This window comes from Pseudoneobacillus rhizosphaerae, from assembly GCF_917563885.1.
GTDB classification, from domain to species: Bacteria; Bacillota; Bacilli; order Bacillales; family Cytobacillaceae; genus Pseudoneobacillus; species Pseudoneobacillus rhizosphaerae.
In genome coordinates this window covers 1-210,707 of the sequence record NZ_CAKJTG010000008.1, presented here as the reverse complement: position 1 = coordinate 210,707, position 210,707 = coordinate 1, and the positions used below count along the sequence as shown (strand labels likewise).

Genomic DNA, 210,707 nt, shown 5'->3' with positions numbered 1-210,707 from the left:
GGAGGCGCGTTCGCGAGAACTTCTCGCGTGCACCTTTACAACCATTTGGGCGGGAGGCGCGTTCGCGAGAACTTCTCGCGTGCACCTTTACAACCATTTGGGCGGGAGGCGCGTTCGCGAGAACTTCTCGCGTGCACCTTTACAACCATTTGGGCGGGAGGCGCGTTCGCGAGAACTTCTCGCGTGCACCTTTACAACCATTTGGGCGGGAGGCGCGTTCGCGAGAACTTCTCGCGTGCACCTTTACAACCATTTGGGCGGGAGGCGCGTTCGCGAGGGACATTTTCATTAGTACCTGCCCTTGTTTTGTCCGATAGAAACCGACTTTTAAACATTTAGATTGATTTCTAACCTGGCTTTGTCCCATAGAGACTTTCTATAGTACATTTCCTGAATCCAATTTATTTTTAATTTCCTAAGCCGAGGTATTAATGAACATAAAAAAAAGGAACATGATAACCATCACGTCCCTCATTGAAGCTATTCATCAAGTATTCAAATCGTACCGCTTACCTTTTACTAAATAAAAAATATTTTCGGCAATATTTGTTGTATGATCTGCCGCTCTTTCCAAATATCTGCTTACAAATGATAATTGGGTAATTTGTGGTATTTTATCTGGATTTTGTTGATTTAATAGTAGCAAGTCTTTGATAATAATTCCGTACAACTCATCTACTTCATCATCCATTTCCGCAACGTTCTTTGCTTTAGCAATATCTTCTTCGTTATAAGCTTCTAAAGATAACTTAAGCATTACTTTATTGATCTCATGCATTCTTTTAATATGTTCGATTGGCTTAATTAAAGGATCTTGCCCAATTCGAATGGTAGATTTTGCAATATTTACTGCAAAATCTGCAATACGTTCAATATCGTTTGCAATTTTGATTGCCACAATCACTCTACGTAAATCTATAGCTACAGGCTGTTGTTTGGCAATTAAAAGAATAACCGTATCGTTTATTTCTTCTTCTAAAAGATTCACTTTCGTATCATCTTCTATAATCTCTAATGCTAATTCTACATTTTGTGTTTCTAAAGCTACTAAGGATTTATCTAAAGCTTCTACTGACAAATTTCCAATCTCTAATAATTTCTTTTGGAGATCTTTTAAATCCTCATCAAATCTTTCTCTAATTGCCATATATAGGACATCCTTTCCATCATGATATATAACCTAAAAAAATAATGTTTATTATTCTTATCCAAATCTTCCAGTTATATAATCTTCTGTTCTTTTATCGGATGGAGTTGAAAAGATTTTATTCGTTTGATCAAATTCCACAACTTCTCCATTCAAGAAGAAAGCGGTTTTATCTGAAATACGTGCAGCCTGTTGCATATTATGAGTAACAATGATGATACTAAAATTTTTCTTTAATTCTTGAACCAGTTCTTCCACCTTTAAAGTCGATATTGGGTCTAACGCTGAGGTTGGTTCATCCATTAAAATGACATCTGGTTCAATCGCTAAACAACGAGCAATACAAAGTCTTTGTTGTTGCCCACCTGATAATCCATAGGCATTTTGGTGTAAACGGTCTTTTACCTCATCCCAAATAGCTGCGCCCTTTAAACTTTTTTCTACCACTTCATCTAGAACTTTTTTATCACGAATTCCATGAATTTTTGGCCCATAGGCTACATTTTCATAGATCGACTTCGGGAATGGATTTGGTTTTTGAAAGACCATACCTACTTTTGTACGCAATTCTTCAACTGTGTACGATTTTTCAAAGATGTTGCGGCCACGATATGAAATTTCTCCTGACGTTTTTACAATCGGAATAAGCTCGATCATTCGGTTTAAGGTTTTAATATAAGTCGATTTACCGCAACCTGAAGGACCAATAATCGCTGTGACTTCATTTTCATAGATATCTAGATTAATATTTTTCAGAGCATGATTTTCCCCATACCATAAATTAAGTTCATTTGTTTTATAAACAATTTCCTTTGCTGGATTTTCTAAGGTTTTGTTATTTTTATCAATAACGATATTCATGAATTTTCCCCCTTCACTCAATAAAGAGTTTAATAACGTTTTTGAAATTTATTTCTTATTAATACAGCAATTGAATTCATAATAATTAGCATGACCAATAAGATAATGATGCCTGCCGCAGCAAGTGCATGAAATTCTTCTTGTGGACGACTTGTCCAGTTATAAATTTGCATTGGTAAAACGGTGAACGTATCAAAAACAGTTTTAGGTAAAAAAGCAATAAACAATGGCAATCCTAGAACAACAAGTGGTGCGGTTTCTCCAATCGCACGAGATAGTGCTAAGATACCACCTGTTAAGATTCCGGGAATCGCTGCTGGTAAGACAACTCTTATGATTGTCTGCCATTTAGTTGCCCCCATCCCGAAAGATGCTTCACGTAGTTCATTTGGAACAGCCCTAATTGCTTCTTGTGAGGCTACAATAATGACAGGTAAAACTAGTAAACTCATAGTTAATCCTGCTGCTAGTACACTTGTACCTAAGGCAAACGCCCTAACAAATAAAGTTAAGCCAAGTAATCCAAATACAATCGATGGAACACCAGCAAGATTAGAAATATTTACTTGAATAAAGTCTGTAAAACGACTTTTCTTCGCATACTCCTCTAGATACAGAGCTGTCCCTACTCCAATTAATAAAGAAACAGGTGCTACTACACCTACTAACCACACAGTACCGATTAAGGCGGTTTTTATCCCTGCACGTTCTGGTTTTCTTGAAGGTAAGTTTTGAAGGAAATCCAAGCTTAAATAGCCAGATCCTTGAGTGAATATCCGATATAGTAGTATTCCAAGAACAAATAAACCGAATAGGGTGGCAATAAAGAATATTACCTTAAAAACTTGATTCCATAACAACCTTGGAGCCATGTTCTTGACAACCTTTGAATGGTCAATAAGTTTCATTAATAAACCTCCCTGAAACGCTTAGCGATATATTGTGCAAGGAGATTCATGACTAGGGTGAATACAAACAACGTCATTCCAACAGCGTAGATACTGTAATAAATAGTTGTTCCATACCCTGCATCACCTGTACTAACTTGAACAATATAAGCGGTCATTGTTTGGATAGAACCTGTTACATCCCATCCCCATGTCGGAGTTGACCCACCTGCTACAGCCACAATCATGGTCTCTCCTATTGCTCTAGAAACAGCTAAAACAATCGAGGCTACAATTCCTGAAATAGCGGCCGGTAAAACAACCTTCATGGAAACTTCAAACTTCGTAGAACCTAATGCAAGGGCCCCTTCACGCATTGAATTAGGAACGGAAGACATCGCATCCTCAGATAAAGAGGCTATCATAGGTGTAATCATTATTCCAATCACAATACCAGGACTTAAGGCATTAAAAATTTCAAGCTGTGGGATGAATTCTCTTAAAATAGGTGTAACGAATGTTAAAGCGAAAAAGCCGTAAACAATCGTTGGGATACCTGCAAGCACTTCTAATATCGGTTTGATGATTCTTCTTGTATTCTCGTGCGCATACTCACTCAAAAATATGGCAGATGCTAATCCTATTGGTACGGCCACAATAATGGCGATTAATGTCACTCTTAATGTACCCGACACTAATGGTAATATCCCATACGACCCTTGGGTTTCGGAAAATGGGTACCATTTTTTAGAAGTGATAAATTCAATAAATGAAACCTTAGTAAAAAAAGTAAACGTTTCAAAAATTAGTGTAAAGACAATTCCAAACGTAGTTAATACAGAAATAACAGCTGTAAGTAATAGAATCGTAGGAATTAGCTTTTCAATAATGGAATGAACACTCTTATTCTTCTTTTTTTCTTCTATCAGTTTCTGAATCGAAGAAGACCCCTTTTTTAAAGCCATATTTGAAAACCCCCTTATCAAAAGACAAGATGAGAAGCACACCACTTTCGTGCTTCCCATCTTATTACTATTATTTTAATCCTTCTAAAACTGCTAGATCCTTGTCATACTCTTCTTGAGGCAAACGTACATATCCTACCTCTTCAGATAAATCTGCCGCATTCTCAATTAGGAATTTCACGTAATCATATACTTCTTCATTTTTAACGGATTCGTTTTTCACATAGGTGAAAAGTGGACGAGACAACGGAGCATACTCACCCGATTCAATTGTATCGTTTGTTGGTTCAACAGGTCCATTACCACCATCAATTGGAACAATTTTAAGTTTATTTTTATTTTCTAAATAATAAGCATAACCCATATAGCCAATACCGTTTTTCTCACCGGAGATACCTTGAACTAAAATGTTGTCATCCTCAGATAAAGTTGCACTTTGAACAATTGGTTGATCATCAAGGATTACTTCGTTAAAATAATCAAATGTGCCAGAGTCAGTTCCAGGAGAGTAGAATTTAATTTCTTCTTCTGGCCAACCTTCACGAATATCAGACCATTTTCTGGCTTTACCGTCTTCAATCCATAATTTCTTAAGCTCATCAATTGTTAAATGATCAACCCAAGTATTTTCCTTGTTTACAAGTACTGACAGACCATCAAAAGCTAATTTAATTTCTGTGAACTCAATTCCTTTTTCTCCTAATTGAGCTTTTTCCTCATCTTTAATTGGACGTGAAGCATTACTCATATCCGTTTCACCAGCGATAAATGCTTTAAAACCACCACCAGTACCAGAAAGACCTACTGATACTTTAACGTCGGGTTGAACCATTTGATATTCTTCAGCAACAGCCTCCATAATTGGATAAACGGTTGATGACCCATCAATTTTCACTTCACCAGAAAGTTGCTTATTAACTTCGGCAGCATCGCTAGTTTTTCCTGCTTCTTCACTCCCACAAGCCGCTGCGAATAATAGCACCCCACCCATCATTGCAGATAGTGCTAATTTATTTAAGCTTTTCATTCGTTAATTCCCCCTAAGGATTGGTTGTGTTTTGTCCTACACATAGAATATTAAAGCTAAACTATTAATTCCGTTTTAATACTTTGTAAAGGTTTTGTAAATTTGAAAAGTTTATGAATAAATATATTAAAGAATAATTGTGTTTTGTAGTAATTATCCCGACAACATGAAAAAACCCATTTTTCCAATGGGTTTATTTAATTTAATAGTATGAACTAATTTTATTGTGTACCTCTTTCTATCAGCTGAGTGGAACGGTCCATTTTAGATGCATCTTTCATTCTCTGTTTCTTCAATTCAAAGTAAGCATCTAACACTCTTCTACCAATAACAGTGTTTGCATGGTGTCCTTTATCACCTTCATAAGCCCAAGGGACAAGAACAGCCATCGCAACCTCTGGATTATCGTCTGGCGCATAACCAACAAGACTTAAATTCATCACTTCAGGAGGGATTTGGTTTCTCTCTTTATATACCTTCATTTCAGGTCCATCGTAAACAGCCTGTGCCGTCCCTGTTTTTCCTGCAGGATTATACTTGGCACCTTTAAAATCATCATAGGCTGTTCCACCTGGCTCCTGCATAACTCGTCTGAACCCTTCCTGAACCCGCTTTAGCCATTCTTCCTTGGCACCTATATGATTTAAAATTGTCGGCTTTATTTCTTGTACAATTGGTCCTAATTCGTTGTTGTCGAGTAATGGTTCACGAATTTCTTTTACTATATGAGGTTGAACACGATATCCGCCGTTTGCTATCGTAGAAACATATTGCGCTAATTGCATTGGGGTATAAATATCATACTGTCCAATCACTAAGTCCAATAAGAAGCCCGGTAGCTTTAAAGGTCCTTTAAACCCCACTTGTTCATTAGGTAAATCAATCCCTGTTCGTACCCCAAGACCAAACTGATTAAACGATTCACGTATAGTATCAAACGCTTGTAAATTTATATCCAGTGGCTCATTAAATTCATAATGTCCTTTTCCAATCTCTATTGCTGTTTTGAACATATAAACATTGGATGAAACCTTTAAAGAATTGATATCATTAATATTTCCAAAGTTCTTCCAAGAAGATTTCTCGGGAGTTCCTTTAATTTTTATTGGAGAGTCATAGTGAAAATCCCCTGGATGAAGTGCTCCAGTTTTATATCCTGTTAATATGGTTGCTCCCTTTACTGAGGATCCTGCATTATACGATGTCGTGAAGGTCCCATATGCAAAGTCTAACATTTCTCGTTTTCCAGTTTTCGGATCCTTTGTTATTTGTTTTCCTGCTAACGTTAATATTTCACCAGTATGGGGATCTAATAGTACAACAAAAGCACGATCTAAAAGAGTAGTCTTAGCTGTTTTTTTTGCAGCTAATAATTCTTCTTCAATAATTTTCTCCACAGCTAACTGTAAATCCATATCAATGGTTAAAACTAAATCCTTTCCACGTTTTCCTTCTGAGACGACAATCGTTTCAAGAACATTACCTGATTTATCTGTAATGTTTTTCACTTTAGCTTTTTGACCATGCAACACATCTTCATATTGCTCTTCAATATAACTCAATCCTACACGGTCATTTCGATTATAGTCTCTAGCCAAATAGTGCTCTAATCGCTCACTTGGTAACCCCCTATCGGAAGATGATACCTTCCCTATAATGGTTTTTAATGTATCTCCAAACAAATAGTTTCTTTCCCAATCTGTAGTAGTATCTACTCCCGGTAAAAATTGTAGATTTTCACTTACAATCGCAAATTCTTTCTTTGTAACATCTTTATTTTTCACAAATTGGGGTGTTAAAGCAAAACCACTATTAAATTCTCGAAAAATAGCTAAAATTTCTAAATCATTTTTGTTGAGCTCTTTTAATTCCTCAGTAGTTATCCTATCTAATTGTAGCTTGTATAAATCTTTATCATTTAATTGTTTATCAGTAAATAAATCCCACTCTGATTTTTTAATTTTGTCTTTGGCTCGCTCAGGATTCTTCATTATCCAATAATCTTTTTTGTCACGCTCTCGAACCTTTTTAACATCTTTTTCAATTAATTTTGCTAAATGTCCAGCAACCACAAGCATTTCCTCTTGGTTCGCTCCCTGATTTTTTGTATAAGTAATGGCATCTTGAGGAGTATTATCTACAATGATTTTTCCATTGCGATCAAACATTTTCCCTCTCGGAACAGGATTATTTACAGTTATATCCTCTGTTCTTTCGATTTCCCGTTTAAAATCATCACCATAAACGATTTGTACAAAACCTAGCCGTAAAATAAGGATGGAAAATAGCATAAAGACTATAAAGAAGATCATATTTAATCGAAAAGGGACATGTGCCTTCTTCTTTTTTTTCTTTACAACTACCATCAAAACACTCCTTTACTAATTTCCATAATTACAATTGAAAAAATGGAGCAGGGGAATCCCCCCTACTCCTAAAGCTGAATTTTTCTTACGAAAAAATATATACATGTATGTCCGGCACCAAGAAACATCAATAATATAGGAATACTTTTTGTTTCATCAAAAAAGGTTACCCCAATAATAAAAGCAATGACTGATACCCCTCTGCCCAAATTTAAGAATAGCTCACGAACGACAATATATTCTATTCTCATTTCAGCAGCCTTCCAACCCGTTCCAATAATATCATAAGTCATTGACATATAAGGAACTAGCAGAATAGGGTAAGCAACAGCAATTATACAGGCATAAATAAGTAATTTTTGAAAGGTAACATCAAATACAAGTAAAAAAATCGCTAAATATAAAAGACAGCCACCTATCAAAATTGATTTCTTTCGAAAGTCTTTTTTAATTAATCTAGAAGCAGCATAGTAAGCGATAAAAGAAATAGCTGAATTAAGCAATCCAAATTTTCCTAGCGCTAATTCACTTCCTGTTGAAATAAAAACAAATACAGAAATAATAAATAGAAAGGTACCTTCTCGTAACCCTTGAAAGAAATTTGCATTCGTTATCAAACGCCAATTGGGGTTATGTGCTCTTTCCTTAATGATTCTGGTAAACATGTATTTTCCAGAAGCAGGTCGTCTTTTCAAGGAGAAACTGAAAAATACAGCTAATGAAAATAGTCCTAAAGAAATTCCAAAAACAATTGTATAACCAGTAAAGCTAGTGAGATTGGATATGATTAATCCTGCTGCAATAGGTCCAATCATTCCACCAACTGAGCCTAAAATACCTAAAAAACCATTAAAAAAATCTCTTGTTTCTGGTTCTGTGATTTCAAATGTTAAAACATTAAAGGCTAACCAATAAAAACCGTATCCTATTCCTAACAGACTACCGAGTAAGACAAGGAAATGGGAGGCATTTTCCCCAATAAATAGCACAGTCATATAAAATAGTGCTAAGACTATAACGCCAATCCGTAAAACCAATACACGGTCAATCTTTTTTGCCCATCTACCTGCCAAAATAAATGTTAATGGTTGTAAGACAATGACCGAGAGATTGTAAATTCCTAAATCTACGTACTCTCCAGATTGTTTCCATAAATAAATATTTACAAATGTATTAGATAGGGCCACGCTTAAGGAATATAATCCCCCGATAAGGAGCAACAGAGTTAAATCCCTCGTTAATTCGACTTCACCGATAATCTTTTTCCATTTCGACATTCATAAACTCTCCTTTTGTCGTTAGGAGTATTGTTTACCAATGAAGAATGATTATTCCTATAAAAAATTCCACAAAAAAAGAAGCAAACGGATATCCGTTCGCTTCTTCTATTTTTATTTCGCGTTTTGATAACGATTAGAAACCTCTTCCCAATTAACCACATTCCAGAAAGTAGAAATGTAATCAGGACGACGGTTTTGGAATTTTAAGTAGTAAGCATGCTCCCAAACATCTAGACCAAGAATAGGTGTTTTACCTTCCATTACAGGAGAATCTTGATTCGGTGTGCTAGTAACTTCTAATTCTCCATTATTAACAGCTAACCAAGCCCAACCAGAACCGAAACGTGTAGTAGCAGCTTTTGCGAATTCTTCTTTAAAGCTTTCGAAGCTACCAAATTTATTGTTGATTGCATCTGCTAATTCACCAGTAGGTGCACCACCACCATTTGGAGAAAGAATTTGCCAAAATAAAGTATGGTTTGCATGTCCGCCACCATTGTTTCTTACAGCTGTACGAGCAGCTTCAGGAACAGCATCTAGGTTTGCAATAACTTCTTCTACAGATTTAGAAAGAAGCTCTTCGTTTCCTGCTAAAGCGTTGTTTAAGTTTGTTACATAAGCATTATGATGCTTAGAATGATGAATATTCATCGTTTCCTTATCGATGTGTGGTTCTAATGCTTCATAAGCATACGGTAATTGTGGTAATTCAAATGCCATTATTATTCCTCCTAAGTATGTAAAATTAATATCATGCTTCAGAAAAGTGATAACTTTCTGAAGCCTTTAGATAAGATTACCAAATTTGTTTTACCTGTTCAAATAATACGCTTTAACACATAGTTACAATCCCCTATTTTTTCATTAATATTCTCATTATCGAGCAGTTCAAGATAATATTCGAAAAATTGTCATACTTCGTGAATCCACTTCTGTCAACGATTTAAGTCGCACAATTAGATTTTTACTTCCAAATCATGTAAAAGGCATGTTGACATAGTGTTAATAATTCTTTTAAATCAAGATAAAGGGAATAAATGAGGAGTGAATATAAGATGAATCGACACAAGCTATCTCTTTATAGTTTACTATTCCAACATTTTTTTGAACATGAAACCATCCAAAAAATAAAAGCCAATACAGTCCTTTTTCAAGAGAAAGATCCCGTTAATCATATTTTCCTTTTACTGAAAGGAAGCATCGCTTTAGGTAGAATTCATATGAGAGGAAAAGAGTTTATTTTAAAAATCATAAATGGCCATGAACCATTGCTCGAATATCGTGTATTTAATCAAAATCCACACTACCATTATTCTGGAAAAGCCATCACTGATTGTGAATTATTGATGATTAACCGAGAGCAATTCGAAAACTTTGTTCAACAAAATCCTTCAGTCATGGTGGAATTAACGGAGTATTTAAGTACTTCTTATATTAAAGCACAAATGAAATGTCAGGATTTAATTATGAATGGAAAAAAAGGTGGCCTCTATTCGATTTTAATACGCTTATGTAGTAGTTACGGTGTCGCTACTGACGAAGGCATTTTGATTGATCTCCCGCTTACACACCAAGAACTTGCAAATTTAACTTACGGAACCCGAGAAGTAATCCAGCGTGCATTAAAAGAATTGCGAGAAAAAGGCGTCATTTCATATGACCAACAAAAATTCACCGTAAAGGATATTAATTACCTTAAAGAAGACGTAGACTGTCAGAATTGTGCATATGAAATATGTGGTCTAAATTAAAGAATAGAGGACTTACTGGTTTGTTATTCCAGTGTCCTCCTTTTTAATCTTTTATTAACAAACTCTATATAACAACTATCAAAAAATAACCAATCATGACAGCCTGAACAATCGATTTTGTTATAACGCTACTTATAAAACCAATCACTGATCCTACCCCTATTTTTAGAGCTTCAGTAAATCCTTTTCGATGTATTAATAATTCCGCTATGACAGCACCTAAGAACGGGCCAATAAGAATACCAAAGACGGGTATGACAAATGGACCAACTAGTAACCCAATTGTACTGCCCCAAATACCTGCTTTTGAGCCCCCATATTTCTTTACCCCAAGCATATTTGCTAGATAGTCTGCGCTAAAAAGTAATACGACAAAGAATATTTGTACCGTCCAAAACACCCAACTAAACTCTACAAAAGAAAAGAATAATCCATAAAGAATAAAACCGCCTAATATAAATACTACACTGGGAATAATCGGATAAATGAGTCCAATAAACGAAATGATGAACATAGCTACAATTAAAACCCAATAAAGCAAATCCATTTACGTACCTCCCGTATGAAAAACTGCAAAATCAATTTTATAAAATAAATAGTATCAAATTTACATACGTATGTCTTTCTTCCAACTTAAAATACCGTTAGAATAAGAAATGAATCTTAAACGAGGATGTGTTAAATGAAAATGAATATCTTTAAACAATTTCTAAAAAGCTTATACTCACCAAAAGATATAGCCATATTCCGCTTTCAAGGAATTGGAAAAACGATTCTTTTTGTTTTTTTGTTAACTTTACTATCCATTCTTCCAACAACTTTTCAATTTGTATCAGCCATTAATAATGGACTAGAGCTAAGCAAGGATGTACTTAAGGAGGAAGTACCTCCTTTTATCATTGAAAATGGACAGTTGTCTGTTGAAAGCCAAGCCCCCTATATATTTGAAGAAAAAGGAATCAAAATTATTATCGATGGTACAGGCTCTGTTAACCAAAGTGATTTAAACAAATCAGAAACTGCGATAGCTCTTCTAAAAAATGAGTTTGTATTTATGGCTGGTGGACAAGCGCAATCTTCTAGTTATTCCATGTTTCCCGAAATGGAACTAACGAACCAGGATATAGTAGATTTTATTCAATCAATGGAAGGACTAAAATACATCTTTCTTCCGATCATGTTTTTAATTATTTTTATCTTTTCAAGCGGGATTAAATTTATTGAAGTTTCCATCCTTGCGTTAATCGGGCTACTAGTCAAAAATCTTCTAAAAAGAAACGTACCCTATCGACAGGCATGGAGAATGGCAGCCTATAGTGTCACTTTACCTACTGTTTTCTTTACGATAATGGCTTTATTGCAAACCCCAGTACCTAATGGATTTATTATTAATTGGTTTGTTTCCATTCTGGTACTCACTTTAACAATCAAAGAAATTCCAATGAAAAAACAAAAAATAGAAGCACCATAAAACAACTTGCTTTATCGCTTGTTGTTTTTTGTTCTAAATTTACTAATGGGTGCATACACATTGGACAAACGTACCGAAAGGAGATTTGTCCGATGAAGAAATTTTTTGGGGCACTCGTCTTACTACTCATTTGTTATATCGTACTTTTTGATTTAAAACATGGGACACTTCCTCATTCTTCCGAAAAAACATCTGAAACAGTAATCACAGCTAAATCAGTTGAACTTTCATTTTTTGAAGAAAAAGTTAAGGCTGGGGATACTGTACTAACCATTGTAGAAAATAGATTAGAGGCACCTATTCCCGTTTCTATTACTGAAATTGTGACTGATTTCAAGGCATTGAATGAAGGAGTTTCTCCTGAAAATATTCAAATTGGGAAAAGCTATTTATTTCCTGATTACTTAAAATAAAAGCTCTTCCTTGTCAAATTCACGGTTTGACTGATAAACTATTATTATTGCCTTAACAGGTAGTATTTTTTGAATTCGAACTTTTAAAGGAGCGAAGACTCTTGAATGAAATAATCCATCGCACGAAAACCCGTCCCATAAAGGTGGGGAACTTAACTATTGGTGGAAGTAATGAATTGTTTATTCAAAGTATGACCACAACGAAAACACATGATGTCGAAGCAACTGTTGCTGAAATTAAGCGTTTGGAGGAGGCCGGCTGTCAAATTGTTCGCGTTGCTTGTCCAGACGAAAGAGCGGCCAACGCCATTAGTGAAATTAAAAAGCGAATTAATATCCCGTTAGTTGTGGATATCCATTTTGATTATAAATTAGCTTTAAAAGCTATCGAGGGTGGAGCCGATAAAATCCGGATAAATCCCGGTAATATTGGAAAACGTGAAAAGGTAGAAGCTGTTGTAAAAGCAGCTAAAGAAAAAGGTATACCTATTCGAATAGGTGTAAATGCTGGTTCACTTGAAAAAAGAATCCTAGAAAAATATGGATATCCTACTGCCGATGGAATGGTTGAAAGTGCTCTACACCATATAAAAATTTTAGAGGATTTAGATTTCCATGATATTATCGTATCGATGAAGGCTTCTGATGTACTGTTAGCAATTGAAGCTTATGAAAAAGCTTCCAAAGCATTTGATTATCCTTTACATTTAGGAATTACTGAATCAGGTACACTTTTTTCTGGCACAGTTAAAAGTGCGGCTGGTTTAGGAGCAATCTTAAATAAAGGGATTGGCAATACACTAAGAATTTCTTTAAGCGCTGATCCAGTAGAGGAAGTAAAAGTTGCAAGAGAATTACTCAAGGTGTTTGGATTATCTTCTAATGCTGCTACGCTTATCTCTTGCCCGACATGTGGAAGGATTGAAATAGACTTAATCAGCATTGCTAATGAAGTTGAAGAATACATTCAAAAAATTAAAGCTCCCATCAAAATCGCTGTCCTAGGCTGTGCAGTTAATGGACCAGGTGAAGCCAGAGAAGCAGATATTGGGATTGCCGGTGCAAGAGGAGAAGGTTTACTCTTCCGTAAAGGGGAAATTGTTCGTAAAGTCCCTGAAGAAACAATGGTAGAGGAATTAAAGAAAGAAATTGATGCTATTGCAGAGGAATATTTTCTAAAAAAACAAGAAGAACAAAAAATATAGTTCAACAAAAACGGCTGCTCCTTCAAGGAAACAGCCGTTTTTTTACTATTTATTAGCTTATAATACTAGCTAAAAAAAGGGTACTATAAACATACCGACGATAATCGATATCGCTCCAAGTCCTATTGCCCAATTACCAAGTCCTTCAGAACCTCGTCTTCTTGCAATAAACCCTAAAACAATTCCAGCTGCACCAAATAGAATCGGCATTACAAACAGTGATAGAATGGAAAGAGCTAAAGCTGCAAAGCCCATTCCTTTCCCACCTTCTTCAGCCCGATCGTAATCACGAGCTCTTCCACGATCTAATCTGATTGGTGCTGCTATTTCAGCAGAGGTTTCTTCCATATATTCCGCAGGTCCGTTAGCAATTTCTTCATCATAAGGACGTTTTTCCTCGAAGCTTCGCTCTTGGTCTGCCATACTGATCCCTCGCTTTCGTTTTTTGGAGCATTTATATTGTTAGCATAAGACCGTTATTTCACTATGTTAATGTTTGATAATAATTCATAGGTTTACCATTTTACTTTTTATTCCGTAAAAGTTTTGTTAAGATAATTGAATACTTTAATTATGCGTTAGGAGAATTAGCTAATGAAAATTCGTTTTGGTATTGATATTGATGGCACAGTCACTAGTCCAGCAGCACTTATTCCTTTTCTAAATAAAGCCTTTCAATTAAATTTGACTTTGGCTGATATTAAGCAATATGAATTAACTCCATTAGTGAGTATTTCTGAAGATGAATTTTCCAATTGGTTTCACAAAAACGAACCTGAGATGTATGAGAAATCGCCATTGGCAGAAGGGGTAAAAGAGGTACTGATTCAGTGGGCATTCGAGCATGAGCTATATTTCATAAGTGCACGAGGCAAACATTTATTTGATATAACTAAACAGTGGTTCACTTTAAATGAAATACCTTTTAATCATATTGAACTAATCGGTACTCACCATAAAATTGAAGCTGTTCAAAAATATCAAGTGGATATTTTTCTTGAAGATAAGCACGATAATGCTGTAATGATTGCGGAACAATGTAATATCCCGGTATTGTTATTTGATACACCATACAATCAAGACCCCATTCCACCGCAGGTAGTACGTGTTAAGGACTGGAAAGAAGCGGCTGCTTGGGTAGAGGATTGGATAAAATAGCAAAGGGCTCGTTTAATTAAACGAGCCTAGCTTGTTACACACATTCCGGGCATCGGCCATAAATTTCAAATTTATGGCCTGACACATCGAATCCTTTTAAATCTTCATTTAATTCATCCATTGGACATAAACCAATTTGCTTTGTCATACCACATTGCAAGCAAATGAAATGATGGTGATGATGATTATGAGAGCATGTAAATCGAAAATGCTTCTCACCAGATAGCTCTGTCAATTCAATAATTCCTAATTCAACAAATAAGGATAAATTCCGATAAATTGTATCAAAACTTAAGCCCGGGTAATCGTCCTTCATTTGTTCTAGAACATCCTTAGCTGTTAAATATTTATTACTCGTAGCAAACAAATCGAGCATTTCTTCACGTTTACCTGTATGCTTGTAGCCCTTATTTTTTAATAATTCTAAGGCTGTTTCAATGTTCATTATACTTCACCTCAGTTGCTTTTAGCCCTTACAATATTCCACTTTTTGAACATAATCGTGACTATTAATATCGCTACAGCTATCATGACAATTGTTCCTCCAGGAGCTAGGTCCAGATAATAGGAAATCATTAACCCTCCTAAAACTGATAACTCACCGAAAAGGATTGAATAAAAAATGGTTTGTTTAAACCCTTTAGCAATTCTTATACTTGCAGCTACCGGTAAGGTCATTAAGGAAGATACTAATAATATCCCTACAATACGCATTGAAGCTGCTATAACTAGTGCAACCATTAAGATAAAAATAAAATGAACAGATTTTGCCGCTATACCTGACGCTTTTGCGTGCTCTTCATCGAAGGATAATAGAAACAATTCTTTATATAAAAGAAAAATGAGCAGGATAACTAAAAAACTAATGATGAAAATAATAATTAAATCAATACGGCTAACTGCGCTCACACTTCCAAATAAATAGCTAAACAAATCTGTATTAAACCCATCCGCAAGCGAAATAAAGATAACACCAAGACCAATTCCACCTGATAAAATGATAGGGATAGCTAATTCCTGATAATGTTTATAAACACTACGTAATTTTTCGATAAACAAGGAACCCATAACTGAAAATGCCATCCCTAAATAAAGTGGATTAAGTCCAGCGAATAAGGACCATTTTTTAGCTAGGAATAAGCTAGCGGCTATTCCAGCTAAAGTAACATGGCTTAATGCATCCGCAATAAGCGAAAGTCTTCTTACCACGATAAACACTCCGATTAAAGGTGCCACAAGTCCAATCAATAATCCAGTCAAAAATGCATTTTGCAAAAATTCATATTCCAAAAGACCTGCAATCATTGATTTGTTCCTCCGTGGTGGTGATCATGATCATGTGTGAGGAGATGGATATCGTGACCGTAAACAAAAGACATCTCATCATTTTTAAAGAGTTCATATTCTTTCGATTCGCCATGGAAATGTAAATGTTTATTTAAACAAGCAACGTGAGTTACCTTGTCAGAAATAGCGCTAATATCATGCGTTACGAGCAATAAAGTAATGCCCCACTTTTTATTAAGATTTTCAAGCATGTCATAAAAATTCTTTACATTTTTAGCATCAACCCCTACTGTTGGCTCATCTAAAATGAGAAGTTCGGGATTACTAACTAATGCTCTAGCGATAAAGATTCGCTGCTGTTGACCACCTGATAGTTCCCCAATATTCCGGTTCAGGAAAGGTAACATGTCTACTGAAGCAACTGCTTCCATAATTTTTTGTTTATCCTCTTTTTTCAAAAAACGAAAAAGTCCTAATTTTTTCGTTAACCCACTTGCTACCACTTCATAAACAGTGGCGGGAAAACCTGAATTAAACGAATTTGCCTTTTGCGAAACATAGCCTACTTTCTGCCAATCTTTAAATTTTTCAATTTCTTCTCCGAACAATAAAATTCTCCCCTGTTGAGGCTTTAATAAGCTAAGTAGCAGTTTTATTAGCGTTGACTTACCAGATCCATTCGGTCCAACAATCGCTAAATAGGCACCTTTAGGAATCGATAAATGAATATCCTCAAGAACCTGCTCCCTTTCGTATCGGTAGGATATATGGTCAATTTCCACAATTGTTTCTTTCAAAAAAATCACCTTACTTAATTAAGAATCATTACGATTTAACATTCCTCAGTATACTTATAAATAAATTATTTGTAAAGCGTGCAGGCTTTTGTCACAATGAGCACTTTTGGAACATACCTTAATAACGGAGGAGTGTGATACTGTGAAAATTTTTGAGAATATTATTAATCATAAAATTAACACGATGACTACTGACGAACTTTTAAAATACGCTAAGCAATTCCAAGTACAAATTAGCCGTGAACATGCGAAGAAAATTGCTGAATACTTAAGAAGTGAAAAGGTAAATATTTTTAATGATGGAGCACGAGCTTCACTTATTCGAGAAATTGCCAAAATCGCTGGACCAGATACTGCGAAGGAAGTAAACCGATTATTTATTCAGTTCACAAAACAATAAAAGTCTTAAACTAAGGTAAAAGGGAAAAGCTAATAGGCTTTTCCCTTTCATTTAATTATGCTTGTTGCATAATAAGATCTCTTAAATTCTCTTCGAATTGCTGCTTTCTTAGCATGTCAATTTCATGCTTATATGGCGGTTTTTGATTAGCCTTATCTTCGCCCACATATGGAGTTTCTAGAATTTTCGGGACAGAAGTAAGCTGTGGATGATTAACAATGTAATTCAATGCTTTGAAACCGATATGACCAAAGCCAATGTTTTCATGTCGATCTTTTTTCATCCCACGTTCATTTTTACTATCATTAATGTGAAGCACTTTTAGGCGATTAATGCCAATTATCTTATCAAATTCATTTAAAACACTATCAAAATCATCGACGATATCATAGCCTGCATCATGAGTATGACAGGTATCAAAACATATTGATAGTTTATCATTATAGACAACACCATCGATAATCATTGCAAGCTCTTCAAAGGTTTTCCCACACTCTGACCCTTTTCCAGCCATTGTTTCTAACGCAATTTGCACTTTATCATGATTGGTAAGCACTTCATTTAAGCCTTCAACAATTTTCTTAATTCCCTCTTCAGTTCCTGCCCCAACATGGGCTCCAGGATGAAGAACGATTTGAGTGGCTCCGATGGCTTCCGTACGGTCAATCTCTGTACGAAGGAAGTTAACGCCAAGCTCAAACGTACTTGGATTAGTAGAATTTCCAATATTTATAATATACGGCGCATGAACGATAATTTCATCTATACCATTTACCTCCATGTGTTTACGGCCAGCTTCAATATTTAAATCTTCAATTTTTTTTCTTCTAGTGTTTTGTGGAGCGCCAGTATATATCATAAAAGTATTTGCACCATAGGAAACAGCTTCTTCAGACGCCGCTAACAGCATCTTGCTACCACTCATTGAAACGTGTGAACCAATCTTCAGCATGAATATCTCTCCCTATTTTGGATTACGATTTCTTTCTCTGTATTCGTCTTTCTCTTTTCTTTATGCTTTCTACTTCCGATTGCATTTTCTTTTTATAGCCAGGTTTTACTTTATTTGGTTTTTGTACCATACTGCGTGCCTTTGCACCTATATGATCCACTTGTTTTTCTCTTTTTTTGCGTTTATTACGGTCCTCTAGTTCGACCCAATTTTCCTTTTGAATATCCACATGTTTAAATTCAATACCCATTTTTTCAAGACGATTTAACGCATCCTCATCAGACGTTTCATATATTGTTAGCGCAGTTCCTGAAAATCCTGCCCGTGCTGTTCGCCCAACACGATGAATGTAAAAATCTAAATCACTAGGAAGTTCAAAATTAATAATATGACTAACGCCCTCAATATCGATTCCCCTTGCTGCAAGGTCAGTCGCAACAATATATTGGAATTCCAAATTTTGAATTTGCTTCATCATTTTTTTACGGTCACGTGGACTTAAATCTCCATGTATCCTACCAACTTTTAAACCCTTGACAAGAAGAGCATCCGCTACTTCATCTGCCTTTTTCTTCGTATTCGTGAATACAATAGCTAAATAAGGATTAAAGTGTTTTAACACCTCAAATGTTAAAACTACTTTATTACGATGCCTAGCAGGTAAAAGGACATGTGTTAAATTAGTTGCTGACACCTGTTTAGGTTCAATATGAATGTACTTTGGATTTTCCATATACTTTTTCAAGAAAGGCTTAAGCTTCTCCGGAATCGTCGCCGAAAACACATACATTTCTAGCTTCTCTGGCATTTTTGCCGCAACTTTATCTACATCGACGATAAAGCCCATGTCAAGCATTAAATCTGCTTCATCGATGACTAATATTTTGGAAGTATGAACGAACAATGCTTGCTCTTGGACTAAATCATTTATACGTGAAGGTGTCCCAACTACAATATGCGGCTGCACTTTTAATTTTTCAATTGATTTTGCCTTGTCCGTTCCACCGATAAAGCAACGAGTGGTAATCTCTTCGCCTTCGGCCGAATGCTCTGTTACTTTTAAAATTTGTTGATAAATTTGAGTAGCTAATTCACGTGTTGGAGCTGTAATGACAGCCTGTACTTCTTGTTTGCTTGGATCAATTTTTTGTAGGATTGGTAAGACATACGCTAAAGTTTTCCCGGTACCTGTTTGTGATTGTCCAATCGCGCTTTCACCTTTTAATACTACGGGGATCATCTTTTCCTGTATCTCTGTAGGTTTGCTAAAACCTAAATCATCTATAGCATTTAGCAAAAACTGTTTGAATTGGTATGTTTGAAATTTTGAATCTTTCATTTTAAAAAACCCCTAAATCGTCCATATTTTTTGTTTCATCATATCATTATAATAAAAATTTCTTAAAATCTCCACTTATCTCCTCGTTATACTAGTATTCACCATATATTTTTGTTTTATTTTTCATTATAGGACTCTAAACCAAAAGTGTGATAATTGCATAGTCTATTCCGTAAGGCCTTTTCATTTTGACTTATGTAAACAAGCTTTACCTTGGAAGGAGGATATACTATGCCAATGCAACTCAGACCACAAGCCCCAATGCAACGAGGAAACGGACCTAGAATGATGCCACCACGATATCATGGTGGATTTCAGAGGGGATTTCAGGGGAGGTCACAAGGGGGGGCTCCTTTTGCCCAGTTTCCTTACTCACAACAAATGGCTGGACCGATGATGTCAAGAAATGGTGGAAGTAAAGGAGGCGGCCTACTAGCTAAAATATTAGGTAGAGGAAAGCAGCAAGGCGGAGCCCCAGGAGGAATTGGCCCAATGACTCGAGCTACTTCTAGCGGAGGTGGAGGAATTTTAAAAACTCTAACTAATCCAGATGCCCTAAATGGATTATTAAATAATACACAAACTGTTATTAAAACAGCACAGCAGCTTGGACCTGTTATTCAACAATACGGTCCACTCGTTCGTAACCTACCAAGCTTATGGAGGCTTTATAAAGGATTAAATGATGTAACAAATGAAAACGAGCACAGTGAATCCAACGAAAACGAAAGTAGTGCCAGTGAATCGACTCAGATGGAATCAAGTGAAGATCAAGAATTTACTAAAATCAATCCAATCATCAATAAAAATTCCATTAGAACTTCGAAGAAAAGAAAAAAGGCTGAACCTATAGAAGATGAATTGAACTCCTCATTATTAAAAAACAAGCGGTCAGTTCCTAAAATGTATATTTAATGAAGAGTGATTTTCGCACTCTTCTTTTTTCATTTTTTTTTAAAGTCGTCAATGGGTGATATTCCTTTGTAATCTATCAATAGGTTTTATATAATAAGGAAGTAGATTTAGAATGAAGTTCAAAAATGGGGAGGATATACAATGCATGTTATAAAAATTTCTCCACGCGGGTATTGTTATGGGGTTGTCGATGCAATGGTTATTGCTAGGAATGCCTCTTTAGATAAATCATTACCAAGACCTATTTATATATTAGGAATGATTGTCCATAACAAGCATGTGACTGATGCCTTCGAGCAAGAAGGAATTATTACATTAGATGGACAAAATCGTAAAGATATATTAGAACAGGTTGATCAAGGAACTGTTATTTTTACAGCACACGGAATTTCTCCAGAGGTACGTGAGCTAGCTAAAAAGAAAGGTCTTGTTACGATTGATGCTACCTGTCCCGATGTGACTAAGACACATCAATTGATTGAAGAGAAAGTAAAAGAAGACTTTCAAATTATTTATATTGGTAAAAAAGGACATCCTGAGCCTGAAGGTGCAGTTGGAGTAGCTCCTGGTAAAGTTCATCTAGTGGAATCAGAAAAGGATGTTGAGGAATTAACGATTCAACATCCAAAGCTGATTGTTACTAACCAAACAACTATGAGCCAGTGGGATGTTCTTCATGTCATTCAGAAGGTTCAAGAAAAATATCCTCATGTTGAGGTGCATAAAGAAATTTGCATGGCCACTCAAGTCCGTCAAGAAGCGGTCGCAGAACAAGCAACTGATGCGGATGTCACCATCGTTGTTGGAGACCCTATGAGTAATAATTCTAATCGGCTTGCACAGGTTTCTAAAGAGATTGCTGGAACTACGGCTTATCGAATTGCTGATATATCTGAATTAAATATCGATTGGATTAAGGATGCCAAAACAGTAGCTGTAACATCTGGGGCATCCACGCCAACTCCAATTACAAAAGAAGTTATTACTTTTATCGAGCAATATAATCCAAATGATCCAAGTACTTGGATTACAGAGAAAAAGGTTCCATTAAATAAAATTCTTCCAAAAGTGAAAAATGTGGAATAAAAAAAGAAACCATTTCTGGTTTCTTTTTTTATACAAATTGAAATGGATCCGTATGTATCTCCGATGGAAACACGTTTACGTCATATCCCTTTTCATTAAATAATTGGGTTAAAACCTTCGCTACCCCTTTTTTCATGACCTTTTCCACATTATGACCAGGGTCAATCACATTGAGGCCTTGAGCTGCTGCATCATGGGCAGTATGATAATAAAAATCTCCGGTTATATAGACATCAGCACCCGCAAATTTGGCATGCGGAAAATACTTATTTCCGTCTCCGCCTAAAACAGCCACTTTCTTCACTTTCGCATTAAGATTTCCTACAACACGAACTGTCGGAACCTCTAAAGACACTTTCACTACCTCTATAAAGCTCTGGAGTGTTGTTTCAGAGACATTACCCACTCTTCCTAATCCTAGGGTCTCCCCCTTATTATCGAGCGGAATAAGGTCATAAGCGACTTCCTCATATGGATGTGCTTTTATCATTGCACTAACAAGTCTTTTCTCGAGATGTGCTGGATAAATCGTTTCGATTTTAACCTCTTCTACTACTTCTTGCTTTCCATTCGAACCAATAAAAGGATTGGCGGAATCTCCCGGTAAAAATCTTCCAGTTCCGTTGGTGCTAAATGAACAAAATTGATAATCCCCTATTGAACCTGCACCAGCCCTACCAATTGCCTCTCTAACTACTTCTTCATGGCCCTTCGGAACAAACACCACGAGCTTTTTTAGCTTTGTTTCAGTGGTTGGAAATAGCACTTTAGTATCCTTAAGACCTAATGCTTCAGCTAAAAGATCATTCACTCCACCTTTGGCTATATCTAGGTTTGTATGGGCAGCGTATACAGCTATTTCATTTTTAATAAGCTTCTCAATCAATCTCCCGGAAGGATCATCCGATGTAATCCTTTGAAGTGGACGGAAAATTAGTGGGTGATGAGCAATAATTAACTGAACGTTTTTAGCAATAGCTTCGTCAACTACTTCCTCTAATACATCTAAGGCAATCATTACATTTTGAATTTTTTTACTTAAATTTCCAATTTGCAATCCAACTTTGTCTCCTTCCATTGCTAAGCTTTTGGGAGAGAAACCTTCGAATACCTGGATAATTTCATAACCATTAACTATCTTCAATTCCCTAAAACCTCCTCTACCATCGTAATTTTCTCTTTTAATTCCATTATTTTTGATTGAACCTCTTCTGATCCATTCGCTTCTGCAAGCTGAGATAAAATTCTTTCCCAGTTCCTTTTTTCATCTTGCCATTTCTTAATAAAAACATTATTTTTTTCTTTCATCAAGAATGGGCCAAGTAATAAGCCTTTATGTAATTCGTTTGTATAGGATTGATGCGGATTTCCCTGTTCAGCAACTAATACCTCGTATATTTTCCCGTCTTCCTCTAATATTTTCTCATTTACCAATTCCCAATCGTTTTGAAGTAGCCATTCTCTAATTGATATAGCGCTAATATTAGGCTGCAGAATTAGTCTCTTTACATTTGATAGCTTTTCTTTCCCTGCCTCTAAAATATTGGAGATTAATGCTCCACCCATCCCCGCAATTGTAATACAATCAACTTCATTTACTTCGATGACTTCTAATCCGTTCCCTTTTCTTACTGAAATCTGCTCCGATAATTCTTCTTCTGTAACTTGGTTCAGCGCAGATTGAAATGGACCTTCAACAACTTCACCTGCTATAGCAAAAGGAACCTTCCCTTTTTTCACAACATAGCAAGGTAAATAAGCATGATCCGAACCAATGTCAGCTAATTTAAACCCTTTCGGTATAAAATCTGCCACGGCTTGAAGTCGTGCTGATAACTTTTCTGTATTCATTTTTACCACACCATTCTCTTATTTGTTTTTTTAAGTATAAAAAAAGTTCCTTGCAGATGCAAAGAACTTTTCAAAATAATTATTATTTTAGAGTTGTAATCCACTCAGCCATAACATCAGCTTGTTCACCTTGAACTAGACCAGCTGGCATTCCACCAGGAAGGCCATTTAAAAGAATTTCTTTAATTTCATCCTTTGATTTACCAATCCCTACTAATGAAGGGCCAGAAACACCTTGATATGCATCACCATGACAACCAATACAACCAGCAGACTTATAAAGATCCTCTGGGTTTGACGCAACTTCTTCAGTCTTTGGTTTTTCTCCACCTTCAGCCTCATTTGCCAAATCTTTAGAATCACCAAGTCCCTTGAAAGAAAGGAAAAACATTAGTCCGATACCAAAAACCATGATTAAAATAAATGGTACAATCGGATTTCGATTCATAATCATTACCCCCTATGTAGAACATTTACAATTAGTGTGTACAAACAATACTTATTTTACTTTAAAATTACAAGTAGGGGAAGTATTTATAACAATTTTATATTAGAAAAGCTGTTTTTTTATTTTTAGCAACCGATTTCTCTTGAAATAACCATTCTCTGAACTTCAGATGTACCTTCACCTATTTCTAATAATTTTGCATCTCTCATAAATCGCTCCACATGGTAATCCTTCATATAACCATAACCACCATGAATTTGAACAGCTTGACTTGTAACTTCCATACAAATTTCCGAAGCATAAAGCTTACACATGGAAGCTTCCTTAGAAAACTTTCTTCCTTGGTCCTTCAACCACGCTGCTTTATAGACCATTGTTCGGGCTAATTCAATTTTTAAAGCCATATCAGCTAGCTTAAATTGGATAGCTTGGAATTGTGACAGGGAGCGCCCAAATTGTTTTCTTTCCTGAGCATATTGTAAAGCCTTTTCATAAGCAGCTTGTGCAATCCCAACAGCCATGGCTCCGATTCCAATTCTTCCACCATCTAGTGTGATCAAAAACTGCTTAAAGCCCTCACCTTTTTTACCAAGTAGATTTTCTGTCGGTACATAAACATCTTCTAATACAAGCTCTGTTGTATTAGACGCATTTAACCCCATTTTTTCGTAATTATCGATTATCTTAAAACCTTTAGCATCAGTTGGAACAATAATGGCACTTATTTCTTTTTTACCATCTTTTTGATCAGTGATAGCTGTAAGTGCTAAATGTTTTGCGTAGCTAGCATTTGTGATGAAGCATTTGCTACCGTTAATGACAAATTGTCCGTCTTTTTCAACAGCTGTAGTTTGGGTTCCACCTGCGTCAGATCCCGCATTAGGTTCTGTTAATCCGAATGCTCCAAACGACTCTCCTGTACAAATCGGGGTAAGGAACTCTCGTTTTTGTTCTTCGGTACCAAATAAATTTATAGGTGCACCACCCAATGAAATATGAGCTGAATAAGTGATTCCTGTTGATCCACAAGCCCTACTTAATTCTTCTACCACAATGGCAAAGCTTACTGTATCTGCTCCACCACCACCGTATTCTTCGGGAAACGGTAAACCCATTATCCCCATCTCAGCTAGCTTTCTAAACGGCTCTATTGGAAACTCCTTCGTCTTATCACGCTCATAGGCACCTGGAGCAACTTCTGCATCAGCAAATTCTCGAATCATTTTACGAATCATCTCTTGTTCGCTTGTTAAATCAAAATTCATTTTCATCCCCCTCAAATGTATGCGCTTACTATAACATTATAAGAGGGAATATATAATATTCTCAACATTTAAAAACTTTAAAATATATTTTATTATTCAAAAATAGGATATTCAACCTTAAAGTTCCACTATTCACCATACTACAACAATAAAACCCCAATAAAAACCTTTATTAGAAAAGTATTTTATTTATAAATAAGTTTCAGCACCTTAAAGCTGATTTGCAATATAAAAGATAATTCAGTAAAATAATGACATATAAAAAAAATAGCTTACCCCATAGAAAGAGGTAAACTATCTTCATTATTTTATTCTAAAAAGTCTTTTAGTCTTTTGCTTCTACTTGGATGTCTTAGCTTTCTTAGAGCTTTAGCTTCAATTTGACGAATACGTTCTCTTGTAACACCAAATACTTTACCAACCTCTTCAAGAGTACGTGTACGCCCGTCATCTAAGCCAAATCGAAGACGAAGTACATTCTCCTCACGATCTGTAAGTGTGTCTAGAACATCTTCTAGTTGTTCCTTTAACAACTCGTAGGCGGCGTGTTCAGAAGGGGAAGTGGCATCTTGGTCTTCAATAAAATCTCCAAGGTGGGAATCGTCTTCTTCACCGATTGGTGTTTCTAGGGAAACTGGTTCTTGAGCTATTTTTAGAATTTCTCTAACTTTATCTGGAGTCAAATCCATATCTTCAGCAATTTCCTCTGGAGAAGGTTCACGCCCTAAATCCTGAAGTAATTGTCTTTGAACTCTAATTAATTTATTAATGGTCTCAACCATATGGACAGGGATTCGAATCGTTCTAGCCTGGTCTGCAATTGCACGAGTAATAGCTTGACGAATCCACCAAGTAGCATAGGTACTAAATTTAAAACCTTTACGGTAATCAAATTTTTCGACCGCCTTAATAAGGCCCATATTACCTTCTTGAATAAGGTCTAAGAAAAGCATGCCACGTCCTACATAGCGTTTAGCAATACTTACAACTAGACGTAAATTTGCTTCCGCTAATCGGCGCTTTGCTTCTTCGTCACCTTCTTCAATTCGTTCAGCAAGAGAAATTTCTTCTTCTCCAGAAAGTAGGTCAACACGACCAATTTCTTTCAGGTACATTCTAACTGGGTCGTTGATTTTAACACCAGGTGGAACACTTAGGTCGTTTAAATCAAATTCATCATCATTTTTAGCTAAATCTTGCACTTTCGGGTCGGCATCATCATCACTGTCTCCCACTAATTCAATGCCTTGATCACCCAAAAACTCATAAAATTCATCCATTTGATGAGAATCCAACACAAAAGAGGACATCTTTTCTGCAATATCATCGTATGCAAGTACACCGGTTTTTTTACCAATCGCAGTTAATTGGTCCTTTACCTGATCAAGGGACAATTCTGTTTCAACCTCTTTAGCTCTGGCTGATTTTTCAGTCATATGACCCCCTCCTTCCAAAATCACTCAATCTCAAATTTATTTTTTATTTTAATGACTTTTGCAATTGTATAATTTCCATCGCAATGGTTGCTGCTTTTTTAAAATCTTTCTGTTTTTCAGCCTCTACCTTTTCTGCATTCTTTTCTTTTATCTTTAACCTTTTAGGATAATTAAACACCTGTTTTAAATAATCATTTAATTCTTGAGGTGCTAACTCTGCATTGATGGACATCATCTCAATTTCTGCCACAATTCTTTTTAATTGATCATCCTTGATGTAATTGAGAAATGAACTTGGGTCAGGTAGATTCCCCTCTTCATAATAGCCAATTAAATAGGTAAAAATTGCTTGATATTCATCAACATTAAAGGAATAACCATTAAGCAAATCTTGTACTTTATAAGCAACATCACTATTTCTAATCATATGTGCAATTAATCTACGTTCTGCCGTCTGATCAGCAGGATATAGGCTCTTTGCTGTATTGATGGATGGATGTTTTTGAAAAGTTTGACTTGGATGATTTTTATTATTTTTAGATATAGGTTGAAGCTGCTGTTTCAAGGCATCTAAAGAAAGTGAGAATTCACCAGCTAACTGTCTCAGGTAATGATCTATTTCAACAGCTTTACTAAGCTTACCTATTTCCTTTAATACTTCTTCGATATAAAGTAAGCGATCTCCTTCATTCTGTAGGTTTTTTCCTCTTCTAAAATAGAGAAATTTAAAGGACATCCAGGTAACTGTCGATCCTATTACTTCATGACGAAATTTCTCAGTACCGTATTTCTTTATATAATCATCCGGATCTAAACCATCAGAAAGCATCGCTACTTTTACCAAAATCCCAGCACTGGAAAGCATTTTTCCGGCACGATATGCCGCTTCAATCCCCGCATAATCGGAATCGTAACATATCGTAACCGTTTGAACTATTTTTTTCAGAATCCCTACATGTTCTTCAGTTAATGAAGTCCCCATTGTAGCAATACCGTTATCGACATCTGCCCGATCTGCGGCAATAACATCTGCAAATCCTTCAAATATTACAGAATGACTTGTTTTTCGTATACTTGGTTTTGCTAAATGAAAATTGTATAAAATTTTACTTTTATTAAAGATTGCAGTCTCAGGACTATTTAAGTATTTTGGCTCATCTTGCCCTAATGATCTACCTGAAAAAGCAATCGTTTTCCCGTTTCGATCAAAAATTGGAAACATAATTCGGTCTCGAAAGCGGTCAAAGAAACTATCATCGCTTTCTCGTTTAATAATAAGTCCAGCCTTTTCCAATATTTGAGGTGTGAAATTTCTCTTAAGAAGGAACTTTGATACAAAATCCCAAGAATTTAACGAATAACCAATTTGAAACTTTTTTATGGATTCCAGTGTAAAGCCCCGATTTAATAAATACTCTAAAGCATGCTGACCCTCTTTTGTATTTACAAGTAAATGATGATAAAATTTACGTAACAGATCATGAGCATCGAGCATTTGTTGAATATCGTCGGAAACCTTGTTCTCATTAGTTAAAGAGGCTGGGTCTAATGAAAGCTCAATGTTGGCTTTCTCCGCTAATTTAATAGCTGACTCAACAAAGGATAACCCTTCCAAATCCATTAAAAATGAAAATACATTTCCACCAGCTCCACAGCCAAAGCAATGAAAAATTTGCTTATCAGGTGAAACGGAAAATGAAGGGGAGTTCTCGCCATGGAAAGGGCATAATCCAAAATAGTTTCGACCTTGTTTTTTCAGTTGAACATGTTCGCTAATAACATCAACAATATCCACTGACATGCGAATTTGATCAATTTTTTCCTCGGCAATACGTTCTGCCATGAGAACAACTCCATTAGTATTTCGTGATTCATTTTGAAATTCCTTCAAATTTCGACAAATTTTTTGTTAATTTTTGAACAAAACGTTTTCTGTCATCATTTGTAAATGCTACGATGCCTAAATAGGGTCTGTAAATATTGAGCATAGGAAGCAACAATCATACACTGAACAGAAAACGAATTTGCAATTTGACTATTTCCTCTTTACAGGAAAAGCGCCAGAAGTAACAAAAATTGTCGGAACTTGGTTTGTAATAATAGTTATTCTACATCACTCCACCATTTCCTTCTTTTGAGAAGAACTTTTCAATTAATAAAATAGTGTGTCGAATTTTTTTAGCTTCTGAGTCTTGACTTCTAACAATAAATAGTTTATTCGTAACTTTGGAAGTCTAAACCTACTTCGATACTTTTTTTATCACAATTTTTAATTATAGTATAGAAAAGACAGGATTTCTATATCTTTTTTACTTTTTTATTTCAATTTCAAGATAATTTAAGTATTTATTTGTTTTTCGAGTAAATCTATCATGATTAAATAACTACAGAATTTTTTAATAAAAATAAAAAAACACATGACTTTAGCCATGTGTTCTATATATGCTTATCTTCTTCTTTTATGATGATATAAAATAACATTTGCTGTTTCTTCTACCGCTTTATTGGTCACATCGATGACCGCGCAACCAATCCGGTCTACAATCTTTGTAAAGTAGTTTATTTCTTCTTTAATTCTCTCGATATTCGCATAACTAGCTTGGTCATTTAAGCCTAGTGACTTTAAACGTTCCTTTCGAATATCATTAAGCTTTTCAGGACTAATCTTTAGTCCAAAGCATTTCTCGGGAGGAACTAAAAATAATTCTTCAGGTGGATCCACTTCTGGAACAAGCGGTACATTAGCCACCTTTAATCGTTTATGGGCCAAATATTGGGAAAGTGGTGTTTTTGAAGTTCTTGATACTCCAACTAATACGATATCCGCTTTTAAAATCCCCCTTGGATCACGTCCATCGTCATATTGAACTGCAAATTCTATGGCTTCTATCTTCTTAAAGTAATCCTCATCAAGCTTTCTGACTAATCCTGGTTCAAATAACGGTGTTTCTCCGCTTAGCTCCTGGATTTTATCCATTAATGGGCCAATTAAATCGCATGCATAAATTCCAGTCTTTGCTGCTTGCTCTATCATATATTCTCTTATTTCTGGTTTAACAAGAGTAAAGGCAATCATCCCTTTATCTAATTTAACTAATGAAATAACTTCATCAATATTTCCTAAATCCTCTACAAAAGGAAATCTTTTTAGGGTAATTTTTGAATCATTAAATTGGCTAATTGCCGCCTTTGTCACTAATTCAGCTGTTTCTCCAACTGAATCCGAAACAACATAGATTACTGTGCTCAACTTTTAATCTCCCCTCTGGAGTTACTGGTCTTTTGCAAGAGATAAAAACGCCTTTGTGATATTCGTTTTCGTAATTCTACCGACTACCTCAAATCCATTTTCCGTTTCTTTCACGATTGGTAGGGCATCAATTTGCTTTTCGATTAATTTCTGTGCAATATCAATCAACAAGTCTTCCTTTTTACACATTGTAATATTCGGCATTCGAGTCATGATGATATTGACTGGAATGTTGGTCAGTTCTTGTTTACCTATACTTGCCCTTAACAAATCCTTACGTGATAAAACACCAACTAATTTAGAATTGTGATCGACGACAAACATTGTACCAACATCTTCCAAAAACATAGTGCAAATAGCATCATATACTGAGACATTTTCACTAACAACTACTGGAATTGATTGAAAATCCTTTACATATAGCTTCTGTAAATTTTCTGTTAACAATTGTGTGCCTGATTTTCCTGTATAAAAATAACCAACTCTTGGCCTAGCATCCAAAAACCCAGCCATTGTCAGTATCGCCAAATCGGGTCTTAATGTTGCTCTAGTAAGGTTTAATTGGTCTGCAATTTGCTCACCTGTAATGGGTCCGCCTTCTTTCACAATTTGCAGGATAAGCTCTTGCCTTTTATTCAATTCGATTGTACTCACCACCTAACAAACATTAATGGCAGAAAAATATGTATCCCTAACAATATAAGTATTATATACCTTTATTAGAAAAAGAAAAATAGCCAGCCGCGAACAAGGCGACCAGCTATTTACTCATTTAACAATTATTTCATTTACTTTAGCAAAGTTTACAATATATTTTGCAAGACTAGCTAATAGACTTAAACGGTTCGTTTTTATTTCCTCGTTTTCAACCATTACCATTGTATGATCAAAATAGGCGTTAATGGCAGGTTTTAAAGAAATTAATAACTCATAATAATTCTCTTCAGTAAGCATTGCATTTAGGGATGTGTCAAGCAATTGCAGTTGTTCAAATAGAGTTTTTTCGTATTCATTCTCAAATAATTCAGTGTTTATTTCTTTTACTTGACCAGCTTTACTAGATATATTTAATACTCGACTTAATGCTTCCATATTTTCTTTGAAATCAGGATTGTCTTTACTTTGTTCAAGAAGCACTGCCTTTTTAACCAGGGTTGAAACAACTCCGATTCCTCCCCCTAAAACGGCTTCAATAATATCATATCGAATACCTTTTTCCTGTAAAAGGTGTTTAATACGTAGTTTAAAGAACGTTTTTAACTCCTCTTGAATTTCTTCTATATCTTTCTTTTGTATACCTGCTTGCTCTACTAACTTCAATGAAAGAGTCAAAATTTCTTCGAAACTTACTGTCCACTTTTTAGCTAAAAGAATTTGAATAATTCCAGAAGCTTGTCGTCTTAATGCATAGGGATCCTGAGATCCACTAGGAATCTTCCCAATAGCAAAAAAGGATGATATCGTATCAAGCTTATCAGCGATAGCTAGTAAAGCTCCCACATTACTTGGAGGGGTTTGATCTTCTGAGTTACGAGGCATATAATGTTCATTTATTGCACTTGCAACAAGTTCACCCTCGCCTTTTTGTAAAGCATATCTCTCACCCATTTGACCTTGCAATTCTGGAAATTCATATACCATATTGGTAACTAAATCAAACTTACAAATTTCAGCTGCACGATTAACTGCTATTTTTTCTTCTTCTGTTACGTTTATCAAGCCAGCAATTTGATTAGCGAATTCTTGTACCCTAGCATTCTTTTTGGAAAGAGTACCAATTTCTTCATGATAAACGACAGTATTTAACTTTTTTAAACAATCCTCTATCTTTAACTTTTGATCCTCATTATAGAAGAATGAAGCATCGGAAAGACGTGCTCTTAATACCTTCTCATTTCCTTTAGCCACTGTTTCCAGATGCATATGATCACCATTTCTTACGGTAACAAAGAATGGTAATAGCTTTCCATCCTTAGACTTTACAGGGAAATATCGTTGGTGCTCTTTCATTGAAGTGATTAACACTTGCTCGGGCAAGTCTAAGTAAGTCTCCTCAAATTTACCGAACAATACGGTTGGGTATTCAACTAAATTGTTAACCTCCTCCAATAGATTTTCATCCATTGGAATATTCCAATCGTTTTCTTCCATTAAATTTTCAATTTGTGAAATAATTGCATTCTTTCTCTCTGAAGCATTAACAATTACAAATTGACTTAATAAAGTTTGAACATAATCACTAGCTTCATCAAAAGAAATTCTTTCTCCTAAGAAGCGATGACCGAAGGAGTATCGATCTGTTTTAACGTCTGTAATACTAAAAGGAATAATTTCACTTCCAAATAAAGCAACTAACCATTTGATAGGTCGAACATATTTAAGTTCGTTATCCGCCCAGCGCATGTTTTTAGGAAAATATAAATCGGTTATCACTTGTTTTAATTCAGGTAATAACACTTTTGTTTCTTTTCCTTTAATAAACTTTTTAACGTGTACGTATTCAATTCCATTAATCTCTTTAAAATATATATCGTCAACACTTGCTCCTTGACTTTTTGTAAAACCAATAGCTGCCTTGCTCCATTCACCTTTATCATCTAATACTATTTTTTTCGCAGGACCTTTTGCCTCTTCGTGAATATCTTCTTGCGCTTCACTAATTCCTTCTATCAAAAGTGCTAATCTTCTTGGAGTGGAGTAGTTAGAAATCACTTCAAAGGCAATTTTATGGCCTTTTAACCAATCTGTTGTTTTTTGTTCTAATTGATTAATGGTATCGGTAATAAATCGAGCTGGCATTTCTTCTAAACCAATTTCTAAAAGCAAATCGCGTTTACTCATGGTCTTTTGTCTCCTCTCGTTTTAAGATTGGAAATCCAAGTTTTTCTCTTTCATCATAAAATGTTTTAGCTACTTTACGGGCCAAATTACGACAACGACCTATATAGCCGGTTCTTTCCGTTACTGAGATTGCACCTCTGGCATCTAACAGATTAAATACATGCGAGCATTTTAAAACATAATCATATGCTGGATGTACTAGACCATTCTCCATTTGTTGATGGGCTTCTTGCTCATAAATTGTGAATAAATTAAAAAGCATGTCAATATTAGAAGTTTCAAACGTATATTTTGAATGCTCATATTCAGGCTGTAAAAAAATATCTCGTACTGTAAATCCTTCTGTCCACTCCAAATCAAAGACATTTTCTTTATCTTGAATATACGAGGCAAGTCTTTCAATACCATACGTTATTTCAACAGATACGGGCTTACATTCCAGTCCACCAACTTGCTGAAAATAAGTAAACTGAGTAATTTCCATACCATCTAACCATACTTCCCAACCTAGTCCCGCACAACCTAGGGATGGATTTTCCCAGTTATCCTCAACAAAACGAATATCATGCTCAAGAGGATTAATTCCTAAAGCCTTTAGTGAATCTAAGTAAAGCTCCTGGATATTATCAGGAGATGGCTTCATTATTACTTGGAATTGATGATGCTGATATAGACGATTTGGATTCTCACCATATCTACCATCTGCTGGACGGCGAGATGGCTCAACATAAGCTACATTCCAAGGCTCTGGTCCGATAGCTCTAAGAAAGGTATAAGGACTCATTGTTCCAGCACCTTTTTCAACATCATAGGCTTGCATTAAAATGCAGCCTTGGTCTGACCAGTGCTTTTGTAAAGTTAAAATCATATTTTGAATATTCATTGGTACAAACACCTCCATTTTATTTAAAAAAACAAAAAAACTCTCGTCCCTATGCCTTAAGCATAGGGACGAGAGTTACCCGCGGTTCCACCCTAATTGCCGCATTTTAAATGCGACCACTTTCATAAATGCTGCTCCAGAACGCCTTCCTTAATGCTCTATAGCCTAGCTCTCACCACCCTAGGTTCGCTTTTATAGAGGAGATTAAGTACTATTTTCCTTCTTTGCAACTATTTATGGCTCTTTTCGTAAACTTTGATAGCTATATATGGACAATTTCAATAAGAGATTTTGAACATTCAGCTATATTAGTCGATTAGCTTACGAAAAGATGCCCCGAAGTAACATTTAAAACGTACATCTGCATTTTTTCGTAAAGCAATATTTCTTACGAAAATAACCTAATTGATAATAGAAATATTATATTAAATATAAGTTCATTGTCAACATGTCTCAAATTTTATCTCGAAAATTTTCCATTTGATTAAGAAATCTTTTCGATTTTAAATGTAGACCCGAATATTCTTCATAATAAGCGTCGATTACTCTTTTTAATTCTTTTTTTGTGTCATCTTTAACAGAAATATCTCCTAGCCTAGAAAGATCCAAATAATAAAAAATCCTTAACAGCTTCACAGTCGCACTTGATATGTCGAAATGATAGGGATCAACTTCTATACAGCGATGACAGAGAAATCCATTCTCCCTTATAGAAAAAGAAAAATGACCGTCTGTATGCTCACAAACGGCACATTTATTTAAAATCGGATATAGACCTAATGAATTCAACATTTTCATTTCAAAAATATGAATGAGAATATCTAAATCATACTCCTCATTCATAAACGTTAATGTTTGAGATAAAAGTTCAAATAAATAAGGATTAGGTTTTTTTTCATCGGTACACTTGTCTGTAAGTTCTAATACATAGCTGGCATAGGCGGTCAAAAGAATATCTTCTCGAATAGTCCTCATTGAAGAAATCAATTCACCCTGCTGCATATTGCCTAAACCGCTTCCCTTTTGAATAAGAAAAAAACCATAAGAAAATAGTTGAGTGATAGCGCTCAGGCGACTGTTTGGCTTTTTAGCACCACGTGCCATCACTCCTACCTTTCCCCATTCGCGGGTATATATAGTTACAATTTTATTTGTTTCACCATAAGCTGTTGACCTAATAACGATGCCTTCACACTTTTGCAGCATCAAAGCTTCACCATCCAATTTTATGAGATGGGAAAATCGACCTCTGCTAGCTCTTCATTCTGATTTCTGGGTATTTCTTGCTTTTCCTTCTCTAACTCTTTAAAGATTAGATAAGTGTCAATATTACCTGTCTGGGAAAATACTTTCCAGGTAAAATCTAACATCGAAAACCCCACCTTTCAATTTTTGACTAGCGATGTAAATCCCAAATCCTTAAGATTATCATTACCTACAAAACCAAAAAAATGAGACGAAAAATTTACTAATCCAAATGATGCATAAACTAATTTTTTTACTAATATTTTATATAGGTGTACTTTTTAATACTCATCGTCTCGGAAGCCATAATCACGTAACTGATTCATTTTATTTCGCCAATCCTTTTGAACCTTTACCCAAAGCTCAAGGAACACTTTGGAACCGAGTAAATTTTCAATATCGACTCTGGCAAGCTTCCCAATTTCCTTTAACATACTTCCTTGTTTTCCAATAACAATCCCTTTTTGTGAATCTCTCTCCACAATAACTGTTGCCATAACGTGAATGACATCTTTATCTTGTCTGCGCTCCATTTTGTCGATTACTACTGCCAAGGAGTGAGGTATTTCCTCTCTTGTTAGATGAAGTGCTTTTTCTCGTATCAGTTCAGAAACAATAAATCTTTCAGGATGATCCGTTACTTGATCTGCCGGATAATACTGTGGTCCTTCAGGTAAGTACTTTTTAATGACAGTTAGTAGGTGTTCTACATTATTGCCTTCTAATGCCGAGATTGGGACAATTTCTTGAAATGAATGTTTTTCCTTATAGGATTCTATAAAGGCAAACAGCTCATCAGGATGTATTTTGTCAATTTTATTGATGATTAAAAAGATTGGAGTTTTTACAGATTGAAATTTCTCAATGATAAATTCTTCTCCACGACCGAAGCCTTCTTCGGCGTTAACCATAAATAGAATTAAGTCTACACCTTTTAATGTATTTTGAGCTACTTTCATCATAAAATCGCCAAGTTTATGCTTTGGTTTATGAATTCCAGGAGTATCAATGAAAATTAACTGTGAATCCTCGGTCGTTAAAACTCCTTGCACCTTATTTCGGGTCGTTTGTGGTTTATCGCTCATAATTGCTATTTTCTGTCCAATCACACGGTTGAGGAACGTTGATTTTCCGACATTAGGGCGTCCAATTATTGAAATAAATCCTGATTTGTATTCATTGCTTCGTGTTTGACTATTCATTTATTTCCTCCGTAGGGTAAATCTCCTAGTATATTTAATGTAAATTTATTTACTGTCATTAATAACGGTAATGTTTCAAGATAAATTTATTGTTTCTTTATTTTACCTCATTTCTAATTCTTTTTCATTATTTGTTGCAAAAACGTAATATAAGAGTTTGAATTTTCAAAACATTTAACGGTATTAATGTTGTTTATGTCATTTTATCGAAAGTATATTCCTTTTTCAAATGACATCAAAGAGATGAGTCTCATGACTCATCTCTTTATAGAAACATAAGGATTTTTGGAATAAAAATAATCATTCCAATTATTACAGAAAATATTGCATAAATCAAAACTGCACCTGCTGCAATATCCTTCGCCTGACCAGCTAATGGATGATATTGATCTGTTACTAGATCAACTACTCTCTCAATGGCTGTATTAATCATTTCCACAACAATCATTCCAGCAATCGCAATTAGAATAAACAACCACTCGGTTTGAGTTAGATTAAAAATAATCGCCAACACAATGACAATAACAGAAAATAATAAATGAAATCTAATGTTCTTCTCTTTTAGAATAGAAACTCGAATACCTTCAAGCGCAAACTTAAAGGTTTCAGAGTATGTATATATACGTTTGTTATCTTTTAAGTCCATAATCATCTAATATCTCTCTTTGCAGAGAAAACATTTCCTTCTCATCTTCTTCTGTTTCGTGATCGTAACCAAGTAAATGCAAAAATCCATGAACAGCTAAAAAACTTAACTCTCTCATAAAGGAATGACCATACTCTTCAGCTTGTTCCTTGGCTTTTGGGATAGATATAATAATATCTCCTAATATCCTTGGCATATCAACACCTACGACCTCAACTTCACCTTCGCCAAGTTCCTCCATTGCAAAAGAAATCACATCAGTTGGGTAATCTTTTTGTCGATATTCACGGTTAATCTCCTGAATACTTTCATTTGTAACAAAGGTGATAGATATTTCACTCCCTTGCTCCACGTTTTGTTTCTTAGAAGCAAAGGCTAAAATATTTTCTATCTGTATTAACTCATTATCATTTAAGGAATTCGTTTCATCGTTACTATCTATCACTAATGTCATTTATTTTTCACCTTCTACTTTGTCATTTTTTGGGTATTCAATACGAGAATGAAATATACCTTTTAATGTTTCAATAAATGAATGTGCCACAATATCAAGCTCCTTCAGAGTTAAATCACATTCATTTAACTGACCATCCTGCAAACGATCAGAGATAATATTTCGGATAAGTGACTCTATTTGTTCAGCAGTTGGTTGAGACATCGAGCGAACAGCTGCTTCAACACTGTCGGCTATTCCAACAATTGCGGCTTCTTTTGTTTGTGCTCTTGGACCTGGGTAACGATAATCTTCTTCTTTTGCTTCTTTTCCATTTTTGTTTGCCTTATGATAAAAGAATTTTAACAGAGTTGTACCATGATGCTGTTCAGCAATATCAATAATTTCTTTTGGCATACGATGCTTTTTAAGCATTTCCGCTCCATCTGTAGCATGCGCAACAATAATATTTGCACTTGTTTGTGGAGGTAATCGATCATGTGGATTTTCAATATTCATTTGATTCTCAATGAAAAATTGCGGTCTTTTTGTCTTACCAATATCATGGTAATAACAGCCCACACGTGCAAGTAGACCATTTGCTCCTATTGCCTCACAAGCTGCATCAGCAAGGTTTGCAACCATAACACTATGATGATAGGTACCAGGTGTCTCTGTTAATATTTTTCTTAGTAAAGGATGATTAGGATTCGATAATTCGATTAACCTCATTGTTGAAAGAATGCCAAAGCTTGCTTCAAAGAAAGGCAATAAACCAATAGTTAGCACGGACGAACTTATTCCTGAAACCAATGCGACAAGAATGTAAAGTCCATAATCAAGTCCGCTATACTGTCCATTTTGTAAGAACATAAGCGCTAAAATAACAACAATGTTTACTAATGAAACCAAAAGACCCGCTTTTAATATTTTTGAACGATGATTTTGTCTACTGAGTATTAGTATCCCTGCAATTCCACTACACAATATATAAATTCCAACCGCCATATTGAAAGTACCAGCAGTACCTTGATTAAATATAGTACTTCCACAAATGGCAATTATTATTGTATAGAGTATCGAAAGTTTTTCATCCATAAGTATTTTAATTAGCAGTGCTCCCATGGCTGCTGGAAAGACGTAGCCAATTTCTGCATAATCAAATTGTTGAAATAAACTCACTATTTTCATTATCACGATAGCTAAAATAAAGATAATACTAAACAATAGTAAGTTGGACTGCTTTGCTTCTGTTGGAATTCTTTGTTCGTAAAAAAAATAATAAATGGCTGAAAGTACTATTAAGATGACCAATGTTAACCCTATAAATGGCTGAATGGCATTCTTACTATCTAACACACCAACTAGTTCTAATTGTCTGTATATATGTTGATCAACAAATTTACCCTCTTCTACGATAATTTGCCCTTGCAAGATACGGACAGGTTCAATTCCTTCGATCGTCTGTTGTCTTAAAGTTTCCGTTGCTTCTTGATCATAAAATACATTTTGAACAACAGCATATCTTCCTAATTCAATTGCTGAGGATTTTAAACTGCTGTTAAGACTAGAGGATTTTATTTGTTCTTCTAACTGATTCTTTGCCAGCACAACATCACTCGCTGAGATTTTTTTACTCATAACTTCATTAATTGCTGTAATGGTAATATCTTTCGCAATTGTTAACTCACCTTTTTTGGCTTGTACTAAAGCTATAAATGTTTGGTTAGTGAGTTCTTTCGTTTCATTGTCAGTAAGTTTCCTTTTTAAGATTTCTACCCGTTCCTGGATGGATAAAATTGGCGATTCCGTAACGTCAGCTTTTTCGTATGTTTCTTTCGTTTCATCAATGACCTCGATGGCTGACTGGAAAATAGAGGTAGTAAGATCGATTCTGTTTTGTGCAATTTCTCTATTAAGCGAATAAACATCATTCACTTCCTCTAAGGCTTCTTTCCTTTTTCTTTCCGTACTATCTTTATCTTCAACAGTAATTGGAGAGCGTACAGTCTGTTCTGCAACTTCCAACTTCCTTAAATCTAATTTCTCTGGCTTCACATTACTGTACATGGCGGTAAATAGGACAAATCCTAAGATCAAATACAATAAAACACGAAAAAAGGTAATTTCCAATAAATTTCTTAACTTTCCTAAATGCTTTTGTAATTTATCCATGTCATTTCCCTCCTATCTTAGTCCCATGACCAGATAAGCGAATGTCATATTTGGCTAATCAATTTATCCTAGATGTAGTTTCTCCTTTAATAAACAGCCATAATTCCATTCATTTATAATGATACGTAAATACTAACAGTTTTCGCGTAATTTTTCACTAAATATCATAATATTCTGTCGAGAAAAAGAAAAAAGACCAGTCTTTAAAAACATTTCTTAGACTAGTCTTACTATTTTATCCATTACTGTTTTGTCTCATAAGCAGCAATGATTTTACCAACCAATGGATGACGAACAACATCGCTTTGTTCTAAATAGATAAATGAAATCCCTTTTACCTCATTTAGTATTTCAGCAGCAACGATTAAGCCTGATTTTGCTCCTTTTGGTAAATCCACTTGAGTCTTATCTCCAGTAATAACCATTTTAGACCCAAAGCCAAGCCTTGTTAAAAACATCTTCATCTGAGCATGTGTTGTATTTTGTGCCTCGTCAAGGATAACAAAAGCATCATCTAAAGTACGTCCTCTCATATAAGCTAGAGGTGCTATTTCTATCGTTCCACGTTCCATTAGTCTTGCTGTATGCTCAGTACCTAAAATGTCATGTAGAGCGTCATATAACGGTCTTAAATAGGGATCGACCTTTTCCTTTAGGTCACCTGGTAAAAAACCAAGACTTTCTCCAGCCTCTACAGCTGGTCTTGTTAAAATAATTCGTTTCACATGACCATTTTTTAAGGCAGTTACGGCCATAACAACCGCTAAATATGTTTTTCCAGTCCCCGCAGGTCCGATACCGAATACTAAATCATGTTGTTTAATCGCTGAAATATAGTGACGTTGTCCTAGAGTTTTAACTCTTATAGACTTCCCTTTAGCGTTCTTCGTAATTTCTTCCTCATATATTTCAGTAAAGTAATCCAATGTGCCTTTATTCGCTAGTTGAATTGCATAAATAACATCTCTTGCACTTATTGTGATACCTTTCCTTATGACGAGGAGTAGCTTTCCTAAAATTCTTCCGACTAGGTCTACTTTATCGGAAGCTCCAGAAACTGTAACCGTTTCTCCCCTAGTGATGACAGATACTGATAGTTCTTGTTCTAACATTTTTAAATGCGAGTCTGAATTTCCAAATAAATTTAGTGCTTCATTAGGATTCTCAATTTGTAAATCGATTGTTTTAATTTCTTCTGTCATTCTTAGTCTCCTTGGATTATAGGCTGAGGTATGGTAATGTCTTCAATAACTTGGAAATGAATTGATAGGTTAACATTACCATTTTGAAACGTTTGGTGTAAAATATTTTCACCTTTAATAATAGCTTCCTCAGAAATATGCCTTTTTATATCCTCTCTTGCCAAATTCTTTGCCATTTGTATTGCTTCTTCTTTAGAATATTTTCTTAGAACCTTTTCTCGTTCACGGTATGTTTCATGGACATAAGATATTGGGATTTCCCATTTTAAAAATCGCATTTTCTTTACATTTTGTTCCTTTTCAAATTCTTGAAATGAAATCTTCTTAAAGCCCCATATTGGGATGGAGAGTTTTCCAAACTTTATCGAATGTTTTCTTTGTTCATTTCCATTAAATACATAAAAGGTCGAATTTAATGGTAATTTAACATCTGATTTATACCATGTTTCACCTAAAATTTCCCCTTTTGCAGAAACCATTTTAGGTTTTCCTTCGTTACCTATAGATCCAGATACAAGAAGTTGGCCAGGAACAACGTGATCATACCTTTTCACACGAGGTTGTCCTTTTTCAACGAACAATTCAACAATAATGGCCTTTTTCTTCGCAACCAAATTTCTAGGACCTATTTTTTCGATTTTTTCGGGTTGATTCTTTTCAACTACCTCAAAATGGTAGGTTGTCCCTTTTAGCTCTACACCAACCCAAGTAAGTTCTTCAATTTTATTTGTAAGATTTCGCTGAATTGTTTCAACATCTTCCATATAAAATTGGAGCTTACCGACCTTAATTCCCATCTCGGTAAGTGCTTTCCTAATTTGATGTTCTGTAGCAGGTTTCGCTCCCTTTACTTCTATCCCCCACACAATGTTAGATAAAATCATCATCACAAAAATAAAGCCAAAGGCTCCTAATAAAAATCCACTGTTACGGAAAAGCCTTTTCATTAGAAAAGGCGCTCCCTTTCTTTGTAGAAACCTTACCTTGCAGTTAGTACCTCTTCTATATTTTCGTAGTTTATCGATATCCGATAATTTCATTTTGAAGATTATTGAATCTGTACCGCTTCTTCTAACAGCCCAAATGACTATTCCGTTTCGGGTAAGGGAATTAATTAATCTTTCAATCCCTTTGCCCGTTATTTTCACCGTTACAATGCCAGAATAAAATTCAATCCACTGATTCTTCATTTCTTCCTCCCTAAAGAATTAACATTAATTAATCATTAATAAACATTACTTGATCAATTTTTCCCTCTAATAGAATCTCTTCTGGTAAAATTGTTTTGATTACAAAGCCTTTTCCTTTAACAAGTAGTTGACCTTGCTTCAATAGTAATCGTAGTTCTCGATCTGAAAAGGCCAATAAACCACGGTGATTTTCTATATATATATGAATCTGCCCTATCATGGTAATACGGGGTAAATCCATCATGACATCTTGAGGAAGATCCATTTTCTCTGTCATCCATCTTCGGACCTTCAGTCCCCACCTTATTGCCATAAAAAAAGAACCCCCTTTCATCTCAAATGTATGAGTTGAAAAGGGATTCTAGAACATTAATTAGCGAATTGAAGTAACTATCTTCTATAGCTGGCTCTTCTTTGTGAATGAGATTTGTATGCCCTAGGAGGACCAAGAATTTCTGACCATACAATGCCATCGATAAGTGTGTCTTTAGTTGGTGTAAGATCAACACTAGCATCCACTTCAGAAATAACCACTTTTTTATTTGTTTCTTTTCTTTGAAAGGCTTGCACTTTAGGTTGATCTATTTCGGTTTTATTTTTAGCCTTATTATATTCTTGCTGTAACTGATTTCTATTTTGCTGATGTTCACGAGGCTCTCTAGGCTCTCTAGGAGTCCTTGTTTCCACTCGTTTACTTTCGTTTAGAGTTTGCGGAATGTCCAATACCTTTTTCCACTCGGGTTTTTTTTCCTGGTTAGAATTTGGATTACTATTCTCTTTCATTTTCTTAAAAAATGAAATAATGGCTCCAATGATAAAGATTATAGCAATTGGATTTTCAAAAATAAATTCCAAAAGGGAAACCTCCCTTCCAAGCTAGAATAGATTTATTTCTCTCTTGTATCATCTTTTTTCTCACCAGTAACTTTGCCTATGGAGCCTCTCATATCCGTATCTGCAGAAATATTTTGGATATTCATATAGTCCATAACGCCAATATTACCTGATTTAAGTGCTTCAGCCATAGCTAATGGTACCGCGCTTTCAGCTTCTACAACTTTTGCACGCATTTCTTGAACGCGCGCTTTCATTTCTTGCTCTTGAGCAACTGCCATTGCACGACGTTCTTCAGCTTTTGCTTGGGCAATTTTCTTATCTGCTTCGGCTTGTTCAGTTTGTAATTCTGCACCGATATTTTTACCGATATCAACATCCGCAATATCAATCGAGAGAATTTCAAACGCCGTACCAGCATCTAACCCTTTAGATAAAACAGTTTGTGAGATCATGTCTGGGTTTTCTAGCACTTTTTTATGATTTTCTGATCCACCAATGGTTGAAACAATACCTTCCCCTACACGAGCAACGATTGTTTCTTCCCCTGCGCCACCAACTAATCTTTCAATATTAGCACGAACAGTAATTCTTGCTTTTGCTTTAACTTCAATTCCATCTCTTGCAACACCAGCAATAAATGGTGTTTCAATTACTTTTGGATTAACACTCATTTGAACTGCTTCAAGTACATCACGACCTGCAAGGTCTATAGCTGCACATCTTTCGAATGTTAGCTCGATATTGGCTCTATGGGCAGCGATTAGGGCATTTACTACCCTATCCACATTACCTCCTGCTAGATAGTGGCTTTCTAATTGGTTTATAGTGACACTGATTCCCGCTTTATGTGCTTTAATTAATGGATTAATAACTCGGCTCGGAGTTACACGGCGAAGTCTCATACCAACTAGTGTAAAAATACTTACCTTTACTCCAGCAGCTAATGCAGAAATCCAGAGCATTACTGGTACAAAAGTTAATAATACTGAAAGTAAAATTAACCCTAGAACGATAAGAATAATGAGTATTGCAAATCCTTCAGTTAACATTTTTTTCCTCCTTAATGATACTAAATTCCTCTTACAACGATGCGAGAACCTTCAACCTTTATTACCTTTACTTCTTGATCCTTTTGAATAAAGGCTCCTTCACTTACTGCATCAATTATTTCGTCCTCAATCTTTATTTTTCCAGCTGGACGAAGCTGAGTTAGAGTAACGCCTTGCTTATCTAATAAATCAACCCGATTTACGTTTGAAACGTAACCTTGCTCGGTATTGGTTGAATCATTTAAGATAATCTTTTTAAAAATGCTCATTTTTCTCCCCAACACCTTTATCATGAAAATTGATGCTACTATGGAAATAATAATGGCGATAAGAATAGATATTCCCATATGAATGACGTTTTCACTAGCTAAAAAGAAACTACCTATTATAACTGCAAATCCAAGTATACCAATTAATCCTCCTGGAAGAAATAGCTCCGCTACAAGTAGGAGGATGCCAATCACAAACAAGATAATCGTCTCATAACCAGCTAGACCTGCAACCATATGGCCGTAAAAGAATAGCAATAATGCTGATAATCCCATAAATCCGGGCACACCAAAGCCTGGCGAGTATAATTCAAGTACAAGCCCAAGACTACCAATTGATAATAAAATAGGAATAACGATTGGATTAGTAATGAATCTTGCTAATTTTTCAGCAAAGCTTTCATCTACTTTTATAAGTTGGGCATCTTCTAAATTTAAACTTTTTAATAGTTCATCTTGATTTTTAACAATTCCTTCAGCATAGCCTACTTCCAAAGCTTGATCCGCAGTTAATGTAAGCAAACTACCTTTTTTAGCTCCAAGTTCAGGTAAATGAACGTTTTCATCTGCCATCGCTAATGCATAAATAGGATCACGTCCACTATTTTTCGCAGCACTTTGCATCGCAGCAAACCAATAGGATTCGGCTTTTTTCCCAGCTGTGTTACCTGCCTGATCAATAATCGCAGCTGAACCCATCGTTGCCCCTGGAACCATATAAATTTCGTCTGTATTTAAGGAAATATAGGCTCCAGCAGATAAGGCCTGATTATTTATAAATGCGACTGTCTTTATATTTGTAGTGGTTAATAGTTTACCAATTTCAGCAGCTGCATCGACAGCTCCACCAGGAGTATTGACTTCAAAAATAATGGCTCTTGCATTATCCTCTTCCGCCTCGCTCACTGCACGTTTAAGAAAAGCATTCAAGCCTTTTTCTACTGTATCCTCAATCGGAACGATATAGACGGTCTTTTCTGAATCGGCGTATGAGAATGGTAGACTCCATGAAAAGCAAGTAAGAATTAGCATAAAAAAGAGAAATAGTCCCTTTAGTTTCATTGTTCCCCTCCTTTTTATATGTCTTAACTTGTATCTACGTTTCTAATAAGAAAAAGTTTCATTATTTTTTTTATTTTTATTGGAGAATCCTAATTCTATGTTTTGAGGGATTAGTAACATGACGCGCAAAGTCTATAAGATTTAAAAAGACCGTAAGCGAATCGCTTACGGTCCTTGATGTTTTTGGTTATGAAAGGTGTTGTTGTACAAGTTTATTAACAAGTGAACCATCTGCTTTACCTTTTACTTTAGGCATAATAGCAGACATAACTTTACCCATATCCGCTTTTGAAGTGGCATCAACTTCCACTATTGCTTGTTTAACAATATCAGCGATTTCCTCTTCAGAAAGTTGTTTTGGCATGTATATCTCAACTACAGAAATTTCTTGCTGCAGTTTTTCTACAAGGTCAATACGACCAGCTTTATCAAATTCATGGAGGGAGTCTTTGCGTTGTTTCATTTCGCGAGATAGGACTGTTAGCTCTTCTTCTTCAGTTAGCTCTTGCTTTCCAAGCTTAATCGCTTCGTTTTGCAAAGTAGCTTTAATCATCCGAATAACAGAGAGCTTGTCTTTTTCTTTGTTTTTCATCGCTTGCTTCATATCATTATTTAAACGCTCGAGAAGACTCATTTCATTCACCCTCTCTTAGAACTTACGCTTTCTAGCAGCCTCAGACTTCTTCTTGCGTTTTACGCTAGGCTTTTCATAGAATTCGCGCTTTCTAGCTTCTTGTATAGTACCAGATTTAGATACCGTACGTTTGAAGCGACGAAGAGCATCTTCAAGCGATTCGTTTTTGCGAACAACAGTTTTAGACATTCTATTTCCCTCCCTCCGAACACAACACACTAACATCAATCACATGGTTTTCCATGTACCATACGATTATAATATAACATTGAAACAAGGTCAACTGTATTTCTAACTTAGTATTTTACTTCCTTTTGGCCATTTCATACTTAGGTTAAATAACGATTTCTTCTTGCAAAGCAATATCTTCATTAACAACACGAACAAATTGCCCCTCGTTATAAGGGTAACCAGCCTTTGTTATTTTTACTTTGACAATTTTCCCTATCATTTCTTCAGTTCCAGGAAATATAACCTTCATATAATTATCAGAATAACCTTCCAATAGCCCTTGTTCGGATCCATTTTTGAAACGATCTTCTGGGATCACTTCTAAAATAGCATCTTCGTATTGTGAAGCGTATTCCTTCGCTAACTGATCAGAAAGAGTAATTAAGCGGTGTACACGCTCATTTTTAATTTCTTCATCTACTTGTTCTTCCATTCGTGCTGCAGGTGTACCTGTTCTTTTCGAATATGGGAAAACATGTAATTCCGAAAATTTATGATACTTGATGAAGTTATAAGTCTCCATAAACTCTTCTTCTGTTTCACCTGGGAAACCTACAATAACATCAGAGGTAACCGCTAGACCTGGAAGAGCTTCTTTTAATCGATCTAAACGTTCACCAAAGAATTCCATCGTATACTTACGACGCATTCTTTTCAGAACAGAATTGGATCCTGATTGTAATGGGATATGCAAATGGCGGACGATAACTTCTGAGTTATTCATTACCTCAATGACTTCATCTGTAATTTGGCTAGCTTCAATAGAAGAGATTCTTAGGCGCTTTAGCCCTCTTACTTCAGCTTCCAAGTCTTTTAAAAGCATGGCAAGGTTATAATCCTTCAAATCTTCTCCGTAACCACCTGTGTGGATTCCTGTTAAAACGATTTCTTTATAACCAGAATCAACTAATTGCTGAGCTTGTTTAATAACCTCTTTAGGATCACGAGATCTCATTAAGCCGCGCGCCCAAGGAATAATACAAAATGTGCAGAAGTTATTACAACCTTCTTGGATTTTTAAGGATGCACGAGTTCGATCCGTAAATGCAGGAACATCAAGCTCCTCATAAACACGGTTCTTCATAATATTGCGCACACCATTAATTGGCTGGCGCTCATGTTTATATTGTTCAATGTACTCAAGCATCTTAATCCGATCTTGCGTTCCTACTACAACATCTACACCAGGAATTGCCATAATTTCTGCAGGTGATGTTTGAGCATAACAACCTGTTACACAAATAACTGCATCAGGGTTTTTTCTAACTGCTCTACGAATGACTTGACGGCTTTTTTTGTCGCCTGTATTTGTAACAGTACAAGTGTTAATTATATAGACATCCGAAGTAGATTCAAAATCAACTCGGTCATAACCTTCTTGTTTAAACAATTGCCAAATGGCTTCTGTTTCATAATGATTTACCTTACATCCTAATGTATGAAAAGCTACTGTTGCCATCCTTGTTCACCTCGATAGTTCAAAATGATAAGAAACAGCAGATAACAAAGCAAGTGGTGCTGTTTCCGTTCTTAATATTCTTGGACCTAATCCGCATGTTTGAAACCCATGCTCTTGTAGTTTTTCTACTTCCTTTTGGTCTAGCCCACCTTCAGGACCAAAAACGACAAATAATGTATTGTTTTCCTCAAGGTTCTTTAAAGATTTAGCCAATACAGAGGCTTCTCCTATTCTAGAGTCCTCTTCATAAGCAATAAGCTTACAATCATAATTCTTGCTAGCTTCAATCAATGCATTTAAATTTATTGGAAAATGTACAGTAGGCACTTTGTTACGATGCGATTGTTCCGCGGCTTCCTTCGCAATCTTTTGCCAACGCTCAACTTTTTTGTCTGCTTTTTTTTCATCCCATTTTACAATTGAACGAGCTGCAGTAAAAGGGACAAATTGATCAGCACCAAGCTCGGTCCCTTTTTGTATAATCCATTCCAATTTATCCCCTTTAGGCAGACCACTCGCGATGGATACACGAATCGGTAACTCGGAAGACCCATCCTTACATTCTACTACATTACAATTAATTTTTTTATCGGTAATTTCTGCAATTGTACAAATACAAGATTTTCCGGAGCCATCAACACAAATCAGTTTATCTCCTACATCCATTCTCATAACTCTGACAACATGATGATAATCATCTCCAGAAATTACAAGTTGTCCATTTGCATTCACTTCGTCTGCGAAATATCGTTGCAAAAGTAACACACCCAATCTTTTCTAGAAAAAAGTTAAAAAGGGGAATTACCCCCTTTTTCCATACCTAAAGTTTTTTAGCTATAAGAGCAACCCAATCTTCCATTAAAAGGGTTTCAGTAATTTCAAAACCAGCTTTTGTTAATGCATCTTTCACATCTTGCTTTTTCTGTTGAATAATCCCTGAAGCGATAAAGTAACCATCTTTTTTCACAATTTTAGATGCATCGTCAGTAAATCTGACAATCACTTCAGCTAAGATATTGGCCACAATTCCATCTACAGGTTCAACTATACCTTCAAGTAAGTTATTCTGCGAAACTTCCACAATTTCTTGTACATGATTTAACTCAATATTCATTTTAGCTGTCGTTACCGCAACTTGGTCAAGGTCTAGAGCAGTAATTTTTTCTGCTCCAAGCATAGCTCCAGCAATACTTAACACGCCTGAACCTGTGCCTACATCGATGATACGATCCCCTTTTTTAACAGTTCTTTCAAGGGCTTGAATACACATAACCGTGGTCGGATGTGTTCCTGTTCCAAATGCCATGCCAGGATCAAGTTCAATTATTAACTCGTCACTGTTAACAGGAGTATATTCCTCCCAAGTTGGAACGATCGTGAATCTTTCAGAAATTTTCACAGGATGGTAATATTTCTTCCAGGCAGTAGCCCAATCCTCTTCATTAACCTCAATTATACTTACTTTATTCTTACCAATATCAATATTATGAAGAGTAAGGCCATTAATAGCTTCTTTAATCCCATCTACTGTTTCAGCTAAAAAGCTATTCACAGACAAATAGGCTTTAACAATAACACCTTCATCAGGATAATCTTGTGGATCAAGTTGGTAGATTTCCCCGAACTGGTCTTCCCTTTCTTTCGCTAATTCAAAAGGATCCTCAATAACAACACCACTTGCCCCTGCTTCATGCAGGATATTTGAAATCGGTTCAATTGCTTCATTTGTCGTATGAATGCTAATTTCTGACCATTTCACATCCGCCAACTCCAATCCTTAGTCACCTTTAAAGGCACGTTTTACTTTTGAAAAGAACCCTTCTTCTTGTTCACCTTGAGGAAGGTTTCCACTAATTTCACCAAACTCAGCTAATAATTGCTTTTGTTTTTCTGTTAATTTAGTCGGAGTAACGATACGAACAATGATATGCTGGTCCCCTACACCGTAACCTCTTACATTAGGAACTCCTTTACCTTTTAATCTAAACTTCGTTCCTGTTTGAGTGCCTGCTGGGACTTTGAGTTTTATTTTTCCATTAATAGTAGGAACTTCAATTTCATCTCCCAAGCTTGCTTGAACGAAGGTAATCGGCATTTCGCAATAGATATCATCGCCGTCTCTTTCAAAGAACTCATGGGCACGTACATGAAAGACTACATATAAATCCCCAGCTGGTCCACCATTAACTCCTGGCTCACCTTGTCCAGCCACTCTTAATTGTTGACCATCATCTACACCTGCTGGGACTTTAACATTGATTTTTCTGCGTTTCTTTATTTTTCCAGTTCCACTACATGTATTACATTTATTCTTAATTTCTTTCCCAGTTCCATTACAATAATGGCAAACACGACGATTTACAATTCTACCAAATGGTGTGTTTTGCTCCACATTAAGCTGCCCAGATCCTTGACAATGCTTACAAGTTTCAGGCTTTGTACCAGGTTTAGCACCTGATCCGCTACATGTATCGCAGGTTTCCTCACGAGGGATTTCAATATCGACTTCCTTACCAAAAACTGCTTCTTCAAAGGACAAAGTCATCGTGTATTGTAAATCAGCACCTTGTCTTGGAGCATTTGGGTCACGACGTCTAGCGCCTCCACCACCAAAGAAACTACTGAAGATATCCTCGAAACCACCAAAACCACCTCCAAAATCAGAGCCTCCAAAGCCTTGATTTGGTCCAGCATGCCCAAACTGATCATATTGAGCTTTCTTCTGGTCATCGCTAAGTACTTCATAAGCTTCGGCAATTTCTTTGAATTTTTCATCTGCATTTGGTTCTTTATTAATATCTGGGTGATATTGTTTCGATAGCTTACGATAAGCTTTCTTTAATTCGTCTTTTGAAGCATTTTTACTTACCCCAAGCACTTCATAGTAATCCCTTTTACTCATAAATTCCACTCCCGATTCGTTCACATAAAGACTATTTTAACATAAATTCCGTTACTTAGAAAAGCGGAATAGCTTTTAACGTTGAAAAAGTCAAAGTCATGAAATTCTGACTTTGACTTAGGCTGTTTTCTCAATTTAATACTTATAGCTACTATTAGAGAACTACATTGTATTTTTAAGTAAACTTAGTACTAGTTAAGAAAACAGCTTGAGCTGATTTCTTAACTTTGTTACTAGCTAAACTCTTTAATACGGTATTCGATACTTTTAAAAAGAAATGCCGTACAATCGCTAAGAAAACAGCTTTTCGTCCAATACTTATTTATCGTCTTTTACTTCTTCGAACTCTGCATCTACTACATTATCATCCTTTGGAGCACCTTGAGAACCTTGGTCACCTTGGGCTTGCTGTGCAGCTTGTTCATAAAGTTTAACAGTTAAGTTTTGAACGATTTCTTGTAAAGCATCCTTTTTGCTACGAATTTCCTCAAGATCGTTTTTATCGATAGCTGCTTTTAACGCATCTTTCGCTTCATTTGCTTGAGCGATTTCTGCTGCATCTACTTTACCTTCAAGATCTTTCATTGTTTTTTCCGTTTGGAAAACTAATTGATCCGCTTCGTTACGTAGCTCAACTTCTTCCTTACGTTTCTTATCTGCCTCTGCATTTTCTTCTGCTTCGCGTACCATTCTTTGTACCTCGTCATCAGAAAGGCCAGTAGAAGATTTGATTGTAATTGTTTGCTCTTTGTTTGTTCCAAGATCCTTAGCACGAACGTTTACGATACCATTTTTATCAATATCAAATGTTACTTCGATTTGTGGTACTCCACGAGGAGCCGGAGGAATATCTGTTAATTGAAAACGACCAAGTGTCTTGTTATCTGCTGCCATTGGACGTTCACCTTGTAATACGTGAATATCAACAGCTGTTTGGCTATCAGCAGCAGTTGAGAATACTTGTGATTTAGATGTTGGAATTGTAGTATTACGCTCAATTAACTTTGTAAATACCGCTCCCATTGTTTCAATACCTAATGAAAGTGGAGTTACATCTAGTAAAACGACATCTGTTACGTCACCGGAGAGAACACCACCCTGGATTGCTGCACCCATTGCAACAACTTCATCTGGGTTAACTCCTTTAGATGGCTCTTTACCAGTTTCCTTTTTAATCGCTTCTACAACAGCCGGGATACGCGTAGATCCACCAACAAGAATTACTTTATCAATTTGTGATGCTGTTAATCCTGAATCACGGATTGCTTGTCTTGTAGGTCCCATTGTACGTTCTACTAGATGTGAAGAAATTTCATCAAACTTAGCTCTCGTCATTGTAACATCTAAATGTAATGGACCCGCAGCTCCAGCTGTGATGAAAGGTAATGAGATTTGTGTTGAAGTAACACCTGATAAATCCTTTTTAGCCTTTTCAGCTGCATCCTTTAAGCGCTGTACTGCCATTTTATCTTTAGATAAGTCAATACCATTTTCCTTCTTAAATTGTTCAACTAAATAATCAATAATTACTTGGTCAAAGTCGTCTCCACCTAAACGATTATCACCTGCTGTAGCCTTAACTTCAAATACTCCATCACCTAGTTCAAGAATAGATACGTCAAATGTACCACCACCAAGGTCATAAACAAGAATCGTTTGATCTTGGTCCATTTTATCTAAACCATAGGCAAGTGCTGCTGCAGTTGGCTCGTTAATAATACGTTCTACCTCAAGCCCTGCAATTCTTCCTGCATCTTTAGTAGCTTGACGTTCAGCATCATTAAAATAAGCAGGTACAGTAATAACTGCTTTTGTAACTGGTTCTCCTAAATAGTCTTCTGCATAAGATTTTAAATATTGAAGAATGATAGCAGAAACTTCTTGTGGAGTATATTTTTTACCTTCTACTTCTTCTGTATGAGTAGTACCCATATGACGTTTTACTGAAGTAATGGTATTTGGGTTCGTAATAGCTTGACGTTTTGCTACTTCCCCAACTTGTCTTTCACCATTTTTAAATGCCACAACAGATGGCGTAGTTCTGTTTCCTTCCGGATTTGGAATTACTTTAGGTTCTCCACCCTCTAAGACAGACACACATGAGTTTGTAGTTCCTAAGTCAATACCGATAATTTTGCTCATGGATTAATCCTCCTCATTTTTCATATGTAGTTTCTCTATTGACTAACTTTTACCATTGAAGGACGAATCACTCTGTCCTTTAATTTGTATCCCTTTTGGAACTCTTCGATAACAATACCAGAATCAGTATCTTCCACTTCAACTACCATAACCGCTTGGTGTAAATGCGGGTCAAATTCTTTACCAACTGCATCAATCATTTCTACGCCTTCTTTTTTTATTGCTTCGATTAAAAGGCGATAAACCATTTCCATTCCTTGAAGTAAGGATTTGGCTTGCTCCTGATCTACCTGAGTTTGTAATGCTCGATCAAAGTTATCTAAGACCGGTAATAGGTCAGTAATAATTGTTTGAGCTCTATATTTTTGATTAGCTTCTATTTCTAATTTTGTTCTACGGCGGAAATTATCATAATCTGCTTGTAAGCGAAGTATTCGAGTATTTGCCTCTTCAAGCTTAGCTTCATACTCAGCCACAATGTCTGATTGCCCATTATCCGTCTGAACTTCTTCTTCAAAAACCGGTTCAATCGTTTCTTCAACGTCTGATTTCACTTCATTATCTGCATTAGTTTTCATTTCTTCTGCCAACTTACTCACCTCCCTTAAAGGGTGTCATTCTAAACCTCGCATGGAAACGGTGAGAGCACAGCACTCACCCTTTAATCAATATTTCCATGCCTACTTATTTTGATACAATTTTGTTAATACAGTTGTTAAATCCTGGCTAAATAATTGGAGCAAACTTATTACTCTTGAATACTCCATCCTAGTAGGGCCAAGAATGGCAATCGTGCCAAGCTTTTCATCTCCCATTGAATACGTGGCCGTGATTAAGCTACAATTTTCCATTGCTATATTATTATTTTCTCTACCAATTTTTACATGAATACCCGATTGATTTTGACGGATAAATTCATAAATCCATTGGTCCTGCTCCATCATATTAAGAAGTGTTTTTACTTTCTCAATATCATGAAATTCAGGTTGGCTAAGCATGTTGATTTTACCACCATAAAATAATTTTTCATTTGGTGATACCTTCAATGCGTCTCCAAAGGTATTCATTATTAAATCATAGTTTTGAATATGCTGCCTTAAAAGGACCGCCACTTCCTTATAGATTTTATCTGTTAAATTTATTAACGGTACCCCAACTAGTCGATCATTTAAAATATTAACGATTTTTTCAAGTTCATTAATATTAATCGATGGTGGCAAGTGAAACATTCGATTCTCCACATGACCTGTATCAGTAATAATAATCGCAACGGCTGTTTCTTGATTCAAGGGAACAATTTGAATTTTTTTAAGCTTATTAACATTAATCTCAGGGCCTAACACTATTGATGTATAATTTGTTATTTCTGACAGTATTTTTGCTGACCTTTGGACAATTTTTTCAAGCTCGTAAATTTTTTCTTCAAAAATCGATTTAATTTTACCAACATCGTCTTGGTTTAAAGCATGTGGTGAAACTAAATGATCAACATAATAACGGTATCCCTTTTCTGATGGGATTCTCCCTGACGAGGTGTGTGTTTTTTCAATGTACCCCATCTCTTCAAGATCAGCCATTTCATTTCTAATCGTTGCCGAACTTAAGGAAATTTCATTTTTCTTGGACAAACTCCTTGAACCGACTGGTTGAGCAGAATGAATAAAATCATCTACAATCACTTGTAAAATCAATAATTGACGATCTGTAAGCACATATATCACCTCTGTTAGCACTCGCATCTCCTGAGTGCTAATTCTAATAATAAATTAACAAAAACATAGGGAGGATGTCAACGATTAGATACCAATAAATGATTGAAAAACTTCATTTCCTAAAAATCTCCCTTTTCTTGTTAAGAAAATATGATTGTCAGCTATATCAATCAAGTTTCTTTCCTTTACTTCTTGTATCGCCTTAGAAAAATATTCCAATGGCGAAGTTCCGTATCTTTTTTCAAAGTTACCAATACTAACTCCTTTTGTTTTTCGTAAACCTAAAAACATTTCCTCTTCCATTTTTTCTTCCCTTGTAACGAGATGCTCTTCCATAATTGGAAGCTCCTCTCGTTCTAACGGTTCCATATATTTCTTCAATGGACCGTAATTGGCTTTTCGATATCCATTTACGTAGCTATGAGCACCTGCACCAAATCCATAGTATAAATCATTATTCCAATACGTAAGGTTATGCTTACTTTCAAAACCAGCTTTTGAAAAATTACTTATTTCATATTGTTCAAAACCATGTGTGGCCATTTGATTCATTAACATACCATACATTTTTGCTTCCAAATCTTCCCCTACTATCGGAAGCTTCCCTTTTCTCATTTGATTATAGAACACCGTTTTAGGCTCTATAATTAAAGAATAACCCGAATAATGAGGAATATTTAATGAAAAGGCGATTTCTAATGTTTCTTCAAAATCCTTTAATGTTTGTTCAGGTAAACCATAAATTAAATCAATACTGATATTTTCAAAACCTACCTTTTTCGCCCATTCAATCGATTGGTAAACATCTCTTGGTCGGTGTGTTCTACCAATTTTTTTTAGAAGAGTTTCATTAAAGGTTTGGACACCAAAGCTAATTCGATTCACACCAGCGGCTTTTAAAATTTCAAACTTTTCCAAACTAAGGTCCCCTGGATTTGCTTCAAACGTGAATTCCGTCTTGTCGTTAAATGGTAATTGTCGATTTACACTTTCACATAGGTCAGCTAGCTGTGTTGCTGATAATGCGGTAGGCGTACCGCCACCAACAAATATTGTTTCTAGGTGATTGGTTGGTAACGTTTTTAATGTAAGTTCCATTTCCTTTTCTAACAAAGCCAAATAACCATCAACAGGCTGGTCCTTAAGAAACATTTTATTAAAATCACAATAGTGACAAATATGCTGACAAAAAGGAATATGTATATATGCTGCATGTATCAAATTTCTTCACAATCCTTCACAAAAATTAATAAAAAGAGGCTAGCATGCTTGGATTTTCAAGCTTGCTTAACCTCCTTTTTATCAATGAATTATTTTTTAGTATTATTATCGTCCATTTTAAGGACAGCCATAAACGCTTCTTGCGGAACCTCTACGGAACCAACTTGTTTCATACGTTTCTTACCTTCCTTTTGCTTTTCAAGAAGTTTACGTTTACGAGAAATGTCTCCTCCGTAACACTTAGCAAGAACGTTTTTCCCCATGGATTTAATGGTGGAACGCGCTACAATTTTCTGACCAATGGCAGCTTGAACTGGAACTTCGAATTGTTGCCTTGGAATTAATTCCTTAAGCTTCTCCACAATGATCTTCCCGCGTTCATAAGCAAAATCATTATGCACAATAAAGCTTAACGCATCGACTTTTTCAGCATTTAGTAGAATATCCATTTTTACAAGTTTCGATGGTTTATATCCAATTAACTCATAATCGAAAGAGGCATAGCCTTTTGTGCTTGATTTTAATTGATCGAAGAAATCATAGACAATTTCCGCCAATGGAATTTCATATACGATGCTCACACGATTTTGATCTAAGTATTGCATGTCGATAAAAATCCCACGTTTGCCTTGGCAAAGCTCCATAATGGCACCTACATAATCGTTTGGTGACATCATAGTTGCCTTTACATAAGGTTCTTCAACACGGTCAATTTTCTGAGGTTCAGGCATATTAGATGGATTATCTACATTTATCTCCAAACCATCTGTCATGATTACGTGATAAATAACACTTGGCGCCGTTGTAATTAAATCGATTTTAAATTCTCGTTCGATACGCTCTTGAATGATTTCCATATGGAGTAAGCCTAAGAATCCACAACGAAACCCAAATCCTAGTGCTTGCGAAGTCTCTGGCTCAAATTGAAGCGATGAGTCATTCAATTGAAGCTTTTCAAGTGCATCGCGCAAGTCGTTGAATTTAGCTGTATCAATTGGATAAAGACCACAATATACCATTGGATTTAATGTACGGTATCCGGGAAGTGCCTCTGTAGCACCATTTTTTGCATTGGTAATCGTATCCCCAACTCGAGTATCCCCAACATTTTTAATCGCAGCTGTTAAGTAACCAACATCTCCAACAGTTAATTCTTTTCGCACAGTAGCTTTAGGGGTAAAAACCCCTACCTCAATTACTTCGAATTCTTTTCCAGTTGCCATCATTCTTATTTTGTCACCAGGTTTAACACTTCCATCAGTAACACGAATATAAGCAACTACTCCACGATAAGCATCGTATAAGGAATCAAAAATAAGTGCTTTTAAAGGTGCATCTGGATCTCCAGTTGGAGCAGGCACTTGTTTAACTACTTGCTCTAAAATTTCTTCTATCCCGATACCTGCTTTAGCTGAAGCTAAAACTGCCTCAGAAGCATCTAGACCTATTACTTCTTCAATTTCTTTACGAACCCTTTCTGGATCTGCACTTGGTAAATCAATTTTATTAATAACAGGGAGGATTTCAAGGTTATTATCTAACGCTAGATATACATTTGCTAGTGTTTGTGCTTCAATACCTTGTGCAGCATCTACTACTAATACTGCTCCTTCACAAGCTGCTAGACTTCGTGAAACTTCATAGGTAAAGTCGACATGTCCAGGTGTATCAATCAGGTGGAATGTATATTCCTCCCCATCTTGTGCTTTATATGTTAATTGAACGGCATTTAATTTTATCGTAATTCCACGCTCTCGTTCTAAGTCCATGGAATCTAGTAACTGTTCTTTCATTTCACGCGATGTTAATGCATTGGTTTTTTCTAAAATACGGTCAGCTAACGTTGATTTCCCATGATCGATATGTGCAATAATGGAAAAGTTACGTACTTTTGATTGTCTCTTAAGTTTTTCTTCTCTATTCATAAAAAAATGTTCACTCCTACTTTATCGGGCAATTTACACTAGATTTGATTATATCAGTAGGATTAGCAAGATTCAACAAAAAGCGGAAGGGGATAATTAACCCCATAAGCCAAAAAACTGGTCCCATTTCGGAACCAGTTTTTATTAATTTGGTATCATTTCTATAATTTGATTAATTCCTGAGCTTATTCCATTTGAGATACCCTTACCTAAATCTGAAAAAAGATTATACGCTTTTATTTCTTCAAGCTTCTGTTTCTTCTTTTCAAGATCATGGCTTGTTACATCCACTCCTAATACCGAAGCTTGAAAATCACCGTCCCCCGTTTCTTTAAGGGTAAGTGCGCTTTTGAATTTTGGATCCTCATAGCCCTTCATCTTTTGAATTCCGATATTTGCTTGTTGCATCCCGAACAATACCGAAAGAAACATAAGAGAAGCTAAAATGACACCTTTCAATAAGAACATTTTCATTTCTATCACCCTTCTTCGGTTTAAAAATATTAAGAGGCCTCTGTTTTCTGTTCAATTGGGTTATCTACTTTTTCGGCTTTCCAATAATATTCACTAAATACGTCAGCAAGTGCTTCAGCAGAATTAAATAATTCTTCAAATGTATTATCGACTCCACCAAATTCTATTAGGATGGCTCTTCCTGATAAGTCTTGGTTAAATTTCCCATTGGTGCCTGCACCTTGTTTTTCAATAACCGCACGACTAATTCCTGGGTACTTTTTGTTTAGTCGTTCGTGCAAAACTTTTGCTAATTGAAGGTTTTGTTCGTAATTACTATGTTCTGCACCAATGACAAAAGCAAGTTTTGCATATGATTTTCCCTTTATCTTGCCTGTTGTATCTTCTTTACGTTTGCTATCACGATGAATATCTATAAAATATTGTAGCTCCTTTTGTTGGGCCATTGCTGTTTGAACGATAGGTCTTGATTCTTGATAGGCTTGTGCAAAACCAAGCCCTTTTTTGTTCAAATTCCCCATAACATCTGTCCTATTTACCTCGGTACCGATACCATTAGATTCAAGAGCAATCTTCAATCTGTCACCGATATTTGTAACATTTACTTTTGAATGATAAGCACGGTTAGGATCTGTTTCTCCCCTTAAATATGGTAAATATGACTCACGGTTGTGTGTAAAGTAGAGATACACTACTTTTCGATCTCCAGTTGTTAAGGAAGGTGGAGGATTAGTTTCACTATTTTCAGTGTCTACATCATCAAGGTTCTGTAATGAAGCCTCACTTTCAGCCTTCATAACTTCTAAAGGCGGAGCAGATTCGACAGGCATATTAGTATAGTTAACTCCTGCATCCGCTACAATAATTTTACTATCAAACTGTGAAAACCCTGGTAGTTCTCGTCCCAACAAACTTCTCGGATCATTTAAATTAATATTTGTTGATAACTTAAATAAAAGATTTGTTAGCTTCGGGCTTTCACTTTCATTAGGTAAAGCATTTAGAAAGTAATGGTTTTCCGAACCTAGCACTTTAAATAACAAATCCCCCGTAATATTATTTGCAGCATGATTAACAGAACTAGATGTCAACCGGTACTGGGGATTAAGAGAAGTCAATACTCCACTTAGAGAAAAGACAAAAAAAAGAAAGAGTATTGATAATAATATTAATTTCCCTATACTGCTCCCTTGAATGGAAACAATCATTCCATTGGTTTTACCTTTTCTCACAAGTTCCACCTCTTTTATCAAGTCTAGTAAATCATATGACTTTGATAGAGATGATAGAACATTTTTTTATTAAACTCTCGAGGAAACAATGTTGTAAGGGAATATAAATTTTTAACGTGTATAGAACCCCGAATTATCTTGATTTACATTTTGATGTAAAGCAGCATTTAAACCATTCGCTACTAAATTAGCCATATCCTCAATAAAAACATCTACCTCTTTAGGTGTAACCATTAGATTATGACCAAGTGGAGAAAGTACTTCATAAATAAGCTTCCGCTTTTCATCCTCGGGAAGCGTACCAACTATTCCTAAAAAAGTTTTTCGATGGTGTTCTTCAGGTAAATCCTCCTCGGTTAATTTCTTTCTTCCTCCGAAAGTCATTCCTGCAGGTGCTAACGAACGTGATGGTCTATTGCCTTCCCTTAACTCTTTACCAAAATGCTTTAAAATAAAATCAATCGTATCACTTGTTATCGTTGCTGCATCCACTACTGTTGGAACACCGATTGCGATCACCGGAACTCCTAACGTTTCTTTACTAATTTCTTTCCGTTTATTTCCTACACCAGATCCAGGATGTATCCCAGAATCTGAAATTTGAATAGTAGAGTTAACTCTTTCGATGGATCTTGAAGCTAACGCATCTATTGCAATAACAAAATCAGGTTTTGTTTTTTCTACTACTCCAAATATAATGTCACTCGTTTCAATACCAGTTAACCCCATTACTCCTGGTGACAATGCACTTACAGGACGGTAGCCTTCTTCAACGCTTTCAGGCTGGAGCTGATATAGATGTCTAGTAACTAACAAATTTTCACAAACTAGTGGTCCTAAAGAATCAGGTGTAACGTTCCAGTTACCTAATCCAACTACTAAACAAGATGCATTTTCATTAATTCCCAGTTCTTTAATAAATCTTGAAAATTCCGCAGCAAATACCTTTTCTACTTTGTGTTGAAGCTCTGTATCCTGTTGGCGAATACCAACTACTTCCATTGTTAAGTAGCGTCCTGTTTTTTTCCCTAAAGCTTTCTCACCTTCAGCAGTAATTTCTACCAAAGAAACCTTAATCCCATCTTCTTCTTTTTCTTTAATAATGACACCTTCGATTTGTGAAATATTATCCTGTTGGTGAACACTTCGATCGGCAATTACCATTTCATGTGCTTCCACAGCTAAGTCTGTTCTTATTGAATACATACTTAGATCTAGATTGTCAGTCATTTCATCATCCTCCTGTACGCGAATAAACAAACCTTTCCCTATTTTTACCGTTATTCATTAATATCATTCATTTATCTAGAATGATCACCTTTATTTTGTGAGATGGTATTGCAATATATCGGTGGTTTTGATAAAATATCATTTGTTCTCTATTATTATTAATGAATGTGAAAGTCGAGTTCATATAGTCTCGATTCTTATCAGGAGGTGAACGAAACATGCCGAATATTAAATCTGCTATTAAGCGCGTAAAAACAAATGAAGCTAAAAAAGCTCATAACATTACTGTTAAATCTGCTATGCGTACTGCTGTTAAGAAGGCTGAAGCTGCTATCGTTACTAACGAAGACACTGCTAAAGAACTTTTCAATACTGCTGCTAGTAAATTAGACAAAGCTGCTCAAAAAGGACTTGTCCACAAAAAAGCTGCAGCTCGTAAAAAATCTCGTCTAATGAAGAGAATGAACGCTGCTCAATAATTTTGCTAAAGAAAAAATGATCCCACTTAGGGATCATTTTTTTTGACTCAAGGAATGTAATTGAAAAAGGATCATTTCGATAATCATCGTTTTATTTAAGCCACCTGTTTTCATCTGATAATCCGCATCTGCAAATAAATGAACAAGCCTCTTTAACTCATCTTCTGAAAACAATTGAGCTTGTCCTGCTGCTAATTTAACACGAAAAGGATGGGCCCTTAGGCTAGTTGCCATTTGCTGTTGTCCGTACCCCTTTCTAGATAATTCTTTAACTTGATAAATCAAACGAAATTGACTAGATAATAAGGCAAGAATTTTTATTGGTTCTTCATTCTGCTTTAAAAGATCATAATAGATACGAAGAGCCTCCTCAACTTTTCGATGAACGACTTTTTCGACTAGCTCAAAAATGTTCTGTTCTAGTGTTTTTGAAACAAGCTGTTCAACAGTATGTAAGTCAATTCTTTTCCCACTTCCAACATATAAGGACATTTTATCAATTTCATTAGTTAAGACAAATAAATTTGAACCAGCAACGCTTACCATCTTTTCAATTGCTTTATCATCTATATTTACCCCATTCGATATAGCTCGGTCCTTAATCCAAATTTTTAAGTCTTGGTCACCCAATTTTTTAGCTTCTTCTACTACTGCTTTTCGCTTTAATTCCTTTGTAATCTTTTTGCGCACGTCCAATTTTTCATACGGTGCTGCAATAACGATAATGGAATAAGGAGCAGGATTATTTAAATAATCCTCCAATTTTGTAATATTATGGTCAACCTTTCCTTTTGTCTTTTCACTCGTTAAAAATACTGGATTTTGCATAACAATTAAACGCTTCTCACCCATAAACGGAAATGTTTCTGCATCTTCAACGGCAACTTCAAGAGGTGTCTCCTCTAAATCGTATGTAGAAAAATTAAAATCCTTTTCCTCCTCATTCAATAAATGAGTGAGTAATAATTGAATAGTTTCATGGATAAGAAAGGTTTCTGTTCCATATAATAAATAAACTCCAGCAAATTGATTTTTTTTAATTTGTTTCCAAACGTCTGTAATCATTTTTTTCGCTCCTCAGATTTATCCCTTATGTATAATGTAATGAAGAGAAGAGCTTTTGACAAGGATCCAAAACTTTAATAAAAATTAAGGGGAATTAACATGTTAAAAATGTTAATTCCCAATCTATAATAAACGCCGACCAATAAGACCTAGGAACTTACGTGTCGACGGTATGTCTAGAAAGTAAAATTAGTTTTTGAGAAAAGTATTTGTGACAACTTTTGTCAATTATAGAAATGGTTTTAAGGAAGAAATAAGCTAGATTTTTTTTTCTGTTTAGCTTATACTAATAAAAGAAATAGGAGGGGTAGACCGTGAATGAATTTGAAAAGAATGTTCAATACAAACGAAACGATGCTATCGATTCTGGAATAGGGTTTATTGTATCTTTTGGTTTTTTTGCTACCATGTTTATCATCGCAACAGTCATTAAAGTTGTAGGATCCTAATTGGTTCTTTCTACATAAGTATCTTTGCAAAGACTGCATATACCAATGCAGTCTTTTTTCTTTTTCGTTCTTTTGATAATACTTTATATTATGGAATTACTTTAAAAAAGGTTCCTCCCTTGCTACTAAATTTATAGGAAATCCCCCCATTTAGGTCAGTTCTCAATATAATACTTTTGCTTGATTCTAATATCCTTAATACCTCCGGATGAGGATGTCCGAAACCATTTTTTTCGCCAACTGATATAATGGAATATTCTGGATTGTAATGACGGATGAAATTCTCAGAGGTAGAATTTTTACTCCCATGATGACCAACCTTTAAAACATTAATTGTCAAATTAGGGTAATTCTTTATGAGTAATTCCTCTCCTTCTTTACCTAAATCTCCAGTAAATAACCAACTAACACCAGCTATATGTGCTGATAGTACAATAGAGCCATCGTTTTTATCTCCCATATAATTTTTTGATGGTGCTAAAATAATAAACTTAGATTCGTGAGCTTTCCAAGATACACCCTCATATACGTATGATATTTCTATATTTTGTTTCCGGGCGATTTTTTCTATTTTACTCTCCACTGCAGATTTTCCACTTGTAACATAGGGCATCAATATTTTTTTAACTTTTATTTCCTTCAATAATGACAAACTTCCACCAATATGGTCCATATCGCCATGTGTAAGGATTAAAAGATCAAGCGTTGCTATCCCTTTACCCTTTAAATAAGGAATAAGTACATCTTGGCCAACCTCAAATTTTTGTTTTTTTTCTTTCCATTCCTCAGATGAAAAAGTAATCGTTCCCCCCGTATCGATTAAATAATTTCCGCGATTGTAAGGTAGTTTAATAAGAATACTATCCCCTTGCCCCACATCAATAAATGCTACCTCACCCTTTGAAGATATATTTGGAAGAAAAAGCTGAGAACATACTATTACCCATGGAAGTACAATAAGCAATAAATATTTTCGTTTTTCCCACCGATAAAAGGCTAATAAAATACATCCAAAATATATAATGAGAAAAAGAGCAGAAGGTCTACCTGGAATTAACCTTGACCTAGGCATAGAAGAAACCCAAATTGCGATACGATTACTAAAATCTATAATGTATGATAGGACAATTGACAGCATTTGAAAAACATCTATTGAAACAAATTGAATCAAAAAAAGGATGATGAGGCCAGGTAAAAACAGAAAGGAATATAGAGGAATAAAAAAAATATTAGCGATTATGGAGAGAAGTGGGATTTCAAAAAAATAATACAATAAAAAAGGGAGTGCCGAAGCTTGCGAAATATAAGACGTAATTGTCATTTTACCAACATATGACGAATATCGTGAAACAATTCGCAGTGATAATAATAGCGATAAAGTAACAATATACGTTAATTGAAAGCCAATATCAAAAATAACTATCGGATTCCAAATCGTTAACAATAAAAATGATAGGCACAAACCGTCTATCGAACGAAATTTAAACGAAAATTTCAGTTGATTTGCAGATAAAATCATCATAGTCATCAAAACTGACCGATTCACAGATGGTGTCGCACCAGACAAGACTGCATATAAAGGTAATATCATGATTAAAGCCCATGATAATTTTTCCCTTACTATTCCCATTCGAATTCCTAAATAAAAAATCATCCCTACTAATAATGCTACATGTAACCCAGAAATGGATATTAAATGAATAACACCTAATTTTTGATAAGCTGAAACTTGTTCCTCCGAAAGTAAATCTCTCGTTCCAAAAATCAAAGCTGCTGCTAAAGGGGCTGTATCTTTCGTGAAATGTTTTTCAATCAAAGTAATTCCTTGAAATCTCCAATTTTTGATTTTATCGATAAAAGTCAATTGAGCTTGCCGACAGTTTCCTATTTGCCATTCAGATACTTGAAGCTCCCAGAAGATATGTTTCTGTTTTAAAAATTCACGATAATTAAAAGCATTTTCGTTTCTTGCCGTGTCGGGTACAACTAATTTTCCTTGAATTGGACAAGTATACTTTAATAATGAATTTTGTTGTAAAAGTTTTTTTTCCACATCGGAGGGGATTTTGTAGGTTAACAGAAGTTTTTCTTTCGTCTTTGTGTCTTTAACAACCGCTCTTAGACGATCTCCATTTATTTTTACTTCATCAGAAAATTGAACAATTAATTCGCTCGTTTGCGGAAGGAGATTGGTTTTGTTATTCATAACCGTGTAATCTCCAATTAAAAAATAACTGAAATAAATGATACTATTTAATATCAACCATTTACTTGGAGTTTTTTTAAAAATTCCTAATATAAAGAGATAAAGAAGGAATAAGCTTATAACCCAAATTCCTTCAACGGCACTAATAATCCCAAATAATCCAGAAATACAAAAGAAGATAAATGGACCTTTCATTGTTATACCTGAAGGAAAGGTAGAGTATTTTCATCAAAAAGTACTTGTTCGGTTTTTACACCTGCTTGTTGAAAAAGTTCAATAGCATACGGATGATTTTTGTAATCCTTCGCATAGAAAACTGTTTTTATTCCCGCCTGAATTATTGCTTTACAGCATTGTAAGCATGGAAAATGAGTTACATAGATATCGGAACTATCGGTAGGCACGCCAAACTTAGCACATTGAAGTAAGGCATTCATCTCTGCGTGGATCGTCCTTACACAATGGTTATCAATTACATAGCAGCCTTCATCTATACAATGCACACCACCAGCTATCGAACCATTGTAACCACCTGCAATAATCCTCTTATCCCTTACAATAGTTGCCCCAACGGTTAATCTCGTACATGTACTCCTTAAAGCTAATAAATGGCTTTGTGCCATAAAATATTGATTCCAAGATATTCTCTCCATGGTTGTCCCTCATTTCTATATTCTGAGCTAATTTTATAATTTATGCGTAGCGCTGGGAAGAGCTGTTTTTACTATTAATGGCCACCTATATAGTAAGATTACAAAGTTTATTTCTATTTAATTGAGATATGTGGCTCTAACTTCTCAAATGTTTTCTCACCGATTCCACTAATTTTTTTTATCTCGTCAACTGTTCGAAAGCCTCCATTCGTATCACGGTATTCGATAATAGCTAAGGCTTTTGATGGACCAATACCAGGCAAGGTTTGCAGTTCACTATCAGAAGCTTTATTTATGTTAACTAAATTGTTCTGTGGTAGATTAGAGCCAATTTGAATGTTTTCACTATCCCCTAAATTAGGTACATAAATGACCATTTCATCCTCAACATGCTGAGAAAGGTTAACCTGATTTTGATCAGCTTTGTCCGTGAATCCTCCCGCTTTTTTAATAAGGTCTATAACTCGTTCGTCTTGCTCGGCAACATAAACATCTGGGATCCTCACAGCTCCTTTAACATCTACCATCATAATAATTGGCTCCTCAATAGTTACACTTGTCTTTTGCGAAGTTTCATTTATTAGAGGCGCAGAAGCCTCTTCAAAGGTAATATCATCCTGTACATCGGAACGAATAAAGAAGTAAATCATTATTATAATCAACAATACCAAAACAGCTAATAATTTTAACTTATGAATTTCTAGCAAGTCTTTCATTTGGTTACTCCCTTCTATTTGGTATAAAGTTTGATGTTCGTTCATATGGTTATAAAAGAAGTCTGCTTATGAAGGAGGGATAGGACAATGGAGGTAGGGATTATTGGTACAGGTAATATGGGGACTATATTGGCCGAGGCCATGCTTAATGCAAATGCCGTTTCCCCTTCTTCAATGACAGTCACTAACCGGACAAAAGCAAAAGCAACATTGCTTAAAAATACATTCTCTGAGTTAAAGATTGAGACGAATGCTATTGAAGTGGCTAAACAGTCTGAACTTATTTTTATCTGTGTAAAACCCCACGATGTTTATGATATTCTTAATCAGATAAAATCAGTGATGACGAAAAATCATTGTGTGGTTTCGATAACAAGTCCAATTAGTGTCATGAATCTTGAATCACAATTAGCTTGTTCGGTTGCTCGTATCATTCCTAGCATTACAAATCGGGCCTTTTCAGGTGTTTCACTCTTTTCATTTGGAAATCAATGCACGGAAGAATGGAAAAAGAAGCTTTGGAGTTTATTTGAGAAAATATCTGTTCCAGTTGAAATCGATGAGAATATTACAAGGGTGTCGTCTGATATTGTTAGTTGTGGTCCTGCCTTTTTTAGCTATTTGATTCAAAGGTTTATTACTGCTGCTATTCAAGAAACAAATATAAATCAAGAAACAGCTACAAAGCTAGCAAGTGAAATGATAATAGGTTTTGGAGAGCTATTAAAAAAGGGGTATTACACATTGCCAACCTTGCAAGAAAAGGTATGTGTGAAGGGTGGTATCACTGGTGAAGGAATTAAAGTTTTGGAAACAGAGCTTGGCGATGTGTTTGAGCATGTATTTCAAGCTACACATAGAAAATTCAAAGAGGACTTAGCACATATAGCCCAACAATATTCTAACTAATATTTTCGACAAAAAAACAGATATTCCTCCAAGAAAAAAAAAGCTGAAGAAATTTTCTCAGCTTTTTTTTCGTGCAATAAATAGTATTCTTTCTGTTTCTTCAGTTGGTGGGTGATTTTCTAAATCTCCTAAAATGTGCAGCGTTTCAAAACCAGCTTGCTCAAGCCAGATTTTATATTGCTGAATAGGAAACGTTCGCTGAAAATGAAATTCCTCAACTCGGTCATATTTTCTTTTAGATAAATCACTTACAAAAAAAGTAAGTTCATGGTCGACACTTAAAGGAAATTCGCCTTCAAAACAATTCCAAATGTAACAAATATCCTCGTCAATATGTGTGAAGGTTTGGTCTTTAAATATATTTTCCATTTTATATTCAGAATGAACATCGAATAAAAACAAACCATTCTCATTTAAATGGTTAGCCACACCCTCAAAGGTTTGGATAACTTCTTGTTCAGATGATAAATAATTTATCGAATCACAAAAAATGGTAATAAAGTCAAACTGGCTCATAACTTCTAATTCAGCCATATTTTGCTGATAAAATGGAATTTTAAAGCCTTCAGCTTCTGCCTTCGCCGTAGCCACAGCAAGCATATCCTCAGATAAGTCGACACCTGTTACTTGGAATCCTTGCATGGCAAACCGACAAGATAATTCCCCTGTACCACAAGCAACATCTAATAGCCTTTTTCCTTCTAGCTTATACTTTGTACTGTATTCTTCTAACACCTGCAGCCATTTATCGTATGGGATATCTTCCATCAGCCGGTCGTAAAGATAAGCAAACCTACCATAGGTCATCGGTTCAATTCACTACTCACGTCCTCTATTGGAGCATCTCCCCATAATCGTTCTAGGTTATAGTAACTACGCTCATCTTTGTGGAAAACATGGACAACGACATCACCAAGATCCACCAGCACCCATCTTGCTTCGTCGAAGCCCTCCATTCTTCTAATCACGTTTCCATTCTCTTCAACTTTTTCCTTTATTTCTCTAGCAATCGCTTGAACCTGTTTATCTGAATTACCATGGCAAATTAAGAAATAGTCTGTTATTACAGAAATTCCTTTCATGTTTAATACAATAATATCCTCAGCGATTTTGTCATCTGCTGCCTTATAGGCAATCTTTAATAACGAATGATTACTCATTTTTCAACCTCCAAATTTTTTACTAGGTCGTTGTAAGTTAGGAATGTGTCTGGATAGATGGGTTGTTTTTTCTTCATTAAAAAAACAACCGTATTTTGAATCGCCTTGATTAATGCTTCATTTAAGCTTTTTTGGGCTAACTCTCTAACTTCTTCAACACCTGGAAAATGACGACCTGGTTCTATATAATCTGCTACATAAATGATCTTTTCTAACAATGTCATATCAGGTCTCCCTGATGTATGGAACCGAATCGCATTCAGGATTTCGGAGTCGACAATCCCAACTTCCTTTTCTACTAAGTATGCCCCAACTGGCGCATGCCATAATTCTTCATTATGTAAAAGTAATTCCGAACCTAAATTTTGTTCAATGATGATTTGCTTCATTTCGCTTTTCGGCCGAAATTTTGCAAAATCATGAAACACAGCTGCTAGTTCAGCTTTTTTTACATCAGCTCCATATCGCATTGCGAGATCAATAGCCGTTTCCATTACGCCAATTGTATGAACAAATCGATGCTCTGTTAGCTCCGGTTTTACTCTTTCAAGGGCCTGATTACGGTCCATATAATTGTTTCTCCTTTATATATTCTCTCACTGCTTCCGGAAGCAAATAGCGAATAGTTTCCTTATTTTGAATACGTTCTCTAATCATTTTTGATGAAATTTCAATTAAAGGTGCTTCTACATAAATAATTGGATAATCGGTTACCTCATTATACCCCGGTCTTTTCACACCAACGAATTGTACTAATTGGATAAGTTCATCAATTCGATGCCACTTAGGTAAATATTCAATCATATCTGCACCAATAATAAAATAAAATTCATTCTCAGGAAATTGATCCTTAAGTACCTTAATTGTATCAATGGTGTATGAAGGACCACTTCTGCTAAATTCAATGGTCTCAGCTTTAAATTTAGGTTGATCTTGTATAGCACTAAGGATCATTTGTAACCGATTCTCATTAGTCGTCTTGCTTGTTTTCAATTTGTGAGGAGGCTGTTGGTTTGGCATAAACCATATTTCATCTAGGTTTAATCTGAATCTTACCTCATTTGCCATTAATAAATGACCAAAATGGGGAGGATCAAAGGTTCCACCAAAAATCCCAATTTTCATCATTTTCCCCCTCCTCCATGAACACATTTTTTAAGGCAATTGTAATTGCTTATTTTCAACTGACTCTTTATAAAGAACGATTGTATTACCAATAATTTGGACAAGCTCTGCTTTTGCTCCAACTACAAGTTCACTTGCAACAGTATCTTTATCTTCATCACAATTTTGAAGGACACTTACTTTAATAAGTTCACGAGCCTCTAGTACATCCGCAATTTGCTTCACCATATTTTCATTAACCCCACCTTTTCCTACCTGAAATATAGGATTTAAATGGTGAGCCTTTGATCTTAAAAATCTTTTTTGTTTTCCAGTTAACATACTTTTCCTCCTAATTGATCCAATACATTCTGTTTCATCCGTTTAACATCTGGCATGATCCCTGTCCAATATTGAAAGGCTATTGCTCCTTGATTTACAAACATATCAATTCCATTTTGGATCACAGCATCCTTTTCTTTTGCCGCTTTTAAAAGTTGTGTTTCCAACGGGTTGTAAATAATATCACTTACGATACTTCCTGACCTAAGTCTTTCTAATGAAATTGGGATTTGCTCTAAAAAAGGAGACATTCCAATATTGGTTGTTTGAATAATAATATCGTATTGTTGTAATTGATTTTCTGCGTCTTTGATTGATAATGCATTTGAATTCAGTTTATAAGGACAATCAAGGATGAGTTCTGTCGCTTTTTGTACTGTACGATTACAAATATCTAATGTTTGAATCCCGTTTTTTGCTAGCGTATAAAAAATGGCTCTTGCTGCCCCACCAGCACCGATTAATAATACATTTTGAGCCTGTATTTCCGGGACTAGCGACGTTAAACCAGCAATAAACCCCAATCCGTCAGTATTAAATCCAACAAACCTTCCATTTTGATTTACAACAGTATTAACAGCTCCAATTTGCTCTGCTAATGGATCTACCTCATCTAAAAATGGAATGATTTCTGTCTTATGAGGAATAGTTACATTAAAACCAGATACACCAATTGCCTTTAATCCCACTATCGCTTCTTTTAAATTCTCTTTTTTCACAAATAGAGGCTGATAATGGGCATCAAGGTTATAGTACTGAAACAAATCATTATGCATTAGCGGTGACATTGAATGTGCAATTGGATCACCAATTACAGCATAGAGCTTTTTCATCCTATTTCTCCCCAAGTCATCTATATGATTGATTTTCGAAGTATAACCTGCACACCTCTTGGTACATGTGCTGCTACTTTAACCCCTGCTTCGTTGACCGTTACCCAACCTAATCCTGAAAAAACGATATCTGTTTTATCTTCTTTTATCATAAATTCATGACGAACTAAATCAGGAAAAGTTTCTAGCTGATTTGGTCTAGGTGGAGTGAGCATTTCTCCAACATGTTTTTTATACAGCTCATCAGCATTTTCTAGCTTCGTCCGATGAATCATTAATTCATTAGAGATGAATGTTACAAAGGATTTTCTTCCTCCAGAGATATAATCAAATCTCGCTAATCCTCCGAAAAAAAGAGTTTGTCCTTCATTTAATTGATAAACTTTAGGTTTAATTTCTTTTTTCGGTGTAATTACCTTTAAGTCTTGTTTGTCAACAAAATGGGCCATTTGATGGTGATTAATAATCCCAGGTGTATCAATTAATGACTTTTCATCATCTAAAGGTATTTTGATAATATCCAATGTAGTTCCAGGAAAATGGGAGGTTGTAATGACATCACCATCACCTGTTACTTCTTTAATAATTCGATTGATAAATGTGGATTTACCAACATTCGTACACCCTACAACATACACATCTTGATTTCCACGAAGTTCATCAATAGCTGCTGCTGTTTCCTTAATAAAATTACCTTTTGCTGCACTAACAAGAAATACATCTTCTGGTTTTAATCCGAGCTGCTTCGCTTCGTGCTTCATCCAATTAATCACTTTATTTGGTTTGATTGACTTAGGTAATAAATCTACTTTATTTCCGACAAGGACCACCTTGTTGTTCCCAACAAACCGGTGAAGACCAGGAAGCCAACTGCCATTAAAATCAAAAATATCGACGATTTTAACGATTAACCCCTTATTTTTTCCAATTCCATTCAATATCTTCAAAAAGTCATCATCAGTCAATTGAACATCCTGAATTTCATTATAATGCTTTAATCTAAAGCAGCGCTGGCAAATAATCTGTTCCTTTTCAAGAGCAGATGTTGGCGCATAGCCGATTTCCTCTGTATTCTCGGTTTGTATTTTCACACCACAACCAATACACATAAATTGCTCGTTACTCAAATTTTATTCCTCCCAATGGATCATACCCTTTTTACGGAACCAATTTAAGATTCTGCGTTCCACAAAACGGTTAAATTTTGTAATAACCCCATCTGTTTTTGCTACTGGTACAACAAGTATTGTATGAAAACCGCCTCTATTACCGCCAAGTACATCTGTAAGCAGCTGATCGCCGATGACAACCGTTTCCTGTTTTTGCAAACCCATTTGATTCAATGCCCGATAAAAAGCACGTGTCAATGGTTTTCTAGCTTCAAAGATAAAAGGGATGTTCAAGGGATCTGAAAAAGCCTTTACTCGATTTTCATTATTATTCGATACAATCGTAACATCAATATTATTTTTCTTCATATCTTCAAACCAACTCATTAATTTTGGAGTTGCCAAAGGACGATCCCATTCCACTAAAGTATTATCTAGATCGGTAATAATTCCTTTGATTCCATTAGCCTTTAAGTTTTCAGGCGTTATCTCAAAAATACTCTTTACATGCTGATTAGGTAAAAAATTTTTCAACACTTCCTATACACCTCATTACAATTCAAGCTCGTTAACTTATCCATTTTAACCAATATTTGCTCTTTATACAAAATAAACATCAGTTTATTTATATTCTTTACAAATTTTTTTTATTTTCATCATATTCTTGGCCGAAATTCACTAACTAGAAAATGAACACATTTTTATCTAAATTGTAGAATTTTATATAAAAAGAGAATAAAAAATAAAAAGTTTTCGACAATTTTTCCGACCTTTCTACACTGTGGATAACTTTATACACATTATACATACGTATGTATCTAACTTTATTCCAATTATAAACAAATTAACCACAGGTTATCCACCGATTCTTGTGGATAAGAGAACGATTGTTCTTATTGGATAAATTTGATAAATTAAGGATACAACAAAGGATAACCTATCAATTTATGACAATATAGAAAAGATTAGAACATTTTTTTAAAAAATAGGAGGTGGATGCTGACATGCGTAAATTGTCAGATGAACTATTAATTGAATCTTATTTTAAGGCAAGAGAATTAAATCTGAGTCAAGATTTTATCTCCCTCATCGAATTAGAAATTCACCGACGTGCCCTATCAAATAGAATAAAAGTATCTTCTTAAAAAATTGAAAGCCCTTTTTATAGGGCTTTTTTTCTTACAAATGCAATTCACCGATTTTTTCTCCCACTTTAATATGAAATGGCGTTTGAATAGTCGGTAGGAGAGTAAAGTGGTCCTTTGGCAATAATAGAATCACCGTTGAACCAAATGTAAAATAAGCCATTTCATTTCCTTTTGTCAACCTTTCATTTTCATGAGTTAATTCAATGGAATTCACAAACATAGCTCCGACCTTCACCATTGCAATAGGATGTCCCGAGACATTAATTTCTGTGATTGAACGATAATTTTTGGATAGAGTATCTCTTCCGTATTTTAACCCTAATTTATTTACAGGGTAGGATTTTGCTCCAAGTACCCATTGATCGGTAACTTTCCCTGTGACTGGGGAATGGATACGATGATAATGACTTGGACTTAAATAAAAAATCATATATGTACCATCTGAGTATTGCTTTGCCTTTTCAAGACTACCAAGCATTTCAGAAATTGAATATTGTTTTCCTTTAACTTCGATTATGGAGTTTGGTTGGATTTTGCCAACATCCTCAATTACAGCGTCGACAGGACTTAATATCGCTTCGTCTTCTTGATGAATCGGCCGTGCTTCATTTTTTAATTTACGAATAAAAAAATCATGTAAGGTTGAATAATGATCAATGGACTCTTCCATTTCATTGATGTTAATTTTATATGCTTTAGCAAAAGCTGGAACCATAAACCTGCTTAACTTGGAACGTGCAAATTTACTTAAAATAATGGATGACCATTTTCCATTTGTTAACTCAATTACAAGTCTATAAAAGGGTTTTAACAATATGCTTACCTCCAAAAATACTCTTTACGAATTTTTAATAGTGCTGAAGAATAAAATAGATTATTGAAAATAATCGTTAGGTACAAATTTTCAAAAGATTGATAAAAGGAGTGAGGTGGAATTAAAATTGTTCTTATCCAATGTAATTGATCAAACGATAAAAAAATTAAAATCCCAAACGGCAAATATGTTGACGTTAATCAATCTATCGCTTGGTGGGTACGCGATCATTTCCAGTATACATGGAGATTTAAATTTAAGTTTACTTCTAATCTTTGTCGCAGCCTTTGCAGATCGTTTTGATGGAATGGTAGCAAGAAAATTTAATATCGAATCAGAGCTAGGTAAACAACTAGATTCCATGTGTGATATTATATCATTTGGAGTGGCTCCTGCACTATTATTATACCAAGGAATTTTACATGAGTTTGGTGGGCCAAGTTCTTTTTTCACTGTATTTTATATAGCTTGCGGTGCATTGAGATTAGCACGGTTTAATATTACTGAAAACAATGGCTATTTTACAGGTCTTCCTATTACAGTAGCAGGATGTTTAGCAACCCTAAGCTATTTGACTATTCCCATTCTTCCACCTCAAACATTCATATTCATTATCATTATTCTCTCCCTTTTAATGATTAGTCCTTTTAGGCTTAGGAAGGTTTGATTATATATAAAAAAGAACACATCACCTATATGGGTTATGTGTTCTTTCTGTATTATTCGTTTAGAAGGGTAAGTAATTCTTCTACATCTCTTACGCAAAGCTTTACTGCGTCTTCCCAGAATTCGCGCTCTGTTAAATCAACATTCAAATGCTTTTTCGCTAGCTCTTCAACAGTCATACAGGCTGTATCTTTAAGTAAAGCAATATACTTTTCTTCATAGCCTTTTCCTTCTTCTAACGCCTTACTATAAATTCCTAACGAGAATAAATAGCCAAAAGTATACGGGAAGTTATAGAAAGGTACCCCAGTTATAAAGAAATGTAGCTTAGAAGCCCAGAATAATGGATGATATTCATCAAGACCATTTCCGTATGCTTCTTTTTGAGCTTGTAACATTAATTCATTTAACTTTTCAGCACTTACCATACCTGATTTTCTTGCTTCGTAAAACCTTGTTTCGAAAATAAAACGGGCATGAATATTCATAAGTAATGCTACCGAACGTTGAACCTTATCTTCTAACAAAGCCACTTTCTCTTCTTTTGATGTTGCATTTTTAACTGAAGCATCTGCTAAAATCAGCTCTGCAAATGTAGAGGCTGTCTCTGCAACGTTCATGGCATAATTACGATTTAACGGGTGTAAGTCTCTCATTGCATACGTATGGAAACCATGTCCTAGCTCATGTGCAAGAGTCGAAATATTAGAAGGTGTTCCAGAATAGGTCATAAAAATACGTGACTCAGCAGACTCAGGGAAGTAGGTATGAAAACCACCAGGTCTTTTTCCTGCACGATCCTCCGCTTCAATCCAGCGATCTTCAAAAGCCATTTTGGCAAACTTCGTTTTTTCTTCTCCAAATTGTGCAAAATGCTCAAGGATAAATTCAGCACCCTCTTGATAAGATAATTTAGTTTCACTTTCACCAATTGGCGCATCAAGATCATACCAGCTTAATTTTTCTAAACCTAAAAGATCTGCTTTCTTCTTTAAGTATTTTACAAATGGTTGCTTATGGTCGGAAATGACATCCCACATCGTATCCAATGTCTGTTTACTCATACGATTGATATCAAGAGGTTCTTTTAATACATCCTCCCAACCGCGTTTTTTATAAACATTTAGGCGGAAGCCTGCTAAATGATTTAATGTTTTGGATAGAATGTCTGCCTTATCCCCCCACGCCTTTTCCCAGTTTTCAAAGACAGACTCTCTAATATTACGGTCTGAGCTTGAAAATTTATTAGAAGCTTGACCCACAGATAATGGTTTTACTTCGCCATTTTCTTCAACTGGGATTTGAATCGTACCAACTATAAGATCGTACATTTGACCCCAGCTATGATATCCATCTACACCTAATGCATTGATAAGTGTTTCTTCCTCTTTTGAAAGCTTTTCCATAGCCCGTTGTCGACGTTCCGTAAGAACAAATGAAAGCTGTGAAATACGATCGTCGGCTAGAATTGTAGACCACATGTCCTCTGGAAAAGAAATCAATTTTTCATCAAATAAAGTAAGCGAGGATTGAAATGAAGCGCTTAACCCTGTAACACGTGACTGAAGCTCAGAAGCTTTTTTGTCAGCAGTGTTTTGTGCTTGTAAACAGCTTACAAATGCCCCTTCTTGACGTAGAGCCTTAGTAATTAACTGGAATTGTTCTAATAGCTCATGTAGTGTGTTTGCGTTCTCTTGTATTGTTGTATCATTCCACGTCTTAACCTTTTCTTCAAAAGCTTTTAGTTTCTTTTCCGTTTCTACAAGATGTGCTTGAAAATCAGGAGAGCTACTCCCTCCCTCAAAAAATACTTCTAAGTCCCAAACAGCTGAATATGTTGTGGCAGTCATGAAAATCCCCCTTTATTTATGTACATGTTTATTATAATAATATTTTCGGAAAATTTCTATAAATTTATTACGATACCCGAAAGAAAAGAAAAAAAGAAAAAGCTTATACTATATATGAGCATAAGCTTTTTCTTATTAGCGTTTTTTTCGTTTCTCTTTTTCTGCCCGATAAAATTCGTGAAACATCTTCATCAAAGCTCTTTTTTCAATTCTAGAAACATAGCTTCTAGAAATCCCAAGTTCTTTCGCAATTTCTCTTTGTGTTTTTTCCTTTTGCAAATCTAATCCAAAACGCCCTACGATGACTTCTCTCTCTCTTTCATCCAACACGTCAATATATACTTTAATTTTCTCAAGTTCCATATTTAATTGAATCGTATCAATTACATCTTCAGATTCTGATTTAAGTACATCAATGAGAGAAATTTCATTTCCCTCCTTATCCTGCCCAATTGGGTCGTGTAAGGAAACATCCTTTTTTGTCTTCTTTAAAGCACGCAAATGCATTAAAATTTCATTCTCTATGTCATTAGTGTAGCAATAATTAAAACAAATAAATCTCGACCTCTTTTTCTTTAGTTACCGCTATTTGTTTCACCAAAGAACGTATGACTTCCTTTTTGCCATCAAAAGAAAGCTCCTCTTTCAAAGTTAATTTTAACTCGATGGCTCTTCTCATTAATGATTCACTATTATCAATTCCTAAGCCTTTTAATTGTTCTTCTAATTGGTTATACTGTGTTTGTAGTGTTTTCTCACGACTTTGAAGTTCTTCAAGCTGATCTTTGATTTCCGTCAAATCAAGATCATCACTCATGGCGACTAGCGTTAATAAACGTTGTCGTCCTTTTTTGTTTTTCTCTATTTCTTTTGAAATCTGTTCCAATTCATTTTGGTAATAATCTCGTTCCTTAGTACTTGCCTTATACTGAAGGATTTTTTCGGGTTCATTCAATATTTTTAATATATGTTTCCAAACTTCTTCCTCGATTTCATCAATTTGAATATAGTTACCGCAGCCTTTCACCTTAGCTCCAGCTGTATTTTTTATATCTGAATATATAAATTTGTAATTCCCCCACCATTTTACTCTTCTTCCGCTCATCGTATTACCGCAATCTTTACATATTAAAAGACCTGATAACAAATATTGATTTAAAGATTCTTTGGCAAATCGCCTCCTGGATTGAGCCAAAAATTCTTGAGCAACGTTGAATTGTTCATCTGGAATAATTCGCGGAATACTTACATAAATCCACTCTTCTTGTGGTCGTAATGATTGGATCGTTGCTTGCCCTGATTGTTTGCGAACATAATTCCCATCGGTGTTGTGTTTGTTATGAGCATGACGGCCAGTATAAGATTCATTGAGTAGAATCTGTCGTACTACTTGACGATGCCACACTTGCTTTTTTTTGGCTGTAGGGATACCGATTTCTGTTAAGTGCTTTGCTATTCCATTAATGCCTTTAAAGGGGCTCGTAGCATCTGTGAAGTAATCAAATATCATTCGAACCACTTTCGCTTCTTCTTCATCTATAGTGTAGGTATTTTTATCTTTATCAAACCCGTATCCATAAAGGCCGTAATTACCTAATACTTTCCCTTCACGGGCTTTTCGTAATTTTCCACCTTTGGTTCTTTGTTTAATCTTTTCTTTTTCGAATTCAGATATAGAACCACGGATATTTTTAAATAATTGTCCTTCGGCTGTTTGAGCATATTCACCATTAACAAACTCAACAAATACCCCTTTTTTTCGAAATTCTTCATCGAGCATGAGCTGGTGCATTAATTTTCTGGATAGACGGTCTGGATCATAACAAATAATTTCGGTGACGATTCCAGATTGAACAGCTTCACGCAATTGTGTTAACCCTGGGCGATCTAAAACTTCTCCTGAAATCCCTTCATCTAAAAAAATTAAATGTTCTTCATTTCCGATTTTCTTTTTACATTCATCAATCTGATTCTTTAGCCCGTAGCCCTTCGTCGATTGGTCCTCTATAGATACTCTTCCATAAAGTGCTTTCATGAAGAATCTCCTTTCTGATATGCTGCGCTATTATATGATAGCATTTAACAATGTTCTCGTCAGTATGAGGACCCTTTACAATTATTACCTTCATGTTGTCTCACCTCTATACACTGTATGAGAATGAGGCCTGTCTATATTAATGAAGAAAAAAAGACATCCTATTGGATGCCGAAAAAGGATTTCACTTGATAAACCATCGTCTTGATTCGCTTTTTCAAACTACGTTTTTTAGGTTCTCGGATAATCACTTGCACCTTTTTCGGACAACTGACCACAATAGGCTTACCTTTTACCATTTCAATCACTACTGGACGCATTAAGCATTCCTCCTTTTTACCAAGAAAGGCTCGTAGGGTAAACCCCTATGAGCCAGATACAACTTTATTCATTTCTTCTATTGGAGCAGGTAGTTTAGTTATGAATCGACCATAACCATCTTTACTCTTAATTAAATTCATCGAATGGTATCGAGGTAATTTAAGCAGGTCCTCTTCCACAAATGGATACAGCTCACTCTTTAACTCCTTGAAATTCTCCTTATCACATCCGCTTATCAACATGTAACTAGCATTAGCTGACCGTAATTCGTCGCGAATATGTTTTATTTGATTTAAGTAGTGGCAGCTGATGATTGGTTTCATTCCGAACTTAGCCATACGAGATAAGCGCTGTTTTAATAATTGCTCAGTGTTTTGCACTTGGTATAATTCATCGATGATTAAATTTACTTTTCGTTGTTTGTCTCGCTCAGGTATGTTTTCACTTCTCACCTGGAGCGCTAGATAGATTTTAGTCATCCAGTAAGTTGTATACACATCACGTTCATTATCTGTGGAAAACATCGTTTCTGGCATTTTAATACAGATAATCTGATTCTTTTGTACCTCTTCTACAAGATTGATGTTATTTTCAGTCCCTTTCTTAAGCATCAGCTCCATATATGGATTATCTTTTAACTTGTTAAGTCGGCTAATAATACCCTCTACAAGATGTAATTTTGTACCTTTAACAGCTCCTTCTTTATCCCGATCATCAAGTTCCCTTAAATACCCAATGTATTCTTCCATATTTTCAAACTGGCTTGAAGGCACTTTTTCTATATACTCTGCTCGCTTAACGTGATTTTGCAGTACAGAAAAAACATCTTTTACATTCCCAGCACTTAGGAATACTGTTAAAGCTGCACTTGTCATGAATCGATTCATACGAGCTGAAAATGTTGTATCATCTGCATTAATGGAATTAACTAATGTTGTAAGTTGGGTAGTCATTTTCTTTGCATTAGCATAGCGAATGAATGGATCCGCACTTGTTGGTATCTCGTTATATCCCATCCCCTGCAAAGTCTTAAAATCATGACATTCGATATTTAATACTTTATCTTCTGGAAATAATGCAGATACCTCATCACTAAGCTCACAATTTTTGATGTAATCGAATAATACTACACATTCATCATTCCTGATTGCATCATAGGATAGATTTCCAATTAGAGTAGATTTACCTGCGCGAGTAGGACCGATTAATACTAAAGTTAATTGTTTATATTCTTTATCTGTGGATAGATAGGCTTCTTTTTTATTTCCTCTAAAGGTACTTTCGCCAATTCTGAAAACACCTTTTTGTAAGTCCTCTGGTACTTGTGTTTCTTGTGTATCAACCTTTTCAATAAAGTTGTGTTTCTCTAGAATATCTCTTCCTGCCATACTCACAAAATTTTGTACCTCTTCATCCCCTACTTTATTTGTCTCAGCTCCCTTGATCAGATAGTCAGTGAATTTGAAATCTGACTTTAATTTCTTTGGTACTAATCGATTATCCTCAGTAATGGTTTCAAATGCTTGAGTTAAACTTTTTGCATTATTATGCTGCCGTAATTTATCCTGGCTTTCACTCATAACCACAATTTGAGTATTTAGGATAGTTGCATTAGCTTTCTTTCTGGTAGAATCATTTATTTGTTTGCCTCCATTTAATCTTTCAAGTGTTTTCTCCAGTAGATCTATACTGTTTTCACCTTTCTTACTTTTATTTTCACCTCCGATAGCTTCACCAATATCATCCACAACTGAAGCAAGTATGCCGAAAACAAATTTTAAAGCATAGGCTATCCCCATTTTATTCCTATCTGTAGGTAGATTCTTTTTCACTTTACGAATAGTAGCTTCATAAGAACTCCTCCAGGTAAATTGTGTAGCAGGAATGAAGTTATAAAATACTCCAACCTTATCCCCTTCCTCCATGACATCCACAATATTTAATTTAGATTGGAGTAAGTCTGAATTTCTACGATCAACGGCTAAACTCAATCCATCTTCCTTTGTATAAACCATTTGATACTTGGTTGCCGTTTCTGAGAAAGCAGGGAGCAATTCAACCTCTTTAATGGTAATATTACTCCATACATCACTGATTTTTTCCTTTAAGAATGAATGGTGCTGTTTAGGTATGATGAAGTAAAACTCAACCTTTTTCTTCTCTATATACACGTAATAACTAACCTTAGGGCTTACTTCATAAGAGTACTTGGTACCAAACAAGAATTCTTTGCCTAGTAATTTAATAGCCTTAGCCTCTTCCTTCTTAATGTTTTGGAGTAAGTTTTTGTATAATGATGAAATAGCTTTTGCGATTTTGTTGGTGGATTGATTGCGGATAGAATTGTTAGGAGTAAGTTTTAGGTAGATATATTCCGGCTTAATCAGATTAAAATAAGTACTAAATTTCATTATTAAACCCCTCCGAATAAATACTTTAATAGTACGTTAGCCACAATTAACACTCCTGCCCATCGGCCACCATCTTTCCACCCGGCCACTTTTAAGATAATTAATACTGCAGCTCCTACCAATGTTGTACCAAGTAGTAAATCTTTAAGTGCATCTCCGATTCCCAGTGCAATTTCTGTGGCCATATCAGCCGTTTTTTCTCTTAAAGTTTCTCCACCCCATCCCATTAGCTTAGAAATCATACCTTGATGTACATCGTTACCACTAATGTTCGCTAATTGTTCTGCAAGTGGTGTTGGATCCGTAAACTGACCTTCTGGAGACTTAAGACCAAAATGCAAATGTGCTCCTGTGGAATTACCTGTATTGCCGCTTAATCCAATCACCTCACCAAAATTTACTTGTTCTCCAACTTTAGCTTTTACTTCATTCATGTGACCGTATATTGCTCGGCTTCCATCTGGAAACTGAATCGATAATCCTTTTCCTATTGGACCTTCGCCGGTAAATACTTTATCAATGACACCTTCACCTATTGATCTAAGAGTGCTATTTTCAGGAATAGCTAAATCAATACCTGAGTGAGGCTCCCAATTCCTAACTGGTGATAATTCACCGTACTCTCCACTTAATCGAAATTTCATAATTAAACCTCCTAAGCAGTTAATTCTTTAAATATTATATCGATTTCATCCATTGCCCACGGTAATCCAAACAATAGTAAGTAGACTAATAGATAACCAACAAAACCTTTTTTAGCTGAATCAAAGTCACCGTTTGCCATGTTCTTGATGGTATCGAAGCCACCTTTAAAAATGATGATCCATTTCCCTACACTTAGTAATTTGGCATATAATTTCTCTGCTCCTGCCTCAATGCCACTAGAAGCGAAAGCATAATCAAACCCACTTCCAGCAACCAGAATGATAACTGTAGTACCCACAACTTTGTAAACAATTCCGTACTTATCAAGATGACGTTTTACCTTAGTAGCAAAAGTCTCAGGCTCCCTACCGTTTAGAAACTCTTTAATCGACATTCTTTGCTCTTTCATTCGACATTCCTCCAAAAAATATTTTGGTTAATAACCACATAGACAGGCATTTTTTAAAAATGAATGGCATAAGCTGACGTAAAGGCGCGTCGGCTACCTAGCCACCGTCTAACCTAATTTTCTACAATCAATTTTAATACCGCCATTAGGAGTTTTAACTACATGCGCCATGTTCCCTTGGTTATTAACCATTGGAATTGGCGCTTTTTTTATGCCATTTTCCATATCGCGCTGAATTAATTGCTTAATATATGCTGAGAAATTTGTGTATTGCTCAGTATGCTTCCTTAACTGCTCCTGGAATGGATCTACCACATTAAAGCTGACTGACTTGTTGATGATTTTCTTAGCCAAGTTTTACACCCCCATTAATATTTAGTTAGTAACTGGTTAGTGTTAGAAGGATTTTTCTTAACTGGTAAAGAAGTAATTACTAACTGGTTAATACATCATATACACGAATGCCTATAATAATGTATGTCCAACTAAAATATTTTTCTTTTAGTTAATTTTTTAACGGAGAGTGAAAATAATGGTTCTACATTGCAAGTTGTCTTACATATTGTTAGAGCAAGACAGGTCACAGAAATGGTTAGCTGATGAAATTGAGGTAAGCATGGCAACAATTAGCCAAATAAAAAAAGGAAAACGACTTCCTACTTTACCTGTTGCTTTGCGAATTGCAAAAGCTTTGAATAAAAACGTTGAAGAAATATGGGTGGAGGAAAACAATGAGAGCATCGATTGATGTATACATGATTGTAAATGGAACCAAATCACTAAAACGTGGTGAATGGCAAGTTAGGGATGCAACTGAAATTCCGAAGGTAGCTTATGAGTGGATCATGCGAATCAGAAGGGAAACAGGATATTACGGTAAAGATTCAATTATTGAGAAGGTTATTGTGGATGGAGATAAGAATATAACTTTTGAAGTTAAGGAAATAGATGAAGCCCCTCTTAAATGGTGATGTCTATTTATTAAGGAGGAAATGAAGTGAAAAAATTAATATTACTTTTATTTACATCTTTAGTTTTAATGACGGGTTGTTCGGAAGAAAAAAAATTAACCGAAGAATACACTAATAAGAAAAATATTGAGGAAAGCATATCAGAACCTTCGCAAGAGGAATTGAATGAAAAATTAAAAACTGAATCTGTTCAAGCTGACTTTGTGGAATTAAATAGTGATCAGGCTGAGATTGGTAAAAAAGTATTTACAACCGGTGAAGTTAGTATTATTAAAGAAGATGGTATCTTTAAAACATTCACGCTTACAACAAAAGAAAATAATGGTTACGGAATGTTTACAATAACAGATATTCTAAAATCAGAAAATTACCAAGATGGAGATACAGTAAAGATTTTCGGTACTTATGCAGGAAAAGATGATCTAGGTTTCCTTAAAATTGATTCAACGGTAATTGAAAAGCAATAAGCCCCTCCAACCGGAAGGGCTTTTTCTTATTCTTCTACAATGTGGATGGTAATCTTATGATTCTTACGGATATCCGCAGCAACTTTTTCTGCCTGCTCTTTAGTTGGGAATGGACCAGACTTTAACCGGTATTGTTTACCTACCTGTTTCTTTTTCAAACCGTATATCGCTACCAGTGCATCCACAATGGCTTTCGCTACGGTATTTCTGTATTCATCTGATTTCAGCAAAGCAGCTTCTTTTTTATTTGTCATAAAGCCAGCTTCAACTAAAATCTTAGCCTTTGCTTTTGTTTCACGAATCATATGAAAATTACCTTCTTTAACTCCACGACTTTTTAAGCCAGTGTATTTAATAAGGTTTTCTTGTACAACGTTTGCTAACTTACTAGATTCTAATTCAGTGTGTTTATAGACAAATGTCTCAATACCATTTGCCTCATTCCACCCACTACCATAAGCATTAGCATGTATATCGATATGAACATGAGCTCCCCATGAAACAGAACGGTCTGAGCGTTCAGCGAGAGAAATGTCTTTTTGACCTGTTGGATCATCCAGTCTTAACACTGCTACGTCTTGATACTCAGCTAGTAAAGTCATCATATATTTTACTACTACACTATTAAACACCCATTCAGGCATACCGTCTGGAGTACGTTTACCTGGTGTGTGGAAATCATGGCCAGCTGATAAGGATATCTTTAAAAGGTCACTCATTTCCGTTCATCCTTCCCTTTCAAAACCACTATTGCATTCTTGATTTGCTCAGGTACCGGTAAACCAATTCTTCCAGCATTTTCAGTAATACTTAGGATTTCGTTCACGGCATAGAAAACAATCACCATCGTCATGATTAGTGCTTTGGATTCTAATCCACTTTCAATTAATAGCAAGTCAATTAAATGAGCAACAGCAACCATCATAAAGATAAACACTTTCCGTGCGATCCCAATCATACCTACTTTACTTTTGAGCTCTCCCTGGATGTACCCAGCAGATAAACCGCTAATAAAATCGATAATGGTTAATGCCAGGAGAATAGTTAACAACATAGTCCAATCGCCATACAAGAATTGAACACCCCCTGCTAATATTGCTACTAAAAACTGAAAAGATTTATCCATATATTTCACCAAACTTCCTAATAAAATTAGCCCCGATTGGTTCGGGGCCAAACTAAAATTATTCTGCTGCTATAACAGGTACAATCAACTTTATAACGTTCTTGTTTATGACAGCATTTCCAACTCGAATTGCTAATAGCTTTGGATCATTCATCTTACTTTCCATTTCTTCTGCATTATAGGATTCTACTTCAGTTGTAATAATTGTACCGTCATGTAAAGATACTTGAATTTTTGTCATTGTTATACCTCCGTATCATGTAATTTGATTTAAAGCATTACTTAATGCCATTATCTTTCCGTTAACCCCTTTCTCACCTGTAGAAACTGATGCAGGAGCATTAGTCATTGAACTTATAGCAAGTCGAGCTTCTTCATAGTGATTACTAGTGAGACTAGTCTTTGAGACTGCGTTTGTAAAAGGGTAATCTTTTCCTTCTCCAAGCTTGTATTTTCTAAATTCATTTATTCTCTTAGTGAAATTATTCCAATCTGTCGCTGAGACAACATCAGCACGAAGAACACCACCTAAATCATAGGTAGTGCTGCTTGAAATCAATGTAGACCAAGACCAATTTGTAGGTCTAGTTACCGCTGTCCCTGTAGTCGTAAAGACTTTAGTTCCTGCATGTACTCGTCCACCTGTAGAAGTGGATTTAACAAACCCTTTTAATGTGTATGTGCTACCCGAATTTAAACCACTGAAATCAAATGAAGTATAGTGTTGATTAGAAGAATCTATCCAACTTTGTGTAATTAGATATTCTTCCTCATTCCCTCTCCATAACTCCATTTCAAATAAATGATAGTAATTAGCTTCGAACATCAAGTTTTCGATAGTGGCACGAACTGATGTATTTGTAATATTCTTGGCAGTTACACCTAATGATGGAGTAGGGTCTGTGCCACCTCCACCACTATCTTTTAGTGGAACGTCACCTGAATAATAAGCAGAGCCGCTTGTGGAAGTTGAATCAGTCTGACCTATATAAGACCCATTGTAACTAGGTGAACTCGGACTACCACTGACACTATCTAAGTACAGTGTTCCTGCATATGTCCCATCATCAAAACTTATACTAGAACTAGCATTGTGAGTAGGATCACCGCTTCTACCCCAACCGTTAATCGGATCACCACCAGATGTTGTAGTAACATCAGCATAACCTTCACCATTCGTAGTAATAGTAGCACCATCAGCAGATGCACCTCCAGGATATGGTGGAGCAACAGTTTCAACGAAATTACTACCTTCGTATGATAGCGATCCGTCTTTCGCCCAAGTATCGAACGCTTTATAATATTTCCATCTTTGCGTAGTGGTAACACTTTTCCTTGTAGTAGTTGTGGTTACAGGAGTATAGCCTGTCACTACCCATTCCCAATTCTGAAAAACAGTACAAGTTCGACTATCGTATCTCATAGCCATAAGTAATCACCTACCCGAATGAGGCTACAACTGTTATTCCAGTCACAGGATTATTTTGAAAGTCGATTGTACCTCCAGATTCAAATGTATATCTACCTGCTGAAAACACTAAATTCCCTGTAGCGTATGATGCATTTTCTGCATAAATATTAGCCGTATTTCCAGAAGTCTCATCAGCAATTAACTTTAACACTCCACCTCTAATTCGATCGGCACTCATTGTCCCTGTTAGGATATTCCCGCCGTCTATAATTGTTTGACCAGGTGTTTGTAGGTTGGTGATAGTAACATACCCATTTAGATTCACTTTAGACGCATCAATTGATATTTCTTCAGCGGTTTGGTTAATGGCAGATATTACTCCATTTTTTTCTACCTTCGAAGTAATTTGATCAGCTTGAATAACTATTTGCGCTTCAGCTTCACCAATGCGTTCAACTGCCAAAGTGATACTCTTGTTTGTTTGTTCGAACTTTGAACGATTCTCTTTTTTGTTCTCTTTCACTTCGATTTTGGTCTGAGTTAATGAATCTATAAATGTTTGTTTTCGATTAGATAACTCTACAACCGGACTTTTTTTTATAAACGGCCATGACTTAACAGACATTATGCGAGTTTGAAATTCGAGATTAAGAGGCTCGTAGATTAGCCAAATTTTATCGCCTAATTGTGCCTCGAAACCTAACTGAGATAACTCCACCTCAATCGAAACTTCTGGTTCATCTTGTATCTCTTTTTTGCATTTCTCAAGCAAGTTTTCAGGAATTGTAAAGCGTTCATCCCTTATTGGTTCGCCATGTCTTTCACCGTAAATAGCAATATTGGGCGATCGGTACTCGACAACTAACCCATCGGCCCCATAACCTTTTATTACTGTTGCAAAATTAGTTGTATCAACAGTTCGCTTCAAAGTTTTGATGTTATGTTTATAGCGAAACTGCTGATCGTTGTCTTCGCCGACTTCCTTTTCAAACCTTAAATGTCTACCTGGTTGAATTTTTCTTTCACAAAGAAATTCAGAACAAATTTGATTTACCAAAGAAACAGTATTTCCTTCGCCGAAGTTAGGAATTAACTTTGATTCTATGACATCTCCATTTTCAAATGTCCATCCAGATCCATTCAAAGCAAATGTTGCAGCTGCATCCAGTGATAAGGTTCCTCCACTTATTTCGTAGATCTGATTATCAATCGTTTCGAAAAAGAGATGCTGCGCAATAATCTGCTTTCGATTGTTTACCTCAACCATTTTCTTGATTCTAAACTCATGGCCATCTAATTCGACAATCGATTCTTCTTGAACCAATGGATATGAATGGGCGTTTTTCTCAGTTAATAAACAAGTGAACGATAACGAAAAGTCACCGTTCACTTCTTCATATATTTCAACATTTTGGACATCCGTTAATGCTTCTGTATTTCCAAACAAATCAGTTACGATGAGCATAGCTGATTTATTTAAAACGACTTGATTCTGTACGATATTATTTTGTACGACTTCATTTTGCACAATAGAAGAATGTATGGTTGGATTAACACCTACTTTTGTGGATGAAGAAATATTTATTTGCATTAATCAACACTCACATTCAAGTTTTTTGGTGCTATTGTTAATTGATCTCCAGCACGAATATAAATAGGTTTTTCTAATTTGTCATACCAAAATAATAAGGAACCGAATTTATCCCGTAAACCTACATATGTGATTGTATCCCAATCCCCATCTGCAACCGAAAACTTAATCTCGTTAGTATTTTTTACTGCAGTACCTTCTACTGCGAAATTTACCAATTGCATTGAATACCCTTTACCACTCAACTCTCTTCCCTTTACATCGTTTTCGGTTGGATTTTCTTTAAAAAGAGTTAAATACATGGGTCTAGACAAAAGTGAATGTGCTAACATTCTTGGTTTTTCTAATAATCCTAGTGGCATAAAGTTATCTCCCTTCTGAGATAAAAAGAGCCCTAATACTAGGACTCTCTACTGAACTAAATATTTCTTATGCTGCTCTCGTTTTCGTTCTTCCGTTATCCGTGCATATCTGAGAGTGGTGTCTGGAGAGCTATGACCTAGAAGTTCCTGAACGGCAACTAACTCAGCTCCATTATTAAGTGTCAGCATTCCAAAAGTTCTTCTCAAGTCGTGTGGACTGACTGATTTCTCAAATCCTGCATTCTTTGCTATTACAGCTATTTCACGCTGTATGCCTCTGTTAGACAATCTTTTATGAGGTTTTCTTACCGAAACAATCAAAGCATCATTATTGTCTGTTCGGCTATTTAAATACTTTTTCAGATGGTACATGGCCTAATATGAGAAGTAAACTTCTCGTTCTTTTGAACCTTTACCATATACTTTGACACTCATATTTTGATAATTGATATCAGACTTATTTAATCGTTGAACCTCTGATAAACGGGCTCCTGTTGCATACAGTACTTCCACAAATGCTCGCTGTCTTGGAGATTTACATGATTCCCTCATCATCTCTAACTCTTCGATAGTTAACGCTTTCGGCATTAATTTCTCAAGTTTAGGAGACTTTATCTTTAGTGTGGGATCTCTTTGGATAAATTCTTCCGATGTTAGCCAAACAAAAAAACTTCTTATGGAATTTAGTTTTCTACCAAGCGAACTTAACTTTAAATGATTAAATTCCGCTAAATGAGCTCGTATATCGGCTGCTGTAATATCCTCTACTTTTCTTTTCACGCGATTGGCAAAGCAGTTTAAATCTAATCTATAGTTTCGTAGAGTATCAGGCTTTAAACCTTCTATTTTCTTAGCTGACAGATATAACTCAATCTTATCTTTGATGTCAGGATGTGGCTCATCCTCAGTTACTAGTACAGTGTGGTATTTTGACATAACAGTAGATAATTTACCTTTTGTACTTTCTACATCGATGGAAGGATCCCTGTCATACAAAACTGAAATGATATCAGACAACAATTGTTCTCCTGCATTAATCATAAATACCCTCCTTATTCGATACGTTTAACGTATTATATTTATATAATACACCAATACTATTTACGTATCAATAAGAAAATGATATTTTAAACGTATCAATAAAATTTAGGAGGAATGTCCTATAAAAGTTTTGATTAAGCTTGACCAACTGCTTGCAGAAAGAAATATGTCTCAGCACGAATTATCTCGTTTAACTGGAATACGACAACCATCTGTTAACGAAATGTGCAGGAATCAAACTGTGAGATTGCCACTTGATAACCTGGCAAAAATATGTGAAGTATTAAAGTGTGACATACCAGATGTTATTGAATTGGTTTACCCGACAATGTTAATAGACGAACAGGCTGAATATAAAGTAAACAAAGTGAATCCCGACTGTTAATCAGCCGGGATTTTTTTGTTTATATTTATAAATTCTCACTAATAAAAATTCCATCTAAACTAGCTTGGTACTACTGTCTGCATATCATCCGACCGCTGATTATATCCACAAATGCTGATAAATCAACATTTCTAGCGACTTTCATAGACTAGTAGATAAAATTGCGACATAAATTATTGAGGTTAATCTTTATCGTAAAACCCTGAATCTGATAATATATAAGCTAATCTTTCGACTAATGGTGTTACATTTTGACCGTCTAAAGCACCGCTTATTTCTTCTAATGTGTTTTCAACCGTCCTTAATTTATCAATGACTTGCCGCTTTTCATCCATCTCTAAATCACTTCCCATTACACAACCAATCGCAATGTTTATCGCTTTACTGATTTCCAAATTGTTCAGCCTCCTTCTTATGAAAAAGACACCCGAATTAACGAGTGCCTTCCAGTCTTTTCTTTTTGATTTCCTCAAGCATCTTCTCATCTTCAATGAATTCCTTCATCTTGATGTTTACCCAAGTAGAAACTTTTATACCTTTCAATCCAGCATAATGACAAAATTCCTCATATACTTTTGGATCAAGTGAAATATTGTGTCGTGTCATTGCAGCCAATATTACCGCCTCCTTTGGTAATATTGTCCAATAATCACTTTTATTTATCAATACACATTAATACACACTGTTACACATTCTCGTCCGATTACGACACATTAATAAACACTTTTCAAAGTATCAGCTACCTTATGCCCTATTAACTCCATACCCTTTTCATTTGGGTGTGTGCCATCATCAGCATTGAAATAAACTAGCTTATTGTATTTATTCATACCTAAGCCGTAATAGGTATCAGCAACAGGGATTTTAAACTCTTTCCCAACATCACCAATTCCTTTTACATAATCAGTTAAAACGATTTGATTAACTCCACGTTTGTTATTGTCACTGTCTGTGCCGTCTGCATACCATCTATAAATAACTGGCATCAATATCACTTTAAGGTGCGGATGTGCGGTTAATAACTTATCTAATGAGTATCTAGTTGCCCCATTGAACGTATTAACATCCAATAAATTATTGGCATTATCAACTAATTTTCCACCGTCATTTGTACCATAAGCAATGGTGATGTAGTCAACTTTTGTCCAATCAATGGTTTTTAAGGTTGCTATTCTTGTTGCGAAATAATTAGGTACACCAGACGATAATTGGCTATCCTGCAAAGTAAAATTGTTCGTTGCGATACTGTTAGCCAGTTGATACATCGAATAAGGGTCATATCTTACATCATCATGCACTCCCATTTGACAACCACCAAAACCCATGTTAATGACATTTAAACCTAATATGTCATTTGCAATAATATAGGTATAATCTCTTGGAGCTGGATAACCTGCCGTGATACTGTCACCGAAGCAAACAAGTGTTTTTCCCTTAAATCGTACATTGGGATTTGATGTTTTCATGATAAGCGCATAGAGTTGTTTAGGTGTTAATAGAGAAACCGTTCCATTAAACCAATTATTTGTAAACCTAGATAGCAATTCTTCAAACTGAGAGATGTTTGGTTCGTTTCCTTCACCGAAAGTAGCAGTTAAATCTACAACCATAATGTTTTGATATTGGAATGAATCACCAGCTACATAACTTACTGCTGTACTATGGATAAACTGAAAATCCGTTGTGTCTATCGGTGTCAAAATTGCGGAAAGTTTATTCCATTGGTTAGCAGTAACCGTTAAGCCTGCTACTGCCCCTCCGAGTTGAAACGAGGTTGCGGTTGCATATTTAGGAAAGAGATCGCCACGCACATAATATTTACGCCCTACAGTCGGAACAAAACTTAGTTGTTCAATTCTTGCAGTTGAGTTTTTTGATGTAACAGTATAAGTTAAAACATTGTTCGCTACTGAGTTAGAGCCTGATGGGATATACCATTCCGTATTGCCGTTACTGAAATCACCATTAATCACTTTGTTTGCAGCTAAAAAATATGCGTTCGCTCCTATTTCTTGTAAAGCTGATTCTACATTAGAACCGACATAGTAATTACCTGAATCAGTAATAGGAAGTTGAGAAGCATTTGTTATAGCAACTGAAGCATCTAGTTTTTGTGTGAGTCGCTTAAACATTTGAGAAGGATTGATAAACTGTACAGTTGCATCAAACCAACTATTTGTAAAATTCGCTAGGAATGTTTCAAACTCCGATAATGATGGTTCATTTCCTGCTCCAAACATAGCAGTTAAATTGACTACCAACACTCTTCTGAATTTAACCGATTCCCCTGCTGTATAACCAACATTACTATGAACGAATTGGAAGGTTCCAGTTACAGTAGGAGTGGTAATTCCTGATACTGTGTTCCATTGGTTGACTACTACTGTTTTATTAACCTTAGTCGTATTATCAAGAGTAATATAGGTAGTAGTTGCATACTTGGGGAAAATATCGCCACGAACATAGTATTTATTACCAGCTATTGAAGCAAATCCTTGTTGTTCAATTCTTGCTGTTGTACTACTGGACGATTTGACAACTGTTAGTTCATTGTTAGTCACTGAATTAGTAGAATATGGAATGTACCAATTGGAATTGTCGTTAAAATTACCGTTAATAATTTGATTTTTAGCTAGTAGATAAGTGTCTGTTTCAATTTCATCTAGCCTAGTTTTCAAAACAGAGTACGTTTTATTTTTAATTGCGGATGTGTGGGCATCCGTTACTTCTGCATTGGCATTACCACTTACTACAATCAAATTATCAATTCTTTGATTGGTTGCTGTATTCTTAGAATCAAGATCACTTTTTTCTGCTTTAGATGATAAGGCAAGCGTGTTTGCTGATACAGTTGCATTGGTAGTGACTAAATCACTTTGCTTCGCCTTCTCCGCCAATGATGTATTAATTTTGGTATTTTCATCATCCAATCTAGCCTTCAATGTTGCATAAACTGTGCCACTTTTATTCACTCTAGCTTGAGCAGATTCAGGTGAAGAATCACCATCTATTACTAATACATCAAGTTGTTTTTGAAGATTACTTTGCTCCGAAGTAAATTTATCTATATCCGGTTTTTTAGCGGCTACATAATCACCCTGGGTCTTTGCATAATCTCCTTGTGTTTGAGCGTGCTGAGAAGCTGAATCCGTATCAGAAATCAATTCCTCTACTTCCACAAACAATTTTTGCAATAATGGTAAATCACCATTATTTTCGTGAATTTCATCTGTACCAATGGATGCAAATAATAGAATTTTGAATCGGTGGGTGGAGATTCTTTCCTTGTTGTCGATGCTGAAAAATTGTAGTTCTATTTCACTTTCGCCAGCTACCTGATTTTCCTCCAATCCGAATTGGTATAATACTTTATTGTTACTATGATTAGTCAATAGACGAGAAATGACTTTTCTGTCTTTTCTTTTAAAGTTAGTTACGATTCTACCAATATTACTAAAATCAGCAACCTGCCCATTATCATTAATCACAATTTCCAATTGATTAGTATCACCTTGAATGAATCGCAGTAAAGGTATCACCGTAGATCGCTTTAAATCAATCGTGATAGTTTGTTTATTGATGGTTTGCACAGGCTCACCCCCTAAATATATAAAAACTTAAAATCAAAGGATATTTCGAAGGTATCGGATACTCCGGATATTTGAAATTGATTCCACCCAGGAACCAATGTGATTAATTTTTTATTGGTTTGACCGAATATTGAGGTTCCGTTTTTAAGGGAACGAATGCCGGTTAACTCGATTTGATCATTTGCGATTGTAGGACCTGAATATATCCATTCATCCCCTGTGGTTAAGTTTTTGATGGTCAAATTGTTCGATAACCCTTTAAAAGCTATTTTCAAAAAATGCTCTCTCGGATCTACAATCGAATCTCCATCATTCCAAATTTTAAAAGTAGAATCATTAAATGTATAAATAACTTCTTCTGGAGCTGACACTTGAAAGTGCCAGCCAGGGTTTAATGTACTACCTCCCGATTCCGCATAAGGCGAAGATGAAATACAAGCAATCTCGAAGGTAGCCTTCCTGCGATTAACTTTGTCTAAATTGAATACAGTTGCTGATCTAACTTTCCATCGTTTAAAAGGGACACGGTTGTCTAGTAGATAAAAATACGTTTTCCCATTAAACAACCGAAACACATTATCCCTTTTCGTTGAATAGTCCGCAATATCTTCTGAGGACATTAAAAAAGATGCTCGCATTGTGCGACCATCATAGGTGGTTTCTAAATCAATATGACCATCTCGTCCATCGGTGGATTCTGATTCTGTTTTTGGTGAGAGCGAATCTATTTCTAGCTTTAATGGGATGAGCCCATATTCGGATAGATCATAACGAATTCCTTCTAGTGTTTCGATAAATAAACTCATTATTTTCTCACCCCATTTACTCTCATTTTTGATGTAAAGCGTGAATTTAATCCGTCTTCGACTAAATCAAAATCTACTGTCCCTACGTTTACCCCATCAATAATTATTGGAGCAGGTTGGATATTAAACGAAAAGGAGTTGCTTGGATTTCCTGACGAATTATTTCCAACACCAGCAAAATTAACATTTGAAAAATCAGGAATATTTATGTTTGGGATTGCTGGAATAGCTGCACGTGCAAGTAATCTAGCATTTTTAGTCACGTTTGAAACAGTCTCTTTCATTCCGATTGCTAAACCTTCTCCAACAAATCCACCAATTTTCATCATAATTCTAGAAGGGGATTTGATTTTCAGTGCATCTCTCATGGATGCGGCAACAGAATCAGCTATTTGTTTTGCTTTTTTCTTCAAGTCACCTTCCATAGAAGATAGCCCATCAATCATGCCAGCAATCGTATTTTCCCCTATCCCATGCATTGTGGACACCATAGGATTAAACTGATTCGTGGTCCCTGTTCTGATTTCTTTGATTTTTGCTTCCCACTCTTTACGTAGCTGTTCCAGTTGGGATATAGATTCTTTATGGAGCTCTTTAATTTTTATTGCAGTATCTTTTTTCATTCCATCAAGTTCAGCGGTCGCTTGTTTTCTGGCAAGTTCGTTTTTGGTCTTCCACAGTTCTGCATACTCTTTAAGTTGAGCGTCCGTCATTCCATTTAACGCAGCAATCTCATCAGCCGCTCTTGGACCCATGTCACGAAGTTCTTCTAGTAGCCCTTGGTCGATTCCCCGTTTTGACAAAGATCTAATATTATTAGACCACTCGGTAAATGTGGATACCTGCCCTTTTAAATTGTCGAGAAGTTGTTGGCCAGATACATCAGACTTTCTATTTATCTCATCAAAAATCCCAGCGAAAGAATACAAGGATTTGGTGCGATCCTCTACAGCCTTTTTATACTCATCATTTAATTGTTTCTCGTCTTCGATAAGCTTTTTATTGATATCGGTCATTTTACCGACATATTCATCGTTTAGAGAAATCAATTTATCGTTTATTTCTTTCTTAACTCTCATGATGTTCTTTTCGGCTTCTTCTCGTTCCTTTGTTCCATCTTTATATCTTCCCTGAACTCGTTCCCAAGCTTTTAACTCGTTAAGTAAAGAGATTTGATTAAGTGAACTCTTCTTTTCAATTAAATTCTTTGATACTTCAAAACTTCTGGCAACTGCTTCTTGTTCTTTTTTGGCAGCTTCTAATTTCATTTTTTCAATTTCTTTAACAGACATATCTTGAATTTTTTTAATCTCAAGATTTACTTTTCGGATTTGTTCAGGTGTTTTTGCATAGGTGGATTTAACTTTCTCGAGAGATTTAATATATTCCGATGAATCGATTGCACCCATTTTAAAATTATAGTTTGCTTTGTCGAATGCTTCTTTGAAGTTTTTTGCTGCTGTAACTGCTGCTTTCCTTGCTGCTGCAGCAATAGCTTTTTGTTTATTATTAATTCCCTTAATTACACCGTCACCGGCTTGTCCCCCTATTTTTTCGGTAACCTTCGAAGGGGAGTGGATATCTAGGGATTTTTTCATTTCATCCGGAATAATCTTAGCAATTTTTCGGATTGCAGCTCCTAGAGGATTTGACATGATAGCAATCCCATCTATCAAACCTTGAACAGAATCTTTACCAATTTGTTTTAAGCTTTTACTTTTAAAATCTACAATAAAGGCATCCCATTTAGAAAGGATTTCACCGGTCTCCCAATCAACTTCATTCACATGATCCTTTGCTTGCTCCTTGGCTGCTTTAACGACATCTTTATGCATGTCCTTCGCTCGTTTAACCACTTCATCTCGTTGTTTAGATGCCTCCTTTATCATTCTTTCTGCTTGCTCAGCGGATATGACACCAGTCTCATCCCGCATACGGATGATTTGAGCCATGGATTCATTGTATTGCTTTTCTGCTTCTTTAACCGCTCCATCTCTTTGTTTACTGGAATTTTTAACAACCTCAGCTGCTTGTCTTGCTGACAAGTCTCCTGCAGATTGTTTTATGCGTTCCAGAATAGCCTTTGATTCTACTTCATTTTTTGAAAGATAATTAACCGCATTTTCGTTCATGCTGTTCTGTATGGTGTTAATTACTCTTCTTTCGTTTTCGGTTAAAGCCCGTTTTTCTTTTGTTGCTTTTTCCAAAATCTCTTTTATCCTGGCTTCTTTTTGTTCTTGGTCGTAAACTTCCTGCTTATTTCGCTGTTCCTGGTCAGCAAGAATCTTTTCCTCCTCTTCGGCCGTTAAAGCATTAGATTTAAGGAAAAATTGTCTTAACTTGTCTAATTGTTGCTCGTGTCTTTCGTCCATTTTAGCCAGGATTTTTGCGTTCATTTCAGCGTATATGCCAACTAGAGATTCTTTCATTTCAGATGTAATTGTTTGTTGATTGATAGAAAGCTCTGCTAATTTTTGAGAAGCACTGTCCGAAAGTTCAAAGTAGCTACCCAATGCCTCTTTTGTGGCTTTGGATGTTTCTTTTCCAAAGCGTTCTACTTCTGGTATGGCATCTTTACTCAAATGTTTATACAAAGCAATACCAGCGACGGTTAATGCGGCTACAGCTGCAATCGTCAAACCAATTGGACCTGTTAGAATTGTGAATGCCCCAGCTAAGGCTCCTACTGCTGGTGTGGCTGCTACTGCACCTGTAGTAACTACTGCAATAGCACCTGATACAGTACCAACTGCTGTAACAATTGCACCCAAAGAACTTACTAATGTCCCTCCTATTACTAAAACAGGTCCAATAGCTGCGGCTATTCCCGCTATTCCTAAAATAACTTTTTGGGTACCGGTATCCATATCGGCAAACTTCTGAATTATTGGTGTAATTTTATCAACCAAATCCATTACAATCGGAATTAAAATATTTCCAATGGTTATCCCTAAATCTTTTACCTGATTCCACATTATTTTTAATTGGGATGCTGTTGTCTTATAACGTTGCTCAGCCTCTTTGGTTAAAGCGTTATTGTCTTCCCAAGCTTTTGTAGATGTGGCTACAGCTTTTGAAAGTATGTCCGATGCTCCCGACATCCTTAATAGTACATCTTGTTCACGGATGCCAGAAATCGCTAAATCAGCTAAAGTTTTAGAAAGGTTTCCTCCAGCTTTTGAAGATGCAGATAATCCTTTTACAAAAATATCTAAAGCTTTTATCGGATCGTCCTTCCATGCTTTTGTAAAAGTCTTTGCGTCTACTCCGGCGGCTTTAGAAAACGCATTTAATGATTTTCCACCGTTCATTACTGCGGCTTGCATTTTTTTCAGGACCGTACTCATGGCTGTTCCGCCTGCTTCGGCCTCAATTCCCAAACTACTCATAGTCCCTGCCAGTGCCGTAATCTGTGCCTCTGTCAACCCGATTTGTTTTCCTTGTCCGGCAAGACGTAGTGACATTTCGACAATCTCAGCTTCAGTTGTGGCCATGCTATTTCCAAGTGCTACAATACTGGATCCAAGGCGGTCGAATTCCGTTTGAGGCATTTGTGTGATGTTGGCTAATCGTGCTAATGCGGTTGCCGCTTGATCGCTAGTTAAGTTTGTTGATACGCCTAAATCCACCATCGTTCTGGTAAACCCAAGAATAGCCTCTTTCTTTATTCCTAGTTGTCCTGCAGCTTCAGCTACACCTGCAATCTCAGTCGCAGCAGCAGGAATCTCTTTAGCCATATTACGGATACCAGATGATAGAGCCTTAAATTCAGCTTCAGTCCCATCTACTGTTTTTCTCACTCCTGCGAATGCTGATTCAAAATCTACCGCCGTTTTAAAAGCAGCAGTACCCATAGCAACAATTGGAGCGGTAACTTTCATAGACAAGTCTTTGCCAACTGTTACCATGCCATCCCCAACAGTTTTTAGCTTTGCACCAATAGGTTCAAGCTTTTGGGAAAGCTGTGTCCAAGTGGATGATTGAATTTTTAGGGCCTTTTCCACATCATTTAGTTCGGTTTTTAAATGGTTAAATTGAGCTTGTGCATCGTTAACTTTTTTCGCTTGGCGTTCAAGTTGGGCTTCGTTAGCAGTTCCAGAAGCTTTCAATTCATCATACTTTTTACGAGTTTCGGTAAGTTTAATATTTGCAGTTTCCAAGGTGCGCGATAATATATCCTTCTTGGATTTAAGCCCATCTAGCGACTTACCATATTCTGAACCAAGTGCTTTTATCGCCTTCAGCTCTGACCCCATTACTCTAAGATTCCGGTCAACTTGTGCCATGCTACCGTTAAATTTGGAAGCGTCGAGAGATAGAGAGACTGCTAAACTACCAATATTAGTTGTCATATATTTCACCCGTTTTCAGTCAGTGACATTATTTTGAACACAAAAAAATCACAACCAATCCAAATCGTCGGCTGTGATGTATTCCGTATGAACTGTATTTAATTCAAACCAAAATTTAATATCCATTTCATCTATTTCGTGGAGTTTATAACCCTCACGCATACGCTCTCGATACCACTCTTTTATATAATCGTAAGCGTCAAAATCACTTACTTCCCCAGATCGTTTCCCTCATCACTTGGGACTGATAATCCTCCAAAGCTTAGGACATCGTTGTAAATTCGCATTACTTCACTATCGAGATGTCTAGCATCAATACCGTCCCAAAACTCGTCTAAAGTAAATCGTTTTCCAAAAGTAACTACACAAAACTCTACAAGTTCGTCGAAAAGTTCAGCGGTTAAATCAGAACCTTCCTCTTTCATTTTTTTATTTAAAAGTAAAGCATTTCGGAATATTCGTCCTGGGATAAAATCATTTGTGAATGTCTTGTCCTTACCATCAATTTTTAATGTTATTTGCATTATTATTCTCCTTTTCGGTAATAAAAAAGAGGAGGATAATTAAATCCTCCCCTCTAATTACGGTGCTGGTGTAACGGTTGGTTTTTTAACTGTCGCAAAAAATGTAGTGGCGTTCACAGTTACGCCAACATCATCTGTGCGAACTGTATACTTCAAAGTACCGTCTTCAAGTGGAATCGCTTCACCAGTGAATCCGGATTGCTTAAATGCAGTCTCACCTTTTTTCTTTGTCGCGTTCGATTCTTCTGTTGGCTTAAATTTAGCTTTGTATAACCAAACGAGTTTCGAGCCACTTTCAAATCCAATTGCAAGATAATTCGGCGTGTCATTAGCGTTCATGATCAAACCCTTTTCATCAGACAACTTATGACCGTACCAGTCCGCTTGCACCTCAGTAGGAAGGTCGGCCACCTGTCCGGCAATGGTGATTGTGTCGAGTTGTACTTCGTTTGCTACTACACGATCCCCGGCATCGAATGTCGCTTCTGAGAAGTTCGGCGTGAGTGTTAACTCGATAGGCATAGTAAGTGTTTTTACTTCACCATGTTCTTCAGTTGTTTCATCCGTCATAATTGCATAATGTAGCTTTTTGAGACTTACCTTTTGTACTTTTTCTTGTACTGGTGTCATGCGTTGTTACCTCCTAAATTTTAATATTCATCTATAAACTTAAATCGCATTACTTTATTAAAATGGGAATCCCCATCCATGTAAGGAGCATCAAATTCAAATGTTCTTTCAAACCCTGCTTTTTCTAGTGTTTTTCGCACAGAATTAACTAGAGAAGTATAGTTGCTTTTTGACCATACATTTAGATTGATTAACCTTTCAGTTGTAATTTCTACATCAGCTGCCTCGAGTTCTGGACCTGTATGATATTCATGAAAAGTAATATATTGAGCAGGAGGAGTGGATCCAGCTGGATATGCTTGAAAAACAACTGGCGCGCCTATATCAGAGAGTGTGGAAGTGACGAATTCTACTAAATCAATCATAATCCAAGTCCTTTCTGAATTTCGGCAATCATTGCTTCTTTAGCTTCATTTTTGCTAGATTCAAAACCTCTAGCAAAGACTGGGTTTGGAGCTGTTGGACCCCAAGTGATTTTCTTGCCTTTTTTGGTAATTATTGATCCACCACTTCGGCCAAATTCGATTATATGTCCGTGGTAGGCTTTACTACTGTGGATGATTACCTCACCATCTTTAGGTCGCCTTAGTTTAATATTATTTTTGTAAATACCTCTGGAACGATTGCCGAACTTCGATTCAGATTCGATAGCTGTTTTGATCACTTTTCCTGCTTCGGTAAGTGCTTTGTTTTCAACAGTTTCATTCAGGTTCAATCGCATTAAGTTTTGTAGAATATCGTCAAGTCCTGTAATTTTCACTTCCAAAATCAAAGCACCTCCCTAACAAGGATTGTGTACCACTGATTGTTTTCATCGTCATTCGTCATAGAAAAAATATCGTAATCTTGTCCTTTATGACGGATACGCATAGTATCTTCCACATCATTTCTATAACGGATGCTAAACTTTTTTAAGTCTTGCATTTGAACAGCTGCCGATTCAAATAGACGTAAACCCTTTTGTGTTTCAATCCCTGCCCACACAGTGACATGTTCCGTCCAATCTTGTGTGGGCCACCCATTTACAATTTCACCAGGAGGCTTTAAAAAAGTAATTTTATGTTTTAACAATCCTGAATTTTTCTTGGGCTTGTATTTAAACGGTTGCATCCGAATCACCTTCTAATGCTTTAGATATTCCCAAACTATTAATCTCGCTTAAGAAGTTCTTATTAAAAAATTCTAAAGCATCGTTATAGACGTATCGTGAACGTTCAAAAACAAGCTCTTTAAAGTCTTCATCAGAGTTAATGTCATAATCTCCACAGGCTTTTTTTAAAGCGACAACAGACGCAGAAAGGATGCGTCTTAGGTTCTCATCTTCATGATCCTCTAAGTGCATCCTCTCTTTAAACTCACCTAAAACAGTATCAGTGATGCTCATCTAACATCACCCCTTATCAGAAGGTTTCTTTTCCTCTTTTACTTTTTCGATAAATTTGCAGTTATAGGAAGGATGCTCCTTTAAAAGTAATTCAATCCGCTTTTTAGAAGGTTTATAGTTTCCTTTAGGATAAACCTCACCCGCTTCATAAAGCGTATCATTATCCTCTTTGTCTATAAATCTATTGATTACTTTATACATTGACTAAGCCCCCCTTTAAACTTCTGGAGTTGTTAAGTCTAATGTATAAACTTGTGCAGCAAAATTGTCTTTTGGCTTACCAGTCGCAAATTGTTTAGCGATATAAAGAGTTGCATCTTCCATTGCCAGAGTTTGATCAAACTTTTTAATAGGTTCCGTCCCACCCATCGCAGCAATGTATTCGCCTTTAACAAAGAATAAAATCTTTCCTTGTGGAACAAACACAGATTCTGTTGGAGTAGGATTAAACGGAAGATTCGTAACGTAAACACCAGCTGCATTTTGAATTGTTGCATTAGCCTGGATATCAAATGTGTCAAATGGATTTGTTACCATAACGACCTTTCCGGCGACATTGCGTACTTTTTCCACATTGTCTTTTCCAACTGGTCGAATAGCAAGCTTTTTGACAACGCCTTTTAATTCATTAATAGTCGTGCGTCCTGGTTCAAACGTTAAAGTACCAGCAGATTCTTTATCCGGATAAACGCCATCAATCACATTACCTTTAATATCTTTTAATAATCCAATAGGTTGATCTTTACCTGTACCAGCAACAAAACCTTTTTCTAAGCCTACAGCCATTGCCTCTGTAATCATAGTGCGAACATAACGTTCAACCCATACCGGACCTAATTTAAGCATGTCATTTGCTAAAGGAATAAATGCTGTTAATTTAAGTTGGCTGATAGATTCTTTACGGAATGTAGCGTTTAATTGTCCTTGGATGTCTCCAAATAATGGACCCCATACTGCAGCACCCTCTGGATCACCATAAATAAATTCTGTGACTGCTCCAAGATTTTGTAACCCGATATGTTGAAGGAGTGGATGTTCTTCCACAAGGTCATCAAAAATACGCTCTTGTGTCGTCTTAGGTAGCGTTTCAGTATCTTTAAAACCACCATCTTGGACAACAGCGTTAAAGAATTTCATTTCTTCGCTAGTAAGGACATTTTGTCCGCGTGCTTGCATGATGGAACGATCAAGAATCGATTCATTGACTTGATTCAAAATATCCGATTGTACATCACTTGCAAGTGCCTCAATCATGGCATTTAATGCAACTGATTGCTGCTCAGGAGTACCTTCTTGTGTAGCTTTAGCAAATGCTAATTTCTTTTCTTCAAAGTTATTAAATTTAATTGTCATATTTACTTACCTCCCAAATTTAAAAAGAGCGTACCAAGATTCTGCTGCTTAGGAGCAGGTTCAGGGATAGGCTCTTTAGGTTTTAATTCATTTGTTAATTCATTTTTAAACTCAGCAAACATTTGTTTTAATGTATTTTCGTCAATGTTCGAGGATGGTTCTGGTTGTTTCGGTGCCAACTTATTATTAAATTCTTTAGCTTTGTTCTCATAAAGTTCTGATTCAACTTCTTCGGGATCTCCATCGATTATTTCATCAATCAAGCCAAGTGCTAATGCTTCCTCTGCGGTTAAGTATGTTTCTTCATCAAGCAGATTTTTCATTTTTTCTTCATCGACACGATTTGTATAAGACTTCAAAACAGCCTGGCTAACCTTTTCGACGTTATCTGCAGATTTGCGAAGTTTTTTTGCGTCACCATAAGCAAAAGTTTGGGCATTGTGGACCATCATCATGGTATTTGCGTAAGCTCTGATTTTATCAGCTCCCATACACATAACACTTGCAGCAGATGCCGCAATTCCAGTGATCGTGACAGTGACATAGCCTTTATGATCTCTTAACGTATTGCAAATATCAATTCCGATAAAAGCGTCACCACCATAGGAATTAATTGACAAATCAATGTCCTCATCCTCTTTAATAGATTTCATCATATAATTGAAATCCCAAATACTAGAGTTCCAGCTAATGATATCTCCTTTAATTTTATGCTTCACTTATTTCTCACCTCCTTCAACCGATTCAGAATAATTTTTCGTCATAACATATTTCTCTAGCATCGGGTCATCCTCCCTTTCTAACCCTAACTCTTCGCGTAATTCATTACCGTTCATGACACCACTTGAACGTAATTTATCCACAGATGTGGCTACGTCGAAGATATTATTATAGGAAATTTTTCTAATATCCATCCGTTTACCTTTGAGAAAATCTGCTTTTTCAATAAACTTTGCATCGCCTTCATCTTTTATTTTCTTTATAAAAGGACCAATGCAGAAATTCATATAATTCCTTGTTTGTTTTTCCACATCTGCCATTTCACCTTTTAGTAACGCAATAGGAATTCCTAAAGCATTGGCGACTTGATATAAAAATCCATCCGTTACTTTGTTAACCTCTTCAACAGGATGATTTTGTTGAGACTGTTTCGATTCTTCTAACTTAAATCCTTTTTGTTGTGGGACGATAGCGACTGATTTTTCGCTAAAGGCTTTGTAGATTTTGTTAATGTAATTCTGTAATTTTTCTTGCCCTTTTTCATTCTTTTCAAGAATTGCTTCTACATCAACAAGTCCACGGATTTGTCCTTTTCGTTTCTGGAATTCTATGATTTTACCAAAGAGCTCGCCGTAATCAGTGTAAAGACTATCTAGCAAAGTTGTTAATTTTTCGTTCGTATATTCCAAATACAGGACTTCACTCATTTTGAATGTGCGTTTGAATTCAAAATTTTTAACAACTACATCTTTAAAGTTATCTTCATATAAAGCGTATTCCGCACGAGTAAAGGCATCAGCAATCAACAGATCATCGTCATCCGTTTTTATGACAAGTACTTCATTTTCTTTTATCAGCTTGTGAACTAACTGTTGCCAAAAAGTTGAAGCAGTTTGGTTTTTATTTGGTCGAACATTCAAACGGTAATACAATTCGTCCTTAATGATTTCCTTGCCATTTTTGATGCGAAAATCTGACTGGCTTATGGTCCGGGCAATCATATCCACACATATCTGTATAGCTAGTTTTTTCATGTGGATTTTTTCAGACGTGCCATCTATTAAATCAAAGTCAAACATATACTCTAATTCTTTATTTCTGTTTTTTACAAAATCTAATAATCCCAATGTCTCACCTCCCTCATTTTAAAAGTCAATGTCATCTAAGAAGAAATCCACATTATCAACAGGTATTTCATCAGCTCTATACATTGCATGGACAAAACACTGGAAACCGTCTGTTTTTCTTCTCACCGGCTCTTTCTTCCTATATACCTTATTACCATCCTTTTTAATAACGACTAGAACATTTTGCGTGTACCACCTCATGAGTGGATTATCACCGAAAATAATATGTTGGTTAGCGAAAGCTGCTTCTATTCTAGGAGCAAGTAAACTATGAATAGCTTCAGGATTTCTTATTACCTCAACTTCAAAGCCTGCTTCTTCAAGTGGTTTTCTTAATGCTTCCATACGGAAATTATCTCCAATGATTTTTTTGATGTTGTAATACTCTCGCATTTTTACAAACCATTCTACTATGTGTTTTGGATCTATAGTAGGCTCGTCTACAACTGTTAATAGTTCTTTCTCTTCCCATTCTTTGATTGGTGCAAATTTTTGTTTGGTTATTTCGGTTGCTTTTCTTGAATATCCGTAATAAATATCAATAAACTCTTTTCTTACAAATGAATGGGTCTTAAAAATATAATCTTCGCTATCTCTAAACAAAAGACCGCATGCAGCAAAGTCTCTTACACTAGCAAAGTCAATAGCGCCTATACACTCTTTTCCTATTAAATCAGGGAGTAGTTTGTTTGTAGCAGCGATTTCTTCCCATTTGGCAACAGAGCGTTCCAAATCTGTTACTGGCAAATTCATACGTTTTGTCATGAATTCTTCACGGTTGGAAGGATCGTCTTCTAAATCTTGGTATTCCTCTTTGATTGTTTCGAATAACCCCTCAGCATATTCGCTAAATGGCTTAGAAAGCATTGGGTTAGCAAGTTCCCAGTTATCAGGGTCATCAACTTGTTTTTCATCGTCAAGTTTACAAATGAAAGGGAATAAGGAGTTAACACGAGCTTCTCCCTTTAAAACTTTTAATGCTTTTTCTTTCATCTTGTCTAGGAATCCATCACGTACATACCCATCTGTACCAATATAGAACTCACGAGGATTTGGTTTTTTACCTAAACCAGAAATATGAACACGAACATCTTTATTACTTTCGTATTGATGGATTTCATCAAAGACAACAGCACCGTCTCGCAAACCATCTTTTGTTTCACCGTTTGAGGTTCTGAATTTGAGGATACTTCCAGTTATTTTAGATACAGTTTGGGTTAGGGTTGTTTTAAATGCTTTAAGCAGCGTTTTATGTCTTTTAACAGTTTTGTGCACTTCATCAGGTGAAGTTTTTGCTTGTTCTTCACTGTTAGCAATAATAGATATATTGTAGTCTGGTATCCCATGCAACTCACTTATAAGAAAATTGGTGACAACTGATATTAAACCGTTCTTACCGCCACCCCGTCCAAACATCCACAAATGTTTTCGGTAAAACACACGATCGTTTTTCTTGAAAAATAAAAAGACGAAAGCAATCAAGAATCTTTGGAATGGGCCCAATGGGAAATACCACTTTTCACCAAACCTAATACAATTCTCAATCATTTCGTCATCGAAATATAAATCATCCCTGCTAAGAACATCTCTTTTTAAATACTCAACTAATATCACACGCTCTTCATTAAACTTAACTTTTCCGGACTCGAAGAGATGGATATATTCTTCAACATATTTATTAGAAATCATATAAGATCACTACCGCTATGATCTGTGTCTTCCTCTTTAAAATCAAATGACTTTTCAATGCTTAATAAGGAGGCGTTAATTTTATTCCGTTCTCCAATAGTTTTTATTGCAACAGTCTCTCCATCCTTCTTGATGACTTTGCTCATCGCTCTAAATGATTTGACTAATTCAATGTATCGTTCTACTTTTTCAAGTTGGATTAAATCCTCTGTATTTATCTTTTCCAATAATTGGTTTTTAAGTTGTGTGATGTTCACACTCTTAGCCACTTTTTCACCTCCCGACATATAAAACTTAAAAAAACCTGACAATTAAGACCTCAACCGGTGTAGAGGTTTTTTGGAAAAAGTGAAAATATTTGGTGGGGGGGTGTAATTGTTTGAATTGTTCACACAATTAGAACAATTAGTACAACCTACCACCTCTCATCATGCACCCATTTGTTTTCCTTTTTTGGTTGATACCCTTTATCGTGAATAACATTATGATGAAAGAGACAGAGAGTTTCTAAGTTGCTTAATACTAAGGCAAGCTTAGGATGATGTTCTATCTCTTGTTTGTGATGGACGTTTAACTCAATAGGTTTCTTCTTGCCATCTTCCTTGACTGAATCAACATGGACTAAACCTTGTCGCTTACATTCCTGGCATTCATAGTTGTCCCTCTTCACCGCTTCTTGTCTTAACTTGCGCCATGCAGTAGAGTTATAGAAAGCTTTCTTTTCTGCTTCAGTATTGTACTTAATCATCCTTCGGCAATCCTTCTAGCATCGTCCATGCTCTGCTTGACCTTCGCTTTAAGCAAAGCTTCCTCTTTAAGTAGATTATTTATATCACCAGTTCGCATCTTTGCATGCAGTTGTCTCATTTCCTTCTGGAGCTTTAAGGTTTCAGCACTTGAGTAATAAGCAACGTACTCATACTTACAATGTGTGCAGCGAAAGAAAGTCTTTTCTATTCCACTCTTTACTTTTTTAGTTTTAAACTTAGTTATTGTGAATACTTTTTTGCATCCAGCATCGCAGGTTGTTTTCATTTTTTGCACCACCTTTGCCGCTATTTTACCTAATTACTATTAGTAATTGAACATTTTTTAATCTAATGAATTAGCTATAACCTATATTGTGTACAATTCAACAGCACCGCAAAGTACTTGATATCACTATTCTGAATCCATTTCTTGTAAATGAATTAGACAACATTTTTTTATAGCTAATTGAAAAGCTGCATAAAAAAGAAACCTTCATATTTGAAGTTTTCGTTGGTAATCATTTAATGTATCTTGAGTGATTCCAATGTACCTTAATGTTTCTTTTGGATCAGTGTGATTTAACATTTGTTGTAATGTAGCAACGTCTTTAAATTGATTATAGAAATGATACCCATATGTTTTTCTTAATGAATGAGTACCAATTCTCTCAAGACCGAATTCATCAGCTATTTGATTTAATATTACATAAGCCATTCCTCTGGTAATAGGTTTGTTTTTGCCAATCCTACTTTTAATAAGGTATTCATTCTTGTGTTTGTCTTTGATATATTCTCTTAATGCCTTCTTTAATTCTTTGGGCATTTTGACTTCACGGATCTTTTTTGTTTTCTTTTCTCTAAGGTAGATGTCCCACCCTTCAACGTCTCGAACTCTGAGATTCAAAATATCAGAAATTCTTAACCCAGTATTGATACCCAATAAAAAGAGTATGTAATTCCTAGGGTTGGTTTCTTGAAGATAGTTCTTTATTTCTTTAATCAATTCTTTATCTCTAATCGGCTGGACGAGGTTCATCGATACTCACCTCATTCCTCTTTAATGAACTTAGGAACTAATCCGATTCTCTTTTGTTGCTCCTCTAATTCTTGTAATGCTGTTGTTGCTTTTTTCGCTTCTCTGGTTACTGCTTTTAATCCTTTTAATGCCTCAGAACAATCAATGTCGACAGAAATTGTTCCAGAACTACCTTTGTTTGACGCGCGCTTTTCTGCCATGTCACAACAACTCCTTTTATTTTTTGTATTCAACACCACATACAGGGAAGTGATGGCGGACACTTGCAACATAAGCTGCTATATGATGTTGAATACAAAAAACAAAAGACTATAATATGTTCTTTGTCTTTTGTTTAATATGGTTCATTCTTTTTCATCTTCTCTTTAATGCGCCTCCCTTGCCACGATACAAGCCTCTATTATTGCTACCCATTAATTCATTCCAATCGATTTTTTCTTCTTTTTTTTGCTTTGGCTTATGATGTGTTTTTTTCTTAGGTGGCTTTATCTTATCCAACTGCTTTTTTTGATTTTTAGATAAACGATCAGCAATTTTCATTGAATCACCTTCCTAAAATAATAAACCTGATAAAAAAGGCGGTACCCCATGAAGATACCGCCTTCCAGGTGATGTAATGTGAGAAAGTATTTGTCGACTGGCTATGCAGCCCTTATTTTCACATTAACTTTTTTTGACGTTGCTTGCTCAAGGCATCGCCTGTTGTACAAACCAAGTTCACGACATAGTCGTAAAATTTGAAGGATTTCGGGATTATTTCCGCACCCCTTATATATAGGTGGCAATTGTCAATAAAAAATACCTTATCTGCAAGAACAGATAAGGCATTCGGAAATATGATTTAATATTTTTTTTTCTGAATGATGGATTGTGGAGCTAATGTTGCTTTCTGAAACCCCTAGCAAACTGGCAATCTCAGTATTTTGCAAACAATGTCCCTTATTCATTAAAAATATTTCTTTCTCTCTATCTGTTAAAACGGAAAGTGCACAATCTAATTGATCTCTTTCCCAAGAATGAATGATATCTTCTTTTTGATGTTGGTCCCAAGAAAATACAGGTTCTTCACTTCTAAAATAACGTTGGATAATTAACGGGTCAAATAAACGATTATTTTGATATGCTGCCCTTCGCTCAATGCCTCTTTTGTTACCTGGTCGACGACCTGTAGACATCCATTCAATTGTGTACTCTAAATCTGAAATAATTCCTTTAATAATTTCCTCATCTTCATCAGCTGCACAATCTAGGAGTTTTTTTGCTTCTTTAAGTGTAAGTCTATAATCTTCAACAGTAGCTATTCTTGAGGGATTATACTCTAACTCCAGTTGCACGGCATCTAACCTCCTAGCCTTAAGCTTCTAGCTTCATAAAGGGCCCATTTTACTGTTTCGTGGATGGCTTTAGAGATAGCTGCATCTTTTATCTCTTTTTCTGTTTTAATCTCAATCTGAGATTTCCTTTTACTTCTAAATAGGTGTTCCACGACTACAGAACCGTTACCAGTTATACTAATAGTCCATTTTGTAAACTTACCAGTACTAATTTGCTTGTAAGGGTATATATACATGTTCTCACCTCGAATATTTGGTGAATAAAATTCTCGAATTAAATAGTGATATTATGTTTTTTAATGAATTGAGTTGTAGTAACATACACAGGAATAGCTTTTCCGTTTTCCCAATTAACTCTTGCTGAGCGGAAAGTATAAGGTCTGTTTGCATATTGGAGAACACCTGATTGATAATCTCTTTCTCTTCTAATCTCCCGTAATTGTTTGTATCGATTCTTTCTTTTTCGATTCATATGCCACCCCTTAGAAAGTCATTGTATTGCTCAATTAAAATATTTCCTATAAATTATGCTGTTTTTAGTTATTGTAAGAATCCTGGGTATCTTTTTTGATGACTTATATTTTCCACTCAAAATCTCTTTAGCTTTTAACTTCCATTTTGGTACTCTCATAGATTTATTCACTAACTCCAACTTGCTTCTGGTTCTTTTTCTGGTACAACTTTGTCGCTTTCATAATCAGAATCAAGTATTAATTTGACACCGTTCTGATCTAACTTCATTAGCAGTATTTCAAAGTCATTCAAATATCTTAGTGAAGAAATGTCATGTTTAGAATCATATCGAACATCCCAATTGTCTCTTTTGTCCCATTTGGATAATCTGATAGCGAAATTCATCTTTTCATCATGTTCACATTCGAAAGTTAGCGTTGCATAATCGAAAGAGCTCCATGATCTTTCGTCATCATAATTAATGTTCATATGCACATCCGCATATTCATAACTAGGTCCATCATCATAATTGATTTCCAATCCGTCTGTCTCAATATTCTTTCCTACATACTTTTTCCATTCTTCAAACAGGTCTGTCACTTTTAAATCTTTTCGATCATCATAAATCATTAGGTTTTTAAAATTCTCCAGCAGTTTTTTGTTTTCCAATGCTGAATTTTTCAAAACATCCACCAAAACAGAATCTAACTTCACGATATATTCACTGTAATCACGGTTTTCTAGAAAAGGAATCATAACAGACTTTATTTGATTTTCGATTACCTTTGTTACATCACCGTAAGAACCTAGTAAATCTTTAAGGGCGTTCTTAACTCCGACCTCTAGTTGTTCAGCTATCATTTTTTCAACAAAACCTTCTTCTAATTTTTTCGTAATAACGTCTTTAATGCTATTTTCTAAATTCATCATTTTTCTCTCCTTTTTTTAGTTTATTTACTGAACGATATTCATTCCAATACGTCAAAATAAAATAATAATGTAATGGAGATGATATAAAACACCCAAAAATAAGGACTTTTCATCATTTCCTTGTATTCTTTTAGTTGCATTTTTATTGCTTCTTTAAAGGGCATTTAACCACTTCCTTTTAGTTCATCAACCTAATATAATCGAAGGACAGTGTCTAAATTGGCAAGAATAAATTCTCTTTCATCTTCAGGAATGTTTTCATTCATAAAAATGTAGTTATGAAGCTGTTTGATAACATCACTTTGTTTTCTAGCGATACGCTCTAATTCTTCTTTAGAAATTTCATTCATGTGATTTCCCGCCTTTATTTCTGTGGCAATATTCACGTAAACATTCTGCAGTTGCGTTTCGGGTTTATCTCCGATAGGATCACACTGATAGACCTCATAAACGGTTCCATCAATCCAGCCAATGGTGGTACCTTCTTCAATGGGACCATCAACTGTAATAAAAGGCTCAGGTAATCCATGTAACATGGCCTTCACTTTCTCATCCTCCTTTTAGGTCGTTAACTTCTCGAATTATTCACTATGCTTTTCGTTTTCAATTACTTCCATTGCTTGTTTTAACCCTAAAACAAATAATGGACTTGTGTTGGTATTCATAGCGTATTCAATCTCTTTTTCTAAAAGATGTAAGACAAACTCTTTAGTCATTACTAACATTTTCATCACCTCGTTATGTCGTAATATGGGTCTACGATTCATCATATTTCAGGCAACTTTCTGTACGCATTTTATAAACTTTTTTTAATGTACAAGTGCCTCTTGCAGTCAAAATATCCTTTTTGATGAATGACTCATACCATTTACAACTACCGCACTTATTTAATAACGTGATATTTGGCTTCCAATTTGGTGTTTGTCTACAATTCATCTTTTTCATACTCCACAAAACAGCCACATCCACCAATGTCCCAAATATCCACTTGGACTGGTTCTTTTTCTAATTCTTCTAGAGACTTTGTTTTCATAAAAGTGTAAGGCTTTTTAATCGGTTGACCTTTGGAATCTTGACCGAATCTTCGCCAGTTGGATTTTAAGTATTCACTGTTTGCTAATATGTTTTTTATCTTGTCGGATTTCTTTCCAGTGCTGACAAACTCCCATACATCGTCATAAAGGTAATCCTTACTTTTGCCACTCTTAATGGCTGGTTGTTTGCAATATCGGATGTATTCCGAAATGATTACTTCTTGTTCCATCAATTCGATAAAAGTTTTCTCATCTTTCATAAGCAAGTTTTTAAAATGTCCCTGACCTGCCTTTACACATCGACCTTTACAATTGTTGTGAACAAACTGCATTTCATACAAGCGCGGCTGCCGGATATTGTATTTCTTTAAAACCTCGTCATTGTTTATCACATGATCTATGAGTGGCATTTCTACTTTAAAAGGTTTCCAATTGGCTCTTATTGGTCCTTCACGGTGCATTTCCTCAAAGCCTATACCGAAATAAAGGGTTGCATCGGTAATGAAGTCCTCAGCCTTAAGGTATTGTTTGTTATGCCATTTCTCGACTTCAGGAACAATGCCCTTTTTCAAGTATTGAGCAGATACTTTCATTTTGAGTTCTTTCGAACAAGTTCCTACTCGGTTATTGGCCATAAACCTTTGTTGAACCATTAATTGAGCTGGGGTAATACCTCTGCTATGAACCAACATTGGTAACTCCAATTTGTCACTGGCTTCGAGAATGAATCGGTATAGATCCTCATCTTCCCAAAGAGTGTCCGTGAAATAGAGGAGGATATTGTCATTCGGGTAATTCTCTTTTACAAAATCAGCAACCGAGAAACTGCTTTTCCCTCCGCTAAAGAAAATTATATGATTTTGCATACCTGCATTCTCCTTAGTCAGTTATTCGTAATGCAATAAGAAAATTTGCAGTTATGGTGTTGAATTCCCTCTAGGCTCTAAAAATTGAACGGATTCAGCCAGAACTTCCGTGACATACACTTTTTTTCCGTCGATTGTTCATACTTCAAACAGCTTTCTGTACGCATTTTATAAACTGTTTTTAATGTACAAGTACCTCTAGCAGTAAGTACTTTGTTTTTAATAAACGGTTTATAATAGTTGCAACTTCCGCATTTGTTGTTTAAATCAAGACTTTTCCAATTTGGTGTTTTATTCATTATCGTGACTATGTTTCTAATAAGTCCTCACTGGGAGAATTAAGGTTCTAACATTCGCATCGTCATCTAACACAATAGGTCTCATATTTCCATGGAAGTAGAATGTTAATTGCTCGGAATTTAATTTAAAGTGAGCTTCCAGTGCATCTCGAATGTATTCAACATTGAACGATACTACTTCGAACCCGGGGTAGGTTGCGATACACGGCATACTCATTTTGATGCCATGATTGCCTAGTTCAACGTTAACCGATTCCTCCTTACCTTCTGCGAAACATAATTTCACTGTTTTGTTACGATCCTTTAAAACCGTCATTGTTTGATTAATCGATTTAAATAGCTGCAACCATAATTTGATTTGTTCCTTCGTCAATACGATGGTCGCTTGGTGGTTTTCTATTCCTGATAATTTTTCAGTCTCAGGGAAGTTCCCTTTTGCAAACATAAACGACTTTGGATTAACTAAATAATCCTCTTTAAATCCATGGATCCCTCTAATCCGTATCAATCTGTGGCTATCAGTGGCTATCATATCTCCATTTGCTGCATGCGATACATAAGTTAAAATTGGGCGAGTATCACTTTTACTCACAAACTTTTTAACTGCCTCCAAAGCGATTCCGTATAAATCATCATGAACAAACTCAATGTTACTGATTGGTTTAACTGTCATTTTTTTACCCCTCCAATTTAATTTTGCATTCCTTTTCTTCTTCAGCTTTTTCAACTGATCCATTTCCAACCAACTTAAATTTATGTCTAGAGTTGGTTCGATTACTACTTAACTATCTCGCCCTTTATGGTATGGCTATACTCCCAAATCTTTGCTTCACAGACAGGACAGCATTCTGGATCGTCTGCCTTTTCAACTGCAAATGCTCTACCGCAATCCTCGCAGTTATAAATATCCATTTCCATGTTCGGTTCTTCTGTTGGGATGGCTGCGTTTTCCGTTCGATTGATGCTTTTTTCAAATGAAAATCCATCTGGATAACGTTTGTACAACTTTTCGATATTAGCCGTTGCTACTTCTTCAAGTGATAACCCTGCTACTCTAGCAACCTGAGAAACGTACCAAAGTACATCACCTAATTCTTTTTTGATATCTTCTTTATTGATATCGTGGCCATGAAAAACAAATTTTTTAATTAAATCTGCAACTTCACCAGCTTCACCAGCAATGCCTAATCCATAATTAGCTAGTTCTCCATCATGTTTAGTAGCTGTACGTGAAGACATTTGTTGATAATCATTTAAATTCATCGCCTCATACCTCCTTTTATCACTCTTTTGCCGAACAATTGATATTTTTGAAGCTGTTTTTTGACTTCCCATACTTCCACTCCGAAACGTTCAGCAATTTCAACTTCGCTTAAACCCATTCCCCAATATTTCACTAACTTTTGTAGGAATAAGGAACTCCAAGTTTTTAATTGGAGCTCCCTTGCTGCCGCGTATTTATAGTCCAAAGGGCAATTTTCATTTAGTACTATTTGTAATAATTGCTTTTTAGTGGCATCTTCAAAGTTCATTCAATCACCTACGACTTTGAAATATACAAAATGACTAACTCTTTTAGTGCTCGGTTCTCTTTTTCTAACTTGATTAGTGAGGAATAAACATCAGCATGTTTAGTCAAAAGGTTCTGTAGCTCATAATCTTTTATTTCTAGATCGCATTGCACCCGGTCATATTCCAGTTGTGCGTTTTCCTTCGCTTTTCGCTCATGATCTATTTCAATTCGTAAACTATTACATTCGTTTTCTATGTCACTACATGCTGCATTCAGATTTTCTAATTCTTTGACTTTTTCTTGGAGCTCTAATATTGATTTATCCTTCGCATTGTTCGTGTCACTTAAATCATTAATTAATTGGCGCATTTCAGTGGTTTTATCTTCTTTAGGTTTTTCTGCTTTTAAAGTAAGGTTTTCACTTAAAACGGGTTTATTGGGAGCTCCAAACCACTTCTTTTTGAGAATGGATACATGAGATGGTGCCATAGACCTTTTACGTGCGATTTCTGCATCGCTAAGTCCCTGTGTTTTTAAGTCTTGATATTCCTCCAATGTGATTTTCGCCATACCTTTTTTCCTCCCTAAATTTTCTCCAATAAGCCTTATCTCATTGTAGGTGCTACACCCCTTACACTTTACTTCTGGTGATACAGCAATACTTCGATTATCGCTTTTTCGGGGGCAACTCTTGCAATTTTCCAGTAAGTCATCCAGTTTGAAGAGAAGTTGTTGACGGTTCATTTGTTGCGCATCTCGATCACTGTCATGATGGCATAATTAGCCATATCTAAAAGTGTATCTTCAATGCTTTCGTCTTTCACCTGTGCTTCGTTCTTAATCAATTGTTTAAATCGTTTCATCTTGTCCTCTAACCGAATTGCAGAAGAAATGATTCCGTATTCTTGATACTGCTGTCCAAATGAATCTCCGTAATCAGCGTTCTTTTGCTTGTAGATATTGTTTAACTGGCGACAAATTTCTAAATGCTTATCAGTTTTGGTCATCTTGAATTCTAGAGGTTCAATTGTTTCCATCTCATTTGCTTTATAAAGATTGCCCATATTAACCTCCTACTCGTTCAAATATTTTTTGTTTAGCCTCTTCAAGTCTTTTTCGAAAAACTTGTTGTTTAGCTGTTCTTACTTCCTCTGGAACAGGTCCACAATTGGGACAGCTGTCAATCTTGGTGTAAAAACTACCAGTGGTGTGGACCACGTGTGTACCGTTACATAATTGGCACATAGTATCCTCCTAAAATTGTTTTCTGCGAAAATCTTTTCCGTTCATTTTGATAATTTCAGTGTTATCAAGAATCCTAGAAAAGTTACGCTCGTTGACTTTTGCTTCCAAGTCAGCGCTTTTTAAGTTGGTTGTATAAATGGTGCTCTTCCCAGCACGACTATCCACAACTTCGAAAATCTTAGTTTGTGCCCAATTGTCATTTTCATTTCGTTTGTTTGTGTACTCAGCTCCTAAATCATCCAAAACAAGAAGGTCAACTTGTTGTATGTACTCGAATAAATCCTCTTCAGAAAGCTTAGATTTAGCGTTGTAGGTTTCTTTAATTTTGGTTAGTAGCTTAGGTACCGATAAAAACAAACAAGAATGACCAGAATCTAAAAGCGATTTTGTTGCCGCATAAGACAAGTGACTTTTTCCGGTCCCATAGGTACCAACTAATAAAAGATTTTTAGATTCTTTAGGATTGAAAAGTCGAACAAAATCCATAACTTTCTGCTTTGCCTCCACTAATTCCTTACTTGGTGGGATATAAGTATCAAAGGATGCTCTTTTAAGGTTTTCATTCACCAGGGAATTTTGATCAAACACATCTTTGACTTTTCTCTTTGTCATCCTGGCATGAGCTTCTAATGTCTGTTCGGCAAGTATTTTATCTTCAGCTGCTATATACCTGCAGTAAAAACAAAAAGGTTGTTCCGATACTGGATCTAGTTGCAAAGGACGTCTGCAACTGTCATTGGTGCAACGTTCATTTGTAATTTTAGGGAGTTTTAACGATTCGATGGTTATCGATTCTTTTAACGATTTCACTTATTCACCCCGTTTTAAAAATCGTAATCGTATTCACTTTCGGATTTTGTTTTATTGGAACTATTACTATTAGCTTGTCCTTCTCTTTTCCTGCGAAATTCCTCATCCAGTGCTTGTACATCTTTAATGGTTCTAACGCCCTTTTTTGCCCATTCTTTTAAAATGCTATTCGCATATTTCCAAGGTTTCCCTTGAACTAATGCTCTTTTCATGGCTTCTAACACTAATTCACAATTCAAGTCATTAACCCATGTGATTAATGTCTCGCTCATAAAGGGGTTTATCATTCCGAAATTTTGTTGGTAAAAATCACTTACATCTGCAATCGACATATTTTCTTGTTGTTCTTTTTCTTGTTCTTCTTCTTGTTCTCTTTCTTCTTCTTGTTCTTCTTCTTCCCCCTGGTCTATGGATAGGGTACTTATAGGGTATCCATACCGTATACATAGGGTAATTAATTCTCTAATAAATCCTTTGTTCTTAATGGATTTAAGCTCCTTTTTCATGCACGATATAACTGTTGAGCTTTTAATTGCGTTGTACCGAATCCAATTTACTAACATAATTTCTTTTGTCTTATCGTCATAACGGATTTTTCCATACTCTATAAATCTGCTAAGCAATTTATCTATTGTTTCCCTGTTGTATCCTGTTTCCGTTTCAATAATTCTCTTTGGCAACTCGTATATACCGCATTGGGAAGTTTTACTGTTGGTCATCAAATAGATATAAAAATATTTTTCCTCTGGAGTGAGATCAAGTACAAATCCGTCTTGCCAAAAATCCACATGGACCTGTCTGTATTTAGCCAATTTTTATTACTCCTTTCTGATGCAAATAGCAAAACCTTTTTGAATCGATTTCACCTGATAATGTGGATACCGAGCCATATATTGAAGAACTTGCATCTTGAGTTGTTCTTTTCCTACTGCTTCCTGAAAAATTCGTTCCGGGATTAAAACCCGATATAAATCATTATTTACAGGCATCTCGTCACCAACTTTTGGTTATTTTGCCTTTCTTTTTTGCTGGGCGATGACGTCTGGAAATTTCTTTCTCAAGTAACTAGCTTTTGCTGAAACAGATTTAGGAAGTCGATTTAATCTTGCAGATAAATGGCCCACTTTATAGAAGTTAATATGGTTAATAAGATAAAACTCTTCGTCAGAGCTCCAAGGTCCAATGTTTATAGGGGTTGTAGTGCCGCCAACCTTTTGGGATGTTTTAGTTTCGTCAACTATCAACTGAGCTGATAGTGACTGCATGGTGATTCCTATTGGGCACACGGTCGAACAATAAACAGGGGTTTCTCCTTGAGAAATGCGATACTCACATCCTGTGCATTGATCTAAAAGCGTACAGATTTCTTTTCGAATCGTTTGCTTTTCTTTTCGGTTCATCTTCAATCCTCCTTTTTGGCGATGAATCCTAATTTAAGAAACCTTTTTTGAAATAAGTAATCTAAAAGTTTCTTTTCCTTTTGGAGTAATCAAAGTTTGTGTATCTGCTTTGCCGTTTCGTTCCCATTCCTTAAGTTGGAAAAACTGAGGCACATATTGAGAATAAGGTTTTAACTTTCCTTTTTGGTCACGATAAATGAATTTGTTCTCCAATAACCAGTTAATAAAATCTTTCTCTTTAATTTGGATTCCCTTTGCAGTATCTCGAAAGTTCGTTAATAGGTTGCGATCTACTAAAGCATCGAAATAATCTGCCTTTGGTTGCATTATTGTGAGTTGTTCATTTTGTTTTCTAACTGTTTCTAATGTTGCTCGAAACATCAGCTTGGTATGGTCATCTGCAAACGGAAGGTAAGTGTTTACAAACATTTCATCGTTAGATACGTAGCCACCTGTTTGGCGTATCATAGGAAGTACTTCGTGTGTAATCCATCTTTTAAATTGTTTTGCCTCAGGTTTGCGACTTCCAAGTATTAATGTATAGAGACCCGGTTCGTTGACAATATTTGATTCACCTTGACGACCTATGTTGAACATAGACCGTTCATCTTCATCTAAACGACTTATTGCTTGAGTTACGTTATTAATCTCTAATACTTCACAAACGTCTTTTGCGACAAACCAAGGTTCGTTATTTTTTAATATTGTTCTTACAGTTTTTCCGCCAAATTGGAATACTTTTGAAATTTGGTCCACTTAGTTTCTTCTCCTTTTTATCTGCCTCATTTTTATGGTAAGATTTACTTAGATTGTTTTACCTAGATCACCAGTTGGCGCTGGTGGTTTTTTATTTGTCTTTCAGCGATAAACATCACTCCCTTCGAAGCTGCTAAACAATTAATCTGCTAAGCCAAGTAACTTAGCTGCACCCATACCAATAGTCATAATGCCTATCAAGATGATTCCAGTTATGATGTACCCCATCTGATTGCCCTCCTATTCAACTACTAAACTTTTATTCCAAAAATCGTTCATCAAGTTTCGCATAAGAGGTAAAAAGAGAAGAGGTATTAACCTCTGAATTTATCTCGAATTGTTCATTTGTATTTCCAAAATAAAAATAAAACACATAGTCCAAAAATGCAGACAGTAATGGCAAATAGTTGATATTCAATAAGCATTACAATTTACTCCTTTACGTCACAATAAATGTCAACCATTCGGTAATTCCGAAAGGTTGAATAGTTTCGGATTGTTCACTACTTAGTTTTATAAAACCCTTTAATATAACTACGGTCAAAAGCACCCACAATACAATTTTCTTTATCTGTCAAAACTACAAAAGATTCATTAGAAAACTCTATATTAGCCACATTAGGGATGATTAGTGTTACATCATCGCTTAAAAAACTTCTTAACACTACTTCGTATGTCTTATGTTCCAATTTTCTCAACTCCTTTTATGTCATCATTTCGGTCGATTGAATAATTTTATTGGATTCCGTTCCATTCTTTGAAATTATCAATTATTTCCTGTTTAACTTCTTCCCAAGAACGATCTGTCTCAACGTCATCCGTTTCAAATGTAATGAAATCGAAATAAGCGTGTTGTGAGTTTCCTTCAATATTGTGAGATAAGATTAGAAAACTTCTTTCACCTCGAGAGGTTTTCCATAAATCATAGCGAATAACGCCTGGAGAAAATTCAAAACCATTATGACGTTCTTGAATATGTTTGCTAACAAATGCTTTTGTATGACCGGTTAGATAAACATAAAAATCAATAGCCTTTTTTCTGGTTAGTTCTTTCTTTAATTGAGCATTTTCTTTTTTAACCGCCGTTTGGATGTCATCACCGGTTAAAATCGTAATTTCGTCTTTTTTGATGAATACAATATTTTTCCTGAACGTACTATACCTTCGAGAATCTTCGTTATAGTTAAAAGATGAAAAAGGTTTTAATCCCTGGTAAGCAAAAATTCCATCGCCGCTTGTTGAATAAATGGTCCATACACGACCTTTGTAAAAGACAACTTTGTCAATAAGTTCTACAGTTACTTCCACACTAACCACTCCTTTCGAGATTGTTACCTTCTATGCTGTTTTAGGGCTTTTCTTAACTTCTTCTTGAATGATTTTGTACAGCAATTCATATGCTTGTTCTTTTCGTTGTTCAAATAATGGACCTTTAATAATTGTTACTTTCATTTTTTGCCTCCTGTGGTTTATTTATCGTGTACTTATAAACCACAAACGATTAAAAAAAATCTTTCATGGTTACACCTAGCTGAGCTGCGATTCTTTCAAGTAAGCGAGTGCTGGGTCTTACCTTACCTGTCTCCACTTTACTGAGATGCGTGCGATCAATGCTTAACCTTTCAGCTAGTTCTGTTTGCGATATACCCTTTTTACGTCTGATTTCTGCGATTTTATTTTCCATATTTTACTCCTTTCCCACTTATTTGTGGTTATTTGTACCACCCGTGGTTTTAATATACCACAAATGTGTAAATATATGCAACGCAAAATAATAAAAATAGTTTAATATAATTAATTTATTTTCTTATTTGTGGTATTTTATATCTGTAGGACTTTTTGTGGGGGCTATAACAATGACCAATTATGAAAACGAAGTAGGAGCCAAAATCAGAGCACTAAGAGAGAAGGGAAACCTGACATTACGAGAAGCTGGAGAAGGTTTAGAAATGGATTATAGTTATCTGGGGAGAATAGAGAGAGGATTTCTACCTTCCACTAAAGTTATTAAAAAGATAGCTGAATTTTACAACGTAGACATTTCATATATACTAGGTGAAGAATTAGAAATTCCTCAAGAGATGGAACACAAAATTAAAAAGTGGTATAGTGTAATCCGAGAAACCGAGCAAAGAGGATATTCCCCAGAGGATATTGCCAAGATTTTAGATACATTAGATGCCATTACAGGTAAAAATCGACAACGAAGTGACAATTAATGACACATTTGTATATTTTGTGGTTATAACCGACAAAATCAGACAAAAGATGACCATTCCCCTCTAATTATATAATTGATATAATAAACTTAGGTCATATAAGAACGAACGTTCGCTTAGGGGGAAACTGGATGGGTTATGCCGATGTTCATTATTCAGATGTATTGTATGAAGGGGATATGATTGAGGTTGATGAGAACACGGTGTTAATTGGCACCAGAAAAAAAGAAGAGGATTAATTCCTCTTCTTTTTTTATAAGCTACACTAATGACATTGAAATTTCATTCTCTATACATCTTGCCGCATAGGTAGCTAGTTTAGTTCCTTTACCTTCAGAATAGCTTTCAATCGCTTTTATTAATCCGATTGTTCCGATGGAGATTAAGTCTTCTGAATCCTCACCAGTGTTTTCGAATTTTTTAACAATATGAGCGACAAGTCGCAAATTATGTTCTATTAACTTATTTCGTGCATGTGGGTCGCCTTGTGCCATCTTACGTAGGGCTTCCCGCTCTTCTGCTGCTGATAATGGTTGAGGAAAAGCATTATTTTTCACATAAGAAACAAGAAAGACGAATTCTTTCACTAAAAAACCTAGTGCTGTTAAGATACCGGACATATGAACACCCCCGTCAAAGGACTTTTGCCTATAACTAATTCCTATGTAAAGCTTTGAAGGAATGTGTCTGTCCGCATTAATAATTTTGAGTGGAAAGTATTTCCACAAAACTTTTCAATAAAAAAAGTATTAACCTGTGGCTAATACTTTTCCTGTGTTTATCCGATTAATCAACACTAACTTCAGCAGCGATAACGCAACCAATTACACCAGTAATGATGAGTCCAAGTACCATCATAAACATGTTAGGCCACCCCTTTTTTAAAGATATCATAACATATTTTCTTGATTTTTTCTTTTATTCTTTGTAATTCACAGTATGATTATTTTATTATCCTGGTATTTAGTTAGAAGTTTTATGTCTTTTTTTACTGAAAATGATTGTCAAAATTATAATTCGAAGCATAATACCCTCCTTTAACTCAACTAGGTGGTATCTTTCATCACCCATAAACAATTTTTAGATTTTTGTTTCATCATCATTATTAATAACCACCTTTCAATTTGATTTTGGCAGAATAAAATTAAAATAGATGTGGGAATTTAGCTTGTCGTTCTCTGTTTTCTTCTTCAATTTTTCGAATCATTTCGTGCTGCATTAATTCTTTAGCACTCTTGATTCTCTTTTTAATCGTAACTGATAAAAATAAAATATTTAATGTCATGGTTTTCACCACCTTTTTAGTTTTTATTACGTTATTAAAACATTCTGATTAATGAAGCTTGACGATTTCGGTTTTCTTCTTCAATCTGTTTAATCATTTCATATTGATTAATTTCTGTAGTACTCATTTTTCTTTTTTTAATCTTGATTGTTAAAAACAAAATATTTAGTGTCATATATATCACCTCCATTTTTTATATAAAGCGAAAGCGCCTTGACCAGCCCGACTAGCATAAGACGAGCCCTGAAAGAAGGCGCTTTTTGCATTCATTCAGGGATTGGCTTATGACCTCGAGGGGCTAGGCGCTGCAGCTGGATTTTTGCACACAAAAAGCCGCAGGAAAGTATCTCCCTGCGGTTTTTGGACATAAAAATACCACAGGGCACAATTCTCCCTGCGGCATGAATAGGCATAATTAAGTAAAGAATACTTTAAGCAATTCTATTCCTAGCGGTCGAATGTGTTTTATTCATATGAAGTTCATTAAGAGTTACAGTACAAGTTTTCATCATTCAACCTCCTTAATAAGAATTTTTTGCTTACTCTGGTAATTATAACCACAAATTTATATGTTGTAAACCCCTATTTTGGACTTTTTTTCCATCCGTTATAAAAAAGAAAAAAACGCCATAAACTGACGTTATTTTTTCATTAAATATTGTTGCCCTTCTTCAGATTCCTCTAATTTTTTCTTTAGTTTTTTAGAGAGGTAGAAGAAGAGAATTGATATAGCTAAAGATATTATTGATCCACCTGCACTTGCTAGCTTAGTTACAGTTGTTGCTGCTTCTTGAGGTATAATCATTCCAAAATAAAAAAACACGCCAAATGCTAATAAAACGCTAGCGAATCGGTGAAAATCAATCATTTTTTCGTATATATTTTTTGCCTCTATTTTCATATATGTCATCACCTATCAAATTAATAGTCTACTTGTCTACTTTAACATAAATGACATGAAAATAGAGTTTGTAATATATAGCATAATTACCATTCTACTGTCCTTCATCAGCCTTATGAAGGACAGTTTGGTGCTTTCCTAGCCTCGTTTGTCCTTCATAAGCCTTATGAAGGACAGTTTGATGGTTTTCTAGCCTCGTTTTGTCCTTCATCGACCTTATGAAGGACAGTTTGGTGCTTTCCTAGCCTTGTTTTGTCCTTCATCGGCCTTATGAAGGACAGTTTGATGGTTTCCTAGCCTCGTTTTGTCCTTCATCAATCTTATGAAGGACAGTTTGGTGCTTTCCTAGCCTCGTTTGTCCTTCATCGACCTAAATTGCTCCATTTAACATACATCAATTGTTTTAGAATAAAAAATACACACGAAAACTCGTGTGCATTTTAACAATTATTCATATTCCCTTAATTTTCTAAAGCTTGCTGTAAATCTTCTAATAAATCTTCCACATCTTCAATGCCCACTGAAATTCGAACTAAGCCATCAGTAATTCCCAACTCAGCACGACGTTCTTGTGGAATAGAAGCATGTGTCATTCTTGCTGGTACAGATATTAGACTTTCAACTGCTCCAAGACTTTCAGCCAATGTAAAATAATGAATCTTCGCTAACAGCTTGTCGGCAGCTTCAGCACTACCTACATCAAAGGAAACCATACCGCCAAATCCTTTTGCTTGTTTTTTCGCTATTTCATAATTTGGATGAGTTTCAAGCCCAGGGTAGAATACTTTTTTAACAGCAGGATGACCTTCTAAGAAATGGACAATAGCCTTTGTATTTGTTTCCGTCTCTTCCATACGGACGCCCAATGTTTTAATACCTCTTATTAGCAACCAAGAATCCTGTGGACCTAATACACCACCAGTAGAATTCTGAACAAAATGCAAATCTTCACCAAGTTTTTCGTCATTGACGACTACAAGACCTGCGACAACATCACTATGTCCACCAATGTATTTTGTCGCACTGTGAAGCACGATATCTGCTCCTTGTGCAATTGGTGTTTGCCAATAAGGAGTAGAGAAAGTATTATCAACAATCGTTAATAGATTATGTTCTTTTGCAATTTTGGCTGCAGCTTCAATGTCTGTAATTTTCAAAAGTGGATTTGTCGGTGTTTCTAAATAGATAGCTTTTGTGTTTGGCTTGATTGTATTTGTGATATTTTCTAAATTGCTAGTATCAACAAAAGTGGATTCAATTCCAAAACGATTTAATACCTTTGTCATAACACGGAATGTCCCACCGTATACATCATCTGTTAAGATGATATGGTCACCACTGTTAAATAACATAACAACAGCAGTAATGGCAGCCATTCCTGAACCAAAGGCAAAACCTCTAGTCCCACCCTCAAGATCTTTAATTAACTCCTCTAAAGCATGTCGAGTTGGATTACCCGTTCTAGAGTATTCGAAGCCTTTATGTCCACCAACACCCTCTTGTTTATAAGTACTTACCTGATAAATTGGAATCGAAACAGCTCCAGTATGTGGATCAGTACTAATACCACCGTGAATTAATTTTGTCTTTTGACGCATTCTATATCCCGCCTTCATATATCTTTTTACTTAAGTATCTTTCACTGCTATCTGGAAAAACAACAACAATGTTTGTTCCAGGTTGTGCTTTTTTTGCTTCAAGTAAGGCTGCATGTAAAGCTGCACCAGAGGAGCTACCAACCAGCAAACCTTCTTTTAGTGCTACTTCCTTCACTCGGTTAAATGCATCAACATCGGTTATGGTATGAATGGCATCAAATAGGTTAGTATCCATATATCCTGGCAAAAATTCCATTCCTATTCCCTCTGTTTTATGGGGACCGGATTCCCCACCATTTAGGATTGAACCTTCTGGCTCAACAATCACCGTTTTTACCTGTGGATTTTTTTCCTTTAAAAATCGAGCAGTTCCCATAAAGGTACCACCTGTACCGGCACCTGCAACAAAAACATTAATTTGACCATCTAACTGCTCCCAAAGCTCAGGACCTAAGGTTTTGTAGTAGGTTTCTGGATTTGCTGGGTTTCCAAATTGCTGTGGACTATAGGAATTTGGTATTTCTTGCAAAAGCTCCTTAGTTTTAGCAATTGCACCCTTCATCCCCTCTGATGTTGGGGTATGTACAATCACCGCTCCAAGTGCTTTCATAAGATCCTGTTTTTCCATACTGAATTTCTCAGGTACACATAAAATGACTTTATATCCTGTATTTAGAGCAGCGAGAGCCAGGCCTATTCCCGTGTTTCCAGCAGTTGGTTCGATTAGTGTACCTCCAGGCTGTAGCTTTCCACTATCTATCGCTTCTTTTAATAGCTCCTGACCTAACCGATCCTTGACGCTTCCTCCAGGATTCATCAATTCCAGCTTTGCAAATAAGCGAACCCCTTCTGGAAGAGAAAAATGATTTATTTCTACAATTGGTGTGTTTCCAATTAATTGATGGATATTTTGAAAAACCTTTTTCACTTTATTTCATTCCTTTATCGGTTCTTCTTGTTACTGTTCATGAACCGCTTTAACAATTTTCATTACTAAGTTTGCAGAGTTTACAGCCGCTTTCTCTAAATATTGCTCGAAAGAAACATTGGATTCTTTCCCTGCGATATCAGATAAGGATCTTATAATGACAAAAGGCGTTTGAAATTGGTAGGCTACTTGTGCAATCGCTGCAGCTTCCATTTCAACTGCTTGTAGATCGTTAAATTTCCCTCGAACAAAATCTACACGAGCGGGATCGTTCATAAAGGAATCACCTGTTGCGATTAAACCTTTTACAACTTGAATATCATTGATTTCCTTCGCTGCTTTTTCAGCTATTTGGACTAGCTTTTCATCTGCAACAAATGCTGCTGGAAGCTGAGGGACTTGGCCGTACTCATATCCAAATACGGTCACATCCACGTCGTGATGTCGCACTTCAGAAGATATCACAACATCACCAACATTTAAATCTGGATGAAACCCACCTGCTGAACCTGTATTGATGACAACATCTGGCTTAAATTTTTCTAATAAAATTGTCGTCGACATGGCGGCATTTACCTTTCCAATTCCTGAACGTAATAAAACCACATCAGCGTCATCCATCTTGCCTGAAGTATATTCATAACCAGCAACGATTGTTTGCTCTTTATTATCAATATGGTCCCGTAATAAAGTTACTTCTTCTTCCATTGCTCCAATGATGGCTATTTTCATTGCTAAAAAACCTCTTTCTTTACATTTTTTCAGCCTCTAAAATCCACACGAAATCGTTACATCTATCAAAATGAACTTGGAAACCGTGTTTTTCCAAAATGGCTCTTAATATAGGAATAGTAGTGTAATATTCCGTTTTAAGATCTGTTGCAAGATTTAGAAAGCCTTTTGACAACGCGTCTGAGATGGCTCTTTCATAAGCTTCCTCAGACTCGTACATCGTATCCGCAAAGACTATTTTACCACCAGATGCAAGGCTTTTTCCATAATTCTCTATCGCTTGTTCTTTTTCTGTGTCTGTTAAGTGATGAAAAGCATACGTACTTACAAACGTATCAATCGATTTCACCTCAGGAAAGCTCAAGAAATCACCATCTAGAACTTGAACACGTTCACTAAGCTTTTCATTTGCAATCTTTCTCATAGCAGATGACGGTTCAATTCCAGTAACTTCAAGACCTTTGTCTAACAGTTTAGAAGTTAAATTACCAGTTCCAACTCCGAATTCCACTACATGACCTTTAGATCTTTTTACTACTTCTTCTAAAATGCGATTATAATGTAAAAAAACTTCCTTGTATTCTTCGTCATGTCCATAAACGGTATCATCATAATAATCTGCCCACTGCTCAAACAACTCCAAAAATTCACGACCCATTATCTCCACTCCCACGTGTATACATTTTTATATACATAAATTCCTATGAGTATACTATGAATTAAAAAATAACCTGTTCCCAATTTATCACAAAGCTCTTAAACAATCAACATATCTTCCTTAAAATAGAATGCCAATCCCTTACACACCAACGCATTAAAGCACTGGGGGACTGTCCCCCAGTCCTTCACCGCATAAACGCAAAAGGGGACTGTCCCCCACCACTTTAGAGTGGTGAAGTTCAGTCCTCTTGTTTTTTATCGTTCGTATAGTTCTTCGATTTTAATAGGTTTCCAGCCTTGATTGTCTACCCATTCTATAAATACGCGGTAGGTTTGTGAGTTGTCTTTTGTTGTGACGGTAGCTACAGATTGATTTTGGGGCCCTTGTTTATTTCTTCCTAGAAACCAGACTGTCATATTACTTTGTTCAATACCAGTACCATATGAGATAGCCTTAAGCATTTCTTGCCAATCAGTGGAACTCTCATTGTAGACAGGGACATGTTCACCTGATTGTACAGTCCCGACAGCTTGCCAATCTGGATTTGTAATGGTTGTCTTGACATTTGGATCACTACTGCCTTCTGTTACAATATCTTCTGATTCTGGTTCAGTGACTGTTTCATTTTCTGTAACAGTATCATCTGATTCTGTTTCCGAATCAACGGGAGTAGTTGTTTCAACAGCTTCTTCTTCTAGATCTGTATTATTAGTTTCTTCTTCCTCCACAGAGGCATTTGCTTCATCTTCTTTATCTTTGGCATTAGTTTCGATATTTTGATCAGAAACTTTCTCGGTTGCTTTATCCCCGTTACTAAAGAAAATGGAAAAAGAAACAATTATAATTAATAGTAATACAATCACAATTAAACTATTTAAGATTAAATTTGTTTTTCTCCTTTTCGCCCTTTGATTCGAACGAGAAGGTCCATTAAACTGAAAATCTTTATGTTTCATTCTCTTCTCTCCCTTACTTTGGTTCAATACGATGTCTCCTATTTTAACATGTATAAGAAAGAACTTGAAGAAATAAGTAATGGGTCTTTATTATTGATTTTGCTGTTCTTTCTCATATATAAGCTTAACCATGTCTGCAAATAACGGATTAACTCCACCTTCATCAGCAGGAACTCCTAGATTTACGGTTACTAAGGCATAACGAGGATTTTTATAAGGAAAATAGCCAGCAAACCATTTATTATGTAATTCTTGATTATTTTCTCCTATTACACCTGTTTGGGCGGTACCAGATTTTCCAGCAACTTCAAAAGGAAGTTCCTGAAACCATCTGCCTGTACCATTTTCATTGATAATAACTTCTCTTAACAGTTTTTGAAGCTTCATAGCTGTGTAAGGAGCAATTGTTTCGCCTGGGAGAATTTTTTTATCGAATTCGGTCATTGTGGTTTGATTTTTATATTCTATTTTGGAAGCAACCCGAACCATTTCCTTTTTACCACCACGAGCAATAGTGGCCATCATATTAACGATTGCCAAAGGAGTTGCTCTTACCTCATGCTGACCAATACCTGAATAATAAACAAAATTCTGATCTTTTTTCGCATCCTCAGACGTAAACACTCGACCTTTTTTCTCATCTTTTAATTGACGGAAGTTTTCAAAATGATAAACATCTCCAGCCCAGCCAACGATTTCGCTTAAGCCTAAACGCCCAGCGTAATCTTCAAGGATATTTGGGTCAATTTCTTTTAATTCCCTAGCTATCGTTCCAAAAGTATTATTACAGCTTCTTGCAAAACTATCAGAAAAATTAAGCAGCCCATATTGGTGTTGTAAATCCGGCTTTCCATTAATAACATTGCAGTCAAACATTCTGCTAGGTTCATCCAAATTGTAATCAATGGCTGCAGCAGCTACAACTGTTTTGAAGATAGATCCGACTATTTGCTGTTCAATCATCATATTGTGCATTCCTAAACCATTATATGGGTCTTTAAGATTAATATTCGGTCTTGATACTGAGGCTAACACGGAATTATTTTGAATGTCTAATAAAACTAATCCCCCTTTTGTTATTCCGTACTCGTCTACAAGCCTTTCAGCTTCATTTTGGAAGTAAGTATCAATCGTTGTTTTAATGTTTACAGGATAAAAAGGGTTTGCTGGGTCAACATATTTAACATTTATCCCGAAAAGTGGAGACCCATCACCATCTACATGATAAACAAGCTTCGATTTCCCTTCAGGTAATAAAAACTCATCAAAGCTCTCTTCCATACCTGAAACACCTATTAATGTTTGAGTTGATAACTCTTTATCTGGGTACCTTCTTTTTAGTTCATTAGGATTTTCTCGAATAATTCCAATGAGCTGCTCTGCAGGGTAATCTGTGAGGTTATATTTTTTATTGACTGCAAAAACACCTGGTATATGAAGTGAATTAATTTTTTCCATTTGTTCTTTCGTTAAAAGAATGGGGTCAGGTTCACCTAAAGCAAATGGTTTATCATTTTTTTCAATCTCATTTTTTAATGATGAACTAGAAATACCCAGTATAGTAGCTATTGATGTCATATCCCAATCCATCTTGCTTAAAAATGGAAATAAAATTAAAACAGGTAACTTTTCTTGTGTTAAAGGTTCACCATTTCGATCTATAAAGTTCCCTCTGCCATTGTCCACGACCATTTCTTGTGAGCGTTGATTCACGCTCGCCTCAATAAGATTAACATGATGTTTAGTTAAATCTTCTGTTGATACTAGCTGTAATTGGATAAGTCTCCCCATTAAAGCAAAAATACCTAGCAGCCAAAAGCCAAGCGAATAAAGAGCTCGTTTTTTCCAAATCATTTTAACACACCTCGTCAAAAGTGTTGACGAAATATCGAATTTTCAAACAAATAATTACGATAATTTGACTTAAGTAGCAATAGAAAAGGACCTCTCATTGTTAGAAAGGTCCTTAGGATATACATTATTTAATTTCGGTAATTCTAACAGCCATATCTCCACCAGGAGTTTGTACGTTCACTTCATCTCCAACCTTTTTACCCATTAAACTTTTAGCAATTGGAGAATCATTTGAAATTTTTCCTTCAAACGGATCGGCTTCAGCACTACCAACTATGATATATGTTTCTTCCTCACCATCTGGTAGTTCGACAAATGTAACAGATCGTCCAAGTGTCACACCATCTGTACCCATATCTGCCTCTTCAATAATTTTCGCATTACGAATCATGTTTTCTAAAGTTGTAATACGGCCTTCAACGAAAGCTTGCTCTTCTTTTGCCGAATCGTACTCAGAGTTTTCCGATAAATCTCCAAAGCTACGAGCAATTTTGATACGCTCGACAACTTCCTTACGTTTAACTGATTTTAACATTTCTAGTTCTTGTTCCAATTTTTCTTTTCCTGCAAGAGTCATTGGAAATACTTTTTCTACTGCCAAAGATATTCACTCCTTCTAGTCTTCACAATCCCCCAAATAGATTGCGCTTTCAAGTGTATGTAATAGTGCGCGTCCGTTATCAAGGGACGCGCTCGGCTTCAGTTCTCAATGAACTGTATATTCTCTGTTACACATTATTCTGATTATAACTGAATTTTTCCAAAAAATTAACAGAGTTTAAAGATTATCTATGCTATTGTTTCATAAAAAAGACTTTTGTTCAAGAATTGTTTGAATTTTTGTTACCATTAAATCGATTGCAACATGATTGTGTCCACCTTCTGGGATAATCACGTCCGCATATCTTTTTGTTGGTTCAATAAACTGGTTATGCATTGGTCGTACAACCCCAATATATTGGTCAATAACAGAATCAATTGAACGGCCTCTTTCCTTAATATCTCGCAACATTCGTCTAATGATTCGAAGGTCTGCATCTGTATCTACAAAAAGTTTAATATCCATTAAATCGCGTAAACGCTCATCCTCTAAAACTAAAATTCCTTCTAAAATAATAACATCCTGAGGTTCAACATATATTACTTGGTCAGAGCGTGTATGAACAGCGTAATCATAAACGGGCTTTTCAATCGCTTCATGATTTAAAAGTTTATTGATATGTTCAATTAATAGGTCATTATCAAAGGCCAAGGGATGATCATAATTCGTTTTTAATCGTTCTTCAAATGGAAGGTGACTTTGATCCTTATAATAAAAATCTTGCTCTAGCATTAAAATGGAATGCCCTTTAAACGAATCATAAATTGATTTTGTAACACTAGTTTTTCCTGAGCCGGATCCCCCGGCAACACCGATAACAACTGGCTTGCGTTCCATTCTAGTTAGAGCTCCTTTCGCATCATGTTGTTAGGGTAAACCGGTTGATCAACTTTAAATTGAACAATTTGTAATGGATGACGTGCCGCATCTAGTTCGTTTCCTTTTTCATCCCAAATCTTATCAATAACCTGAGTGAAATTCTCGATTTCCGGTCCAAAGAACTCAACTTCATTACCTGGTTTAAAGTGATTACGCTGTTGAAGGGTAACAATTTTCGTTTCATGGTTATAATCAAGCACTAGTCCAACGAAATCAAAGGTTGTCTTTTTGCTATGATTTCCAAACATTTGCTCTTTATACCCAGGAACGCCTTCAAAAAATGCAGTAGCTGTTTCACGGTTTGCACATTTATCTAATTCCTCTAGCCATTCCTTTTGAATTTTGAAATGATCGGGATCCGCACAATAGGCATCAATTACTTTTCGATACACACTTACAACCGTTGCAATATAGTGAATTGACTTCATACGACCTTCGATTTTCAAGCTATCAATACCGATTTCAATCATTCTAGGGATGGATTCAATCAGCTTTAAATCCTTAGGACTCATCGCAAATGGTGCATCTTCATCCTTAAATAACGCTTTTTCTTCGTCAGATGTTTGCTCGTATAAGTCATAATCCCATCGACATGATTGGCAACAGCCACCACGATTTGAATCGCGCGCTGTCATATGGTTACTCAATGTACAACGACCAGAATAAGCAATACACATAGCCCCATGAATGAACGTTTCAATTTCGATATCCACTTTTTCTTTCATTAATTGGATTTCTTCTGCACTTGTTTCACGTGCTAAGACGACCCGCTCTAAGCCTTCTTCTTTCCAATATTGAACAGCCTTCCAGTTGGATAGTGATTGTTGGGTACTTAAATGAATTTCAAGTTTAGGAGCAACCTTTTTACATGTTTCAATAATTAACGGGTCAGCAACAATTATTCCTGCTACTCCCGCTTCTTGAATACCTTCTAAATACTCTTCTAACCCGTCAATATTTTCATTATGGGCGAAAATATTTGTAGTTACATATATTCTTGCTCCATATTTATTTGCAAATTCTACGCCTTCTTTCATTTCTTCGAACGTAAAATTGTCGGCGTTTGAGCGTAGACCATATTCTTGGCCACCTATAAAAACAGCATCTGCTCCATAATGGACAGCAATTTTAAGCTTTTCAAGATTTCCTGCTGGTGCAAGTAACTCTGGCTTTTTTACAATTACGCGTTTTCCATCAATAAATTGAAAAATCGGTTGTTTTGTAGTGACCATTGTTGTGTACCTCCTATATATTTGTCCTGCTGTTTATGAGCTTAATAAACGGTTTCTTTAAAGAAAAATCCAGTATCCAAAGGTCGATTTTCCGGTTGGATAGCCTCAATTTTCTCAAGGAATTCACTTTTTTTATCGTCGTAAAGATCTGGATCTTCGTGAAATAAATCGACAGCTTCTCGATATAACTTAGTGACTTCGATAATGTATTCAGAAGAATGGAGAATTCCATCAATCTTAAGTGAGTTAATACCCGCCTCTAATAGCTCTTGAAGTTCATCAATGATACAAATGTCATTAGGGCTCATGATGTGCGTTCCATTTTCATCCTCAAAAATCGGATATTTATTAGCACGTTCTTTATCATGTAGAATCATATTCTTTTGTTGCTTATCTAGTTCATTTACATTACCTTGATACTCAAAATAATGGCCTAATAATGATCGCTTGGATTGAAACATAGCTGTCATACCGTGTACTTGTACCTCAATTTCTACTTCAGCGTTTTCTTTTATTTCAATGATGGCATCCATATTAATTTCACGTGCTAAAACAGCTCGTTTAGCCCCACGTTTACCCCAATAGTTACAAGTAAACCAGTTTGTTGCTGTTGTTTCTGTATTCCAGTGTAATGGCAATTCCGGAGCTACTTCTCTTGCAGTCATAAGAACAGCAGGATCCCCAAATATAACGGCATCTACATTTTGTTCCTTTAAAAATTGTAGATAATCGCTAAGCTCGTCCATTTTATTGTTATGAAAAATCGCATTCATGGCGACATACACTTTTTTACCGTATTCGTGGGCAATTCCAATTGCCTTTTGGACATCACTACGGTTAAATTCACCAGCTAGACGTAATCCATACCGCTGTTCACCAATAACAAATGCATCTGCTCCAGCAGCAATTAATGAATGAATATCTTCAACCTTTGTAGGTGTTACTAATAATTCTGGCTTTTTCATACCTTTCACCTCTTTTTACTAATTGCAATTCCGTCTCCAACTGGAAGAATGGCTGTGTCGTAGTCAGGATGGTTCATTAACCAATCATTAAATCCATCGATTTTTTTTACTAGACTACGTATTCGCTTGTTTTCGATTTTCTCCTCACAAACTAATCCTTTAAAAAGAATATTATCGGTGATAATGATGCCATTTGCATTTAAGTATTTTGTATATATTTCAAAAAAGCGCTGGTATTGACCCTTCGCTGCATCGATAAAAATCGCATCAAATGGACCATGTGCTTTAATTATTTCTTCTGCTTCAAGTGCATCACCTTTAATTAATATTACATTAGAATTTTTTCTCGCTCGATTGATGTAGGTATCTGCTTTTTTTGCCCGTTCTTCATCACGTTCAATTGTAATTATCTTAGCTTCTGGCAGTGCAAAAGACATTCGTAAGGCCGAATATCCAATTGCCGCTCCAACCTCAAGTATGACACTTGGGTGATGAATTCGAAGTATTTGCAGTAATGCTTCAATACCGATTAATTCCATTATCGGAACATTTTCAACTAATGCATACTCTTCCATTTCATGAAGCAGTTCGTTTCTAGGCTGAATTTTCTTTTCGATATATGTTTGCAACTCTTCTTTAATCAAGCTGCACCACCTCTATCCTAATCTTTACTTTGATTTAGACATGAAAAAAAGCGTTCACCGTGTGATTTTACAAAAAAATGATCTTACATCATTTTTCCCAAGCACCATAGGGCTTGTTTCCTCACTACTGTGGATAACGCTACTCGACTCTACTATAAAGTCCCTATACCAAAACACTTGAATTATTTTAACATAAAAAAAGAGGGAATGCTAATTTTTCTCTGATTCCCACTTAGAAAAGCGAAAGCGCCTTGGTCAGCCCCGACAAGCATAAGACGCTCCCATTAAGAAGGTGGTTTTGCCTTATTAATGGGAGTGGCTTATGACCTAGGAAGAAAGGGGTTTATTTCTTCCATCGAGGGGCTAGGCGCTGTAGCTGGACAATTCTAAATTAGTTTTAATTATTCGTTATATGTTCAGCCTTTTTCTGATTATGTTCATTCAATGTTTTAGAGAATAGGACTTCTCCTTCTGGTGTAGCTAAGAAAAATAGGTAGTCGGTTTCCTCTGGAAATAAGGAGGCTTCAATCGACATGGAACCTGCATTCGCTATTGGACTTGGCGGTAATCCTTTGACTTTATAAGTATTATAAGGAGAATCTACTTCCAAATCTTCATATAAGACCCTACTTTTATGCTTACCCTTTGCATAAAGCACGGTTGGATCTGTTTGTAAAGGCATACCTACTTCGATTCGATTAAAAAAGACGCTTGATATTTTGTGTCGATCAACCTGTTCTGTCGCCTCCTCCTCGATTAAAGAAGCCATTGTTAATAGCTTATGAGGAGTATACTTCTGCTTTTCCATCTCATCCCAATAACCGCCCAGTACATCATTTGTTTTCTCGATCATGACGGATACTACTTCTTCAAGAGTTGGATTATCCTTATAAAAAGAATACGTTGCTGGATATAAATAGCCTTCTAATGGGTATTTAATATCTTCAGCAAAAATTTCCTTTGTTAATACAGTAGGATACTTTTTCATTAAAGCTTCAATGAATTTCTTATCATTCAGGGTTTTTAAGACATCTGTTGATTCTTGATTGGTCTTATTTGCTATGATTTCAGCTATTTGCTGTAGCTGTATTCCTTCTGGAAGGGTAATTTTTAGTGCTACTTCTTTATTGACTAATCCAGTTTTTAAGTTATCAATAATAGTAGGAATTGTCATTGATGGACTAAGTGTATAATCTCCTGCCATAAAGCCAGATTCATTTTTAAATTTCACATAGTATTTAAAAACCTTAGCATTTTTTATAATTCCATTCTCTTCTAATATTTGTGAAATACCTGTTACTGAAGAGCCTATCGGAATCTCAATTTTTTTCTCAAGCTTGCTTTCTGGATTAACTGGCTTTAATGCTGATGAAATATAATAATAACCTCCACCTATGATACTGATTGCTAGTACCAAAATAACTGTAGTGATGATAAAAACAATTTTTCTAGCGATCCTTGCTTCTTTTTGCTGCTCTAGGAGTTTTTGTCGTACCGTTTCTTTCTTCGATTTATGGTCGTCCATCACTTTTATTCCCCCTAACTGTCAGGGATTTTTGATTGCTTTCCCTATTGTCTAAATCTTATCTCGAATCATTATACTATATTTTTTAGCTAAGTTTGTAGAAATATTAGGTTTCTTAATGGGATATGTCGTATTTCTAAAAAAAAACCGACCTATTAAGGTCGGTTTTTCATTTTATTCGTTGTCTTCTTCCTCTTGCTCATCAAAGAAGGTATTTACCATTTCCTCGATCATATCCCATTCTTCTTCAGTTTCGATTGGCATTAATTCTCCGCCATCTTCACCTTCACCTGGATTATATGAATAAGCATGAATTTCTAATTCTTCATCTTCGTTTTCATCATCTGAACCTACTGGTGTGTATAACACATATGATTTACCGAATTGCTCTGAATCAAATGTAAGAAGGATTTCACATAAAGTTTCATTACCATTTTCATCAATTACTGTAATATTTTTTTCACCGTTTTCCATGTTTTCACCTCATTAATTTTTACTGTCAAGATATCCTTGAAGGATCATAACAGCTGCCATTTTATCAATGACCTTTTTTCGCTTTTTTCGACTTACGTCGGCCTCTATTAAAACTCGTTCTGCTGCCATCGTGGTCAGACGCTCATCCCATAGAATGGGCGTAATGCCGAATCTTGTTTCAAGCTCTTGCGCAAACTTTTGGCTTGCTTCGCCGCGAGGACCAATCGTTCCGTTCATATTCTTCGGAAGACCTACGACTACTTTTTCTACTTTATACTCGTGAATGAGTTTTCCAAGCTGCTCAAAGCCAAACAAATTTTGTTCTTCGTTTATCTTTAATGTTTCTAGGCCTTGAGCTGTCCATCCTAATTCATCACTAATAGCAACGCCGACTGTTTTAGAGCCGACGTCTAGACCCATTACACGCATGTTTATCCCTCACGATGTCTCTTTAAGTAAAACTTTACTAGCTCTTCAATAATTTCATCTCTTTCAAGCTTACGGATAATACTTCTAGCGTCTTGATGTCTGGGGATATAGGCTGGGTCACCTGATAGTAAATAACCGACAATTTGATTGATAGGATTGTACCCTTTTTCTTGTAAAGCCTCATACACTTTCAATAATACCTCATTTACATCATGTTCATACGGCTCTTCAGGAAAATTAAATCTCATCGTTTTATCAAATGAACTCACATTAAGCACCTCGCTTTTTTGTTGGCAGGATACAAATGTTAATTGTTACCTATATTCTACACTAGTTTGTCCTAATGTTAAACCTAAACCGTTTGAAGAAATTCTTCAACGTAATTTAAAGCACTGTCTAATTTATTAGGATCCTTTCCTCCAGCTTGTGCCATGTCAGGGCGTCCACCACCACTTCCATCACAACGAAGTGCTACTTCTTTCACAATTTTCCCTGCATGGTAACCCTTTTCGATCAAATCACTAGTTACTGCAGCAATTAATTGTACCTTACCATCGGTATTACTACCTAATACAAGCACAGCGGATTGTAATTTTTGTTTGAGCTCATCCGCCATATTTCGTAAATTGTTCATATCACTTGCTTGTACTTTCGCAACTAAAACTTGAACTCCGTTGATTTCCTTTACTTTCGAAACGAGATTCCCTGCTTCGATATTACCTAATTTAGCTGCAAGTGATTCATTTTCTTTTTGTAACTGCTTCATTTCTGCTAATAGTCCATCTAAGCGAGTTGGAACATCTTTTGGATTACTCTTAAGTTTATCAGCAACTTCTTTTAATAATCCAATTTGTGAATTTAGCAACTTGTAGGCTTCCTCACCGGTAACAGCTTCAATTCTTCTTGTACCTGCTCCAATACCACCCTCAGAAGCAATTTTGAATAAACCAATAGTTGAAGTATTTGGTACGTGACAGCCACCACAAAGCTCGATACTGTAATCAGCTACTTGAACAACACGAACAATATTACCATATTTTTCACCAAATAGCGCCATTGCCCCCATTTTTTTAGCTTCATCAATAGCCATATTATCAATTTTCACGGAAATACTTTTCCAAATTTGTTCATTAACAATTTTTTCAATTTGTTCTAATTCTTCAGGTGAAATTTGGCCAAAGTGTGAGAAATCGAATCGTAAACGATCAGGTCCAACTTGTGACCCTGCTTGGTTAACATGTTCGCCTAATACATCTTTTAGTGCTCTGTGTAATAGATGAGTCGCTGTATGATTTTTAATCACTTTACTACGATTTTCTGAATCAACTTTAGCAACAACTTCAATATTTGCCTTTAAAATTCCATCTTTCACAACTGCTGAATGTAGATTTTGGCCATTTGGAGCCTTTTGTATATCCTTAACAGTTACTCTCAATCCAGTAGCTTCAATTGTACCTTTATCGGCAATTTGTCCCCCACTTTCAGCATAAAAAGGAGTAACATCAAGCATGAATTGTACTTCATCACCAGGATGAGCCTCATCTATTGGTTGACCATCCTTTAATAATACGGTTACGGTTGAAGTAGATTCTAATTGGTCATATCCAGTGAATGTACTTTCTACTGTAATTTCTCCCAACACTCCACCTTGAACCTGCATAGAATCAACGTCTTGTCTTGCAGCACGAGCACGCTCACGTTGAAGCTCCATTTCTTTTTCAAAGCCTTCATGATCGACCTTCATGCCTTCTTCTTCAGCATATTCCTCTGTTAACTCAACAGGGAAGCCATACGTATCATACAAACGGAATATTGCATCACCTGGAATCGTATCGTTGCCATTTGCTTTTTCTTTTTTAATTACGCTTGATAAAATCGCTAATCCATCGTGAAGAGTTTCATGGAAACGCTCTTCCTCGTTTTTAATAACTTTTTGAATAAACTCTGTTTTATCATTTACTTGTGGGTAAAAATCTTGCATGATTTCTCCTACAACTGGAACTAATTCGAACATAAATGGACGGTTGATGTTGATTTGCTTTGCATAGCGAACAGCGCGGCGCAATAAACGACGTAACACATAACCACGACCTTCATTAGATGGCAGTGCACCATCTCCTACAGCGAAAGCAACCGTTCTAATATGATCAGCAATTACCTTAAAAGCAACATCTTTATCTTTATTAACTCGATATTTCTCACCTGAAATTTCTTCAGTCGCATTGATAATAGGCATAAATAAATCGGTATCAAAGTTTGTAGGCACATTTTGGACAACAGATGCCATACGCTCTAGGCCCATTCCAGTATCAATATTTTTCTTTGGAAGTGGAGTATAGGTGCCATCTGGGTTATGGTTAAATTGTGAGAACACAAGATTCCACACTTCTAAATAACGATCATTTTCTCCGCCTGGATATAATTCTGGATCGTTTAAGTCGTTCCCATATTCTTCACCGCGGTCGTAAAAAATTTCTGTATTCGGTCCACTTGGCCCTTCACCAATATCCCAGAAATTACCTTCAAGACGAATAATTCGTTCTTCAGGAATACCAATTTTATCTTTCCAAATATCAAATGCTTCATGATCTTCAGGATGGATCGTAACGGATAATTTTTCTTTATCAAAGCCAATCCATTTTTCGTCTGTTAAAAATTCCCAAGCCCATTCAATTGCCTCTACTTTGAAATATTCACCAATTGAAAAGTTACCAAGCATTTCAAAGAATGTATGATGGCGAGCTGTTTTTCCAACGTTTTCAATATCATTTGTGCGAATTGATTTTTGAGCATTAGTGATGCGTGGGTTATCAGGAATAACTCGACCATCAAAATATTTCTTCAACGTAGCAACACCACTATTAATCCATAGCAGTGACGGGTCGTCATGAGGTACTAGCGGTGCACTTGGCTCAACTGAATGTCCTTTTTCTTTAAAAAAATCTAGAAACAAGCTGCGAATTTCGGAACCTGATAAATTTTTCATTCTTTTTCCTCCTAGTTTCATTTACAAATAGTAGCAATAAAAAAGTACACAAAAAAGCCCTCATCCCAAAAACAGGGACGAGGGCTAAAGCTTCGCGGTACCACCCTGATTATGAATGAAAAGCTCACTCATCTCTCAAGCCCCTTAACGCGGGAGTAACGGCAGGGATTAGCTGCATTCCGGAATAGCTTTCTGTTATCCTTCATTTAGAATCTCTCACAGCCATGGAGATTCCTCTCTTGAAATGGACTATAACATACTGGACCCATCAACATTTTTACAATATAACAACTATATAGCCGAATTATAGCGACAGAAAAATGCTTTGTCAATGTTCTGAATCTAAAGTTCCCTCATTCTTTTTCATAAAATGGTTTCGCGCATGCAAAATGGCTACTTTTACGACAGCTAAGATTGGTACAGCTAGTATCAAGCCCAGAATACCACTTACTTCACCACCGGCTAAGAGTGCCATCATAATCATAAGTGGATGCATATGTAGACTTTTCCCCACAATTAAAGGTGACAATATATTACCCTCTAAAAATTGAAGCCCAAATATTATAATGGCAATAAATATGACCATTTTCATCGAAACGGTAGCAGCAATAATCACTGCAGGTATTGCGCCTATCACCGGCCCAAAGTAAGGTATCACATTTGTCACTCCGATAATAAATCCTAGTAATAACGGATATTTCATATCGATAAACCAGAACAAAGCTGAAGAAACAGAACCGATAATCACACAAACTAGTAATTGCCCACGAATATAGCTACCAAGTGATTCATTAACATCTCTTAAAAAATGAACTCCTTGGTGTCGCCATTTTTTCGGAGTTAAATACCAAGCTGCCTTCTTTAATACTTTGAAATCCTTTAACATATAAAAGGCGATAAATGGAATGAGAGCAATCACAAAAATTGAGTTAAAAATGTTTACCATACTAGTTAAAACTGTGCTTAATAGCCGCTCAAGCCTTCCTTCAAAGGCAACTATTCCATCCTCTATTCGCTCATGGATTCCCATTGGCCATTCTGAAGTTTGATTTTGAATCTCCCTAAGCCAAAATCGATATTGATCGGCAAATTGTGGTAAACTTTCACTAAGATCTCTTATTTGTTTAATAAAAACAGGAATTCCCTTGTACAAGGCGAATCCTATCCCTCCAAAAAAAAGGGTGTAAATAATAATCACTGCTAACCCGCGATGAAGTCCCATTTGATGGATTTTTTCTACTAACGGATGTAGTAGATACGTTATTAGTCCAGCCACAAAAAAAGGGAATAAAACCGTTAGAATGATTTTTAAAATCGGCTGCCAAACCATTCCAATTTTAAAAAAAACATATGTCACTACAAATAGTAAGAGGAGAAACCCTAATCGATAATACCATTTCATCCGAATATCCATTTGCCTGCTTCTCCCTCCTTTGCATAGATAGTTTTTATCAGTGGTTTGGAAATATTCATCTAAATTTAATTATAAAAAAAGCTGGCTATAGTAAAGGGATTGTTCCCTTTTATAGCCAGCTTTTTAATTAAAACATTTTTGTAATTCTTTTAGTCATCTTACGCATTTGACGATTGGACACTAGATTATTTTTTTGAGCATAGTTATAAGCAACCATCCCAGCACCAAAAACGATTGCAGAGGTCAACATTTTATTCATACCGTCTCACCTCTTTTTATAGTTAGTTTTAAACGCTGTAACGACGATCCTCTTCTTCAAATAGATCATCTAACGAACTTAAACTACCATCTTCTTCTACTTGGTGGGTATGAATGAGCCCTTTAGCAAGCGATAGCTCTATAAAGCAGCTCCAGCAATAGTACTGATTGATCCCGATTTTACCTATATCCTTGCTTTGACAATTTGGACACTTCATCATGAAAAAGACACCTCACGTTATTTTACCTTCACGATGATGGCATCTTCTCCGATCGCGGGCGATTCAGACGTTTTTACGACTTGCTTACCTTCGGTTATATCCGAAAAGAAGCCATCCGATATCTCATACCCTACAATTGTGCCCAATTCTTCCATAAAATATACATCATCTAGAATTCCTAGCTCTTCACCCTCAGTAGTCATGACTATTTTCCCTTGAAGCTGCTGTTGGTGGTGAAGTGTATATTCTGGTGTCAAAGCCTTAATAGCTTTCTCGTTATCAATCATTACCCCATCCCAACCAAAAGAAGATACATCCTTAATATCAATCGTCTGACTTTTCTTGAAAATACCGTCTTTTTTAATAATAAGCCCTTTAACAAAACCATCGGTTGAAATATTTAAATCACAAACTTCACCGATTTTTTTCCCCTTTTGCATTTCATAAACTGGGAGCCCCTTTAGTAATGAAAATGTCCGCAAATACCATCCCACCTTTGCTGAACACTTTTAGTTTTTCTCATCTCCTAAGAAATCATAAGGGGTAACCTTTTCCATTCCAATCATCGGGTCTACTTTAAGCAGATATTGTTCTATTGTTATTTCTGAATCCATCTCTTCAATAATTTTCAAATCAGAAATAGGGTTGAATTCTGCTTTTATTTTTTCACAGAGCGAAGTATTTCGGTTCTGCTCGTCCGTCCGTTCCACACCCAGTTTAAGGGCGTCAACTTCACCGCAAAGAATTAAAAATTGCTTACTTCTCGTGATGGCCGTGTAAATTAGATTCCGACGAAGCATCCTATAGTAGCTTCGTGTAATGGGCAATATGACAATTGGAAATTCACTACCCTGAGATTTATGTACAGAACAACAAAATGCGTGTGTAATTTGATTTAAATCTTGTTTCGTATACGTAACTTCATTTCCGTCAAATGAAACAAGTACCATATCCTGCTTCTCGGTATTTTCCTTTGCAGTAAAAATGGAAATAATTTCACCAATATCCCCATTAAAGACATTACTTTCTGGCTGATTAACAAGCTGCAAAACCTTATCGCCAATTCGATATTTTACATCTCCAAAAGGGAGCTCTTTTCTCGTATTCCCTATATTGGGATTAAAAATTTCCTGAAGTAAAACATTTAAACGATCAATACCAGCCGGACCTTTATACATCGGTGCAAGCACTTGGACATCTTTAGCTGTATACCCCTTGTTCTTGGCATTTTTCACAACCTTTTCGATTACATCTGCCATTTGGTGAGTATTACAAGCAATAAAGGATCGGTCCCTTTGCTGTTGAGTAATATTGTTTGGCAATCGGCCTTTTTTCATTTCATGGGCAAGTTCAATAATGGAGGAACCTTCTGCTTGTCGGTATATATCGGTTAAACATACAGTTGGAATACATTTTGAATGTAATAAATCCTTTAAAACCTGACCTGGTCCAACAGACGGTAATTGGTCTTCATCTCCAACCATAATGACCTGGATATGATCTGGGAGTGCTTTAAACAACTGATGGGCAATCCAAACATCCAACATCGAGGTTTCATCAACAATCAGAATTTTACCGTCTAATGGATTATCTTCATTTTTATCAAAGCCCTCGGTTCCATTCCAACCAAGTAATCGATGGATCGTAACTGCAGGTAGCCCCGTCGATTCCATCATCCGTTTGGCTGCTCTTCCGGTTGGGGCTGCTAATAAAAATGGAAATGGCTCCTCTTTTTTATAATCTTTCGGATTCAAAGAACAACCATGTAAATCTGCATATAACTCAACAATCCCTTTAATAACCGTCGTCTTTCCAGTCCCTGGACCACCAGTCAGGATAAGCATTGGGGACATCAGTGCAGTCTGAATTGCATCCTTTTGACTTGGAGCGTACTCTACCCCAATTCTTTCTTCTAATTTACCTAAAGCTAATAAAAACTCAGATTCAGGAAATTGCTCTTCATATTCTTTTTGATCAAGTATTCGTTTTATGTTCCTCACTAAGCCTTTTTCAGAAAAATAAAGAGATGGTAAATAAACTTTTTGCTCCTCACCGATAATCTTACCTTCTTCTGTCAACTTAATAATTTCGGTTGATATGTCAAGATAATCAATATGATCACGTAAATTATCCTCTAAAAGCCCTTTAACTTTCTTCAACAAATCCTCTGCTTCAATATATACATGACCAGTTTGATTACAATCGAGCTCTAATGTATATAAACAAGCCGCCTTAATACGGTCTGGATGGTTACCTGTAATACCTAGATGAGAGCCAAGTTCATCCGCTCGACCAAAGCCAATTCCTTCAATATCTTCTACAAGCTTATAGGGATTGTTTTGAATGATTTGTAATGTTTGGTCTTTATACGTTTGATAAATTTTCATCGAAAGCTGAGGTCCAAAACCGTACTGATTTAAGCCAATCATAACCTGCTCTAGGCCTTGATGCTCCATCAATGTATCGTATAATTGCTTTGCTTTTTCTGGTGGAAGTTTCGGGATATTATCAAGTAAAGAAGGGCTATTAAGAATTTTTGAAATCGCATTATCGCCTAGCGTTTGAACAATGCTTTCTGCTGTCTTTTTTCCAATCCCTTTAAATAATTCGCTTGAGAGATAGTTAATTACCCCCTGCTTCGTTTGCGGTATATCTCTTCTGAAGTGTTCAGCCTGAAACTGCAAACCAAATTTAGGATGATCCTTTAACTCACCGTAAAAAATATACGTATCCTGTTCAAGAATCTTAGGAAAATATCCAGTAATCACAGCTTCCTTATCGTCATATGATTCATTTGTCTCTTCTAACCGAATACGTAGGACGGTATAGAGATTTTGTTCATTATGAAAAATCGTGACTAAATGTTTGCCCTTCATAAATTTCCGACTTTCAGAAAATAAATCTAAGGATTCTTGCTGGCTCAATCAATTCCCCCCTTTCCACCTAAAAGCATTAGCCTATATTTTTATTTTTTCTCAATTAATTTTTTTCCATATCCAGCTAAAATGTGATCTGGTTGAATTTCTAATGCTTTGTTAAAGAATTGTAATGCCTTTTCCCCATTTTCTTTAAAGCCATAAGCTACGCCAAGATTATAAAAAGCATCTGCATGCTGAGTGTCGATTTGTATACATGACTCAAATTGCTCGATTGACTCATCAATAAAGTTTTCCTGTGCTAAACATAAGCCATATTGAAATCTAGCCTCGGGATCGTTTCCGTCTAATTCAACACTTCTTTGTAAATAGGGTAAAGCTAACCTTGGTTGTTCTAGATTAATCAGCGACAATCCAAGCATGAAATAATTATCACCTGTTTGAAGTCCTTTTTTTAGTGCTAGTTCATACATGTCCTTTGCTTTCATAAAGTTATCTTCATTAAAAAATAAATTTCCTATACTATAATATGCAGCACCAGCATCCTCATCTAATTCAATCGCTTTTTTGAAAAATTGATGGGCTCGCTCATTTTCATTTAAAGCCGATAATAAATTCCCAAAATTAATAAAAGCAATTGGGTCATTAGGATTTTCTTCAATTGCTTCATTGAACGCTTTTGCTGCTTCTTCCCATTTTCCGTCTTGCATATATTGAATTCCTAATTGATTTTTATCCATTCTACTCACTCCATTTCACTCAAAAAAATTATAGCATAATGACAAACAAAAACCTCGATAAAAATCACCGAGGTTAGCCTACGTACGTTAACATTTCATTGTTCTTAAATACTTTATCTATCGTGCCTCCACCAAGGCACTCATCACCAAGATAGAAAACAGCAGCTTGTCCTGGTGTCACTGCTCGAATCGGTTCTTTGAAGACCACTTTCACTTCATCACCTTCAAGCAAGTGAACAGTCACTTTATGATCTTCCTGTCGATAACGGAATTTAGCGGTACATTCAAATTGCTTTTCCATAGGTTTATTTGAAACCCAACTGATATTCGTCGCAGTGATTGCATCCGAATACAGTTTTTCATTATGAAAGCCTTGTCCGACATATAAAATGTTTCGCTTTAAATCCTTACCAATCGAGAACCATGGTTCACCTGAGCCCCCGATTCCTAATCCGTGGCGCTGTCCAATCGTATAATACATTAATCCATCGTGTTTACCTTTAACTTCACCATCAAAGGTTTCCATATTTCCAGGCTGTGCAGGTAAATATTGACCTAAGAATTCTTTGAAATTACGTTCCCCGATAAAACATATTCCAGTACTATCTTTTTTCGTCGCTGTCGCTAAATTTGCTTCCTTTGCTAATTCCCTAACTCGAGGCTTTTCTAAGCTACCAATTGGAAACATTACTCTCTCAAGCTGCTCTTGACTTAGCTGATTCAAGAAGTAGGTCTGGTCCTTATTCTCATCAAGACCTCGAAGCATTTTATATTCTCCATCACGGTAAGCAACCTGTGCATAATGACCTGTCGCTAAATAGTCTGCACCTAAATTAACGGCATGCTCAAGAAATGCTTTAAACTTTATTTCCTTATTACACATTACATCAGGGTTAGGTGTTCTACCTGCACGATATTCATCTAAGAAGTAGGTAAAGACCTTGTCCCAATATTGCTTTTCAAAATTAACCGCGTAATACGGGATGCCAATTTGATTGCAAACTCTTATGACGTCTTCGTAGTCCTCAGTTGCTGTACACACGCCAAATTCATCGGTATCATCCCAATTTTTCATAAAGATACCAATAACATCGTAGCCTTGTTCCTTTAATAATAAGGCAGCTACAGATGAATCGACTCCTCCTGACATTCCAACTACTACTCTTGTATCTTTTGGTTCCTTTTTCATCTTTTCACCTCTTTAACACCTATACTTTTGTTAACCTTTTCACAATTTTTGCAACTTCGTTAGCAATATGAATAATTTGACTTTCTGTATTATAAAGTCCAAAACTGAACCTGATAGAATTACGAATACGTTCGGAATCCTTACCATGCATCGCGACTAAAACATGAGATGGATCTATCGAACCTGCAGTACAAGCGGACCCACTAGATGCTGCGATACCTACTAAATCTAAATTAACAAGCATAGCTTCCACATCTGTTCCAGGGAAGCTTAAGTTTAATACATGTGGTAATGAATTTTCAAGTGAACCGTTTTGATGAAATAAAACTGAAGATTCCTCCAGATGTTTAATAAACATATTTTTAAAATTTATATATTGTTTTTGCTTTTCCAAAGTATTCTCTTGAGCAATTAACACCGCTTGTTTAAACCCAGCAATTGCCGCTACATTTTCAGTTCCAGGACGCCGTTTCCGTTCCTGTTCTCCACCAAAAAACCTTGGAGCAAGCAAAACGCCTTCTCTAGCATATAAATACCCAATTCCTTTTGGGCCATTTAGTTTGTGTGCGGACACTGACATAAGGTCAATTCCCAGATCGTTTACATCGATCGGGATAATCCCATAAGCTTGTACAGCATCTGTATGGAAGAATGCCTTTGATTCTTTCAAAACCTCAGCAATCTCTTTTATTGGCTGTATCGTTCCAACCTCATTATTACCATACATGATGGAAACTAGAATGGTATCGTCTCTTAAAGCCGCTTTTAGCTCAGATAAAGACACTTGTCCATTTTCATCAACAGCTAAATAAGTAACCTCATAGCCACGTTTTTCGAGTTGCTGACAAGTATGAAGAACGGCGTGGTGTTCAATTTGGCTAGTAATTACATGCTTGCCCTGATGTTGATAGCTTTCAGCAATACCTACAATAGCAAAATTATCTGCTTCCGTGCCACCACTCGTCATAATCACTTCAGTCGGTTTCGCACCGATGCTATTAGCAAAAATCACTCTAGATTCATCGATGACTCTACGCGCTTGACGTCCATAAGAATGAATACTAGAAGGATTTCCAAATGTATTTTTCATAACCTCGAGCATGACTTCCGCAACACTCGGATGAATTGGAGAAGTTGCTGCGTGGTCAACATAAATTTTTTCCATGATTGATTCCCTTCTTTCAATTTTAGAATGCACGATTGAAGGAGTAATTAATAATTGGTTCCAATAATAGCTTATTAAAAATGAGCCTAAATATAAAACATATAGGCGTCTGTATTTCCATCCTCTGTATGACTAGCTAAATCTTCTAATGTTGTATTATCTAATACATCTTTAACCGCATCACGAATTCGAATCCATAGCTCTCTTTTGGCAGGCTCCTCATCTTCAATACCTTCAACTGGACTAATCGGACCCTCAAGTACACGGATAATATCACCAGAGGTAATTTTAGAAGGCTCATCCCCTAATACGTATCCGCCATAGGCACCACGAATACTTTTTACAAGTCCTGCATTACGTAAAGGTGCAATTAGCTGCTCTAAGTAATGTTCGGATAAATCATTTGCTTGGGCAATAGTTTTTAGTGACATCGGACCTTCACCATGATTTTTAGCAAGCTCAATCATGATGGTTAAGCCGTAACGACCTTTAGTTGAAATTTTCACGAACTAACACCTCGATTAATATTTTTATTTAACGTATCTTGAGCTTTCCGTTTTCCTAATAAAAAATTTGTGACAAAATTGCATTGTGGCATTGCAAAACCAAATAATGGTCCAATAAGTAAACTCAGTAAAAAGGTTCCAAATGAAACAGGACCACCTAGTAACCAACCAATTAATAGGACAATGATTTCCATCGTACCTCGAATATATCCAACCTTCCAACCTGTGCGACTCGTTAAGGCAAGCATCAGGCTATCTCTTGGACCAGCTCCAAGCTTTGCAGAAATATAGAAACCCATTCCATAACAGGTAATCACTAACCCGATTAAAAACATAATTATTTTACCAATTAAACTACTCGGTGATTGGATAAAAGGAAGAAATAGATACATATCCATAAATATGCCGACCGATAGCATATTTAAAAAGGCACCTATTTGCGGAATTTTTTTTGTAAGAAGGGCTGACACTCCTAAAATTAATAAGCCAACGATAATAGACCAGCTACCAATTGTTAACCCGAATTGATAGTACAGGCCTACATGGAGGACATCCCAAGGGGTCGCACCTAGATTTGCTTTAAGTACAAGGACAAATCCTAACGTCATAATTAACAAGCCAAAAAAATAAATAAGAAATCTGGGAATAAGTTGCCGCTGTCTTATTGATTGCACTCTAGAATTCCCCCAATTTTGAAATGAATAATCCTATTAGACTTTAGACATTATAGCACAAACTCTTCCTAAAATATGCATTTAGGGTCTCATCGTGTTATGTTTAAGACAACTAAAATAATTAGGTGATGAAAAATGGAAAAACCTCTTGCTTTTCGCATGAGACCTAGAAAAATAGAAGAAGTGATGGGTCAACAACATCTCGTTGGCCCTGGAAAAATTATTCATCGCATGGTCGAGGCGAAACAACTGACTTCGATGATTTTATATGGACCACCAGGAATTGGGAAAACTTCGATTGCAAGTGCGATTGCTGGAAGCACTAGATATGCCTTTCGAACATTGAACGCTGTGTCTAACAATAAGAAAGATATGGAAATTGTCGTGGCAGAAGCAAAAATGTCAGGCAAGGTAGTACTTCTTTTAGATGAGGTTCATCGTCTTGATAAAGGGAAACAGGATTTTCTATTACCTTTTCTAGAGAATGGTTTAATTGTCTTAATTGGTGCTACCACTAGTAATCCCTACCACGCGATTAATCCTGCCATCAGAAGTCGCTGCCAAATTTTTGAACTAAAGCCTTTAGAGCCTGCTGATATTAAACAAACCATTATACATGCTTTACAAGATTCAGACAGAGGCTTAGGTCAATATGGGGTTACCGTTACAGATGATGCACTAAATCATTTATCAAGTGCCTCTGGTGGAGATGTTAGAAGCTCATTGAATGCCTTGGAATTAGCCGTTTTATCTGCTAAAAAGAATAATAATGGTGAAATTATCATAACTTTAGAAGACGCTGAAGAATGTCTCCAGAAAAAGAGTTTTACACATGACAAGGATGGTGACGGGCATTACGATGTCTTGTCTGCTTTTCAAAAATCGATCAGAGGTTCAGACGTAAATGCAGCACTTCATTATTTAGCCAGATTAATTGAAGCAGGAGATCTTGTTAGTATAAGCAGACGGTTATTGGTAATTGCTTATGAAGATATTGGATTAGCAAACCCACAGGCAGGAGCTCGGACACTTGCTGCAATCGAAACGGCTGAGCGGATCGGATTTCCTGAAGCACGCATACCTATTGCCAATGCAGTCATTGAATTATGCTTATCACCGAAATCGAATTCAGCTATTGCGGCGATTGATTTGGCACTTAATGATTTAAGGAAAGGAATTTCTGGAGATGTACCTAATCATTTAAAAGATGCACATTATCAAGGCGCTGCTAAATTAGGTCGTGGCATTGAATATCTATATCCACACGATTATGAAAATGCTTGGGTGAAGCAACAGTATTTGCCTAATGCGATTAAAAATAAAACGTACTATCAGCCTAAGAAAACAGGTAAATTTGAATTAGCATTATCAACTGTTTATGAAAAATTGTTGAAGTTGCGTAAATAAAAAAAAAGTCCCAGTAGCAGCAGCTAGTGGGACTTTTATTTAATCTATTAAGTTTTTAGTTCTCATCCTTCACACGGCGAATCTTAATTTCCGGTAACAATTCCCTAACAACATAGCTAGTCATTATTAACCCAGCAACCGAAGGTACGAATGCATTTGAGGATGGTGGCATTTTAGCTTTACGGATTTTGGCTTGATCATTCCCAACCTCTTTACGTACATCCTCAAGAATAACAATTGGACTTTCGTCTGAGAAGACAACTGGAATTCCTTTGCGGATCCCTTCTTTTCTTAGCTTTGTACGGATAACCTTTGCAATAGGATCCGTATGGGTCTTTGAAATATCGGCAATTTGAAACTTTGTTGGATCCATTTTGTTTGCCGCACCCATACTTGAAATAATAGGAATTTTCCGTTTCAAACATTCTTTCATCAAATGAATTTTATACATAATCGTATCTGAGGCGTCGACGACAAAATCTAAACCGTAGTTAAAAAATTCCTCATAGGTTTCTTCTGTATAAAACATTTTAAGAGCAATTACTTCACAATCAGGATTTATATCTTTAATCCGATCACGCATTAACTCGACTTTTTGTTGGCCAATTGTGGAAAGAAAGGCAATCGACTGTCGATTAATATTTGTAATATCAACATCGTCCTTATCAACTAGTACTAAACGACCCACTCCAGAACGAGCAAGTGCTTCAGCTGAAAAGGAGCCAACACCGCCAATACCAAGGACTGCAACCGTACTATTTTTAAGTATATCTATACCTTCCTTACCAATCGCTAGTTCATTTCTCGAAAATTGATGTAACATTAATCTCAACTCCATAAAAAATCTGAAACCTCTTTTTATCATTACCAGTAATGAATATACCATACTCATGCATAAAAACAAGTATATCTATGGGAATAATTTGATAATAAAAATAGTAGAAAACAAAAAAAACCTATGAGAAATTCCATAGGTTTTTGAATAGACATTATTAGAAGAGTCCCAATGGTGCCGTCGGTTGATTTCCTTGTTTTGAACCCGCACACAAGCAGGTGGGTGTTCTATTTCAGCTTCTGTAAGTCCCTACGAATGAGGGCATTTACGCTGCATGAAAACTCCGAACTCCCGTAGGAAAAATGTTGGTCAAAACATTAGGTAAAACAACGTACACTTCAGGACTCTTAACTTCTTAAATGTATAATACCATTTTTAAAAGAGCATTTCAAGAAAGCCTAAATGGAAATAACTAGTTTTTCTGAATATTTAATGACAAATGTAAGTCCTTTAATTGGTCAAGGCTTACTTCATTAGGTGCTTCCATTAATAAATCGCTTGCACTTGCCGTTTTTGGGAAAGCAATGGTATCTCTTAAATTTGTTCTTCCAGCTAATAGCATGACAAGACGATCCAGGCCAATCGCAATTCCACCATGTGGAGGTGTACCATATTCAAACGCCTCAAGTAAGAATCCGAATTGGGCAGTCGCTTCTTCTTTTGTAAATCCTAGCACTTCAAACATTTTTTCTTGAACATGACGTTCAAAAATCCGTAGTGAGCCTCCGCCTAATTCATACCCGTTGAGAACTAAATCATAAGCTTGTGCTCTAACCTTCGAAGGATCTGTATTTAAAAGTTCTAAATCGCTACGAACCGGCATTGTAAATGGATGATGTGCAGCGAAATATCTACCTGCTTCTGCATCATACTCAAGTAATGGCCAATCCGTAATCCATAGGAAATTGAAAATGCTTTGGTCAATCAAATTTAATTCTTTTCCTAATTTTAATCGTAATGCACCTAGAGAATCCGCCACAACATTCGCCTTATCTGCTACAAATAAGAGAAGGTCACCCACATTGGCCTCTAACAATTTCTTAAGGGTAGTTTGGTCCTCTTCAGTAAAAAATTTAGCAATTGGTCCTTTTAAGCCATCAGCCTCTACTTTTAACCAAGCCAATCCTTTTGCACCATATACACCAACAAATTCTGTTAAGGCATCAATATCTTTACGTGAGTACTTATCAGCAGAACCCGTAACATTAATTGCCTTTACTTGCCCACCATTTTCAACTGCCGCTGCAAATACTTTAAAGCTGGAATCTTTTGCAAATTCGCAAACATCTACAAGTTCTAAACCGAAACGAGTATCTGGTTTATCCGAACCAAATCGGTTCATGGCTTCTGTATAGGACATTCTCGGGAAAGGAGCTGATATGTCTAAACCTTTAACATTCTTCATCAATTTCGTCATCATCGTTTCCATCATTGCGATAATATCATCTTGGCTCATAAAGCTAGTTTCAATATCGATCTGAGTAAATTCTGGCTGACGATCTGCACGTAAATCCTCATCACGGAAACAACGAGCAATTTGATAATAACGCTCAAATCCACCTACCATTAAAAGCTGTTTAAATATTTGTGGTGATTGAGGTAATGCATAAAATTCACCTGGGTGAACGCGGCTTGGCACTAAATAGTCGCGTGCCCCTTCTGGAGTACTTTTTGTTAAAATCGGAGTCTCCACATCTAGGAAACCTTCACTATCTAAAAAGTCACGAATGGTTTTCGTTACTTGATGTCTCATTTTAAATGTTTCATACATCACTGGACGTCTTAAATCTAAGTAACGATAGTTTAAACGAACATCCTCTGATACTTCAGTTTTGTCAGCAATAACAAATGGCGTTGTTTTCGCTTCATTTATAATCGTTACTTTTTCAGCCTGGACTTCAATTCGTCCTGTACTTAAGTTTTCATTTACCGTTCCTTCTTGACGAGCAATGACTGTTCCTTCAATATCTAAAACGTATTCGCTACGAATTTTTTCAGCTATTTGAAGTGCTTCTGAAGAAACATCTGGATGAAACACCACCTGGACAATCCCCGTTCTATCACGTAAATCGATGAAAATAAGTCCACCAAGATCGCGACGCTTTTGTACCCATCCTTTTAAAGTGACTTTTTCACCGATCGCTGCTTCTGTCACTTCACCACAAAAATATGATCTTCCAAACATATTGTTTTCCCCCTTATTTTAAACTCTTTAACGTTTCAATAAATTGATTAAGCTGCACTTCCCTTTGCTCTCCAGTTGCCTGATCCTTTAGGTTAATGACTCCGTTATTTAATTCATTATCGCCTAGAACAGCTACAAATTTAGCTTGAAGTCGTTCTGCAGCTTTAAATTGAGCTTTTAGTTTCCGATCTAAATAATCTCGTTCTGCTTTTAAGCCATGTGAGCGTAGCCCGTGTAATAGTTTTACCGTGTAATCCTTAGCCGCATCGCCAAGGGAAATTAGATAACAATCTACGCTTTCATTTAGCGCCATATCTACTTTTTCAGCTTCAAGAGCAGCTATGAATCGCTCAATACTTAAGGCGAAGCCAATACCAGGGGTTTCTGGCCCTCCCATTTCTTCCACAAGACCATTGTATCTACCGCCACCACATAATGTAGTAATTGCACCAAACCCTTCAGATACACTCATGATCTCAAATGCTGTGTGGTTATAATAATCTAAGCCACGGACTAGATTGGGATCTACAACATATGAGACATCCATATCTGTTAAATATTTTTGTAGCTTTTCAAAGTATTCTCTTGAATAGTCATTTAAGTAATCTATAATCGCAGGTGCAGAGCTCATTAACTCATGATTGCGATCCTGTTTACAATCTAAGATCCGAAGTGGATTTTTTTCTATACGGTTTTGGCAATCTGAACAAAATTCATTAATTCTCGGTTTAAAGTGGTTGACAAGCGCTTCTCGGTGAGCACTTCTACTTTCCTTATCTCCAAGACTATTTACGACTAGCTTTAGTTTGTTTAAGCCCATTTCTTTATACAATGTCATCGCTAATGAAATGACTTCTGCATCAATGGCAGGGTCCGCACTTCCTAATGCTTCAATTCCAAATTGAACGAATTGACGATACCGTCCTGCTTGTGGTCGCTCATATCGAAACATTGGCCCTACGTAATATAATTTAACTGGCTGTTGGGCATCTCCAAACATTTTATGTTCTACATACGAACGGACTGTTGAAGCTGTACCCTCAGGACGTAATGTTAAGCTACGATTACCGCGGTCTGTGAAGGTGTACATTTCTTTTTGTACAATATCCGTTGTTTCTCCAACGCTGCGTAAAAACAATTCTGTGTGCTCAAAAATAGGGGTGCGAATTTCGCGATATAAGTACTTTTTACAGATTTCTCTTGCTTTTCCCTCGATAGCTTGCCATTTTTCAACTTGACCAGGAAGAATATCCTGGGTTCCTCTCGGAAGATTAATCGACATATCCAACGCTCCTTAAAATTAAATAAAATAAAAAAACTCCCGTCGCCTTGTATACAATACAAGGGACGAGAGTTATAGTTTCCCGTGGTGCCACCCTAGTTGAAGTCAAAAAACGACTCCCTCTTTAACAGTTAACGCCTGCGACGTTCCTTCCTACTAGCCTTAAATCGTTCAGAAAGAAACCTACGGAGTGTTCATTCATTAAGACGTCATGTAGAAATGCTTTCAGCCTAAGACATTTCCTCTCTTTTCATACGGTTCCTAATTACTATGCTCCATCATTGGTGGTGAATTATTGTTTATGTAATATTTATCTAATAATACGGAGCAACCGGGCTCTTGTCAAGAGCGATTTAGGAGCGCTCAAGCCTCTTTTTTAATTTTTTTACATCTCCAAGGGTTAAGCCAAATTCAGATGCGAGCTCATAGGTTGTTGAACTAGCTTCTTGTTGGATAAAATCATGAAGATCGACACCAAATAATTGATTTTCTGGAGAATTGACTTGGTAACCTCTGTTGCTCATTCTCATCCTTTTCACCATCCTAATCATACAGATTACAGAATTTCCTTTTAATATTGTTTCCAGTTCTTTAAAAATACTTACATCAAATTCAAAAAACTTATAAAAAGCTGATTAATATACTTTAAGAAATGAATTTTTGGAAAATTTACGGTAAACTGTATGTATCACAATTTTTGGAGGGGAGTTTGCTTTTGAAAAAGTTCATCTTAGCTCTTATATTTATCCTCTTTTTCGGAGGCATACCAATCTATGCCCCAGTTGCAAAAGCTGAAGGTAATCTCACAATCACGATTTCCACTGATTCATTAAATGTAAGGGAAGGTCCAGGCTTAAGCTATCGTGTTGTGAAACAGGTCTTTAAAGGAGAAAGCTTTACATTTGTAAAAGAGGAAAATGACTGGATTCAAATAAAGCTTTCAAATAACCTTTACGGCTGGGTAGCCAATTGGCTTGTCCAAAAAGGAAAAGGTCCGGAGTCTACTCAAACGCTATCTTCTCTAGGGACCATTACAGTAGATGGCCTTAGAGTACGAAATGGACCTGGATTAAACTTTCAAACGATTGGTCATTTAAACAACGGTGTACAAGTGTCAATTTTAGAAAAAAACGAAAATTGGACAAAAATCTCAAATAGCGAAATAGATGGTTGGGTTTCAAGTGAGTTTGTTTCCGTTACAAACGGACAAGCTTCCAATCAAATTAATGAATCTTTTGGGACAACAGCGATTATTACTGTAGATTCTTTAAATGTTAGAAATGCTGCCTCCCTTCAATCCAAAATAATTGGAAAGCTCCAAAAGGGAGAAAAAATTGAGATTGTTTCCTCAACTAGGGAATGGGTTGAATTTAATTTTAAAGGCCAAAAGGCATGGATAAGTTCACAATTTGTTGACTTAGCGCCGAAGGCAAATGTCCAAACGAATACTGGTAATGAGACAATAACTCCCGCTTCACCAACTGGGATCATAGGCACTGTTACCGCTAATGCATTAAACATCCGTAGTAAAGGAGATTTGACGAGCAAAATAGTTGGTAGCGTAATAAAAGGAAACACTTTCGCTATTTTAGAGGAAAAGAACAATTGGAGTAAAATTGAATATAGTCCTAAAAAATACGGATGGGTGAATACTTGGTATCTAGAAAAAACGATTCCAAAGTCTGACCCTTCTCAATCTCAGGTTGTAAAAGAAAGCTTCGTAACGATTCTCTATGATGGAACGAATATCCGAAAAGGTTCAAGCGTGCAGACACCCGTGGTAATAAGGGCAAATGCAGGAGATCAATTCGCTGTAAAAAGCCTTAAAGGCGAATGGTATGAGATACTTCTCGAGAATGGAACGACAGCTTTTATTGCAGGCTGGATTGTTTCGGTAAATGGTTCTGCACCACAGGTTGAAAAACCTGGTGCCGAAGGATATATAAAAAATAAAACGATTGTTCTTGATCCTGGTCATGGGGGTGGCGATAGCGGAACTGTCGGTGCGCGAGGGACACTTGAAAAAGAATTAACGTTAAGAACGGCTATTTTATTGTACGATAAATTACGGGCATCTGGTGCCAATGTCATTTTAACTCGAACGAACGATTCTTATTTTTCACTACGTTCCCGAGTTAGCACTTCCCAATATCATTCGGCAGATGCATTTATTAGCTTACATTACGATAGTATTTTAGATCGAAGTGTCCGTGGTATGACTACCTACTATTTCCATTCATTCCAAAGGCCACTTGCTGAAGCAGTCCATAGCTCAACTCTTGACCAAACGAAACTTAAAGACCGAGGAGCTCGTTTTGGCGATTATCATGTCATCAGAGAAAATAATCAAAAAGCAATTTTAATTGAGCTAGGATATTTGAGTAATCCAGCTGAAGAAACAACCGTTACTTCACCTCAATATCAAGAAATGGCTGCTACAGGAATTTTTAATGGACTAGCCAAGTTTTTTAAATCTAGTTTTTAATAATATCGAAAAAGCTGACCAAATTGGTCAGCTTTTTCATTTAATATTACTTTATTTTTTACTTTCAATTATTAGAGTAACAGGGCCGTCATTCGTCAATGAAACATCCATCATTGCTCCAAAGATTCCTGTCTCTACTTTTATACCTTTAGCACGCAATACAGAATTAAAAGTATTATAAATCTCTAAGGCATGCTCTGGTCTAGCGGCATCCATAAAATTAGGACGTCTTCCTTTACGACAATCACCATACAGTGTAAATTGAGAAACGGATAAAATTTCACCGGCTACATCTAATAGTGAATGATTCATCTTCTGATTTTCATCCTCAAAAATACGCAAGTTTACGACCTTTTCAGCAACAAATTCGATATCAGCAGAAGTATCGTCGTGGGTAACTCCAACTAGTAAAACTAACCCCTTCGATATTTGACCTGTTATCTTTCCGTCAACTGTAACACTAGCTTCTTTACTTCTTTGTACTACTACACGCATGATTTACTCCTAGTTCATGATTCTACGCACAGCGTAAATATCGGGAATCTGTTTAATTCTATCTACTACTTTTTGCAAATGGCTCACATTATGAATCGCTATAGACATGATAATGGTCGCCATTTTGTTGCGGTCTGAACGGCCAGAAACAGCAGAAATATTAGTCTTTGTTTCATTTACTGCCTGAAGTACTTCATTTAGTAATCCGCGTCGATCATATCCACTTATTTCAATATCAACATTGTATTCTTTCCGCTCATTTAACGATGATTCCCACTCAACAGGAATAAGACGAGATTGGGCTTCATTCGTTTCAATGTTAGGACAATCTGTTCTGTGTACGGAAACCCCGCGTCCTTTTGTAATAAAACCAGAGATTTCATCACCTGGGACAGGGTTACAACAACGCGATAACCTAATTAATAGATTATCAATACCAGAAACTCTTACTCCAGATTCCCGTTTTTTTGTATTTGGAAAACTCTTTAATTCCGAAACAGCATCTGAAATCGTTGTGACCTGTTCTTGATCCCGTTTTTTTCGAAGTTTTTCGGTTAAGCGATTGGCAACCTGTAAAGCGGTAATACCATTATAGCCAACAGCAGCATACATATCTTCTTCATTAGCAAAATTGAACTTTTCAGAGACTCTTTTAATATTTTCAAGAACGAGAATCTCTTTGATTTCAAATCCCATGCTACGGATTTCCTTTTCAACGAGTTCTTTTCCTTTATCAACATTCTCATCTTTACGTTGTTTCTTAAAAAAGGCACGTATTTTATTTTTGGCTTGTGATGTTTGCGCAAGCTTTAACCAATCCTGACTAGGTCCATAGGAATGCTTTGATGTCAAAATCTCTACAATGTCACCCGTTTTTAACGTATAGTCAAGGGTCACCATTTTACCGTTAACTTTTGCACCAATTGTTTTATTACCGATTTCCGAATGAATTCGATAAGAAAAATCGATTGGAACGGAACCAGAAGGCAGCTCGATTACGTCACCTTTCGGGGTAAACACAAACACCATATCCGAAAATAAATCGATTTTCAAGGATTCCATAAATTCTTCAGCATTAGCCGTATCATTTTGGAACTCTAATATCTCTCTGAACCAGCTTAATTTCTCTTCAAAGGATGATGTTTCATCAATATTCTTTCCTTCTTTATAAGCCCAGTGAGCAGCAACCCCGAATTCAGCAATTCGATGCATTTCAAAAGTTCGGATTTGTACCTCCAAAGGGTCTCCCTTAGGACCAATAACAGTTGTATGCAAGGATTGGTACATATTTGGCTTTGGCATCGCAATATAATCCTTAAAGCGACCAGGCATTGGTTTCCAACAAGTATGAATGATTCCTAAAATGGCATAACAATCCTTGATACTATTCACGACAATTCGTACCGCTAAAAGATCATAAATTTCGCTGAATTGTTTATTTTGAAGAACCATTTTCCGATAAATACTATAAATATGTTTAGGTCTACCTGATATATCAGCCTTTATATTAACTTCCTGTAATCTCACACGAACCTCTGAGATTACATCCTCGAGATATTCCTCACGTTCAGCCCGTTTTTTCTTCATCAAATTAACAATTCGATAATACTGCTGTGGGTTTAAATAACGTAATGCCGTATCCTCTAATTCCCATTTAATTTTAGAAATTCCAAGTCGATGTGCAAGAGGTGCAAAAATTTCAAGAGTTTCATTTGCAATCCTACGTTGTTTCTCAGAAGGTAGATGCTTCAATGTTCTCATATTATGGAGTCGGTCTGCCAATTTGATTAATATGACACGAATATCCTGAGCCATTGCGACGAACATCTTCCGATGATTTTCTGCCTGCTGCTCTTCATGTGATTTATATTTAATTTTTCCTAGCTTTGTTACACCATCGACTAACATAGCCACTTCATCACTAAAGGCTTCCTTAATGTCTTTAAGCGAGACATGAGTATCCTCTACAACGTCATGGAGAAAACCAGCAGCAACCGTTTCAGGGTCCATCTCTAGGTCTGCTAAAATCCCTGCAACCTGAATGGGATGGATGATATACGGTTCCCCGGATTTCCGAAATTGTTCACGATGAGCATTTTGGGCAAATTCATAAGCCTTAATGACCATTTCTACATTCTCATCGTTTAAATATTTTCTTGTTATGTCGATAACTTGTTCGGATGTCAACACGTTATCGTTCGCCATAGAATCACCTTTAAGTCGAATTATTTTTATATTAAATGCAAAACTACATTATGTTGTTCATATTTGAGCAATGTTCACCAGTAAAAAAGTGGATTGTATCTATTATCAAAAAAAAAGCAACGAAAGTAAAGGGAAAGCTATTAATTTTTACTTAAAATCTGGTTTTTTGTCGAAAAACATCGAATAAAAATATAAAAAGAGAGTACTCCACAAGAAGCACCCTCATAAATCATTAATATTTCATTAAAGTTAAGATATCATAACCGTCTAATTTATTGCGTCCATCTAGGTACGATAATTCGATTAAGAAGGCAATACCAGCTACCACTCCACCAAGACCTTCAACTAACTTGATTGTGGCATCAATCGTTCCACCAGTTGCTAATAAATCATCTGTAATTAAAACGCGTTGACCTGGCTTAATCGCATCCTTATGAATAGTTAAGACGTCTTTGCCATATTCTAAGCCGTATTGCACCTTAATGGTTTCACGTGGCAATTTCCCTTCTTTACGAACAGGTGCAAAACCTACTCCTAATGAATAGGCAACTGGACAACCAATAATGAATCCACGTGCTTCAGGACCGACCACAAGGTCAATTTGCCTTTTACTTGCGTATTCAACAATTTGATCGGTTGCATATTTGTATGCAGGTCCATTGTCCATTAGTGTGGTAATATCTTTAAACTTGATTCCAGGTTTTGGCCAGTCTTCGACGATTGTGATAAATTGTTTTAAATCCATTCTTCTTTTGCCTCCCTATTTTCCACAGACTCTTGAAAAATTGTATCGAACCAGTCTTTTAGTTGATTAAAAGACGAGTAAAGCAATTCTTTTTCAAGAGTAAATTGTGCTTGCCTTTGTTGATAGGTTTTAGATTCGGTTAAATCACGTTTAGGTGCAATTTTTTCCAAGGAAATTAATCCATTGTTTATTGTAGCAAAATCTAACTCAAAAAACACCTGTGACATAAAATCAATTGTTTCTTTGGACCAACCACGGTGTTTCGCTAAATCATCACCAAATCGTTTTAAATCAAATGGGGCCTTCTTTGCTAGAAATGCATAATACCATTTAAAGTGCTCACGAGTTGGCATAGTATTAAAAAATGCACTATCCTTTTTATAAAAAAGAGGATAGATTCTACCAGGCTTTTTCCCACAAAGCAATTCATTGACAATCTCTTTTGATGGTGGGAAATCAAGAAGTACGACATTTTTCTCATGAAGGTCGAGTATTCTAGCCTCTTCTTCATTTGAAATATAAGTTATTGAATCCTGTGAAAGCCATTTAGAAAATGTATCCTGGTACTCTTGATTAAAAACGATAAACTTAGTATCTGTGAGATTAAGGTTTTTAAACAACTGGCCAGCTCGATTATTTCCACGCCAATCAAAAAGCTGCCAATGTTCCACTGCCATATCCTGTAAAAATAATTGTGGTTTTTGAATATTATTCCATTCATTTATAGAGAGCTCACCGATAACCGAAATAGAGGATGTAGGTGAAACCTCATCATATAAACGCCCTAAGCCAAAACCAATTGTATCCAGTATAAAACCCTTTTTTTCAAGAGTGATTTTCAAGTGATTTTGATCAGATCCAATTTTTCGGAAATTAGAAATGCCTGCATCCTTTAAAAGCACCTTTGGCTTTGGATTTTCCATTCCAAAAGGGGCTAATAACAACATTTCTTTTACTGCATCCAGTTGTATTTCTTGAATTTCAAATTCGCCGTCAAGTTTTGTGACAGGTATAAGCTTATCTTCAGAAAGATGTTCAGCAGCTAACTCATTTAAACGTCTTCTCAGCTCTACTACATCATTGATATTCAATGTCATACCTGCTGCTGCAGTATGACCTCCAAAATGGGGTAAGATATCACGGCATATAGAAAGATTTTGAAATAAATCAAATCCATCTATACTACGTGCCGATCCTTTAGCAGTCCCTTTTTCATGGTCATAGGTTAATACGATGGTAGGTCGATAATATTTGTCTACTAACCTTGAAGCAACGATTCCTACAACGCCAGCATTCCAATTTTCTTTACCAATGACAATTACTTTTTGGTCACTAGAGAAGGTCTCTTCTACCAATTCGATTGCTTCTTCGGTAATCTCATTCACAATCGCCTGTCTTTTGCGATTCAAACCATCGATTTCATTAGCAAGTTCCATTGCTTCCTCTGGATCTTCAGTTAATAATAATTGAACGGCAGGTGCTGCGTCCCCTAACCTGCCGGCCGCATTAATTCTTGGCCCAATAGAAAAACCTATGGTTTCCTCAGTTATTGAAGACAAGTCTATGCTACATATTTTAAACAAGGCTCTTAACCCAATATTATTCGTACGCATTAATTTTTGGATACCAGCTTTAGCAATGAAACGATTTTCATCTTTTAATGGAACTAAATCAGCAATAGTTCCAATTACAGCGATTTCCAATAGATGTTCAGGAACTTGACCATAAAGCGCATGGGCAAGTTTAAAAGCAACACCCACACCTGCTAATTCTTTAAAGGGATAAAGACTATCCTCTAACTTTGGATGAATAATGGCAAAACAATCAGGCAATTCAGGTCCTGGTTCATGGTGGTCTGTTATGATTAAGTCGAGACCAAGTTCTTTTGCGAGCTTTGCTTCATTTAATGCTGAAATACCTGTATCTACTGTAATGATAAGTTTATATCCACTTTCATATGCATGACGAAAAGCTGCCTCATTCGGACCATAACCTTCAGTAAACCGATTTGGTATATAAAACTCAACATGTGCCCCCAAATCAGTCAGGGTTTTCATCATGACTGTTGTACTGCTAACGCCGTCTGCATCATAGTCACCAAAAATTAGTATCGGGTCTTGATTTTCAATAGCCTCTTTTATTCGTTTTACCGCTTTATCCATGTCTTTCAGTAAATATGGGTCATGGAACTTTTCTGTTCCAAATAAAAAATACCGTGCATCTTCAACGGTATCGAATCCGCGGTTGACAAGTAGCTGAGCTACTAGAGGTGTAATGTTTAGTTCTTTTGTTAAGGTTTCTACCAATACCTGGTCTGGTTTGCGAACATTCCATCTTGTTTTTGCTTTTAACATACGTTCACCCCTTAGCTTTTCCTATTATACAGATTGTTTTCTGGGGTTTCAATGAAAAAAATGTAGCAAATAGATTGCTACACCAGAAAAGCGGAAGCGCCCGTTTAGCCTCGTATGGACTGGAGCTCTCCTGACTGAGATAAAGGAAACACGAATCGCGTTATTTGCGATTCGATGTTGACTTATCCCCGGTCATGTAAAAATCCAAAAGCCGATTTTTACTCGGAGAGTGAAGTCCACTAGAGGCTGGGCGCTGGAGCTGGACAATTTTCAAAGCCAAAAAAGTTATACTTTCTTACTTTACAATAAAAGGCATTAGCCCATTTCATTGTATGGATTGATATGCACCAAAACATTTTGAACGTGAGCTGCATCTAATAGTTTCTTTTTTACGGCTTTTCCTATTAGATGACCTTCTTCTACAGAGATGTGTGGGTCAACAGCTATTTTCAAATCGATAATGACATAATGTCCATGTTCGCGAGCGTGCAATTCATTAATTTTCTTCACACCCGATACCTTTTCAATCAACTGACGAAATTCTTCTGTTTCTTCATCAGGCAACACATGATCCATTGTGTTATGGATTGACTCTTTACCTAATTTCCAGGCCGTTTTTATAATTAATAATGACACAAACAACCCAGCAATTGGGTCCGCATAGACAAGCCAATCGATATCCATTTTCCCACCGAGGACTGACGCACCAATACCAATTAATACTGCAAAAGAAGCATATACATCAGAGCGATGCTCGTGGGCATTTACAATTAATGCCTCACTCTTTAGTGCCCTACCTAACTTGATGTTATAACGGTACAAGACCTCCTTTACAATAATAGCAATTATTACAGCATATATTGCCATTAATTTTGGTGGAGCGGCTGGCTGAAAAAAAGCTTCAATAGAACCTTTTCCAATCTCAATGCCGACTAGCATTAATAGAACTGATACGACGATTGCCGCAATTAATTCAGCTTTCCCATGACCATAAGGGTGATCTTCATCAGGTGGCCGTTTTGATACCTTTATCCCATAATAAACAGCTAGTGACCCTGCAACATCGGAGGCAGAATTCACAGCATCGGCAATAAGTGCTCTACTATTTGCATAAGTCCCAATAATCCACTTAACAAGTGCTAAAAACACATTTCCAACTATACCCATTATGGCTGCAAATTCAGCCTTTTTAAAACGATCCTTTTCTGCCAAAGATAGACATCCTTTCTTAGTCAACATATTGTTAGTTTGACCTAATTGGAAGGATGACATTAAAAAAATTAAAAAAGCTAGCACGATTATGTGCTAGCCTCTAAAGAATATTAAACTTGTGGTTCGTCAGAAGATACTTTCTTTTCTTTATAAGTAACAATAACGCCTTTTCTCTTTAGTTCTCGGTTTTTCCATTCTACCCATAGCTGAGCTGCAATGAAAATGGAGGAATAAACCCCGGCAACTAGTCCAACTAATAGAGCGATGGAAAAGCCTCGAATAGATTCACTTCCAAAGATTAACAACGCGATTACCGTTATTGTAACCATTAATACCGTATTGACTGAACGCCCAAGTGTTTGGCGTAAGCTAGAATTAACGACATTTGCAATATCTTCTTCTGTTTTTAATTTTCTTTTCTTCTGCATGTTTTCACGCATACGGTCAAACGTAACAATCGTATCGTTTATCGAATAACCAACAATCGTTAAGAGGGCAGCGATGAATGTTAAATCTACTTCCATTCGCGTAATACTAAATATCGGAATAATAAAGAATGTCGCATATAATAGGGCAATTACTGCCGAAACCGCCATAGCCATTTCAAAACGAATCGTTACGTATAAAATAATACCAATTGAAGAAATAATGAGAGCAATGAGAGCATTTTTAGCCAACTCTTTTCCTATTGTCGGAGAAACACTGCTAATATTTGGTTCTGCTCCATATTCCTTATTGAAGTATGATTTTAATTCCGCAATTTCCGCCTTCGAGAAGACTCCCTTAAAGCGGGCAACCCCGATATTTTTGGCTTCCCCTGAAATCACAATATCATCAGATTGGAGGTCAAATTTTTCAAAGTCTGATTTAACTTGCTCTGTTGTTAGAGCCTCTTTCGCTAATATTTCCACGCGTGTTCCGCTAGTAAAATCAATTCCTAAGTTCAATCGGAATACAAGTAATAAAATAAGCCCTATTCCGAATAAAACTCCCGAAATAACAAAATATTTCTTACGTGATTTAACAAAATCAAATCGGTCAAATCTTGTAGGAAGGTCAAGAGTATCATAACCTTCAGAAATATCTTTTATATCACGTTTATTAACACCGAACCAGCCTGGTCTTTTGTTAAAGATACCGCTATCTACCCAAAGCTTAAGTAACCATCTCGATAAATAAACATTTGTAATGAAACTTACTAAGATACCGATAATTAAGCTTGTGGCAAATCCCTTTACAGAGCTTGTCCCAAAGTAAAATAATACAACACCAGCTAAAAGAGTAGTAAGGTTTGCGTCAGTAATTGTCGCTAAAGAACTTTCGTTTCCAGCATGATAGGCTGATTTAATAGATCGGCCAATCTTAATTTCTTCCCTAATTCTCTCATATGTAATGATGTTTGCATCTACGGCCATACCAACCCCCAAGATAAGAGCGGCAATACCCGGAAGTGTTAATACTACATTTAACCAATCGAAAATCAAAACAGTAATAAAAATAAATACTGTTAACGTTATTGTCGCAATGAACCCTGGGAAGCGATAGTAGAATATCATGAATAGGAATACTGCAAGGACACCAAGAATACCAGCCATAACTGTTTTGTCCATTGCTTGTTCCCCAAACTTCGCACCTACAGACGTTGAATAAACCTCATCCAGTTTAACTGGTAATGCACCTGCATTTAATAGAGAAGATAACGTAGTTGCTTCTTCAATCGTAAAGTTTCCAACAATCGAAACCGTATCTTGATTGAAAACTTGACTTACATTTGGCGCAGAAATAAGTTTAGAACCCTCTTTGCCTACTTCCGTTTTAAAGGAGTCTTTTCCTTCCTCAAAGTCTAACCAAATTGCAAGCTGATTATTTGGAGCCATAGCCACAATTTCTTCCGTAACTTTACGAAACTTCTCAGCGCTTGTTAATTTAAGCGATACGCTTGGTTTTCCGTTTTCATCAAAAGTTTGCTTTGCTCCACCCTCTGCTAAATCGGTTCCATCCATCTTTAACACATCGTTTGCATCTCGGAATGTTAAGTTAGCCTCAGTAGAAAGAATTTCACGTGCTTTATTTTGGTCTTCTACCCCAGCTAGCTGAACACGGATTCGATTTTCACCCTCGATTTGGATATTCGGCTCACTTACACCTAATACATTGACACGATTATCCAGAGCTTGAGCAGTGGCTAACATGGCTTCTTTATCAATTTTTTGACCTTTTTTAGCTGGTGACACTTCATAAAGCACTTCAAATCCGCCCTGCAGGTCTAAGCCCAGCTTAATATTACCTAGGATGTCCTTCGTTGTGTACCCCATTAAACTACCAAATAATACAACAACTAGGAGAAACGCTACGATTCTACTCCGTTTTACCATTATGTACTTGCCTCCTATGAACAAACAAACTTCTACAAAAAACTTCTAAAACAATATTTTTATTATGGTATAGAATGAATAATGTGTCAATTTCACAAATATAAGGAATAATAATTTTTTTTAAGAAAATAAACTAATTATTTCAATAATTCCTTCCAATCTTCTTCATTTGGCAGAGAGAACTGGGATGATTTTAATGCCTCCACAGTTTGGAAACTCATAAATTCTCCTGGCTTAAGCGTTAGAATATCTTGGACAATTTCAAAAAGATAAACTTCTTCCTTTGGTTTTTTCCATTTTTTCTTAGTAAGAAAACTCCATAATTGCGATTCACTATGGATTCCATAACCAAAAACACTTAATTCTTCTAACTTACTTCGTATCGCTGGCTCAACTTGAACACGAAATTGGTCATACAGATGGTTACTGTTCATTATTATTACCTCCTCCCCTTTAGGCTCTTATATCGAAAAAGAAAAGCTTCTTGTCATGCTTTGTCCACCCACTTGCATATAGTTAATTGTATACGATATCACCTATTTTGAGAAGGCAGTGAGTCACATGTCAAAGTTTTTAAAAGGGACGATTATTTTATTATTAGCAGGTTTTGTTACAAGAATACTTGGGTTTATTAATCGGATTGTTATAGCAAGGTTTATAGGTGAAGAAGGTGTCGGATTATTTATGATGGCCTTCCCGACCCTAATTCTTGTTGTTACGATTACCCAAATCGGACTTCCCGTTGCAATCTCAAAAAATGTTGCTGAAGCAGAAGCAAGAGGGGATTTCAAAAAAATAAAAAACATTCTTGTTGTTTCATTAGCAACAACCATTGCTTTATCACTTATTTTTACACCAGCGCTTATTTTACTTGCACCCGTTCTTTCTCAAACACTTTTTACTGATGATAGAATTTACTATCCATTAGTAGCGATTGCACCCATTGTTCCGATTATAGCGGTATCATCCGTATTAAGGGGCTACTTCCAAGGAAGACAGAATATGAAACCCGCTGCCTACTCCCAAGTATTGGAGCAGGTGGTTAGAATCATTTTAATTGCTGTCATGACAAAAGCCTTTCTCCCATACGGAATCGAGTATGCAGCCGCAGGAGCCATGCTAGCGTCAGTTGCTGGAGAATTAATCTCATTAATCTATCTAGTTACTACTTTTAAATTAAAAAAGCGTTTCCCTCTTCGAAAGAATTTTTTTAAACAAGTTCACGCTGGAAAAAGCACCTTTAAAGAATTAATGGATGTCGCTGTACCAACCTTGGGTAGTCGAATGATTGGATCGATAGCCTGGTTTTTTGAACCCATAGTGGTTGCCCATAGCTTAGCCATCGCAGGTGTTGCTACTACCATGGCAACAAAGCAATATGGAACGTTAACAGGTTACGCAATGCCTTTGTTAATGCTTCCGTCATTTGTAACGTATTCTCTCGCTACTTCTCTTGTTCCGGCAATAAGTGAAGCTAATTCCAAAAACGATGGCAAATTAATTGAATACAGACTCCAACAAGCACTACGTTTTGCATTTGTTACAGGTGGACTTGCCGTTGTTGTTTTATACATTCTTGCAGATCCACTAATGGAATTGATGTATGGTTCAACGAATGGAGCTTATTTCATACGTTTAATGGCACCGTTTTTCTTGTTTTATTTTTATCAAGGACCTTTGCAAGCCTCCCTACAAGCTTTAAATTTAGCGAGAGCGGCAATGATTAATAGTCTTATTGGCAATATAGTTAAAACAGCTGTCATTTTTTTATTAGCCACTCAACCAAGCTTTGGTATTAAAGGCGTTGCCTTAGGGATTATTGTCGGATTTGTTTTAGTTACAATGCTACACTTTGCGACTGTTCTTAAAAAAATATCCTTCACCTTATATTTTCGAGATTATTTAAAAACATTCCTGGTGATGGGCGCTTCTGCATGGGTCGGGTATTGGGTCATTAACCATCTATCTACTACCTCTAAGCTTTCCATCGTATTAACAACAACAGGTTCAATTGTAGTAACTTATGTTGGCTTACTAATCTTTTTAGGACTTATTACTCGTGATGAGTTAAAACGGATTCCGTGGATAGGACCTACTCTTTCTAAATTAGCCTTTAAATAACCATAATAAAACACGTCAAGCACCTTCCTTGACGTGTTTATTTTTCTTCATCTTTCTCGTCAATATAAAAGGTGCCATTATGATAACTACAAAAAGAAATAAGTTTCATATTAGTATAACCCTTTTTCTTTAGCTCCTGTTTCAGCCATAATTTGGTCTTATTGATTCGAGATAAATTGATTTCCATAACAGATCCATCCATTATTAACGGTATGGTAATATCTCCTGACTTTTTGTTTTCTTTTTCAAAAACTGACAGCTTTCCTGATGGTTCAAGAATCGCAAACTCGACATCAGCAATATTACGAATATCCTTCTCTCGCAATTGCATCAATAAGTCATCAAAATTATAACGTTGCCGTCTCATTTCCTTTTCATCTATTTTCCCTCGATTAATAATAATAATCGGTTTTCCCTCAATTAGATCACGGAACTTTTTACTTTTTAATGAAATAAATGAAAAGGTAATCTGAATCATCATTAGTAATAACATTGGAAATACACTATGCATGATTGGTTCCCTTTGGTCTTCAATTGCAACTACCGCTAATTCACCAATCATAATGAATACAACTAAATCCAAAATACTCAATTCTCCGATTTCTCTTTTTCCCATGGCTCTAAAAATTAATAGAACAAGTATATAAAGTATAATTGTGCGAAAAATGAGTACGAAATATTCTACCATGAGAGTTTCTCCCTTCGAAAACATTCAACTATATTGTTCGCAAAATACTTATTTCTATTCTAAATTTGATTATTTGTGAATATGCTCGTACTAAGAAACAAGCTTTGAAATCAGATATAGGCTTGTGTATAGAAGGGAGAGAATGACAATCGAATCTAAAAATATGGGTATTTCGATTTTGTACGGAGTTGTAGTTATCTTTTTGGTTGCGGTTATTAGTAGTTTGATTTTTTCATTAATTCTACGTTTTACTTCAACAGCCGAAGCTTCGTTGCAGTTCATTGTGACAGCTGTTTCCTTTGTTTCCTTATTTGTAGGTGGGTTCGTTTCAGGTGGAAAGGGCAAAGCAAAGGGTTGGCTATTAGGCGGTGGAACAGGTTTATTGTATTCATTGATTGTTTTCTTATTTGGATATTTAGGACACGATAGTTTATTTACAGTTGAACAAGTTATTTATCATACTTGTTATATGCTGGTAGCAATGATGGGTGGTATTTTGGGAGTTAATATGACAACTTCGCGAAAAGCTTAAACCTAAATAGTACAAAAAGGAAGCAGTCACTTTTGACTGCTTCCTTTTTGTATTATTCAGGTTTAACATCTCTGATAGCATTACGATCGTATGTAAGACGACTTCCATCTCCACATTTAATCACAACTGTATCCTCGTCAATTGCATCAACAAAGCCGTGTAAGCCACCGATTGTTACTACGCGATCGCCCTTTTTCAAACCACTCTGCATTTGTTGAACTGCTTTTGTACGTTTTTGTTGTGGACGGATTAATAAAAAGTAAAATAACACAAACATTAGTATTAATGGTCCAACTGTTCCTAACATTCCTTCCATTCTTTTCCCCTCCTTTCAAGTTTGAATTATTAAAAGTTCTTTGCATTCGGTAGATTAAATCCGTACTGCTCAAAAAACTCTTCTCTAAAGTCACCCAAACGATCTTCACGAATCGCTTGTCTAACTTGTTCCATTAATTTTAACAGAAAATAGAGGTTATGATAAGTAGTAAGTCTAATTCCAAAAGTTTCATCACAGCGGATAAGGTGACGAATATACGCACGAGTATAATTTTTACACGTATAACAATCGCAATTTTCATCGATTGGACGGAAATCATTTGCGTATTTTGCATTCTTCACTACTAAGCGGCCATTGCTTGTCATAAGAGTTCCATTCCTCGCAATCCTACTTGGTAGTACACAATCAAACATATCAATTCCACGTATAGATCCGTCGATTAATGAATCTGGTGATCCAACACCCATTAAATAACGAGGCTTGTTTGTCGGTAATAATGGTGTAGTGAATTCTAGTGCTCGATTCATTACATCTTTAGGTTCACCAACTGATAATCCACCTACTGCATAGCCTGGGAAATCTAATGATACTAAATCTCTTGCACTTTGTTTACGGAGTTCCTCATACTCACCCCCTTGGACAATTCCAAATAATCCTTGGTCTTTAGGTCTTTGATGGGCATTTAAACACCTTTCAGCCCACCTTGAGGTCCGTTCTACACTTTTCTTCATATATTCAAACGTAGCTGGGTATGGTGGACATTCATCAAAGGCCATCATAATATCAGAGCCTAGGGCATTTTGAATTTCCATAGCTTTTTCAGGGGATAAAAATAATTTATCTCCATTTAAGTGATTTCGAAAGTGAACGCCTTCTTCTTCTATTTGTCTAAATTGACTTAAACTAAATACTTGAAAACCACCTGAATCAGTTAATATAGCGCGATCCCAGTTCATGAATTTATGGAGACCACCTGCTTCTCTAATAATTTCATGTCCGGGTCTAAGCCATAGATGGTACGTGTTGCTTAAAATAATTCCTGATCCCATTTCCTTCAAGTCTTCAGGAGACATGGTTTTTACTGTCGCAAGAGTTCCGACTGGCATGAAAGCTGGTGTATCGAATGAACCATGGGGTGTATGAACTCGTCCTAACCTTGCACCTGTTTGCTTACATGTTTTAATTAGTTCATAGGTTACTGCTGTCAAGATTGAAAACTCCTTTCTAAGCTGTTTTTATATAATGAGCATTGCATCTCCAAAGCTGAAAAACCGATAGCCTTGTTGGACTGCTGTGTTATAGGCATTTAATACATTTTCTCGACCTGCTAAAGCGCTAATAAGCATAATTAAGGTCGATTTAGGCAAATGAAAATTAGTAATCATTCCATCAATAGCTTTCCATTCATGTCCTGGGTAAATAAAAATATCTGTCCATCCGCTTGCTTCTTGAAAACGGCCATCATGATCTCTAGCTATCGTTTCTAGCGTTCTCGTTGAAGTGGTTCCTACTGTTATAATTCTGCCACCTTTTTCACGAACCTCGTTCAATAGACGTGCTGTGCCTTCGGTCATTTGGTAATATTCCGCATGCATTTCATGTTCATTAATATCATCGACACTGACAGGTCTAAAGGTTCCTAAGCCGACATGCAACGTAATAAAAGCAACGTGAACACCCATACCACGAATTTCATCCAATAACTTTTCCGTAAAATGCAAACCTGCAGTTGGAGCAGCAGCAGAGCCTCGTTCCTTTGCAAAAACAGTCTGGTACCGTTCACGGTCATCAAGTTGTTCCTTTATGTATGGTGGTAATGGCATTTCGCCTAAAGAATCTAGAACTTCATAAAAGATACCTTCATAATGAAATTCTAAAGTTCTTCCCCCATGTTCTGAAGTGCCGATACAGGTCGCAGTTAATAACCCATCACCAAATTGTAGTGTAGTTCCTACTTTTAGACGTTTTGCTGGTTTTACGAGTGTTTCCCAACAATCTCCTTCTATTTGCTTTAACAAAAGAACTTCTACCTTTGCTCCTGTGTCTTGTTTGATTCCAAAAAGCCTCGCTGGAAGCACCCTTGTATCATTTAGGACAAGACAATCTCCTTTTTGAAGGAAGTTTTTTACATGCCCAAAGGTTGTATGTTCAATATCACCAGTATCTTTATTTAAAACCATTAACCTACTTGCGGTTCGATCTTCTAAAGGTACTTGGGCAATTTGACTTTCTGGTAATTCAAAATCAAATAATTCTACTTTCATTTCTTCACCTACTACTTTTTGTTTAACGAAATTTGCCGATAAAATAAAAAATTGCTGATAAGATCACACTTATTAGTATTGATGTAACGACTGGAAAATAAAAGGTCGTATTTCCTTTTTTAATAACAATATCACCTGGGAGCTTTCCGATATTAATAAACTGCATAAGAAAACCTATAATAAAGATGATGGCGCCTAAAACCATTATTATTTTTGCCAATCCAGTCATTCAGTTGGTACCTCCATATGAAAGTGACGATACACGGCCTCCGTTACCACTCGACCACGAGGAGTTCTTTGTAAATAACCAATCTGTAATAAATAAGGCTCGTATACATCTTCAATCGTTTGGGACTCTTCACCAATGGAAGCTGCAATGGTTTCTAAACCAACAGGACCGCCTCTAAATCTTTCAATTATACCCTTAAGCAATTTATGGTCAATATGATCCAATCCTAAACGGTCAATTTGTAGAAGTTCAAGGGCGTATGTTGCTAGTTTCAGTTCAATGTCTCCATTGGACCGAACCTGGGCAAAATCTCTGACTCGACGTAATAGACGATTCGCTATTCGAGGAGTCCCTCGAGATCTTCTGGCAATCTCGTTCGCAGCATGCGGATCAATCTTTGTTTCAAGAATATCAGCTGTACGAATGACAATATCTGTTAACTGTTCTTCACTATAATATTCTAGTCTGGCTAATACGCCAAACCTGTCTCTTAATGGAGCCGAAATCGATCCTGCTCTTGTAGTCGCACCAACTAAGGTGAATGGGGGTAAATCAAGTCTTACTGAACGTGCTGTTGGACCTTTCCCGATGACAATATCAATACAAAAGTCTTCCATAGCCGGATATAAAACTTCTTCTATCGTTCTAGGCAATCGATGAATTTCATCAACAAATAAAACGTCACCAGGTTCTAAAGAAGTAAGAATAGCAGCTAAATCCCCTGGCCTTTCAATTGCAGGTCCTGCAGTGGTACGAATATTGACTCCCATTTCATTTGCTATTATCGTAGCCAACGTTGTTTTACCTAATCCAGGTGGTCCATATAAAAGGACATGATCAAGCGTTTCTTGACGCATTTTTGCAGCCTCGATAAACACTTTGAGATTTTCCTTTACTTTATTTTGCCCGATATATTGATTTAAATTTTGTGGCCTTAAGCTTTGTTCAAAGGTTACATCCTGAATGTCAGCTTCAGTTGAAATGATTCGTTCATCCATATCATCACCCTATTTTAACAGCTTTTGTAATGCTAATCGTATATACTGGTCAGTTGAAAGTTCTTGCTTTTTAAGCTCCGGTACCACTTTTTTTATTTCCTTTTCTGCATATCCTAAGGCTTTTAAAGCTAAAATGGCTTCTTCTAATTCATCAGTTGTGTCACTTTGACTAGTATGTAAAATTTGATCCTGTGAAAATAAATTAGGAAACAAATCTGGAACAAGCTTATGCAGTTTTCCTTTTAAATCAAGAATCATTTGCCTTGCTGTTTTTTTACCAACGCCAGGAAATTTAATTAGGAAACTCTCATCTTCGTTTTCAATTGCTTGAACGACCTGTTCTGGCTGCCCAGAAGCAAGAATGGCTAGTGCCCCTTTAGGACCAATACCTGAAACATTTAAAAGGTTCGTAAATAACGCCTTTTCCTCCCTACTTGAAAAACCATAGAGTGCGATAACGTCTTCACGTACGTAATAGTAAGTATAAATAAGTGTTTCTTTCCCAAGCTTTTCGGAATAAATAAACGGGTTTGGTGTATGAATTAAATAGCCTATTCCGTTATTTTCTAGGACTACATATTCGGGACTCACAAAGTTCATTTTTCCATTTATAAAATCAAACAATTTATTTCTCCCCTTTATTTTATCTTGCGAGGGTACTTTCAATATTCTATTGTACCACAATGTGTTTTTTTAGACATAATAAGAATAAAGTTGCATTTTCTTTAGAACTTTCTGTATAATAGGAAAGGTTTTATTACAGTATATGGAGGTCAACAACATGAAGAAACTATTATCTTTACTAGCTGTTTTCACACTTATGTTTGCCGTAGTTGGTTGTTCTGCAGATAAAGAAGAAAACACAGACAATAATAAAGAGGAAAATACAGCTGAACTTACTGATCAAGTAAAATCAAAAATGTATAATGCTACTCGGGTTGCTGAAGGTAAAGTAAATGACGTTTTCCATCATGATGTAGCAGCAGATGGAACAACACCTGTCCTAAATGCAAGCTTTCCTGACGAAGCTTCGGCAGTTGAATTTCTTTCTAAATACTACAGCGAAGACGTAGCTAAAGATATTTACACTTACTATGCAACAACCGAACAAACTCCTGAAGGACAAGTTATCGTGAAAGCAGATCCTTACTTTACCGCTCCGTTACAAGCGACAACATTAGAAGATGTGACGATTGAAGGCGATGCAAATGCTGGAACGTTAACAACTGCAGAAAATGTAGTTTATAATGTAGAGCTACAAGACGACAAGTATATTGTTACAGGCATTCAAAAATAATCACAAAAATAAAGCTGGCTCGTAGGAGTCAGCTTTTTGTTTATCTATTATTGTTTCATTTTTATTGGCTTATAGTAGGGCTTAAAAGTCTCTAACACATCTACATATCGGTCTTTCGTTTTGATAGGTATTCCTTCTTTTAGCTCGAGATGCTTACGACTCTCAAGCTTTTCAATATTAAGCTGAAAAAACGATTGAATGATATTTGTTTGATGGGGTCGACCGTTAAAAATGGTTAACGTCCCATCATCCGTAATTCCAAAATAACCATTTGCCTTTAATAAAGGAGATATATCATCCATTTGTTTTTTAAATATTAATCCCTTGTCAAATGTGTCTACTAATTCCCACTGTTCATACTTTACCCAGAAATGTTCCATCGACCATATTTTTTCGATAACCTTTTCTTCACTAATTTCGCCATCTAAATAAGCCCGTTGTAAAATAACCTCTACTTGTATAGGCTCTTTTACCATCTCATTAGCTTCAAATTGAGGGATAAGTACAATTACAAATAAGGACAAGAACCAGATCAATATCCCATTTCTAAGGGAACGGAACATGCGGATTCACCCCTTTTTAAATTAATCACTAATACTAATCCTAGTTTAGCCAATATTTTCTTATTATATCCATACACAAAAAAACAAGATTCCTCCAAAGAGGAACCTTGTACATACTGTTAACGGTTATAATGATCGTTCGTGAACTTATTTTTAATATTTTTGAACATATTTCTAATGTCCAAATCAATATCTTCTCTTGGTCCACCATTTCGAAGGTCATTATCGATATTTCGAATTCGGCTAAACGTACCTTCATCAGTAACAACCGTTACCGAACGACCTCTCAAGTATGGTTTAACGGCCTCTTTAATATCCTTTTTGGTTGCTTCTTCTTTTGAATAATCCGTCAAATCAACGGCAATTAATACATTACTACCATATGTGACAGAACGGACATCCTCCACATTTGGTACAGCACCTGTGACATTACCGATTTTATCAGTCAGCTCTCCTTCATAGGCATTGTAGTAAGAGCTTTTTGCTTTAATAGTATTATCATTTAGATGTCCATGATAATTAGCATCTGAATGACTAAAACGGTTGTCACGCTGTAAAAGATTACGATCCGTATTAGCAATCGGGCGAGTAGGATTATTTGGATTTTCATTCCCCACTCGAAGACGAGTATTGTTATTTCGCTCCGCGCCGAGTGTATGATCCATCATTTCTGTAACTGGGCCATCATTATCCTCTAACATCCCCGCATTTCCTTTATGGTTTTCATTTGAGTAATACCCCATTGGCTGTGCATGATTTCGATCGTTACCATTTATCGTTGCTTCATCGTTATTTCCACAACCTGTTAAACCGAATGCCATGACTGCCGATAATGGAAGAACTAAATATTTTTTATTCAAATGAAGAACCCCCTTCGCAAAAGCTAAGCACACATTAACGTGGCTTAACCTTAGCTTGTGTGACAAAAGGAGGTTTCATAACTGTTATTTACGACCAGTTTTAGGAAGATACCAGCTTCATTAAGTCAAAATTAAACTGTTGTCTTAATTTCACCATTAATAAACTTTGATTCATTACCATTTGAAGTTTATAAGGATGTTTTTCAGTACCTTCTCTAATAATTCGGTTCCACTCTCGAAATAAATCGGTCGGATAGACTAAAGCGTAAATATATACTGGATTAGATAGAAGAGGAATAAAGTTCTTATAATGATAAAACTGAGTTAATTCCCAATTAATAAAGGGCAATATGCGATTAGCATATTGTAATAAATCTATATGGTTTGATCCAATACTAATAAGGTCAAAATCAATTAATAATAATTTCCCATCTTTTTTCCTTAAAAAATTATGATGGGCTACGTCTCCGTGAAGGATAACTGGATGGTCTTTTTCGATACTAGTGCAATATTTATTCATTCCCTCTAAAGACCAGTTTGCCCAATTTATCCATTTTGCAATAATCTCCTTCGGAATGTACTTCGATACAGCAGGAATATTGTGAACAAATTCAGCAAATCTTTCAGTCCACTTTTTTTGAATATTAAATTCAGCTAAAACCGTTTGATACCGTTGAACTGAATTTTTGGTGACCTGATGAAATTCGTGTAGAAGGTTTAAGCCCTCATGTCTTTCTTGTTCATTTTCAAAAGAAAAAGAGCGATGGTGGGGTTCAATATATGGCAAGCATCCATAGAAATTATTTTTATAAACAATTGGATCTTGATCAAACTGAAAATAAGAATAAGTTTTGTGAAAACCTTCTTTTTGAAGACTAGCTGTAAAGGCCTCCTGAAGCTTTAAATGACTGTAAGAAGAATAGCCCTTTAAAATGAAGGCTCCTTTTGTCGTATTAATTTTAAATACATGATTCCGTATTGGATATATTTCTTTAATCTGATACGGAAACTGCTCTCGGAAAGAGGAGAGGAGACGAGTGTTTTCACTTTCGTCTCCTCGTTTCCTATCAATAAAATTCACTACTCTCGTCAAACCCTCTATCTGAACCTGGTGATGGTCCATAACCATAAGGGTTCATAAATGGTCTCTGCTGACCCATTTGTGAACCAAAAGGTGGTGTATATATTCCTGGAGTTCCCTGACCGTAAGGGTTTATTGGTGCTCTAGGCTGAATCTTTGGACCACCACAACCACAATCATAATTAAATCCTCCTGGTGACATATGTGGAGCATTAAACGGCATACCCATTTGTTCAGGAATAACGCCTGGTCCTTGCATCATAAACTCAGGTGATTCATATGGCATTTGTTGACCCCCGAATTGTTGTTGCTGGAATGGCATTTGTTGTCCGCCGAATTGTTGTTGGTCGTACGGCATTTGCTGTCCGCCGAATTGTTGTTGGTCGTACGGCATTTGCTGTCCGCCGAATTGTTGTTGGTCGTACGGCATTTGCTGTCCGCCGAATTGTTGGTCATACGGCATTTGCTGCATCATTTGTTGGTTTCCAAAAGGCATTTGCTGCATTTCCATTTGATTTTCGTCTTCTAACGGCATTTGCTGTTGCATATCCATTTGGCGACCTACATATGGCATTTGCTGGAATGGCATTTGCTGCCCTCCGTATGGTTGTGGCTGGAATGGCATTTGTTGCCCTCCATATGGTTGTTGGAATGGCATTTGCTGCCCTCCGTATGGTTGTGGCTGGAATGGCATTTGCTGCCCTACATATGGTTGTTGGAATGGCATTTGTTGCCCTCCATATGGTTGTTGTTGGAATGGCATTTGTTGCCCTCCGAATGGTTGTTGTTGGAATGGCATTTGCTGCCCTCCATATGGTTGTTGAAATGGCATTTGTTGGCCTCCGAATGGTTGTTGTTGGAATGGCATTTGTTGCCCTCCGAATGGTACTCCAGGAAATCCTCCACCATAACCTACTCCAGCTTCTGGAAAAACAGGAGATGAGGGGAAACAGTTATCTGCCATAGGTCCAAATCCTCCAGGTTCCATTCCCATTGGACTTTCTTGAGAAAAATCTTCAACACCCATAACAGCAGTTGGATTTTGAGCCATAGGATTAGTCAAAGGCATTTGTGGCATGAAGTCATCTGATTCATCCATATCCGCTAAGTAAGTAGGATTTTCAACTCCAGGTAGCATTCCAAGATTCATATCACCTGGGAATTGTTCGTAAGGCATGACTTGCGGTTGATATGGCATACTTGGTGGACAAGGTGGTGGTGGACACCATCCTGGAAATAGACCCGATCCTGGTAAAATTGGGCTAACTGGAACACAATATTCCTGAACTATTGGTTGCTCGATTGGAGATTCCACTTGTGGAATTTCTTTGATTGGTATTTCTTTAATTGGTGCTTCTTTGATTGGAGCTTCCTTTTTCGGTGCTTCTACTATTGGAGCCTCCTTTTTCGGTGCTTCCACTATTGGAGCCTCCTTTTTTGGTGCTTCTTTTACTTCAGGTAATATATTTGTTGGTTTTGGTGGAAGCTGTGGTTGCTGGACATTCATTTGTGCCATGTTCAGCATATAATAGTTGTTAATGTCGATATCTGGGATTACTGGTTGAGGCATTATCGGTGCTATTGGTGCTTCTTTTATTGGCATGATTGGAGCTTCCTTAATTGGCGCTTCCTTTTTCGGTGCTTCCACTACAGGTAAAGGCTTTGGCTGTTCTTTTACAATCGGATGCTGAGCAATTGGCATTTCTTTTTTCGCGCCTAAAATTGGTGCTTCCTTTTTAACCGAACCTCCAGTAGTAGGTACTTTGATTTTCATACCGGGCATGATCATATCTGGGTTACTAAGCTGGGAATTCATTTTTTTTAACTCTTCAAAATTGACCCCATATTTCTTGGCAATCTTCCAAAGAGTATCCCCTTTCTGAACGATATGGATCTTCACAATGTTTCCCTCCTATGGCATAAGTCCATATAGTCTATGTGGATATAGGCAAATTGCTATTAAACTACAAAAAAACTTATGCAATTTTTAAAAATAATATGAGTCCTCTTCAAAACAATTGTATGCAACAGCTAGCGATAGCATGTTTTTTTCGTAAATTTTGCTTTATTGTTGGGCTATTTGTTACCGTTAACTCCCTATTTTTAGACATTTGCGGCACAATTAGGGGCTATCAAAGGGTGCAATCATCATAAAATCACTAACCCAAGTAGATTTACACACAAAAAGCATCCGAAATTCACTCTCTCTAAATACACAACGCAAACCAGCAATTATTCAGCAAAAATGCAAGTAGAGAGTCCAAAACTACCAATATTAACACGCCAATCATTAGAGTCTCTATTAAGAAATGTGAGCGAAAGTAAAACCTTAAAATAAATTGAATGATTCGCAACCTAGAGTCTGTCAATCATTTTGTTTTTTAGCTGAATTAGTTTAAAAACGACAATTTACCTTTTTTTAGGTTTAATTTGGTGCTCGGAAAGGATAGGATTTTGTTGAGAATGAGACAAAATCCGAAATATGATTCAGAAAGTCCGATATCCGCTCAAGAAAGTCCGATATATCGTAAAAGTAGTCTGATATATGGGTGCAAGGGCAGAGACGAGAGCAGCAAACTACCGTAATAGCAGCTAAAACGGCAGATACAAGCGTGCAATCTTTTATGAAAGCACCTACCCGAGTAGATTTAGCACGCAAATGCGACTTGAATTCCACTTTACTTTTGAAAAACACAACTCAATCCAGCGATTATATAGCTAAAACCCCAGGGTACAGTCTAAAACCACCAAAAATAACACGCTAATCACTAGAATCTATAAGAAGAAGAGAATTTATTACCGCTAAAGCCGTTTCGGGACTTTCACCGGCACAACACTCCAAAGCGCAAAAAAAGACCTATTCCATATAGAATAGGTCTTTCCCTGTAATACATTAAGCATTAGCCAACATACGATCTAAAGCTAATTTAGCACTACTAGCAATCTCTTCACTCACGATAATTCGGTTATGATCGCTTTCGGTTTCTAACATGTCTAAGCACCATGCAAGGTGTGGTAAGTCGATGCGATTCATTGTTAAGCACGGACACATATGTGGGTTTAATGACATGATATGCTTATCCGGATGATTCTGAATGATTCGATTCACAAGATTCATTTCCGTTCCTATCGCCCACGATGAACCTGGCTCAGACTTTTCGATGATATCAATAATATAACTTGTTGAACCTGCTAGGTCTGAATGCTCCACGACCTCACGAGAGCACTCTGGATGTACAATAACTTTCATATTAGGATATTGAACTCTGACATCTGCTATATTCTCTACAGTAAAACCTTCATGTACAGAGCAATGCCCCTTCCATAAGATAACCTTCAAGGAAGCAACATCACCACTAAACTCCAATGTATCTGAATGAGGGTCCCAAACAGCCATTTCATCAAGGCTAATTCCTAAGTTAACGGCTGTGTTTCTACCTAAATGTTGATCAGGGAGGAATAGAATTCTTTCCTTTTTATCAAATGCCCATTTCAACATTGTTTCAGCGTTTGAAGATGTTACGGTTGCTCCACCTTTATCTCCTACAAATGCTTTAATGGCAGCTGTTGAGTTTACATAGGTTAAAGGCAGGATGGTATCGCCAAACAACTCCTGCAACTTTTCCCAAGCTCGTTCTGTTTGCTGCATATCGGCCATATCAGCCATCGAACAGCCAGCACGCATGTCTGGTAAAAATACCTTTTGATTTTGACTAGTTAAAATGTCAGCCGTTTCAGCCATAAAATGAACTCCACAAAAAACAATAAATTCAGCTTCCGTGTTTGCTTCAGATAATTGGGCAAGCTTTAACGAATCTCCTGTAGCATCAGCAAATTGGACGACCTCATCCTTTTGATAATGATGGCAAGGAAGAAACAGTCTGGAGCCATATTTTGCTTTAATATCCTTTACCTTCTGTTCTAGAGCTTCTCTTGACATTTCACGATATTCTTGCGGAATCATTATATGGTTCTTTTGTAAAGATGCTAAAAAACTCATTATTGGTCCTCCCCTTTGGTCCAAGAAACTTTTACACTGATATCTAATGCTTTAGCTGAATGCGTTAAAAACCCAAGTGAGATATATTTGACACCTGATTCACGATAAGTAGCTAAATTACTAAGATTGATTCCACCAGAAGCCTCGGTAATGATACTGTCTGGAACGATTCCAATCCACTCTTTAATTTCTTCAGGAGTACGGTTGTCAAACATTATCACATCTGCCTTCGCTTCAATGGCTTCTTTTAATTGTTCTAACGTTTCAATCTCGACTTCAACTTTTATCATATGGCCAAGCTTTTCACGAACACCTTGAACGGCTTTTGTTATGGAGCCGGCAAAAGAAATGTGATTATCCTTAATCATTACTCCGTCGTATAACCCGTATCGATGATTGAAGCCACCACCACAACGTACAGCATATTTTTCAAACATGCGCAGTCCTGGAGTTGTTTTTCTTGTATCACATAATTTTGTTACAGGGCTATTGATTTCCTGGACGGCTTTTCTTGTAAGACTAGCAATTCCGCTCATCCTTTGAACTAAATTGAGAATCACTCTTTCCCCTTTTAAAAGGTCAGATATGTTTCCAGTAGCCGTTGCAAGGATTTGACCAATTTCTATTCTAGCTCCATCCTTTAACTTTACATCTACCTCAATGGAATCATTTAAAAGCTTGTAGCCATTTCGAATGATCTCTTCTCCGCAAAAAATCCCCTCTTCTTTTGCAATAAAGACAACTTCTCCAAATGTCTGATTGGAAAAAATAAGGTCACTTGTAATGTCCTGATCACCAATATCCTCAATAAAAAATTGCTCAAGTTGCGAGCGCAGCTTTAACATATTCATCTTTTCTCTCCACTTCCCCTTTGAGCTTATAGACAATTTGTTTTTTACACCAGCTTAAATCATCCTCAAATGGATAATCACTTCGGAAATGACCGCCGCGGCTCTCGGTTCTAATTAATGCCGAGTTCGTAATTAGTTCTGCGACAATGATCATATATATCTTTGTAATATCATGAATGGAAAGTCCATCAAGATCACTAATGTCATTCATCCCGAACTCCTCTAGCCATTGTTTCTGTTCTTTTAACAGTGCCCGTGAGCGAACGATGCCAACGTAATCCATCATCCTAGATTGCAATGTTTCCATCTCTGGAAGATGGAGCTGTTTTTGGTTGATTGGGTAAACACCATTTGGGAACTCCATGTTAATGGCTGTTTCTTTGGCAGAATTAATGTAGCTTGCAAGTTTTTTCCCTTGAAAAAGTCCTTCTAATAGGGAGTTGCTTGCTAAACGATTAGCACCGTGCAGACCTGTACAGGATGCTTCTCCGATCGCATATAGTCCGTTAAGAGTAGAGCGACCCATCAAATCAGTTTTAATTCCACCCATTAAAAAATGACTACCAGGTACAACTGGAATTTTTCCGGAAGATAAATCGATATCGTTTCGTACACATAATTCGGTTATTGATGGGAAACGAATTTCAAAATCTTTGATGTTACTAATATCTAAAAATACTTGTTTACCATTCTTCACATATTCATAAATGGTTTGTGAGGTAATATGTCGTGGTGCTAGGTCCTTTAATGGATGGATCCCCTCCATAATCGGGAAGCCGTCCTCCGTTATCAGTGTTGCTCCCTCACCTCGAACCGCTTCGGAGACAAGTCCCTTTGGTACTCCGTTTACACACAAAAGCGTCGGATGAAATTGAATGAATTCCATATCTGCTATTTCGGCACCAGCCAAGTAGGCCATTGCGATTCCGTCACCTGTTACCGTTTCTGCATTTGAGGTAAAGCTAAATAATTGCCCACAACCTCCAGTTGCTAAAATGACATGCTGTGCAAAGTAGTAGTGTATCGCTCCATCCGTTGATTTACCCTTGACCCCCATACAGCGCTGTTGTTTTTCATCTACTATTAACTCATAAACAAAGATGTTTTCTTCTATTTTGATGTTATCCTTTAATTGAGAAACGAGAAAATCCACGAGCGTCCTTCCAGTTGCGTCCCCGCCACCGTGGACAATTCTTTTTTCACTATGAGCCCCTTCCATCCCTAATAAGAGATTGCCTTGTTCATCGTGATCAAAGCTACAGCCTTGCTCATAAATTTCGCTAATTAATTTGGGAGCTTCCTCCATAATTACCTGAACAGTCTTGTCATGATTATGATTTCGACCTGCCTCAAGTGTATCTTTATAGTGCTTAGAAGGGTTATCATGTTTTCCGATGGCTGCCGCAATTCCTCCTTGTGCTAAATAAGAATTGGCTGTTCTGATGGATGACTTTGTGAGAATTCTCACATTTTTATCATGACGTAAATGGACTGCAAGCTGTAAAGCAGCCATCCCACTCCCAATGATTAAAATATCATTGTAATTCATTTCATTTACCCCCATAATTAACAGGTGTCTTGACACCTATATTTACACAGATTTAAACTAATGACAAGAGTTTTTCATCTTTTAGTATGGAAATAAGGGAGAAATTATCGATGAAATATTTTGACTATGCGGCTACATGCCCGTTAGATAAGGATGCAGCTGGTATTTATTTAAAAATGGCAACAGATTTTTATGGAAATTCTAGCAGCTTACATGATGTCGGTGGTCAATCTGCACAGCTATTAGAGAACTGCCGCGATACCTTTGCAAGATTACTAGGAGTGGAGAGAAAAGGCTTATTTTTTACAAGTGGTGGTTCTGAAAGCAACTTTTTGGCGATTGAAGCTCTTTTAACAGCTCCTAAAAAAGGTGGTAAACATATTATTACGTCCATAGCTGAGCACTCCTCTATACATGGGACGTTAATGAGGCTAGAGCAGAATGGATATGAGGTTACTAAACTTCCTTTTACATCATCTGGAATGGTCAGTATCGAAGCTCTGAAAGAAGCCATACGTGAGGAAACTGTGCTTATCACCATTCAGCATACGAATTCTGAAATTGGAACAATCCAACCAATTGAAGCGATATCGAAGCTTTGTCAGGAATATGATATTCATTTCCATTGTGATTTCGTGCAAGGCTTAGGTAAATCTGATAGTATGAAGCTAACTACACAGGTGAGTAGCTTTTCGTTTTCAAGTCATAAATTCTACGGTCCTAAAGGGGTAGGTGGTGTTTATATCCGACCTAACATTAACTGGACCCCGTTTTTTCCTGGTACCTCTCATGAAAGTGGATTACGTGCTGGTACAGTTAATCTGCCTGGGATTGTGGCAATGACAGTAGCTGCCGAGAAGACGATTGGGCAAATGACAGAATCCCGAATTAGGTTTTTGAAGCTTAGAGAAGCGTTTATTCAGTCCCTTGAGCCAATAAAGGAAATACTAACGATTCATGGGGAATTAGGGGATAAGCAATTCCCTGGTATTGTTGGGTTTAGTATTGAAGGAATCGAAGGTCAGTGGCTTATGCTTGAATGTAATCGTCTAGGCTTTGCCATCTCAACTGGTAGTGCTTGTTCTGCTGGAATGCAAAACCCATCGAAAACTATGCAAGCACTAGGGCTTACAGGGAAAAAGGGAAAGGAATTTGCACGCGTTTCTTTTGGACGTTCCACTCAAGTGGAAGAAGTTGAAAAGCTAGGACACACTATTGTTAATATCACTCGTGCCTTTAAAAAATAAAGCTATACAGATACATGTGAAAGTTGGGGAGTTAATATGAAATCTCAAAAAAAATTATTGGGGGATGAACGAAGAAATTGGATATTGGAGTTATTAAAAGAGAGTGGCCATCCGATTACTGGAAGTGATCTAGCTACAAAAACAAATGTAAGTAGGCAGGTTATTGTCGGAGATATTACCCTTTTAAAAGCTAAGAGTGAACCAATCATAGCCACTAGTCAAGGATATATGTACTTAAAAGGTAGCTCACCAGTTATATTCGTAGAAAGAATAATTGCATGCTTGCATTCACCAGAGCTTGCAGAAGAGGAATTAAATTTGCTCGTAGACCATGGAGTTACGGTGAAAGATGTAAAAATTGAACATCCAGTTTATGGTGACTTAACCGCTTCGATTATGGTTTCTAATCGTCAAGAAGTAAAGCAATTTATGAAAAAGGTTTTAGAAACAAAGGCAGCGTTTTTATCTGAATTAACCGATGGGATCCATTTGCATACGATTAGTGCTCCATCAGAGGAGCTACTAGATAAGGCAGAGCAGGCACTTTTAAAAGCAAATTTTTTAATAAAGAATGATTAGAAAAAATAAGGACTGTCTTATTCTTCATTGACAGTCCCTTTTTCTATTTTATAAGATGGGTAGCTACCTAAAACTTTCACTTTACTACCTAGTGCCTCTAACTCGGCAATCGCCCCAGGAATAAGCACATCATCCATATCTTTATCAATATCGATAATGAAAAAATAATTTCCAAGTCCTGTTTTCATTGGACGAGATTCTATTTTCGTCAAGTTGAGCTTTCTCCAGGCAAACGCTGATAAAACGAGATGAAGTGCCCCAGATTGATCTTCCGGCAGTGTTACCATGACGGTAGTTTTATTACCATTAAACTTCCCTTTCGTTTTAGAGAACTCTAATTCCTGCTTGGAAAGGATGACAAACCTCGTATGGTTATGAGAAAAGTCATGAATATCCCTTGCAACAATTTCAAGATTATATTCTTTTGCAGCTAATTCATTAGCAATCGCAGCAATTGGTTGTTCAGGATGGAGCATTACAAACTGAGCAGCTGCAGCTGTTGATGTCATATTTTCGCATTGGATCCCTTTCCAATGTTGATGCAACTGTTTATGACATTGCGCAATCGCATGGGAATGACTGTATATTTTTTCTATAACCTTATTTTTATTTTCTGGATGTACCATAAGGTGTTGGGCAATTGGTGTCGTAATTTCCGCTCTGATGGGAATATCTACTTCATGAATTAAATAATCTAGCGTAATATTTACAGAACCCTCTAAGGCATTCTCAAGGGGAACCGTTGCAATATCGATTTCTCCACTCATCACGGCATCCATACATTCTGGTATGGTTTCGTATGGGATACTGTTATTTGTTGCTGGGAACATTTTTTGTACCGCTAAATTAGTAAATGTTGCCCTAGGTCCTAAAAAGCCCACTTTCATTTTGAGTCTCTCCCCTGCTTTTGCATTTCTATATTATTAAAAAGAGCCGGTATCCAGATGCTTTTACGCCCCTGAACCCAGCACTTCTACTTTTTCAACAAATTCAAGTTCACTTAGCTGTGATAGTAGGTCATCAATCCCTAATCCCATCTCCGAAACATTTAATGATAAAGTAACATTTGCACGTCCTTGAAGTGGGATGGTTTGGTGAATAGTCAATACATTACAGCCTGCAGAAGCAACCACTCCTAACAGTTGGGAAAGTGTTCCAGATCGATCCTCTAAGTAAAAAAATAAAGTAATTAATTTTTCCTTTACAATCGATGAGAAGGGGAAAACAGTGTCACGATACTTATAGAATGCACTTCTACTCAAATCAACCTTTTGAACCGCATCTCCAATGGATTCAGCTTTACCCCGATCAATCAATTCCTTTGCATCAATCGTTTTTTTCATTGCTTCTGGTAACACATCTTCTCGTACTAAATAAAACTTTTTATCCATTTTATTTGATCGCAACTGTCACCCCTCCTCTCATCAATTATTCGGGAAATACCTATTCAATAAACTCAAACTCAAATTCAAGAAGTCTTACGATATCGCCGTCTTTTGCTCCACGCGCGCGAAGAGCTTCATCGACACCCATTCCACGAAGCTGACGTGCAAAACGGTTAATCGATTCTTCTCTTTGAAAATTGGTCATCCTAAATAGCTTTTCAACTTCTGCTCCAGACACTTCAAATGCTCCATCTGGACCTCTAGTTATTTTAAATTTCTGTTCCTTCACTTCATGTTTATACATCACACGATGAACCCCTGTGTCTTCTACTTCTTCCTCGACAAGTGGGAATTCAGGAGTCGTTTCAATTTTATTCGCAATCGCAAATAAGAGGTCTCTTAGTCCTTGGCTTGAAATGGCCGAAATTGGAAAAATCGGATAGTCTTCTGTTAGTTTTTCCTTGAAAACTTTCAGATTCTCTTCTGCTTCTGGCATATCCATTTTATTTGCTACGATAATTTGTGGACGCTCAGTCAAACGTAAATTATATTCCTTTAATTCCTTATTAATCGTTAAATAGTCTTCGTATGGGTCTCTTCCCTCGGTAGCAGCCATATCAATCACATGAACAATAACTCGTGTTCTTTCAATATGTCGCAAAAATTGGTGACCGAGACCAACACCTGAGTGAGCCCCTTCAATTAAACCAGGTAAGTCAGCCATAACAAAGCTTCTGCCATCAGCCGTTTCGACCATTCCTAGGTTAGGAACAATTGTTGTAAAATGATATTCAGCAATTTTCGGTTTAGCAGAGGAAACCACCGATAATAAAGTGGATTTTCCAACACTTGGGAAGCCAACTAAACCAACATCTGCTAATAATTTCAATTCTAAAATAACTTCACGCTCTTGCCCTGGTTCACCATTTTCAGATAACTCAGGAGCAGGATTCGCTGGTGTGGCAAAGCGCGAATTTCCACGACCACCACGTCCACCTTTAGCAATAACAGCTGTTTGACCATGTTCAACCAAATCAGCAATAATTTCTTTCGTTTCGGCATCCATGACAACCGTACCTGGTGGAACCTTAACCACCATATCTTTAGCACCTCTACCATGCTGGTTTTTAGACATTCCGTGCTCTCCACGACTTGCTTTAAAATGTCTTTGATAGCGGAAATCCATTAGCGTACGTAGGCCTTCCTCTACCTGGAAAACAACATTCGCACCTCTTCCACCATCTCCACCTGCGGGGCCACCCATTGGTATATATTTTTCTTTGCGGAAAGCAACGATTCCATTGCCTCCGTCTCCGCCTTTTACATAAATCTTGACATGATCGACGAACATCTTTTTTCCTCCCGTCTGTTAGTTCGAATCATACGACGAGAATCGCAGATTTTGATCTGAATTCATAAGTGAAATCTCGCTTAATTTTAATAAAATGTCTGCGAGTTTTCTTTATGTATTAAACCATTCCATTTCAAAGGAAAACTCTGTATTTGAGATTTCTTTCAAAATGACACCTTCATGTGATTCTTTCAAAAATACTACAAGCTCTTCTTGTTTTAAAATTGTCCCAGAAAAATCAAAAAAGAATTGTGCCCGATTCTCATTTGGCAAAATTGACAGTGATAAATGATTTTCCTGAAATGCTTCAATACAGTTATTTAAAATAGTAAAAAACGATCTTGTCCAATCAGTTAGCTGTTTATCATCCATCTTCACCGATAGATTGTCACCTAATACCTCATATTCCAATTGAAAATAATTTTGCTTCCAGTTTGTAATCAAAAGAAGGCCAGCAAATTGAGGAAGGTTTAAATTCGATAACCGTGCTTCCTGTTGGGCTTCCATTACTATCTCGTCTATTATATCTTGTGCTCTTTCGAGGCGATTTAATGATAAATTTCCCTTAATAAGCTGAATTTTATTTAGCCAATCGTGTCGTGCATAGCGCAACACCTTGACAACATCCCAATTATTCTCCATAAGATTACTCCCACACCTATTTTTGTGGCAGAAGACTGCTTGCCTAATAGTATATCAAAAAAGCGAGTAGTCGTAACTAAAAAGGCCTAAAAAAACCCTAACCTATTTAGGTTAGGGTTTTTTCTTAAAGCTTACGCTTCTTGTGCTACTGGATATACGCTAACTTGCTTGCGGTCACGACCAAGGCGTTCGAATTTAACAACACCTTCAACTTTCGCGAATAGTGTGTCATCTCCACCACGTCCAACATTTACACCAGCGTAAATTTTTGTACCACGTTGGCGATAAAGAATTGAACCGCCAGATACAGTTTGACCGTCTGCTGCTTTCGCACCAAGGCGTTTGGAGTGAGAATCACGACCATTTCTAGTTGAACCTACCCCTTTTTTCGATGCGAAAAACTGAAGATCTAATCTTAACATTTGTTCCACCACCTATTTTTGGAAGGTAATTTTTATGTGTTTTCCGTAGTCTTTTTCGATCGTTTGCAATGAAACAATCATACCTTCTAGCAAGAGTTGTACTTTCTTTTGTGTTTCCTCTGGTAAATCCATTGGAAATTCACAGCGAAGAAAGCCATCCTTTCCTTGTTCTGCTCTCGGCTCAAAGCCTGCTAATGCTTCAATCGCATTAACCGTTCCAAAAGAAACTGCTGATACACCTGCACAGACTAGGTCACGACCTCTTTTTGCGTAATCGGCATGCCCACTTAAAGTAAATGCTTGAATCAGACCGGATTCCAAACGATAAATCGTTACTTGAATCATCTGTGTTCAATCCCCTAATTAAGCGTTGATTTTTTCAATGACAACTTTAGTATATGGCTGACGATGACCTTGCTTTTTCTTGTAGTTCTTCTTCGCCTTATACTTGAAAACGATAAGTTTCTTTTGACGACCTTGCTTTTCAACTTTAGCAGTAACAGTTGCTCCAGCCACTACTGGGCTACCAACTTTAACTGTTTCACCACCAACAAAAAGAACTTTGTCAAAAGTAACCGTTTCACCAGCTTCAACGTTTAGCTTTTCAATGTAGATTGCTTGTCCTTCTTCTACCTTGATTTGCTTCCCACCAGTTTCGATAATTGCGTACATACTTGCACCTCCTCATTAGACTCAGACTCGCCATTTGCAGGCGTTTTGCTATTAAAGCAAAAACTTATTACCTACTTTGAGCGGTTGTAGCACGGGTGCGCTACAAACATAACATAAGAATCCTATCATATTTTTGGGGTTTATGTCAATAACAATTTAGGCAAATTCTGTGGTGATGAATTTGGGTTATGCGGGAGTAATTTGGATTATGCGGGAGTAAAAACCTATTATCCGGGAGTAAAACCCACTATCCAGTTTTATAAGCAAAAAAAACTCTCCCTATCACTAGAGAGAGCCCAGCTTCGTTATTTCATAAAATGGCTTACAATTCTCCACACACGAGAATCGAATCTTAATTCCAGTTGTTTCCTCTAGTCGCTCCAAATGAATAGCTTGCTCACAGCTAAATAAACCATAAACGGCTTCTGTTGTGGTCACTTCTATGACTTCACAATCAGTATTTCGGTATTCCCATAATTCACGTTCAAGCTGAAAGGCAACAGATTCTGCGCTATATACCCTTCCGGTTCCGCCACAGGTCGTACACTTTTGATGCAATGTTTCAGAAAAACTTGGTTTTGTTTTCCTTCTCGTTAGCTGTAGAATTCCTAATTCGGTAAATCCAATAATTCTTGTTTTTTTACTATCCTTTTTTAATGCCTTCTCCAACACATTGATTATGCTATCACGCTCACTATCATGCTTCATATCAATAAAATCAATTAAGATCATTCCGCCAAGATCACGAAGTGTAATTTGTCGTGCTGCTTCAACAGCTGCTTCAATATTGACCTGATGAACGGTACGCTCTCGATTCGTTTTACCAACAAATTTCCCACTATTTACATCAATAACCGTAAGGGCTTCTGTCTCATCAAAGACGATGCATGCACCTGAATCCAACCAAACAACACGCTTTAGCGCCTTTTCAACTTCATTCGCAACTGCCATTGCCGAAAAAATATTCTCCTTCTCATGATAGAAATGAAGGGAGATTTTGCCTTCTAAGCGTTTTTGAGAAAGAATTTTAGCTAGCTCTTGCTTTAGGCTCAATTCATCGACCCATAGCTCGCCTTCTGACACTGTGTTTAGGTCATCAGCCAGTTGGGAAAGAAATAGGTCCTTCCTTTCTAATAGCTGCGGCCCTCTACACAATATCGCCTCTTTTTGAAGGAGTTTATATTTCTGTCGCAACTCGCTTAATTCTACTTCAATTTCAGCTGTATTTGCCTTTGCGCTATTCGTTCGAAAAATTAATCCTTCCTGCTGTTCAACAAGGCTCTCACCAAATGCTTTTAATTCATCTCGCTTTAACGAGCTATCGATTTTTTGAGAGGTTGCTACGAATCCACCATGTGGCATGTAAATCAAATTTTCACCTTGAAGTTCAGGGACACCCGTTAGACGTGGCCCCTTCGTTCCAGTTGGATCCTTCTCTACTTGAACTACTATTCGTTCACCTTGATGTACAAACGAGGAAATCGGCTTTTGTTGGTTATCTTTAGAAGCTTGAATAAAGGAAGCTAATTTATCCCGATGAAGGAAGCCCTGTTTTTCCTCACCAATATCAATAAATGCAGCGTTCATTCCTGGTAATACCTTTGTTACAATCCCTAAATATATATTTCCAACTAATGATTGTTGAATCGGTTGGTCCACAAAGAGCTTCGTTACTTTTTTGCTTTCAATAAACACATATCTTTTTTCAGAAGTGGCGTAATTGACAATTATTTTCACCAAAACATTATCCTCGCTTTTTTACTTAGTAATCCTATTATATCAAAACTTAATATAAAAAAAGGAGGTCGCTTATTTTGGCATTGACTTGCTTCTCAGCAAAATAGGCATGTAACAGTTCATTTTCATCCAATGTTCCTGTTTCCTTTCCATTGTTATGGATGACAATTAGATGCTTTTTCCCACGATGAAATTCACCTAATACGTCTAAAATGAATTCATCTTCATCTACTTCAATGGACTTAAGAGTATGAAAGGTTTCCTTTTTGCCATAATATCGTTCTAATAAAAAACGCATAAACACATAAGGCTGTTGCTTCCATTCCGTGTACAACGAAATGATGATGAATGTAATAACAATCCAAACATTTAAATTAAATGGTGAAATGGTTAGCACTGCAACCGTGAATACAATGAGACTTCCTATTGATACTAGCAGTGTTTGGCGAAACGCATTGGGAAATGAATCCCTAAGGGAGAACATAAGAAAAACAATCTTACCACCATCAAGTGGCCAAATTGGCAGTAGATTAAAAATGAATACCATTAGATTATATTGAAAAAATAGCTCAAATAAATCTAATGAAATGATATCCAACTCAGCAAGAAGAAAACCAACGCCAATTAACCAAATATGCTGCAGTGGTCCAGCTAACGTGACAATAGCTTCTTCCCTCAAAGGACGATTTCCATGTTCATCAATTTCTGCCACCCCTCCGAAGGGGAGAAAACTAATTTTTTTTATTCGCCACGAAAAAAAAGATGCAGCAACCACATGGCCCATCTCATGAACAAAAATGATCAGCAATAATAGGCATAGTTCCATGAAATGGGCGGTTGCTACAGCGAAAAGAATGACTATCCACAATAGCGGATGGATATATATTTTTTGAATTAACGAGCGAACATTACTCAAAACGTATCACCTGTCTAGGATCGATAAAATCATTATCCTTTTTAACAGCTAAATAAAAGGATGAATGTGTTTGATCTTCCGTACTACTTGCAACACCAAGCTTTGTATCTTTAGCAATAAAATCATATAGTCTTACTTCAATCGTTGCTAAGTTTCCGTACCAGGTTTCACTCTTGTCTGTATGTTGAACGACAACAGTTTTACCAATTCCCTCTTTCACACCAGCAAATCTAACCATGCCTTCTTGTAGCGCATTAACAGCTGCATCTTTATTAGTCTCAATCATAATGCCTTGACCGTTTTGAGAAAAGTCCTCGATAATTCTACCAGAGGCAGGCAACGCATATTGTGTTTCATCAAGCGTGTCGTTTGGTTTCGGTTCGTCCTCTAAAAAAGGCAATAGTGCAAGCGGTTTGCCAAACTTTGTTTCATACCAATCTGAAACAGCCGCAAATTGAAAATCGGTTTCCATCGTGTTATTTACAACATCTCTAGCCTTTTGAAATGTAGGATTTTCATTTTTAAATAATATCCCGACGATTAATACTAAACAAACAGAGGCTAATATTTTAAAAACAAATAATTCTTTATTGAAAAGAGGATGAGTTCCCTCATCAGGTCCTGCCTCAAAGGAGGAGATTTTTTCAAAGCCATAACGTTCCTCATCTGTGGCCCATAATGGTGTCCTTGTTGGTGTCTGCTCCCGCGTTCTCTTTCGTTTAGCAATCCTTTTCCGGATTTCATCAGCTCTAGACATTTTCCCACCCAACCCTTTTTTCGCATTTGTACAAGTTTATGAGTTGTCGGACAAGAGTATGACAGAATGATTTTTTAATAAATAAAAAGACTAGGCGATTGAGCCTAGTCTTAGCGAACTCCGAAGAATTTTTTAATTTTTGTAAAAACACCTTTAGAATCAGTTTCTAATGATTCAAGTGGAATGGATTCGCCTAAAATTCTGCGAGCAATATTGCGATAGGAAATGGATGCTTTGCTATTTGGGTTAAGCGCAATTGGCTCTCCATGATTTGACGCTTTAATCACTTCATCGTCATCCGCTACGATACCGATTAATTCAATAGAAAGATGGGTAGTAATTTCATCTACATCCAGCATGTCCCCATTTTTCATCATATGATTTCGAATACGATTGATAACAAGCTTTGCTGGTTCGACATTTTCTTCTTTCTCTAACAGACCAATTATTCGATCCGCATCACGTACGGCCGAAACCTCAGGAGTTGTTACAACAATCGCTTTGTCAGCTCCTGCAACTGCATTTTTAAACCCTTGTTCAATTCCGGCAGGACAATCAATGACGATATAATCGAATTCTTGTTTTAGTTCTTCAATCAACTTTTTCATTTGAGTTGGAGTAACAGCATTTTTGTCTGTTGTTTGAGCAGCTGGTAACAAGTAAAGTAAATCCTCAAACCGCTTGTCTTTTACAAGTGCTTGATGAATTTTACACCGCTCCTCAACTACATCCACTAAATCATAGATGATCCGGTTTTCAAGGCCCATGACCACGTCTAAATTACGAAGACCGATATCCGTGTCAACTAAACAAACACGCTTGCCTTGTAGGGCCAAAGATGTACCTAAATTAGCAGATGTTGTGGTTTTGCCAACCCCGCCTTTACCTGATGTAACTACTATTGCCTCTCCCACTTTAGCGTCCCCCTTCGAATCTCGTTAAATTAGGTCTTAAACGCATTAAAACTTGTAATCTATCAACAATTATTTGATTATTATCATCAATGTATGCACATTCCATTTCTCGTCCAACGTCATCCTTCACATGCTCAGGAGCACGATTAATATACTGACTAATTCGTAATTGAGACGGATTCATATGGGAAGCAACAATTACCGCCGTCTCGTCACCACGGAAACCTGCATGAGCAATTCCTCTAAGTGATCCCATAATAAAAATGTTTCCACCTGCCATTACCGTTGCACCTGGATTCACATCACCAATTAATAATAAGTCACCATCAACTTCTAAAACCTGACCTGAGCGAATAATTCTCGAAACTGTCACAATTTCAGATTTACCTTTTATTTTCTCTGCTTCATCAACAGTTATCACATTTGATTCAATGGTTTCGACAACTAGATTTTTTTTCTGACGAATTAAGCTACGTATCTCTTCTTTTTGATCCTCAGATAAGTAGCGATTCCCTACTTTTACTTTAACAGTAATTAACGGTCGATCATCTTGAGACCGTAAACTCGCGGACAATTTATCATCTAGCTCTTTCATTAATTCATGGTAGGAACAAGAATCATCGAGATGTAATGTAAGTCCATCTTTTGTACCTTTAATCATCACGTTTTGTACTTTTTTCAAATTCATAACAAGATGTCACCTCTAATGATAGAAAGAATTCGACAAAAGATAAAAAAATCCTCTTTATCCTTTAAGGAATTCTGTCGATTAAGCTATCTGTTCACTTATTTTTTCAAATTGTTTCTTTAATGGATACACGAAAATAATCAGAAAAATAAAGTTGATGATTAGCGTGGGTAAAAGTCGCAAATTAACAAATTGTAGAAATGGCATCCCAGTAATATGAATTAAATAATTCATCTCATAAACAAGGACTTCTAATACTGCAATTCCTAACAAAACTACTAGTGTGGAAATGATGATATTTGTTTGTAAAATCTTCATTAGCTTTGATACAAAATAAGCAGTTAAAGGAAACATAAATAAATAAATCCCAATAACCTCGGTATAAACAATATCAAAGGTTAATCCAAAAAGAAGTCCGTACCAAATTCCTTGCTTTTTAGTACCATAAATAGTAAGCAATAGGATTCCCGCCAACAAAAATCGAGGCACTAAAATATGTCCATCCGTCAGAAATCTTACAGGAAATAGTTCAACGAATAAACTCTCTAAGATAAAAAGTAGAATAAAGATAGCAAAGGGAAGGAAACGTATCACAGCTCCTCCTCCTCATCGTCTACCATCTCAGACAAATCTGGTTGTACCATCTTACGATTAATCACCATGACATTCTCTAAATCATAAAAATTAGCCCCTGGCTTTACATAGGCTGTTTGATTCAAGCCATATTGGTCTGGAACTACCTCGACTACCTTACCAATTACTAAGCCCTCAGGAAAAATGCCACCTAGTCCAGATGTAATAACGTTTTGTCCTTTTTTAATTTTCGCATCATATGGAATCGTTTTAATAAGTAACAATTCACTTTCCTCATCATAGCCTTCGACTAGTCCATAAACTTCCTTATCTGCTTGAACAATCGCAGAGATTCGATACTTCGGATCCATCGTACTCAAAAGCTGCACAGTGGAGGTAAATTGAGAAATACTTTTAACTTTACCAACTAATCCCTTTGAAGTTATAACAGGCATATTTTCTTTAATCCCATTGATTTCACCTTTATTAATGATAATCATTTCATGCCAACGGTCCGGATTACGGGCCACAACAGAAGCTTGAATAGGATCAAAATCTCTTAACGATTCTTTTTTATCTAAAATATCTCTGAGTTCTTTATTTTCTTCATCAAGTAGATGAACTTGAGCCTCTAAACTCGCTAGTTTATCTAAACGCTTCTTAAGCTCTTTATTTTCATTGTATGTAATTTGCAAATCCTCAAGGTTCTCGAAAAAACCGGCCACGTAATGTGTAGGACTTGAAACAAGAGAGGTAACCCAGCCAGTTGTATCTTTAACAAACTTCTCTGGCCAGGTTAATCTTTCTCGGTCCCGTAATGAAAAGCCGATTAATGCCACGAGAATAATAATGCTGACAAGCAAAAAAATCAGGCGTTTATTCAGAAAAAACTGTGGCAATGATTACACCTCTAACTATTATCGCGAATCTTTCGCTTTATTTTTAAATAAATGAATATGATCAAGTGCTTTTCCAGTTCCAATGGCTACACAATCTAATGGATTTTCAGCGATTAGAACAGGCATGCTTGTTTCTTCACTAATAATCTTATCTATGTTACGCAGAAGTGCTCCGCCTCCCGTTAAGACAATCCCGCGATCCATAATATCGGCAGCTAATTCTGGTGGCGTTTTTTCAAGCGTATTTTTAACCGCATCCACAATGGCATAAACGGTATCATGTAGTGCTTTTGAAATTTCATCTGCGGTAATTTCAATCGTTTTTGGTAAACCAGTTAATAAGTCTCTACCTCTGATTTCCATATTTTCGATACCTTCTGGGTCACCTGCGGATCCAATTTCCATTTTGATAGCTTCTGAAGTTCGTTCACCAATCAACAAATTGTACGTTTTGCGAATATAATTAATCATCGCATCATCCATTTCATCCCCAGCAATTCGAATCGATTGACTTGTGACGATTCCTCCCAATGAAATGATTGCTACTTCCGTTGTTCCTCCACCAATATCCACAACCATACTACCAGTAGGTTCCCAAACTGGTAAATTAGCCCCGATAGCAGCTGCAAATGGCTCTTCAATCGTATACGCATCTCTAGCCCCGGCCTGTCTTGTCGCATCAATAACAGCACGTTCTTCAACCGCAGTGATGCCTGACGGAACACAAACCATAACATAAGGTTTTCGACCAAACATGCCACCCTTCGTTTTGGTAGCCTCACGGATATAGTATTTCATCATCGTTGCTGTTGTTTCATAATCAGCGATAACTCCATCCTTCATCGGTCTTTTAGCAACGACATTCCCTGGAGTACGCCCGATCATATTTTTCGCATCATTACCAACTGCAACAATTTGCTTCGTATCGGTTTGCAGTGCCACTACCGAAGGTTCTCTTAACACTACACCTTTTCCTTTTACAAAAACCAGCGTATTCGCTGTACCTAAGTCAATTCCTAAATCTCTAGTTCCAAGTCCAAACATCGTAGTATCTCCCTTTCTGATACGTTTAACGATTTAAAGTTAAGGCTTACCTATCTCTAAAATCACAAGAAACCTTAAAAAATCATAAACAATATTATATCGTAACGTTGATTAAAAAAATAGTACTCAATTTTTATAAATACCCTTTTTCCTTTAAACTAACAAACTTATTTTCCCCGATGATGAGATGATCTAATAGCTCAATCCCAATGATTTTACCACACTCCACTAAACGCTTCGTGACCTCGATATCTTCGCGGCTTGGAGCAGGGTCGCCACTGGGATGATTATGAAGGGCTATGATAGAGGCTGCAGACCGTTTTAAACCTTCTTTAAAGACCTCTCTAGGATGTACAATTGAGGCATTTAAACTTCCGATAAAGACAGTTTGTTTATGAATGACTTGATTTTTCGTATTCAAGTAAAGACAAACAAAATGCTCCTGCGATAAAAACCGCATATCATTCATCATGTAGTTTGCTCCATCCTCTGGGGAGCGAATGACATAACGGTCATCATAAGCGAGGTTGGCAATTCTTCTCCCTAGCTCGACAGCTGCCAAAACCTGAATCGCCTTCGCCTTACCAATTCCTTTAATTGCAGTAATTTCCTCTAAGGAAGCCGCCTTTAAATGTCGTAATCCCTCAAAATGGGTTAATAATCGGTTAGATAATTGAAGAACGGACTCTTGGCTTGTACCTGTACGAAGCAAAATCGCTACAAGCTCGTGATTCGATAAACTATGAGGGCCATTCGCAACAAAACGTTCCCGCGGTCGCTCATCTTGCGGAAAATCACGAATCATTAACGATTGTGTTTGTTCTGACTGCGTTTCTGTTAGCATAATTTTCTCCTCCCATAATCGGGAGTCAAAGGAAACGAGTTAAAAATGTAATGGAAAGCCAGCCCTTCTTAACTCTCGAACGGTCCTTGAAATCGGCAGACCGACGACACTAAAATAATCACCTTGAATTTCCTTTACTAAAAAGCTACCGAGCTGTTGAATTCCATAGGCTCCAGCCTTATCAAGCGGTTCACCACTTGATACATACATGTTGATTTCTGTTTCGGTTAACTCCCAAAACGTAACAGTTGTTTTTTCATAAAACGAAAATGCATCATTTGGTGTAACAATTGCGACACCCGTATACACTTCATGGGTTTTCCCAGAAAGTTTTCTAAGCATTTCAGCTGCTTCCACTTCATCATTTGGTTTTCCTAGCACAGTACCTTCTAGAACGACAATAGTATCAGCACCGAGGACAAAGGCTGTGGGATTATTCGCCGCAACGACCTTTGCTTTTCTTTCTGCAAGCAGCATAACCACTTCTTCTGGTGTCAACACTCGCGAAAAGCTTTCGTCGACATCGGGACTTTCGACCTCAAATTTGAGATGGATGTTTTCAAGAAGTTCTTTTCTGCGAGGAGATGATGAGGCTAAAATGAGGTGTTCCATTCCATTCACCTTACCTTTATAAATAGTATCATTAGGGAGATACAACTTAATCGTATCAAAAAAGGACTAGCTAAACAATTTATATTAAGCCTTTGTCGAAAATTTAATCTAAATGTAAAATAAAATAGAAGTCTGTCGTATAATTTTAACAGACTTCTATAATTTAACCCATTTCCCAGAAAATAATCGAATGATGCCGAACGCTTAAAGTGTAAGGTACGTCCTAATAAAGGAAAGTAGATGCTGCTGAGCCTCAATGACTAATGAGTGATTTTTCTGTTGATTATAAGCTGATAATTTTTCAATCGCACCTACTAAGTCTAAACGTAATTGTTCGATTTTAGTAGATTTAATTTCCTTTTTATCGATACTAAGTAAAAAGTCCTCTTGCTTTAGTAATACCTTTTCATCCATTGCTTCGGATAACATAACACTTGAAGCTAGAGAAGAGAGGGATTGATATACTACCTCTATTTCTTTTAGTAGATTAACTTCCGTACTTGTTAATTCATTTAAATCTTTCTCTGGTAAAGAATATGCTTTCGCAAACACTTCAATGTCATTTTCCTTCATCCTTGTTCCAATCGCCTTAGCCTTATCAATTGAATCAGCCAGTCCTAAAAAGAGAAAAGCTTGTCCATTTGCTTCAATAATTTGAGCTGGTACCCCTTTTTGCCTTACCTTTTCAGCTTCTATATTTGCTGAATCAACACTAGAAAATACGCCACCTTGAACAATATACGTGTTGATCGGCTGTAGCTGTAACGCCCCTGTAGCACCGACTGGAATTTCCTTATCCGTTGTCGTTTTCTGTGGAATGGTAGTAACTTGGTCAACCTTTGCTTCACTTATTACTAACTTCAGAACTAGAAAACCAAAGCTCGTCCCAATAACAACCGCTAATAATATAGAAAAAAGTAATGATTTTATTGGTCCAGAAGGTTGCTTCTTTTGTAAGCTTTTTTTTAAAATTGATATACTATTGTTTGTCTTTTTTCTCTCAACTGGTTGCTTAGCAATTATATATTCTTCAATTTCATCGTCATCATCATTAGGTAGAATCCAGTCAAAACTTTCATCAGCAGCTTCCTGCGTCGCAGCCACCTCTGTAAACCCATCATATTCTGTCGAAAGAGTGGACTCTCTTATTTCTGGTTGAGACTCTACTACTACATTACCAGTCTCTTCCTTATATTTCCGTTCGTTTCCGTTTATTTTTATCGTAATGGTACGATTACGTCTCTGATTATCCATCCCCCAAAACTCCTCTCTATTACGCCCAATTTGTTCCATCCTATCATAATGACAAAAAAAAATAACAAGACTTTTGTCGTCTTGTTATCGGAGATTTTCGTCAAATTTTTTAGTTATTCGCCAGTGTTTTCGGATAGGTCATCGAATTGCGTGAGTGGATTACGTTTGCTAGCGGGTTCTCCGCTATCAATTTTCGGCAAATCTTTTTGTAGGTCTTCTATACCCGGCATGTAATAAAGCGTTAAGGATACTTGATAGTTGAGAGGCTGCTGGTGTTTACCAAGGCTAGTTACTTCAGAACTACCAGAAAAATTTACCGATTCCACTGTAACAATTCTCTCTAAATTTTCAATCGTTTCAATGAACTTTTCTAAATCAAAATAGTTATGCGATTGGATTAATAGATTGACTGTTATTTTTTTAATTCCGGTAGGTTGGACAGATTCAGTAACAGGTTCTGTGATAGTCTCATTTTGTTCAAGCGTTTGACCTTCTTCTACTTCTGCATTTGATTGATGACCTTCGTTACCAGTCCCAAAACTCATATTTATAATTAAACTATTAGACATTGTTTCCGCTTTTTCAAGGTCAAGTATAAATTGATTGATTAATGGCTCAACAGGCAATCGTTTTTGTAAATATTGAGAATTTTCGATAACTGTCTCTTTTACATCTGTTTTTTGATTGATAACAGATTCATACGATTGTTCAGCCATCTTGTATTGATTATCTAACGATTTTAGAGTCCTTTTTAAAGGCTGGAGAAAATTAAAATAAACAAAGAGAAATATAAGTATACTTATTAAAATTCCAAATAAGAAGATTTTTTTTTCATTTTTACTAAATTGGAGGGTCACTTAGAATTCCCTCCTTCTTCTATGTATAACATTTCCTTCACTTTCTCTCTAGCAAGAGAAATATCAAATTCGCCTATATAACGCGGAATGAATTCATTATTAATCATTTCATTATAAAGATCTGCAGGTAAATCTGAAATTGTGGATAAACCTAAGCTGGTAATACTGACTTCATCAACCCACTCCGAATCCGTTAACCATTGTAAATACTGAGCTGCTTCCCGACTAGTATCAAATTGGACAGATAAATGGATAATACCTTTTTCATTATAACTATACTGAAGAATAAATCCTCTTTCTGGTAATAACGAAGTTAAATGCTTCAATACCTCTACAGCTTTAATCGGATAGGTTTCTGCCCATTTAACCGCACTTTTAAGTTCTTCTATGGAGGTAATTTCTTGCATTGTTATAAGTTTATCTTGTTCTTGCTGAAGTTTTCCATTTATTTGAAGAATTTTCTCTTTTAGAATCTGTTCTTCTTTTTGCATAGCATTCCCATAAATTAAAAAAAACAGTGTCCCTATTAGAATAACAGAGGATAAAACCGCTAAAATGATAAAAAGTGTAAAATTTTTACGTTCCTTTTTAGGTAAAAGGTTTATATCAACAAGCATATTCACACCTCTTTTATGGCTAGCCCGAGAGCAAGAAAATGTGATGGAGGGAAAGCAGATGATTTGCCTGACTTCCATTGATTTGTATCAATCGTTTGGATAGGAAGTTCGAAGCGCTCCTTCATTTCATCTAAAATAATCGCTAATAAAGGATGATCGCCGTTTAAAAGTATTTTAGATATTTGTTCATTTCCTTGGTACAGTGAATATCGATAAAAGTCCATTAATTTTTTTACTTCCTTATAGAAATTCTCGAGATCATTTGCCATTTGCAAAGTATCCCCTCTAAAGTTATATTGATGGGTTTTTGTACGCGTTGGAATGATCTCCCAAAACTCGCTTTGGAAGGGAATAGGAAATTGATGCAAAAAGATTGGGAATTCCTTTTCGAATATACAAATAAAAACACGATCAATGTCAATTTGCACCATCATTAAACGTTCATTTGCTTTCGCGGCATCCGAATGAAAATAAAGCCTATACAAGGATAATGGGGATATATCAGCCGCAATCGGTTTTAGTTTTAAGGTTGTTAGTAAGTTAGCATATTCCTTCACTTGTTGTTCAGGTGCGGCAAATAACAATGCTTCTTTCTTGCCTCCATTCTCAGGAAGCAGAACAGTATCAAACACGGGATCTTCAAATGGTAAATGGATACTGGTACCAATTTCCATATACATATAGCTAAACAATTCATCTGAATGTATTTCATCGGGGATTCTTAATTTGCGAATCATCACGAGTGGATCTGGTACAAGAAAACGTACTTTTCTTCGTGAAATCTTCCAATCATGAATACATTCATCCAAGATCATAACGAGAGTGGTAAAGTCACTAATTTTCCCCTCTTGAATTAATCCTTGAGGCAATAACTTTTCCCCCCAATTGATTGGTAAGGGGGAAGGCGAATTCTTAGCCTCAACATAACGAATGGAATGATCATTAAAGATTAAATTTGCAATACGTTTGTTATTTATAAAGTTCATAGTAACCTCTTTTACCCCGTCGTGATGATTCTTAAATAATTCTCAATGATTATATTACCATAAAAATAAGCTAACAATGTACCAATTGCAATAAAAGGACCAAATGGTACTGGTTTTTTTCTTGCAAGCACCCTTAATGCAATTCCGATTATTCCAAATATCGCACCAATAAGGGTTGCCAAAAAGAAAGAAAGTAGCATTAGCTTAGTACCAAGAGCAAAACCAATAACTGCATATAGCTTAATATCTCCACCACCCATTCCACCTTTGCTTACGATGGAAATGATGAGTAAAAGACTAAACCCTACTACTGCACCTAAAAGACTATCCCACCAAGGTTCGAGTGGAATAAGAAATCTTACTATTAGAAAAAGCGCCGAAAAGAACAGCAAGATTTTATCTGGAATTAAAGTGTAAGCAAGATCAGAAACTGTAATAATGACCAATAAAGAAATTAGCGTCCAGGCAATCCATAATTCACTTGTCCATCCCATTATAAAAGGCGCACTTATAAATAATAGCCCAGTAATGAGCTCGATAATGGGATAAAGGGGCGAAATGCCAACCTTGCATTGGCGGCATTTCCCCCTTTGAAGTAAATATGATAGGACTGGAATTAATTCTAATGGCCCTAAAGTGTGATGGCAATTTGGACAAGCTGACCTTGGTTTCACAATCGACTTTAGGATTGGAACTCGTAAGCCAACAACGTTAAAGAATGAACCGAATGCTAAACCGTAGAGCAGTAGAATTAAATATAGCATTTTATTAGTATCTTAATAATTCAGATTCAGATGCTAATCCGTCTTCTTTTAGTGTTGGATCTGTAGAGGAAGTAGGTATATTTTTATCCTTATCAACTAAATCTTCGGAATCGTGCTTATCAAGGAAATATTCGTATTTACCAGTTGATTTTTTTACTACTTTTACTTCGTAGTCTGGAACATTAGGGGTACCAGAACCTATATCTTTAACATTATCAAGATTATCCGCAAGTTGTGCAGCAGTTATAGTTGCAGTATCACCGATAAAACTTAGCTTATTCGTATTAGTATAAAGCTTTGCTGCATTAATAATTTGAAGACCTTCCGCAACCTTTGCATCATCTTTAGTTTTCTCAATTAACTTCCCAATATTCGGCACTGCAATCGCAGCAATAATTCCTAAAATAACGACAACTGCTAATAATTCTACTAAAGTTAAACCGCGTTGATTTTTCAGCCTTTTCTTGATCGATTTAAACATTTTGTTTCCTCCCTATTTTTTTGTTTTTAGTTCTATTTGCCTATCTACTAGGATTAATTTGATTATACTATATGCCTCTAGCAATTTATAAGGTAGTATTAAGAAATATTTATTTCCAATTATTGAACATGATTGAAAATATCAAACATTGGAATCATGATGGATAGGACTATAGTCCCGACTAGGCCAGCTAATACTAGAATCATGATTGGTTCTATTAATGATTTTAGTCGATCGGTGCTTGCATCGACTTCTTTTTCATAAAAATCGGCCACTTTGGCAAGCATTTCATCTAATGCCCCTGTTTTTTCACCAATGGCAATCATTTGGGTTACCATTGGAGGAAAAGCCCAATGGTTGCTCATAGGTTCTGAAATCGACTGGCCTTTTTCTAGAAACTCTCGTGATTCTCTTAATACCCGAGCAATCACTTCATTTTCTACAACATTTTCAACGATCGTCATCGCTTGTAAAATAGGTACTGAACTAGAAAATAATGAGCTCATGGTTCTGGTCATACGAGCTAGAACAGCCTTCTGCATCATCTTCCCAAATATTGGTATTTTCAGAACAAAAAGATCAATAAAATAACTTGTTTCTTTTCTATTCTTTAAAAAAATAATAGCAGCAATAAACCCTAACATTAGAAGAATGACTAGCCACCAAAAAGATTGCATCCACTCACTTGCATTTAGTACAAATAAGGTTATAGCCGGCAAATCTGCTCCAAACCCCTGAAACATTCCCACAAAAGTAGGAACAACCTTAACTAATAAGAAAATAACAACACTAATTGCAACTAATCCAACTGTTAGTGGATAGGCAAGGGCTGAGCTGATTTTTTGTCTAGTATGATGCTGTTTTTCAAAATGAGTCGCTAAACGGTCCAGAGTTTCTTCGAGATTACCTCCCGCCTCTCCAGCCTTCACCATATTGATAAACATAGGTGAAAAAACTTTTGGATGCTTGGAGGCCGCACTTGAGAGCGGATTTCCTTCTAGCAGCTCTTGTACCATATCTAGTAATACCTTTTTTAACGCCTTGCTGTCCGTTTGCTCCGTAAGAATTTTCGTCGAATCGACAACTGGAACCCCCGCTTTCAAAAGCGTTGCAAATTGTCTTAAGTACATAACTAGATGCTGAAGCTTTACAGGATTACCGATTGAAATATCTCTTGTCAAAAGGGTTTCTGCTACCTCGTTCAATTCAATCACACGAATCCCTTCTTCACGAAGGAGCTGAAGCGCTTCTCGTTTAGAGCCAGCTTGAATTGTCCCCGATTTTTTCCCTTTTATATCACGGCCAGCATATTGGAATCTGGCCATATTAACCTTCTAGCTCCTGTAAATAAGGGATGGCGGTTTCTTTATCTATTGCTCCATTTTCAAGTAATTCCTTAATGCTTGTCTCAAACGTATGCATTCCTTGGGCACGTGATGTTTGCATAACACTCACAATTTGGTGTATTTTTTCATTTCGGATTAAGTTCCCAACAGCCGGATTATTAATTAATATTTCAGTTGCTGCTCTTCTTCCTTTTTTATCAACCGTAGGAAATAATCGTTGCGAAATAATGGAAACTAAAACAGACGCAAGTTGAATCCGTATTTGCGGCTGCTGTGACGATGGGAAGACATCAATAATCCGGTTAATGGTTGAAGGGGCACTTGAAGTATGAAGTGTTCCCAAAACTAAATGGCCAGTTTCAGCAGCGGTAATGGCTGTGTGGATCGTTTCTAGGTCGCGCATTTCTCCTACAAGAATCACATCAGGGTCTTGCCTCAATGCTGCTCTTAACCCATTGGAGAAATTATTCGTATCCGCTCCAACCTCTCGCTGGTCAATAATGGATGTTCCATGTTTATGCAAATACTCAATCGGATCCTCAAGGGTAATGATGTGCTTTCGTAAATTTTGATTCATATATTGAATCATCGCAGCTAGCGTAGTTGATTTACCACTTCCTGTTGGTCCTGTAACTAGAACAAGACCTTGATGCCTTTCGGCGATTTCCTTTAAAACGTTTGGAAGCTGCATATCTTCAATTGTCGGGATTTTTGTAGGAACTATTCTGATCGCTAAAGCTACACATCCACGTTGAAAATACGTATTGATACGATATCTTGACAAACCTGGAATTCCGTAAGAGAAATCGAGTTCTCCCTTTTCTCTGAAGTTTTCCCATTGATATGGTGGGACAATGGCTTTAGCCATTTGTTCTGTTTCCTCAAGTTTTAGTGCATCCTTACCATAACGTTTCAAATCCCCATTAATTCGCATGATGGGTGGAACCCCGACCGTTAAATGAATATCAGATGCTTTTAATTCAAATCCGGCACGAAGCAAGTGCTCGATTTTCTCTTGCATATCGTTCACTCCTAATCTAAATAGGCTACTTTCAACACTTCCTCTGTTGTAGTTAAGCCTTGTTTCACTTTTAGTAATCCATCATCAATGAGGAAAACTGTCTTATTCGAAGTGGCAATGTCCTTTAGACTTTGAATAGATTCTTCATTCATTATGACACGACGAATTTCATCATCTATGACCAAAACCTCATGGATCGCTATTCTCCCCTTATAACCAGACATATTACAAGCTGAGCAACCATTTCCTCGGACGACTTTTTCAATCATAATTCCACGTTTTGCAAAGATTTCTTTTTCCATCAGTGTTGGAAGTTGTTCGGTTCGACAATCTCTGCAAACCTTTCTCACTAATCGTTGCGCCACAATCCCACTTAGAGAAGATGCAACTAAAAAGGGCTCCACACCCATATCAATAAGTCGTGTAATGGTTCCAATCGAATCATTCGTATGAAGGGTACTCAAGACAAGATGTCCTGTAAGTGAAGCTCTTATTGCAACCTCAACAGTTTCTTTATCACGAATTTCCCCAACCATAATAATATTAGGGTCTTGTCTCAAAATCGAGCGCAAACCTTTGGCAAAAGTCATCCCAACATTTGGATTAACTTGTATTTGATTTACCCCTTCAATTTGGAATTCAACGGGATCTTCTATCGTGACAATATTAACTTCGGAACTGTTTAATTGATTTAAAGCGGAATATAAGGTTGACGACTTCCCTGAACCTGTCGGACCCGTAATTAACACCATTCCTGTGGGTTTTTGAATCATACTTAAAAATCGTTTAAGATTTAGTTTATTAAAACCAATATTTTCTATATCACTGATGGTACTTCCTAGATCAAGGACACGAATAACGATTTTTTCCCCATAGACTGTTGGAACCGTCGAAATACGTAAATCAACCGTATGATGGTCTAAATGTACTTTCATTCGACCGTCCATTGGTACTCGAGTTTCAGTTATGTCTAATTGTGCTAAAACCTTTATTCTTGCAGTTAAGACACTTTGCAGTTGTTTCGGTAAGATTCTTTCTACACGCAGTACTCCATCAACCCTATTGCGAATGACAATTTTATATTCCTGTGGGTCAATATGAATATCACTAGCCTTGCTCGTGACAGCATTTAGAAAAATCGAATTTACTAATCGAATGATGGGTGAATCCTGTTGTTCACTAACCTTTTCTTCCTGCACCCGATTAACTACAGGCACTTGATCGATAAATTCATCAAACTCTGAATCAACTTCATAAAGTTTATTTATTGCTTTAACAATATCATCTTTAGTCGCGATAACAGTTTCAATATGAAAACCAGTAGTTAAGCGCAAGTCATCTATCGCATAAAAGTCCATCGGATCGGACATTGCAACGAACAGTTTTTCGCCTTCTTTTTTGATTGGAATGAGGTTATTCCGTCTGGCAACCTCTTTTGGTACAAGATGAAATAATCTAGTGTCGAATGGGTATTTATACAAACTAATATGTGGAATACCTAGCTGAATTTCCAATACTTGAATGAGCTGTTGTTCGGTTATATAGCCCTTTTCTAATAAGGCATCGCCTAATTTTTGGCTCGGACTTTTATCTTTCAAAGTTGAGAGTAATTGTTGTTCTGAAATTAGACCAGCTTCTACAAGCATGTCTCCAAGCCTTTTTCTTTGTTGACTCAAGCCAAACCCCTCTTCCAAAGTGAAGTTATTTATCTATTTCATCAGGTTTTCCCCATAATGGTTCAGTTTCAGCGTCTGAATCAGTTACAGTGTCGTCGTTTGGAGAATTCGTGGATTCAGAATTATTACTTCCTGTTTCATAATTTGTATGCTCATTTATTATTAATCCCGAACTACCACTGCCTTGATTACCAGAATCAGCTAAGGCTAATCCAAATACTTGAACTTGATGAACAGGCGGATAATAATCCTTTGAAATAGGATGTTGTTCAATAATGACATCATTATAATCCTTAACTAATCGGGATAGCTCTATATATAACCCTTTTTGACCTTCTCTTTTAATTGTGGAATTTCCAGGTTCCAATAATGGACTGTATTGTTTAATTGTTTTTGGAGCAAATTCTTGCAAGCCATTTTCGACTATTTTGTATTGATACAGGAATGGAATACCTAATACGTCTAAGGTTAAAGTGCTTTCATCACTATAAATTTCGATCGTATATTCATCTTCATTAGGATTATAAAATGCAAGGTCCATTTGAAGACTAGAATCAATCTTTGCTTCGTAGCCAGCTGATATTCCTTCCGGCAATTTCATTCCAATATGCCTTTCTAAAACTTGAAAATTTGTTGGCAAAATGGCTTGGTAAATACCTGATGATAATAATCCAAGTGAATAACTGTCTAACTCGATAAATCCTTGTTTTTCTAAAAAACCTAAAAGTGAAAAGGTGGATTTCGGTTCCAAAAATATGGTTGCACCAAAGTTTTGAAGGTTCATTTCTTGTGTCGGAATAGTTATTGTATGAATGATTTGGGGCTGTTTAACAGGGCTTAGAAGGTAATCTCCTAGATTGATTTCAATTGTACCTGTCTCAAATGAGTTCGCAATCGAAAAAATATCTAATTTTAACTTTTCCACATCTAATTCATCGTTTAGTGAACTAGTGGTTAAGTTTTCTAAAGCTGTGTTAAGGGATTCTGCCTCTATATTTATTAACAATTCATTTTTCGAACCACTTTTAGCATGTTGAAGCGACTCATCTATCATAAAATGAATATTCTCGATTGGAAATGGTACACTTTCCTCCAAATAGGATAATTGAATGATATTATTTGCTTGCCACTCTGACACTCGAGTCGTTAAGAGTTGCAGAGCCTCTACTTTTTCTAGACCACTGACATTTTCAGGACCAATCCATGTATTTTCAGAAAACTGGCTTGATTTAGTAACAATACTTTCAAATGCTAATACGCCATAATGGGAAAAACTAAAAATTAGAAAGGTTGATATTAAAATGACTAAATTAATTCTAAAACCAAATGTAATTTTCATAATTAATTAACCCCTCTTAAAAAAGTTTTTCCAACTTTATACCCTTATCATTTGGGGGAAGTCCAGGTACATTCGTTCTAGTAACTCCTGTTTCCTCTTCAATTAATAACTGCTCAATCTCTGATAAATACTGGGAAGAATACATTGTAGTTTGACAATTCGGTTTCTCTAGATGTTCAATTTCTTCAAATTCAATTAACTCAATAGGTATCTCATCAACTTCCTTTTCTTCCTCTATAGTTGTTGCTACCAAAGATTGGATGTCTGATTCTTCGAAATAAAGCTTTGATAGTTCTTCAATTTCAGAGGTGCTTTCAAGAAGCTCCAAAGGTTCAACTTCTTTAACTAAGGCTACATCCTCTAATAAGTTTTCAGAGTTAAACGGATCAAATTCATATTCTAAATCGACTGAGTTACTTTCAATTTCCGATACAAAAGTCTCATTTCCGTTTTCTATGACAAAGGAATCAACTTCATTTTCTGAAATTAAAGATGTATTTTCGTTTTTTGAAGCATATGATGCAATATCCATTTCAGAAACGAAATTATCAACATTATCTTCAGTTAACAATCTTTCAGCATTAGATGCTATTACTTTTTCCTGTTTAATAAGAAATACGTCTTTAAATACATTAGAAGGATTGTACCCTTCCATTTCATTAAAGTTTTCGTAAACAACATCCTCGGATTGAATGGTTTCAGACATTCTTTTATTAAGAAGAATACTTATTGAGCTGGATAATGCTATCATTAAAAGAGCAGTTTGCCAAAATGGCATTACATATTTCGACAAAATTCCGGCAAGCGAAATTACCAGCGAAATCATCAAGAGGAAAAACTTTTGCTTCGCATTTATACGAACTGGTAAAAGTAAAAGGATTGGAAATATAATAAAAACCGATACAAGAGCAAATAGAAAGTTCAATTTTTTCACCCTTTACAAAAGCAGATAGGTAATAAGACCTAAAAAATACCCTAATTCTAATTTATTGTATAATAAGATTTAATATTTTAAAAGAAAACAAAAATAGTATTTCAGTTAAATTAGTGTTTTGTAGTCATTAACTTCCAGTTAAATAAAGGGCATCCTTATAAAATTAAATAGGATCCCCTTTTCAACTTACATATATCACCATTTAATAAATTACATTTAGATTACTCTCAATAATGCCCCATTCGCTAATATCATAAAAATACTCTACTTGTTGTTCTATTAACGGAGGGCAGGTTTGAGCTGTTTTGATTTCAGGATATGGATCCCATGTGTTAGTTGTGCCAGTTCTTAATCGATAGGCGTTCCCTCGAATACACACATAATTTGTATTTGTTCCTCCTAAATCAACAGAATACTTGAAATAAGCATCTCCTGAGATGATAAGGATACCATTATTTCCATTGAATGTGACTGAATAGGGTTTATTATGTGCTTCAATACCTTCAAACCATGCGTTTCCACCAATCATTAGTTTTCCATTTCCTCCAATTATAACAGCAGAAAAAAAGTGCGCCGATGAATACATTTGAGTTGTACTTTGCCCTGAGAGTTTGACTGGATTTGTAACATTCACTAAAGGTAATATATTAGGGTCTACTGGAACAGTAGAACCACCGGTCCCTCCCCCACCTGTACCCGGAACCGTTTCAGTAGCGACCTTATTTTCGATCACAAAGAAAGCCTTTATACTTTTTTCTGATTTCCCTTCTACTTTACCAATACTTTCAATTGGAACCGTCATATTTTTAAAACTGTCACAGGTCGTTACTTTTGTATCGTTTTTAGCGGTAATGGAATACGGTTCAAAATTTCTTATTTGAAATAAATGATTTTGGTTCGCATCCATCCTAATCTCTTTTGGGAAAAAAGTATTAAAATAACTGAATTGAACCTTTAATTTTTCACAAAAAAGCGTGTCATGATTTATCGTGTTGTTCATATATCTCGTATCTTTTTTTGACTCTTCAATTGCTTTCGAAACAAGGCTTTGCAAATAGGCATGTGTATAATGTATCCCCATTTCTGACATGTCTTTAGCTTGAGTATTTCCTTCATTTTTTTGAATTTGAATGGAAGTGTTAATCGTTTTCGGTATTAATAACATGCCAAATGAAATAATCAAGATAATAATAATTAATACATTAAGCAGGACATATCCGCGGTCGTTCTTACAATATTTCATTGTTTTCCACCTCTACAACCTACTAATAATCGTGCTAATTTCGAATTTATTCGTACGATCCTTCTTATTTATCAATGTTAATTTATGGACAATAATAGGAATTTTTTTATTGATGGTCAACGTTTGAGAATTGACTGTTGTACTGCTCGTATCAATAACAAATGAACTTGTCCCATTGGAGGATTTAAGCTCAAGTCTTATATCATAATTTTGACTGGATAAGGAATTTTCACCAATTGTCATTACCCAATCTTCAGAATTACTACGCTGGTAAGTAATCGTATAAGGATCGCTTCCAGCACTTAAATGGGCTCCAGAAATCATTGAGATAATTATATTCGCCTCTTGACGAAATTTAATATGTGTGTCACTTATTTCCATACTTCGAAAACTCTGCATTAGAACCCCAGATATTAAGCCCATGATGGTCAATGATAGGGAAATCGTAACTAATAACTCAATTAATGTGATACCTTGATTATTTTTTATCATCTCTACTTCCCCCTTATATATCCAAATGTTTCGGAAAGAAGTTTCTGATTAGTAGAAACAGGTGAATTGGAAATTTTTATATTAATAACATATAAAATCGGAAGTCCTGTATAAGATGATGATGCTTGTTTTGTAATCGATATTTCTGGATAGTAATTCCTATCATTTACTTTGTAGTAGCATGCTGAAGGTTCAAGAACAGAAATTAATTCTGTTGGATAAATACCCGGATAATTTGAACAGTTAAGGCTAATAACATTTTGATCTAAGGTATTTTTATACTTTTCTTCTACAATTTTTAATGTTTTGCTCGCCAAATTGAAAGCAACAAGCTCTTCTTCATTTTTTCCAGAAAAGATTAAAGAATTGTTAAAAAAGGTAAAGAATGAAGTAAGGATTATAAATAATAATATAATAGAAGCGAGCACTTCAATTAGGGTAATGCCATTCTGATTTAGTCTTTTCATTTTATTTTGCATACCCAAAAGTTCCCACCTTTCATACTAATAACATTACAAACTTAATTATATCAATGATTTAGTATAAATATCGAAAATAATTTATGTCAATATAGTATTCACA

The 210,707-nt window shown here is 36.2% G+C and carries 230 protein-coding genes, 1 other RNA gene, 5 pseudogenes and 3 other annotated features; of the genes and pseudogenes, 25 read left to right on the top strand and 211 right to left on the bottom strand.

Going from position 1 to position 210,707, the window contains the following annotated elements; genetic code table 11:
• Positions 1-487: 487 nt before the first annotated feature.
• From phoU to LRP83_RS09160, 8 genes are all read right to left on the bottom strand, one after another.
• Positions 488-1,147, bottom strand: a complete 660-nt coding sequence (gene phoU / locus LRP83_RS09195) for a phosphate signaling complex protein PhoU (RefSeq protein WP_230496395.1) — start codon at positions 1,145-1,147, stop codon at positions 488-490.
• Positions 1,148-1,204: 57 nt separating this feature from the next.
• Positions 1,205-2,008: a phosphate ABC transporter ATP-binding protein PstB gene (gene pstB, locus LRP83_RS09190; protein WP_230496394.1), complete on the bottom strand. Its 804-nt coding sequence runs from the start codon at positions 2,006-2,008 to the stop codon at positions 1,205-1,207.
• Between the two features lie 29 nt (positions 2,009-2,037).
• On the bottom strand, positions 2,038-2,916 hold the full coding sequence (gene pstA / locus LRP83_RS09185) for a phosphate ABC transporter permease PstA (protein ID WP_230496393.1): 879 nt from the start codon (positions 2,914-2,916) through the stop codon (positions 2,038-2,040).
• Complete coding sequence (gene pstC, locus LRP83_RS09180) at positions 2,916-3,860, bottom strand: phosphate ABC transporter permease subunit PstC (RefSeq protein ID WP_230496392.1); 945 nt, start codon at positions 3,858-3,860, stop codon at positions 2,916-2,918. Before pstC ends, pstA begins: the two co-directional genes overlap by 1 nt.
• A gap of 70 nt (positions 3,861-3,930) precedes the next feature.
• Positions 3,931-4,887 (bottom strand): PstS family phosphate ABC transporter substrate-binding protein, encoded by a 957-nt coding sequence (locus LRP83_RS09175; RefSeq protein WP_290369524.1) that lies wholly within the window; start codon positions 4,885-4,887, stop codon positions 3,931-3,933.
• A gap of 221 nt (positions 4,888-5,108) precedes the next feature.
• Positions 5,109-7,253 carry a peptidoglycan D,D-transpeptidase FtsI family protein gene (locus LRP83_RS09170; protein ID WP_230496391.1) on the bottom strand — a complete coding sequence of 715 codons (2,145 nt, stop codon included), beginning with the start codon at positions 7,251-7,253 and terminating at the stop codon, positions 5,109-5,111.
• A gap of 68 nt (positions 7,254-7,321) precedes the next feature.
• Positions 7,322-8,530, bottom strand: coding sequence for an MFS transporter (locus LRP83_RS09165; RefSeq protein WP_230496390.1), 1,209 nt, complete (start codon positions 8,528-8,530; stop codon positions 7,322-7,324).
• 114 nt (positions 8,531-8,644) lie between these two features.
• Positions 8,645-9,253, bottom strand: a complete 609-nt coding sequence (locus LRP83_RS09160; RefSeq protein WP_230496389.1) for a superoxide dismutase — start codon at positions 9,251-9,253, stop codon at positions 8,645-8,647.
• 335 nt (positions 9,254-9,588) lie between these two features.
• Here LRP83_RS09160 and LRP83_RS09155 point away from each other — a divergent pair, with 335 nt between their 5' ends.
• On the top strand, positions 9,589-10,284 hold the full coding sequence (locus tag LRP83_RS09155; protein WP_230496388.1) for a Crp/Fnr family transcriptional regulator: 696 nt from the start codon (positions 9,589-9,591) through the stop codon (positions 10,282-10,284).
• A gap of 64 nt (positions 10,285-10,348) precedes the next feature.
• Here the strand turns inward: LRP83_RS09155 and LRP83_RS09150 are convergent, their stop codons facing one another.
• On the bottom strand, positions 10,349-10,831 hold the full coding sequence (locus LRP83_RS09150) for a DUF456 domain-containing protein (RefSeq protein WP_230496387.1): 483 nt from the start codon (positions 10,829-10,831) through the stop codon (positions 10,349-10,351).
• A gap of 135 nt (positions 10,832-10,966) precedes the next feature.
• Here LRP83_RS09150 and LRP83_RS09145 point away from each other — a divergent pair, with 135 nt between their 5' ends.
• The 3 genes from LRP83_RS09145 (at position 10,967) to ispG (ending at position 13,373) form a co-directional block, all read left to right on the top strand.
• Complete coding sequence (locus LRP83_RS09145) at positions 10,967-11,755, top strand: DUF1189 domain-containing protein (protein ID WP_354002335.1); 789 nt, start codon at positions 10,967-10,969, stop codon at positions 11,753-11,755.
• 92 nt (positions 11,756-11,847) lie between these two features.
• On the top strand, positions 11,848-12,168 hold the full coding sequence (locus LRP83_RS09140; RefSeq protein WP_230496386.1) for a hypothetical protein: 321 nt from the start codon (positions 11,848-11,850) through the stop codon (positions 12,166-12,168).
• A 110-nt stretch (positions 12,169-12,278) separates the two neighbouring features.
• Positions 12,279-13,373, top strand: a complete 1,095-nt coding sequence (gene ispG, locus LRP83_RS09135; RefSeq protein WP_230496404.1) for a flavodoxin-dependent (E)-4-hydroxy-3-methylbut-2-enyl-diphosphate synthase — start codon at positions 12,279-12,281, stop codon at positions 13,371-13,373.
• Between the two features lie 69 nt (positions 13,374-13,442).
• Here the strand turns inward: ispG and LRP83_RS09130 are convergent, their stop codons facing one another.
• Positions 13,443-13,796, bottom strand: a complete 354-nt coding sequence (locus LRP83_RS09130) for a DUF4190 domain-containing protein (protein WP_230496385.1) — start codon at positions 13,794-13,796, stop codon at positions 13,443-13,445.
• A 171-nt stretch (positions 13,797-13,967) separates the two neighbouring features.
• On the opposite strand from LRP83_RS09130, the gene LRP83_RS09125 reads away from it, so the two are divergent.
• The gene (locus LRP83_RS09125) at positions 13,968-14,531 is read left to right on the top strand and encodes a 5' nucleotidase, NT5C type (protein ID WP_230496384.1); all 564 of its coding nucleotides are present in this window, start codon (positions 13,968-13,970) and stop codon (positions 14,529-14,531) included.
• A gap of 34 nt (positions 14,532-14,565) precedes the next feature.
• Here LRP83_RS09125 and zur read toward each other — a convergent pair whose 3' ends face one another.
• The 3 genes from zur to LRP83_RS09110 are packed head-to-tail and all read right to left on the bottom strand — an operon-like array spanning position 14,566 to position 16,615.
• A complete protein-coding gene (gene zur, locus LRP83_RS09120) occupies positions 14,566-14,976 on the bottom strand; it encodes a zinc uptake transcriptional repressor Zur (RefSeq protein WP_230496383.1) in 411 nt (136 codons plus the stop codon).
• Between the two features lie 11 nt (positions 14,977-14,987).
• Positions 14,988-15,836, bottom strand: coding sequence for a metal ABC transporter permease (locus tag LRP83_RS09115; RefSeq protein ID WP_230496382.1), 849 nt, complete (start codon positions 15,834-15,836; stop codon positions 14,988-14,990).
• Positions 15,833-16,615 carry a metal ABC transporter ATP-binding protein gene (locus LRP83_RS09110; RefSeq protein WP_230496381.1) on the bottom strand — a complete coding sequence of 261 codons (783 nt, stop codon included), beginning with the start codon at positions 16,613-16,615 and terminating at the stop codon, positions 15,833-15,835. The genes LRP83_RS09115 and LRP83_RS09110 overlap by 4 nt, the downstream gene beginning before the upstream one ends.
• A 142-nt stretch (positions 16,616-16,757) precedes the next feature.
• On the opposite strand from LRP83_RS09110, the gene LRP83_RS09105 reads away from it, so the two are divergent.
• Positions 16,758-17,015: a DUF2624 domain-containing protein gene (locus LRP83_RS09105; RefSeq protein WP_230496380.1), complete on the top strand. Its 258-nt coding sequence runs from the start codon at positions 16,758-16,760 to the stop codon at positions 17,013-17,015.
• Between the two features lie 55 nt (positions 17,016-17,070).
• On the opposite strand, the gene LRP83_RS09100 is transcribed toward LRP83_RS09105, so the two are convergent.
• Both LRP83_RS09100 and LRP83_RS09095 read right to left on the bottom strand, forming a co-directional pair.
• The gene (locus LRP83_RS09100; protein WP_230496379.1) at positions 17,071-17,967 is read right to left on the bottom strand and encodes a deoxyribonuclease IV; all 897 of its coding nucleotides are present in this window, start codon (positions 17,965-17,967) and stop codon (positions 17,071-17,073) included.
• A 22-nt stretch (positions 17,968-17,989) separates the two neighbouring features.
• The gene (locus LRP83_RS09095) at positions 17,990-19,306 is read right to left on the bottom strand and encodes a DEAD/DEAH box helicase (protein WP_230496378.1); all 1,317 of its coding nucleotides are present in this window, start codon (positions 19,304-19,306) and stop codon (positions 17,990-17,992) included.
• 231 nt (positions 19,307-19,537) lie between these two features.
• Between LRP83_RS09095 and LRP83_RS09090 the strand changes: the two genes are divergently transcribed.
• Together LRP83_RS09090 and LRP83_RS09085 are read left to right on the top strand one after the other, a co-directional pair.
• Entirely contained in the window at positions 19,538-20,221 is a 684-nt protein-coding gene (locus tag LRP83_RS09090) for a YqfQ family protein (RefSeq protein WP_230496377.1), read from the top strand.
• A 141-nt stretch (positions 20,222-20,362) separates the two neighbouring features.
• The gene (locus tag LRP83_RS09085) at positions 20,363-21,307 is read left to right on the top strand and encodes a 4-hydroxy-3-methylbut-2-enyl diphosphate reductase (RefSeq protein WP_230496376.1); all 945 of its coding nucleotides are present in this window, start codon (positions 20,363-20,365) and stop codon (positions 21,305-21,307) included.
• A 28-nt stretch (positions 21,308-21,335) separates the two neighbouring features.
• On the opposite strand, the gene LRP83_RS09080 is transcribed toward LRP83_RS09085, so the two are convergent.
• The 36 genes from LRP83_RS09080 to gpr all read right to left on the bottom strand — a co-directional run bounded on the left by LRP83_RS09080 (position 21,336) and on the right by gpr (position 59,753).
• A complete protein-coding gene (locus LRP83_RS09080; protein WP_230496375.1) occupies positions 21,336-22,451 on the bottom strand; it encodes a Nif3-like dinuclear metal center hexameric protein in 1,116 nt (371 codons plus the stop codon).
• Positions 22,448-23,158, bottom strand: coding sequence for a tRNA (adenine(22)-N(1))-methyltransferase (locus LRP83_RS09075; protein ID WP_230496374.1), 711 nt, complete (start codon positions 23,156-23,158; stop codon positions 22,448-22,450). Before LRP83_RS09075 ends, LRP83_RS09080 begins: the two co-directional genes overlap by 4 nt.
• A gap of 82 nt (positions 23,159-23,240) precedes the next feature.
• Positions 23,241-23,606 (bottom strand): cytochrome c550, encoded by a 366-nt coding sequence (gene cccA / locus LRP83_RS09070; protein WP_230496373.1) that lies wholly within the window; start codon positions 23,604-23,606, stop codon positions 23,241-23,243.
• 125 nt (positions 23,607-23,731) lie between these two features.
• A complete protein-coding gene (locus LRP83_RS09065; protein WP_230496372.1) occupies positions 23,732-24,871 on the bottom strand; it encodes an acyl-CoA dehydrogenase family protein in 1,140 nt (379 codons plus the stop codon).
• A gap of 308 nt (positions 24,872-25,179) precedes the next feature.
• On the bottom strand, positions 25,180-26,307 hold the full coding sequence (gene rpoD / locus LRP83_RS09060; protein WP_230496371.1) for an RNA polymerase sigma factor RpoD: 1,128 nt from the start codon (positions 26,305-26,307) through the stop codon (positions 25,180-25,182).
• A 43-nt stretch (positions 26,308-26,350) separates the two neighbouring features.
• Positions 26,351-28,150, bottom strand: a complete 1,800-nt coding sequence (dnaG, locus tag LRP83_RS09055; protein WP_230496370.1) for a DNA primase — start codon at positions 28,148-28,150, stop codon at positions 26,351-26,353.
• 603 nt (positions 28,151-28,753) lie between these two features.
• Positions 28,754-29,557, bottom strand: a complete 804-nt coding sequence (locus tag LRP83_RS09050) for a pyruvate, water dikinase regulatory protein (protein WP_230496369.1) — start codon at positions 29,555-29,557, stop codon at positions 28,754-28,756.
• 21 nt (positions 29,558-29,578) lie between these two features.
• On the bottom strand, positions 29,579-30,214 hold the full coding sequence (gene ccpN / locus LRP83_RS09045) for a transcriptional regulator CcpN (protein WP_290369523.1): 636 nt from the start codon (positions 30,212-30,214) through the stop codon (positions 29,579-29,581).
• A gap of 111 nt (positions 30,215-30,325) precedes the next feature.
• Positions 30,326-32,398, bottom strand: a complete 2,073-nt coding sequence (gene glyS, locus LRP83_RS09040; RefSeq protein ID WP_230496367.1) for a glycine--tRNA ligase subunit beta — start codon at positions 32,396-32,398, stop codon at positions 30,326-30,328.
• A complete protein-coding gene (gene glyQ, locus LRP83_RS09035) occupies positions 32,391-33,281 on the bottom strand; it encodes a glycine--tRNA ligase subunit alpha (protein ID WP_230496366.1) in 891 nt (296 codons plus the stop codon). Before glyQ ends, glyS begins: the two co-directional genes overlap by 8 nt.
• 61 nt (positions 33,282-33,342) lie before the next feature.
• Positions 33,343-33,515 (bottom strand) — a binding site (T-box leader).
• Between the two features lie 219 nt (positions 33,516-33,734).
• Positions 33,735-34,487, bottom strand: coding sequence for a DNA repair protein RecO (gene recO, locus LRP83_RS09030; RefSeq protein WP_230496403.1), 753 nt, complete (start codon positions 34,485-34,487; stop codon positions 33,735-33,737).
• Positions 34,488-34,507: 20 nt separating this feature from the next.
• The gene (locus tag LRP83_RS09025) at positions 34,508-34,651 is read right to left on the bottom strand and encodes a YqzL family protein (protein ID WP_230496365.1); all 144 of its coding nucleotides are present in this window, start codon (positions 34,649-34,651) and stop codon (positions 34,508-34,510) included.
• Positions 34,652-34,807: 156 nt separating this feature from the next.
• On the bottom strand, positions 34,808-35,728 hold the full coding sequence (era, locus tag LRP83_RS09020) for a GTPase Era (protein ID WP_230496364.1): 921 nt from the start codon (positions 35,726-35,728) through the stop codon (positions 34,808-34,810).
• Positions 35,729-35,993: 265 nt separating this feature from the next.
• The gene (locus LRP83_RS09015) at positions 35,994-36,380 is read right to left on the bottom strand and encodes a diacylglycerol kinase family protein (protein WP_230496363.1); all 387 of its coding nucleotides are present in this window, start codon (positions 36,378-36,380) and stop codon (positions 35,994-35,996) included.
• A complete protein-coding gene (gene ybeY / locus LRP83_RS09010) occupies positions 36,358-36,828 on the bottom strand; it encodes an rRNA maturation RNase YbeY (protein ID WP_230496362.1) in 471 nt (156 codons plus the stop codon). Before ybeY ends, LRP83_RS09015 begins: the two co-directional genes overlap by 23 nt.
• The gene (locus tag LRP83_RS09005) at positions 36,829-38,982 is read right to left on the bottom strand and encodes an HD family phosphohydrolase (protein WP_230496361.1); all 2,154 of its coding nucleotides are present in this window, start codon (positions 38,980-38,982) and stop codon (positions 36,829-36,831) included.
• A gap of 242 nt (positions 38,983-39,224) precedes the next feature.
• Positions 39,225-40,184, bottom strand: coding sequence for a PhoH family protein (locus LRP83_RS09000; RefSeq protein WP_230496360.1), 960 nt, complete (start codon positions 40,182-40,184; stop codon positions 39,225-39,227).
• Between the two features lie 2 nt (positions 40,185-40,186).
• Positions 40,187-41,374 (bottom strand): sporulation protein YqfD, encoded by a 1,188-nt coding sequence (gene yqfD / locus LRP83_RS08995; RefSeq protein WP_230496359.1) that lies wholly within the window; start codon positions 41,372-41,374, stop codon positions 40,187-40,189.
• 28 nt (positions 41,375-41,402) lie between these two features.
• Positions 41,403-41,687 carry a sporulation protein YqfC gene (gene yqfC / locus LRP83_RS08990; protein WP_230496358.1) on the bottom strand — a complete coding sequence of 95 codons (285 nt, stop codon included), beginning with the start codon at positions 41,685-41,687 and terminating at the stop codon, positions 41,403-41,405.
• 77 nt (positions 41,688-41,764) lie between these two features.
• Positions 41,765-42,229 carry a YqfB family membrane protein gene (locus tag LRP83_RS08985; protein ID WP_230496357.1) on the bottom strand — a complete coding sequence of 155 codons (465 nt, stop codon included), beginning with the start codon at positions 42,227-42,229 and terminating at the stop codon, positions 41,765-41,767.
• A 32-nt stretch (positions 42,230-42,261) separates the two neighbouring features.
• Positions 42,262-43,260, bottom strand: coding sequence for a flotillin-like protein FloA (gene floA / locus LRP83_RS08980; RefSeq protein ID WP_230496356.1), 999 nt, complete (start codon positions 43,258-43,260; stop codon positions 42,262-42,264).
• A gap of 20 nt (positions 43,261-43,280) precedes the next feature.
• Positions 43,281-44,591 carry an NfeD family protein gene (locus LRP83_RS08975; protein WP_435531336.1) on the bottom strand — a complete coding sequence of 437 codons (1,311 nt, stop codon included), beginning with the start codon at positions 44,589-44,591 and terminating at the stop codon, positions 43,281-43,283.
• A gap of 187 nt (positions 44,592-44,778) precedes the next feature.
• Entirely contained in the window at positions 44,779-45,225 is a 447-nt protein-coding gene (locus LRP83_RS08970; RefSeq protein WP_230496355.1) for a GatB/YqeY domain-containing protein, read from the bottom strand.
• Between the two features lie 15 nt (positions 45,226-45,240).
• On the bottom strand, positions 45,241-45,414 hold the full coding sequence (rpsU, locus tag LRP83_RS08965; protein ID WP_015595024.1) for a 30S ribosomal protein S21: 174 nt from the start codon (positions 45,412-45,414) through the stop codon (positions 45,241-45,243).
• Positions 45,415-45,559: 145 nt separating this feature from the next.
• Positions 45,560-46,915, bottom strand: coding sequence for a tRNA (N(6)-L-threonylcarbamoyladenosine(37)-C(2))-methylthiotransferase MtaB (gene mtaB / locus LRP83_RS08960; RefSeq protein WP_230496354.1), 1,356 nt, complete (start codon positions 46,913-46,915; stop codon positions 45,560-45,562).
• Between the two features lie 6 nt (positions 46,916-46,921).
• A complete protein-coding gene (locus LRP83_RS08955) occupies positions 46,922-47,671 on the bottom strand; it encodes a 16S rRNA (uracil(1498)-N(3))-methyltransferase (RefSeq protein WP_230496353.1) in 750 nt (249 codons plus the stop codon).
• Positions 47,672-47,735: 64 nt separating this feature from the next.
• Positions 47,736-48,674 (bottom strand): 50S ribosomal protein L11 methyltransferase, encoded by a 939-nt coding sequence (prmA, locus tag LRP83_RS08950; RefSeq protein ID WP_230496352.1) that lies wholly within the window; start codon positions 48,672-48,674, stop codon positions 47,736-47,738.
• A gap of 18 nt (positions 48,675-48,692) precedes the next feature.
• Complete coding sequence (gene dnaJ, locus LRP83_RS08945; RefSeq protein WP_230496351.1) at positions 48,693-49,817, bottom strand: molecular chaperone DnaJ; 1,125 nt, start codon at positions 49,815-49,817, stop codon at positions 48,693-48,695.
• A 318-nt stretch (positions 49,818-50,135) separates the two neighbouring features.
• Positions 50,136-51,959 carry a molecular chaperone DnaK gene (gene dnaK, locus LRP83_RS08940; RefSeq protein ID WP_230496350.1) on the bottom strand — a complete coding sequence of 608 codons (1,824 nt, stop codon included), beginning with the start codon at positions 51,957-51,959 and terminating at the stop codon, positions 50,136-50,138.
• 35 nt (positions 51,960-51,994) lie between these two features.
• A complete protein-coding gene (grpE, locus tag LRP83_RS08935; protein ID WP_435531340.1) occupies positions 51,995-52,537 on the bottom strand; it encodes a nucleotide exchange factor GrpE in 543 nt (180 codons plus the stop codon).
• A gap of 102 nt (positions 52,538-52,639) precedes the next feature.
• Positions 52,640-53,671 carry a heat-inducible transcriptional repressor HrcA gene (gene hrcA / locus LRP83_RS08930; RefSeq protein WP_230496401.1) on the bottom strand — a complete coding sequence of 344 codons (1,032 nt, stop codon included), beginning with the start codon at positions 53,669-53,671 and terminating at the stop codon, positions 52,640-52,642.
• 84 nt (positions 53,672-53,755) lie between these two features.
• Positions 53,756-54,892, bottom strand: a complete 1,137-nt coding sequence (gene hemW / locus LRP83_RS08925; protein ID WP_230496348.1) for a radical SAM family heme chaperone HemW — start codon at positions 54,890-54,892, stop codon at positions 53,756-53,758.
• Positions 54,893-54,981: 89 nt separating this feature from the next.
• Positions 54,982-56,817 carry a translation elongation factor 4 gene (lepA, locus tag LRP83_RS08920; RefSeq protein ID WP_230496347.1) on the bottom strand — a complete coding sequence of 612 codons (1,836 nt, stop codon included), beginning with the start codon at positions 56,815-56,817 and terminating at the stop codon, positions 54,982-54,984.
• A gap of 144 nt (positions 56,818-56,961) precedes the next feature.
• The gene (locus tag LRP83_RS08915; RefSeq protein ID WP_230496346.1) at positions 56,962-57,291 is read right to left on the bottom strand and encodes a YqxA family protein; all 330 of its coding nucleotides are present in this window, start codon (positions 57,289-57,291) and stop codon (positions 56,962-56,964) included.
• A gap of 29 nt (positions 57,292-57,320) precedes the next feature.
• On the bottom strand, positions 57,321-58,523 hold the full coding sequence (spoIIP, locus tag LRP83_RS08910; RefSeq protein ID WP_290369522.1) for a stage II sporulation protein P: 1,203 nt from the start codon (positions 58,521-58,523) through the stop codon (positions 57,321-57,323).
• A gap of 111 nt (positions 58,524-58,634) precedes the next feature.
• Entirely contained in the window at positions 58,635-59,753 is a 1,119-nt protein-coding gene (gene gpr, locus LRP83_RS08905) for a GPR endopeptidase (protein WP_230496345.1), read from the bottom strand.
• Between the two features lie 218 nt (positions 59,754-59,971).
• Here gpr and rpsT point away from each other — a divergent pair, with 218 nt between their 5' ends.
• Positions 59,972-60,232, top strand: coding sequence for a 30S ribosomal protein S20 (gene rpsT, locus LRP83_RS08900; protein ID WP_230496344.1), 261 nt, complete (start codon positions 59,972-59,974; stop codon positions 60,230-60,232).
• A gap of 33 nt (positions 60,233-60,265) precedes the next feature.
• Here the strand turns inward: rpsT and holA are convergent, their stop codons facing one another.
• Entirely contained in the window at positions 60,266-61,297 is a 1,032-nt protein-coding gene (gene holA, locus LRP83_RS08895; RefSeq protein ID WP_230496343.1) for a DNA polymerase III subunit delta, read from the bottom strand.
• A 314-nt stretch (positions 61,298-61,611) separates the two neighbouring features.
• Here holA and LRP83_RS08890 point away from each other — a divergent pair, with 314 nt between their 5' ends.
• Positions 61,612-61,746, top strand: a complete 135-nt coding sequence (locus tag LRP83_RS08890) for a YqzM family protein (protein WP_230496342.1) — start codon at positions 61,612-61,614, stop codon at positions 61,744-61,746.
• Positions 61,747-61,834: 88 nt separating this feature from the next.
• Here LRP83_RS08890 and LRP83_RS08885 read toward each other — a convergent pair whose 3' ends face one another.
• From LRP83_RS08885 to LRP83_RS08875, 3 genes are all read right to left on the bottom strand, one after another.
• Entirely contained in the window at positions 61,835-64,147 is a 2,313-nt protein-coding gene (locus LRP83_RS08885) for a DNA internalization-related competence protein ComEC/Rec2 (protein ID WP_230496341.1), read from the bottom strand.
• Positions 64,148-64,149: 2 nt separating this feature from the next.
• Positions 64,150-64,605, bottom strand: a complete 456-nt coding sequence (locus LRP83_RS08880) for a ComE operon protein 2 (RefSeq protein ID WP_230496340.1) — start codon at positions 64,603-64,605, stop codon at positions 64,150-64,152.
• Between the two features lie 113 nt (positions 64,606-64,718).
• Positions 64,719-65,366: a helix-hairpin-helix domain-containing protein gene (locus LRP83_RS08875; protein ID WP_230496339.1), complete on the bottom strand. Its 648-nt coding sequence runs from the start codon at positions 65,364-65,366 to the stop codon at positions 64,719-64,721.
• Positions 65,367-65,408: 42 nt separating this feature from the next.
• On the opposite strand from LRP83_RS08875, the gene comER reads away from it, so the two are divergent.
• Positions 65,409-66,230: a late competence protein ComER gene (comER, locus tag LRP83_RS08870; protein ID WP_230496338.1), complete on the top strand. Its 822-nt coding sequence runs from the start codon at positions 65,409-65,411 to the stop codon at positions 66,228-66,230.
• 57 nt (positions 66,231-66,287) lie between these two features.
• On the opposite strand, the gene LRP83_RS08865 is transcribed toward comER, so the two are convergent.
• The 8 genes from LRP83_RS08865 to LRP83_RS08830 are packed head-to-tail and all read right to left on the bottom strand — an operon-like array spanning position 66,288 to position 71,315.
• On the bottom strand, positions 66,288-66,998 hold the full coding sequence (locus LRP83_RS08865; RefSeq protein WP_354002334.1) for a class I SAM-dependent DNA methyltransferase: 711 nt from the start codon (positions 66,996-66,998) through the stop codon (positions 66,288-66,290).
• A gap of 35 nt (positions 66,999-67,033) precedes the next feature.
• Entirely contained in the window at positions 67,034-67,390 is a 357-nt protein-coding gene (gene rsfS, locus LRP83_RS08860) for a ribosome silencing factor (protein ID WP_230496336.1), read from the bottom strand.
• Positions 67,387-67,959, bottom strand: a complete 573-nt coding sequence (gene yqeK / locus LRP83_RS08855) for a bis(5'-nucleosyl)-tetraphosphatase (symmetrical) YqeK (RefSeq protein WP_230496335.1) — start codon at positions 67,957-67,959, stop codon at positions 67,387-67,389. Before yqeK ends, rsfS begins: the two co-directional genes overlap by 4 nt.
• Positions 67,949-68,518: a nicotinate-nucleotide adenylyltransferase gene (locus tag LRP83_RS08850; protein WP_230496334.1), complete on the bottom strand. Its 570-nt coding sequence runs from the start codon at positions 68,516-68,518 to the stop codon at positions 67,949-67,951. The genes yqeK and LRP83_RS08850 overlap by 11 nt, the downstream gene beginning before the upstream one ends.
• A gap of 27 nt (positions 68,519-68,545) precedes the next feature.
• Positions 68,546-68,836 carry a ribosome assembly RNA-binding protein YhbY gene (gene yhbY, locus LRP83_RS08845; protein WP_230496333.1) on the bottom strand — a complete coding sequence of 97 codons (291 nt, stop codon included), beginning with the start codon at positions 68,834-68,836 and terminating at the stop codon, positions 68,546-68,548.
• Positions 68,830-69,669 (bottom strand): shikimate dehydrogenase, encoded by an 840-nt coding sequence (gene aroE / locus LRP83_RS08840; protein WP_230496332.1) that lies wholly within the window; start codon positions 69,667-69,669, stop codon positions 68,830-68,832. The genes yhbY and aroE overlap by 7 nt, the downstream gene beginning before the upstream one ends.
• Positions 69,670-69,689: 20 nt before the next feature.
• Complete coding sequence (yqeH, locus tag LRP83_RS08835) at positions 69,690-70,778, bottom strand: ribosome biogenesis GTPase YqeH (RefSeq protein ID WP_435531339.1); 1,089 nt, start codon at positions 70,776-70,778, stop codon at positions 69,690-69,692.
• 21 nt (positions 70,779-70,799) lie between these two features.
• A complete protein-coding gene (locus LRP83_RS08830; protein ID WP_230496330.1) occupies positions 70,800-71,315 on the bottom strand; it encodes a YqeG family HAD IIIA-type phosphatase in 516 nt (171 codons plus the stop codon).
• Positions 71,316-71,782: 467 nt separating this feature from the next.
• Between LRP83_RS08830 and LRP83_RS08825 the strand changes: the two genes are divergently transcribed.
• The gene (locus LRP83_RS08825; RefSeq protein WP_230496329.1) at positions 71,783-71,923 is read left to right on the top strand and encodes a sporulation histidine kinase inhibitor Sda; all 141 of its coding nucleotides are present in this window, start codon (positions 71,783-71,785) and stop codon (positions 71,921-71,923) included.
• 34 nt (positions 71,924-71,957) lie between these two features.
• Here the strand turns inward: LRP83_RS08825 and LRP83_RS08820 are convergent, their stop codons facing one another.
• Complete coding sequence (locus LRP83_RS08820; RefSeq protein ID WP_230496328.1) at positions 71,958-72,740, bottom strand: phosphatidylserine decarboxylase; 783 nt, start codon at positions 72,738-72,740, stop codon at positions 71,958-71,960.
• Positions 72,741-72,867: 127 nt separating this feature from the next.
• On the opposite strand from LRP83_RS08820, the gene pssA reads away from it, so the two are divergent.
• A complete protein-coding gene (gene pssA / locus LRP83_RS08815) occupies positions 72,868-73,407 on the top strand; it encodes a CDP-diacylglycerol--serine O-phosphatidyltransferase (RefSeq protein ID WP_230496327.1) in 540 nt (179 codons plus the stop codon).
• A 52-nt stretch (positions 73,408-73,459) separates the two neighbouring features.
• Here pssA and LRP83_RS08810 read toward each other — a convergent pair whose 3' ends face one another.
• The 8 genes and pseudogenes from LRP83_RS08810 to LRP83_RS08775 all read right to left on the bottom strand — a co-directional run bounded on the left by LRP83_RS08810 (position 73,460) and on the right by LRP83_RS08775 (position 81,431).
• Entirely contained in the window at positions 73,460-75,256 is a 1,797-nt protein-coding gene (locus tag LRP83_RS08810; RefSeq protein ID WP_230496326.1) for a M3 family oligoendopeptidase, read from the bottom strand.
• 135 nt (positions 75,257-75,391) lie between these two features.
• A pseudogene (locus LRP83_RS08805) lies at positions 75,392-75,781 on the bottom strand (sigma-70 family RNA polymerase sigma factor); the annotation flags it as partial.
• 19 nt (positions 75,782-75,800) lie between these two features.
• Positions 75,801-77,291, bottom strand: coding sequence for a recombinase family protein (locus LRP83_RS08800; RefSeq protein WP_230496325.1), 1,491 nt, complete (start codon positions 77,289-77,291; stop codon positions 75,801-75,803).
• Positions 77,292-77,452: 161 nt separating this feature from the next.
• On the bottom strand, positions 77,453-77,611 hold the full coding sequence (locus LRP83_RS08795; RefSeq protein WP_230496324.1) for a hypothetical protein: 159 nt from the start codon (positions 77,609-77,611) through the stop codon (positions 77,453-77,455).
• A gap of 45 nt (positions 77,612-77,656) precedes the next feature.
• Positions 77,657-80,023 carry a type IV secretory system conjugative DNA transfer family protein gene (locus tag LRP83_RS08790; protein WP_230496323.1) on the bottom strand — a complete coding sequence of 789 codons (2,367 nt, stop codon included), beginning with the start codon at positions 80,021-80,023 and terminating at the stop codon, positions 77,657-77,659.
• 2 nt (positions 80,024-80,025) lie between these two features.
• Positions 80,026-80,667 carry a M23 family metallopeptidase gene (locus LRP83_RS08785; protein ID WP_230496322.1) on the bottom strand — a complete coding sequence of 214 codons (642 nt, stop codon included), beginning with the start codon at positions 80,665-80,667 and terminating at the stop codon, positions 80,026-80,028.
• Positions 80,668-80,678: 11 nt separating this feature from the next.
• A complete protein-coding gene (locus LRP83_RS08780; protein ID WP_230496321.1) occupies positions 80,679-81,077 on the bottom strand; it encodes a hypothetical protein in 399 nt (132 codons plus the stop codon).
• Positions 81,078-81,185: 108 nt separating this feature from the next.
• On the bottom strand, positions 81,186-81,431 hold the full coding sequence (locus LRP83_RS08775) for a hypothetical protein (protein ID WP_230496320.1): 246 nt from the start codon (positions 81,429-81,431) through the stop codon (positions 81,186-81,188).
• Between the two features lie 196 nt (positions 81,432-81,627).
• On the opposite strand from LRP83_RS08775, the gene LRP83_RS08770 reads away from it, so the two are divergent.
• The 3 genes from LRP83_RS08770 to LRP83_RS08760 are packed head-to-tail and all read left to right on the top strand — an operon-like array spanning position 81,628 to position 82,515.
• The gene (locus LRP83_RS08770; RefSeq protein WP_230496319.1) at positions 81,628-81,825 is read left to right on the top strand and encodes a helix-turn-helix transcriptional regulator; all 198 of its coding nucleotides are present in this window, start codon (positions 81,628-81,630) and stop codon (positions 81,823-81,825) included.
• A complete protein-coding gene (locus LRP83_RS08765) occupies positions 81,809-82,048 on the top strand; it encodes a hypothetical protein (protein ID WP_230496318.1) in 240 nt (79 codons plus the stop codon). Before LRP83_RS08770 ends, LRP83_RS08765 begins: the two co-directional genes overlap by 17 nt.
• Before the next feature lie 26 nt (positions 82,049-82,074).
• Positions 82,075-82,515, top strand: coding sequence for a hypothetical protein (locus LRP83_RS08760; RefSeq protein ID WP_230496317.1), 441 nt, complete (start codon positions 82,075-82,077; stop codon positions 82,513-82,515).
• A 26-nt stretch (positions 82,516-82,541) separates the two neighbouring features.
• On the opposite strand, the gene LRP83_RS08755 is transcribed toward LRP83_RS08760, so the two are convergent.
• From LRP83_RS08755 to LRP83_RS08725, 7 genes and pseudogenes are all read right to left on the bottom strand, one after another.
• Positions 82,542-83,234 (bottom strand): N-acetylmuramoyl-L-alanine amidase, encoded by a 693-nt coding sequence (locus tag LRP83_RS08755; RefSeq protein WP_230496316.1) that lies wholly within the window; start codon positions 83,232-83,234, stop codon positions 82,542-82,544.
• The gene (locus LRP83_RS08750) at positions 83,231-83,641 is read right to left on the bottom strand and encodes a phage holin family protein (RefSeq protein WP_230496315.1); all 411 of its coding nucleotides are present in this window, start codon (positions 83,639-83,641) and stop codon (positions 83,231-83,233) included. Before LRP83_RS08750 ends, LRP83_RS08755 begins: the two co-directional genes overlap by 4 nt.
• Before the next feature lie 58 nt (positions 83,642-83,699).
• Entirely contained in the window at positions 83,700-83,882 is a 183-nt protein-coding gene (locus LRP83_RS08745; RefSeq protein ID WP_230496314.1) for a hypothetical protein, read from the bottom strand.
• Between the two features lie 15 nt (positions 83,883-83,897).
• The gene (locus LRP83_RS08740; protein WP_230496313.1) at positions 83,898-85,070 is read right to left on the bottom strand and encodes a hypothetical protein; all 1,173 of its coding nucleotides are present in this window, start codon (positions 85,068-85,070) and stop codon (positions 83,898-83,900) included.
• 10 nt (positions 85,071-85,080) lie between these two features.
• Entirely contained in the window at positions 85,081-86,643 is a 1,563-nt protein-coding gene (locus tag LRP83_RS08735) for a phage tail spike protein (protein ID WP_230496312.1), read from the bottom strand.
• A complete protein-coding gene (locus tag LRP83_RS08730; RefSeq protein WP_230496311.1) occupies positions 86,643-87,005 on the bottom strand; it encodes a phage tail fiber protein in 363 nt (120 codons plus the stop codon). Before LRP83_RS08730 ends, LRP83_RS08735 begins: the two co-directional genes overlap by 1 nt.
• A 48-nt stretch (positions 87,006-87,053) precedes the next feature.
• A pseudogene (locus LRP83_RS08725) lies at positions 87,054-87,941 on the bottom strand (tyrosine-type recombinase/integrase).
• A gap of 235 nt (positions 87,942-88,176) precedes the next feature.
• On the opposite strand from LRP83_RS08725, the gene LRP83_RS08720 reads away from it, so the two are divergent.
• Positions 88,177-88,431, top strand: a complete 255-nt coding sequence (locus LRP83_RS08720) for a helix-turn-helix domain-containing protein (protein WP_290369521.1) — start codon at positions 88,177-88,179, stop codon at positions 88,429-88,431.
• A gap of 182 nt (positions 88,432-88,613) precedes the next feature.
• Here the strand turns inward: LRP83_RS08720 and LRP83_RS08715 are convergent, their stop codons facing one another.
• The 45 genes and pseudogenes from LRP83_RS08715 to LRP83_RS08500 form a co-directional block, all read right to left on the bottom strand.
• A complete protein-coding gene (locus tag LRP83_RS08715) occupies positions 88,614-88,826 on the bottom strand; it encodes a hypothetical protein (protein WP_230496309.1) in 213 nt (70 codons plus the stop codon).
• 37 nt (positions 88,827-88,863) lie between these two features.
• Positions 88,864-89,046: a hypothetical protein gene (locus tag LRP83_RS08710; RefSeq protein WP_230496407.1), complete on the bottom strand. Its 183-nt coding sequence runs from the start codon at positions 89,044-89,046 to the stop codon at positions 88,864-88,866.
• A gap of 98 nt (positions 89,047-89,144) precedes the next feature.
• Positions 89,145-92,021, bottom strand: a complete 2,877-nt coding sequence (locus tag LRP83_RS08705) for an SGNH/GDSL hydrolase family protein (RefSeq protein ID WP_230496308.1) — start codon at positions 92,019-92,021, stop codon at positions 89,145-89,147.
• An 11-nt stretch (positions 92,022-92,032) separates the two neighbouring features.
• On the bottom strand, positions 92,033-92,827 hold the full coding sequence (locus LRP83_RS08700) for a phage tail family protein (RefSeq protein ID WP_230496307.1): 795 nt from the start codon (positions 92,825-92,827) through the stop codon (positions 92,033-92,035).
• Positions 92,827-97,179 carry a phage tail tape measure protein gene (locus tag LRP83_RS08695; RefSeq protein ID WP_230496306.1) on the bottom strand — a complete coding sequence of 1,451 codons (4,353 nt, stop codon included), beginning with the start codon at positions 97,177-97,179 and terminating at the stop codon, positions 92,827-92,829. The genes LRP83_RS08700 and LRP83_RS08695 overlap by 1 nt, the downstream gene beginning before the upstream one ends.
• Positions 97,180-97,388: 209 nt before the next feature.
• Positions 97,389-97,703, bottom strand: coding sequence for a phage tail assembly chaperone G (gene gpG, locus LRP83_RS08690; RefSeq protein WP_230496305.1), 315 nt, complete (start codon positions 97,701-97,703; stop codon positions 97,389-97,391).
• A gap of 57 nt (positions 97,704-97,760) precedes the next feature.
• Positions 97,761-98,333: a major tail protein gene (locus tag LRP83_RS08685; protein ID WP_230496304.1), complete on the bottom strand. Its 573-nt coding sequence runs from the start codon at positions 98,331-98,333 to the stop codon at positions 97,761-97,763.
• Between the two features lie 20 nt (positions 98,334-98,353).
• Positions 98,354-98,698 (bottom strand): hypothetical protein, encoded by a 345-nt coding sequence (locus LRP83_RS08680; RefSeq protein ID WP_230496303.1) that lies wholly within the window; start codon positions 98,696-98,698, stop codon positions 98,354-98,356.
• Entirely contained in the window at positions 98,695-99,105 is a 411-nt protein-coding gene (locus LRP83_RS08675) for an HK97-gp10 family putative phage morphogenesis protein (RefSeq protein ID WP_230496302.1), read from the bottom strand. Before LRP83_RS08675 ends, LRP83_RS08680 begins: the two co-directional genes overlap by 4 nt.
• The gene (locus tag LRP83_RS08670) at positions 99,102-99,443 is read right to left on the bottom strand and encodes a phage head closure protein (protein ID WP_230496301.1); all 342 of its coding nucleotides are present in this window, start codon (positions 99,441-99,443) and stop codon (positions 99,102-99,104) included. Before LRP83_RS08670 ends, LRP83_RS08675 begins: the two co-directional genes overlap by 4 nt.
• Positions 99,430-99,717 carry a hypothetical protein gene (locus LRP83_RS08665; RefSeq protein WP_230496300.1) on the bottom strand — a complete coding sequence of 96 codons (288 nt, stop codon included), beginning with the start codon at positions 99,715-99,717 and terminating at the stop codon, positions 99,430-99,432. The genes LRP83_RS08670 and LRP83_RS08665 overlap by 14 nt, the downstream gene beginning before the upstream one ends.
• Positions 99,718-99,723: 6 nt before the next feature.
• Positions 99,724-99,918, bottom strand: a complete 195-nt coding sequence (locus LRP83_RS08660; RefSeq protein WP_230496299.1) for a hypothetical protein — start codon at positions 99,916-99,918, stop codon at positions 99,724-99,726.
• A 15-nt stretch (positions 99,919-99,933) separates the two neighbouring features.
• Positions 99,934-101,070: a phage major capsid protein gene (locus LRP83_RS08655; RefSeq protein ID WP_230496298.1), complete on the bottom strand. Its 1,137-nt coding sequence runs from the start codon at positions 101,068-101,070 to the stop codon at positions 99,934-99,936.
• Positions 101,071-101,072: 2 nt separating this feature from the next.
• Complete coding sequence (locus tag LRP83_RS08650) at positions 101,073-101,789, bottom strand: head maturation protease, ClpP-related (RefSeq protein ID WP_230496297.1); 717 nt, start codon at positions 101,787-101,789, stop codon at positions 101,073-101,075.
• On the bottom strand, positions 101,790-102,869 hold the full coding sequence (locus LRP83_RS08645; protein WP_435531338.1) for a phage portal protein: 1,080 nt from the start codon (positions 102,867-102,869) through the stop codon (positions 101,790-101,792). It lies immediately after the preceding gene.
• A 66-nt stretch (positions 102,870-102,935) separates the two neighbouring features.
• Positions 102,936-104,606: a terminase TerL endonuclease subunit gene (locus LRP83_RS08640; protein WP_230496295.1), complete on the bottom strand. Its 1,671-nt coding sequence runs from the start codon at positions 104,604-104,606 to the stop codon at positions 102,936-102,938.
• Complete coding sequence (locus LRP83_RS08635; protein ID WP_230496294.1) at positions 104,603-104,875, bottom strand: terminase; 273 nt, start codon at positions 104,873-104,875, stop codon at positions 104,603-104,605. The genes LRP83_RS08640 and LRP83_RS08635 overlap by 4 nt, the downstream gene beginning before the upstream one ends.
• Before the next feature lie 146 nt (positions 104,876-105,021).
• Positions 105,022-105,354 (bottom strand): HNH endonuclease, encoded by a 333-nt coding sequence (locus LRP83_RS08630; RefSeq protein ID WP_230496293.1) that lies wholly within the window; start codon positions 105,352-105,354, stop codon positions 105,022-105,024.
• A complete protein-coding gene (locus tag LRP83_RS08625; RefSeq protein ID WP_230496292.1) occupies positions 105,351-105,641 on the bottom strand; it encodes a hypothetical protein in 291 nt (96 codons plus the stop codon). The genes LRP83_RS08630 and LRP83_RS08625 overlap by 4 nt, the downstream gene beginning before the upstream one ends.
• Positions 105,642-105,848: 207 nt before the next feature.
• Positions 105,849-106,391 (bottom strand): site-specific integrase, encoded by a 543-nt coding sequence (locus LRP83_RS08620; protein ID WP_230496291.1) that lies wholly within the window; start codon positions 106,389-106,391, stop codon positions 105,849-105,851.
• Between the two features lie 11 nt (positions 106,392-106,402).
• Positions 106,403-106,591, bottom strand: coding sequence for a hypothetical protein (locus LRP83_RS08615; RefSeq protein WP_230496290.1), 189 nt, complete (start codon positions 106,589-106,591; stop codon positions 106,403-106,405).
• A gap of 154 nt (positions 106,592-106,745) precedes the next feature.
• Entirely contained in the window at positions 106,746-106,931 is a 186-nt protein-coding gene (locus tag LRP83_RS08610) for a hypothetical protein (protein WP_230496289.1), read from the bottom strand.
• 263 nt (positions 106,932-107,194) lie between these two features.
• Positions 107,195-107,725 (bottom strand): sigma-70 family RNA polymerase sigma factor, encoded by a 531-nt coding sequence (locus LRP83_RS08605; RefSeq protein WP_230496288.1) that lies wholly within the window; start codon positions 107,723-107,725, stop codon positions 107,195-107,197.
• 5 nt (positions 107,726-107,730) lie between these two features.
• A complete protein-coding gene (locus LRP83_RS08600) occupies positions 107,731-107,961 on the bottom strand; it encodes a hypothetical protein (protein WP_230496287.1) in 231 nt (76 codons plus the stop codon).
• A gap of 38 nt (positions 107,962-107,999) precedes the next feature.
• Complete coding sequence (locus LRP83_RS08595) at positions 108,000-108,197, bottom strand: hypothetical protein (protein ID WP_230496286.1); 198 nt, start codon at positions 108,195-108,197, stop codon at positions 108,000-108,002.
• A gap of 170 nt (positions 108,198-108,367) precedes the next feature.
• On the bottom strand, positions 108,368-109,108 hold the full coding sequence (locus tag LRP83_RS08590; protein WP_354002333.1) for a hypothetical protein: 741 nt from the start codon (positions 109,106-109,108) through the stop codon (positions 108,368-108,370).
• Between the two features lie 38 nt (positions 109,109-109,146).
• Positions 109,147-109,272 carry a hypothetical protein gene (locus LRP83_RS23210; RefSeq protein ID WP_290369520.1) on the bottom strand — a complete coding sequence of 42 codons (126 nt, stop codon included), beginning with the start codon at positions 109,270-109,272 and terminating at the stop codon, positions 109,147-109,149.
• A gap of 27 nt (positions 109,273-109,299) precedes the next feature.
• Positions 109,300-109,653: a hypothetical protein gene (locus LRP83_RS08585; protein WP_230496285.1), complete on the bottom strand. Its 354-nt coding sequence runs from the start codon at positions 109,651-109,653 to the stop codon at positions 109,300-109,302.
• 36 nt (positions 109,654-109,689) lie between these two features.
• On the bottom strand, positions 109,690-109,833 hold the full coding sequence (locus LRP83_RS08580) for a hypothetical protein (RefSeq protein WP_230496284.1): 144 nt from the start codon (positions 109,831-109,833) through the stop codon (positions 109,690-109,692).
• A 200-nt stretch (positions 109,834-110,033) separates the two neighbouring features.
• Positions 110,034-111,008: a phosphoadenosine phosphosulfate reductase domain-containing protein gene (locus LRP83_RS08575; protein ID WP_230496283.1), complete on the bottom strand. Its 975-nt coding sequence runs from the start codon at positions 111,006-111,008 to the stop codon at positions 110,034-110,036.
• Positions 111,009-111,077: 69 nt separating this feature from the next.
• Positions 111,078-111,140 (bottom strand): annotated as a pseudogene (locus LRP83_RS08570) (single-stranded DNA-binding protein); the annotation flags it as partial.
• 183 nt (positions 111,141-111,323) lie between these two features.
• Positions 111,324-111,980, bottom strand: coding sequence for a hypothetical protein (locus LRP83_RS08565; RefSeq protein WP_230496282.1), 657 nt, complete (start codon positions 111,978-111,980; stop codon positions 111,324-111,326).
• Between the two features lie 290 nt (positions 111,981-112,270).
• A pseudogene (locus LRP83_RS08560) lies at positions 112,271-112,570 on the bottom strand (nucleoside triphosphate pyrophosphohydrolase family protein); the annotation flags it as partial.
• On the bottom strand, positions 112,567-112,839 hold the full coding sequence (locus LRP83_RS08555; RefSeq protein WP_230496281.1) for a hypothetical protein: 273 nt from the start codon (positions 112,837-112,839) through the stop codon (positions 112,567-112,569). The gene LRP83_RS08555 and the pseudogene LRP83_RS08560, both read right to left, overlap by 4 nt.
• Positions 112,840-112,847: 8 nt before the next feature.
• Complete coding sequence (locus tag LRP83_RS08550) at positions 112,848-113,390, bottom strand: hypothetical protein (RefSeq protein WP_230496280.1); 543 nt, start codon at positions 113,388-113,390, stop codon at positions 112,848-112,850.
• 170 nt (positions 113,391-113,560) lie between these two features.
• Positions 113,561-113,884, bottom strand: coding sequence for a nucleotide modification associated domain-containing protein (locus tag LRP83_RS08545; protein ID WP_230496279.1), 324 nt, complete (start codon positions 113,882-113,884; stop codon positions 113,561-113,563).
• A gap of 1 nt (position 113,885) precedes the next feature.
• On the bottom strand, positions 113,886-114,065 hold the full coding sequence (locus LRP83_RS08540) for a hypothetical protein (protein WP_230496278.1): 180 nt from the start codon (positions 114,063-114,065) through the stop codon (positions 113,886-113,888).
• A 9-nt stretch (positions 114,066-114,074) separates the two neighbouring features.
• On the bottom strand, positions 114,075-114,875 hold the full coding sequence (locus tag LRP83_RS08535; protein WP_230496277.1) for an ATP-binding protein: 801 nt from the start codon (positions 114,873-114,875) through the stop codon (positions 114,075-114,077).
• Positions 114,876-114,889: 14 nt separating this feature from the next.
• Entirely contained in the window at positions 114,890-115,687 is a 798-nt protein-coding gene (locus LRP83_RS08530; RefSeq protein WP_230496276.1) for a DnaD domain-containing protein, read from the bottom strand.
• A gap of 6 nt (positions 115,688-115,693) precedes the next feature.
• Positions 115,694-115,864: a hypothetical protein gene (locus LRP83_RS08525; RefSeq protein ID WP_230496275.1), complete on the bottom strand. Its 171-nt coding sequence runs from the start codon at positions 115,862-115,864 to the stop codon at positions 115,694-115,696.
• Positions 115,865-115,882: 18 nt separating this feature from the next.
• Positions 115,883-116,275, bottom strand: a complete 393-nt coding sequence (locus LRP83_RS08520; protein WP_230496274.1) for a hypothetical protein — start codon at positions 116,273-116,275, stop codon at positions 115,883-115,885.
• A gap of 33 nt (positions 116,276-116,308) precedes the next feature.
• Positions 116,309-117,031: a BRO family protein gene (locus tag LRP83_RS08515; protein WP_230496273.1), complete on the bottom strand. Its 723-nt coding sequence runs from the start codon at positions 117,029-117,031 to the stop codon at positions 116,309-116,311.
• A gap of 503 nt (positions 117,032-117,534) precedes the next feature.
• Positions 117,535-117,720, bottom strand: coding sequence for a hypothetical protein (locus LRP83_RS08510; RefSeq protein ID WP_230496272.1), 186 nt, complete (start codon positions 117,718-117,720; stop codon positions 117,535-117,537).
• A gap of 46 nt (positions 117,721-117,766) precedes the next feature.
• Complete coding sequence (locus LRP83_RS08505) at positions 117,767-118,339, bottom strand: hypothetical protein (RefSeq protein ID WP_230496271.1); 573 nt, start codon at positions 118,337-118,339, stop codon at positions 117,767-117,769.
• Between the two features lie 193 nt (positions 118,340-118,532).
• On the bottom strand, positions 118,533-118,715 hold the full coding sequence (locus LRP83_RS08500; protein WP_230496270.1) for a helix-turn-helix domain-containing protein: 183 nt from the start codon (positions 118,713-118,715) through the stop codon (positions 118,533-118,535).
• A 172-nt stretch (positions 118,716-118,887) separates the two neighbouring features.
• Here LRP83_RS08500 and LRP83_RS08495 point away from each other — a divergent pair, with 172 nt between their 5' ends.
• Positions 118,888-119,250, top strand: coding sequence for a helix-turn-helix domain-containing protein (locus LRP83_RS08495; RefSeq protein ID WP_230496269.1), 363 nt, complete (start codon positions 118,888-118,890; stop codon positions 119,248-119,250).
• 266 nt (positions 119,251-119,516) lie between these two features.
• On the opposite strand, the pseudogene LRP83_RS08490 reads toward LRP83_RS08495, so the two are convergent.
• The 30 genes and pseudogenes from LRP83_RS08490 to LRP83_RS08345 form a co-directional block, all read right to left on the bottom strand.
• A pseudogene (locus LRP83_RS08490) lies at positions 119,517-119,870 on the bottom strand (sigma-70 family RNA polymerase sigma factor); the annotation flags it as partial.
• Between the two features lie 524 nt (positions 119,871-120,394).
• Positions 120,395-120,535 (bottom strand): YrzI family small protein, encoded by a 141-nt coding sequence (locus LRP83_RS08485; protein ID WP_230496268.1) that lies wholly within the window; start codon positions 120,533-120,535, stop codon positions 120,395-120,397.
• Between the two features lie 34 nt (positions 120,536-120,569).
• The gene (locus LRP83_RS08480; protein WP_230496267.1) at positions 120,570-120,710 is read right to left on the bottom strand and encodes a YrzI family small protein; all 141 of its coding nucleotides are present in this window, start codon (positions 120,708-120,710) and stop codon (positions 120,570-120,572) included.
• Positions 120,711-121,175: 465 nt separating this feature from the next.
• Entirely contained in the window at positions 121,176-121,436 is a 261-nt protein-coding gene (locus tag LRP83_RS08475; RefSeq protein ID WP_230496266.1) for a YrhC family protein, read from the bottom strand.
• A gap of 461 nt (positions 121,437-121,897) precedes the next feature.
• Positions 121,898-123,034 (bottom strand): bifunctional cystathionine gamma-lyase/homocysteine desulfhydrase, encoded by a 1,137-nt coding sequence (locus LRP83_RS08470; RefSeq protein ID WP_230496265.1) that lies wholly within the window; start codon positions 123,032-123,034, stop codon positions 121,898-121,900.
• Position 123,035: 1 nt separating this feature from the next.
• Positions 123,036-123,962 (bottom strand): PLP-dependent cysteine synthase family protein, encoded by a 927-nt coding sequence (locus LRP83_RS08465; protein WP_230496264.1) that lies wholly within the window; start codon positions 123,960-123,962, stop codon positions 123,036-123,038.
• A gap of 30 nt (positions 123,963-123,992) precedes the next feature.
• On the bottom strand, positions 123,993-124,694 hold the full coding sequence (gene mtnN, locus LRP83_RS08460) for a 5'-methylthioadenosine/S-adenosylhomocysteine nucleosidase (protein ID WP_230496263.1): 702 nt from the start codon (positions 124,692-124,694) through the stop codon (positions 123,993-123,995).
• Positions 124,695-124,713: 19 nt separating this feature from the next.
• Entirely contained in the window at positions 124,714-125,352 is a 639-nt protein-coding gene (locus LRP83_RS08455) for a class I SAM-dependent methyltransferase (protein ID WP_230496262.1), read from the bottom strand.
• A 257-nt stretch (positions 125,353-125,609) separates the two neighbouring features.
• Entirely contained in the window at positions 125,610-126,311 is a 702-nt protein-coding gene (locus tag LRP83_RS08450; RefSeq protein ID WP_230496261.1) for a DUF1510 family protein, read from the bottom strand.
• A 90-nt stretch (positions 126,312-126,401) separates the two neighbouring features.
• Positions 126,402-128,162 (bottom strand): peptidoglycan D,D-transpeptidase FtsI family protein, encoded by a 1,761-nt coding sequence (locus LRP83_RS08445; protein WP_435531337.1) that lies wholly within the window; start codon positions 128,160-128,162, stop codon positions 126,402-126,404.
• Positions 128,163-128,289: 127 nt separating this feature from the next.
• Positions 128,290-128,766, bottom strand: a complete 477-nt coding sequence (gene greA, locus LRP83_RS08440) for a transcription elongation factor GreA (protein WP_230496259.1) — start codon at positions 128,764-128,766, stop codon at positions 128,290-128,292.
• Between the two features lie 201 nt (positions 128,767-128,967).
• Complete coding sequence (gene udk, locus LRP83_RS08435; protein ID WP_230496258.1) at positions 128,968-129,603, bottom strand: uridine kinase; 636 nt, start codon at positions 129,601-129,603, stop codon at positions 128,968-128,970.
• 5 nt (positions 129,604-129,608) lie between these two features.
• A complete protein-coding gene (locus LRP83_RS08430; RefSeq protein WP_230496257.1) occupies positions 129,609-130,877 on the bottom strand; it encodes a peptidase U32 family protein in 1,269 nt (422 codons plus the stop codon).
• Between the two features lie 41 nt (positions 130,878-130,918).
• Positions 130,919-131,842, bottom strand: a complete 924-nt coding sequence (locus LRP83_RS08425) for a peptidase U32 family protein (protein WP_230496256.1) — start codon at positions 131,840-131,842, stop codon at positions 130,919-130,921.
• A 5-nt stretch (positions 131,843-131,847) separates the two neighbouring features.
• Positions 131,848-132,486 (bottom strand): O-methyltransferase, encoded by a 639-nt coding sequence (locus tag LRP83_RS08420; RefSeq protein WP_230496255.1) that lies wholly within the window; start codon positions 132,484-132,486, stop codon positions 131,848-131,850.
• Positions 132,487-132,883: 397 nt separating this feature from the next.
• A complete protein-coding gene (gene mltG / locus LRP83_RS08415) occupies positions 132,884-134,011 on the bottom strand; it encodes an endolytic transglycosylase MltG (RefSeq protein WP_230496254.1) in 1,128 nt (375 codons plus the stop codon).
• 174 nt (positions 134,012-134,185) lie between these two features.
• A complete protein-coding gene (locus LRP83_RS08410) occupies positions 134,186-134,485 on the bottom strand; it encodes a DUF1292 domain-containing protein (protein WP_230496253.1) in 300 nt (99 codons plus the stop codon).
• A 12-nt stretch (positions 134,486-134,497) separates the two neighbouring features.
• A complete protein-coding gene (ruvX, locus tag LRP83_RS08405) occupies positions 134,498-134,914 on the bottom strand; it encodes a Holliday junction resolvase RuvX (RefSeq protein ID WP_230496252.1) in 417 nt (138 codons plus the stop codon).
• Between the two features lie 2 nt (positions 134,915-134,916).
• Complete coding sequence (locus LRP83_RS08400; RefSeq protein WP_230496251.1) at positions 134,917-135,183, bottom strand: IreB family regulatory phosphoprotein; 267 nt, start codon at positions 135,181-135,183, stop codon at positions 134,917-134,919.
• Positions 135,184-135,266: 83 nt separating this feature from the next.
• Positions 135,267-137,900, bottom strand: coding sequence for an alanine--tRNA ligase (alaS, locus tag LRP83_RS08395; protein WP_230496250.1), 2,634 nt, complete (start codon positions 137,898-137,900; stop codon positions 135,267-135,269).
• 328 nt (positions 137,901-138,228) lie between these two features.
• Positions 138,229-139,314, bottom strand: coding sequence for an AI-2E family transporter (locus LRP83_RS08390; protein ID WP_230496249.1), 1,086 nt, complete (start codon positions 139,312-139,314; stop codon positions 138,229-138,231).
• Positions 139,315-139,441: 127 nt separating this feature from the next.
• Entirely contained in the window at positions 139,442-139,573 is a 132-nt protein-coding gene (locus tag LRP83_RS08385; RefSeq protein ID WP_230496248.1) for a YrzQ family protein, read from the bottom strand.
• 28 nt (positions 139,574-139,601) lie between these two features.
• A complete protein-coding gene (locus LRP83_RS08380) occupies positions 139,602-139,793 on the bottom strand; it encodes a YrzR-like zinc ribbon domain (RefSeq protein WP_230496247.1) in 192 nt (63 codons plus the stop codon).
• Positions 139,794-139,810: 17 nt separating this feature from the next.
• Positions 139,811-140,275, bottom strand: coding sequence for a PRC-barrel domain-containing protein (locus tag LRP83_RS08375; RefSeq protein WP_230496246.1), 465 nt, complete (start codon positions 140,273-140,275; stop codon positions 139,811-139,813).
• Between the two features lie 27 nt (positions 140,276-140,302).
• On the bottom strand, positions 140,303-142,717 hold the full coding sequence (gene recD2 / locus LRP83_RS08370; protein ID WP_230496245.1) for an SF1B family DNA helicase RecD2: 2,415 nt from the start codon (positions 142,715-142,717) through the stop codon (positions 140,303-140,305).
• A gap of 41 nt (positions 142,718-142,758) precedes the next feature.
• The gene (locus LRP83_RS08365) at positions 142,759-143,409 is read right to left on the bottom strand and encodes a tetratricopeptide repeat protein (protein WP_230496244.1); all 651 of its coding nucleotides are present in this window, start codon (positions 143,407-143,409) and stop codon (positions 142,759-142,761) included.
• A 73-nt stretch (positions 143,410-143,482) separates the two neighbouring features.
• Complete coding sequence (gene mnmA, locus LRP83_RS08360; RefSeq protein ID WP_230496243.1) at positions 143,483-144,598, bottom strand: tRNA 2-thiouridine(34) synthase MnmA; 1,116 nt, start codon at positions 144,596-144,598, stop codon at positions 143,483-143,485.
• A 19-nt stretch (positions 144,599-144,617) separates the two neighbouring features.
• Complete coding sequence (locus LRP83_RS08355; RefSeq protein ID WP_230496242.1) at positions 144,618-145,763, bottom strand: cysteine desulfurase family protein; 1,146 nt, start codon at positions 145,761-145,763, stop codon at positions 144,618-144,620.
• Between the two features lie 86 nt (positions 145,764-145,849).
• Positions 145,850-146,269: a cysteine metabolism transcriptional regulator CymR gene (gene cymR / locus LRP83_RS08350; RefSeq protein WP_230496241.1), complete on the bottom strand. Its 420-nt coding sequence runs from the start codon at positions 146,267-146,269 to the stop codon at positions 145,850-145,852.
• Positions 146,266-146,943, bottom strand: coding sequence for a YczE/YyaS/YitT family protein (locus LRP83_RS08345; protein ID WP_230496240.1), 678 nt, complete (start codon positions 146,941-146,943; stop codon positions 146,266-146,268). The genes cymR and LRP83_RS08345 overlap by 4 nt, the downstream gene beginning before the upstream one ends.
• A gap of 135 nt (positions 146,944-147,078) precedes the next feature.
• Here LRP83_RS08345 and LRP83_RS08340 point away from each other — a divergent pair, with 135 nt between their 5' ends.
• Positions 147,079-148,350: a replication-associated recombination protein A gene (locus LRP83_RS08340; protein WP_230496239.1), complete on the top strand. Its 1,272-nt coding sequence runs from the start codon at positions 147,079-147,081 to the stop codon at positions 148,348-148,350.
• 55 nt (positions 148,351-148,405) lie between these two features.
• Here LRP83_RS08340 and LRP83_RS08335 read toward each other — a convergent pair whose 3' ends face one another.
• The 5 genes from LRP83_RS08335 to LRP83_RS08315 form a co-directional block, all read right to left on the bottom strand.
• Complete coding sequence (locus tag LRP83_RS08335) at positions 148,406-149,173, bottom strand: tRNA threonylcarbamoyladenosine dehydratase (protein ID WP_230496238.1); 768 nt, start codon at positions 149,171-149,173, stop codon at positions 148,406-148,408.
• 173 nt (positions 149,174-149,346) lie between these two features.
• Positions 149,347-149,533, bottom strand: a non-coding RNA gene (ssrS, locus tag LRP83_RS08330) — 6S RNA.
• Positions 149,534-149,597: 64 nt separating this feature from the next.
• Positions 149,598-151,370 carry an aspartate--tRNA ligase gene (aspS, locus tag LRP83_RS08325; RefSeq protein ID WP_230496237.1) on the bottom strand — a complete coding sequence of 591 codons (1,773 nt, stop codon included), beginning with the start codon at positions 151,368-151,370 and terminating at the stop codon, positions 149,598-149,600.
• Between the two features lie 13 nt (positions 151,371-151,383).
• Positions 151,384-152,652, bottom strand: coding sequence for a histidine--tRNA ligase (gene hisS, locus LRP83_RS08320; RefSeq protein WP_230496236.1), 1,269 nt, complete (start codon positions 152,650-152,652; stop codon positions 151,384-151,386).
• A gap of 58 nt (positions 152,653-152,710) precedes the next feature.
• Positions 152,711-152,943: a binding site (T-box leader), on the bottom strand.
• Between the two features lie 62 nt (positions 152,944-153,005).
• Complete coding sequence (locus LRP83_RS08315; RefSeq protein ID WP_230496235.1) at positions 153,006-153,182, bottom strand: hypothetical protein; 177 nt, start codon at positions 153,180-153,182, stop codon at positions 153,006-153,008.
• A 185-nt stretch (positions 153,183-153,367) separates the two neighbouring features.
• Between LRP83_RS08315 and LRP83_RS08310 the strand changes: the two genes are divergently transcribed.
• The gene (locus LRP83_RS08310) at positions 153,368-155,137 is read left to right on the top strand and encodes an N-acetylmuramoyl-L-alanine amidase family protein (protein WP_230496234.1); all 1,770 of its coding nucleotides are present in this window, start codon (positions 153,368-153,370) and stop codon (positions 155,135-155,137) included.
• Positions 155,138-155,188: 51 nt separating this feature from the next.
• Here LRP83_RS08310 and dtd read toward each other — a convergent pair whose 3' ends face one another.
• From dtd to LRP83_RS08275, 7 genes are all read right to left on the bottom strand, one after another.
• The gene (gene dtd, locus LRP83_RS08305; RefSeq protein WP_230496233.1) at positions 155,189-155,632 is read right to left on the bottom strand and encodes a D-aminoacyl-tRNA deacylase; all 444 of its coding nucleotides are present in this window, start codon (positions 155,630-155,632) and stop codon (positions 155,189-155,191) included.
• A gap of 9 nt (positions 155,633-155,641) precedes the next feature.
• Positions 155,642-157,837 (bottom strand): RelA/SpoT family protein, encoded by a 2,196-nt coding sequence (locus tag LRP83_RS08300; RefSeq protein ID WP_230496232.1) that lies wholly within the window; start codon positions 157,835-157,837, stop codon positions 155,642-155,644.
• Positions 157,838-158,069: 232 nt separating this feature from the next.
• Positions 158,070-158,582 (bottom strand): adenine phosphoribosyltransferase, encoded by a 513-nt coding sequence (locus tag LRP83_RS08295; protein WP_230496231.1) that lies wholly within the window; start codon positions 158,580-158,582, stop codon positions 158,070-158,072.
• Complete coding sequence (gene recJ, locus LRP83_RS08290; protein ID WP_230496230.1) at positions 158,573-160,936, bottom strand: single-stranded-DNA-specific exonuclease RecJ; 2,364 nt, start codon at positions 160,934-160,936, stop codon at positions 158,573-158,575. Before recJ ends, LRP83_RS08295 begins: the two co-directional genes overlap by 10 nt.
• A gap of 315 nt (positions 160,937-161,251) precedes the next feature.
• Positions 161,252-162,148, bottom strand: coding sequence for a cation diffusion facilitator family transporter (locus LRP83_RS08285; RefSeq protein ID WP_230496229.1), 897 nt, complete (start codon positions 162,146-162,148; stop codon positions 161,252-161,254).
• A gap of 110 nt (positions 162,149-162,258) precedes the next feature.
• Positions 162,259-164,523 carry a protein translocase subunit SecDF gene (gene secDF, locus LRP83_RS08280; RefSeq protein WP_230496228.1) on the bottom strand — a complete coding sequence of 755 codons (2,265 nt, stop codon included), beginning with the start codon at positions 164,521-164,523 and terminating at the stop codon, positions 162,259-162,261.
• Positions 164,524-164,660: 137 nt separating this feature from the next.
• Positions 164,661-164,957: a post-transcriptional regulator gene (locus tag LRP83_RS08275; protein ID WP_230496227.1), complete on the bottom strand. Its 297-nt coding sequence runs from the start codon at positions 164,955-164,957 to the stop codon at positions 164,661-164,663.
• A gap of 127 nt (positions 164,958-165,084) precedes the next feature.
• On the opposite strand from LRP83_RS08275, the gene spoVB reads away from it, so the two are divergent.
• Complete coding sequence (spoVB, locus tag LRP83_RS08270) at positions 165,085-166,644, top strand: stage V sporulation protein B (RefSeq protein ID WP_230496226.1); 1,560 nt, start codon at positions 165,085-165,087, stop codon at positions 166,642-166,644.
• A 37-nt stretch (positions 166,645-166,681) separates the two neighbouring features.
• On the opposite strand, the gene LRP83_RS08265 is transcribed toward spoVB, so the two are convergent.
• Positions 166,682-167,332, bottom strand: a complete 651-nt coding sequence (locus LRP83_RS08265) for a DUF421 domain-containing protein (RefSeq protein WP_230496225.1) — start codon at positions 167,330-167,332, stop codon at positions 166,682-166,684.
• 142 nt (positions 167,333-167,474) lie between these two features.
• Between LRP83_RS08265 and LRP83_RS08260 the strand changes: the two genes are divergently transcribed.
• Positions 167,475-167,864: a TIGR04086 family membrane protein gene (locus tag LRP83_RS08260; protein ID WP_230496224.1), complete on the top strand. Its 390-nt coding sequence runs from the start codon at positions 167,475-167,477 to the stop codon at positions 167,862-167,864.
• A gap of 52 nt (positions 167,865-167,916) precedes the next feature.
• Here the strand turns inward: LRP83_RS08260 and yajC are convergent, their stop codons facing one another.
• The 6 genes from yajC to ruvA are packed head-to-tail and all read right to left on the bottom strand — an operon-like array spanning position 167,917 to position 172,256.
• Entirely contained in the window at positions 167,917-168,180 is a 264-nt protein-coding gene (gene yajC / locus LRP83_RS08255) for a preprotein translocase subunit YajC (protein WP_230496223.1), read from the bottom strand.
• A gap of 29 nt (positions 168,181-168,209) precedes the next feature.
• The gene (tgt, locus tag LRP83_RS08250; protein WP_230496222.1) at positions 168,210-169,349 is read right to left on the bottom strand and encodes a tRNA guanosine(34) transglycosylase Tgt; all 1,140 of its coding nucleotides are present in this window, start codon (positions 169,347-169,349) and stop codon (positions 168,210-168,212) included.
• A gap of 27 nt (positions 169,350-169,376) precedes the next feature.
• Positions 169,377-170,405 (bottom strand): tRNA preQ1(34) S-adenosylmethionine ribosyltransferase-isomerase QueA, encoded by a 1,029-nt coding sequence (gene queA, locus LRP83_RS08245; RefSeq protein ID WP_230496221.1) that lies wholly within the window; start codon positions 170,403-170,405, stop codon positions 169,377-169,379.
• Between the two features lie 22 nt (positions 170,406-170,427).
• The gene (locus tag LRP83_RS08240) at positions 170,428-170,634 is read right to left on the bottom strand and encodes a DUF2905 domain-containing protein (protein ID WP_230496220.1); all 207 of its coding nucleotides are present in this window, start codon (positions 170,632-170,634) and stop codon (positions 170,428-170,430) included.
• Complete coding sequence (ruvB, locus tag LRP83_RS08235; RefSeq protein WP_230496219.1) at positions 170,631-171,632, bottom strand: Holliday junction branch migration DNA helicase RuvB; 1,002 nt, start codon at positions 171,630-171,632, stop codon at positions 170,631-170,633. The genes LRP83_RS08240 and ruvB overlap by 4 nt, the downstream gene beginning before the upstream one ends.
• A gap of 9 nt (positions 171,633-171,641) precedes the next feature.
• Positions 171,642-172,256 carry a Holliday junction branch migration protein RuvA gene (gene ruvA / locus LRP83_RS08230; protein ID WP_230496218.1) on the bottom strand — a complete coding sequence of 205 codons (615 nt, stop codon included), beginning with the start codon at positions 172,254-172,256 and terminating at the stop codon, positions 171,642-171,644.
• A gap of 157 nt (positions 172,257-172,413) precedes the next feature.
• On the opposite strand from ruvA, the gene LRP83_RS08225 reads away from it, so the two are divergent.
• A complete protein-coding gene (locus LRP83_RS08225; RefSeq protein ID WP_230496217.1) occupies positions 172,414-172,929 on the top strand; it encodes an endonuclease in 516 nt (171 codons plus the stop codon).
• Positions 172,930-172,976: 47 nt separating this feature from the next.
• On the opposite strand, the gene LRP83_RS08220 is transcribed toward LRP83_RS08225, so the two are convergent.
• The 7 genes from LRP83_RS08220 to nadB all read right to left on the bottom strand — a co-directional run bounded on the left by LRP83_RS08220 (position 172,977) and on the right by nadB (position 181,833).
• The gene (locus tag LRP83_RS08220) at positions 172,977-173,492 is read right to left on the bottom strand and encodes a BofC C-terminal domain-containing protein (RefSeq protein ID WP_230496216.1); all 516 of its coding nucleotides are present in this window, start codon (positions 173,490-173,492) and stop codon (positions 172,977-172,979) included.
• Between the two features lie 119 nt (positions 173,493-173,611).
• Entirely contained in the window at positions 173,612-174,352 is a 741-nt protein-coding gene (locus tag LRP83_RS08215) for a YhcN/YlaJ family sporulation lipoprotein (RefSeq protein WP_230496215.1), read from the bottom strand.
• Between the two features lie 100 nt (positions 174,353-174,452).
• On the bottom strand, positions 174,453-175,475 hold the full coding sequence (locus LRP83_RS08210; protein ID WP_230496214.1) for a phosphotransferase: 1,023 nt from the start codon (positions 175,473-175,475) through the stop codon (positions 174,453-174,455).
• Positions 175,420-177,333: a SafA/ExsA family spore coat assembly protein gene (gene safA / locus LRP83_RS08205; RefSeq protein ID WP_230496213.1), complete on the bottom strand. Its 1,914-nt coding sequence runs from the start codon at positions 177,331-177,333 to the stop codon at positions 175,420-175,422. Before safA ends, LRP83_RS08210 begins: the two co-directional genes overlap by 56 nt.
• Before the next feature lie 993 nt (positions 177,334-178,326).
• Entirely contained in the window at positions 178,327-179,433 is a 1,107-nt protein-coding gene (nadA, locus tag LRP83_RS08200; protein ID WP_230496212.1) for a quinolinate synthase NadA, read from the bottom strand.
• A complete protein-coding gene (gene nadC, locus LRP83_RS08195; protein ID WP_230496211.1) occupies positions 179,433-180,284 on the bottom strand; it encodes a carboxylating nicotinate-nucleotide diphosphorylase in 852 nt (283 codons plus the stop codon). Before nadC ends, nadA begins: the two co-directional genes overlap by 1 nt.
• Entirely contained in the window at positions 180,253-181,833 is a 1,581-nt protein-coding gene (gene nadB, locus LRP83_RS08190; RefSeq protein WP_230496210.1) for an L-aspartate oxidase, read from the bottom strand. Before nadB ends, nadC begins: the two co-directional genes overlap by 32 nt.
• A 110-nt stretch (positions 181,834-181,943) precedes the next feature.
• Between nadB and LRP83_RS08185 the strand changes: the two genes are divergently transcribed.
• Positions 181,944-183,080, top strand: a complete 1,137-nt coding sequence (locus LRP83_RS08185) for an IscS subfamily cysteine desulfurase (RefSeq protein WP_230496209.1) — start codon at positions 181,944-181,946, stop codon at positions 183,078-183,080.
• Between the two features lie 36 nt (positions 183,081-183,116).
• The gene (locus tag LRP83_RS08180) at positions 183,117-183,659 is read left to right on the top strand and encodes a transcription repressor NadR (protein ID WP_230496208.1); all 543 of its coding nucleotides are present in this window, start codon (positions 183,117-183,119) and stop codon (positions 183,657-183,659) included.
• 17 nt (positions 183,660-183,676) lie between these two features.
• On the opposite strand, the gene pheA is transcribed toward LRP83_RS08180, so the two are convergent.
• The 31 genes from pheA to LRP83_RS08025 all read right to left on the bottom strand — a co-directional run bounded on the left by pheA (position 183,677) and on the right by LRP83_RS08025 (position 210,604).
• Positions 183,677-184,546 (bottom strand): prephenate dehydratase, encoded by an 870-nt coding sequence (pheA, locus tag LRP83_RS08175; protein WP_230496207.1) that lies wholly within the window; start codon positions 184,544-184,546, stop codon positions 183,677-183,679.
• 63 nt (positions 184,547-184,609) lie between these two features.
• On the bottom strand, positions 184,610-185,050 hold the full coding sequence (locus tag LRP83_RS08170; protein WP_230496398.1) for an ACT domain-containing protein: 441 nt from the start codon (positions 185,048-185,050) through the stop codon (positions 184,610-184,612).
• Positions 185,051-185,102: 52 nt separating this feature from the next.
• Positions 185,103-186,395, bottom strand: coding sequence for a GTPase ObgE (gene obgE / locus LRP83_RS08165; protein ID WP_230496206.1), 1,293 nt, complete (start codon positions 186,393-186,395; stop codon positions 185,103-185,105).
• A gap of 111 nt (positions 186,396-186,506) precedes the next feature.
• Positions 186,507-187,037: a Spo0B C-terminal domain-containing protein gene (locus LRP83_RS08160; RefSeq protein WP_230496205.1), complete on the bottom strand. Its 531-nt coding sequence runs from the start codon at positions 187,035-187,037 to the stop codon at positions 186,507-186,509.
• Positions 187,038-187,168: 131 nt separating this feature from the next.
• A complete protein-coding gene (rpmA, locus tag LRP83_RS08155) occupies positions 187,169-187,459 on the bottom strand; it encodes a 50S ribosomal protein L27 (protein WP_230496204.1) in 291 nt (96 codons plus the stop codon).
• Positions 187,460-187,471: 12 nt separating this feature from the next.
• Positions 187,472-187,804: a ribosomal-processing cysteine protease Prp gene (locus LRP83_RS08150; protein WP_230496203.1), complete on the bottom strand. Its 333-nt coding sequence runs from the start codon at positions 187,802-187,804 to the stop codon at positions 187,472-187,474.
• 18 nt (positions 187,805-187,822) lie between these two features.
• Positions 187,823-188,131, bottom strand: a complete 309-nt coding sequence (rplU, locus tag LRP83_RS08145) for a 50S ribosomal protein L21 (protein WP_230496202.1) — start codon at positions 188,129-188,131, stop codon at positions 187,823-187,825.
• 13 nt (positions 188,132-188,144) lie between these two features.
• Positions 188,145-188,227: a sequence feature (ribosomal protein L21 leader region), on the bottom strand.
• Positions 188,228-188,416: 189 nt separating this feature from the next.
• On the bottom strand, positions 188,417-189,868 hold the full coding sequence (locus LRP83_RS08140) for an Rne/Rng family ribonuclease (protein ID WP_230496397.1): 1,452 nt from the start codon (positions 189,866-189,868) through the stop codon (positions 188,417-188,419).
• Between the two features lie 49 nt (positions 189,869-189,917).
• Positions 189,918-190,784: a M50 family metallopeptidase gene (locus tag LRP83_RS08135; protein ID WP_230496201.1), complete on the bottom strand. Its 867-nt coding sequence runs from the start codon at positions 190,782-190,784 to the stop codon at positions 189,918-189,920.
• Positions 190,777-191,541 (bottom strand): M23 family metallopeptidase, encoded by a 765-nt coding sequence (locus LRP83_RS08130; RefSeq protein WP_230496200.1) that lies wholly within the window; start codon positions 191,539-191,541, stop codon positions 190,777-190,779. The genes LRP83_RS08135 and LRP83_RS08130 overlap by 8 nt, the downstream gene beginning before the upstream one ends.
• 110 nt (positions 191,542-191,651) lie before the next feature.
• Complete coding sequence (gene minD / locus LRP83_RS08125) at positions 191,652-192,455, bottom strand: septum site-determining protein MinD (protein WP_230496199.1); 804 nt, start codon at positions 192,453-192,455, stop codon at positions 191,652-191,654.
• 1 nt (position 192,456) lies between these two features.
• Positions 192,457-193,137, bottom strand: coding sequence for a septum site-determining protein MinC (minC, locus tag LRP83_RS08120; protein ID WP_290369525.1), 681 nt, complete (start codon positions 193,135-193,137; stop codon positions 192,457-192,459).
• 87 nt (positions 193,138-193,224) lie between these two features.
• Entirely contained in the window at positions 193,225-193,737 is a 513-nt protein-coding gene (mreD, locus tag LRP83_RS08115) for a rod shape-determining protein MreD (protein WP_230496197.1), read from the bottom strand.
• A complete protein-coding gene (gene mreC / locus LRP83_RS08110; protein WP_230496196.1) occupies positions 193,734-194,615 on the bottom strand; it encodes a rod shape-determining protein MreC in 882 nt (293 codons plus the stop codon). The genes mreD and mreC overlap by 4 nt, the downstream gene beginning before the upstream one ends.
• 18 nt (positions 194,616-194,633) lie before the next feature.
• Entirely contained in the window at positions 194,634-195,659 is a 1,026-nt protein-coding gene (locus LRP83_RS08105) for a rod shape-determining protein (RefSeq protein WP_230496195.1), read from the bottom strand.
• Positions 195,660-195,792: 133 nt separating this feature from the next.
• Entirely contained in the window at positions 195,793-196,503 is a 711-nt protein-coding gene (radC, locus tag LRP83_RS08100) for a RadC family protein (protein ID WP_290369515.1), read from the bottom strand.
• A gap of 39 nt (positions 196,504-196,542) precedes the next feature.
• The gene (locus tag LRP83_RS08095; RefSeq protein ID WP_230496194.1) at positions 196,543-197,115 is read right to left on the bottom strand and encodes a Maf family protein; all 573 of its coding nucleotides are present in this window, start codon (positions 197,113-197,115) and stop codon (positions 196,543-196,545) included.
• A gap of 204 nt (positions 197,116-197,319) precedes the next feature.
• Entirely contained in the window at positions 197,320-198,369 is a 1,050-nt protein-coding gene (locus LRP83_RS08090) for a hypothetical protein (RefSeq protein WP_230496193.1), read from the bottom strand.
• A 113-nt stretch (positions 198,370-198,482) separates the two neighbouring features.
• Complete coding sequence (locus tag LRP83_RS08085; protein ID WP_230496192.1) at positions 198,483-199,085, bottom strand: type 4a pilus biogenesis protein PilO; 603 nt, start codon at positions 199,083-199,085, stop codon at positions 198,483-198,485.
• Between the two features lie 137 nt (positions 199,086-199,222).
• On the bottom strand, positions 199,223-199,843 hold the full coding sequence (locus LRP83_RS08080; protein WP_230496191.1) for a PilN domain-containing protein: 621 nt from the start codon (positions 199,841-199,843) through the stop codon (positions 199,223-199,225).
• Between the two features lie 2 nt (positions 199,844-199,845).
• On the bottom strand, positions 199,846-200,829 hold the full coding sequence (gene pilM, locus LRP83_RS08075; RefSeq protein ID WP_230496190.1) for a type IV pilus biogenesis protein PilM: 984 nt from the start codon (positions 200,827-200,829) through the stop codon (positions 199,846-199,848).
• An 11-nt stretch (positions 200,830-200,840) separates the two neighbouring features.
• On the bottom strand, positions 200,841-201,593 hold the full coding sequence (locus LRP83_RS08070) for a prepilin peptidase (protein WP_230496189.1): 753 nt from the start codon (positions 201,591-201,593) through the stop codon (positions 200,841-200,843).
• Positions 201,594-201,597: 4 nt separating this feature from the next.
• A complete protein-coding gene (locus LRP83_RS08065; protein WP_230496188.1) occupies positions 201,598-202,074 on the bottom strand; it encodes a type II secretion system protein in 477 nt (158 codons plus the stop codon).
• Positions 202,075-202,193: 119 nt separating this feature from the next.
• Complete coding sequence (locus tag LRP83_RS08060) at positions 202,194-203,399, bottom strand: type II secretion system F family protein (protein WP_230496187.1); 1,206 nt, start codon at positions 203,397-203,399, stop codon at positions 202,194-202,196.
• 1 nt (position 203,400) lies between these two features.
• Complete coding sequence (locus LRP83_RS08055) at positions 203,401-204,441, bottom strand: type IV pilus twitching motility protein PilT (RefSeq protein WP_230496186.1); 1,041 nt, start codon at positions 204,439-204,441, stop codon at positions 203,401-203,403.
• 11 nt (positions 204,442-204,452) lie between these two features.
• A complete protein-coding gene (locus tag LRP83_RS08050; RefSeq protein WP_230496185.1) occupies positions 204,453-206,117 on the bottom strand; it encodes a GspE/PulE family protein in 1,665 nt (554 codons plus the stop codon).
• A gap of 25 nt (positions 206,118-206,142) precedes the next feature.
• Positions 206,143-207,456: a VanW family protein gene (locus LRP83_RS08045; RefSeq protein WP_230496184.1), complete on the bottom strand. Its 1,314-nt coding sequence runs from the start codon at positions 207,454-207,456 to the stop codon at positions 206,143-206,145.
• A gap of 16 nt (positions 207,457-207,472) precedes the next feature.
• The gene (locus LRP83_RS08040) at positions 207,473-208,282 is read right to left on the bottom strand and encodes a hypothetical protein (RefSeq protein WP_230496183.1); all 810 of its coding nucleotides are present in this window, start codon (positions 208,280-208,282) and stop codon (positions 207,473-207,475) included.
• Positions 208,283-208,592: 310 nt separating this feature from the next.
• Positions 208,593-209,633 carry a hypothetical protein gene (locus LRP83_RS08035; RefSeq protein WP_230496182.1) on the bottom strand — a complete coding sequence of 347 codons (1,041 nt, stop codon included), beginning with the start codon at positions 209,631-209,633 and terminating at the stop codon, positions 208,593-208,595.
• 12 nt (positions 209,634-209,645) lie between these two features.
• Positions 209,646-210,125, bottom strand: coding sequence for a type II secretion system protein (locus LRP83_RS08030; RefSeq protein ID WP_230496181.1), 480 nt, complete (start codon positions 210,123-210,125; stop codon positions 209,646-209,648).
• Positions 210,126-210,127: 2 nt separating this feature from the next.
• On the bottom strand, positions 210,128-210,604 hold the full coding sequence (locus tag LRP83_RS08025; RefSeq protein WP_230496180.1) for a type IV pilus modification PilV family protein: 477 nt from the start codon (positions 210,602-210,604) through the stop codon (positions 210,128-210,130).
• Between the last annotated feature and the right edge of the window lie 103 nt (positions 210,605-210,707).

Bases quoted from the DNA above. Each gene is read 5' to 3' on its own strand.
- yqeK (WP_230496335.1), bottom strand. From the start codon at position 67,959: ATGGACCGTAATCAGGCCCTTGAAAGAGTAAAACCGGAGCTAACAGAG.
- LRP83_RS09125 (WP_230496384.1), top strand. From the start codon at position 13,968: ATGAAAATTCGTTTTGGTATTGATATTGATGGCACAGTCACTAGTCCA.
- LRP83_RS08210 (WP_230496214.1), bottom strand. From the start codon at position 175,475: ATGGACCATCACCAGGTTCAGATAGAGGGTTTGACGAGAGTAGTGAAT.
- LRP83_RS08180 (WP_230496208.1), top strand. From the start codon at position 183,117: ATGAAATCTCAAAAAAAATTATTGGGGGATGAACGAAGAAATTGGATA.
- secDF (WP_230496228.1), bottom strand. From the start codon at position 164,523: ATGGTAAAACGGAGTAGAATCGTAGCGTTTCTCCTAGTTGTTGTATTA.
- LRP83_RS08790 (WP_230496323.1), bottom strand. From the start codon at position 80,023: ATGAAATTTAGTACTTATTTTAATCTGATTAAGCCGGAATATATCTAC.
- LRP83_RS09145 (WP_354002335.1), top strand. From the start codon at position 10,967: ATGAAAATGAATATCTTTAAACAATTTCTAAAAAGCTTATACTCACCA.
- LRP83_RS08655 (WP_230496298.1), bottom strand. From the start codon at position 101,070: ATGACAATTAAATTTAATAACTTTGAAGAAAAGAAATTAGCATTTGCT.
- rpoD (WP_230496371.1), bottom strand. From the start codon at position 26,307: ATGACTGAAAAATCAGCCAGAGCTAAAGAGGTTGAAACAGAATTGTCC.
- LRP83_RS09095 (WP_230496378.1), bottom strand. From the start codon at position 19,306: ATGAAAGATTCAAAATTTCAAACATACCAATTCAAACAGTTTTTGCTA.
- LRP83_RS08695 (WP_230496306.1), bottom strand. From the start codon at position 97,179: ATGACAACTAATATTGGTAGTTTAGCAGTCTCTCTATCTCTCGACGCT.
- LRP83_RS08385 (WP_230496248.1), bottom strand. From the start codon at position 139,573: ATGAATAAAATGTTGACCTCTGCAATCGTTTTTGGTGCTGGGATGGTT.
- LRP83_RS08105 (WP_230496195.1), bottom strand. From the start codon at position 195,659: ATGTTTGGACTTGGAACTAGAGATTTAGGAATTGACTTAGGTACAGCG.
- LRP83_RS08590 (WP_354002333.1), bottom strand. From the start codon at position 109,108: ATGATGAATTTAGAAAATAGCATTAAAGACGTTATTACGAAAAAATTA.
- LRP83_RS08795 (WP_230496324.1), bottom strand. From the start codon at position 77,611: ATGCGTCCAGTAGTGATTGAAATGGTAAAAGGTAAGCCTATTGTGGTC.
- rpsT (WP_230496344.1), top strand. From the start codon at position 59,972: ATGCCGAATATTAAATCTGCTATTAAGCGCGTAAAAACAAATGAAGCT.
- LRP83_RS09170 (WP_230496391.1), bottom strand. From the start codon at position 7,253: ATGGTAGTTGTAAAGAAAAAAAAGAAGAAGGCACATGTCCCTTTTCGA.
- LRP83_RS23210 (WP_290369520.1), bottom strand. From the start codon at position 109,272: ATGCCCTTTAAAGAAGCAATAAAAATGCAACTAAAAGAATACAAGGAA.
- yhbY (WP_230496333.1), bottom strand. From the start codon at position 68,836: ATGTTAACTGGAAAACAAAAAAGATTTTTAAGATCAAAGGCTCACCAT.
- glyS (WP_230496367.1), bottom strand. From the start codon at position 32,398: ATGAGTAAACGCGATTTGCTTTTAGAAATTGGTTTAGAAGAAATGCCA.
- ruvB (WP_230496219.1), bottom strand. From the start codon at position 171,632: ATGGATGAACGAATCATTTCAACTGAAGCTGACATTCAGGATGTAACC.
- LRP83_RS08410 (WP_230496253.1), bottom strand. From the start codon at position 134,485: ATGGAAAACGGTGAAAAAAATATTACAGTAATTGATGAAAATGGTAAT.
- aspS (WP_230496237.1), bottom strand. From the start codon at position 151,370: ATGTTTGGAAGATCATATTTTTGTGGTGAAGTGACAGAAGCAGCGATC.
- gpG (WP_230496305.1), bottom strand. From the start codon at position 97,703: ATGCAAATAACATTAAAAATTGATGGTAAGGACAAGACATTCACAAAT.
- comER (WP_230496338.1), top strand. From the start codon at position 65,409: ATGGAGGTAGGGATTATTGGTACAGGTAATATGGGGACTATATTGGCC.
- gpr (WP_230496345.1), bottom strand. From the start codon at position 59,753: ATGACTGACAATCTAGATCTAAGTATGTATTCAATAAGAACAGACTTA.
- LRP83_RS08090 (WP_230496193.1), bottom strand. From the start codon at position 198,369: ATGGATAATCAGAGACGTAATCGTACCATTACGATAAAAATAAACGGA.
- LRP83_RS08170 (WP_230496398.1), bottom strand. From the start codon at position 185,050: ATGGATAAAAAGTTTTATTTAGTACGAGAAGATGTGTTACCAGAAGCA.
- mnmA (WP_230496243.1), bottom strand. From the start codon at position 144,598: ATGAAAAAGGAACCAAAAGATACAAGAGTAGTAGTTGGAATGTCAGGA.
- LRP83_RS08500 (WP_230496270.1), bottom strand. From the start codon at position 118,715: ATGGAAAATAAAATCGCAGAAATCAGACGTAAAAAGGGTATATCGCAA.
- LRP83_RS08480 (WP_230496267.1), bottom strand. From the start codon at position 120,710: ATGACACTAAATATTTTGTTTTTAACAATCAAGATTAAAAAAAGAAAA.
- recJ (WP_230496230.1), bottom strand. From the start codon at position 160,936: ATGTTAAAAGCAAAAACAAGATGGAATGTTCGCAAACCAGACCAGGTA.
- LRP83_RS08680 (WP_230496303.1), bottom strand. From the start codon at position 98,698: ATGATTGATTTAGTAGAATTCGTCACTTCCACACTCTCTGATATAGGC.
- LRP83_RS08025 (WP_230496180.1), bottom strand. From the start codon at position 210,604: ATGCAAAATAAAATGAAAAGACTAAATCAGAATGGCATTACCCTAATT.
- LRP83_RS08765 (WP_230496318.1), top strand. From the start codon at position 81,809: ATGAGAGCATCGATTGATGTATACATGATTGTAAATGGAACCAAATCA.
- rsfS (WP_230496336.1), bottom strand. From the start codon at position 67,390: ATGAGTAATCATTCGTTATTAAAGATTGCCTATAAGGCAGCAGATGAC.
- LRP83_RS08300 (WP_230496232.1), bottom strand. From the start codon at position 157,837: ATGGCGAACGATAACGTGTTGACATCCGAACAAGTTATCGACATAACA.
- LRP83_RS08640 (WP_230496295.1), bottom strand. From the start codon at position 104,606: ATGATTTCTAATAAATATGTTGAAGAATATATCCATCTCTTCGAGTCC.
- pstC (WP_230496392.1), bottom strand. From the start codon at position 3,860: ATGGCTTTAAAAAAGGGGTCTTCTTCGATTCAGAAACTGATAGAAGAA.
- pheA (WP_230496207.1), bottom strand. From the start codon at position 184,546: ATGAAAGTGGGCTTTTTAGGACCTAGGGCAACATTTACTAATTTAGCG.
- LRP83_RS08600 (WP_230496287.1), bottom strand. From the start codon at position 107,961: ATGTATATATACCCTTACAAGCAAATTAGTACTGGTAAGTTTACAAAA.
- mltG (WP_230496254.1), bottom strand. From the start codon at position 134,011: ATGGACGACCATAAATCGAAGAAAGAAACGGTACGACAAAAACTCCTA.
- LRP83_RS08625 (WP_230496292.1), bottom strand. From the start codon at position 105,641: ATGAAAACAACCTGCGATGCTGGATGCAAAAAAGTATTCACAATAACT.
- LRP83_RS08315 (WP_230496235.1), bottom strand. From the start codon at position 153,182: ATGAGAATGAGCAACAGAGGTTACCAAGTCAATTCTCCAGAAAATCAA.
- LRP83_RS08525 (WP_230496275.1), bottom strand. From the start codon at position 115,864: ATGCCTGTAAATAATGATTTATATCGGGTTTTAATCCCGGAACGAATT.
- LRP83_RS09140 (WP_230496386.1), top strand. From the start codon at position 11,848: ATGAAGAAATTTTTTGGGGCACTCGTCTTACTACTCATTTGTTATATC.
- LRP83_RS08825 (WP_230496329.1), top strand. From the start codon at position 71,783: ATGCGTAAATTGTCAGATGAACTATTAATTGAATCTTATTTTAAGGCA.
- LRP83_RS08670 (WP_230496301.1), bottom strand. From the start codon at position 99,443: ATGCAACCGTTTAAATACAAGCCCAAGAAAAATTCAGGATTGTTAAAA.
- LRP83_RS08080 (WP_230496191.1), bottom strand. From the start codon at position 199,843: ATGCTTGTTGATATAAACCTTTTACCTAAAAAGGAACGTAAAAATTTT.
- LRP83_RS09090 (WP_230496377.1), top strand. From the start codon at position 19,538: ATGCCAATGCAACTCAGACCACAAGCCCCAATGCAACGAGGAAACGGA.
- dnaJ (WP_230496351.1), bottom strand. From the start codon at position 49,817: ATGAGTAAAAGGGATTACTATGAAGTGCTTGGGGTAAGTAAAAATGCT.
- LRP83_RS08700 (WP_230496307.1), bottom strand. From the start codon at position 92,827: ATGAGTTTATTTATCGAAACACTAGAAGGAATTCGTTATGATCTATCC.
- LRP83_RS08470 (WP_230496265.1), bottom strand. From the start codon at position 123,034: ATGCGTCAAAAGACAAAATTAATTCACGGTGGTATTAGTACTGATCCA.
- yqeH (WP_435531339.1), bottom strand. From the start codon at position 70,778: ATGTGTATTGGTTGTGGTGTGAAAATACAAACCGAGAATACAGAGGAA.
- LRP83_RS08565 (WP_230496282.1), bottom strand. From the start codon at position 111,980: ATGACAGTTAAACCAATCAGTAACATTGAGTTTGTTCATGATGATTTA.
- LRP83_RS09005 (WP_230496361.1), bottom strand. From the start codon at position 38,982: ATGGATAAATTACAAAAGCATTTAGGAAAGTTAAGAAATTTATTGGAA.
- LRP83_RS09155 (WP_230496388.1), top strand. From the start codon at position 9,589: ATGAATCGACACAAGCTATCTCTTTATAGTTTACTATTCCAACATTTT.
- pstA (WP_230496393.1), bottom strand. From the start codon at position 2,916: ATGAAACTTATTGACCATTCAAAGGTTGTCAAGAACATGGCTCCAAGG.
- LRP83_RS08450 (WP_230496261.1), bottom strand. From the start codon at position 126,311: ATGAAACATAAAGATTTTCAGTTTAATGGACCTTCTCGTTCGAATCAA.
- LRP83_RS08885 (WP_230496341.1), bottom strand. From the start codon at position 64,147: ATGAAAGGTCCATTTATCTTCTTTTGTATTTCTGGATTATTTGGGATT.
- LRP83_RS08070 (WP_230496189.1), bottom strand. From the start codon at position 201,593: ATGCTATATTTAATTCTACTGCTCTACGGTTTAGCATTCGGTTCATTC.
- LRP83_RS08335 (WP_230496238.1), bottom strand. From the start codon at position 149,173: ATGTTACATCAATTTTCGAGAAATGAACTAGCGATTGGTAAGGAAGGT.
- mtnN (WP_230496263.1), bottom strand. From the start codon at position 124,694: ATGAAAATAGCCATCATTGGAGCAATGGAAGAAGAAGTAACTTTATTA.
- pstB (WP_230496394.1), bottom strand. From the start codon at position 2,008: ATGAATATCGTTATTGATAAAAATAACAAAACCTTAGAAAATCCAGCA.
- queA (WP_230496221.1), bottom strand. From the start codon at position 170,405: ATGAAAGTAGAATTATTTGATTTTGAATTACCAGAAAGTCAAATTGCC.
- LRP83_RS08045 (WP_230496184.1), bottom strand. From the start codon at position 207,456: ATGAAAATTACATTTGGTTTTAGAATTAATTTAGTCATTTTAATATCA.
- LRP83_RS08495 (WP_230496269.1), top strand. From the start codon at position 118,888: ATGACCAATTATGAAAACGAAGTAGGAGCCAAAATCAGAGCACTAAGA.
- floA (WP_230496356.1), bottom strand. From the start codon at position 43,260: ATGTTAACTGAAGGATTTGCAATACTCATTATTCTTATCGTTCTAGGG.
- era (WP_230496364.1), bottom strand. From the start codon at position 35,728: ATGAATAGTCAAACACGAAGCAATGAATACAAATCAGGATTTATTTCA.
- LRP83_RS08030 (WP_230496181.1), bottom strand. From the start codon at position 210,125: ATGATAAAAAATAATCAAGGTATCACATTAATTGAGTTATTAGTTACG.
- phoU (WP_230496395.1), bottom strand. From the start codon at position 1,147: ATGGCAATTAGAGAAAGATTTGATGAGGATTTAAAAGATCTCCAAAAG.
- LRP83_RS09100 (WP_230496379.1), bottom strand. From the start codon at position 17,967: ATGCTGAAGATTGGTTCACACGTTTCAATGAGTGGTAGCAAGATGCTG.
- radC (WP_290369515.1), bottom strand. From the start codon at position 196,503: ATGCTAACAGAAACGCAGTCAGAACAAACACAATCGTTAATGATTCGT.
- LRP83_RS08095 (WP_230496194.1), bottom strand. From the start codon at position 197,115: ATGGAACACCTCATTTTAGCCTCATCATCTCCTCGCAGAAAAGAACTT.
- LRP83_RS08040 (WP_230496183.1), bottom strand. From the start codon at position 208,282: ATGATTTCGCTGGTAATTTCGCTTGCCGGAATTTTGTCGAAATATGTA.
- LRP83_RS08780 (WP_230496321.1), bottom strand. From the start codon at position 81,077: ATGAAAGAGCAAAGAATGTCGATTAAAGAGTTTCTAAACGGTAGGGAG.
- LRP83_RS08220 (WP_230496216.1), bottom strand. From the start codon at position 173,492: ATGTTCCGTTCCCTTAGAAATGGGATATTGATCTGGTTCTTGTCCTTA.
- LRP83_RS08880 (WP_230496340.1), bottom strand. From the start codon at position 64,605: ATGGAGAGAATATCTTGGAATCAATATTTTATGGCACAAAGCCATTTA.
- recO (WP_230496403.1), bottom strand. From the start codon at position 34,487: ATGCTGCAAAAGTGTGAAGGCATCGTTATTAGGTCAACAGCTTATGGT.
- nadA (WP_230496212.1), bottom strand. From the start codon at position 179,433: ATGAGTTTTTTAGCATCTTTACAAAAGAACCATATAATGATTCCGCAA.
- LRP83_RS08785 (WP_230496322.1), bottom strand. From the start codon at position 80,667: ATGAAATTTCGATTAAGTGGAGAGTACGGTGAATTATCACCAGTTAGG.
- LRP83_RS08580 (WP_230496284.1), bottom strand. From the start codon at position 109,833: ATGTTAGTAATGACTAAAGAGTTTGTCTTACATCTTTTAGAAAAAGAG.
- pilM (WP_230496190.1), bottom strand. From the start codon at position 200,829: ATGAACTTTATAAATAACAAACGTATTGCAAATTTAATCTTTAATGAT.
- LRP83_RS08540 (WP_230496278.1), bottom strand. From the start codon at position 114,065: ATGTGCCAATTATGTAACGGTACACACGTGGTCCACACCACTGGTAGT.
- LRP83_RS09150 (WP_230496387.1), bottom strand. From the start codon at position 10,831: ATGGATTTGCTTTATTGGGTTTTAATTGTAGCTATGTTCATCATTTCG.
- ruvX (WP_230496252.1), bottom strand. From the start codon at position 134,914: ATGCGTGTAATGGGTCTAGACGTCGGCTCTAAAACAGTCGGCGTTGCT.
- LRP83_RS08240 (WP_230496220.1), bottom strand. From the start codon at position 170,634: ATGACTGGATTGGCAAAAATAATAATGGTTTTAGGCGCCATCATCTTT.
- zur (WP_230496383.1), bottom strand. From the start codon at position 14,976: ATGAACATTGAAACAGCCTTAGAATTATTAAAAAATAAGGGCTACAAG.
- LRP83_RS08295 (WP_230496231.1), bottom strand. From the start codon at position 158,582: ATGGATTTAAAACAATTTATCACAATCGTCGAAGACTGGCCAAAACCT.
- LRP83_RS08615 (WP_230496290.1), bottom strand. From the start codon at position 106,591: ATGGCAGAAAAGCGCGCGTCAAACAAAGGTAGTTCTGGAACAATTTCT.
- LRP83_RS08520 (WP_230496274.1), bottom strand. From the start codon at position 116,275: ATGAACCGAAAAGAAAAGCAAACGATTCGAAAAGAAATCTGTACGCTT.
- LRP83_RS08430 (WP_230496257.1), bottom strand. From the start codon at position 130,877: ATGGTCACTACAAAACAACCGATTTTTCAATTTATTGATGGAAAACGC.
- LRP83_RS08455 (WP_230496262.1), bottom strand. From the start codon at position 125,352: ATGGGTCGTGAATTTTTGGAGTTGTTTGAGCAGTGGGCAGATTATTAT.
- LRP83_RS08550 (WP_230496280.1), bottom strand. From the start codon at position 113,390: ATGGCGAAAATCACATTGGAGGAATATCAAGACTTAAAAACACAGGGA.
- LRP83_RS08060 (WP_230496187.1), bottom strand. From the start codon at position 203,399: ATGGCCAGATTCCAATATGCTGGCCGTGATATAAAAGGGAAAAAATCG.
- LRP83_RS08225 (WP_230496217.1), top strand. From the start codon at position 172,414: ATGAAGAAACTATTATCTTTACTAGCTGTTTTCACACTTATGTTTGCC.
- holA (WP_230496343.1), bottom strand. From the start codon at position 61,297: ATGATTACAGACGTTTGGAAACAAATTAAAAAAAATCAATTTGCTGGA.
- LRP83_RS09000 (WP_230496360.1), bottom strand. From the start codon at position 40,184: ATGACAGAAGAAATTAAAACAATCGATTTACAAATTGAGAATCCTAAT.
- LRP83_RS08800 (WP_230496325.1), bottom strand. From the start codon at position 77,291: ATGAAAGCACTTTATGGAAGAGTATCTATAGAGGACCAATCGACGAAG.
- LRP83_RS08475 (WP_230496266.1), bottom strand. From the start codon at position 121,436: ATGAAAATAGAGGCAAAAAATATATACGAAAAAATGATTGATTTTCAC.
- glyQ (WP_230496366.1), bottom strand. From the start codon at position 33,281: ATGAATATTCAAAATATGATTTTAACTTTACAAAAGCACTGGTCAGAC.
- LRP83_RS09115 (WP_230496382.1), bottom strand. From the start codon at position 15,836: ATGATTGCAGGTCTTTTGGAATATGAATTTTTGCAAAATGCATTTTTG.
- LRP83_RS08755 (WP_230496316.1), bottom strand. From the start codon at position 83,234: ATGAGTGACCTTTTAAAGATATCCTTATCAGCTGGCCATGATTTCCAC.
- grpE (WP_435531340.1), bottom strand. From the start codon at position 52,537: ATGAAAACTAATGCAGATAATGAAGTGAAATCAGACGTTGAAGAAACG.
- LRP83_RS08355 (WP_230496242.1), bottom strand. From the start codon at position 145,763: ATGGAAAAAATTTATGTTGACCACGCAGCAACTTCTCCAATTCATCCG.
- nadC (WP_230496211.1), bottom strand. From the start codon at position 180,284: ATGAATATGTTAAAGCTGCGCTCGCAACTTGAGCAATTTTTTATTGAG.
- alaS (WP_230496250.1), bottom strand. From the start codon at position 137,900: ATGAAAAATTTATCAGGTTCCGAAATTCGCAGCTTGTTTCTAGATTTT.
- dnaG (WP_230496370.1), bottom strand. From the start codon at position 28,150: ATGGCAGAACGTATTGCCGAGGAAAAAATTGATCAAATTCGCATGTCA.
- LRP83_RS08665 (WP_230496300.1), bottom strand. From the start codon at position 99,717: ATGAGCATCACTGATACTGTTTTAGGTGAGTTTAAAGAGAGGATGCAC.
- LRP83_RS08620 (WP_230496291.1), bottom strand. From the start codon at position 106,391: ATGAACCTCGTCCAGCCGATTAGAGATAAAGAATTGATTAAAGAAATA.
- LRP83_RS08610 (WP_230496289.1), bottom strand. From the start codon at position 106,931: ATGAAAATTGCTGATCGTTTATCTAAAAATCAAAAAAAGCAGTTGGAT.
- LRP83_RS08130 (WP_230496200.1), bottom strand. From the start codon at position 191,541: ATGTCTAGAGCTGATGAAATCCGGAAAAGGATTGCTAAACGAAAGAGA.
- LRP83_RS08365 (WP_230496244.1), bottom strand. From the start codon at position 143,409: ATGGATAAAAATCAATTAGGAATTCAATATATGCAAGACGGAAAATGG.
- LRP83_RS08745 (WP_230496314.1), bottom strand. From the start codon at position 83,882: ATGACAAAAATTCAAGTATCTTTACATGACGGTACAATTATTACAACT.
- LRP83_RS09160 (WP_230496389.1), bottom strand. From the start codon at position 9,253: ATGGCATTTGAATTACCACAATTACCGTATGCTTATGAAGCATTAGAA.
- LRP83_RS08975 (WP_435531336.1), bottom strand. From the start codon at position 44,591: ATGAAACTAAAGGGACTATTTCTCTTTTTTATGCTAATTCTTACTTGC.
- LRP83_RS08555 (WP_230496281.1), bottom strand. From the start codon at position 112,839: ATGAACTTTGAAGATGCCACTAAAAAGCAATTATTACAAATAGTACTA.
- LRP83_RS08150 (WP_230496203.1), bottom strand. From the start codon at position 187,804: ATGATTCAAGTAACGATTTATCGTTTGGAATCCGGTCTGATTCAAGCA.
- LRP83_RS08160 (WP_230496205.1), bottom strand. From the start codon at position 187,037: ATGGAGAATAATTGGGATGTTGTCAAGGTGTTGCGCTATGCACGACAC.
- LRP83_RS08850 (WP_230496334.1), bottom strand. From the start codon at position 68,518: ATGATGAAAATTGGGATTTTTGGTGGAACCTTTGATCCTCCCCATTTT.
- LRP83_RS08575 (WP_230496283.1), bottom strand. From the start codon at position 111,008: ATGCAAAATCATATAATTTTCTTTAGCGGAGGGAAAAGCAGTTTCTCG.
- hisS (WP_230496236.1), bottom strand. From the start codon at position 152,652: ATGTCGATTAATCTTCCGAGAGGAACCCAGGATATTCTTCCTGGTCAA.
- LRP83_RS08970 (WP_230496355.1), bottom strand. From the start codon at position 45,225: ATGAGTCTTCTCGAGCGTTTAAATAATGATATGAAGCAAGCGATGAAA.
- mtaB (WP_230496354.1), bottom strand. From the start codon at position 46,915: ATGGCAACAGTAGCTTTTCATACATTAGGATGTAAGGTAAATCATTAT.
- LRP83_RS08485 (WP_230496268.1), bottom strand. From the start codon at position 120,535: ATGACATTAAATATTTTATTTTTATCAGTTACGATTAAAAAGAGAATC.
- spoVB (WP_230496226.1), top strand. From the start codon at position 165,085: ATGTCAAAGTTTTTAAAAGGGACGATTATTTTATTATTAGCAGGTTTT.
- LRP83_RS08340 (WP_230496239.1), top strand. From the start codon at position 147,079: ATGGAAAAACCTCTTGCTTTTCGCATGAGACCTAGAAAAATAGAAGAA.
- LRP83_RS08085 (WP_230496192.1), bottom strand. From the start codon at position 199,085: ATGGCTGAACAATCGTATGAATCTGTTATCAATCAAAAAACAGATGTA.
- LRP83_RS08645 (WP_435531338.1), bottom strand. From the start codon at position 102,869: ATGTTTGACTTTGATTTAATAGATGGCACGTCTGAAAAAATCCACATG.
- LRP83_RS08810 (WP_230496326.1), bottom strand. From the start codon at position 75,256: ATGACTGCCACAACATATTCAGCTGTTTGGGACTTAGAAGTATTTTTT.
- nadB (WP_230496210.1), bottom strand. From the start codon at position 181,833: ATGAATTACAATGATATTTTAATCATTGGGAGTGGGATGGCTGCTTTA.
- LRP83_RS09085 (WP_230496376.1), top strand. From the start codon at position 20,363: ATGCATGTTATAAAAATTTCTCCACGCGGGTATTGTTATGGGGTTGTC.
- LRP83_RS08545 (WP_230496279.1), bottom strand. From the start codon at position 113,884: ATGGGCAATCTTTATAAAGCAAATGAGATGGAAACAATTGAACCTCTA.
- ybeY (WP_230496362.1), bottom strand. From the start codon at position 36,828: ATGACATTAGTGATAGATAGTAACGATGAAACGAATTCCTTAAATGAT.
- LRP83_RS08740 (WP_230496313.1), bottom strand. From the start codon at position 85,070: ATGGCTATGAGATACGATAGTCGAACTTGTACTGTTTTTCAGAATTGG.
- LRP83_RS08390 (WP_230496249.1), bottom strand. From the start codon at position 139,314: ATGGATATTCGGATGAAATGGTATTATCGATTAGGGTTTCTCCTCTTA.
- yqfD (WP_230496359.1), bottom strand. From the start codon at position 41,374: ATGAAGAATCAGTGGATTGAATTTTATTCTGGCATTGTAACGGTGAAA.
- rplU (WP_230496202.1), bottom strand. From the start codon at position 188,131: ATGTACGCAATTATCGAAACTGGTGGGAAGCAAATCAAGGTAGAAGAA.
- LRP83_RS09065 (WP_230496372.1), bottom strand. From the start codon at position 24,871: ATGAATTTTGATTTAACAAGCGAACAAGAGATGATTCGTAAAATGATT.
- LRP83_RS08595 (WP_230496286.1), bottom strand. From the start codon at position 108,197: ATGAATCGAAAAAGAAAGAATCGATACAAACAATTACGGGAGATTAGA.
- LRP83_RS08380 (WP_230496247.1), bottom strand. From the start codon at position 139,793: ATGATGAAGTGTCCAAATTGTCAAAGCAAGGATATAGGTAAAATCGGG.
- LRP83_RS08865 (WP_354002334.1), bottom strand. From the start codon at position 66,998: ATGGAAGATATCCCATACGATAAATGGCTGCAGGTGTTAGAAGAATAC.
- LRP83_RS08185 (WP_230496209.1), top strand. From the start codon at position 181,944: ATGAAATATTTTGACTATGCGGCTACATGCCCGTTAGATAAGGATGCA.
- LRP83_RS09075 (WP_230496374.1), bottom strand. From the start codon at position 23,158: ATGAATACAGAAAAGTTATCAGCACGACTTCAAGCCGTGGCAGATTTT.
- cccA (WP_230496373.1), bottom strand. From the start codon at position 23,606: ATGAATCGAAATCCGATTGTACCATTTATTTTAATCATGGTTTTTGGT.
- LRP83_RS09130 (WP_230496385.1), bottom strand. From the start codon at position 13,796: ATGGCAGACCAAGAGCGAAGCTTCGAGGAAAAACGTCCTTATGATGAA.
- rpmA (WP_230496204.1), bottom strand. From the start codon at position 187,459: ATGTTAAGATTAGATCTTCAGTTTTTCGCATCGAAAAAAGGGGTAGGT.
- LRP83_RS08260 (WP_230496224.1), top strand. From the start codon at position 167,475: ATGACAATCGAATCTAAAAATATGGGTATTTCGATTTTGTACGGAGTT.
- obgE (WP_230496206.1), bottom strand. From the start codon at position 186,395: ATGTTCGTCGATCATGTCAAGATTTATGTAAAAGGCGGAGACGGAGGC.
- rpsU (WP_015595024.1), bottom strand. From the start codon at position 45,414: ATGTCTAAAACTGTTGTTCGCAAAAACGAATCGCTTGAAGATGCTCTT.
- yajC (WP_230496223.1), bottom strand. From the start codon at position 168,180: ATGGAAGGAATGTTAGGAACAGTTGGACCATTAATACTAATGTTTGTG.
- yqfC (WP_230496358.1), bottom strand. From the start codon at position 41,687: ATGGCAATAAGGTGGGGACTGAAGGTCCGAAGATGGATGACAGAGAAA.
- dnaK (WP_230496350.1), bottom strand. From the start codon at position 51,959: ATGAGCAAAATTATCGGTATTGACTTAGGAACTACAAACTCATGTGTG.
- LRP83_RS09025 (WP_230496365.1), bottom strand. From the start codon at position 34,651: ATGTTAGATTTTACCTGGAAAGTATTTTCCCAGACAGGTAATATTGAC.
- LRP83_RS08735 (WP_230496312.1), bottom strand. From the start codon at position 86,643: ATGCAAATAAATATTTCTTCATCCACAAAAGTAGGTGTTAATCCAACC.
- LRP83_RS08730 (WP_230496311.1), bottom strand. From the start codon at position 87,005: ATGCCACTAGGATTATTAGAAAAACCAAGAATGTTAGCACATTCACTT.
- dtd (WP_230496233.1), bottom strand. From the start codon at position 155,632: ATGCGTGTAGTAGTACAAAGAAGTAAAGAAGCTAGTGTTACAGTTGAC.
- LRP83_RS08055 (WP_230496186.1), bottom strand. From the start codon at position 204,441: ATGCAAGAGAAAATCGAGCACTTGCTTCGTGCCGGATTTGAATTAAAA.
- LRP83_RS08915 (WP_230496346.1), bottom strand. From the start codon at position 57,291: ATGAAAATGTTCTTATTGAAAGGTGTCATTTTAGCTTCTCTTATGTTT.
- udk (WP_230496258.1), bottom strand. From the start codon at position 129,603: ATGGAACGCAAGCCAGTTGTTATCGGTGTTGCCGGGGGATCCGGCTCA.
- LRP83_RS08875 (WP_230496339.1), bottom strand. From the start codon at position 65,366: ATGAACGAACATCAAACTTTATACCAAATAGAAGGGAGTAACCAAATG.
- LRP83_RS09015 (WP_230496363.1), bottom strand. From the start codon at position 36,380: ATGATTATGGACTTAAAAGATAACAAACGTATATATACATACTCTGAA.
- LRP83_RS08275 (WP_230496227.1), bottom strand. From the start codon at position 164,957: ATGAACAGTAACCATCTGTATGACCAATTTCGTGTTCAAGTTGAGCCA.
- LRP83_RS08750 (WP_230496315.1), bottom strand. From the start codon at position 83,641: ATGGATAAATCTTTTCAGTTTTTAGTAGCAATATTAGCAGGGGGTGTT.
- LRP83_RS09165 (WP_230496390.1), bottom strand. From the start codon at position 8,530: ATGTCGAAATGGAAAAAGATTATCGGTGAAGTCGAATTAACGAGGGAT.
- aroE (WP_230496332.1), bottom strand. From the start codon at position 69,669: ATGAAAAAGCTCTATGCTGTAATTGGTGATCCAATTGCACATTCAATG.
- LRP83_RS08685 (WP_230496304.1), bottom strand. From the start codon at position 98,333: ATGACACCAGTACAAGAAAAAGTACAAAAGGTAAGTCTCAAAAAGCTA.
- LRP83_RS08065 (WP_230496188.1), bottom strand. From the start codon at position 202,074: ATGTTTAAATCGATCAAGAAAAGGCTGAAAAATCAACGCGGTTTAACT.
- LRP83_RS08630 (WP_230496293.1), bottom strand. From the start codon at position 105,354: ATGATTAAGTACAATACTGAAGCAGAAAAGAAAGCTTTCTATAACTCT.
- lepA (WP_230496347.1), bottom strand. From the start codon at position 56,817: ATGAATAGAGAAGAAAAACTTAAGAGACAATCAAAAGTACGTAACTTT.
- LRP83_RS08660 (WP_230496299.1), bottom strand. From the start codon at position 99,918: ATGTATAAAGTAATCAATAGATTTATAGACAAAGAGGATAATGATACG.
- LRP83_RS08265 (WP_230496225.1), bottom strand. From the start codon at position 167,332: ATGGTAGAATATTTCGTACTCATTTTTCGCACAATTATACTTTATATA.
- LRP83_RS08035 (WP_230496182.1), bottom strand. From the start codon at position 209,633: ATGAAATATTGTAAGAACGACCGCGGATATGTCCTGCTTAATGTATTA.
- LRP83_RS09175 (WP_290369524.1), bottom strand. From the start codon at position 4,887: ATGAAAAGCTTAAATAAATTAGCACTATCTGCAATGATGGGTGGGGTG.
- LRP83_RS08425 (WP_230496256.1), bottom strand. From the start codon at position 131,842: ATGAAAAAGCCAGAATTATTAGTAACACCTACAAAGGTTGAAGATATT.